The organism is Sorangium sp. So ce1014, assembly GCF_051521505.1.
Taxonomy (GTDB): Bacteria; Myxococcota_A; Polyangia; order Polyangiales; family Polyangiaceae; genus Sorangium.
In genome coordinates this window covers 10,686,713-10,917,398 of the sequence record NZ_CP150356.1, presented here as the reverse complement: position 1 = coordinate 10,917,398, position 230,686 = coordinate 10,686,713, and the positions used below count along the sequence as shown (strand labels likewise).

General features: G+C 71.8%; 188 protein-coding genes, 1 tRNA gene and 2 pseudogenes (2 of these 191 cut by a window edge). 100 read left to right on the top strand and 91 right to left on the bottom strand.

Going from position 1 to position 230,686, the window contains the following annotated elements; translation table 11 throughout:
• Window positions 1–180 carry the 3' end of a class I SAM-dependent methyltransferase gene (locus WME75_RS41465; protein WP_437482636.1) on the top strand. 435 nt of this gene lie to the left of the window's left edge, so the window shows 180 of its 615 coding nt (coding positions 436–615); its start codon lies beyond the left edge, outside the window; its stop codon occupies window positions 178–180.
• Window positions 181–578: 398 nt separating this feature from the next.
• Here the strand turns inward: WME75_RS41465 and WME75_RS41460 are convergent, their stop codons facing one another.
• Together WME75_RS41460 and WME75_RS41455 are read right to left on the bottom strand one after the other, a co-directional pair.
• The gene (locus WME75_RS41460; RefSeq protein ID WP_437482633.1) at window positions 579–857 is read right to left on the bottom strand and encodes a hypothetical protein; all 279 of its coding nucleotides are present in this window, start codon (window positions 855–857) and stop codon (window positions 579–581) included.
• Between the two features lie 544 nt (window positions 858–1,401).
• Window positions 1,402–1,935: a hypothetical protein gene (locus tag WME75_RS41455; RefSeq protein WP_437482631.1), complete on the bottom strand. Its 534-nt coding sequence runs from the start codon at window positions 1,933–1,935 to the stop codon at window positions 1,402–1,404.
• A 1,092-nt stretch (window positions 1,936–3,027) separates the two neighbouring features.
• Between WME75_RS41455 and WME75_RS41450 the strand changes: the two genes are divergently transcribed.
• Complete coding sequence (locus tag WME75_RS41450; protein WP_437482628.1) at window positions 3,028–3,627, top strand: hypothetical protein; 600 nt, start codon at window positions 3,028–3,030, stop codon at window positions 3,625–3,627.
• 136 nt (window positions 3,628–3,763) lie between these two features.
• Here the strand turns inward: WME75_RS41450 and WME75_RS41445 are convergent, their stop codons facing one another.
• The 4 genes from WME75_RS41445 to WME75_RS41430 all read right to left on the bottom strand — a co-directional run bounded on the left by WME75_RS41445 (window position 3,764) and on the right by WME75_RS41430 (window position 7,397).
• On the bottom strand, window positions 3,764–4,258 hold the full coding sequence (locus tag WME75_RS41445; protein WP_437482625.1) for a hypothetical protein: 495 nt from the start codon (window positions 4,256–4,258) through the stop codon (window positions 3,764–3,766).
• A gap of 17 nt (window positions 4,259–4,275) precedes the next feature.
• Entirely contained in the window at window positions 4,276–5,139 is an 864-nt protein-coding gene (locus WME75_RS41440; protein ID WP_437482622.1) for a hypothetical protein, read from the bottom strand.
• A 79-nt stretch (window positions 5,140–5,218) separates the two neighbouring features.
• Window positions 5,219–6,100 (bottom strand): hypothetical protein, encoded by an 882-nt coding sequence (locus tag WME75_RS41435; protein WP_437482619.1) that lies wholly within the window; start codon window positions 6,098–6,100, stop codon window positions 5,219–5,221.
• Between the two features lie 484 nt (window positions 6,101–6,584).
• On the bottom strand, window positions 6,585–7,397 hold the full coding sequence (locus tag WME75_RS41430; RefSeq protein WP_437482616.1) for a thioredoxin family protein: 813 nt from the start codon (window positions 7,395–7,397) through the stop codon (window positions 6,585–6,587).
• 549 nt (window positions 7,398–7,946) lie between these two features.
• Here WME75_RS41430 and WME75_RS41425 point away from each other — a divergent pair.
• The 4 genes from WME75_RS41425 (at window position 7,947) to WME75_RS41410 (ending at window position 13,762) form a co-directional block, all read left to right on the top strand.
• Window positions 7,947–9,959: a transketolase gene (locus tag WME75_RS41425; RefSeq protein WP_437482613.1), complete on the top strand. Its 2,013-nt coding sequence runs from the start codon at window positions 7,947–7,949 to the stop codon at window positions 9,957–9,959.
• Between the two features lie 84 nt (window positions 9,960–10,043).
• Window positions 10,044–11,327: a sensor histidine kinase gene (locus WME75_RS41420; protein ID WP_437482610.1), complete on the top strand. Its 1,284-nt coding sequence runs from the start codon at window positions 10,044–10,046 to the stop codon at window positions 11,325–11,327.
• Entirely contained in the window at window positions 11,324–11,866 is a 543-nt protein-coding gene (locus tag WME75_RS41415; protein ID WP_437482607.1) for a response regulator transcription factor, read from the top strand. The genes WME75_RS41420 and WME75_RS41415 overlap by 4 nt, the downstream gene beginning before the upstream one ends.
• A 69-nt stretch (window positions 11,867–11,935) precedes the next feature.
• Window positions 11,936–13,762 (top strand): glycoside hydrolase family 15 protein, encoded by a 1,827-nt coding sequence (locus WME75_RS41410; protein ID WP_437482606.1) that lies wholly within the window; start codon window positions 11,936–11,938, stop codon window positions 13,760–13,762.
• A gap of 216 nt (window positions 13,763–13,978) precedes the next feature.
• Here WME75_RS41410 and WME75_RS41405 read toward each other — a convergent pair whose 3' ends face one another.
• Window positions 13,979–14,752, bottom strand: a complete 774-nt coding sequence (locus tag WME75_RS41405; RefSeq protein WP_437482603.1) for a hypothetical protein — start codon at window positions 14,750–14,752, stop codon at window positions 13,979–13,981.
• Between the two features lie 664 nt (window positions 14,753–15,416).
• Window positions 15,417–17,480 carry a carotenoid oxygenase family protein gene (locus tag WME75_RS41400; RefSeq protein ID WP_437482600.1) on the bottom strand — a complete coding sequence of 688 codons (2,064 nt, stop codon included), beginning with the start codon at window positions 17,478–17,480 and terminating at the stop codon, window positions 15,417–15,419.
• Between the two features lie 296 nt (window positions 17,481–17,776).
• On the opposite strand from WME75_RS41400, the gene WME75_RS41395 reads away from it, so the two are divergent.
• The 3 genes from WME75_RS41395 to WME75_RS41385 all read left to right on the top strand — a co-directional run bounded on the left by WME75_RS41395 (window position 17,777) and on the right by WME75_RS41385 (window position 19,857).
• A complete protein-coding gene (locus WME75_RS41395) occupies window positions 17,777–18,898 on the top strand; it encodes a site-2 protease family protein (protein ID WP_437482597.1) in 1,122 nt (373 codons plus the stop codon).
• Window positions 18,899–19,026: 128 nt separating this feature from the next.
• Complete coding sequence (locus WME75_RS41390) at window positions 19,027–19,383, top strand: hypothetical protein (protein ID WP_437482595.1); 357 nt, start codon at window positions 19,027–19,029, stop codon at window positions 19,381–19,383.
• A 33-nt stretch (window positions 19,384–19,416) separates the two neighbouring features.
• On the top strand, window positions 19,417–19,857 hold the full coding sequence (locus WME75_RS41385; protein WP_437482594.1) for a hypothetical protein: 441 nt from the start codon (window positions 19,417–19,419) through the stop codon (window positions 19,855–19,857).
• A 113-nt stretch (window positions 19,858–19,970) separates the two neighbouring features.
• Here WME75_RS41385 and WME75_RS41380 read toward each other — a convergent pair whose 3' ends face one another.
• Window positions 19,971–21,398: a sensor histidine kinase gene (locus tag WME75_RS41380; RefSeq protein ID WP_437482592.1), complete on the bottom strand. Its 1,428-nt coding sequence runs from the start codon at window positions 21,396–21,398 to the stop codon at window positions 19,971–19,973.
• Window positions 21,399–21,521: 123 nt separating this feature from the next.
• On the opposite strand from WME75_RS41380, the gene WME75_RS41375 reads away from it, so the two are divergent.
• Genes WME75_RS41375 through WME75_RS41365 form a run of 3 tightly spaced genes read left to right on the top strand, consistent with a single transcriptional unit; the run spans window position 21,522 to window position 25,333 of the window.
• Window positions 21,522–23,702 carry a putative metal-binding motif-containing protein gene (locus WME75_RS41375; RefSeq protein WP_437482590.1) on the top strand — a complete coding sequence of 727 codons (2,181 nt, stop codon included), beginning with the start codon at window positions 21,522–21,524 and terminating at the stop codon, window positions 23,700–23,702.
• A 48-nt stretch (window positions 23,703–23,750) separates the two neighbouring features.
• Complete coding sequence (locus tag WME75_RS41370) at window positions 23,751–24,683, top strand: ABC transporter permease (protein ID WP_437482588.1); 933 nt, start codon at window positions 23,751–23,753, stop codon at window positions 24,681–24,683.
• Complete coding sequence (locus WME75_RS41365; protein ID WP_437482587.1) at window positions 24,680–25,333, top strand: hypothetical protein; 654 nt, start codon at window positions 24,680–24,682, stop codon at window positions 25,331–25,333. The genes WME75_RS41370 and WME75_RS41365 overlap by 4 nt, the downstream gene beginning before the upstream one ends.
• 39 nt (window positions 25,334–25,372) lie before the next feature.
• On the opposite strand, the gene WME75_RS41360 is transcribed toward WME75_RS41365, so the two are convergent.
• The 8 genes from WME75_RS41360 to WME75_RS41325 all read right to left on the bottom strand — a co-directional run bounded on the left by WME75_RS41360 (window position 25,373) and on the right by WME75_RS41325 (window position 34,822).
• The gene (locus WME75_RS41360) at window positions 25,373–26,347 is read right to left on the bottom strand and encodes a hypothetical protein (RefSeq protein WP_437482585.1); all 975 of its coding nucleotides are present in this window, start codon (window positions 26,345–26,347) and stop codon (window positions 25,373–25,375) included.
• 53 nt (window positions 26,348–26,400) lie between these two features.
• Window positions 26,401–28,560 carry a type VI secretion system Vgr family protein gene (locus WME75_RS41355; RefSeq protein WP_437482583.1) on the bottom strand — a complete coding sequence of 720 codons (2,160 nt, stop codon included), beginning with the start codon at window positions 28,558–28,560 and terminating at the stop codon, window positions 26,401–26,403.
• 28 nt (window positions 28,561–28,588) lie between these two features.
• On the bottom strand, window positions 28,589–29,206 hold the full coding sequence (locus tag WME75_RS41350) for a hypothetical protein (RefSeq protein ID WP_437482581.1): 618 nt from the start codon (window positions 29,204–29,206) through the stop codon (window positions 28,589–28,591).
• Window positions 29,207–29,208: 2 nt separating this feature from the next.
• On the bottom strand, window positions 29,209–30,369 hold the full coding sequence (locus WME75_RS41345; RefSeq protein WP_437482579.1) for a hypothetical protein: 1,161 nt from the start codon (window positions 30,367–30,369) through the stop codon (window positions 29,209–29,211).
• Window positions 30,366–31,586, bottom strand: a complete 1,221-nt coding sequence (locus WME75_RS41340) for a DUF2169 family type VI secretion system accessory protein (RefSeq protein WP_437482577.1) — start codon at window positions 31,584–31,586, stop codon at window positions 30,366–30,368. The genes WME75_RS41345 and WME75_RS41340 overlap by 4 nt, the downstream gene beginning before the upstream one ends.
• Window positions 31,583–32,863, bottom strand: a complete 1,281-nt coding sequence (locus WME75_RS41335; protein ID WP_437482575.1) for a hypothetical protein — start codon at window positions 32,861–32,863, stop codon at window positions 31,583–31,585. The genes WME75_RS41340 and WME75_RS41335 overlap by 4 nt, the downstream gene beginning before the upstream one ends.
• A gap of 3 nt (window positions 32,864–32,866) precedes the next feature.
• Window positions 32,867–33,934 carry a DUF2169 family type VI secretion system accessory protein gene (locus tag WME75_RS41330; protein WP_437482573.1) on the bottom strand — a complete coding sequence of 356 codons (1,068 nt, stop codon included), beginning with the start codon at window positions 33,932–33,934 and terminating at the stop codon, window positions 32,867–32,869.
• Between the two features lie 270 nt (window positions 33,935–34,204).
• Window positions 34,205–34,822: a TetR/AcrR family transcriptional regulator gene (locus WME75_RS41325; RefSeq protein ID WP_437482572.1), complete on the bottom strand. Its 618-nt coding sequence runs from the start codon at window positions 34,820–34,822 to the stop codon at window positions 34,205–34,207.
• Window positions 34,823–34,923: 101 nt separating this feature from the next.
• Between WME75_RS41325 and WME75_RS41320 the strand changes: the two genes are divergently transcribed.
• The 6 genes from WME75_RS41320 to WME75_RS41295 all read left to right on the top strand — a co-directional run bounded on the left by WME75_RS41320 (window position 34,924) and on the right by WME75_RS41295 (window position 42,057).
• Window positions 34,924–35,664: a 3-oxoacyl-ACP reductase family protein gene (locus tag WME75_RS41320; protein ID WP_437482570.1), complete on the top strand. Its 741-nt coding sequence runs from the start codon at window positions 34,924–34,926 to the stop codon at window positions 35,662–35,664.
• Window positions 35,665–36,184: 520 nt separating this feature from the next.
• Window positions 36,185–37,735, top strand: a complete 1,551-nt coding sequence (locus WME75_RS41315; protein ID WP_437482568.1) for a hypothetical protein — start codon at window positions 36,185–36,187, stop codon at window positions 37,733–37,735.
• 95 nt (window positions 37,736–37,830) lie between these two features.
• Window positions 37,831–38,829 (top strand): lysylphosphatidylglycerol synthase transmembrane domain-containing protein, encoded by a 999-nt coding sequence (locus WME75_RS41310; RefSeq protein WP_437482566.1) that lies wholly within the window; start codon window positions 37,831–37,833, stop codon window positions 38,827–38,829.
• Window positions 38,830–38,898: 69 nt separating this feature from the next.
• Complete coding sequence (locus tag WME75_RS41305) at window positions 38,899–39,951, top strand: glycosyltransferase family 2 protein (RefSeq protein WP_437482564.1); 1,053 nt, start codon at window positions 38,899–38,901, stop codon at window positions 39,949–39,951.
• Window positions 39,948–40,634, top strand: coding sequence for a class I SAM-dependent methyltransferase (locus WME75_RS41300; RefSeq protein WP_437482562.1), 687 nt, complete (start codon window positions 39,948–39,950; stop codon window positions 40,632–40,634). Before WME75_RS41305 ends, WME75_RS41300 begins: the two co-directional genes overlap by 4 nt.
• A gap of 43 nt (window positions 40,635–40,677) precedes the next feature.
• Entirely contained in the window at window positions 40,678–42,057 is a 1,380-nt protein-coding gene (locus WME75_RS41295; RefSeq protein WP_437482560.1) for a hypothetical protein, read from the top strand.
• A gap of 120 nt (window positions 42,058–42,177) precedes the next feature.
• Here WME75_RS41295 and glyS read toward each other — a convergent pair whose 3' ends face one another.
• Window positions 42,178–44,277 carry a glycine--tRNA ligase subunit beta gene (gene glyS / locus WME75_RS41290; RefSeq protein ID WP_437482558.1) on the bottom strand — a complete coding sequence of 700 codons (2,100 nt, stop codon included), beginning with the start codon at window positions 44,275–44,277 and terminating at the stop codon, window positions 42,178–42,180.
• Between the two features lie 154 nt (window positions 44,278–44,431).
• Window positions 44,432–45,349, bottom strand: a complete 918-nt coding sequence (locus tag WME75_RS41285; RefSeq protein WP_437482556.1) for a hypothetical protein — start codon at window positions 45,347–45,349, stop codon at window positions 44,432–44,434.
• A gap of 325 nt (window positions 45,350–45,674) precedes the next feature.
• On the opposite strand from WME75_RS41285, the gene WME75_RS41280 reads away from it, so the two are divergent.
• Window positions 45,675–46,484, top strand: coding sequence for a hypothetical protein (locus WME75_RS41280; RefSeq protein WP_437482555.1), 810 nt, complete (start codon window positions 45,675–45,677; stop codon window positions 46,482–46,484).
• A 332-nt stretch (window positions 46,485–46,816) separates the two neighbouring features.
• Here the strand turns inward: WME75_RS41280 and dapB are convergent, their stop codons facing one another.
• Together dapB and dapA are read right to left on the bottom strand one after the other, a co-directional pair.
• Window positions 46,817–47,626, bottom strand: coding sequence for a 4-hydroxy-tetrahydrodipicolinate reductase (dapB, locus tag WME75_RS41275; RefSeq protein WP_437482553.1), 810 nt, complete (start codon window positions 47,624–47,626; stop codon window positions 46,817–46,819).
• A 71-nt stretch (window positions 47,627–47,697) separates the two neighbouring features.
• Entirely contained in the window at window positions 47,698–48,603 is a 906-nt protein-coding gene (gene dapA, locus WME75_RS41270) for a 4-hydroxy-tetrahydrodipicolinate synthase (protein WP_437482551.1), read from the bottom strand.
• Window positions 48,604–48,873: 270 nt separating this feature from the next.
• Between dapA and WME75_RS41265 the strand changes: the two genes are divergently transcribed.
• From WME75_RS41265 to WME75_RS41245, 5 genes are all read left to right on the top strand, one after another.
• Window positions 48,874–49,551: a NuoI/complex I 23 kDa subunit family protein gene (locus WME75_RS41265; RefSeq protein WP_437482549.1), complete on the top strand. Its 678-nt coding sequence runs from the start codon at window positions 48,874–48,876 to the stop codon at window positions 49,549–49,551.
• A gap of 77 nt (window positions 49,552–49,628) precedes the next feature.
• Window positions 49,629–50,144, top strand: coding sequence for an NADH-quinone oxidoreductase subunit J family protein (locus WME75_RS41260; protein WP_437482547.1), 516 nt, complete (start codon window positions 49,629–49,631; stop codon window positions 50,142–50,144).
• 3 nt (window positions 50,145–50,147) lie between these two features.
• Window positions 50,148–50,459 (top strand): NADH-quinone oxidoreductase subunit NuoK, encoded by a 312-nt coding sequence (gene nuoK, locus WME75_RS41255; protein ID WP_437482545.1) that lies wholly within the window; start codon window positions 50,148–50,150, stop codon window positions 50,457–50,459.
• 270 nt (window positions 50,460–50,729) lie between these two features.
• Window positions 50,730–50,975: a hypothetical protein gene (locus WME75_RS41250; protein ID WP_437482544.1), complete on the top strand. Its 246-nt coding sequence runs from the start codon at window positions 50,730–50,732 to the stop codon at window positions 50,973–50,975.
• 532 nt (window positions 50,976–51,507) lie between these two features.
• Window positions 51,508–52,110, top strand: coding sequence for a hypothetical protein (locus WME75_RS41245; RefSeq protein ID WP_437482542.1), 603 nt, complete (start codon window positions 51,508–51,510; stop codon window positions 52,108–52,110).
• Window positions 52,111–52,311: 201 nt separating this feature from the next.
• On the opposite strand, the gene WME75_RS41240 is transcribed toward WME75_RS41245, so the two are convergent.
• The 3 genes from WME75_RS41240 to WME75_RS41230 all read right to left on the bottom strand — a co-directional run bounded on the left by WME75_RS41240 (window position 52,312) and on the right by WME75_RS41230 (window position 56,100).
• Window positions 52,312–55,092, bottom strand: coding sequence for a protein kinase domain-containing protein (locus WME75_RS41240; RefSeq protein WP_437482540.1), 2,781 nt, complete (start codon window positions 55,090–55,092; stop codon window positions 52,312–52,314).
• A gap of 55 nt (window positions 55,093–55,147) precedes the next feature.
• Window positions 55,148–55,561 carry a hemerythrin domain-containing protein gene (locus WME75_RS41235; protein ID WP_437482538.1) on the bottom strand — a complete coding sequence of 138 codons (414 nt, stop codon included), beginning with the start codon at window positions 55,559–55,561 and terminating at the stop codon, window positions 55,148–55,150.
• A gap of 89 nt (window positions 55,562–55,650) precedes the next feature.
• A complete protein-coding gene (locus WME75_RS41230; protein ID WP_437482536.1) occupies window positions 55,651–56,100 on the bottom strand; it encodes a hypothetical protein in 450 nt (149 codons plus the stop codon).
• 151 nt (window positions 56,101–56,251) lie between these two features.
• Between WME75_RS41230 and WME75_RS41225 the strand changes: the two genes are divergently transcribed.
• Together WME75_RS41225 and WME75_RS41220 are read left to right on the top strand one after the other, a co-directional pair.
• Window positions 56,252–60,265 (top strand): transglutaminase domain-containing protein, encoded by a 4,014-nt coding sequence (locus WME75_RS41225; RefSeq protein WP_437482534.1) that lies wholly within the window; start codon window positions 56,252–56,254, stop codon window positions 60,263–60,265.
• Between the two features lie 203 nt (window positions 60,266–60,468).
• Window positions 60,469–61,389 (top strand): CBS domain-containing protein, encoded by a 921-nt coding sequence (locus WME75_RS41220; RefSeq protein ID WP_437482532.1) that lies wholly within the window; start codon window positions 60,469–60,471, stop codon window positions 61,387–61,389.
• 35 nt (window positions 61,390–61,424) lie between these two features.
• On the opposite strand, the gene WME75_RS41215 is transcribed toward WME75_RS41220, so the two are convergent.
• Both WME75_RS41215 and WME75_RS41210 read right to left on the bottom strand, forming a co-directional pair.
• Entirely contained in the window at window positions 61,425–62,426 is a 1,002-nt protein-coding gene (locus WME75_RS41215) for an NAD-dependent epimerase/dehydratase family protein (RefSeq protein ID WP_437482530.1), read from the bottom strand.
• Window positions 62,423–66,997: an AMP-binding protein gene (locus WME75_RS41210; protein WP_437482528.1), complete on the bottom strand. Its 4,575-nt coding sequence runs from the start codon at window positions 66,995–66,997 to the stop codon at window positions 62,423–62,425. Before WME75_RS41210 ends, WME75_RS41215 begins: the two co-directional genes overlap by 4 nt.
• Window positions 66,998–67,263: 266 nt before the next feature.
• Between WME75_RS41210 and WME75_RS41205 the strand changes: the two genes are divergently transcribed.
• A complete protein-coding gene (locus WME75_RS41205; RefSeq protein ID WP_437482526.1) occupies window positions 67,264–68,199 on the top strand; it encodes a deoxyribonuclease IV in 936 nt (311 codons plus the stop codon).
• 79 nt (window positions 68,200–68,278) lie between these two features.
• On the opposite strand, the gene hutU is transcribed toward WME75_RS41205, so the two are convergent.
• Entirely contained in the window at window positions 68,279–69,952 is a 1,674-nt protein-coding gene (gene hutU, locus WME75_RS41200) for a urocanate hydratase (protein ID WP_437482524.1), read from the bottom strand.
• A 266-nt stretch (window positions 69,953–70,218) separates the two neighbouring features.
• Between hutU and WME75_RS41195 the strand changes: the two genes are divergently transcribed.
• Window positions 70,219–70,434, top strand: a complete 216-nt coding sequence (locus WME75_RS41195) for a hypothetical protein (protein WP_437482522.1) — start codon at window positions 70,219–70,221, stop codon at window positions 70,432–70,434.
• On the opposite strand, the gene WME75_RS41190 is transcribed toward WME75_RS41195, so the two are convergent.
• From WME75_RS41190 to WME75_RS41175, 4 genes are all read right to left on the bottom strand, one after another.
• Window positions 70,431–72,497: a protein kinase domain-containing protein gene (locus tag WME75_RS41190; RefSeq protein ID WP_437482520.1), complete on the bottom strand. Its 2,067-nt coding sequence runs from the start codon at window positions 72,495–72,497 to the stop codon at window positions 70,431–70,433. The genes WME75_RS41195 and WME75_RS41190 overlap by 4 nt on opposite strands.
• Window positions 72,498–72,519: 22 nt before the next feature.
• Window positions 72,520–73,497 (bottom strand): hypothetical protein, encoded by a 978-nt coding sequence (locus WME75_RS41185; protein ID WP_437482518.1) that lies wholly within the window; start codon window positions 73,495–73,497, stop codon window positions 72,520–72,522.
• 96 nt (window positions 73,498–73,593) lie between these two features.
• Window positions 73,594–74,382, bottom strand: coding sequence for a hypothetical protein (locus WME75_RS41180; protein WP_437482516.1), 789 nt, complete (start codon window positions 74,380–74,382; stop codon window positions 73,594–73,596).
• A 94-nt stretch (window positions 74,383–74,476) separates the two neighbouring features.
• On the bottom strand, window positions 74,477–74,782 hold the full coding sequence (locus WME75_RS41175; protein ID WP_437482514.1) for a YfhL family 4Fe-4S dicluster ferredoxin: 306 nt from the start codon (window positions 74,780–74,782) through the stop codon (window positions 74,477–74,479).
• 159 nt (window positions 74,783–74,941) lie between these two features.
• On the opposite strand from WME75_RS41175, the gene WME75_RS41170 reads away from it, so the two are divergent.
• From WME75_RS41170 to lpdA, 6 genes are all read left to right on the top strand, one after another.
• On the top strand, window positions 74,942–75,652 hold the full coding sequence (locus WME75_RS41170) for a hypothetical protein (protein ID WP_437482513.1): 711 nt from the start codon (window positions 74,942–74,944) through the stop codon (window positions 75,650–75,652).
• Window positions 75,653–75,710: 58 nt separating this feature from the next.
• A complete protein-coding gene (locus WME75_RS41165; protein WP_437482511.1) occupies window positions 75,711–76,739 on the top strand; it encodes a HEAT repeat domain-containing protein in 1,029 nt (342 codons plus the stop codon).
• Complete coding sequence (locus WME75_RS41160; protein WP_437482509.1) at window positions 76,736–77,350, top strand: DUF4149 domain-containing protein; 615 nt, start codon at window positions 76,736–76,738, stop codon at window positions 77,348–77,350. Before WME75_RS41165 ends, WME75_RS41160 begins: the two co-directional genes overlap by 4 nt.
• 110 nt (window positions 77,351–77,460) lie before the next feature.
• Window positions 77,461–77,736 carry a hypothetical protein gene (locus WME75_RS41155; RefSeq protein ID WP_437482508.1) on the top strand — a complete coding sequence of 92 codons (276 nt, stop codon included), beginning with the start codon at window positions 77,461–77,463 and terminating at the stop codon, window positions 77,734–77,736.
• A gap of 114 nt (window positions 77,737–77,850) precedes the next feature.
• Entirely contained in the window at window positions 77,851–79,029 is a 1,179-nt protein-coding gene (locus WME75_RS41150) for a thiamine pyrophosphate-dependent dehydrogenase E1 component subunit alpha (RefSeq protein WP_437482506.1), read from the top strand.
• Between the two features lie 157 nt (window positions 79,030–79,186).
• Window positions 79,187–80,593, top strand: a complete 1,407-nt coding sequence (lpdA, locus tag WME75_RS41145; protein ID WP_437482504.1) for a dihydrolipoyl dehydrogenase — start codon at window positions 79,187–79,189, stop codon at window positions 80,591–80,593.
• 13 nt (window positions 80,594–80,606) lie between these two features.
• On the opposite strand, the gene WME75_RS41140 is transcribed toward lpdA, so the two are convergent.
• Together WME75_RS41140 and WME75_RS41135 are read right to left on the bottom strand one after the other, a co-directional pair.
• Window positions 80,607–81,764, bottom strand: coding sequence for a bifunctional methionine sulfoxide reductase B/A protein (locus WME75_RS41140; RefSeq protein ID WP_437495026.1), 1,158 nt, complete (start codon window positions 81,762–81,764; stop codon window positions 80,607–80,609).
• A 124-nt stretch (window positions 81,765–81,888) separates the two neighbouring features.
• A complete protein-coding gene (locus WME75_RS41135; RefSeq protein WP_437482503.1) occupies window positions 81,889–82,893 on the bottom strand; it encodes a hypothetical protein in 1,005 nt (334 codons plus the stop codon).
• 191 nt (window positions 82,894–83,084) lie between these two features.
• Here WME75_RS41135 and gloB point away from each other — a divergent pair, with 191 nt between their 5' ends.
• The 3 genes from gloB to WME75_RS41120 all read left to right on the top strand — a co-directional run bounded on the left by gloB (window position 83,085) and on the right by WME75_RS41120 (window position 86,596).
• Window positions 83,085–83,840 (top strand): hydroxyacylglutathione hydrolase, encoded by a 756-nt coding sequence (gene gloB / locus WME75_RS41130; protein WP_437482500.1) that lies wholly within the window; start codon window positions 83,085–83,087, stop codon window positions 83,838–83,840.
• Window positions 83,841–83,906: 66 nt separating this feature from the next.
• On the top strand, window positions 83,907–85,667 hold the full coding sequence (locus WME75_RS41125; RefSeq protein WP_437482497.1) for a 1-acyl-sn-glycerol-3-phosphate acyltransferase: 1,761 nt from the start codon (window positions 83,907–83,909) through the stop codon (window positions 85,665–85,667).
• Window positions 85,664–86,596, top strand: coding sequence for an NAD(P)-binding domain-containing protein (locus WME75_RS41120; protein WP_437482494.1), 933 nt, complete (start codon window positions 85,664–85,666; stop codon window positions 86,594–86,596). Before WME75_RS41125 ends, WME75_RS41120 begins: the two co-directional genes overlap by 4 nt.
• A 115-nt stretch (window positions 86,597–86,711) precedes the next feature.
• On the opposite strand, the gene WME75_RS41115 is transcribed toward WME75_RS41120, so the two are convergent.
• Entirely contained in the window at window positions 86,712–87,824 is a 1,113-nt protein-coding gene (locus tag WME75_RS41115; protein ID WP_437482491.1) for an SUMF1/EgtB/PvdO family nonheme iron enzyme, read from the bottom strand.
• Between the two features lie 229 nt (window positions 87,825–88,053).
• Complete coding sequence (locus WME75_RS41110; RefSeq protein ID WP_437482489.1) at window positions 88,054–89,874, bottom strand: right-handed parallel beta-helix repeat-containing protein; 1,821 nt, start codon at window positions 89,872–89,874, stop codon at window positions 88,054–88,056.
• Between the two features lie 311 nt (window positions 89,875–90,185).
• Here WME75_RS41110 and WME75_RS41105 point away from each other — a divergent pair, with 311 nt between their 5' ends.
• The 4 genes from WME75_RS41105 (at window position 90,186) to WME75_RS41090 (ending at window position 93,876) form a co-directional block, all read left to right on the top strand.
• Window positions 90,186–90,752: a hypothetical protein gene (locus WME75_RS41105; RefSeq protein ID WP_437482486.1), complete on the top strand. Its 567-nt coding sequence runs from the start codon at window positions 90,186–90,188 to the stop codon at window positions 90,750–90,752.
• Window positions 90,753–90,922: 170 nt separating this feature from the next.
• Window positions 90,923–92,029 (top strand): M50 family metallopeptidase, encoded by a 1,107-nt coding sequence (locus WME75_RS41100; RefSeq protein WP_437482483.1) that lies wholly within the window; start codon window positions 90,923–90,925, stop codon window positions 92,027–92,029.
• A 19-nt stretch (window positions 92,030–92,048) separates the two neighbouring features.
• On the top strand, window positions 92,049–93,038 hold the full coding sequence (locus WME75_RS41095) for a hypothetical protein (RefSeq protein WP_437482480.1): 990 nt from the start codon (window positions 92,049–92,051) through the stop codon (window positions 93,036–93,038).
• A 118-nt stretch (window positions 93,039–93,156) separates the two neighbouring features.
• The gene (locus WME75_RS41090; protein ID WP_437482477.1) at window positions 93,157–93,876 is read left to right on the top strand and encodes a hypothetical protein; all 720 of its coding nucleotides are present in this window, start codon (window positions 93,157–93,159) and stop codon (window positions 93,874–93,876) included.
• Window positions 93,877–93,996: 120 nt separating this feature from the next.
• Here WME75_RS41090 and WME75_RS41085 read toward each other — a convergent pair whose 3' ends face one another.
• The gene (locus WME75_RS41085) at window positions 93,997–95,904 is read right to left on the bottom strand and encodes a cyclic nucleotide-binding domain-containing protein (RefSeq protein ID WP_437482475.1); all 1,908 of its coding nucleotides are present in this window, start codon (window positions 95,902–95,904) and stop codon (window positions 93,997–93,999) included.
• 7 nt (window positions 95,905–95,911) lie between these two features.
• Here WME75_RS41085 and WME75_RS41080 point away from each other — a divergent pair, with 7 nt between their 5' ends.
• Entirely contained in the window at window positions 95,912–97,255 is a 1,344-nt protein-coding gene (locus WME75_RS41080; protein ID WP_437482472.1) for a hypothetical protein, read from the top strand.
• Window positions 97,256–98,813: 1,558 nt separating this feature from the next.
• Here WME75_RS41080 and WME75_RS41075 read toward each other — a convergent pair.
• Window positions 98,814–102,098, bottom strand: coding sequence for a DNA translocase FtsK 4TM domain-containing protein (locus tag WME75_RS41075; RefSeq protein WP_437482469.1), 3,285 nt, complete (start codon window positions 102,096–102,098; stop codon window positions 98,814–98,816).
• 209 nt (window positions 102,099–102,307) lie between these two features.
• On the opposite strand from WME75_RS41075, the gene WME75_RS41070 reads away from it, so the two are divergent.
• The 3 genes from WME75_RS41070 (at window position 102,308) to WME75_RS41060 (ending at window position 106,731) form a co-directional block, all read left to right on the top strand.
• Window positions 102,308–103,912, top strand: a complete 1,605-nt coding sequence (locus WME75_RS41070) for a hypothetical protein (protein WP_437482466.1) — start codon at window positions 102,308–102,310, stop codon at window positions 103,910–103,912.
• A 277-nt stretch (window positions 103,913–104,189) separates the two neighbouring features.
• Entirely contained in the window at window positions 104,190–105,332 is a 1,143-nt protein-coding gene (locus WME75_RS41065) for an FHA domain-containing protein (protein ID WP_437482463.1), read from the top strand.
• A 37-nt stretch (window positions 105,333–105,369) separates the two neighbouring features.
• Complete coding sequence (locus tag WME75_RS41060; RefSeq protein WP_437482460.1) at window positions 105,370–106,731, top strand: L,D-transpeptidase; 1,362 nt, start codon at window positions 105,370–105,372, stop codon at window positions 106,729–106,731.
• A 271-nt stretch (window positions 106,732–107,002) separates the two neighbouring features.
• Here WME75_RS41060 and WME75_RS41055 read toward each other — a convergent pair whose 3' ends face one another.
• The 9 genes from WME75_RS41055 to WME75_RS41015 form a co-directional block, all read right to left on the bottom strand.
• Window positions 107,003–107,341, bottom strand: coding sequence for an ATP synthase F0 subunit C (locus tag WME75_RS41055; RefSeq protein ID WP_437482457.1), 339 nt, complete (start codon window positions 107,339–107,341; stop codon window positions 107,003–107,005).
• A 294-nt stretch (window positions 107,342–107,635) separates the two neighbouring features.
• On the bottom strand, window positions 107,636–108,403 hold the full coding sequence (atpB, locus tag WME75_RS41050) for a F0F1 ATP synthase subunit A (protein WP_437482455.1): 768 nt from the start codon (window positions 108,401–108,403) through the stop codon (window positions 107,636–107,638).
• A 206-nt stretch (window positions 108,404–108,609) separates the two neighbouring features.
• The gene (locus WME75_RS41045) at window positions 108,610–109,074 is read right to left on the bottom strand and encodes an ATP synthase subunit I (protein WP_437482452.1); all 465 of its coding nucleotides are present in this window, start codon (window positions 109,072–109,074) and stop codon (window positions 108,610–108,612) included.
• Window positions 109,064–109,429 carry an AtpZ/AtpI family protein gene (locus WME75_RS41040; protein WP_437482449.1) on the bottom strand — a complete coding sequence of 122 codons (366 nt, stop codon included), beginning with the start codon at window positions 109,427–109,429 and terminating at the stop codon, window positions 109,064–109,066. The genes WME75_RS41045 and WME75_RS41040 overlap by 11 nt, the downstream gene beginning before the upstream one ends.
• Window positions 109,430–109,535: 106 nt before the next feature.
• A complete protein-coding gene (rdgB, locus tag WME75_RS41035; protein ID WP_437482447.1) occupies window positions 109,536–110,159 on the bottom strand; it encodes an RdgB/HAM1 family non-canonical purine NTP pyrophosphatase in 624 nt (207 codons plus the stop codon).
• Window positions 110,156–110,929 carry a ribonuclease PH gene (gene rph, locus WME75_RS41030; RefSeq protein WP_437482444.1) on the bottom strand — a complete coding sequence of 258 codons (774 nt, stop codon included), beginning with the start codon at window positions 110,927–110,929 and terminating at the stop codon, window positions 110,156–110,158. The genes rdgB and rph overlap by 4 nt, the downstream gene beginning before the upstream one ends.
• Window positions 110,930–111,009: 80 nt before the next feature.
• Complete coding sequence (locus WME75_RS41025) at window positions 111,010–112,023, bottom strand: murein hydrolase activator EnvC family protein (RefSeq protein ID WP_437482442.1); 1,014 nt, start codon at window positions 112,021–112,023, stop codon at window positions 111,010–111,012.
• The gene (locus WME75_RS41020) at window positions 112,020–112,913 is read right to left on the bottom strand and encodes a cell division protein FtsX (protein ID WP_437482439.1); all 894 of its coding nucleotides are present in this window, start codon (window positions 112,911–112,913) and stop codon (window positions 112,020–112,022) included. Before WME75_RS41020 ends, WME75_RS41025 begins: the two co-directional genes overlap by 4 nt.
• A gap of 42 nt (window positions 112,914–112,955) precedes the next feature.
• The gene (locus WME75_RS41015; protein WP_437482436.1) at window positions 112,956–113,777 is read right to left on the bottom strand and encodes a cell division ATP-binding protein FtsE; all 822 of its coding nucleotides are present in this window, start codon (window positions 113,775–113,777) and stop codon (window positions 112,956–112,958) included.
• Here WME75_RS41015 and WME75_RS41010 point away from each other — a divergent pair.
• From WME75_RS41010 to WME75_RS40995, 4 genes are all read left to right on the top strand, one after another.
• Complete coding sequence (locus WME75_RS41010) at window positions 113,750–114,739, top strand: methionyl-tRNA formyltransferase (RefSeq protein ID WP_437482433.1); 990 nt, start codon at window positions 113,750–113,752, stop codon at window positions 114,737–114,739. The two genes, WME75_RS41015 and WME75_RS41010, sit on opposite strands and share 28 nt — an antisense overlap.
• A gap of 125 nt (window positions 114,740–114,864) precedes the next feature.
• Window positions 114,865–115,833: a hypothetical protein gene (locus tag WME75_RS41005; RefSeq protein ID WP_437482430.1), complete on the top strand. Its 969-nt coding sequence runs from the start codon at window positions 114,865–114,867 to the stop codon at window positions 115,831–115,833.
• A gap of 24 nt (window positions 115,834–115,857) precedes the next feature.
• On the top strand, window positions 115,858–118,908 hold the full coding sequence (locus WME75_RS41000) for a BamA/TamA family outer membrane protein (RefSeq protein ID WP_437482427.1): 3,051 nt from the start codon (window positions 115,858–115,860) through the stop codon (window positions 118,906–118,908).
• 59 nt (window positions 118,909–118,967) lie between these two features.
• Window positions 118,968–119,468, top strand: coding sequence for a hypothetical protein (locus tag WME75_RS40995; RefSeq protein WP_437482425.1), 501 nt, complete (start codon window positions 118,968–118,970; stop codon window positions 119,466–119,468).
• 131 nt (window positions 119,469–119,599) lie between these two features.
• Here WME75_RS40995 and WME75_RS40990 read toward each other — a convergent pair whose 3' ends face one another.
• The 4 genes from WME75_RS40990 to WME75_RS40975 form a co-directional block, all read right to left on the bottom strand.
• Window positions 119,600–119,779 carry a hypothetical protein gene (locus WME75_RS40990; RefSeq protein WP_437482422.1) on the bottom strand — a complete coding sequence of 60 codons (180 nt, stop codon included), beginning with the start codon at window positions 119,777–119,779 and terminating at the stop codon, window positions 119,600–119,602.
• A gap of 305 nt (window positions 119,780–120,084) precedes the next feature.
• On the bottom strand, window positions 120,085–120,390 hold the full coding sequence (locus WME75_RS40985; protein ID WP_129579885.1) for a hypothetical protein: 306 nt from the start codon (window positions 120,388–120,390) through the stop codon (window positions 120,085–120,087).
• A 428-nt stretch (window positions 120,391–120,818) separates the two neighbouring features.
• On the bottom strand, window positions 120,819–122,102 hold the full coding sequence (locus WME75_RS40980) for a penicillin-binding transpeptidase domain-containing protein (protein WP_437482420.1): 1,284 nt from the start codon (window positions 122,100–122,102) through the stop codon (window positions 120,819–120,821).
• A gap of 183 nt (window positions 122,103–122,285) precedes the next feature.
• Entirely contained in the window at window positions 122,286–123,932 is a 1,647-nt protein-coding gene (locus WME75_RS40975; RefSeq protein ID WP_437482419.1) for a porin, read from the bottom strand.
• Between the two features lie 356 nt (window positions 123,933–124,288).
• On the opposite strand from WME75_RS40975, the gene WME75_RS40970 reads away from it, so the two are divergent.
• A complete protein-coding gene (locus tag WME75_RS40970; RefSeq protein WP_437482416.1) occupies window positions 124,289–125,392 on the top strand; it encodes a PhoH family protein in 1,104 nt (367 codons plus the stop codon).
• 55 nt (window positions 125,393–125,447) lie between these two features.
• Here the strand turns inward: WME75_RS40970 and WME75_RS40965 are convergent, their stop codons facing one another.
• Complete coding sequence (locus tag WME75_RS40965) at window positions 125,448–126,074, bottom strand: hypothetical protein (RefSeq protein WP_437482413.1); 627 nt, start codon at window positions 126,072–126,074, stop codon at window positions 125,448–125,450.
• An 80-nt stretch (window positions 126,075–126,154) separates the two neighbouring features.
• Window positions 126,155–126,820 carry a class I SAM-dependent methyltransferase gene (locus tag WME75_RS40960; protein ID WP_437482411.1) on the bottom strand — a complete coding sequence of 222 codons (666 nt, stop codon included), beginning with the start codon at window positions 126,818–126,820 and terminating at the stop codon, window positions 126,155–126,157.
• A 1,406-nt stretch (window positions 126,821–128,226) separates the two neighbouring features.
• Here WME75_RS40960 and WME75_RS40955 point away from each other — a divergent pair.
• Entirely contained in the window at window positions 128,227–128,802 is a 576-nt protein-coding gene (locus WME75_RS40955) for a hypothetical protein (protein ID WP_437482408.1), read from the top strand.
• A 92-nt stretch (window positions 128,803–128,894) separates the two neighbouring features.
• Here WME75_RS40955 and WME75_RS40950 read toward each other — a convergent pair whose 3' ends face one another.
• The 3 genes from WME75_RS40950 to WME75_RS40940 all read right to left on the bottom strand — a co-directional run bounded on the left by WME75_RS40950 (window position 128,895) and on the right by WME75_RS40940 (window position 132,485).
• Window positions 128,895–130,322 carry a hypothetical protein gene (locus WME75_RS40950; protein WP_437482405.1) on the bottom strand — a complete coding sequence of 476 codons (1,428 nt, stop codon included), beginning with the start codon at window positions 130,320–130,322 and terminating at the stop codon, window positions 128,895–128,897.
• Window positions 130,323–130,551: 229 nt separating this feature from the next.
• Window positions 130,552–131,385: an SUMF1/EgtB/PvdO family nonheme iron enzyme gene (locus WME75_RS40945; protein WP_437482402.1), complete on the bottom strand. Its 834-nt coding sequence runs from the start codon at window positions 131,383–131,385 to the stop codon at window positions 130,552–130,554.
• A 410-nt stretch (window positions 131,386–131,795) separates the two neighbouring features.
• Window positions 131,796–132,485 (bottom strand): hypothetical protein, encoded by a 690-nt coding sequence (locus WME75_RS40940; protein WP_437482399.1) that lies wholly within the window; start codon window positions 132,483–132,485, stop codon window positions 131,796–131,798.
• A 732-nt stretch (window positions 132,486–133,217) separates the two neighbouring features.
• Here WME75_RS40940 and rplV point away from each other — a divergent pair.
• From rplV to rplQ, 24 genes and pseudogenes are all read left to right on the top strand, one after another.
• Entirely contained in the window at window positions 133,218–133,556 is a 339-nt protein-coding gene (rplV, locus tag WME75_RS40935) for a 50S ribosomal protein L22 (RefSeq protein ID WP_012240567.1), read from the top strand.
• Between the two features lie 17 nt (window positions 133,557–133,573).
• The gene (rpsC, locus tag WME75_RS40930) at window positions 133,574–134,266 is read left to right on the top strand and encodes a 30S ribosomal protein S3 (RefSeq protein ID WP_437482396.1); all 693 of its coding nucleotides are present in this window, start codon (window positions 133,574–133,576) and stop codon (window positions 134,264–134,266) included.
• Between the two features lie 12 nt (window positions 134,267–134,278).
• Window positions 134,279–134,692 (top strand): 50S ribosomal protein L16, encoded by a 414-nt coding sequence (gene rplP / locus WME75_RS40925; protein WP_437482393.1) that lies wholly within the window; start codon window positions 134,279–134,281, stop codon window positions 134,690–134,692.
• 8 nt (window positions 134,693–134,700) lie between these two features.
• A complete protein-coding gene (gene rpmC, locus WME75_RS40920; RefSeq protein ID WP_437482390.1) occupies window positions 134,701–134,904 on the top strand; it encodes a 50S ribosomal protein L29 in 204 nt (67 codons plus the stop codon).
• 2 nt (window positions 134,905–134,906) lie between these two features.
• Window positions 134,907–135,257: a 30S ribosomal protein S17 gene (gene rpsQ / locus WME75_RS40915; RefSeq protein WP_437482387.1), complete on the top strand. Its 351-nt coding sequence runs from the start codon at window positions 134,907–134,909 to the stop codon at window positions 135,255–135,257.
• 4 nt (window positions 135,258–135,261) lie between these two features.
• Window positions 135,262–135,630 (top strand): 50S ribosomal protein L14, encoded by a 369-nt coding sequence (rplN, locus tag WME75_RS40910; protein ID WP_020740977.1) that lies wholly within the window; start codon window positions 135,262–135,264, stop codon window positions 135,628–135,630.
• On the top strand, window positions 135,630–135,947 hold the full coding sequence (rplX, locus tag WME75_RS40905; protein ID WP_437482384.1) for a 50S ribosomal protein L24: 318 nt from the start codon (window positions 135,630–135,632) through the stop codon (window positions 135,945–135,947). The genes rplN and rplX overlap by 1 nt, the downstream gene beginning before the upstream one ends.
• 2 nt (window positions 135,948–135,949) lie before the next feature.
• A complete protein-coding gene (gene rplE / locus WME75_RS40900; protein ID WP_437482382.1) occupies window positions 135,950–136,678 on the top strand; it encodes a 50S ribosomal protein L5 in 729 nt (242 codons plus the stop codon).
• 10 nt (window positions 136,679–136,688) lie between these two features.
• Entirely contained in the window at window positions 136,689–136,874 is a 186-nt protein-coding gene (locus WME75_RS40895; RefSeq protein WP_437482379.1) for a type Z 30S ribosomal protein S14, read from the top strand.
• Window positions 136,875–136,878: 4 nt separating this feature from the next.
• Window positions 136,879–137,274, top strand: a complete 396-nt coding sequence (gene rpsH / locus WME75_RS40890; protein ID WP_437482376.1) for a 30S ribosomal protein S8 — start codon at window positions 136,879–136,881, stop codon at window positions 137,272–137,274.
• Window positions 137,274–137,903 carry a 50S ribosomal protein L6 gene (rplF, locus tag WME75_RS40885; RefSeq protein ID WP_437482373.1) on the top strand — a complete coding sequence of 210 codons (630 nt, stop codon included), beginning with the start codon at window positions 137,274–137,276 and terminating at the stop codon, window positions 137,901–137,903. Before rpsH ends, rplF begins: the two co-directional genes overlap by 1 nt.
• 47 nt (window positions 137,904–137,950) lie before the next feature.
• On the top strand, window positions 137,951–138,310 hold the full coding sequence (gene rplR, locus WME75_RS40880) for a 50S ribosomal protein L18 (protein ID WP_437482370.1): 360 nt from the start codon (window positions 137,951–137,953) through the stop codon (window positions 138,308–138,310).
• 81 nt (window positions 138,311–138,391) lie between these two features.
• Window positions 138,392–138,871: pseudogene (gene rpsE, locus WME75_RS40875) on the top strand (30S ribosomal protein S5); the annotation flags it as partial.
• Between the two features lie 140 nt (window positions 138,872–139,011).
• Window positions 139,012–139,215: a 50S ribosomal protein L30 gene (rpmD, locus tag WME75_RS40870; RefSeq protein ID WP_020740970.1), complete on the top strand. Its 204-nt coding sequence runs from the start codon at window positions 139,012–139,014 to the stop codon at window positions 139,213–139,215.
• 50 nt (window positions 139,216–139,265) lie between these two features.
• Window positions 139,266–139,766, top strand: a complete 501-nt coding sequence (gene rplO, locus WME75_RS40865) for a 50S ribosomal protein L15 (protein ID WP_437482369.1) — start codon at window positions 139,266–139,268, stop codon at window positions 139,764–139,766.
• A 44-nt stretch (window positions 139,767–139,810) separates the two neighbouring features.
• A complete protein-coding gene (gene secY / locus WME75_RS40860; RefSeq protein ID WP_437482366.1) occupies window positions 139,811–141,139 on the top strand; it encodes a preprotein translocase subunit SecY in 1,329 nt (442 codons plus the stop codon).
• A 10-nt stretch (window positions 141,140–141,149) separates the two neighbouring features.
• The gene (locus WME75_RS40855) at window positions 141,150–141,791 is read left to right on the top strand and encodes an adenylate kinase (protein WP_437482363.1); all 642 of its coding nucleotides are present in this window, start codon (window positions 141,150–141,152) and stop codon (window positions 141,789–141,791) included.
• On the top strand, window positions 141,788–142,039 hold the full coding sequence (infA, locus tag WME75_RS40850; RefSeq protein ID WP_437482361.1) for a translation initiation factor IF-1: 252 nt from the start codon (window positions 141,788–141,790) through the stop codon (window positions 142,037–142,039). The genes WME75_RS40855 and infA overlap by 4 nt, the downstream gene beginning before the upstream one ends.
• Before the next feature lie 28 nt (window positions 142,040–142,067).
• Window positions 142,068–142,184 (top strand): 50S ribosomal protein L36, encoded by a 117-nt coding sequence (rpmJ, locus tag WME75_RS40845; protein WP_012240549.1) that lies wholly within the window; start codon window positions 142,068–142,070, stop codon window positions 142,182–142,184.
• Window positions 142,185–142,227: 43 nt separating this feature from the next.
• Window positions 142,228–142,608 (top strand): 30S ribosomal protein S13, encoded by a 381-nt coding sequence (gene rpsM / locus WME75_RS40840; RefSeq protein ID WP_437482358.1) that lies wholly within the window; start codon window positions 142,228–142,230, stop codon window positions 142,606–142,608.
• A gap of 20 nt (window positions 142,609–142,628) precedes the next feature.
• Window positions 142,629–143,039, top strand: coding sequence for a 30S ribosomal protein S11 (gene rpsK / locus WME75_RS40835; RefSeq protein ID WP_437482355.1), 411 nt, complete (start codon window positions 142,629–142,631; stop codon window positions 143,037–143,039).
• Window positions 143,040–143,050: 11 nt separating this feature from the next.
• Window positions 143,051–143,680, top strand: coding sequence for a 30S ribosomal protein S4 (rpsD, locus tag WME75_RS40830; RefSeq protein WP_437482352.1), 630 nt, complete (start codon window positions 143,051–143,053; stop codon window positions 143,678–143,680).
• A gap of 208 nt (window positions 143,681–143,888) precedes the next feature.
• A complete protein-coding gene (locus tag WME75_RS40825; RefSeq protein ID WP_437482349.1) occupies window positions 143,889–144,929 on the top strand; it encodes a DNA-directed RNA polymerase subunit alpha in 1,041 nt (346 codons plus the stop codon).
• Window positions 144,930–144,949: 20 nt separating this feature from the next.
• Complete coding sequence (gene rplQ / locus WME75_RS40820) at window positions 144,950–145,471, top strand: 50S ribosomal protein L17 (RefSeq protein ID WP_437482346.1); 522 nt, start codon at window positions 144,950–144,952, stop codon at window positions 145,469–145,471.
• A 221-nt stretch (window positions 145,472–145,692) separates the two neighbouring features.
• Here the strand turns inward: rplQ and WME75_RS40815 are convergent, their stop codons facing one another.
• Complete coding sequence (locus tag WME75_RS40815; protein ID WP_437482343.1) at window positions 145,693–147,609, bottom strand: hypothetical protein; 1,917 nt, start codon at window positions 147,607–147,609, stop codon at window positions 145,693–145,695.
• Window positions 147,610–147,614: 5 nt separating this feature from the next.
• A complete protein-coding gene (gene yccX / locus WME75_RS40810) occupies window positions 147,615–147,893 on the bottom strand; it encodes an acylphosphatase (protein WP_437482341.1) in 279 nt (92 codons plus the stop codon).
• 386 nt (window positions 147,894–148,279) lie between these two features.
• Here yccX and rho point away from each other — a divergent pair, with 386 nt between their 5' ends.
• The 4 genes from rho to WME75_RS40790 all read left to right on the top strand — a co-directional run bounded on the left by rho (window position 148,280) and on the right by WME75_RS40790 (window position 154,582).
• Window positions 148,280–149,527 carry a transcription termination factor Rho gene (gene rho / locus WME75_RS40805; protein WP_437482338.1) on the top strand — a complete coding sequence of 416 codons (1,248 nt, stop codon included), beginning with the start codon at window positions 148,280–148,282 and terminating at the stop codon, window positions 149,525–149,527.
• A gap of 201 nt (window positions 149,528–149,728) precedes the next feature.
• Window positions 149,729–151,768 carry a GAF domain-containing protein gene (locus WME75_RS40800; RefSeq protein WP_437482336.1) on the top strand — a complete coding sequence of 680 codons (2,040 nt, stop codon included), beginning with the start codon at window positions 149,729–149,731 and terminating at the stop codon, window positions 151,766–151,768.
• Between the two features lie 49 nt (window positions 151,769–151,817).
• Window positions 151,818–152,912, top strand: coding sequence for a (Fe-S)-binding protein (locus tag WME75_RS40795; protein ID WP_437482333.1), 1,095 nt, complete (start codon window positions 151,818–151,820; stop codon window positions 152,910–152,912).
• Window positions 152,909–154,582 carry an ATP-binding protein gene (locus tag WME75_RS40790; protein ID WP_437482330.1) on the top strand — a complete coding sequence of 558 codons (1,674 nt, stop codon included), beginning with the start codon at window positions 152,909–152,911 and terminating at the stop codon, window positions 154,580–154,582. The genes WME75_RS40795 and WME75_RS40790 overlap by 4 nt, the downstream gene beginning before the upstream one ends.
• Before the next feature lie 69 nt (window positions 154,583–154,651).
• On the opposite strand, the gene WME75_RS40785 is transcribed toward WME75_RS40790, so the two are convergent.
• The 5 genes from WME75_RS40785 to grxC all read right to left on the bottom strand — a co-directional run bounded on the left by WME75_RS40785 (window position 154,652) and on the right by grxC (window position 162,115).
• The gene (locus WME75_RS40785) at window positions 154,652–156,193 is read right to left on the bottom strand and encodes a serine/threonine protein kinase (protein ID WP_437482327.1); all 1,542 of its coding nucleotides are present in this window, start codon (window positions 156,191–156,193) and stop codon (window positions 154,652–154,654) included.
• A 265-nt stretch (window positions 156,194–156,458) separates the two neighbouring features.
• Window positions 156,459–158,426 carry an acetate--CoA ligase gene (acs, locus tag WME75_RS40780; protein ID WP_437482325.1) on the bottom strand — a complete coding sequence of 656 codons (1,968 nt, stop codon included), beginning with the start codon at window positions 158,424–158,426 and terminating at the stop codon, window positions 156,459–156,461.
• Between the two features lie 300 nt (window positions 158,427–158,726).
• Entirely contained in the window at window positions 158,727–159,959 is a 1,233-nt protein-coding gene (locus WME75_RS40775) for a hypothetical protein (RefSeq protein WP_437482322.1), read from the bottom strand.
• A gap of 7 nt (window positions 159,960–159,966) precedes the next feature.
• The gene (locus tag WME75_RS40770; RefSeq protein WP_437482320.1) at window positions 159,967–161,622 is read right to left on the bottom strand and encodes a serine/threonine-protein kinase; all 1,656 of its coding nucleotides are present in this window, start codon (window positions 161,620–161,622) and stop codon (window positions 159,967–159,969) included.
• A 199-nt stretch (window positions 161,623–161,821) separates the two neighbouring features.
• Window positions 161,822–162,115 (bottom strand): glutaredoxin 3, encoded by a 294-nt coding sequence (grxC, locus tag WME75_RS40765; RefSeq protein WP_437482317.1) that lies wholly within the window; start codon window positions 162,113–162,115, stop codon window positions 161,822–161,824.
• Window positions 162,116–162,195: 80 nt separating this feature from the next.
• On the opposite strand from grxC, the gene WME75_RS40760 reads away from it, so the two are divergent.
• The 4 genes from WME75_RS40760 (at window position 162,196) to WME75_RS40745 (ending at window position 166,613) form a co-directional block, all read left to right on the top strand.
• On the top strand, window positions 162,196–164,808 hold the full coding sequence (locus WME75_RS40760; RefSeq protein WP_437482315.1) for an ATP-dependent Clp protease ATP-binding subunit: 2,613 nt from the start codon (window positions 162,196–162,198) through the stop codon (window positions 164,806–164,808).
• Window positions 164,809–165,104: 296 nt separating this feature from the next.
• A complete protein-coding gene (gene rplU / locus WME75_RS40755) occupies window positions 165,105–165,413 on the top strand; it encodes a 50S ribosomal protein L21 (RefSeq protein WP_437482312.1) in 309 nt (102 codons plus the stop codon).
• Between the two features lie 14 nt (window positions 165,414–165,427).
• On the top strand, window positions 165,428–165,685 hold the full coding sequence (gene rpmA, locus WME75_RS40750; protein ID WP_437482310.1) for a 50S ribosomal protein L27: 258 nt from the start codon (window positions 165,428–165,430) through the stop codon (window positions 165,683–165,685).
• An 85-nt stretch (window positions 165,686–165,770) separates the two neighbouring features.
• A complete protein-coding gene (locus WME75_RS40745) occupies window positions 165,771–166,613 on the top strand; it encodes an HAD family hydrolase (protein WP_437482307.1) in 843 nt (280 codons plus the stop codon).
• Window positions 166,614–166,688: 75 nt separating this feature from the next.
• Here the strand turns inward: WME75_RS40745 and WME75_RS40740 are convergent, their stop codons facing one another.
• The gene (locus WME75_RS40740; protein ID WP_437482304.1) at window positions 166,689–167,828 is read right to left on the bottom strand and encodes a tetratricopeptide repeat protein; all 1,140 of its coding nucleotides are present in this window, start codon (window positions 167,826–167,828) and stop codon (window positions 166,689–166,691) included.
• Window positions 167,829–168,265: 437 nt separating this feature from the next.
• Complete coding sequence (gene recD2, locus WME75_RS40735; RefSeq protein ID WP_437482301.1) at window positions 168,266–170,683, bottom strand: SF1B family DNA helicase RecD2; 2,418 nt, start codon at window positions 170,681–170,683, stop codon at window positions 168,266–168,268.
• A gap of 73 nt (window positions 170,684–170,756) precedes the next feature.
• On the opposite strand from recD2, the gene WME75_RS40730 reads away from it, so the two are divergent.
• Both WME75_RS40730 and WME75_RS40725 read left to right on the top strand, forming a co-directional pair.
• Entirely contained in the window at window positions 170,757–171,041 is a 285-nt protein-coding gene (locus WME75_RS40730) for a DNA-formamidopyrimidine glycosylase family protein (RefSeq protein WP_437482298.1), read from the top strand.
• Between the two features lie 29 nt (window positions 171,042–171,070).
• Window positions 171,071–172,294 carry a LysM peptidoglycan-binding domain-containing protein gene (locus tag WME75_RS40725; RefSeq protein ID WP_437482295.1) on the top strand — a complete coding sequence of 408 codons (1,224 nt, stop codon included), beginning with the start codon at window positions 171,071–171,073 and terminating at the stop codon, window positions 172,292–172,294.
• A 76-nt stretch (window positions 172,295–172,370) separates the two neighbouring features.
• On the opposite strand, the gene WME75_RS40720 is transcribed toward WME75_RS40725, so the two are convergent.
• Together WME75_RS40720 and WME75_RS40715 are read right to left on the bottom strand one after the other, a co-directional pair.
• Window positions 172,371–173,006: an AMIN-like domain-containing (lipo)protein gene (locus WME75_RS40720; protein ID WP_437482292.1), complete on the bottom strand. Its 636-nt coding sequence runs from the start codon at window positions 173,004–173,006 to the stop codon at window positions 172,371–172,373.
• An 82-nt stretch (window positions 173,007–173,088) separates the two neighbouring features.
• Window positions 173,089–175,140, bottom strand: a complete 2,052-nt coding sequence (locus WME75_RS40715) for a TonB family protein (RefSeq protein ID WP_437482286.1) — start codon at window positions 175,138–175,140, stop codon at window positions 173,089–173,091.
• 658 nt (window positions 175,141–175,798) lie between these two features.
• On the opposite strand from WME75_RS40715, the gene WME75_RS40710 reads away from it, so the two are divergent.
• Window positions 175,799–177,391 (top strand): AgmX/PglI C-terminal domain-containing protein, encoded by a 1,593-nt coding sequence (locus tag WME75_RS40710; protein ID WP_437482283.1) that lies wholly within the window; start codon window positions 175,799–175,801, stop codon window positions 177,389–177,391.
• Between the two features lie 113 nt (window positions 177,392–177,504).
• On the opposite strand, the gene WME75_RS40705 is transcribed toward WME75_RS40710, so the two are convergent.
• Window positions 177,505–179,106, bottom strand: a complete 1,602-nt coding sequence (locus WME75_RS40705) for an amino acid permease (RefSeq protein ID WP_437482280.1) — start codon at window positions 179,104–179,106, stop codon at window positions 177,505–177,507.
• Window positions 179,107–179,305: 199 nt separating this feature from the next.
• Between WME75_RS40705 and WME75_RS40700 the strand changes: the two genes are divergently transcribed.
• The 5 genes from WME75_RS40700 to WME75_RS40680 all read left to right on the top strand — a co-directional run bounded on the left by WME75_RS40700 (window position 179,306) and on the right by WME75_RS40680 (window position 185,844).
• Window positions 179,306–180,241, top strand: a complete 936-nt coding sequence (locus WME75_RS40700; RefSeq protein WP_437482277.1) for an alpha/beta hydrolase — start codon at window positions 179,306–179,308, stop codon at window positions 180,239–180,241.
• A gap of 69 nt (window positions 180,242–180,310) precedes the next feature.
• Complete coding sequence (locus tag WME75_RS40695; protein ID WP_437482274.1) at window positions 180,311–183,256, top strand: PEP/pyruvate-binding domain-containing protein; 2,946 nt, start codon at window positions 180,311–180,313, stop codon at window positions 183,254–183,256.
• Window positions 183,253–184,233 (top strand): pseudouridine synthase, encoded by a 981-nt coding sequence (locus tag WME75_RS40690; protein ID WP_437482271.1) that lies wholly within the window; start codon window positions 183,253–183,255, stop codon window positions 184,231–184,233. Before WME75_RS40695 ends, WME75_RS40690 begins: the two co-directional genes overlap by 4 nt.
• A gap of 77 nt (window positions 184,234–184,310) precedes the next feature.
• Complete coding sequence (locus tag WME75_RS40685; RefSeq protein ID WP_437482269.1) at window positions 184,311–185,054, top strand: hypothetical protein; 744 nt, start codon at window positions 184,311–184,313, stop codon at window positions 185,052–185,054.
• 142 nt (window positions 185,055–185,196) lie between these two features.
• On the top strand, window positions 185,197–185,844 hold the full coding sequence (locus WME75_RS40680; RefSeq protein WP_437482266.1) for a tetratricopeptide repeat protein: 648 nt from the start codon (window positions 185,197–185,199) through the stop codon (window positions 185,842–185,844).
• Window positions 185,845–185,933: 89 nt separating this feature from the next.
• Here the strand turns inward: WME75_RS40680 and WME75_RS40675 are convergent, their stop codons facing one another.
• From WME75_RS40675 to WME75_RS40655, 5 genes are all read right to left on the bottom strand, one after another.
• Window positions 185,934–186,824, bottom strand: coding sequence for a 3-hydroxyacyl-CoA dehydrogenase family protein (locus tag WME75_RS40675; RefSeq protein WP_437495024.1), 891 nt, complete (start codon window positions 186,822–186,824; stop codon window positions 185,934–185,936).
• 32 nt (window positions 186,825–186,856) lie between these two features.
• Window positions 186,857–187,435: a hypothetical protein gene (locus tag WME75_RS40670; RefSeq protein ID WP_437482263.1), complete on the bottom strand. Its 579-nt coding sequence runs from the start codon at window positions 187,433–187,435 to the stop codon at window positions 186,857–186,859.
• 76 nt (window positions 187,436–187,511) lie between these two features.
• Complete coding sequence (locus tag WME75_RS40665) at window positions 187,512–189,977, bottom strand: AAA family ATPase (protein ID WP_437482261.1); 2,466 nt, start codon at window positions 189,975–189,977, stop codon at window positions 187,512–187,514.
• Between the two features lie 179 nt (window positions 189,978–190,156).
• Entirely contained in the window at window positions 190,157–194,764 is a 4,608-nt protein-coding gene (locus tag WME75_RS40660; protein ID WP_437482258.1) for a VIT domain-containing protein, read from the bottom strand.
• 5 nt (window positions 194,765–194,769) lie between these two features.
• Window positions 194,770–195,456 carry an RNA polymerase sigma factor gene (locus WME75_RS40655; protein WP_437482255.1) on the bottom strand — a complete coding sequence of 229 codons (687 nt, stop codon included), beginning with the start codon at window positions 195,454–195,456 and terminating at the stop codon, window positions 194,770–194,772.
• Window positions 195,457–195,719: 263 nt separating this feature from the next.
• Between WME75_RS40655 and WME75_RS40650 the strand changes: the two genes are divergently transcribed.
• Both WME75_RS40650 and WME75_RS40645 read left to right on the top strand, forming a co-directional pair.
• Window positions 195,720–196,949: a S1C family serine protease gene (locus tag WME75_RS40650; RefSeq protein WP_437482252.1), complete on the top strand. Its 1,230-nt coding sequence runs from the start codon at window positions 195,720–195,722 to the stop codon at window positions 196,947–196,949.
• A 172-nt stretch (window positions 196,950–197,121) separates the two neighbouring features.
• On the top strand, window positions 197,122–197,895 hold the full coding sequence (locus WME75_RS40645; RefSeq protein WP_437482250.1) for a Stp1/IreP family PP2C-type Ser/Thr phosphatase: 774 nt from the start codon (window positions 197,122–197,124) through the stop codon (window positions 197,893–197,895).
• Window positions 197,896–198,062: 167 nt separating this feature from the next.
• Here the strand turns inward: WME75_RS40645 and WME75_RS40640 are convergent, their stop codons facing one another.
• The 8 genes from WME75_RS40640 to WME75_RS40605 form a co-directional block, all read right to left on the bottom strand.
• Window positions 198,063–198,518: a hypothetical protein gene (locus WME75_RS40640; protein ID WP_437482247.1), complete on the bottom strand. Its 456-nt coding sequence runs from the start codon at window positions 198,516–198,518 to the stop codon at window positions 198,063–198,065.
• Entirely contained in the window at window positions 198,515–199,150 is a 636-nt protein-coding gene (locus tag WME75_RS40635) for a sigma-70 family RNA polymerase sigma factor (protein WP_437482244.1), read from the bottom strand. Before WME75_RS40635 ends, WME75_RS40640 begins: the two co-directional genes overlap by 4 nt.
• Window positions 199,151–199,590: 440 nt before the next feature.
• Window positions 199,591–199,664, bottom strand: a tRNA-Gln gene (locus tag WME75_RS40630).
• A gap of 39 nt (window positions 199,665–199,703) precedes the next feature.
• Complete coding sequence (locus WME75_RS40625) at window positions 199,704–200,942, bottom strand: hypothetical protein (RefSeq protein WP_437482241.1); 1,239 nt, start codon at window positions 200,940–200,942, stop codon at window positions 199,704–199,706.
• Window positions 200,943–201,116: 174 nt separating this feature from the next.
• Window positions 201,117–202,400 (bottom strand): hypothetical protein, encoded by a 1,284-nt coding sequence (locus WME75_RS40620; RefSeq protein WP_437482238.1) that lies wholly within the window; start codon window positions 202,398–202,400, stop codon window positions 201,117–201,119.
• Window positions 202,397–202,702, bottom strand: a complete 306-nt coding sequence (locus WME75_RS40615; protein WP_437482236.1) for a hypothetical protein — start codon at window positions 202,700–202,702, stop codon at window positions 202,397–202,399. The genes WME75_RS40620 and WME75_RS40615 overlap by 4 nt, the downstream gene beginning before the upstream one ends.
• Window positions 202,703–202,837: 135 nt before the next feature.
• Entirely contained in the window at window positions 202,838–203,428 is a 591-nt protein-coding gene (locus tag WME75_RS40610; RefSeq protein WP_437482233.1) for a Uma2 family endonuclease, read from the bottom strand.
• A 78-nt stretch (window positions 203,429–203,506) separates the two neighbouring features.
• Window positions 203,507–203,632, bottom strand: coding sequence for a hypothetical protein (locus WME75_RS40605; protein ID WP_437482231.1), 126 nt, complete (start codon window positions 203,630–203,632; stop codon window positions 203,507–203,509).
• A 101-nt stretch (window positions 203,633–203,733) separates the two neighbouring features.
• On the opposite strand from WME75_RS40605, the pseudogene WME75_RS40600 reads away from it, so the two are divergent.
• Window positions 203,734–205,272 (top strand): annotated as a pseudogene (locus tag WME75_RS40600) (hypothetical protein); the annotation flags it as partial.
• The gene (locus tag WME75_RS40595; protein WP_437482229.1) at window positions 205,157–205,603 is read left to right on the top strand and encodes a DUF6968 family protein; all 447 of its coding nucleotides are present in this window, start codon (window positions 205,157–205,159) and stop codon (window positions 205,601–205,603) included. The pseudogene WME75_RS40600 and the gene WME75_RS40595, both read left to right, overlap by 116 nt.
• A gap of 379 nt (window positions 205,604–205,982) precedes the next feature.
• On the opposite strand, the gene WME75_RS40590 is transcribed toward WME75_RS40595, so the two are convergent.
• The 3 genes from WME75_RS40590 to WME75_RS40580 all read right to left on the bottom strand — a co-directional run bounded on the left by WME75_RS40590 (window position 205,983) and on the right by WME75_RS40580 (window position 208,892).
• Window positions 205,983–207,059 carry a tetratricopeptide repeat protein gene (locus WME75_RS40590; protein ID WP_437482226.1) on the bottom strand — a complete coding sequence of 359 codons (1,077 nt, stop codon included), beginning with the start codon at window positions 207,057–207,059 and terminating at the stop codon, window positions 205,983–205,985.
• Window positions 207,060–207,331: 272 nt separating this feature from the next.
• Complete coding sequence (locus WME75_RS40585; protein WP_437482225.1) at window positions 207,332–207,709, bottom strand: hypothetical protein; 378 nt, start codon at window positions 207,707–207,709, stop codon at window positions 207,332–207,334.
• Between the two features lie 517 nt (window positions 207,710–208,226).
• The gene (locus WME75_RS40580; RefSeq protein ID WP_437482222.1) at window positions 208,227–208,892 is read right to left on the bottom strand and encodes a hypothetical protein; all 666 of its coding nucleotides are present in this window, start codon (window positions 208,890–208,892) and stop codon (window positions 208,227–208,229) included.
• A gap of 567 nt (window positions 208,893–209,459) precedes the next feature.
• On the opposite strand from WME75_RS40580, the gene WME75_RS40575 reads away from it, so the two are divergent.
• Window positions 209,460–210,419 (top strand): hypothetical protein, encoded by a 960-nt coding sequence (locus tag WME75_RS40575; RefSeq protein ID WP_437482219.1) that lies wholly within the window; start codon window positions 209,460–209,462, stop codon window positions 210,417–210,419.
• A 105-nt stretch (window positions 210,420–210,524) separates the two neighbouring features.
• Here the strand turns inward: WME75_RS40575 and WME75_RS40570 are convergent, their stop codons facing one another.
• The 3 genes from WME75_RS40570 to WME75_RS40560 form a co-directional block, all read right to left on the bottom strand.
• On the bottom strand, window positions 210,525–212,090 hold the full coding sequence (locus tag WME75_RS40570) for an RsmB/NOP family class I SAM-dependent RNA methyltransferase (RefSeq protein WP_437482216.1): 1,566 nt from the start codon (window positions 212,088–212,090) through the stop codon (window positions 210,525–210,527).
• A complete protein-coding gene (gene rseP, locus WME75_RS40565; RefSeq protein WP_437482213.1) occupies window positions 212,083–213,753 on the bottom strand; it encodes an RIP metalloprotease RseP in 1,671 nt (556 codons plus the stop codon). Before rseP ends, WME75_RS40570 begins: the two co-directional genes overlap by 8 nt.
• A 93-nt stretch (window positions 213,754–213,846) precedes the next feature.
• Entirely contained in the window at window positions 213,847–214,866 is a 1,020-nt protein-coding gene (locus tag WME75_RS40560) for a hypothetical protein (RefSeq protein WP_437482210.1), read from the bottom strand.
• 313 nt (window positions 214,867–215,179) lie between these two features.
• Here WME75_RS40560 and WME75_RS40555 point away from each other — a divergent pair, with 313 nt between their 5' ends.
• Complete coding sequence (locus tag WME75_RS40555) at window positions 215,180–215,512, top strand: polyhydroxyalkanoic acid system family protein (RefSeq protein ID WP_437482207.1); 333 nt, start codon at window positions 215,180–215,182, stop codon at window positions 215,510–215,512.
• Between the two features lie 162 nt (window positions 215,513–215,674).
• Here WME75_RS40555 and WME75_RS40550 read toward each other — a convergent pair whose 3' ends face one another.
• The 3 genes from WME75_RS40550 to WME75_RS40540 all read right to left on the bottom strand — a co-directional run bounded on the left by WME75_RS40550 (window position 215,675) and on the right by WME75_RS40540 (window position 218,770).
• Window positions 215,675–216,667 (bottom strand): sigma-70 family RNA polymerase sigma factor, encoded by a 993-nt coding sequence (locus tag WME75_RS40550; protein WP_437482205.1) that lies wholly within the window; start codon window positions 216,665–216,667, stop codon window positions 215,675–215,677.
• Between the two features lie 20 nt (window positions 216,668–216,687).
• Entirely contained in the window at window positions 216,688–217,977 is a 1,290-nt protein-coding gene (locus WME75_RS40545) for a phytoene desaturase family protein (RefSeq protein ID WP_437482202.1), read from the bottom strand.
• A gap of 181 nt (window positions 217,978–218,158) precedes the next feature.
• Window positions 218,159–218,770, bottom strand: a complete 612-nt coding sequence (locus WME75_RS40540; protein ID WP_437482199.1) for a Dps family protein — start codon at window positions 218,768–218,770, stop codon at window positions 218,159–218,161.
• Between the two features lie 170 nt (window positions 218,771–218,940).
• Here WME75_RS40540 and metG point away from each other — a divergent pair, with 170 nt between their 5' ends.
• The 3 genes from metG to WME75_RS40525 all read left to right on the top strand — a co-directional run bounded on the left by metG (window position 218,941) and on the right by WME75_RS40525 (window position 223,854).
• Window positions 218,941–221,046 (top strand): methionine--tRNA ligase, encoded by a 2,106-nt coding sequence (gene metG / locus WME75_RS40535; protein ID WP_437482196.1) that lies wholly within the window; start codon window positions 218,941–218,943, stop codon window positions 221,044–221,046.
• A gap of 28 nt (window positions 221,047–221,074) precedes the next feature.
• Window positions 221,075–222,679 (top strand): sensor histidine kinase, encoded by a 1,605-nt coding sequence (locus WME75_RS40530; RefSeq protein WP_437482192.1) that lies wholly within the window; start codon window positions 221,075–221,077, stop codon window positions 222,677–222,679.
• Window positions 222,680–222,858: 179 nt separating this feature from the next.
• Entirely contained in the window at window positions 222,859–223,854 is a 996-nt protein-coding gene (locus WME75_RS40525; protein ID WP_437482189.1) for an AraC family transcriptional regulator ligand-binding domain-containing protein, read from the top strand.
• Window positions 223,855–223,952: 98 nt separating this feature from the next.
• On the opposite strand, the gene WME75_RS40520 is transcribed toward WME75_RS40525, so the two are convergent.
• Both WME75_RS40520 and WME75_RS40515 read right to left on the bottom strand, forming a co-directional pair.
• On the bottom strand, window positions 223,953–225,635 hold the full coding sequence (locus WME75_RS40520; protein WP_437482186.1) for a VWA domain-containing protein: 1,683 nt from the start codon (window positions 225,633–225,635) through the stop codon (window positions 223,953–223,955).
• A gap of 55 nt (window positions 225,636–225,690) precedes the next feature.
• Window positions 225,691–230,686: the 3' portion of a DNRLRE domain-containing protein gene (locus WME75_RS40515; protein ID WP_437482184.1), read on the bottom strand. 227 nt of this gene lie beyond the right edge of the window; the window shows 4,996 of its 5,223 coding nt (coding positions 228–5,223); the start codon falls outside the window, past its right edge; the stop codon is at window positions 225,691–225,693.

Genomic DNA, 230,686 nt, shown 5'->3' with positions numbered 1-230,686 from the left:
TTCCTCAAGTGTTTCAGCGTGCTGGAGCCGCGGGAACAGGGACCGTACCGGTTCTCTCCCGAGGAGATCCGCGAGATCTTCGCGGCGGAGTTCGAGGTCCTCTCCAGCGTGGAGACCGTCTACCAGGGGACCCTGGACCCGCTCCCGCGCGCGCTGTTCTCCGTGCTCCGGCCGCGGTGAGCGCTGCCCCTCGGGGCATCTCTCGTCCTGGTTGCGCCCAACGATTTGCCGGTTACCGGTGTGCCGCGGCGCGAAGCGCCGTCGGCACCAGCGGCCTGTTGGGCAGCCTTCAAGCTTCAGGATGCGAAAGCGTAGTATCCGTGCAGAACCGGCCTCTTGCCCAGTGTCATGATGCCGACATGACGCAAAACTTCGGCGTCCCAGATTACCGATGACTCGAACCGAAGCTCTTGGCCAGTCGTAGGATTCTCCAGCACGATGACGAGTCGAACAGTACGCTTCAGCTTATATGCGAACTCGACCTCCGCGATATCCATGCCCATAGAACGCAGTACGCCATGGCACGCATGCGCGGCGCCGAGCTCGCCCTCGATGGCCTCGCCGGCGATGTTCTTTCTTCAGGGAGTGATCGGCGGTTCGAGCGTACCGCCCTCATCTTCCGCTCGGCCGCGGATGTACTTGGACGCATACTGAGCAGCCAGCTCCACAGCGTGGAGCGGATCCGCGCCGGCTAGCGGGTGATCGAATGCGATCTCTGCTCCCCACGTGATCGTTACGCCGATATCCCAAGGCGCGGAATCGTCGGCATCGCGCGCCTGCTTGACATCGAACAATCGCACAGTGATATCCCGCGATACGTCGCCATTAAATCGATACTTCAGCTCGATCATGTTCATCTGCACTTTCTATCGCAGTTGCGATTACAAACACTGAGATCGTTGGTGCACTCAGCCAGGCAATTTTTGTCCCCTCTGGGGCAATCCTTGCGGCAATTTTCCCATACCTGTAAGCAGAGGTCCTTGCAGTGCTCCAAACAGTCATTCAGCGCGCCGGTCGCCCACCGACACGAGCCGCACGACTGCGCACCGGATCCGTTTCGAACCCCAGAGGCTTCTTCGCATCGATCCTTGGCCTCGTCCAAGCTCGCGTGCTCGCCCTGATACAGTGTCGTGCAGCTACCTGACGCGCCCTGGTTATTGCAAACAGCCGAACCAGCCTTCCACGTGACCGTGCACTCCACTGTTTGCGAGCACGGATCCCCACCGAGGCCCGTGTGACTTTGCGGCTCCAGTGGCACATACCACCCGAAGCCTCCAACCCCTCCTGTCGGCGTGATGATGCTGCCCCCGGCACCTTCGTTTCCCTCACCCCGGACATAGCACTCTCCCACATCGTAATTACACGCCGTGAGACCGAAGCAGAGAACAACAAATATCCTGTTCATCTTGACTTTACCTCAAATCTCCAAATGGGTCCAGCGGTCACCATCACGACCAGACTTCCAGGAAGAACGCGACTACTGCCGCCAGCCCAGTCCACATGGACGCTGGTGGACACGCCCAAGGGCCCGGCGAAGTACCAGTCGGACTGGGCGCGGCCGCCTGGAGCAACCCCCACCACGCGGTCACAGATCACGGCACCACATACCGGCATCGAGTAGATCGCCAGGGATGGCCCGAGGCTGACGGTGGTTGTCTTCGTGGCATACCCAAGAGTGACTGCCGTTCGGTCGTAGACCCCGACACCTGCCCCCGGAACGATGCTGAGCATGTTGTGGACTTCGAGCCGGAAGTCCCCCTCGCTGCGCCAGAGCCACGCGACGAAGGGGCTCACGGCAATCTTGGGTTCGATCCCGACCTGGATCCCGCCCACGCTCACGCCGCCGTTGAACTCGAGCGCCTGTGCTGGCGCCGGAACCACGACGAGCGCACCGACGTAGAGCAAGCCGATCTTGCCGAGTAAGCGCATGGACATGGTGGAAGCCCTAGCCGAGCCGCGACACGCGATGTGAGTGCGAGCACGATCTTTCTGGGCATGACGTGGGTATCAAGGAAAAATTCGGCGATCAAATCACAATGCACGTGGATCGACGCGTCCCGGGCGGCGCAGGTGCGCATACGTCTACGCGGCGCGAGTGTTCGTCAACCGGATGGTTGGCGAACAAGCCCGCAGCGCCGCGACGATTCAGCTTGACTGATGCGACAGTGCCGCTCTTGCGCGGCGTGCGCTTCGACCTCTGCGACCCGAGCGGCGGAGAGGGGCCGCGCCGAGCTCACGCCTGTGCTCCTCGTCGTCGGCACCGCGCCCGAGCTTAGCCAGATGGACGAGGATGACGGCACCGCGCTCGTCCGACGCACACCGCGACCAGGTGGACATCGCCGCGGACGCTCCGCGCTCGACGCCGGCGCGATCCCGAGCTCGCCGACGTTCGCCTTCACTCGCGTCGTTCCTCCAAGCTCGACGAGGTGGACAACGACGGCCTCGAGCTCGCCGGTGTCCGCCTCCACGCCGCGGACGCTCCACGCTCGAGGACCCCAACACCGCGCGCCGACGCACCTCGACCTCCGCGGCGGCGCGGCGGGGGCAGAGTTTACATGAGTGAGGCGCGCGACCCGGGTGGGAGCACCGTCTTCGCCGCCCGAACGACGGCTGCGCGCACATCTTCACTCCACGTTTGCGAGTCAGGATGATTGAGGATGTACTCTCCCCGATCGAGCTCTACGGTAAACCTGTCAGGCGGAAGGTGCGCCGCGTCGGACATGGCCTGAATGACACGTTCGTTTGTTCGGCTGGTCATCCCGGCCGTGTAGCACCGACGCGACGACAGAGCACGCTTGGCAGTGAAGGCTAACCTCCCCTGAGGGGATGTTTTCGCCCCCCGCTGGGAGGTTCTTGCCCGCGTCGGGGGACTTGAGGCTCCCCTCGGGGAGGTCAATGCCCGCGGCACGAACCTCAAGTCCCCGGCGGCCGGGCGGAGCGCCTCCCTGACTTCCTGGACGGCTTCGGTTCGGGAAGAATACCATCGACCACCCCGAGCAGCACAGCATCGGGTCGAGGGAGGCGGAGATGGCAACCATCAAGAAGGCGACGGCAGCGGGGAAGAAGAACGGCGCGGCGGCGGCGGCGAAGAAAGCCGGCGCGGCGCGGGCGGCGACGGCAGCGGGGAAGAAGAGCGGCGCGGCGCGGGCGACGAAGAAGGCGAAGGTGATCAGCGCGGGCGAGCTCGCCGCGCTGGTGGGCGTCGCGTACAAGCCGACGCTCAAGACGTCCGAGGTGCAGCGGCTCCGCCGCGCGCTCCCCGGCTACATCAACCTGCTCGATGACGTCGCCGAGCTCGTGGAAGAGGACGCCGATGTGCTCCGGGTGAAGGACGTCGGCCCGGACGACCTCCTGCGCGTGCAGGCGGCGCACAAGGAGCTCTCCGCGCGCGAGGCCGTGCTGGAGGCGGTCTACATGTCCGCTTACCACCAGCGGCTCGTCCTCGACCACGAGGGGATCGGGATGCTCCAGAAGATCGCGCGGCGCATCAGCGCGCTCGCCGAGGATCACCCCGACATGCCGCTCCGCTACAAGTCGCTGCTCGACTTCCTATCGACCTTCCGCGGCGGCGGCCGGCCCGCGAAGGGCGCCGCGCCGAGCGAGGCGGCGCCGGCCGAGGAAGGCTGAGGCGGCGAAGCGCCGGGGCGTCCGCGGCCGCGGGAGGAAGTTCGCCCGCGCCGCACTCGGCGCGATGCCTCCGGTTCAGGAGAGCGCGCGTGCCCTGCTGAGGGCACGCGCCGTACCCGGCCGCGCCGGCCGTGCCCTACTGGTTCTCGCACTCCTTGACGTGAAACAAGGCGGAGACGAGCAGCGCGGGATGGCCGTCGAGGGCTCGCCGCAGCTGGCAATCGCCCGTCGAGAAGTCCACCTCGTGCGGGTCGTCGCCGACCGTCGCCACGACGGGGCAAAATCCATCGTAGAAATCCTCTCCTATGTCCATCGTGACATTCGGTAGAGGCTCGCCGCCGTCATCTTCGCGCTTGATATCCAATGAAATTCCGCTGATCGGCGGGTTGTCGTCGCGCGCGCGGTCCAGGGCCATCGACAGCGCGGAGTTTCTCAGGGTGCACCACGTCGACCACCTCTCCCCTGTTTTTACGAACCTCCGCCCATCATCGCCAGTATCGTAACCCAGGGTTTCTCCGTCGAGGGCGACGACGGCCTTCCCTGCGATGTCCGGATGATTTGCGCATGCCATGACCGGCAGCGACAGCACCGCCAAGAGGGTGAGCCGCGTGCTCAACAGGGTCGTCTCCATCCGCCGCATGGGTTGCCCTAGATCTCGGGAAAGGAGCACACGACGTGCGGCTCGCGTTGCTCCAGGGTGCCGATCACGGCCGCAACGCTGGGGGAGCAGGCGCCTGGCTCTGCTTCCACGAGCGTGGCGCGCATCGCGCTGAGCGGGAGGGGCGAGCTGACGTCCGCGCAGGACACCTCCCCGAGGCCGAGGGAGACCGCCGCGTTCACGCGGTCGCTGCATGCGCTGTCCCCATACAGGCCGACGTCGGCGACGCACCTGCCCCCCGCCGGGGGACCACACTCGCACGGGGCGCAGGCGCGGTTGTCGATCAGCTCCTCGAAGAACTCGTGTCGTGTCAGGTCATTCCTGCAGCTCTCCTCCGTGCTGGACTCCATGCAGGGGATGAACCCCGGCGGGTCCTGCGCCGTAGTGCCGGCGCACACCCGGACGAAACTCGCAGGAACAGGTGGCGGCTGGGGCGTCGCCGAGGCGGTGCACGGCGAGAGTGTCGGCGGCTCGTAGACGATGGACGCGACATCGTCCGGCTGGACGGGCGACGGGAGCGCAGCGCATGTCCCATCCCATCCCGCGCCGGCATCGAGCGCGATCGATGGGCCTCCGCCTGGGCAAGCCATCCCGTTCGTCATGACCTTGGAGGGCAGCACGCACGCCGCCGGGCCGCATTCGCACGCATCGCACGTGTCCGGCAGCCCTTCAGGTGTTTCAGGCATCCAGCCTTCCCACTTCGGCGGCTGGCCGTCGATGCAAGGAGGCGCTTCGTCCTCCGCACCTACCCACATCCACAGCACCGGACCCGAATCGGCCGGCGGCGCGAGCAGCGGTACATACCACTCGTTTTCGCACGCGAGCAGCGCCGTCGCGGAGAGAACCAGCAACATCGGTTGTCGCATCAGGCAGGCCTCCATGCCGGCTTCACCGTGCTCGCGCGCTCATGGCCCACAGGGACGTCGCCAACGCTCACCATCGAACGCGAACCTCCGCGCCGTGCGTTGCCACGCGAATCTGCGTGTCGTTCGGCAACCAGACGTACATGAGGGTGGCCACGCCCGCTGCCGCCCCAACGATCAGCGAGCTGGTACCCAGGAGACTCATCAGCTTCCCGCTGGCGGCAGTATCAATGATCTCGTTGTAGTCGGGTTGAAATGCGGGGTCGAGCTTGCTCATCGTCTGGGCGTGATACCCAGCCGCCGTCGACTCCTGCTCATACCCCTGCGCGCTCTGCAGGAACACGGCGCCCGTGACCAGCAACCCAGCGGAGGCCATCGCGCCCGTCGCGACGATCCGGAAGTCCGGCCCCGGCCGGGCTGCCCCCGGATGCGGCGCTTTCGGCGCCGCCGGCGCTGGAGTCCGAGGCCCCGGAGCCCCCTTCGGCGCCTGCGCGCGGTCCTCCGGGGCCGGCGCCGGCTTGTCGAACGTGAGCGGCACCGGCTTCGACTCGCCCGCCTCCACCATCACGCTCGTGCGCGCGACCTGACCATCTTCCCCGACGGCCTTCACCTCGTGCTGGCCGGGCGCCACGTAGACGCGGCTGCCGTGCTTCACCCCGCGGCCGTTCACGAGCATGCCCACGACGCCGGGCGGCGGCACGAGGACCACCTCGCCCACCCGCCGCCGGGCACGGGCGAGGTCGGCGTGACGCTGCTCGTACAGGCTCCGCTCCCTCTTCGTGCGCGGGGCCGGCATCTGGTCGACGCACTGCGACAGCTCCACCATGGCGTCCGCCCAGCGGCCCATCCGCGCGTCGAGCTGCCCCAGGGTGCACATCGCGACGTTCGACCGCTCGATCTCGTAGACCTCGGCCCACAGCTCCCGGGCCCGCGCGATATCGAGGCGAGCCACTGCCGCGTCGGCCTCACGGATGAGCTCTTTGACGGGCCGGGAGCGTTCGCGAGGCCGCTCGGGAGGGTCTGCCGCGTGCGCGTAAGCGGTCGCGAACAGCCCAAGGAACAGCGCCACCCACGACGAAACATAAGTTGCAGATCGAGGACCGCGCATACGCCACCATGGTCGTGCAGGCACACCCGACGCGCGCGGAAGCGTGCCACCGCGCCGCGACGGTTCCTGTTCATACATCATCCGGGCGTGCTTGGATAGCCTCACCGAACGCCCGCGACCCAGACAGTCGCCGGGTTGCATTGCGCCATCGCGACCAAAATTCTCACACAATCCAGAGGGTCGGAGACAACGTGTTCCGGCGGCGTCACCGCTGGCCCCAGGCCGGCGAGCAAAAGCCCGAATACCGCTTCTTTCATCGCGCTCAGCGTACACTCTCTCACGCGGGGACGAGACGGAAGACATGGCGGCTCTTGCAGACGAGCGCGGCTCAGCGGGCGTCGCCGGCCGAAGTCTGGTCACCCCGCGGCAAGTGCGCGCTCGACGGGGAGCTTTGCCCCGACGTCACATCCCGAACCCATGCCAAGAGATCTGGATACCTACGATATTTACCGTTCCGTGCCACCACTTCTCCATCCTTGAGGAGAACCAGCATCGGGAAGGTCGTGATTTCAAACCTCTCGATCAGCTCCCGGTGCCGATCGGCGGTCAACCTCCCCACCCGGATCTCGCCTCGATGATCACGCGCGAGCTTCTCCAGCTCGGGCGCCATGATTTTGCAAGGACCGCACCAGTGGGTCATGAAATCCACCAGAACAAGCCCGCGGCTGGTTTCAGCGTCGAAGTTCGACTGAGTGAGGATCGAGACGTGATGTTCCTCCCTCACGTCGCGGGGTTCTGCGCCCGTCAGGCCACGAACACACTCCAGCAGACCCTCGAAATAGTACCTCCTTAAATAGATCGCCGGCAAGAGCTCCTCCGGCGTCCCTCTCTGCAGCAGACCGTAATATTTTCCGTCCGCGGATTGCTTCTGCGGGTTCCCCATCATGAGCTTGAACGCCAGCATCCGAGACAGCACCTCGCGATCGCCGTCAGCGCAACGATCGCGCGGATTGCCGGGAGCATCGGAGGGGGAATGAGCGTAAATCTCGGCCTCGAGCAGGTCCAGCCGGTGCAGCTCCTCTTCAAGCTGCATCTCTCCCACCACCTCGGCGCTCGCCGCGGGATCGGGCTGCCCGTGTCGAGATCGCGCGCCGGTAGAGGTGCAGCCCACCACCGACATGAGCAAGAGCACGGTTGTCACTGCTTTCATCCTGCCCAGCGTACACTGCCTCTCGCCCGGCACCCAGAGGAAAGACCTGGCGGGTCTTGACGGCGGGACAGGCGGTCGCCGGCCGAGAGCGACATCGGATCACGAGCACCTTGCAACGAAGAACGCGACAGCGCGAACGATTCTTGTGATGATGGGATTCGATGCCAGACGGAATTCAGGCCAGAACTTCCCCGGGACGTGGGTCGGACCGCCCAGCGCGTGCTTGTCAACCCGCTGGCCCCGGCTGCCTGTCCACGCCCGCGTCGTGGCGCGGCCGCGCGCCCTGCTCTCCGTGCTCCGGCCGCGGTGAGCAGGCTCGTGCCCGCCAGCCAGATGCACGCTTCGCACGCGGTGGCACCCTGATTGCTTCAACCCTGCTTGCATCAAAACGGCAAGGAAACGGCAAGGTCAGGTGCAGCCATGGCGCAAGAGGTCCCCAAGCCGTCCGAGAAGAGACGGCCAAAGCACGTACGCAGCCCCCTGAGAGACGCTATGCCGAGCCGCCCCAGGGGGGCCCCTGCGCACGATGATCGAGCGCAGATGCCGAGGGCCGAGAAGGACCGCTCGCCCGCGCCGCCCGGCGAGAGAGCGACCCACGTGCCCCACGACGCACCTCCGCGTGAGCAGGGATCGCGCGGTGGGGACGACCGGACCGGGGGGCGACGCCGGAGGGGCGCCGAGCAGGCGCACGATCCTCGTGAGCTCGCTCAGCAGCTTCGCGTCGATAGCCTCCGAGCCTCGACGAGGGCCGGCTCCGGTCACCCGACCTCCAGCCTGTCGGCGGCCGATCTCATGGCGGTGCTCCTCTGCGACCACCTCCGCTGGGACCTGAGCCATCCGGAGAACCCGAACAACGATCATGTGATCTTCTCGAAGGGTCACGCCTCCCCTCTGCTCTACGCGATGCTCAAGGCGGCGGGCGTCCTCTCCGACGCGGAGCTCCTGTCCTACCGGCGCTTCGGGAGCCGGCTGGAAGGGCACCCGGTGCCGACGCTCCCCTGGGTCGATGTGGCGACCGGCTCCCTGGGTCAGGGGCTCCCCTTCGGCGTCGGGATGGCGCTCTCCGGGAAGTATCTCGAGAAGATCCCCTACCGTGTCTGGGTGTTGCTCGGCGACAGCGAGATGTCCGAGGGATCCATCTGGGAGGCCTTCGACCACGCGCGCCATTATCAGCTCGGCAACATCATCGCCATCCTCGACATGAACCGCCTGGGGCAACGCGGACCGACCCCCCTCGGCTGGAACTCCGCGGCCTATGCGGCGCGTGCCCGCGCGTTCGGCTGGCGTGCCCTGGAGATCGACGGCCACGATCCCTCCGCCATCTCCGGCGCCTATGCCGAAGCCCTCGGCGCGCCGGATGCCCCCGCGCTGATCGTCGCGCGCACGCTGAAGGGAAGAGGCGTGTCCCTCGTCGAGGACAAGGACGGCTGGCACGGGAAGGCGCTCGACGAGGCGCAGTGCGCGAAGGCGATCGAAGAGCTGGGGGGGATGCGCGACATCGTGGTCGAGCCCCAGGCGCCGGCGCCGGGTCAGCCTGCTCCGCGGCCCGCCACCGAGCCGCTGAGGCTCCCTGTCTACGAGCGCTCCACGAGCGTCGCGACGCGGAAAGCCTACGGCGACGCGCTCAAGGCGCTCGGCGCTGCGCGCGCGGACATCGTCGCCGTGGACGGCGAGGTCAGCAACTCGACCTTCGCCGAGGAGTTCGCGAAGGCTCACCCCGACCGCTACTTCGAGATGTTCATCAGCGAACAGCAGATGGTGGCCGCCGCCGTGGGGATGAGCGTCCGGCGCTGGTCGCCCTTCGCGTCGACGTTCGCCGCCTTCCTCACGCGCGCCTACGATTTCATCCGGATGGCCGCGGTGTCGAGGGCCGATATCCGCCTCTGCGGCTCGCACGCGGGCGTATCCATCGGCGAGGACGGTCCGTCGCAGATGGGGCTCGAGGATCTGGCCATGATGCGCGCCGTCCACGGGAGCACCGTGCTCTATCCGTGCTGCGCTCATCAGACCGCGCAGCTCGTCGCCGCCATGGCCGACCAGAAGGGCATCGTCTACCTCCGAACGACGCGCGAGAAGACGCCTGTCCTGTACGATTCGACCGAAGCGTTTCCCATCGGGGGGAGCAAGGTGCTGCGCGAGGGGCCCCACGATCACGTGACGATCATCGCCGCCGGCATCACCGTCCACGAGGCGTTGAAGGCCCACGCAGCGCTCGAGGCGAGCGGGCTCTCCGCTCGAGTCGTCGACGCCTATTGCGTCAAGCCGATCGACGCCGCCGGCATCCGCGCGGCGGTGCAGGCGACGGCTGGAAACGTCGTCGTCGTGGAGGATCACTGGGCCGAGGGCGGCCTGGGCGACGCCGTGCTCGCGAGCCTGGCTGGCGAGGAGCCCGTCGTCGCGCGCGTCGTCCACCTCGCCGTGAGGGAGATGCCCGGCTCGGGCACCCCAGCCGAGCTCCTGCGCGCGGCGGGGATCGATGCCTCCGCCATCGCCGGCGCAGCGAGGCGCCTCCTCTCCAGCGCAGCAGGCGCCGCGGGGGGTGGGGTCATCTGAACATGAAGGCGGGAAGGCGGGCGTCGCGCTCGGCGAGGCCGTCTCGAGCGCGGTCCTCCCGGCTTTCGCGCTATAGTCTCCGCCGTGACGCGCGAGGCTTCCCTGGATCAGGCGCCGGCGGGCGGGATCGTCCTCCGGTGGCTCGTCGGATTGCGCTGGGCGGTGTTCGCGCTGCTCGCGGCCACCCTGATCGTCGACGAGGCGCTGTTCGGCTACCACGTCCGGTACGGCATCGCCGTGCCCATCCTCGTGCTGGCCGGCGGGCTCAACCTCGCCCTCGCCCGGCGGGTGCGGTCCGAGAAGGGCGCGCAGAGCGGGCTCGTCGCCTTCGTCGTGGCCCTCGACCTCGTCGCGATCGCGGGGGTCCTCGCCGCGTCGGGCGGCGCGGGCAACCCGTTCAGCGCCCTCTTCTTCGTGCACGTCGCGCTCGCCGCGGCGCTCCTGCCGCCTCGGACGACCTTCGCGCTCGCGGCGCTCGCGGCGTGCCTGTTCGCGGCGCTCTTCGCGCTCCCCGCCGGCGCGTGCTGCCCGAGCCACCCGGAGCACGGCGCCTTCTCGGCCCACCTCTACGGGATGCTCCTCGCCTTCGTCCTGAGCTCGTCGCTCGTCGCCTACGTGCTGCTCAAGGTCCGCCGCGCGCTCGACGAGAGCGCGGCCGAGAACGCGGCGCTCCGCCGGCGCGCGGAGGAGGCCTCGCGCTTCCAGGCCCTCGGCGCGCTCGCCGCCGGCACCGCGCACGAGCTCGGCACCCCGCTCGGGACGATCGCGGTGCTCGCCGGGGAGGGCCTCCACGACCCGGAGGCGACCGACGCCGCGCGGCGTCGCGCCCGGACGATCGCGGAGCAGGTCGAGCGCTGCCGCGTCGTGATCGCGCGCATGCGGGCGGACGTCCGCGCGGACGAGCTGCGCGCCGGGGTCGAGGTCGGCGCGGCGGCCCTGCGCGGCGTGCAGGCGTGGCGGGCGGCGCACCCCGGCGTCGCCGTCGAGGTGCGCGGCGACCTCGCGCCGCGGCGCACGGTGCCGCTCGACGCGGCCGACATCGAGGCGGCGCTGTTCGCCCTGCTCGACAACGCGCTGGAGGCGCTCGGGCCGGCCTCCGCGGCCGCGGGGCCGATCGTTGTCACCGTCGGGGACGAGGGCGGCGCGCCGGTGATCAGCGTCGAGGACGGGGGCGCGGGCGTCCCGGCGGGCCTGGAGGGGCGGCTCGGCGAGCCGTTCGTGACGACCAAGGCGCCCGGCGAGGGGATGGGCCTCGGGCTCTACCTCGTGCGGACGCTCATCGAGCAGGTCGGCGGGCGCCTCACGGTGTCGGCGAGGCAGCCGGCCGGCACGCGCGTCGCCCTGCGCCTCGCGCCGGTGGACCCGTGAGCACGGAGCCCGCCGGCGAGCCGACGCTGCTCATCGTCGACGACGACGCGACCTTCCGGTCGGCGCTCGGGCAGGCGCTCGTCAAGCACGGGTTCGCCGTGTTCCTCGCCGGCAGCGCGGAGGAGGCCGCGGCGATGGCGCGCGAGCACGTGTTCGAGTACGCGCTCGTCGACGTCCGGATGCCCGGGCAGAGCGGGATCGACCTCGTGGGGACGCTGCGGAGCCTGGATGACGGCATCCGCATCGTGGTGTTCACGGGGTACGGCACGATCGCGAACGCGGTGGCGGCGATCCGGGCGGGCGCCGTGGATTACCTGACCAAGCCGGTGGACGCGGCCCGGTGCGCGCGGTCGCTGCTCGGCTTCGCCCCGACGGCGAACGGCGACGAGGGCCTGCCGTCGCTCGAGCGCGTGGAGTGGGAGTACCTCCAGCGTGTGCTCGCCGACAGCGAGGGGAACATCTCGGAGGCGGCGCGCAAGCTCAGGATGCACCGGCGCTCGCTCCAGCGGAAGCTCTCGCGGTTGCCGCCGCGATCGTGAGGGCAGAAACCGCGGGCGATGGCGGCGGGGGGCTGTTCCTCTCGGCCGGGCGGGCGCTATGAACAGGTGATGCCCTACAAGCCCATCGAGTCCTACGGCATCATCGGCGACATGCACTCTGTTGCGCTGGTCGGGATGGATGGCTCCATCGACTGGTGTTGCCTGCCCCACTTCGACTCACCGAGCGTGTTCGCGGCCATCCTGGACGACAAGCAGGGGGGCAGCTTCGCGCTCGCGGCGGCGCACGCCACGTCGCGCAAGCAGATGTACATGCCCGACACAAACGTGCTGCTCACGCGCTTCCTCGACGTGGACGGGGTCGGCGAGGTCTGCGATTTCATGCCGATCCACCGGGACACGTACGGCGACTACCGCCGCGGGATGCACCAGATCGTCCGCGTCGCGCGGGCCGTCCGCGGCGCGGTGCGCTTCCGGCTCGCCTGCCGCCCCGCGATGGACTTCGCCCGCCGCCCCCACCGCCTCCTCCTCGACGATCCGCGCGGCGCCGTCTTCGACTCGGATGGGCTCGACCTCGCGCTGATCAGCCCGGTTCCCCTGTCGAGCGACGGCGCCGGCGGGGTGACCGCCGACTTCGTGCTGCAGCCCGGCGAGTCGGCCACGTTCGCGCTGCGCCAGGTCGAGGACTGGACGGCGAGCGACGGCCTGCTCTCCACGCCGATCAACGGCGAGGACGCCCTCCGGCGCACGGTCGACTTCTGGCGGAAGTGGCTCGGCAAGTCGCGCTACAAGGGGCGCTGGCGCGAGATGGTCGATCGGTCGGCCCTCGTCCTCAAGCTGCTCACGTTCGAGCCGACAGGCGCGATCGTCGCCGCGGCGACAACGAGCCTGCCCGAGGAGATCGGCGGGGTCCGCAACTGGGACTACCGCTACGTCTGGGTGCGCGACGCCGCGTTCACCCTCTACGCCTTTCTCCGGCTCGGCTACACCGAGGAGGCCGCGCGCTTCATGGAGTTTCTGAGCGCCCGCGTCTCCGAGGAGGACGGCCCCACCGGGCCGCTCCAGCTCATGTACAGCATCGAGGGGCGCCACGAGCTGCCCGAGATCGCGCTGACCCACCTCGACGGCTACCGCGGGTCGCGGCCGGTCCGGGTCGGCAACGGGGCGACAGCGCAGCTCCAGCTCGACATCTACGGCGAGCTCATCGACTCGGTGTACCTGTTCGACAAGTACGGGTCGCCCATCTCCTACGACTTCTGGCGTGAGCTCCAGCGCATGGCGACCTGGGTGTGTCAGAACTGGGAGCAGACGGACGAGAGCATCTGGGAGGTGCGCGGCGGCAGGCGGCAGTTCGTCTACTCGAAGCTCCAGTGCTGGGTCGCCCTCGACCGGACCCTGCGGCTCGCCGACAAGCGCTCGCTGCCGCTCGATCGCCCGCGCGTCGCGCGCACGCGCGACGCCATCTACGAGGCGATCATGACGCACGGCTGGGACGCGGAGCGGAGGACGTTCGTGCAGTCGTTCGGCTCGAAGGCGCTCGACGCGAGCAACCTGCTCATGTCGCTCATGCGCTTCATCTCTCCCACCGACCCGCGCATCCTCGGCACGCTCGACCGCACGCTCGCGGAGCTCGCGAGCGACACGCTCGTTCACCGCTACGAGCTCGGCAAGGGCGCCGGCGACGGCCTGACCGGCAAGGAGGGAACGTTCAGCATCTGCACCTTCTGGCTCGTCGAGGCGCTGGCGCGCGCCGGCCGCCTCGACGACGCGCGCTTCATCTTCGAGAAGATGCTCACGTACGCCAACCACCTCGGGCTGTACTCCGAGGAGATCGGGCCGAGCGGAGAGCTCCTCGGCAACTTCCCGCAGGCGTTCACCCACCTCGGGCTGGTCAGCGCGGCGTTCTACCTGGATCGCGCGCTCGGTCAGGGCGGCTGAAGGGGTCGGGGTCTCGCGCGCTCCCCACCGGCGAGCGGTGGGGCGGCTCCTGCGCGAGCGGTGGAGGGGAGAGAGCAGCTACCGGCAGCCTGGGATATCCAACCCCAGGCTGCCGGCGCTCGGGAGCCCAGTGAATGAGGAGGGCCGGAGCGGCGTCGAGGGATCCAGAGAGGCGGAGCCTCCGGCGCCGGCCGGCGCGGTGCGGTCAGAGCGAGATCAGAAGCCGCAGATGCCGCCGCCGAAGCCGCAGCCGCCGAAGCCGCCGAAGCCGAAGCTCGGGATGACGCTAGTGATCGACGTCGTGACCGCCGTCAGGCCGCAGCCGCCGAAGCCGCCGAAGCCGCCGCCGCAGAAGCCGCCGCCGAAGCCGCCGCAGCCGAAGCCGCCGCCGAAGCCGCACCGCGCGCCGTCACGCTGCCCGGTCTCCTGCCCCACCATGCCGCCCGTCTGCCCGACGCCCTCCTGTCCGATCTGCGACTGCGGGCCGGGGCCGAGCTGCCCGACCTGCGACTGCGCGCCGGGACCGAGCTGCCCGATCTGCGTCTGCGCGCCGGGGCCGAGCTGCCCGATCTGCGCCTGCGAGAGATCCGACGCCTGGCCCACCGCGCCCTGGCTGAGCTGCGACGGGCCTTGCGTGGCGTAGCCGCCCTTGCCCGGGAGGCCCTTGCTCGGCAGGGCACCCTTCGTCGGGAACTCACCCTTGCTGGGCAGGAGCTCGCCCTTGCTGGGCCCCTTGCCGGGGAGCATCGGGCCAGCCTTCGAGGGCAGACCCTTGCTCGGGGGCAGACCGAGCTTGCTGGGCCCCATCTGGCCGACCTGCGACTGCGATTGCGACGCGTACCCGCCGCGCTCGGCCTCTTCCAGCGCCTCGCTCGTGGTGTCGACGCTCTCCTCATCCAGGTCGAACTCCTCATCGGCGCCGACCGCGCACCCGGCCCCGAGCGCCAGCACCATCGCGAAACCCATCATCTTGCCGTGAATCGAGATCATTGGTCCTCCCCGGTGTCCGTGTTGAGCCTCGCGGCCCCGAACACCTTGACTCACCCCAGAGCAGGCTGTGTGCCTCGCGCCTCTGTGCAGAGGCTGCCGCTTCGACATCGCGTGATTTCACGGATGGCGTTCGCGAATTAGGCGCTCCTCGGATCTGCGCGCCCTTTGTAGTTCTCCACGATTCGATCCCGGTGGGCCCGGTCGAGGCGCGCCGCGCACCGCGATTGCGCGCCGTGACGCGGTCGCGCGCAGCGGCCGCGGCGAGCGCAGGTGTTCTCAAAATAGGTGGAGCCTCCCGCCGTACCCAGAGAAACCACGGGCTCCGCGCAGCGCCGACGCAATCGATCGCGCCGTCCGAGGGAGACGTGCGCGCTGCGCCCTGCCTGCTCAGCGCCGGGCGTTCCGACACGTTTGTGCATCCGTTCGCACGTGAGAGCGGAAGCCTCGACCCCGGTCGGAACGGTCCGCCGTCGTCACTCTCGTTCCCTCCGCGACATCATCGCACCGGCGTCGCGGCGCCCTCGGTTCGCGTCGTCGCGCGCTTCCGTTCGCGCGCCCGCGCTTCCGGCCCGGTCGCGTGTCCGCGGCAGCCCGCCCAGGGCGCAGAAAGAACGTAACCTCCCGGGCGGCAGGCGGTGAACGGCGTCAACGCGTCAAGGGCGGCTCAGGCGAACCGCGGATAGACCGCCTCCTCGAACAGCGCCTTCACCTTGTCGAGCGGGGCCTCGGCCACGAAATCCTCGTAATCCTCGCGCACCGGCACCTTGTATCCGGCTCTCCACGGCGCGGCCGCGTTGAGCCACGCCATGTGGAGGGTGAGCCCCGGCCGGAAGGCCGGGTGCCCCAGCTTGCAGAGCGGCCCCCGCGCCAGGTTCGCCGCGTCGAAGATCCAGACCTCGGCGCGCTGCGGCGTCGTGACGAGCGCGACCACGTACCCGTCCGTGTCCGCCCCGCTGCCGCCGCGCCGCGGCACGAACTGCAGCGAGCTGAGCCAGCACCCCACGGCGCGCTGCGGGAACTCGTAGCGATCCTCGATCCGCATCGCGCGGTGGTTGAACCGGAACAGGCTGTCGGGATGCCCGCCTTCCGCGCGCATCCGCCGGAGCGTCGCCAGCGGCAGCGACCTGTGCGGGTGCGCCGCGTAGAGCCGGTCGATGAACTCGGTCGAGAGCTCGTCCCAGATCCCGCAGCCGCGCCAGTAGACGTTCTCGATGCGATCGGGCGGCATCCACGACGGGCCCGCCTCCCGGTACGCGTAGAGGCCGACGCCGAGCGCCCGCGCAGGATCGGCGAACACCGCCTGATCCACGACGCGCTCGGCCGCCGCGTCGAGGGTGTACCGGCCGAGGCGGTTCACGTCCGCCTGCCCGGGCGGAAATAGCCCGCGGAGCCGCGGCGGCGCCGGCGTCCTGTCGGCCGCGTGCCGGTCGTAGGGCCGGAGCCACTCGGCGTGGTCGGTCGCGCAGTTGTGCGCCGCGTGCACGGTGATGCGGTCGCCCGCGTCCTCGTAGTCGACGAGGAAATGGAGCGTCTCCTGCGGGACGACGACCTTCTTCACGACGACGGGTCCGCCGCCCGGCCGGAGCGCGTCCCGCCGGACCAGGTAGAACGTCGTGCTCGGCTCGTGGGGCATCGTGAGCAGCGACCGGAGGAGGCGATCGACCCCGGGGCCCTCCCCCGGGCTCTGACAGGCCACGCTCTCCAGCCCGATCCGGAAGGCCGTGTCCGCCAGCACGACCCAGCGCCGCGTCAGCCCGAGCTGGTGCACGCTCTGCTCGATGCGCACCGGCGCGCCGCCCGGCAGGACGAGCGCGTGCCGCTCCGGCTCGTTGTGGCCGTCCCACCGCAGGAGGTGAACGAAGTCGCCCGCCGCCTCGTCGAGCGGGACCCCGCCGAAGCGCGCCGCCTGCCGCGCGAGGAGGTCGCCCGGGCCGGGCGGCGCGCTCGGGCGGAAGCGCGCGGGCAGGAGCTCGAGCGCGCGCTTCGCGAAGAGCTCGAGCCGATCCGCGCTCGGCCGGAGCAGCTGCTGCTCGATCATCGACGCGGCCGCCGACGCGAGCCGATCCCAGGAGCGCGGCAGCGCGGCGAGCTCGTCGAGCCGCGGCAGCGACGCGGCGAACAGGTGGAGGAGCGAGCGGCCGTAGTTGACGGTGAGGAGCTCACCCCGCTCCGCGTCGAAGCACGGATGCGCGGTCGCCAGCGTCATCGGAAAGGGGTGATCGACGGGCGCCGCCGGGTACCACGTGCTGTTGCGCCCGACCGGCGTGACGAGCTCGAGCGTCGCCGGGTCGATCTCGTAGGGCCTCCCCGTGTCGCCCGTGACGAGGAGGCGCGCGGGCGCGCGGGGCGCGTGCATCGGCACGAACGCGTGATTGAGGTGGTTGCGCAGGCCGAGGTGGGGCGAGAAGCGGAGCAGCCCCGCGTCGCGGAAGCCGAGCGCCTCGAAGCGCGTGCCGGGGCGCGAGGCGGCGTCCGCGTCATGGCAGGGGGGTCGCGCCAGTCTCGAGGTCAGCCGGACCGCGCTGCCGCCGCCGAAGTCGAGCCGATAGATCATCCCATTCCCATTGAGGATCGGCGCGCCGTCCGCCCTGGGCAGCCCGCCGTCCACCGAGCCGACCGGACCGATCGCGAACACATGGCCTGTGAGGTCCCTGGGCACGCCGCCCGAGAGCGATGATTCAAGGACCGTGAGCTCGACCCTCGTGAGCTCTTTGGTGCTCGCTGCCATCAATGCATCGGGGACACGCTGGCGCATGACGACCTCGGTCACACCAAGCTACGCCAATCCGCGGCCGGCGGGGGCGCCGCGCTGCGCTACGCCCTCGAATGCGTGCTCCTCGCGCCGAGTCCCGCCTGGGACGGACGCGCGCTGGAGTCCGTCCAGGCGCTGCGTGCGCCTCTGCATTGCGCGGCGCATCTGCGAAGAGGCCCTGATTTCCATGCGCCGGCGCCGTCTCGGCGGCTTGCGAAGGTGCTTGTCGGCCCCATCTGTACCCGCGATCTGTACCCGCGATCAGGAGGCATATGTTCGATCAGGGGCTGACAGTCCTGCGCATCCGAGGAATCCCGATCCGGCTGCACATCTCCTTGCTGATTTTCCTGCCGTTCGTCGCGTACGTGGCGGCGTCGCAGTTCTCTTTCATCGCGGCGTCGCTCGAGATCCCGCGCGAGGCGCTGCGCCTGCCGCCGCTCGCCTGGGGGGCGATCCTGGCGGTCGGCCTGTTCGTCGCCGTGCTGGCGCACGAGCTGGCCCACTCGCTCGTCGCGCTCAAGAACGGGATCCGGGTGCGCTCGATCACGCTGATGATGCTGGGCGGCGTCTCGCTGATGGAGCGCGACGATCCCGAGCACGAGGCGTGGATGGCGTTCGCCGGGCCGCTGATGAGCTTCGGCATCGCGCTCGGCAGCTACGGCGCCTATCGCCTGCTCCCTGCGCCGGCGGAGGTCAGCGTGGCGCTCCTGGCCTTCGCGATCATGAACGCGGTCCTCGGCGCGTTCAACCTGCTGCCGGCGTTCCCGATGGATGGCGGCCGGGTGCTGAGGGGGCTGCTGCTCCGCCGCATCGGGCGGGCGCGCGCGACGCGCGTCGCGACAACGATCGGCAAGATGATGGCGGTGGTCTTCGGGCTCTTCGGCCTGCTCTCGTGGAACGTCATCCTGGTGCTCATCGCCGCGTTCGTCTACATGGGCGCCTCGGCCGAGCAGGTGCGCTCGAGCACGCACGATCTCCTCCGCGGCATTCCGGTCCTGCGTTTGATGACCGATCGGCTCGGCGACGCGTATGCGGACGAGAGCCCTCGCGCGGTGGCCGAGCGGCTCCTGCGTCACAACCTCGTCGGCGCGCGGGTCATCGACGATCCCCGGGGAGGCGAGGGGCGCCGGGAGATCGGCGTCGTCACGGTCTGGGATCTCGCGCAAAAGCTCGGGCGCGGCGTCGCGCCGGAGACGGTCGGCGCCGTGATGTCCGTCAATGTGCCGAGGGCGCGCGCCGGCGACGACGCGTCCCGCTCGTTCGACGCGCTGGCGAGCGGCGAGGCGAGCGCGGTCGCGGTGCTCGACGAGGGGGAGCACGTGATAGGCCTCGTGACGTCGGCGGAGATCCAGCGCGCGCTCGCGCTCGCCGGCGCGCTCGGCGCGCCCCGCTGATCGCCGGTCGCCCGAGATGCCGAGTCGCGCTGGCACTCGCGTTGCTGAGCTACGGTCCGAGGAGCAATGACGTGAAGCAGAGCAACAACGTGACTTCGCCCGTGCGAAGGCGGCCCAGGTGTCTCGCGATGATGAGGTCCGCGCTCGCGCCGCTCGCGCTCGCGGCCGGCGCCTCGCTGCTCATGGGATGTCTGGGCACGATCGCGACCGAGGGGTTTGTCGTGTCCGGCTACCCGGCGGCGCGCGCCGAGATCGTCCCGGTGGAGATCGCGGCCCATCCGCGCGTCTTCTTCCGTGGCACCTATGCGTATCTGGTCGATGGCCAGTGGTATTACCCGACGAACCAGGGCTGGGTCATCTTCGAGAGGGAGCCGCCGGAGCTCAGGCGTTACCGGCAGACGTTCCGGGCGTCACCGCGGTACGTGCCGGAGCGTGAGCTGAGCTATCCGCGCGAGCGGGGGCGCCGTCATTACACGCCGCGTTGACGAGGGTGCAGCTGTGAAAGGACGGGTTTGAGGATGAATCAGGAGAAGAGCGTCTATCCCCTCTGCGGGCTCGCGCTGTCGAGCTTTCTGGCCCTGGGGTGCGTCTTCGATGTGCGAGACGATGTCCGGCCCCGGCCCCGGCCCCGGCCGGACGTGGGGAGCCTGACGGTGCAGTGGACGGTGAGCCGCCAGAGCGAGGCGCGGGCCTGCGACCGGCATAGCCGTGGCGGCGCCGATTTCGAGCTGATCATCTACCGTGGCAGCCGCGAGGTGGCGAGGGAGTATGCGCGCTGCGAGGACTTCATCCTGACGGTGGATCTTCCGCCCGACGACTACAAGGCTTATGCGACGCTCGTGGCGCGGGGCGACGACCGCCCTGTCACCACGACGCTGCCGCTGGAGGAGATCGACATCGTGAGGGGCGCTGAGCTCAACATCGACGTCGACTTCCCGTCGACATCGTTCCTCAGATGACGGCCCGCTCTCCACGAGCCCGGTATTGACCTGGGCCCGTCCCGGGCCGAGCGAACACGGAGGCGACGCCATCCGCCTCGATATCTCGGACCGTCGGTCCGAGGAGCCTGGAGCTAGCCCGCCCTCGGGATCGTGAGCCGCACCCGCGTCTCCCCCCGCGGCCCGTCCTCGATGACGAGCCCGTAGCTCGTGTGCGCCGCGATCGCGTGCGCCGCGATGAGCGGCACCGCCGGCGGCCTCCCCTGCGCGACCGCCTCGAAGTCGCGGCTCAGCACCACGCTCCGCGCCGCCGCCGGCAGCGGCGGCCCCGCGTCGTCGAACGTGATCTCGACCCCGCCCGGCCCCTCGACGAGGGTGACGACCACCTCGCTGCCCGGCGGGGACGCGCTGATGGCGTGATCGAGCAGCGCGTGCAGCAGCACCGTGAGCGCGCCCTGCGGCACCACCTCCTGCGCCGTCTCCGGCGCCTCGACCACCACGCGCACGTCGTGGCGGGCCGCGCGCGCGAGGTCGTCCTTCACCACGTCGCGCAGCACGTCGGCGACGTCGCAGTGGCGCGGGAACTCGTGGAGCGGGCACGAGCCCAACCTGGCGAGATCACTCACGATTTCGGATGCCGCCGTCACGTGGCGCCCCACCGAGGACGCCGTCTCTCCGGCGTCGCCGCCGTGCGACCGGAGCGGCGCGATGTCCCGCCCGATCGCCGACAGGATGCCGCGCAGCTGGGTCCCGAGCACCCGCACCGCGGCCACGAGCACCGCGAGGCTGTCGCCGCTCGGCGGCAGGTGCGACACCGGATCGCTGCCGCTCAGCCGCGACACGGCGCCGGCCAGCGACCCCCGCTCGCGCTCGCCCTCGACCCGCGAGAAGACCGCGGCGAGCTCGCGCGCGTAGGCCTCGCCCTGCGCCTGCGCCGCGGCGAGCTCCTTCTTCAGGCTCTCGAGCTCGAGGCGCTGGAGGTCGACCTCGGCGGGCAAGGTCAGCGTCTGCATCAGCCCGTCGAGCTCCATCCGGCCGCCGTAGCGCAGCGCCATCCGCGACAGCCACACCCGCTCGGTCTCGCAGTTCACGGGCGTCTCCGGCCCGAGGTTGACCCGCACGCTCACCTCGGCGCCGACGCGCTGGATGCTCACCTCGGGCGCCCCGGTCTGGCTCGTGGGATCGCCGCCCTGGGCGATGAGCACCTGGAGCATCCGCCGGAGCTCGGTCTCGTCGCCGAACACCGTCGTCCCTTCGCCCATCTCGATCTGCACGCGCGCCTCGGGCGCGACCTCCCAGAGCAGGGCGGTCAGGTCGACGCGGCCGCGCCGCCCGCGGGGCATGGGCCGGCCGTGGAGCGAGGCGAGCATGGTCACGGCCTCGTCGAGCCGGTTGAGCGTGCTCTCCACGCCGCCCGCGCTGTCGTCCGGCGATGGAGTCGGTGGCGGCGAGGTCTCGGTCGCGATCATCCCCACGCCCTGGCGGAGCTTCTGGGCGGCGCTGCGCGCCTCCTGGGCCAGCAGCCACGTCAGCTCGGGTCGGGTCAATCTGTCGCTGGTCACCCTGGTTTTCCCTCTATCCGCCACGCCTCCGCGGAATCGCGCGACATGATGCCAGACGTGGCGGTGCCCTGCTACGCTCATTGCCGCTCACCTCGTTCGATGCGGACTCGCTCTTCTTCCTCCTTGACGCGTCTTGCTCTCCTCTGTGGCGCCGCCGCGACGGCGGCGCTGGCGGGCGCTGCCTGCGGCTCGAGCGCCCCGAGCCCCTTCCCGTCGGCGGGCGGAGCGGGCGGGGCCGGCGGCGAGGGCGGCGCGGGCGGCGCAGGCGGCGAGCTGGCTCCTGCGGACCCGACGCTCGGCGGCCCGTGCGTCGACGACGACCAGTGCGAGGACGGATTTCCCTGCACCTTCGACGCCTGTGACACCTCCGCAGGCCGGTGCCGCTTCACGCCGGACGACAGCGCGTGCCAGAACGGCGTCCACTGCGACGGCGTCGAGCGCTGCAACCCGCGCCTCGGCTGCTTGCCCGGCGAGCCCATCGCTTGCGGCGACGGGAGCACCTGCACGATCGACGCCTGCGATGAGCCGACCAGGGCGTGCTCGAGCGCGCCGCGCGACGCCGACCTCGACGGCGATCCCGACGCGCACTGCGGCGGGGGCGACTGCGACGACGCCGATCCCGCGGTGTCCTCGTCGCAGCCCGAGGTCTGCGGGAACGACCGGGACGACGACTGCGACGGGAGCGCCGACGAGGACGACTGCGTGTCGCCGGAGCACGACACGTGCGCCGACGCGCTGGAGATCTCGGCGCCGGGCTCGTACGCGATGACGACCGCGGGCGCTGGCTTCCACTACGCGAGCTCGTGCGGCCTGCCCCGTCCGATGAGCACGCGCGACGTCGTGGCCGCGGTGCTCCTGCCGCCGGGGCCGCCGGTCGACGTGCAGGTGACCGCGCGGACGGAGGGCACCGACGTCGCCGTGACGCTCGCCGGCCAGTGCGGCGACGCCGCGACGGAGCTCGCGTGCGGGCGCCCGTTCCCCGGCGCCGACGGCGGCAAGCTCGCGAAGCTCCGGGGCCGCGGCCTCGGCGATCCGGAGCGGGCGACCGCGCTGCCGGTCTACGTGACGACCGCGGAGGGCGCGCCGGTCGTCCTCGACGTCGCCTTCTTGCCGCCCTCGCCGGCGCCCGAGAACGAGACGTGCGGCACCGCGGCGCTCCTCGAGCCGGGCGCGCCGGTCCTGGCGACGATCCTCGACGCCGCCCGGGATCTCGGGACCGCGTGCGAGACCGACCTCGGGGAGCTCGTCTACACGTTCGAGCTCATGGAGCCCCGGGACGTCGACCTCTACGCGATCTCGACCGACGGCGACGGCGAGCCCTCGCTCTCGCTGCGGTCCGCGGCGTGCGCGCTGCCCGAGGACGAGCTCACCTGCCAGACGGCGGCGGCGCCGCACCTCTTCCGGCGCGCGCTGCCCGCGGGGGTCTACGCCGTCGCGGTCTCCGCGACGGCCCCCACCTCGGCGCTCGTCACGCTGGAGCTCGCGCCGCCGACCGATCCGCCGCCGGACGAGGCCTGCGCGGAGGCGGCCGTGCTCGCGCCGAACCGGACGGCCTCGGTCTCGCTGCTCGGCCACCAGGACGACGTCGATCTCGGCTGCGGCCCGTCGGCCGTCGACGCCGTGTACGCGCTCGAGCTGCCGGTCGCGTCCGACGTGCTCCTCGTCGAGCGGCTGTCGGCGGGCGACACCGGCTCGATCGCCCTGTCCTTGCCGGCGTGCGGCGGCGCGGACGACCGGCTCGCGTGCGGCGAGGGCGACGTCAGCCCGCTCCGGAGCGCGCGGCGCGGCGTCGCTCCGGGCTCGTACCGCGTCGTGGCGGAGGCGCAGCTCGGCCAGCCCGTGAGCGTGACGGCCTTCGTCCGGCCGGCGGCGCCGCCCACCCTGGTCCCCTTCTCCGACGCCTGCGAGGGCGCGCTGGAGATCCCGGAGGCGGGCGGCTTCTTCCAGGGCAACACGACCAACGCCGCCGCGGACTTCGACGCGGGCTGCGACCGCGCCGGCACCGACGATCGCGGCGCCCGGGACCAGCTCCTGAAGCTCACGCTCACCGCGCGCAGGCGGGTCGTGCTCGACATGGCCGGCTCGGCCTACGAGACGCTGCTCTCGGTCCGCCGCGGCCCGGACTGCCCCGGCACCGAAATGCCGCTTTCCTGCACCATCGGTACGGACCCCCAGCGCAGCTTCCTCGATCTCGTGCTCGATCCGGGCGTCTATTACCTCCAGATCGACGGCCACGCGCTGGCGCATGGCCTGTGGTTCCTCGACGTGAGGGTCGTCGACGCCGTCGACGAGGTCGAACCCTGACCCGCGGCCCTTTGCAAGCTCCCCCTCACCCTTGCTAACGTCGCCCCGATGTTCGGCCGCATCTCCGCGATCGCCCTCAACACCTACCGGGAATCGCTTCGTGCGCGCATCCTCATCGGCCTCGCGGGCGTCGCCTTCGCGGTCGCTTTCTACTCGATCATCGTGGGCGCCTACACGCTCCGCAACGGGGCGCGCGTCGTCAGCGACCTCGGCGTCGCGTCGATCTCGCTGTTCAGCATCGCGGTCGCGGTCATCATCGGCGCGACGTCGCTGTACCGCGAGCTCGAGCAGAAGACGATCTTCCCGATCCTGGCGCGCCCGGTCCGTCGCGGCGAGTACCTCGTCGGCAAGTACCTCGGCACGTTGCTCACGCTCGCGGTGTTCATCCTGGCCGACACCGGGCTGGTGCTGCTGATCAGCGCCGTCCTGGCCGGCCGTCCGCTCGCGCTCGTCGCGGGCGCCGGGGCCGCCTCGCTCGCGGTGCTCGGCCTCGCGGCGTGGCGTTCTCCGCGGGTGCGCACGTACGGGTTCATCCCGTGGTCGGCGGTCTTCCTCGTCCTCGGCGTGCTCCTCTCGGCCGGCGTCCCCACGGAGCGGCGGATCGTCCTCGCCGGCAGCGCGCTCGCGTTCCTCGAAATCGGCATCGTCGCGGCCGTGGCCACGCTGTTCTCGTCGTTCTCGACGCCGTTCCTGTCCTCCTTGCTCACGCTGGGCGTCTTCCTCGTGGGGCGCAACGCCGACTCGCTCGGCCGGCTGCCGGTGAAGTACTTCGGCCCTCAGATCAGCGCCGCGGGGCGCGCCCTCTCCAGGGTCGTCCCCAACTTGCAGATCTACGTGCCGCCCCGCCCGTTGCTCGCGGGCGAGGTCGTCGACGCGAACCTCCTTGTGTACCTCGGCTGGGCGGCGATCACGTGCGCCGGCTGGGTGCTCGGCCTCCTGGCGGTGGCGGCGTTCGTCTTCAAGAAGCGCGACTTTCTGTGAAGCTTTCGGTCGTGCTCGGCGTCGCGCGCGGCTTCGCTGTCGCCGGCTTCCTGCTCGGCGCGGCGTCGCTGCGCGTGGTGGTCGCGGGCGAGGGGGAGATCGCCGAGAGCACGGCCGCCCTGCGCGCCGGCGATCCGCACGCGGCGGCGCTCCACGCCCGGCGGGCGGCGGGCTGGTACGCCCCCGGCGCCCCGCACGTCCGCGTGGCCTACGAGCGGCTGATCGCGCTCGCGACGGCGGCGGAGGGCCTCGGCCAGGCCGACACGGCGCTCTTCGCCTGGCGCGCGGTGCGCACGGCCGCCCTGGAGACGCGGTGGCTCACGACGCCGCACGCGGAGGACCTGGAGCAGGCCAACGCGGCGATCGCCCGGCTCTCGGCGGCCGCGCCGCGCCCGCCGGGCACCCGGACCGAGCCTGCGGCCGCGATCGCGCGGGAGCACATGGCGGCGCTCGCGCGCGACGACGCGCCGCGGGTCGGCTGGGTCGTCGCGCTCGTGGCGGCCTTCGTGGCGTGGGTAGCGGGCGCCATCTGGGTGGTGCGGCGCGCGGTCACCGTGACGGGCCAGTGGGTGTGGCCGCGGGCCGCGCCGGGGCTCGCGGTGTGCGCGGCCGGGGTCGCGGTCTGGCTGCTGGCGATCTGGCAAGCCTGACGGCGGCGGCGCGGCGCGGGCCAGATCGCCCGGGCGAGCTCAGGAGCCCACGCCGAGCAACCAGTCCCGGTAGAGAACATAGGCGCGCTGCCACGCCTCTCCCATCCCTGGCTCCGCCGCGATCCGTGCTCGCCAGTGCTCATCCACCTCGGGTCGCGTCGCCTCCGTGAGCCCGTAACGCGTGAGGATCTCGGCCGTGTTTCGGGGGGCGATCGCGATCTCGGCGCACATCGACGCATGCTGCTCCAGCGACAGCACCGCAGGGCCAGCCGTCCTTTTGGCCTGTGACGCGCCCGCCCGCGCTGCGTTGAAGGGCAGCGGATTGCGCCTGCCGAGCGCCGAGGCGAGCGCGGTCGACAGGTCGGCGGTTCCACCCCCGGGCGGGGCCGCCGGTCGGGCTGGAGACGGCGCTGCCCGGCCGCTCGCCGCCAGCGATGCGGCGCGATCGTCGACCGTGCCCGGTCCCCCCGCCGCGCGCGGCGCGAACGGGAGCGTCGGCCCACGCGGCGCGGCCGTCGAGGCCTCGACGGTCTCCCGCAGGCTCGTGAAGTGCCGCATTCCCGCCGGGACGATCGCCGGTACCGGCCGCGCCGCGGGGGCTGTGGTCTCGAGCGCTGCGGGCCCGTCGGATGGCTCGTGCGGCGGCGGGCGTCTCTCCGGCGGCAGCGGGCCGAGCGACGCGAGCGCGGGCTGCTCGCGCTTGAGGCGCGCCTCGGCGGCGGCGAAGGCCTGACAGAAGCGGTTCGACAGCGCGTCGCCGCCGTCGGCGCACTCGTCGGCGAGCGCATCGGTCCACCCGCACACCGCGTCGTCCCAGTCCCGGTCCGCGATCTCCAGGCGGGCGAGGACCTCGGCCTTGGCGGACCGCGGGAAGCGGCCCAGGTGCGCGGAGACCAGCCCGTACCGCTCGAGGGTCATCCCTCCGCGCGTCGTCCCGGCGAGATCGGCCGGCGTCGTTCCGGGCGGCCGCGATGCGTCTCTGCCTCCGGGCGGCTGCGATGCGTCTCTTGCCATGGTCCTGCTTCCTCCGGCGCGCCCCCCGCGGCGCGTCCGCTCGCTCCAGCCGCTCAGCTGTTGAGGTTCACGACCGCGCCCTTGATGGTCACGGTCCCGTCGCCGGAGACGTTGACCGTCCCTCCGGAGACGTTGACCGTGCCGCCCTTGATCGAGATCGAGCTGCCGCCGTTGATCAGGACCGTCGCGGCGCCGTTGACCTCGACGAGCGCGGCTCCGGCCCGGAGCTTCGGGCCTCCCTTGATGTCGATCCAGGGCGCGTCCACGCTGATGTTCCCTTCGCCCGTGATCTCGATGACCGGCGCGCCCAGCGACAGATGAGACCCGGCCGTGACGGTGGTGTTGCCGCCCGCGCCGAGCGACATGTTGTCTCCGGCCGATCCGGTGAACCTCGTCCCGGCCGAGAGCGTCATCTCGGCGCCGGAGTGGATCCCGACGGTGGTCGCGGCGCTCTGCGTGATGGATCCCGCGCTCGTCGACTGGGATCCGGCCACCTGAGTGCTCTGGTCGCCGCCCACCGCGGTCGCGTCATCGACGCCGACGGTCCTGCTCGCGTTGCGCGTGACCTCGGTCGTCAGATCGCGCGCCGCGTGCAGGCCAATCTCCTCCTCGCCCTGGGCGTCCTCGAACGACAGCTGGTTGTAGTTGCCGTTGAACGGGCTCGTGTAGCTCTTGATCGCGCTGTACGTGGGTCGCTTCGTCGCGTTCTCCGGCGGGAGGTTGATCCCGTTGTAAACGCGCCCGGTGATCAGCGGCCGGTCGGGGTCGCCTTCGAGGAAGTCGACGACCACCTCGTCGCCGACGCGCGGGTGCCAGATCGCGCCGTGCCCGCGCCCGCCGGCGAACATCTGGCTCACGCGCACCCAGCACGAGGTCGCCTCCTTCTCGTGACGGCCCACGTCGATGTCCCAGTGGAAGCGCACGCGCACGCAGCCGATGGCCGACGGCCCGCCGACGTTGATCTCGGCCTCCGGATCGGACGGCTCCGCGGTGACGACCGCCGTCTGGCTGCCGTGGATGCGCGGCCGCGGCGTGGTCCGGGCCGGGACGAAGCGCGACGCGGCCTCCTCCCCGCTCCGGCCGCACCGGATGGCTTCGAACTGGCAGCGGTAGGGCTCCTGCTCGCCGGCGGCGGCGGCGAAGTGGCCTCGCTCGTGCGCGAGGTGCTCGATCGCTGTGACGAGATAGGACCCGTTCCATTTCGAGGTCGGGTGCTCGAGCGTGAACAGCGTCCCGGCGCCGAGCAGCCGGCACGCCCCGCGCGCCGCCGCCCACGTCCGCTCGGTGGCGAGGCGCTGCGCCCGCTGCTCTGCCAGGCGCTCGCCTGTCTCCTTCGATTCCTCGTAGCGGCCGGGGTGCTCGTACACCGCGGCGTCCGTGGCGCCGGCCGGCGCGGCCGCGAGCAGATCGAGCTGCGGCTTGCGCCAGCTGAAGTCGCTCAGGACGACCGACGTCGGCCGGACGCGGCTCCCCATCCGGACGTCGCCGATCTCCCGCCCGAGGATGCCGGGCCCGAGCGGCCGCTCCGGATCGAGCTGCGGGCGGCCGCCGTCGTTGTCGGTGAGCACGAGGACGCACTCGTCCTTCGTGTGCTCGACGTGATACGAGATGCCCTCCTCCTCGAGGAGGCGAGAGACGAAGTCGATGTCGCTCTCCTGGTATTGCACGCAGTAGGGCCGCGCCGTGACGTCGGCGATCCGGCCCATGTCGATGACGCGCCAGGCGAACGTCGCCTTCGCCGGGCGGAACGCGCTCTCGTCGCCGTCGTCCTCGGCGGGATGGTTCGACGAGGCGACGAGCCCGGCGCCCCACGCGGTCCGGGTGAGCGCCTGCTCGATGATCTGCTGGATCGTCTTTTCCAGGTAGATGATGCTCTTCTTCAGCATCGTCGCGCGCCAGAACGGCGGCGCGAGCGTGACGCGGTACCGCGCGCCGAGCTGGACCTCTCCCAGCTCCTCGGCGGCCGAGATCTCGCCGTGGATGAGCCGGAAAGGAGGGTTGTCCTTTGTCGCGATCCGCAGCGAGGCGGGCTTCCCCACGAGATCGGCGGCGTCGACGTCCGGCGTGTGGTGCGGGCGCAGGAGGTCGATCTCGAACGCATAGAGCCCGCTGATCGCCTCGCGTCCGCGGAGCTCCAGCACCCGGAGGTGGTGCCACGGGCCGTCGTCGGAGCGGTTCGCTCCTTCCCAGGCGAAGGTGAGATCGCTTGCCATGGTGTTTTGTCTCGCTCCGGTCGTGGGATCAGTTCAGGTGGATAGTCTCGCCTTGCACGACGACGTCGTCGGCCGCGCCCAGCCGCACCTCGCCTTGCCGGGCCACGAGATCGATGCTCCTGGCGCTGACGCGCAGCGCGCCATCCAGCTCGAGGTCGATCCCCTCGGTCAAGAGCCGGATCACGGGGCCGGTCTCGGAGGCGAACACGTCGACGAGCGGCTTACCGTCCGCGGTGGCGACGCGCAGCGCCTCGTCGCCGTGGAGCTCGAGGCGCGCGGCCTCGGCGCGCGGCGCCTCGGGCCGCAGGGCGAAGCCGTCGACGACGCCCGTCACGATGGGCTCGGGCCAGTTCGACGGCTGCGAGACGAGCACGCGATCGTGCGCGCGCACGGCGAGGCCGTGCAGCGACGGCAGCCAGCGCTCCTGCGGGCCGAGCGGCGTCGCCCAGCGGACGAGGAGGCGGCCGATCAGGGTCGGGTGCCGCGCGTCGACGCACTCGCCGACGATCACCTCGCCGGGGCGGAGGCCCGCGAAAGGCTCCGGCGGCGCCTCGTCGAGGCGCGCGGGGGCGGCGTCGACGAGCTCGTCGACGGGGGAGCGCTCTTCGTAGAGCGCGGCGGAGCCAGGGTCGGAGATGCGCTGCATGGTCACGTTGCCTTCCAGGCCGCTCCAGGGAGCGAGGCGCCGCGGGGGTGGGTCGATGACGTGTCCAGGGGATCGACGCTCAGCACGGTACGCGTGTGCTTGGTGAAGTAGAGCCGGTAAGGCAGGTGGGGCACCAGGGCGCGATAGGCTTGTTTCTTCACCATGAATTTTTGATTCTGGACGACGAAATAATAAATATGTGTCGACTGCGCCGAATCGCTGGAGCTCTGTATAGTCCAGACGTGTCGCACGACCTCACCGTCCACGGTGAGCACGCGCGGCGTGAAGACGTCGCGGATGCTCCAGAGGTAATAGAGGGTGGCGATCAGGATGACCTGTGCGTGGACCGAAAAATGGCCATCGTGTTCGGTGGAGGACGTGACCAGATGAAGTGTCCCAAAGAATACGAACGGGGCGAAGAAGATGAGGTGCGAAGTGAGGCGGTGCCCCACCTGTCGCAAGGACATCCTCCCTCGGCGGTTGTGTCCGAGATCCTCGGCGTTGAATCTGAGCGCGCCGGCGAGCGCGCGGAACAGCTCGATGCGGTCGCCAACGTGCGGCGCCATGGAGAAAGGATACGCGAGCCCGGTTCGGCCAGGGCGTCCGGCGAAGACCCCTTCTTCCACGTCGCGGACACCGAGCGAGACGGACCAGGTGCCCCCTGGAACGACGGTCGATTCGGCAGCGATCAGCAGTCTGGAGCGAGGGAGGAGATAGCCGCGGTACGGTCCGGGCGGGAGCGGCGCCGCGGCGGCACGGACCGGCGCCGACCCGTCCACCGGCTCCATCACGTAGTGGCCGTAGAAGCGGCGCGCGCGCCAGACGACACGACCGGGAAACATGGCGACGTCGCCGGCGGCGATGTCAGCACGGACACGGGCGCGGCGCCAGATGCGGCGCACGGGCATCCACGCCGCTAGAAGGCCGCCCGCTGCGAGGAGCGCGCACATGCCCCAACCGAAGAGGCCCTGGCTCCCACGCCTCTGCACCACGATGAGCACGGCGACGCCAACGAGTATCGTGGAGAACAGCCACGCCATCTGTTCATTCGGGTTGACGGATAGGACATTTTGGAGCGAGGCTCGTTGCGCCGCGGAGAGCCGTCCCGCGCGGTTCCAGGCGATGTCATCGAGGAGCGAGGAGGGGGCTGCGCGGTGGATCACGGTCGGCCTCCGCGGGCGACCGTCGCAGGCGTCCTCGCGCGGTGCGTGGGCGGCGGCTGGTACTCGATGGGCCGATCGCCGTCGATCGTCACGGCGACCGGGATGTACTTGTGGATGCCCGGGATGAAGGTGCGCGGTAGATCCACCGTGGCCCCGTAGACGAGCGAGACGCGCTCGAGAGCGGGCTCGACGACGATCGTATGGGTGCGGGGGGCGGCGGGCACGCGGCGGCCCTCCAGCGTGAACTCGATCGATGGTGAGCCGGGCAATGTGAACTCGATAGAGGGCCGCTCCGCGTGCATGCCGTCGACGCGGATCACCTCGTCGCCGCGCACCGCGTCGAGCACGAAGCCCTCCGGCGCCTCCTGGAACAGCCGGGGCGAGACCCCGGGCTCGCGCGCAGCACGGTACCCTGCCGGGAGAGCGCCGAGGCGCACCTCGGGCAAGCGCTCGTCGTCCGGCGCGGGGAACCACGGCTCGACCGAGGGCCCGAAGCCGAGGTGACGGGGGAACGCGAGCGGAGGCACGAAGTCGAAGCACGCGGGGAGCGGCTGCCGGTACCAGAGCGCCGGGTCGCCGGTCACGAGCCGCTCGGGCGTGAGCCGATCGAGCGGGTCTTCGAGGTTCGGCATCTCGGCTCCATGGAGCGGCGCGGGATCGACGAGGTAGCCCTTGCCGAGCGGATTCCGCGGGTAGGTGCCCGGGTGATCCGCGCCCATCGACGCCAGCGCGAGCTGCGACAAGGACACCTCGCCCCGGAGCTCCACGCGCGTATCGGTGCCGCCGTAGGCGAGCTCCCAGATCACCGGCATGACGGTGAACGGCTCCGGGTCATCGATGACCGGCCTACCTCCCGCGGTCCAGCGGATCTCTCGCCGGCCGAAGACGGCGATGCGCTTCGACGTGGCGCCGATGGCGGCCTCCACGAGCGTCTGCGCCGTCGGCCGGCCGCCGGGCGCGTGCGCGGCGCCGCGGACGACGAAGTCGGTCGCCGCCTTGCTGGGCCAGAAATCGACGCCGGCGGGGAGGCGCGGGGCGAGCCGCTCGTCCCGAGGATCGTTGAGCAGAGGTCGCGGCGGCGCGAGCACGCATCTCCGCCCGGCGATCGTGAACGTCTTCTTCACCAGCACGTACGCCGTCGGTCGAACCCCCTCCCAGGGGCCGAGCTCGAGGACGGCGTCATAGGCCTCGCGCGCGGGGGTGCGTTCGGCGCTCACAGCGGAGGACCCCAGATCTCGGAGGCCGCTGTGTCCACCCCGCGAGGCGGGCTGCCGCGGCCAGCCGGCTCCGGAGGCGCCATGGATTCACCCGGCTCTCTACGGGTCGTCAAGGTGACCTTGCCGTCGCTGTTCTCGACGACCGTGGTCGTCCTGGTTCCGTCGGGGTTGTTCACCGTGGTCGTCCGCCGATCGCCGCTCCAGGTCTTTGCCACCGTCTCGGTTTGGCTCGACCTCCTTCGTCCGTCGGGGGCTCCGGGGTTGTAGTCGTTCTGCACCGACTCCGAGCTGAAGGGCGTCGCCGTTTCTTGCTTGTACGTTGCCTTGCCACGCTGTCCTTCGGGAGCGTCGGGGTGGTACTCGCCGCCGCCAGTCACCTTGCTGCCGAGGCCAGGAGCCGTCGTGGCGATGCCGATCTGACCCTTGGGCCCCTCCTTGGTCGCGTCGCCGCCGGCGTTGAAGGTGTACTCGCCGGAGGCGCCGATGCTGGCCGCGCTGCTCTTGAGTGGATCTTCCCACTTCCTCTCGATGCTGATCGAGATCTTCTGTGGGTTATTGCGCAGGTCCGCAGATTCCGTAGAGACACTCATCTTGATCTCGGTGCCGAAGGGACCCTTCACCGTGGCGTCGACGCGCATCGGATACCGCGGATCGAGCGCGTGTTGAACGACGCTCGCGAGGAGGCTCGCGGCGGCTCCAGCGAAGCTCTTTTGGGACTCCTTCAGCGCCGTCAGGCTCACCCCGGGCGTCCTGAAGTAGTAGCGCTCGATGGCCATCGTGGCGGCTGTCCGCATGATCCCGCCGATCAGGTCGGTCCCTGACATGCCGACGTGGACGTTCATGCACGGGTTGGTGAACGTGAAGGTCGCCGGCATCGACATCGGCTGGCCGCAGGTGAGCAGCGGGAGCGGCGGCCAGTGGCTCGTGCAAGCGGTCGTCTTCCCGTTCATCCGGACCGAGAAGCAGGTCACGATGACCGCGCGCTTCGACTGGAGGAGCTGCATCGGCAAGAACGAGTTCGCCGGCGGGATCGTGATCTGCGGGATGAGAGGCCCGCAGTCGTGCTGATCGAGCACCACGTTCTTGCCGTTGACGAACACGGTGGTCGTCTTCTGGACCTTCCCGGCGCTCTCCCCGAACGGCCACCCGTGCGGGATCGGGACCTCGATCGCCGGGACGATCGTCGGCGGCGGCGCGGGCGGGATGGGCAGGAACAGGTGGCTCGAGGAGCCCGCGCTGAGGTCGTTCGACCGGGTGACCGGGACGGGGACGCGCATCGCTCATCCTCCTCGGCCGGGCGGCGCGTACCAGCCGCCCCGCTCGACGCGCAGGCGCATCGAGCGCTCCGCGCTGGGGTATTCGTAGGTGAAGGCGTGGCGGAACACGAGATAGAAGCGCCGCTCCTCGGGGAGCAGGACGAGCGCGTGGGGCCGCAGCTCGCGCGTCCCGGTGCGGAGCCCCGACACGTAGTCGACGAAGACCCGGACCGCTGGGAGCGCGAAGGACACAGGCTCCTTCCCTGGCGTCAACCCGGCCAGGATCACCCTGCACCTCGCCTCCGGCAGCGCGATGACCCATCGCGGGTGCGCCCGGTGATATGCGCCGTCGATGAACTCTGGCAGCCCCGGCGCGGATCCCGGGCTCGGCGGCGCCACGGTGCGCGCCGCCTGGATGGCGGAGTCGACCGGAACCGCCCCCCAGTACACAGGATCGGGCGCGTCCTCCGGGAGCCTGATCCGCGCCTCGGGATCCTCGATGTTGGGCAGCCGCCGGAGCGCGTCGTGGCGCGGGTACCCCTCGGGCGGCTTCAGCATCTCCGCGAGCGATCTCACGGCGGGCGCGGGATCGAAGCCGCGCCCGCCGCGGTTGCGGGCGTCCATCGCCTCGACGAACGCCTCGCGGTCGACCTCGACCTCCACCGTTCCCCCGAACGCGCGCTCGTGGGTCAGGGGCATCCGCGTGAACGGCGCCGGCGCGCCGATCCGCGGGCCGACGCCGCCCTCCCAGGCGCGATCTCCGGAGACCAGGAGCTCGCGCCGCTCGCCGCCGACCGCGAGGGACACCTTCATTTGCTCGACCGGCTCGCCGTCGGGCGCGTGCGCCGCGCCGAGCACGAGGACCTCGAAGGCGTCGTCGCGCCGCGGCAGGTCGTCGCGCGGCACGATGCCGAGCTCCGTCACGCGATCCTCGTCGAGGAGCGGCCAGGGATCCTGCGTGTCGAGCTCCGTCCCCCTCGGCCCGATACGGAACGTCGCCTTGGCCATCACCATGCCGATGCGGTGGGTCGCGCCGAACAGGCGCGCCGTCACCAGCTTGGCGGGGACCGCTGTGGCATTGATCAGGCGCATGACAGGACCAGCGAGGACACCCGAGCGTGCCGCGCCGTGTCAAGCCGTTTTCGAGGAGGGCTTCACCGCCCTCGTCGACCGCGTGATCCGCGTGCAGGCTAGCGCCGGACTGGCGGCTCACGTGCCGCGGAAATACCGTCGCCCGAGCCACGTCACACGGGCCGAGCACGTCGGCGCGCGGAGGGCACGAAGCGGCCCGCCGGCGTCCAGGTCGTGGTGCGCGGGCGGGGCGCCTGGAGTTCGGCCTGCGGCAGGCCGCAGGCGGCCCGCTCAGACCGCGGCGCGCGGCCGCGCCAGCGTGCCCCAGGCGGCCATGGCGCAGTCGACGATCGCCTCCAGGGCCTCGCGCGAGGCGCCGTCGCGGGCCTGGATGGAGAGGCCCTGGAGCACCGTGGTGTAGAAGGCGGCGAGCGCCGCCGTGTCGGTGCCCGGCGGCAGCTCGCCCTCGCAGACGCCGCGCTCCAGCCGCCTGCGGAGCTCGTCGAGCGCGCCCCGCCGGCACGCGGCGAGGTGGCCGCGCACGCCCTCGCTCTCCGGCGTGCCGAGCGTCGCGGCGAGCACGATCATGCAGCCGCTCGGCTTCTCCGGGTGCGCGTACGCCTCCACGTTGCTGCGCAGCATCGCCTCGACGGCCCTGCGCGCTGTCGGCTCGTCGCGGAGCGCGCGGCTCGCCGCCGCGCCCTCGACCTCGTTGTAGAGCGCCACCGCCTCGCGAAACAGCGCCTCCTTGCAGCCGAAGGCGGCGTAAAGGCTCGGCGAGCTGATGCCCATCGCGGCCGTGAGATCGCTGAGCGACGTGCCCTCGTAGCCGCGCTCCCAGAACACCTCCATCGCCCGCCGCAAGGCGGCGGCCCGATCGAAACCGCGCGGGCGCCCCCGTCTGGCCATCACGCGGACCTTTCTGTGCCGATCGATAAATAAATCCGTTGACGCCCGCTCACCCGGCGACGTATACGTTCTGTGCTGATCGACACAGAAATGAGGTAGACATGCTGGAGCTTGCTGGCAAGGTGGCGCTGGTGACCGGAGGCAGCCGCGGGATTGGCGCGGCGATCGTCAAGCGGCTGGCGCGGGACGGGGCGGATGTGGCGCTGACGTATGTGAGCGCTGCGGACGGAGGGCGCGGGGCGCTCGCCGAGGTCGAGGCGGCTGGCCGGCGGGGGCTGGCGATCGCGGCGGACAGCGCGGATCCGGCGCAGGTCGCTCGCGCCGTCGAGCGGACGGTGGCCGAGCTCGGGCGGCTCGACATCCTCGTCAATAACGCTGGCATCGCGCTCATGGGGCCGCTCGAGGCCGTGACGCTCGAGCAGGTGGACCGGACGCTGGCGATCCATGTGCGGGCGGTCTTCATCGCCTCCCAGGCTGCGGCGCGGACGATGGGGGCGGGCGGGCGGATCATCAGCATCGGCAGCTGCCTTGCCGATCGGGTGCCGGGGCCGGGCACCACCCTGTATTCGATGAGCAAGGCGGCGCTGGTGGGCCTCACCAAGGGCCTCGCCCGCGATCTCGGGTCGCGCGGCATCACCGCCAACCTCGTCCAGCCGGGCCCGATCGACACGGACATGAACCCGGCCGACGGCCCAGGCGCAGACCAGCAGCGGAGCCTGCTCGCCATCGGCCAATACGGCACCGCGGACGATATCGCTGCCACGGTCGCTCACCTCGCCGGGGAGAGCGGGCGCTTCATCACGGGCGCGACGGTCGCCGTCGACGGCGGCTTTGCCGCCTGAGATCGCCGTGGCCTGGGCTCTGCTCGAGCCGTAGGGCGACCGGGCCTCGGCGGAGCTCGCGCGCGCCGGCGTCCCGCACCGGAAGCTCCGCTGCACGCGGCGGGTGCCGCGCCCTGCGTGGGTGGCGCTCCACGCGAGCGTGGACGTCCGGCGCCGGAAGCCGTGCGCGGCGCTCCGGGCGGGGCCACGCGCCCGGTGTCGCGAAACCTGGCCGATTGACGCCGACCGAGCGCTTGCCCTGCTTCACGAAGACCGTGTCGTCGACGAGCCACGTCGTGATTGGCGCTCGCGCGTTCATCGCGTTCATCGCATAGCGTCGCGTCCTCCGCAAACGGCCGAGGGCGCCACGGACAGGGGCGGACAGCGGGCGCCGAGGCCGCGGATCCCGCCTGTTTCGCCTTGACATTCACGAATCGTTTTGTGTCTCCTGCCGCCGCTTGTCCCCCGGCTTGCGCAGCACAACCCAGGCGCACGAGCAGGCCAGCCGGCCTGAGCGCCTCTCCTGACTCCGAGATTCACGATGCAATTGCACCCCCGAACGCTCAGGTCGTTCCTTGCTCGCCTGGCCGGGACACGGATCGGAGACAGCCCGCTGAAGCTGGGGCTCTGTGGGATCTTGCTCGTCTTCTTGACGTTCGGCGCGCTCAACGTGTTCGTCATCCCGCCGTTCCGCCCGCTCGACGAGCCGCGGCACGCTGCCTATGCGCTGCTGCTCGCCGAGGGCAGGATGCCGGAGGTCTCCGAGCCGCTGCCTCACAAGAAGCTGGGGATTGCTCCTCTGCGCAGGAGCAACATCGTCGCGGCGGCGAACCACCCCCCTCTTTATTACCTGATGGTCGGCCCGCCCCTCCGCTGGGGCAGCGTCACGAACCACATGACCACGGCGCTCCAGCTGTCCCGGCTCATCACGCTGGCCCTGGCGGCGGCAGGGCTGGTCTATGTGTTTCGCATCGTGCGGCTGCTCTTGCCAGGGTACCCAGCGCTCGCGCTGACCACCACGGCGCTCACGGCCGTCATGCCGGCGTTCGTGAACGTGTGCGCGCTGGTCCACAACGACGCCCTCGCCTTCCTCGCCGCGGGAGGGCTGCTCCACGCCGCGTTCGGCGTCCTGGTGAACGGCCTGTCGCGAGGCCGGCTGCTCGCCGCCGCGATCTGGGCGTCCATCGCCTGTCTGACGCGCTTCGCCAGCCTGCTCGTCCTCGCGCCCGCCTTGCTCGCGGTGTTCGTGACGCCCCTCTTGTACGAGCAGGGCAGCGCGGGGCGGCGCCTTGGACGGGGCGCGCTCGCTTGCGGCGCGATCCTCGGGGCTGTGGTCCTCACCTCGGGCTGGTTCTACTTTCGCAATTATCGGCTCTATGGGGACCTGACCGGCGGGAAAGAGCTCTTCGACATCCTGCATCGCCGCGCGCGCAAGCCGGCCATCTATTACATCTTCTCCTTCGACCAATGGCTCACGCTGCACGATCACCTGTGGGCGCGCCTGGCCGCCGGGAAGACGGTGAAGGGAGCCACGGTCTATGTGGCGCGCTGCTTCTCCCTGCTCGCGCTCGTCGGGTTCGCCAAGGCGATCTTCCACGCGCGGCGGCATCTTCGCTGGAATCTGTGGCGCGATCCCCGGGCCGTGGGGCTCGCCATCTCGCTCCTCGCCTTCCTGTGCGTGACATTGCCCATCTTCGAGTTCTACAGCCGGGGCGGCAATATCACCGCGCGCTATTACTTTCCCGTGCTCTGGGTGCCTATGTTGATCCTGGCGATCGGGCTGCACTCGGTAAAGACCCCCGTGCTTCCGAAGGCGGGAGTCCTCATGGCGTCCCTGCTCAGCGTGGCCACGCTCTATCTGTACCTTCTGATCCTCGTGAAGAAGTTGTGGGCCGGTGAGCCCAGCTACTTCATGGCGTTTGCCGGCACCGCCCTGGGCCTCGTCCTGCTGCTCGATCCCGTGCGGATATTGCACCGCCGATGCGGCGATGCCGCCGCGGAGTCGCCCCAGGACGTCGCTCCCCCCGGAGGCGCGGCGGAGCCCATCCGCGACGCTCCGTCGCCCGGGGAGGGCCCGGCCGTTTCGCCTTGACATCCCTGGAGCGGGGTGAGCGCCGCTCCAGCGTGGCAGCCCCGATCGAGACGACCACCTCGCGCACGTCGCGCGATCATGGTAATCGCGCGGCCATGACACGCTCGGCACCACCGGCGCGCCGGGGGCCGCTCGCGATCCGGACGTTGCTCCGCCTCGTCGGCCCTGTGCTGCTGCTCGTCGTGTTCCTCCGGATGAAGGACCGCGCGGCCGTGCTCGAGCTGCTGTCGTCCGCCCTCGGGTGGCACCTCGCCGCCGCGATCGTGCTGAACTTCGCCTCGGTGCACGTGAAGGTGCTTCGGTGGACCGTGCTCCTGCGGGCGCGCGGCATCGAGTACCCGGTGAAGAGCGCGTGGGCGAGCTTCCTCGCGTCCTCGTACGCCGGAATGCTGACGCCGGGCCGCGTCGGCGACGTGCTGCGGGTGCAGTACCTCCGGCGCGACCACGGCGTGCCCTACGCCGAGGGCGTCGCCTCCGTCGTCGTGGATCGCCTCTGCGATCTCTACGTGCTCGCGGCCTTCGTCGCCCTCGCGATCGTGCGGTTTCGCGAGGTCTTCGCCGGGCAGCTCGCGTACCTCACGTGGATCACGATGGCGCTGACGGTGCTCGGGCCGCTGCTCTTCCTCATCCCCGGGATCGCGGAGGCCGTCGCCTCGCGCCTTTACGCGAAGCTCGCGCGCGGCGCCGGCGCGGAGACCGGGTTCTCCCTGTTCCTGCAGGCGCTGCGCGGCGCGGCCGTCCGGGGGCTCTGGGCCGCGCTCCCCCTCACCTTGCTCGCGTTCTGCATCAACTTCTTCCAGGGCTTCCTGCTCGCCCGGGCGCTCGGCATGGGGATCTCGTTCTACGACGTCGGGTGCCTGCTCGCGATCGCGAGCCTGCTCGGCCTGTTGCCAATCTCGATCTCCGGGCTGGGTGTCCGCGAGCTCATCTATGCGCTTGTGTTCCCGCTGCTCGGATACACGGCCGCGAGCGGCGTCGGATTCGGTCTGCTGGTCTTCGCGGTGCTGTATCTCTTTATCGTGCTGCTCGGCTTCATTGCCTGGCAGCTCGATCCGCCCCCTTTCGGCCTAGAACGCAAACCGAGCCTGGAGTAGACTCCGCCCGCCTGAGACGCCGTGATTTCCCCGCCCGTCGCTCGCAGCAAAATTTCCAGGTTTTCACCGATGCTCGAACAATCGATTCGCGACAACACCCGCCCAGCCCCCGTCGACACCGTCGCCCAGCCCCGCGCGGCGGCGGTGCCGGTGCGGCTGCCGCGCCTCCTCGTCATGCTCCCCGCGCTCAACGAGGCCGCGACCGTCCAGTCTGTCATCGGCAGTATCCCGCGGTCGATCGAGGGTGTCGCGTCGGTCGAGATCCTGGTGATCGACGACGGCTCCACGGACGACACCGCGGCGCTCGCGCGCGCCGTGGGCGCCTCGGTGATCTCCCACGGCATCAACCTCGGGGTCGGCGCCGCGCTCCAGAGCGGCCTCGACGAGGCGCTGCGCCGTCGCGTCGACATCGCGGTGAACATCGACTCGGACGGACAGTTCGATCCGGGGCAGATCCCGACCCTCATCCGGCCGATCCTCGCGAGAGAGACGGATTTCGTGAGCGCCTCCCGTTTCCTGCATGCGGCGCTCATCCCGGAGATGCCGCTCACGAAGAAGCTCGGCAACCGGGGCATGTCGTGGCTCATCAGCACGCTGGCCGGCAGGCGCTTCGCCGACGTGTCGTGCGGTTTCCGCGCCTATTCGCGCGAGGCGATGCTCCAGCTCGTGCTCACCGGCAAATTCACCTACACGCAGGAGACGTTCCTCGTCCTGGCCCAGAAGGGGCTGCGGCTCTACGAGATACCGCTCGCCGTGCGCGGCGTCCGCGAGCACGGGACGTCGCGCGTCGCATCGAACCTGTTCCGGTATGCGTTCCGCACCAGCGGCATCATCTGGAGCTGCCTCCGCGACTACCGCCCTGGCTCGATCTTCAACACCGTCTCGTTCGTGCTGCTCCTGAGCTCGCTCGGGATCGGCGGCTTCTTCATCTGGCACCGGATCACGGCGGGCGTATTCACGCCCCACATCTGGGCAGGCTTCGTGTCTGCGTTCTTCTTCGGGCTCGCGCTGATGATCTTCGCCCTCGGCCAGATCGCGCTCATGGTGGCGCGGCTCCGCATGGTGCAGGACAAGCAGCTCTATCTCATGCGCAGGCACCTCCAGCGCAACGAGGACTCATGATCAGCATCGGAACGATACCGAACGACTTGCTGGGAGAGATGGAGCGGGCCCTGTCGCCCGACGACGCGGCCGAGATGGCGATCCCGAGCTATCGCCACAAGAACCCGCTCCTGCGATCGATGGCGTGGTGGCGGGTCCACGCCCTCGGGGCCTTCCTGGACAGGGCGGCCCGGAACGGCCCTTCACGCCCGCGCGTCCTCGATTTTGGCTGCGGGTGCGGCGTGCAGTTCGAGCGGGCGAGCCGCTTCGCCGAGAGGATTTACGGCGTCGACATGGTGCTCGGCGCGGCGAAGATCCTCGTCGAGCGCCGCGGGCTCGATCGGGTCACGCTGCTCACGCCCGACGAGGCGCGCGCGCAGATCGAGCCCGGGAGCATCGATATCCTCCTCGCCGGGGAGGTGCTGGAGCACATCGAGCCCCTCGGGGACACGCTCGAATGGCTCCGGACGCGGCTCGCTCGGGGCGGGCACATGCTGGTCAGCCTGCCGACCGAGAACGCCGTCTACCGGCTCGGCCGCAAGCTGGCGGGCTTCTCTGGCCACTATCATCACAGCGACGCGAGCCGGATCGACGCGGAGATCCGCCAGAGCGGCTTCGAGGTCGTGCGCACGTCCAGGATCCCCCTCGGTGGGCCGCTCTCGGTCTACTGGATCATCGACTACCGGTCGCGGGACGCGGCCTGAGCCATCGCCCCCACCACGAGGCCGAGCGACGAGGAGAAGGGCCGTGCCGTACGAGCTCATTCCGCGGAGGAGCGCACGCGCGTTCCTCGTCCTGCTGCTCGTTCTGAAGCTCGCGATCTCGGTCTGGAACGCGGCCGCGTTCCCGACGCGCGGAAGCTACGACCATCGCCACCACGCGTGGCGGGCGAAGAGCGCCGGCCTAGAGATGGGCAAGATGGCCTACAATCCGCCGCTGTATTACCTGCCGGTCCTGCCGAGCGTGAGCCCGACCGCGAAGGTCGACGATCTCATGGCTCAGCTCCGCTGCACGAACGTGGGGTACCTGGCGGTGTTCTACGTGGCGTGGGTGTTCTTCATCTTCCCGCGCATGCTGCCTGATCCGAGGGCCGCGACGATCGCCGGCATCGTTCTCCTGTCGCTCCCTGGGTACCAGAAGTCCGCGGCCATGGTGCACCCGGACAATCTCCTGATGGCGCTGTCCGCGGCGTCGTTCGCGTTCTGGCTATGGATGGCGCGGCAGCCGAAGGTGCCTCTGTGGTCCTCGCTGTTGCTCGGCCTCCTGTCGGGGCTCGCGGGCATGACGCGGCCGTTCGCGGTGGTGCCGGTGCTCGTGACCTGGGCGCTGAACCTCTGGGAGGCGCTCCGCAACGCCGGGCGCCGGTTCTTCTCGGCGAGCTTCCTCGGCCGCGCCGCGGCGGTGACGCTCCTCATCGGGGCGATGTCGAGCGGCTGGTACGCGTACCGCTACGCGCGCACTGGCCACCTGATGAACGCGTATAACGACAGCTACGTGGCGCCCTATCAACCGCTCAAGAAGGGCTTCGACTTCGGCGAGTACTACACGACCTTCTATTACTCGAAGCTCCTCGAGACCCCGAACCGGAAGCTGACGGGGAAGGAGAAGCCCTCTCATAACCCGATGGCGAACACCTTCTTCACGATCTTCTACTCGGAGACGTGGGGAGATCACTGGCTCTATTTCTCGGGGACGAGGAACCCGGACGGCAAGCTCTGGGAGAAGCGGGCGCTGCTCGTCGTGGCGCTCCCGCTCACGCTCTTCCTGGTGATCGGCTTCCTCGTCGGGGTGGGGAGATCGCTCGTCCATGCGGTGCGAGAGCGGGAGTGGGTGTCCCCGCGGACGGCCACGGTGGCGATGGCGGTGGGCGGCATCGCGCTGTACCTCTACTGGCAGAGCGGCGCCGGGCTCCTCCCGGGGAAGAACTCGAGCATCAAGTTCCTCTACGTCGCCTACGCGATCCCCTACCTCGTCGCGGTCGCGCTGTGGTTCCGGCCGCGCGTGCGCCTCTACAACGCGCTCGTGGCGCTCAGCCTGCTCGTGTACGCGGCGGCGCTGCCGGTGTCGATCTACTGGCCGGCCGCCAAGGCGGCGTCCCGCGAGGTGGACGAAGCCGACGGCGGCTAGGCCCGTCTGACGAGCACCACGGCACGCCGGGCACGGATGCCAGCATGTGCTGGAGACACTCGCCCGTGAGCCGGGCTTGCTACGACGGCGCGCTGGTCATCACACCCCGCGCCGGTCCCGTCACGACGCCGCGCGCGGCGCCTCGCCGAGCAGCTCCAGCCTCGCCAGGCTCCCGCAGGTCTCCGACAGGGCGCGCATCAGCCGCAGGCGGTTGTCCCGCACGGCCGCGTCGTCGGTCATCACGAACACGTCGATGAAGTACTGGTGGAGCAGCGGCGCGAAGTCCGCCACCGCCTTGAACGCAGCGTCGTACGCGCCGCTCTGGACGTCAGAGGCGATCTGCTCGCGCAGCTTGAGATAGCCCGCGAAGAGCGCCGTCTCGCTCGGGTGCACCTCGTTGCCGAACGGCGCGACCGGCTCGCCGGGCGGCGCCTTGTCGGCGATGTTGGTCGCCCGCTTGAACACCTCGCCGACCCGGGCGCGGGTCTCGGGGCTGAGCGCGTCGATCGCGCGCACGCGCGCCCGGAGATCGAGCGGGCGATCCGCGGCGACGCGGAGACACGCGAGGACCGCGTCCTGCGGGAGCCGGTCGGAGAGCAGGCCCCGCAGCCGCTCGGCGAAGAACTCGCCGAGGCGCGCCGCGAGCTCCTCGCGCGCGACGTCGAGCTTCACGCCGGCGTAGCCGTCGTACGCGGCGCTGAACGCGGCGCCGAGGCGCAGATCGAGGTCGCGATCCAGGAGCGTGCGCAGCACGCCGAGGCAGGCGCGGCGTAGCCCGTACGGGTCGGCCGTGCTCGTGGGGATGAGCCCGACCGCGAAGCAGCCGACGAGCGTGTCGAGCCGATCGGCGATCGCGACCAGCGCGCCGGCGTGCGTCGGCGCGGTCGCGTCCGCGGCGCCCTTCGGCAGGTAGTGATCGCGGATGACGTCGGCGACGTCGGGGCTGACGCCCTGGGCCAGCGCGTAGGCGCGGCCCATCTCGCCCTGGAGCTCGGGGAACTCGCCCACCATCAGCGCGACGAGATCGCACTTCGCGAGGTGCGCGCCCGAGGCGGCCGCCATGAGCGTCGGCTCGGGCAGCATCAGCAGCAGGCCGAGCTCGCGGGCGAGCCGCTCGACGCGCTCGGCCTTCGCGAGCACGCTGCCGAGTCGCTTCTGGAACACGATCCCGCCGAGCTTCTCGCGGCGGCTCGCGAGCGGGAGCTTGACGTCCTCCCGGTAGAAGAACTGCGCGTCCGAGAGGCGCGCGCGCATCGTCTTGTCGTTGCCGCTCTTGATCTTCTCGGGCGCCTCCGCGGTGTTGACGACCGCCAGGTACCTCGGGAGCAGCGCGCCCGTCTTCGCGTCGCGGACGCCGAAGTAGCGCTGGTGCCCGCGCGCGACCTCGAGGATCACCCGCTCCGGCAGCTCGAGGAACCGCTCCTCGAAGCTGCCGACGATGACGTGCGGCTCCTCCACGAGGGACAGGTTCTCGCCGATGAGGAAGTCGTCCTCGATCAGCACCCCGCCGGCGTCCCGCGCCGCGGCGAGCAGGCGCTCGCGCATCAGGCGCGCGCGCTCGCCGGGGTCGACGAGCACGTGCGCCGCGCGCATCGCCTCGACGTAGTCCCTGGCCGCGCCGAGCGTGATCTCGCCCGGCGCGAGGAAGCGGTGGCCGCGGCTCGCGCGCCCGCTGCGGACGCCGGCGATCTCGACGGGGATGACCTCGGCGCCGGAGAGCGCGACAAGCCACTGGATGGGGCGGCCGAACGCGAACTCACCCTTCCCCCAGCGCATCGACTTGCGGAAGGGAATCGCCGCGATGAGCGACGTCAGGACCTCCGGGAGGAGCTCGGCCGCGGGCTTACCGGCCTCGCGCCGCGTGCCCGCGAGGTACTCGCCCTTCGGCCCCTGGACGCGACGCAGATCGGCGACCGCGCAACCGAGCTTCTGCGCGAACGCCTCCGCCGCCTTCGTGGGGGCGCCGTCCTTGAAGGCCGCCTTGACCGGCGGGCCGGTGACCTCCTCCTCGAGGTCGGGCTGGCGCGCCGCGATCCCGGAGATGAGCAGCGCGAGCCGCCGCGGGGTGCCGAGCGCGCGCATCGCGCCGTGGCGGAGCCGGAGCTCCGCGAGGCGCTTCGTCGCGAGATCCGGGAGCGCGCGGAGCGCGGCCTCGACAAACGACGAGGGGAGCTCCTCGACGCCGATTTCGAGCAGGAGATCGCTCGCTTCGTTGGACATGGGACCGCGGACGCTAGCCCAGAACCGCCCGTCCGGCGAGGCGGTCGATAGATCGGGCAGCGCTGCGCGCGTGGCGAGTCGCCTGGCCACGCGCGGCCCGCCTGCTCCGACCGCGCCTCGCGCGCCTTACGCGCCTCGCCGTGACGTGCGCGGCTCAGCGGTCCTGAGCCGCGCGCCGGAGAGCGCGCGCGAGCACCTTCTTGAAGGCGCTCGCCTCTCCTCCGTTCGGCTTGTTCTTGCGCCCGTACCAGGTCGCAGCGCCGACGCGCACGACGCACTGGGCTGCCCGCGTGTACCGCCGGGACGCCTTCGCGACCGCCCGATCGTCCGGCGCAGACGCCGACGCGACGGCCGCGCCGAGGTCGTTCAGCGCCTTGTCGAGCGGGAGGCAGCCCTCCGGCGCGCGCGGCAGCTCGAGGGGGGGCGGGGCGTGACAGCAGCGGGCGCGCAGGGTGGCGAGGGTCGCCATGTCGTACCAGCCAAGCACGGCCCATTCCTTCGTCGCGTCCGAGACACCGTCGGCCCCGGCGGCGCTGACGAGCTGGCCCTTGAGCGCCGCGACGCCCTTCATCGGGTCGACCTCGGTGCAAAGGAACGACAGCTGGCCTGCGGTCGCGGCGTCGACGCTCTTGCTCGGGAAGAGCGGCATCGCGCAAGCCGCGAAGTCCGCCGTGACTGCAGCATCCGCCGCTGCGCTCGCCGCGCCGGCGTCCACCGGATCTGGCGCCGTCGCGGTCGCGTCGTCCATGGCCGCATCGCCCGCGCCCTCGGCTGCCGGGGCGCTCGGCGCGGCGGGGGCGGCGCAGGCGGCGGGAGCGGCGTCCGATCCGGCAGGCAGGGCTGCAAGGGACGGCTGCGGCGGCGTGGCATCGCGGTGGCGCAGCCAGGACCAGGCCGCCGCAATGGCGCCCGCGAAGGCCACGGCGCACAGGGCCAGCGCGGCCACCCGGCGCGCCGCGGAGGGCGCCTTGCGGCGCGCGCCTGGAGGGAATGCCGGGGCGCGCGGCGCATCGGGCACGCCGACGTGCGCAACGGCGCCGTCGGTCCTCAGCGCGGACGGATCAGGCAGCAACTCGTCGTCGACGGGCGCGAGCCGATCGCGGCCAGGACGCAGGCTCTCCGGTTCGTCTCCGTCGGCGGGCGGCGCCGGTGCGGGCGAGAGAGGCGGTCGTTCCGCGTGCGCGGGCGGGAGGGGCGACGGCTCCGTCAGTGCGTGCGCAAGGGGCGACGGCTCCGTCAGTGCGTGCGCAAGGGGCGACGGCTCCGCCGCTGCGGTCGGTCGGGGTGGCTGTTCCGCGTGCGCGGGCGGGAAGGATGACTGCTCCGGCGGTGCGGTCGGGAGGGCCGGTTGCTCCGGCGGTGCGGGCGGAACAGCCGCGCCGGGCGGGCGGTGGGGGGTGTCCGCCCTCGGGGCGCCGGCGTGCCCCGGTGATGCGGCAGGCGAGGCCGCCGGCGCCTTCGAGGCGCGGTCTGGCGCCTCGGGAACCGGGGTGGTCGGCGTGCGGACCGTCGACCGGAGCCCCAGGGCCGAGAGCCCGTGGAGCGGCACCGGGGTCCGGCGCCCCGTGGAGCTCGCGCTGGTAGGCGGCAGCGAGCTCCCGCGCGGCGGCTGCGAGCTGGAGCTCCCGCGCGGCGGCGAGCTCCCGCGCGGCGGCGAGCTCCCGCGCGGCGGCTGCGAGCTGGAGCTCCCGCGCGGCGGCGAGCTCCCGCGCGGCGGCTGCGAGCTGGAGCTCCCGCGCGGCGGCGAGCTCCCGCGCGGCGGCGAGCTCTCGCGCGGCGGCGAGCTCCTGCGAAGCGGCGGCTGCGAGCTCGACGCGCCCCGCATGCCGCTGTTCGACGGGCGCGGCGCCGGCACGGTCCTCGCCGGCTCCACGACCGCGTGCTCATCGAGCGGCGGCAGCTCCCCCAGCCCGTCGCTCGGCCGCGCCGCCTCCAGCGCGCGACGGAGCGCTGCCACCTCGACGATCCGTTGCTCCGCGTCGCGCGCGAGCGCCTGCTCGAGGACGCGCCACAGCGCGTCGCCGGCGCCGCCCCGCGGCGTCACCCGCGGCGCGGCGCCGGCGCTCTGCTTGCGGCGGAGCTCCCGGTCGCTCTCGGCAGGGAAGGGGAGCGTCCCCGAGAGCGCCACGTACAGCGTGATCGCGAGCGCCCACGTGTCGTCCCGGCGCGACGGCCCCTCGCCCGCGGCGCGCTCCGGCGAGCGGTAGCTCACGAAGACCGGCGTCGCGAGCGGATCGGAGAGCCACCCCCGCGACGCGCATGGCTCGTCCTCCATGATCACGCACGCAGCCGACAGGCTGCCGTGCACGGTCCCGCGCGCGTGCAGGCTCTCGATCCGCTTGGCCAGACGGACGACCCAGCCCACCGCGTCTCGGTCCGGCAAAGGACCGGCACGCGCGATCCGCGCAGCGAGCGTCTCCATACGAGCGCGGCAGCCTAGTGCGGCGAAACGCTGCTGACCACCTTGTGGCTGTCCGCGCGGCGCGCCGGAGCACCGATCGCCGGTCGTCGGCCCGGCGGCGCCCCGGCAGCTCCGCCGTCAGCCTTCGATCACGTCGGCCATCGTGTACCGGCCTGGCGGCTTGCCGTGCAGGTGCCACGCCGCGCGCAGCGCGCCGCGCGCGAAGAGGTCGCGGTTCGTGGCGCGGTGCGTGAGCTCGATGCGCTCGCCGGGGCCGAGCAGGTGGACCGTGTGGTCGCCGATGACGTCTCCGCCGCGCACGGCGAAGATCCCGAGCTCGTTCGCCTTCCGGGGACCGGCGTTGCCCTCGCGGCCGTGCACGTCGGCGAGCGCCGTGGCCGCCTCGCCGGCCCCGCCGCGGGCCGCGCGCACCGCGTCGGCGAGCCGCACGGCCGTGCCGCTCGGGGCGTCCACCTTGGCGCGATGGTGCACCTCGACGATCTCGACGTCGTAGCCGGGCCCGAGCCGGCGCGCCGCGCTCGCCGCGATCTCCGCGAGCACGTGGATGCCGATGCTCGTGTTCGGCGACCAGAGGACCGGGACGTGCTGCGCCGTCTCGTCGAGGAGCCGCTCGCACGTGCTGTCGAGCCGCGTCGTGCCGCTGACCACGGCGACCTTGGCCCGCATCGCGAGGTGCAGGAGCCGGGGGAGCGCCTCGGGTCGCGAGAAGTCGATGACCACGTCCGCGCCGAGCAGCCCGGCGCTTGTGTCGTCGCTCATCGCGACGCCGATGTTGCCCGTCCCCGCGAGCTCGCCGACGTCGCGGCCGATGCCGGAGGAGCCGCGCGACACGATCGCGCCCACGATCTGCGCGCGCTCGTTCGCGGCGAGCCGGACGATCGCCTGCCCCATCTTGCCGCTCGCGCCGTGGACAGCGACCTTCAGCATGCGGGCCTCTTCTTCCCGGGCAGCCTCCATCAGCGCGCCCATCGTTACGCCTCGATGATCGCCGTTCGATTTCACGTCGCCTCGCGCCTCGCCTCGATCCGCTTCATCGCATCGACGATCTGCTGCCGTGTCGCCTCGCCGGCCGGCGAGAGGGGCATCCGGACGGCGGGGCTCATGCGGCCCAGGGCGGCCAGCACGGCCTTGGCCGGGGAGGGGTTCGGCTCGAGGAACATGAGCCCGTGCAGCTCCAGCAGCGCGAGGTGAGCCGCCCGCGCGCCCGCGAGGTCGCCGGCCAGGAACCGCCGGGGCACCACGCTCGTCTCGCGCGGCAGCACGTTCGACGTGACGCTGATGACGCCCTGCGCGCCGAGCGCCATCATCGCGAGCGTCAGCGCGTCGTCGCCGCACAGGACCGTGAGCCGGTCGCCGAGGCGCCGCGCGAGCTCCTGGCAGCGGAGCACGTTGCCCGTGGCGTCCTTGATGGCGACGACGTTCGGCGCGGCGGCGCAGATGCGCTCGGTCGCCTCGGCGGAGAGATCGACCCCCGTTCGCCCCGGGATGTTGTAGAGCACGATCGGCCCCGAAATGGCCCTGGCCACGGCCAGCACGTGCTCGCGGAGCCCGTCCTGCGAGGGCTTGTTGTAGTACGGCATCACGATCATCACGGCGTCCGCGCCCGCGGTGAGCGCGGCGCGCGAGGCCTCGATCGTCTTCTTCGTCGAGAACGAGCCCGTCCCCGCGATCACCGGCACGCGGCCGTGCGCCGCCTCGACGACGCGCCGGATGACCGCGGTCGTCTCCGCTTCGCTCAGGGTCGGCGACTCGCCCGTGGTCCCGCACGGCACGAGCCCGCTGACGCCGCCCGCGATCTGCGCCTCGACGAGCGCATCCAGCGCTTCGAAGTCGACGGCTTCGCCATCGGGCGTGAAGGGCGTGACGAGGGCGGTGAACGTTCCCGATAAGGGGAGCTGCGTCATCAGACGACCATGATCGCCACCCGGGGGGCGCGTCAACAGGAGAGGACAGGTCCTCCGCGCGCTCCACCCTCTCCGCGGGTTCCTGCCCGGCGCGGCGCCGGTCGGACGCGACCGTGGACGCAATGCGGCGCCGGTCGGCGGAAGCCCGGAGCGGATGGCGTCGCGCGGGCCGGACGCTGCGAGCGGGGGATCTGCTAGCCTGCTTGGCGTGGCGCCTCGCTCCTTCGGGCGGTATGTCCGAGCGCGTCAGGTCCCGGAGAGGCACCGGCCATGGATCTCGCCCAGTACATCAAGAGCATCTCCAGCGCGGCCAATACCATCCTGGAAGGGATGGCGGTCACGTTCTCCCATCTGTTCCGGGAGCCCATCACCGTCCAGTATCCCGACAAGACGGATCGGCCCGTGAGCGAGATGCTCCCGCCGCGGTACCGCGGCTTCCTCGAGGTGCAGATGGACATCTGCACCGGCTGCAAGCGTTGCGAGCGCGCGTGCCCCATCGAGTGCATCGCGATCGACCTGGAGAAGGACCCGGCGACGAAGAAGCAGGCGATGAGCCGCTTCGACATCGACATGGGCAAATGCATGTACTGCGGCCTCTGCGTCGAGGCGTGCAAGAACGAGTCGACCGGCGCGATCCGGCATACCCGCGAGTTCGAGGGGGCGGCGCCGACGCTCGACCACCTCACCTTCCGCTTCATCCCCGAGGGGCTGGTCCCGCTGTACAAGGCGCCGAAGGACCTCGGCGAGGTGCCTGTCGGCGAGTACGGGCCTCACGCCCGCGAGGCCCGCGAGCGCGCCATGCGCGACAACCCCGCCGCGCTGGAGGAGCTGCGCGCCATCTGGCGCCGGGAGCGCGCCCGGAAGAAGGGCGCCGAGGAACCGGAGGCCGCGGGCGCGGAGGCCGCGGGCGGGGAGGCCGCGGGCGGGGAGGCCGGAGCGGGCGCCTGAGCGAGGGCGTCGCGCATCGCGGGGGCGTCGCCCTTGAAGGGCGATGGGCAGCGGTCTAACGTCGCTGCCCTCACCACATGCCCTCCCTGAGTGCACTCGTCTTCCTCGGGCTTGCGGCGCTGACGCTCGGCTCCGCCGGGTTCGTGGCGTTCTCCAGGAACATCATCCACTCCGCGCTGGCCCTGCTCGGCACGTTCCTCGGCATTGCGGGGCTCTACGTCACGCTGTCGGCCGATTTCCTCGCGGCGACGCAGGTGCTCGTCTACGTCGGCGGCACGCTCGTCCTGATCCTCTTCGCCGTGATGCTCACGAGCCGCATCGCGGAGATGAAGGTCTCGAACCCGCGCGGCCGGCCCGTCGTGGCGTTCGTCCTGGTCACGGCAGTGCTCCTCGTGCTCGGCCGGGTGGCGACCCGGACCCCCTGGCCCGCCGAGGCCAGGCCGGCGATGCCGTCCACGGCCAAGCTCGGGCATGCGTTCCTTGGCGAGTACCTGCTCCCGTTCGAGCTCGGCTCGATCATCCTGCTCGGCGCCATGATCGGCGCGGTCGTGCTCGCGCGCCGCGCCGTCCGGCGCGCCTGGGAGAAGGAGTAGGCGATGGAGGAGATCGGGCTCATCCATTACCTCAGCGTCGCCGCGGCGCTCTTCGGCCTCGGGCTGTTCACCGTCATGACGCGGAAGAACGCGGTGGGCATCCTCCTCGGCGTCGAGCTCATCCTCAACGCCGCCGCGCTGAACTTCGTTGCGTTCGAGCACTTCGTCGCGGGCGGCGTGTCGGGCCAGGTGTTCACGGTCTTCATCATCGTCCTCGCGGCGAGCGAGGCGGCGATCGCGCTGGCCATCGTGCTCCAGGTCTACCGCAACCACCGCAGCATCATGGCCGACCAGCTGACATCCCTGAAGAACTGACGCGAGAGAGGTCATCCGTGCGGAAGAGCGCGACGAGCGCGACGAGCGCGGCGGGCGCGACGGTCGCGGTGCGGCGCCCGGACCGGCTCGCGCCGCGTCGCACGCCGCGCGTTGCGCGTCACGCGTACGCCGACCGCACCGCCACCGACAGCGCCCACCGGATGCGCTTGACGTGCCCGCGTTCTGCCGCTCCAGGTGGAGCTCAATCCCACCGACAAGCAGGAAAAACCTGACCTTGCTAAGCCCCTGTGGACGACCCACGTTCGAACCATGCAGAACCTATCCAAGTCGGAGCTGGTGGGGTTCGTGGAGCTCGAGGTCGGCTCGCTTGCTGTGCAGGTGCCGATCCGCGCTGCAGAGGCGGCGACGGAGCTCCCCCTCGCATCGTTCGAGGCCGAGGGAGACAGTTGCGCCATCCTCGTGCGCGGCGACACGTCCTCCAAGGCGGTCGAGCTCGCGCTGCGACATGCGGCACAGGAGGCGGTCAAGCACCTCTCGAAGAAGCTGCTCAATTAGGGCGGTAGGGTGCGCGGCGGGCTGCGGGACGTCGCTCCCGGACAGCGCAGCCCTCCGGGGCGTGGATTCCTGCTCAGGGACGGCACGGCACGTTCCTGCGGTCATCCGGCGCGCAGCGAGCCAGGAGCGGGCTCATGGTCGAGCCCACCCGGTCTGCGAAGCGCTGATGGATGCCCCGCCCACGTTGAGAGTCGCGGGAAGCAGGCGTGAGCGCTGGGAGCGCGCCCGGCCGATCACCCTGCCGCCCTCCTGCTCGGGGCCGTCGCCTTCTTCGCCAGCTTCGTCCATCGTTTCTATCCCATTCAGCACTGGCTCTTCTGGCGGTACGCCGGCTACCGGCTCCTCTGCGGGCTGTGGACGGCCGCCTGCGTCTCTGCGGGCCACCTGACGCTCAGGCTCGTTGTCGGCCGCTCCCTGCCGATCGTGGAGCAGCTCGCCACGAGCTTCGCCATCGGCGTCCTCGAGTTCGTCTTCCTCAGGAGCGTAGCCGGGCTCCTACAGGGTGCTCGCGCTCGGGCTACTCGGCGTGGGCATGGTGTACTTCGTCATCCTCACGCCCCACGACGTCCTGTTCGACTCGCGCTGGAAGCACCTTGCCGCGCGGGCTCCTGTTCGACAAGGTCGAGCTCGCCGCGCACATGGAGTTCGTGGGGTTCCTCTGCACCCTCGTCGCCATCCAGGCTGCCGTGCGCAATTCGACATCTACCCGGCGTTCCAGTCCATCGCCCGCGCGCTCCCCGAGGGCGCGCGCGTGCTGCTGCACGACAACCACAACCACCTCGGGATCGGCGCCGAGACGCTGTCGGACTGGAACGGCTGGCAGTACGGCATCAGCTATGGTCGGCAGCGCGCGCCCCGCGAGGTCTGGGACCTCCTGAAGGGCATGGGGGTGACCCACGTGGCCTGGGATACCCAGGTCAGCATGGGGTGGGACACGGTCGCGGGAGATCTCATGTTCTTCGACTTCGCGCTCAAGCGCACCGTGAAACACGCGAAGTACGGCGGGATGACGCTCGCCGAGATGGGTCCGCCCCCCGGACCCGCAAGCCCCGTTCCCCACCACCGTGGCCTACCTTGGGCTGCGGCAATGCCTACAAGTCAGGGCTCTACGAGCTCGCCGCCAAGCGGCATGTGATCCTGGGCGGGAAGAGGAGCTGGTTGAAGTAAGCGCACGCCTCGACGTGGAAATCGGCCGGCAGCGCGGAAGCTGCCGGCGGTGTACCGGCGGAAATGCTGCAGCGCGCGGGATGGTGCCAGCAGCCGAGCCCTCTCCTTCCTCAACCAGTCGCCGGAGGCCTCGGAGTGTTGCTGGTATGCCGTCGTTTCAATCCGCTCTTCACTCTGCCTGCGGGGCCGATTCTTCCTGGGGAGGCGGCGCGGCCGGGGGCGGCAAATCGGCCGGTGACGTCCGCTCTTCCTCGGACGGCTCCGGGGGCGGCGTCGGGATCTCGATCGTCAGGTCGTCCACCTTGGCCGGCTCTTTCCGCGGCTTCTTCGGCGGCGGCGGGCGCCGCTTCCGCGGCGGCGGCGCCGTCGCGGCGGCGCTGGCCGAAGGCTGCGCAGTCGGGGCCGCCGACGCGGCGGGCGCCGTGGCGCTGGGCTGGGGCGCCGGCTCTTGCGGCGGCGCGGGCGCCGTCGCGACGGCGGGCGGTGGGGTCTCGCTCTCCGCTGCCGGTGTGCTCTGCGGCAGGCGCTGCGAGCGGAGGACCTGCCACGCGACGACGCCCGCGACAGCGACCAGCACGATAGCTGTCCAGCGAACGCGCCGGCGCCGGCGCGAGCCAGGGTCGAACTCCGGAAGCTCGCCCTCATGCGCCAGCCCGCTCACGCTGGAGGCCTTCATCCAGTGTTCCGGCGTCTGGCCGGAGGGCACGGCGCGATCCGGCGAGGCAGCGGCCGGCGCGACCGGCTGATCGAGCGAACGCGGCGCGCGCAGCGAGGCGGGGGGCGCGGCGGCCACGGCTGTAGCGGCCTCGCCGGCGGCTCGTTCGGCGCCGTCGCGGGGCTGCTCCGGCAGCTCGTGGCTCGGCGGCGCCTCGCGCTCGTACGCCGCTGGATGGGCCTCCGGCGGCGAGAGCGCGCGCGGCGTCTGCGCGGCGAGCGGCGGCTCCGCCGGCGCGCTCGGCGCGAGGGGCACGCCGCTCTCGGGCGTCGGCATTGCAGGCTCGGCCGGCGCGTAGGCAGCGGGCTCGGCCGGCGCGTGGGCAGCGGGCTCGGCCGACGCGTGGGCAGCGGGCTCGGTCGGCGCGTGGGCAGCGGGCTCGGCCGACGGGTGGGCAGCGGGCTCGGCCGACGGGTGGGCAGCGGGCTCGGCCGGCGCGTGGGCAGCGGGCTCGGCCGGCGCGTGGGCGGCGGGCTCCCCGGAGGCGGGCGTCGCGTCGGCTCGTGGACCGAGCGCCGCGGGGTTGGCCGGCGCCATCCAGGGCTCGTCCACGTCGGTGTCGATCGGGTCCTCTTCAAACTCCTCGATGTCGACGTCGAGGAGCGAGGGCGCGCTGTCGGCTGCCTCCCGGGGCATCTCGCTGCGCGCCAGCGAGCCTGACGGGGCCTCGACACCGTCCGCCGTCCCGGGCGACGTGTTGCTCGGGGGCGCGGAGAGCGGCGGCCTCTGCGAGGCGCTGTCGCTGCGCCGCGGCGGCGTCAGCGGCCGCTCGCCGGGCCGAGCCGAAAGCGGCGAGCGCTCGCTGAGCGGCGACCGCTCGCCGCGGTGGGACGAGGCCGGTGGCTGCTCGCTCACCTGAGCCAGAGGCGACACCTGCGGCCGCTCGGTGGCCCGCGGCGGCGCCGGAGGAGGCCGCGCGGTGAGCCCCGGCGGCGCCGAAGGAGGCCGCGCGGTGAGCCCCGGCGGCGCCGGAGGAGGCCGCTCGGTGAGCCGCGGCGGCGCCGGGGGAGGCCGCTCGGTGAGCCGCGACGGCGTCAGCGGCCGCTCGCCGGGCCGAGCCGAAAGCGGCGAGCGCTCGCTGAGCGGCGGCCGCGCGGTGAGCTGCGGCGGCGACGGAGGTCGCTCGCTGGGCCGCGCGGGGACCCGCGCGCTCGGCCTGACCGACAGCGGAGCAGCCGCCGTGTTCGTGGCATGCTCGCTCGGCCGTCGCTCGGGCGATCGCGTCGAGGCGGCGCCTGTGGGGTCGGCCATCCGGGGAAGCGGCGGCGCCTTGGGGATCGTCGAGCCCGTCGCCGGTCGCGGCGGGGCCGCCGGCGGGCGCGTCGGCAAGGCGCGGGACGGCATCGGCGGCGGCCGCGGCGAGCTCGGGCTGCTCGCCGTCTCGGTCGACAGCTCGGCGATGCGGGCGAGCGACTCCGCGAGATCTCGCGCGCTGCTGAAGCGCCGTCCCGGCTCGCGGTCGCACGCGCGCGCGAACCACGCGTCGAAGCTCGGCGGCAGCTCCGGGTTCACCCTCGAGGGGACCGGGATCTCGCCGAGCGAGATCTTGATCAGCAGGTCGCCGACCCCCTCGCTGTCGAACGGGAGCTCGCCCGTCACGCACTGGTAGACGATCACGCCGAGCGCCCAGAGGTCGGCGCGGTGGTCGACCTCCTGGAGCCCCTTCACCTGCTCCGGGCTCATGTAGTGCGGCGTGCCCATGAGCGTGCCGACCGTGGTGCGCTGGGCGGCGCGCTTCCCGTGCCCCACCTTGGCGATGCCGAAGTCGAGGATCTTGACGACCTCGTCGTCCTCGTTCGCGCAGAGGTAAAAATTCTCCGGCTTGAGGTCGCGGTGCACGATGCCGGCCCCGTGCGCGCGGGTGAGCGCGCGCGCGACCTGCGTCACGATCTTCGATGTCTCCTGGAGCGAGAGGCGGCGCCGGCTCGCGAGCCGATCGAAGAGGTCCTCGCCCTCGAGCAGCTCCATCACGATGAACGGCTGCTCCCCCTCGATGCCGTGATCGAGGATCTGCACGACGTGCGTGCTGCGCAGCTGGGCTGCAGCCGTCGCCTCGCGGCGGAACCGCTCGCGCGCGTCCTCCTGCTTCGCGAGCTCGGGATCGATGAGCTTGACGGCGACCTGGGTGCCGAGCGCCAGGTGCTCCGCGATCCACACCGAGGCTTGCGCGCCCTGCCCCACGGGTCGGATGAGGCGGTAGCGCTCGCTCAGCACCTGACCTGCTGCGGTAGACACGACGGCAAAAGCCTACGTCGAGGGGAACATCCGTGTCGAGTTCCTGCGTGCCACCTCAGATCCCCTGACGAACGGTTTCCTGCATCAGCTCGCGCCACTCGTCGCGGGTGAGCTCTGGATAAATGTAGTCGCCCTCGAAATTTGTATGGTGCAGGAGCAGCCGGGCCACATTGACGATGCTCCTTGCGACGTCGGCCTGCGCGACGCTCGCCAGCGCCTCGGTCGCCTCGCGCACGGCGGCGTGCTGTTTCAGCGCGACCTGGACCTCTTCGGTGAGCCCGCGGGCCTGGAAATGGGGGAAGATCGCGGCCTCTTCGTAGCGCATGTGCCGCTCCATCGGACCGCGGAGGAACGTGAGCAGGCTCCCGCGCTCGGCGCTCGCATCGTCCGCGGAGCGCTGCGCCATCGCCATCAGCTTCCTCGCCACCTCGCGGGCGAGCTCCTCCTCCTGGAAGAGCTCGCTCACCATCCGGTCCAGCTCCATGATGCGCGGGCCGTGTAATCCAGATCCCGGGGGAGGTCGAGCGCGGCGCGACCTCGCGCGCGGGGCCGGTCGGCTCAGTCGCGCGCCTCGGCGCGGGCGCGGACGATCGAGGCGAGCCTGCCGACGACGCCGTTGGCGACCATCGTGAGCACCTGCTTCTCCAGCGCCTGTCGCTCGGACGGCCTGCCGCCGAACGAGATGCGCGAGCGGGCGGTGGGGCCGCCGACGACGCGGCCGACGATGGTGCAGCTCACGCGGTGGACGTCGCCCCGCGTGGCCGAGGTGAACTCGACGACGCGCGCGCTCAGCACGACCGAGCGCGCCTTGCCGAAGTCCGCCTTCTTCGCGGCGCTGGAGAGCATGCCGCGCAGCGAGCGCGCCCGCCGGGCCTGGCCTTCGCCTGCGGTCACGTCGACGCTCTTCCACTCGACCTTTGTGTCGCGGGCGAAGGCCGACGCTGGCGAGGCCGTGAGCGTGGTCAGGGCCATCACCGCCGAGAGCACCCATCGTGACGCGCGGCGCATGGGAGCAGGCTAGTGGGCCGCGCGCTCGCCGGCCAAATTCGCGTACCGCTTCACGCCCCGGGGCGGCCGCTCCGCGCAACCCAGCGCGCCGATCGCCGCGCTCGCGCCGCGATCGGGCACGCGCTATGCCGTGGCCTGGAAGCGAGGATCGATGGAGCGGAGCTCGCCGGGGGAAGATCGACGCGATCGACGCGATCGACGAGGACGAGATCGACGCGGGGGGCGCGCGGCGCGCCGGGGCGGATGCATCGCGGCGCTGCTCGCGATCGCCGTCGTCCCCGCGGCGGGCCACGCGCAGGCGCCGCGCCCGGGCGGCGCGAAGGTCGACCCGAGCGCGCCGGCGGCGGGCAGCGCGCCGGTGCGGCGCCCGAGCGGCGCGAAGGTCGACCCGAGCGCGCCGGCGGCGGGCGGCGCGCGCGCGACAGAGAAGCGCTCGCGCATCGCGCCCGCGCTGCGGTGGACCGCCGCGACGCCCGACGAGATGCTCGGCGCCGCGCTGGCCCGGGCGCGGCGGGGCGGCGAGGACGCGCTCGCCGGGCTCGTGATCGCGGCGGCCCTCTCCGATCGCGCGGCGCAGGGCCGCGCGCGGGAGGGCCTCGAGCAGATCGCGGCGTCGCCCTCGGCGCTCGCCGACGAGGCGCGCTGGCTCGCGGCCTCGCTCGCCCCCGAGCCGCCGGCGCCGACGTGGCCCGGCGCGCGCGCCGTCTCGTACGACGCGCCCCCGGACCCTTCGGGGCTCGTGAAGGCGTTCGCCATCCTCGGGCCGTTCCAGGACAACTCGGGCGGCGGGCTCGCGCGCCGCGAGGGGCCCGAGGCGGAAGGCCAGCGCTTCTCGGACATGAGCGCCCGCTACGCCTGGGGCGTGTACGACGTCGCGTGGCGCCGGGTGCTGCCCGCCGCGGCGACCGCGCGCGGCGTGCCGCTCGACCTCTACATCCATCCCCGCGCCGAGAGCTGCACCTACCTCGCCTCGCGCGTGACCGTCCCCGCCGCGCTCGATCGCAAGCCGATCCTCGCCCACGTCGCCGCGACCGGCGCCGTCCGGATCGCGTGGGACGGCGCCGACGTGGCCGCGAGCGACGCCGCCCACCAGCGCCTCGTGCTCGACCGCATCGCCGCGCGGATCGAGGCGCCCGCGGGCGATCACCTGCTCGCCCTCAAGGTGTGCACCGGGGCCGTCTCCGACGAGGGGCGCGTCCGCGTGCGCTTCACCGACGAGCAGCGCCGGCCGGTGGCGCTCGCGACCTCGTCGGACCTCACGAAGCTCGCGCTGCCCCCGGCCGCGTCCCCGGCCGTACGCGCGGCGACCGCCGTCGCGACGGCGCTCGACAGGGCGCTCGACGCGGGCGCGGCGCAGCCGCTGCAGCAGACAGAGCAGACCCTCACGTCCGTCGTGGCGCGCACGCTCGGCGGCGCCGACGATCAGCGATCGCCCCGCGCGCCCGGCCTGCTCGACCGCGTGACGCGGGCTCCGGGGATCTCCGCCGACGCGCTCGCCCTGGCGGGGTGGGTGTCCCCGTTCGGCGCGAACCGCAGCGGCTGGCTCGAGGCCGCGCGCGCCCGCGGCCTCGCCGAGAAGGACCGGGCCACCGCCGCCTTCGCGCAGCGCCGGCTGGTCGCGGCGCACCTCGCCTCGGACCGCGTCGACTGGGCGGCCGCCTTGCTGCGCGAGGACCCGCTGCGCTCGGCGCGCGACCCCGAGGCGCGCGTCCTCCGCGGGCTCGTCGAGAAGAAGCTCGGGACGTCGGGGTTCACGCGGGCCGGGCTCGAGGAGCTGCTCGCGATCGAGCGCGAGCAGAAGGACCGGACGCCGGTCGTCGTCTGGCAGGAGATCGCGGCCGCGGCCCGGCTCGACCCGGCGCTCGAGCTGCAGGCCGCGCGCCGGCTCGCCGAGATCGCGCCCGAGTCGCGGGGCGCGCGCTACGTGCTCGCGTTCGAGCCCGAGGGCGGCGCCGCGCTGGAGCTCTCGGCCGCCGGCGCGCTCGCGCAGCAGACGTCGGCCGAGGACGTCATCCGCATCGGCCGCGCGCTCCACGACGCGGGCCGCGTCGCGTGGGCGCGCGAGGTGCTGTCGTACGCCGCGCAGGTCGCGCCGAACCAGCCCGCCGCGTTCCAGGCGCTCGCCGCGGTCCGGCAGGGCGACGCGAGCGCCGCGGCGACCGCGCTCGCCCACGGCGCGCTCGCGCGGGCGCGCGATCTCGCGCCCGGCGATCCGTTCCTCAAGGCCGAGCTCGCGCTCCGCCTCGGCGAGGGCGCGGCCGGCGCGCCGGACCGGCGGCGCATGCGCGACGAGCAGCACCTCGTCGCGCCCGGCGTCTTCATCACGCGCGCGCGGCAGACCCCGGCGCGGAAGGGCGAGGTGGCCGACCGGCAGCTCCACTGGGTGCGCGTCGTGACGTACCACCCGGACAAGCGCGTCTCGCAGCTCATGCACTACGCGCGCGAGATCGTCATCGAGCCGCGCACCGACCAGGACCTCTACGAGCGCGACATCCCCGCCGAGGCGGAGGACACCGAGCTCCTGTTCGCGCGCGTGCACCGCAAGGACGGCACGGTCTCGCCGCCGGATGAGCAGGGCGCGGGCGGGCAGCGGCCGTTCGTGCGCTGGCCCAAGCTCGAGACCGGCGACGTTGTCGAGGTCGCGGTGCGCGCGTGGACCCCGGGCCCCGTCGGTCGCCGGGGCGACGCGCCGTTCTATTTCATCGACTACGTCGGCTCGACCGACACGCGCCCGATCCTTTACAACGAGGTCGTCGTCGACTCGCCGAAGAGCGATCCCCTGGCGATCGACGTGCTGAACGGCAAGGCGGAGCGGGTGCTCCGGTCCGAGAAGGACGGCCGCCAGGTGACGCGGTTCATCTGGGACGACCCGCCCGAGGTGCCCGAGGAGCCGCTCGCACCGCACCTCGCCGAGGTGCTGCCGGTCGTCGTCGGCTCCACGTTCCACGGCTGGCACGACTTCCGGGAGTGGTACCGGGGCGCGATCGCCGGCTTCACCGAGCCCGACGATCAGGTCCGCCGGCTCGCCGCCGAGCTCACGAAGGGCAAGACCACGCGCGAGGACAAGCTGCGCGCGCTCTTCGACTTCGTGGCCGACGACATCCGCTACGTGAACTTCGTCTCGGGCGAGTGGTGGCTGCCGAACCGCCCGCAGGAGCTCCTGGCGCGGCGCCAGGGCGACTGCGACGACAAGGCGATGCTGCTCATCACGCTGCTCAAGTCGATCGGCATCGAGGCGACGGAGGTGCTGGTGCAGACGCGGTACACGGGCCAGCCCTCGCTGCTCCGGAGCGAGGTGGCGGCGATCCCGGTGTTCGATCACGGCATCGCGTACCTCCCGGGCACAGGCGGCGCGCCGGGCCTGTGGCTCGACGCGACGAGCCCGCAGAGCCGGCTCGGGCCGCTGCCGGCGATGGATGCGCGCACGCTGGCGCTGTTCGTCGACGATGGGCCGCCGAAGATCGTGGAGACGCCGGCGAGCTCGCCGGCCGATCACGGCGTCGACGCCGCTTGGACCATCGCGCTGCTCCCCTCCGGCGCGGGCGAGCTCGTCGCGAAGGAGCGGCACATCGGCGACGCGGCCTTCGAGCTCCGGTCGAACCTGGCGGAGGCCGACGCGCGCGCGCAGTGGGTCGAGCAGTACCTCGCGTACGGCTGGTTCCCCACCGTCGACGTGAAGCCCAGGGTGGCGTTCCAGGCCGATCTCGCGCACGGGGCGGCGTCCCTCGAGTACGAGGCGCGCTCCGAGGGGCTCGCCCGCCGCGAGGGCGCGGAGCTCGCGGTGCCGCTCTCGGGCACGTCCACGATGACGTCGCAGCTCGCGCCGCTCGTGAAGCGCACGCTGCCCGTGGTCCTGCCGCCGAGCATCGCGCCGCGGCACCACAACCGGACGATCACGATCGTCGCCCCCGCGGGGTACGCGTTCGCCGAGCTCCCGCCGGGCGGCGACGAGGACGGCGGCGAGTTCGGCCGCGCGACGATCTCGTTCGCGAAGGTGCCGGGCAAGAACGCGGTGGTGGTGAAGGAGCGGGTGATCATCGACCGCTCGACCCTCCCGGTGGACCAGTACGCCGCCTGGCGCAGCTGGCTGCAGCGGGTCGACGGGCTCCTGCACCGGATGGTGAGGCTCGTACCCGTCGCGCCGGCGGCCAAGCAGGCGCGCTGAGCGCCGGCGGCGCGGGCCGGCGCGCCGCTGGCGAACTATTTACTAAATACTATTTACTAAAACGCCGAGAGCCCTCCACGACCGCCGGGCGAGGGCAGCCGCGCCCTCTCGGTTGGTACCGTTCTGGCTAGCTGTGTCCTCGACGCACGCGCGCACGCGCGCATGTTCACACGCGAAGACGCTGCCCAGGGGAGGGACTCGCCATGTCGCTCGAAGAGTACCGACGCCCGCGGATGATCGTTCTGAGCCCGCGCTCGACCGCTTACGACGCCGTGAGGGCGATGATGGACAACCACGTCGGTTCGGTCCTGGTCCACGATGGCCAGCGCCTCACCGGCATCGTGACCGATCGTGACATCGCGCTGGAGATCGTGGCGGGCGACCTCGACGCGCGCAGCACGATGCTGCGCGACGTCATGTCGGACGAGATCGCGACGGTCGAGGTCGACGCGTCGATCGACGACGCCGTGCGCACAATGCGCGAGCATGCGTGTCGCCGGGTGCCGGTGACCGAGCAAGGGCGGCCCGTCGGCCTCGTGACCCTCGACGACCTGCTCGCCGACGGGGTCATCGACGCCGCGACCGCCGGCTCGATCGTCAGGGCGCAGCTCGAGGTGGCCGCCCGGTTCAAGCCGGAGGGCGCGACGCACCCCGAGGGGACCGCGCGCCCGGAGCGCTCGCACGGCCGCGTGCGGGCCCTCACCCGGCGCAAGGCGCGCGCGGACAGCGCCTATGGCCGTCTGCTCCACGCCGTCGAGCGCCACAGCGGCCTCCAGCAGCGCGACCGCGCCGAACTCGCGCTCCAGATCGCCCTCGGCTGCCTCTGCCGCCGGGTGACGCCCCAGGAGGCGCGGCACCTCATCGCGCAGCTCCCCTCCAAGCTCCACCCGTCGCTCGAGCCGTTTCTCGACGGGCCCGACAAGCGCATCACGACCGCGACCATCGAGGCCGACCTCGCGCGCGAGCTCCGCATGGACCGCGAGGCCGCCGGCTTCGTGCTGCAGGCGATCTGCGAGGCGGTCGCGGACAGCGTGTCCGCCGGCGAGATCGAGGGGTTCCGCGGTCAGCTCCCGCTCGACATGAAGGACCTGTTCCCGCCGACCCCCCTGCGCCGGGCCGTCTGAGCCGCGTCCGGCCGCCCGATACGAGGCCGCGCCGCCTACGTCTGCGGCCAGACCACGCCGCGCGCGCGCAGATCGGCGACGGTGTCCGCGAGCGTCTCGAGCGGGTCGCGGGGCGTCCAGCCGAGCTCGCGCCGCGCCTTCGTCGCGTCGAGGTACCAGAAGTGCTGGCCCATCGCGGCCGACACCGGGTCGACCGGCAGATCGAACGGCAGCCGCTTCCGCGCCCGCTCGATGAGGTGCGCGCCCGCCTTGGCGAGCGCGATGCTCCGCGGCAGCCGCAGGGCAGGGGCCGGGACGCCCGAGATGCGCGAGAGGCGGCGGAAGAAGACGTCCAGGCTCATGTTGGCGGCGCCGAGCAGGTAGCGCTCGCCCGGGCGGCCCTTCTCCATCGCCAGCGCCATGCCCTGCGCCGCGTCGCGGGCGTCGACGAAGGAGAGGCCGCCCGCGGGGATGAAGGGGAGCCGGCGCTCGAGGAAGCTCACGACGTCCCCCGTCGACGCGCCGTGGACATCGCCCGGGCCGAGCAGGATGCTCGGGTTGATGGCGACGACCTCGAACCCGGGCCCGTTGCGATCGAAGGCCGCGCGCTCGGCGTACAGCTTCGAGCGGTAGTAGGGCCAGCCGGCGATGAGCTCGATCGGCGGCTCGGCCGTCTCGTCGCGGACGTCGTTCGGATCCGTGCTCACCGCGACGACGCCGCTCGTGCTCGCGATCACCGCGCGCTTCACCCCCGCGTCGCGGCAGGCGTCGAGGGTGATCTTGGTCCCCTCGACGTGGGTCCGGTAGAGCATCTCGGCGTCCTCGCGGCGCCGCGAGACGCGCCCGGCGCAGTGGAAGAGCCCCTCGCAGCCCTCGGCGGCGCCGCGGACCGACGCCGCGTCGAGGATGTCTCCGCGGCGGAGCGCCACGCCTTGCTCGGCGAGCGCGGGCGCCTCCGCCCGGCAGAGCGCCACGACGTCGTGGCCCGCCCCGCGCAGCGCCGAGACGAGGTGCGAGCCCAGGAAGCCGGTCGCGCCGGTGACGAGGTAGCGGCTCATGCGAGGTCGAAAACCTTCTGGAAGGTCTGGAGGAGGGAGATGTCGTTCGATTTCACGAGGCCCGTCATGAACTCCATCGGGCTCGGTGTGTAGGCCTCGCGGACGATCTTGGTGAAGATCTCCGGCGTTGTTTTGAGGACGCAGTCGGCCTGCTGGCTCGGCTTGCCGATCCGCGCCTCGCAGCTGGCCGGCTCGATCCGCAGCGTCCACTTCGCCTCCTCCTCCGCCCCGAGCGTGACGTAGTAGGTGATGGGCTGGGTGACCCGCCCGGCCACGTACTTCGCCTCGAGCTCGCGGAACAGGACCGTGAGCGGGTGCTCCTTCGTGGTGGCGGCCTGATCGATGTTCTCGACCCGGCGCAGGTCGAGCGCGCCGCCGTCCCTGAGCTTGATCACGGCGAGCTGCGTGAGCTCGGCGACCCTGCGGCAGGCCACCGCGTACTTCATCCCGGCGGTGAGCCGCCGGAGGTCGCCGATCTCGAGCGGCGGCCCGATGCGCGCGACGAGGTCGCGGCGGATCGGGACGCTGCGCCCCTTGGGGAGCGCCTCGAAGGTGCCGCCCAGGTAGAGGGGCAGGATGTCGACGTTGTGCGTGAGCGCGAGGTGCCCGATCGCCGGCTTGAACTCCAGGATGCCGCCGTCGGAGCTGCGCGTGCCCTCGGGGAAGAGCAGCACGGTCCGCCCGCGGTCGAGGATCTCGCCGGTCTGGCGCAGCGCTGTGCGGAGGCCGCCCTTGCGGTCGAAGGGCGCCAGGTTCGTGAGGTTCTCGAAGTAGGCGCGCCGCCAGCGGTTGCCCTCGAAGAAGTAGTCCTGGGCGGCGAGCGAGACGATGCCGTCGCCGTAGCTGCCCAGCGCGAACTTCACGAGCCCCATGTCGAGGTGGCTCGCGTGGTTCGAGATGACGATCGTGTTGCGGTTGTGCGGGATGAAGGCGCGCCCGTAGACCTTCGGGCGCATGAGGTTCCCGTAGAAGCCGGACTGGACCTTGTTCATCCAGTGCTTGGCGAAGTCGGCCACGGGGCGGGGGATGTGGATGGGCTCCTCGCCCGGCTTGTGCGCGTTCGGCTCCGCGAGCGCGGCGCCGGCGTCGTGCGCGAGCGCCCCCGCGCCCGCCTCGGACGCCGTGGCGGCCTCGGCCGCGAGGTGCGCGACGATCGCCTTCACCTCGGAGCGCTTCACCTGGCCGGACGCGGTGCGCGGCAGCTCGGCGTCGTGGAGGTGCAGGGCCATGGGGTGGCACGGCTTGGGCAGCGCCTGGATCGCCGTGCGGAGCGCATCGAGCGCGCGCTCGTGCTGCGCTGCCCACGCGAGCGCCTCGTCGCCGCCGCCGTCCTTCGCGCTCGGCGCTGTGGGGACGGCGAGGCAGGCGACCTGCTCGCCGCCGCGGCCGTTGTCGATCCCGACGATCGCGAGCTCCTTGATGTGCTTGACCTTGCCGAGCAGGCGCTCGACGTCGGCCGGGTACACGTTCTCGCCCTTCGCCGCGGTGATCACCTCGCTCTGCCGGCCGACGAGGACGAGCCGCCCTTGCTTGTCGAGCTTGCCGAGATCGCCTGTGTGCAGCCACCCGTCCGCGTCGAGCGCGGTCCGGGTCGCGCCGGGGTCGTCGGCGTAGCCCTTCATGACGTTGGGGCCGCGCGCGAGCACCTCGCCGACGCCGTTCGCGTCCGGGTCCGCGATCTTGATGTGCACGCCGGGGATCGGCTTGCCCACGTTCCCCGGGCTCACCGTCGGCGACGGCTTGGCGACGGTCAGGAGCGGCGCCGCCTCGGTCAGGCCGTAGCCCTCGGCGAGCGGCAGGCCGAGCCCCTTGAACACGGCGGCCGTGTCCCTGGGGAGCGCCGCGCCGCCGGAGATGAGGAACCGGATGTTGCCGCCGAGCGCCTCGTGGACGTTGCCGAAGAAGAGCCGCCCCATGTTCAGCCCGAAGCGCTTGCCGAGCATGCGGTTCAGCTCCATGGCCCAGCTGAACGCGGCGGCCGCGGCGGGCCCCTGCTCCTTCGCCCGGGCGACGATCTGGCGCTCCAGCATCTGCCAGAGCGCCGGCACGCCGACCATCGCCGTGATGCGGGCCCTCTTCAGCCCGTCGCTCACCCCGTCGGCCGAGACCTCGTCGAGGTAGATGATCCGCGCGCCGTGCGACAGCGGCAGGAGCAGGCCGCAGGTGACCTCGAAGGTCTGGTGGAGCGGCAGCACGCTGAGCACGCGGTCGCTCGCCTTGAGCGGGAACAGCGGGGCGAGGGAGGCGAGGAGCGCCGTGAAGTTGCCGTGCGTGAGCAGCACGCCCTTCGGCTCCCCGGTCGTGCCGCTCGTGTAGACCATGCTCGCGACGTCGTCGCTGCCCACGCGCACGTCCGGGGGCGCGAGCCCCTCGCCGGACGCCGGTCCCAGGCCGGCCACGCGGCCCTCGGCGAAGCCGACCAGGTCGAAGGCGTACAGGTTCGGCAGCGCCGCGCGCACCTCGGCGCCGAGCTTCTCCTCGACGTCGCTGTCCCAGAGGACGACCTTCGCCGTCGACGAGCGGACGATGGCCGCGAACGCGTCCGCGTCGAGGCCCGGGTCGACCGGGACGGCGACGGCGCCTGCGCGGAGGATGCCGAAGTAGGCGACGGGCCACGACGGCTGGTTCGCGCCGGAGAGCGCCACGCGATCGCCGCGGCGGACGCCGAGCGCGGCGAGGCGCGCGGCCGTCTGGCAGGCCGCGTCGCGGAGCTCGCGGTAGCTCGTGCGCGAGAGCCCGTCCTGCTCGATCCGCTGCAGCGAGAGCGCATGATCGAAGCGCTCGGCGACCTCGTCGAGCAGGTCGACCAGGCTGTCGTAGGGCCGGAGCGCCTTGATCTCCCGGCGGAGCATGTTCTCCATGAGCGGGAAGGCCCACTTCTCCAGGCCGGGCAGGTGGACGTTCCAGATGTAGTCGCGCCAGTCGATCTTCTCGGGCGCCCAGATGAAGCGCGCCCGCTCCTCGGGCGGCATGCGGGCCATCGCCGCGCGCGTGTTGGCGCAGGAGTAGACCCAGTCCGCCTCCGCGACGAACGGCATGAAGACCTCGAGGAGGGCCGCCGTCTTCTGCTCGGCCCTGGCGGCGTTCTCCAGCGCGGCGGCGGCCGGCTTGAGGAGGGCGGCGGCGGGGCCGACGCTCGCCGTCTTGAGCAGGCTCCCCAGGCCGCGGAGCGCGCCCTCGATGGCGCGCGCGCCGTGCGCGTTGTACTGCTGCCGGCTCAGCCCGCGCGGCTCGAAGCGGGAGGACACGATGTCGAAGAGCGAGGTCTTCTTCCCCTCGAAGACCTGCCGCCGCTTGTAGAGCCCGGCGAGCTCCAGGTACCGGTCCACGCGGCAGCCGTTCGTGTCGGTCGTCCCGTACTGGTACACGGCGGCCGCGCGGCCCTCGATGAGCTCGCAGAGCGAGGCGATCATGCCGCTCGCGGTCATGTCGACCGGGATGAGGTCGAGCCGCACGTCGTGGTCGCCGGGGAACTGCACCTGCCCCTTCGAGGCGAGGTAGAGGTAGGGCGCCGAGGTGTTGATCCCCTCGTTCCAGCCGCAGAACGGGAACTCGACGGCGGTCTCGACGACGGCGGGGCGGACGATGGTGAAGGGCAGCCCGGAGCTCGCGAGGACCTGCTCGCCGATGCTCTTCGTGTAGGTGTAGATGTTGGTCCACCCCCAGAAGAGCGCGCGCTCCTTGCCGGCCTCGACGAGCCGGTCCTTGATGAACTTGCGCTTCACCCTGGCGAGCTCGTTGTCGAGCGCGCTGCCGCGGCCCGGCTCGCCGCGCGCGGCCAGGTTGGCCTTGGCCTCGTCGAGGAAGGCGCTCTGCCGGAAGGCGTCCTCGCAACGCTGGCGCGCCTGCTTCACGAGGTCGAGGCACTCGCTGATCTCGCGCTGCGGGTCCCAGTGCGATCGATCGAGCGTGCGCTTCGGACAGGCGGCGCCGAACCACGTCTCGCCTGCGGCGCGGGGGAACGGGATCTCGGCCGGGTGGTTCTCCTCGATGAGCCCGGAGCGGTACCCTGCGACGAAGCAGGTGCTCGTGTGCATCACCTTGGCCCCGAGGGTCCGCGCGAGCTCGACGATGTTGCTGATGCCGAACGCGTTGACCTCGAGCGCCTCGTCGAGCGGGGGGTTGAAGTCGACGACCCCGGCCACGTTCACGACCGCGGCGATCTTGCCCGTGAGCTCCGCGACGCGGGCGTCGAGCCCGAGCAGCGGCAGGCCGACGTTGCCGTTCATCGGGGTGATCTTCTGCCGCAGGTACTCCTCGAAGGCGGGCCCCGGGTGCTGCTCGCGGATCGGGTCGAACACCGGCGAGGTCGCGATCTGCGACCAGAAGCGCTCTTCCGGCGACTGGCTCTCCTTGGCCCGGACGAGCAGGTAGATGTGATCGATCTCCGGGAACCTGGCGAGCAGCATGGCCAGCCAGACCTTGCCGAGGAACCCGGTGCCTCCGACCACCACGAGCCGCTTGCCGGCGAACACCTGAGACGGCACCAGCGGCGGGACCGCCGCGGTTTCCTCGCCCTTGGCTCCACCCGGCTCCGCCCCTCGGGCGCCGGCTCCGTTCGTAACACCCATATGGCTCATCGAGACTCCAGGAAGGCCGCTCAATTCGCGCCTGGGCCGGAACGCGTCAAGGGTGAGGTGCCGCGAACCGGGGTTCGCGCCCTTCAGGCACGGGGTTTGCTCGCACCTTTGCTCGCAGAATCGGGGCCGTTGCGGAGGATCCGACGACGTGTTCCGGCGATCGCATTCGCGCGTGGCCGGCGGACGACGTGGCAGATCGGGCGTGCTCGGCGGAATGACTTGCCGGCGCGGGGGACGCGACCCAAGCAGTGCGGCCGATGATCTTCGGGGCGCATGAGTCCGTGGCCGGCGGCCTTTACCGCGCGATCGCGCTGGCGGGGGAGGACCGCTGCGAGGCGCTGCAAATCTTCACCAAGGTCTCGGGCCAGTGGCGGGAGCCCGCGCTGAGCGCGGATCAGATCGCCGCGTTTCGCGTCGCGCGCGCGGCGTGGGCCGGCGCGGGCCCCACGCTCGCCCACGCGAGCTACCTCATCAACCTGTGCTCCGACGACGCCTCGATCCTGGAGCGCTCGCGGGAAGCGCTGTTCCAGGAGCTCGCGCGGTGCGACGCGCTCGGGATCGACTTCGTGGTGTTCCATCCGGGCGCGCACCGCGGCCTCGGCGAGGAGGCCGGCCTCGACCGCATCGGCGAGAGCCTCGCGATCGTGCTCTCGCGGGGGAAGGGGCTCCGCGCGCAGCTGTGCATCGAGAACATGGCCGGGCAGGGGTCGACGCTCGGCGATCGCATCGATCAGATCGCCGCGATGATCGAGCGCGCCGGGCCGGAGGGGGCGCGGCTCGGGGTCTGCATCGACACGCAGCACGCCTTCGCGGCGGGGCACGATCTCCGGAGCGAGGCCGGCTACGAGCGGTTCTTCGGCGACTTCGACCGGCTGCTCGGCATGGATCGGCTGCGGTGCATGCACGTGAACGACTCGAAGGCGGCGCTCGGCCAGCGGCTCGATCGGCACGAGCGCATCGGTGACGGGGAGATGGGGCTCGTGCCGTTCTGGCGCCTCGCGAACGACGCGCGGCTCGCGCGCGTGCCGGCGGTGGTCGAGCTGCCGCCGCTCTCCAAGGAGCGGCGCGGCTACACGGAGGAGATCGCGCGGCTGCGCGGCCTCAGGGGCGCGCCGGAGCCGGCGACGGCGTCGCCGCTCCCCGTCGATGCCCGGCCGCCGAGGAAGGGGAGGCCGCGCGCCTCGCGAGGCTGACGCCCGCGCGAGAGCGGAGCGCCTCGGGGCGATCGTGGCCCTGCGACATGGCTCGTCTGCGCCGCGTTGCTCGGCGCGCTCACCTCGCCCGGTGCGGCACCCGGACGCCCTTCTCGTCGGCCACGCGGATCGCCGTCTCGTATCCCGCGTCGGCGTGCCGGATGATCCCCATCCCCGGATCGATGGTGAGCACCCGCTCGAGCCTCCGCCGGGCGGCCTCGGTGCCGTCGGCGACGATCACCATCCCGGCGTGCAGCGAGTTGCCGATCCCGACGCCGCCGCCGTGGTGGAAGCTGACCCACGACGCGCCGCCGGCCGTGTTCGCGAGCGCATTGAGGATCGCCCAGTCGGCGATCGCGTCCGAGCCGTCCTTCATCGCCTCGGTCTCGCGGAACGGGGACGCGACCGACCCGCAGTCGAGGTGGTCGCGCCCGATCACGAGCGGCGCCTTCACCCGGCCGGTGCGCACGAGCTCGTTGAACGCGAGCCCGACCTTCGCGCGGTCGCCGTGGCCGAGCCAGCAGATCCGGGACGGGAGCCCCTGGAACGCGATCTTCTGCTCCGCGAGCTCGATCCAGCGCCGGAGATCGGGATCGCCCGGGACCGCCTCGAGCACCGCGCGGTCGGTGGCGAGGATGTCCTCGGGATCGCCCGACAGCGCGACCCACCGGAACGGGCCTTTGCCCTGGCAGAACAGCTCGCGCACGTACGCCGGCACGAAGCCGGGGATCGCGAACGCATCCTGGCAGCCCGCCTCCATCGCGCAGGTCCGGATGTTGTTGCCGTAGTCGAAGACCTCGGCCCCGCGCTGCTGCATCGCGAGCATCGCCTCGACCTCGACCCGCATCCCCGCCTTCGCGCGCGCGACGTACTCCCCCGGGTCGCGGGCGCGCAGCTCCGCCGCCTGCTCCAGCGTGAGCCCCGGCGGGACGTAGCCGACGAGCGGATCGTGCGCCGCGGTCTGCTCGGTGACGAGGTCCGGCGTGACGCCGCGGCGGACGAGCTCCGGATAGACGTCGGCGGCGTTGCCGCAGAGGGCGATCGAGCGCGGCGTCCCGCGCCCGACGCTCTCGAGGACGGCCTCGAGGGCGCGATCGAGGTCGTCGATGCGCTCGTCGACGTAGCGGGTGCGGAGCCGCTTCTCGATGCGCGCCGGGTCGATCTCGACGCCGAGGCAGGCGATGCCCGCCATGGTCGCGGCGAGCGGCTGCGCGCCGCCCATGCCGCCGAGCCCCGCGGTGAGCACCCAGCGGCCGCCGCCCGGGGCGCGCGCCGCGTGCGCCTTGCGCGCGGCGACGAACGTCTCGTAGGTGCCCTGCACGATGCCCTGCGAGCCGATGTAGATCCAGGAGCCCGCGGTCATCTGCCCGTACATGGTCAGGCCGAGCGCCTCGAGCCGCCGGAACTCGTCCCACGTCGCCCACCGGCCCACGAGGTTCGAGTTCGCGAGGAGCACGCGGGGCGCGTCCGGGTGCGTGCGGAAGCGGCCCACCGCCTTGCCCGACTGCACGAGGAGCGTCTCGTCGTCCTCGAGCTCCCGGAGCTCGCGGACGATCACGTCGAACGCCTCCCACGATCGCGCGGCCTTCCCGGTACCGCCGTAGACCACGAGGTCGTCTGGCCGCTCCGCGACCTCCGGATCCAGGTTGTTGTGGATCATCCGGAGCGCCGCCTCCTGGATCCACCCCTTGCAGCTCCGCTCGCTCCCGCGCGGCGCGCGCACCCCCCGGGCCCCTTGCGCTCCCGTCGTCATGCTGTCGTGTACTCCAGCCGGCGCGGCTCGACCAGGCGGCGCGGCGTCCGTCGCGACGCGCGGCGAGGGGCACGCCAGCGCGTGACGTAAGCCTGCTCCGCGCGCCCGACGTCTCTCCAGGACAGCCGGCTTCGTCCGAACCGGAGTATGCTCGCCCGCGGCGCGAGCAGCGCCCGACTCCGGGAGAATCCATGATCTCGACGATCCGTTCGGCCCTTGCGCGTTGTCCGGTCCGGGCCCTTCCGCTCGCAGCCCTGGCGCTCTCCTTGGCGACGACGGGGTGCGACAAGGTCGGGTGCTTCGAGTGGACCGAGCTCGAGGGGGAGTGCCCCGCTCAGGAGGAAGCGCTCGACTATTTCGGCGGCTCCACCTGCGGCGGCGAGGTCCAGTCGGTCGACAGCGAGCCCGAGTTCGACGGCGACTACTGCTGTTACGACATCACCAAGCGAGCCGACGGCGAGTACGACACCTGCGCGTTCTAGCGCTCGTCCAGCGCGTTCCTGTCGAGCTCCTCGAGCGCCGCGAGATCCCGCGCGGCCAGCTCCTCCACGCCGCCGGCAGCCTCGCGCGGGTAGGCCAGCGCGATCTCGCCGTCGTGCAGATAGAGGTGCTGGCCGTCGATGCACCCGTGCGCGCCCCCCGCCGCGTGGAGCGCCGCGATGGCCTCGCCGAGGCGCGCCCGCTGGCCCCTGGTCAGGGCGAGGCCCTCGTCGGCGAGCGCGCGACCCTGGGGCGGCGCCACCCAGACCTCGCCGGCGGCGAGGTCGACCCGCAGGACGGACGGCAGGGCCGGGTGGCCGGCGCGCGCGAACGCCCGGGCCCGGGCGAGGGTCGCGTCGTCGAGCTGCAGCACGAGCACGTCGCGATCGAGCCAGGCGTCGCGCCATCGCCCCTCGGTGTCCCGGCCGTCGCCGACCTCGAGCGTCGCCGCGAGCCGCGTCGTCGCGGAGGGCGGCGCCTCGCTCGACCGAGGCCGGGCGCTCGCGCGCGACCGCCGCGGCCGCGGGCTCTCCGGCCAGGGGAGCGCGGTGATCGCGCGCCGCGCCTCGAACGCGTCGGCCGGGCGCGCGGCGGGGTCCTCCGCGAGCAGCGCCGCCACGATGGCGTCGTGGGCCGCCGTGAGATCCGGGTGGATCTCGCTCGGCGCCGGATCGAGGTGCCCGCCCACGGCGGGCGCGGGCGGCTCTCCGGTGAGCAGCTCGGCGAGCACCGCGCCGGCGCCGTACAGGTCGCTCGCCAGCGTCGCCGGTCGCCCCATCCGCTGCTCCGGCGACATGTACGCGAACGTCCCGATCGCGCCGGCCGTCGCGGTGGTCGAGAGATCGCCGAGGTGCGCCGCCCCGAAGTCCGCGAGGTGCGCCGTCCCGATCTCGTCGAAGAGCACGTTGCTCGGCTTCACGTCGCGGTGAAGGATGCCGAGCCGGTGCGCCTCGCCGAGCGCGGACAGGAGCGCGCAGGCGATCTCGACGGCGCGCGCGGGCGCGACCGGCTCCCCCCGGAGCCGCTCGATCAGGGAGCCGCCGGCCATCCAGGCGAGCACCATCGCGGGCCCCTCGGGGTGATAGGCGCGGAGCGCGACGACGTTCGGGTGCCGGAGCTGGGCGAGGGCCCGCGCCTCGCGCTCGAACCGGAGCAGCGCGTCGCGGCCCGCTCCGAACGCCGCGCCCGCGAAGATCTTCACGGCGACGCGCTCCGCCGTGATCCGGTCGCGCGCCTCCACCACGCGCGCGTGATGCGTGGCCGTGACGTCGCGCAGGGTCTCGTAGCGCCCGAAGAGGAGCGGCCCGGCGGGCGCGGAGCCCAGAGGAGAGGGCGCCGCCGCGGGGCCGCCGGGAGCGACGGCCGGCGACGAGGGCGCCTCCTGGCCGCGCGGATCGAGCCGGGAGAGCTCGTCGCGCACGGTCTGCGCGGCGTCCTCGAGCCCGAGGTCGCCCAGGCAGCGGCAGAGCAGCGGCAGCGCGCGGGCGCGCTCCTCGGAGGCGGGCGGCAGATGCTGCAGCGCCCGCACCGCGGCCTCGGTGCGGCCGTGGCGCGCGAGGAGCTCGCCGAGCGCGAGCCACGCCGCCGCGTCGCCCGGGCGGCGGCGGAGCGCGGCCTCGAGCGCGCGCGCGCCATCCGCGGGGCGGCCGGCGAGCTCGAAGCTCTCGGCGGCGCGGCGCGCGTCCTGGGCCGCGGTGAACGCCTCCGCTGCCGCGGCGTGGGCGCCGAGCGCCGCGAACAGCGCGCCGGCGTGGCGGGGGAACCCGCGCGCCGCGAGGTCGGCGGCGACGCGCAGCGCGGCGTCCCGGGGCGCCGTGATCGCGAGCGCCTCGAGCGCCTCGCGCGCGAGCGCGTCGTCGCCGCCGAGCGCGGCCATCAGCGCGGCGCGGGCCGGGTCCTCGGCGGCGAGCGCCTCCCTGGCCGCGCCGGCGAAATCGCAGACCCGCTCGAGCAGCTCCGACGCGCCCGCGTGATCGCCGGCCGCCACGAGGAGCGCGGCGCCGCGCTCGCGCTGCCCGATCGCGGCGAGCTCGTCCGCGCGCCGTCGCAGGTCCTCGTACGCCACCCCGAGGTCGGCCGTCCAACCGTCAGTGCGCGGCGATGCGCGCGCGGCCGTTCACGGAGAGGTCGAAGCGCACCTCGCCGAGATCGATCCCCGAGGCGCTGAACGGCACCTGCCGCGTGCGGTGCACGGCGACCGTCGCGCTCGCGGGCAGGGGGCCGAGCGTCGACGGATCCAGCAAGGATCCCGGGATCACGCCCCTCCCCGTGTCCTTGAACGCGCACCGCACGGTCGCGCCGTGCGCCGAGGTCACGTCGATGTAGATGTCGTCGCGCGTCCGGCCGGCCTCACCGCCCTCGTCCGCGCGCCACTGCACCACCGCGCCGACCCCGGCGTCGAGCTCGACAAGGTCGGCCAGATCGGCGTCGCCCACCCGCACGTCCTCGGGACCGGCGGGGGCGTCGGCCTCGAAGGCGAACCGGTCGAGCTGCCCCGACCCCGAGCTCTCGAAGACGTACCGCGCCGGCGCCGGCAGATCGCTCGTGGCGTCGCGCGACGTGTAGAACACGCCGAAGACCAGGGCGCCCACGTCGGGGAATGCGCGGGCGGCGAGCGGCATTTGGGTGCTGTCGGTCCGCATCGTCACGTCGCCCGCGTCGAGGAGCTCGATCGGGCTGAGGGAGCTGAAGCTGCTCGCCGCGTCATCCTCGGCGGCGGGCGAGAGGACCATGCAGCTGCCGGCGGCCGGGAGGACGAACGCCTGGCCGACCGCCCCCTCGGCGAGCTCGGGATCCATCGCGGAAGAGAGGCGCATGAACTTCGCCAGGACGTTGGTGACCGACGACGCGCTCTCGTCGGCCGCGACCGGCAGCGCCGCGTCGTCGAGCTCGACGGGGGCGGTGGCGGCGTCCCGGCTCAGGTTGATCGCGCGCTCGACGCGCACGACCCCCTGGGTGACCACCCCGTTGACGTCGGCCGCGTCGCCCGCGACAGGCGCCGAACAGCCGACGAGAGCCGCAACGGCGAGGAGGCATGAGGTGGAGAGGGCGCCGTAGGGACGCATAGATCCAAGTCTAAGGCCGGTCCTCCGGCCGGGCAAGCGCCTGCGCTGGCCACAGAAAATGCGCGAAATCCGATTTTTTACGGCGTTACGGCCAGGTCAGAAGGTGACCGTGAGGCCGCCGCCCGGGGCGACGGTGCCCTGATCGAGGGTGACCGGAGCCCCGCCAATCTGGCCCGTGGCGTGATGGTACGTCGCTGTGGCCTCCAGGGCGACATGTACGTGTCGGAACCCGGCACGCACGCCCAGCACGAACCCGACCCGGAGGTGCTGGCCCGATGCGTCGACGAGGGGCCCCTGGGTCGCCGAGCCGGCGGGCAGCCGCACCTCGCCGCCCAGGAGCTCCAGCCCGAGCCGCGGACCGAGCCAGAGGGCAAAGAGATCCGCGTCCGACCGGAAGCCGAGCAGGAGCGGGACGTCGAGCCCCGCGCCGTAGACGTCGCTCCCCGCCGCTTTCGAGCCCGCGCTCGGGCCCGGAGCGCCCGCGAAGAGCGCCGAGGCGCCGAGCCCGAGCGACAGGGACGCCTCGCCGAGCGGGAACTCATGGCGCCCGTCGAGCCGGAGGGCGCGCCCCGTGTACGTCAGCCCGGCCTCGTTCCCGCCGTCGATCCCGACGCGGGCGCTGGCCCAGGGCGCGACGCCCGGCGACACCGTGATCTCGGAGAGCTTCCGCCGCGCGGCGCCCTCCGTCGCGGCCGGGTCGCCGGCGCTCGCGCCCGCCGCCGGCGGAGCGGCCGTCGCTCCGGCGACGATCAGGTCGCCCGACAGGCCCGCGCCGAAGCTCACGTTGCCCGGACGGAGGACGTGGGCCGGATGGAGCAGCGGACCGCTGCCATGACAGCCCGCGCAGGCGCCTGCGAGGAGCGTTGCGACCCAGCGCCGGATCACGGTGTGACCCGGGCGCCGTATTGAACCGACGGTGCCGGCGGAGACATGGGGAGCGCGGCCCGAGAGGCGACGCGAGGGGGCTCGAGAAGCTGCTCTACTTGCGGAAGCGCGAGGGGTAGTCGTTGGCGGCGGCCCGCTTCTGCAGCTCGGCATCGTCCGGGTGCAGCTTGATGGCGCGCGCGATGAGCGCTTCCTCGGTCTCCACGATCTGCGGATTGGGCAGGCAGCACTCGACCGGGCACACGGCCTGGCACGCTTCGTGGTCGTAGAAGCCGACGCACTCCGTGCAGAGCTCCGGATCGATCACGTAGATCTCATCGCCCTCGCTGATGGCTTCGTTCGGGCATTCCGGCTCGCAGGCGCCGCAGTTGATGCAGTCTTCGGTGATGTAAGTCGCCATGGCCTTCGCTTCATTCTCCGGGTCAACCCCGGTCCGCTCGTTTCTAGAGGCCTGACCGCACGGTGTCAATTCGGGCGGAAGTGGGCGCAGGTTCCGCGCGGAGACGCCGGCGCACGCTTGCGCGCGGGCGCCCCTGCCGGTACTAAGCGGCCCTCCTCGATGCTTCGCCTCACCGGGCCCGCCCTCCTGCTCGTCGTCCTCGGCGCCTCCTCGCTGCTCGCCGGATGCGGCCCGCAGATCGGCGATGCGTGCATCACGTCGCTCGATTGCGCGCAGCAAGAGCAGCAGCTCTTCTGCGATGGCACGCAGCCCGGCGGCTACTGCACGGTCTTCAACTGCGAGCCGGACAGCTGCTACGGCAGCAGCGTCTGCGTCGTGTTCAACCCGGTGCTGGATCAGGCGTGCGGCGAGCTCGAGAACGTCCGCTGGCCGCGCTTCGAGCGGACGTTCTGCATGGCCACCTGCGACGACGACGACGACTGCCGCAGCGGCTACTCGTGCGTCGCGCTGGGCGATATCCGGGGCGCCGCGGCGATACCGCCGGGCGAGCGCAACGCCGCGATCGTCGACTCCGAGCCGGAGAGCTCGAAGGCCTGCCTGCCGGATCCGTCCTCTACCCCGAGCGCGCCCGGCGAGCCGTCGGGCGACGTCGAGAGCGGGCCCGGTGTCTGCGGGGCCGCTCCTGAGCAGCCCGCGTGGACTCCCTACACGCCGGAGGGCGAGGGCGGCGCCGGTGGTTCGGAGGGCGAGGGCGGCGCTGGCGGCTCGGAGGGCGAGGGCGGCGCTGGCGGCTCGGAGGGCGAGGACGGCGCTGGCGGCTCGGAGGGCGAGGGCGGCGCTGGCGGCTCGAGGGGCGAGGGCGGAGGCTGAGCGCTGCGCGGTGCGGTGCGGTCCGGCGTCGCGCGTCGACCGTGCTAGCGTGGGCCGCGTGTTCGGATCGGCTCCCGCGAAGAGGACGTTCGAGGCTGCGCTGCGCGACGTCGCCTCGCAGAAGCCCGCTGTGCGCGTGGAGGCGGTGAGCGACCTCGTCCCCTATGCCGCGAAGGCGCGGGAGCAGGTCCTGCGCGCGATCGAGGGCGCGCTGCGCGCCGATGGGCACGCGGCGGTGCGCGCGGCAGCGGCCATCGCCCTCGCCGACACGAAGGCCGTCGAGGCGCTGCCCGCGCTGCTCCTCGCCGTCGAGGACGTGGATCCCAACGTCCGGCAGATGGCGATCACGGCGCTCGGCGAGATCGGCGACGCGCGCGCCACGGGGCGGCTCCGGCGCGCCCTCTCGGACGAGCGGCCCGAGGTCCGCTTCCAGGCGGTGATCGCGTTCCCCCGCGTCTGCGCCGAGCCGGCCGATGCGCTCGAGGCCGTCATGCAGGCCTCGCACGACGACGATCCGCTCGTCTGCCACATCGCCCTGCGGATGTTCGAGGAGCTGGGGGAGCTCAACGGCGAGCTCCCTCCGTCGAGCCTGGCGCGGGCGAGCGCGCTGCTCGGCCACGCGTCGCCGCTCGTCCGGGCAGCGGCGGCGGTCGTCACCGCGCGCTTCGGCGATCCGGCGGGCCACGCGGTGCTCGTCGAGGTCGTGGGTGGCAAGCTCCGCGGGGTCGACCACGAGGACGAGGCCGCCGCGATCGAGCTCTGCGGCGAGCTCGGCCTCTCCGCTTCCCGGAGCGCGCTCGAGCGGCGCGTCTTCGGTCTGAGGCTCGGCCTCGGTCGGGACCCGTTGCGCTGGCACGCGCGCGTCGCGCTCGCGCGGATGGGCCACGAGCGTGCGATCCGCGAGATCTTGAGCGAGCTCGGCGCGTGGGACCGCCACCGGCGCACGCTCGCCGTCGCGGCCGCCGGCCGCGCTCGCCTCGCGACCGCCCGCGCGACGATCGCGGCGATGCGGGGCGACGAGCGGAAGGCTGATCAGGGAGCCGTCGAGGAGGCGCTCGCCGCCATCGCTTCCGAGGTGGAGGCATGAACGAGGAAGCCCAGTTCAGCGAGGCCGACCTCGCCCCGAGCCCCGAGGAGCGCGCCGCATCGCGCCGCTTCCTGATCGATCGCGCGGCCGCGAGCGTGGCCGCGCTCGCGGCGGGGGCCTGGGCCGGCGGCCTCGTGGCGCTGGGCGCCTGCGCCGCCCCGTTCGTCTTCCGTCTCACCCCGACCCCTTTCTCCGGCGACGCGATGAGCGCGGCCTTCGCCCGCTTCGATCAGCTCGCGCTCGGCGCCGCGGTGATCCTCCTCGGCGCGGAGGTGGCGCGCACCTGGGCGGCTGGCCGTCAGGGCGCGGGCCGCGCGGCCCGCGTGCGCCGGATCCTCGCCATGGTGATGGCCGGGTGCGCCGCGTACGTCGGCCTGGCGCTCACCCCCCGCATCGCGGCGCTCCACCGCGAGGGCGCCCGGCGCGGCGAGGGGGAGCTCGGCATGGAGCTCGAGCGCGCCCACCGCCGCGCCGAGCTCGTGGGCCGGTCGGAGGTGTTCCTCGGCGCGAGCCTGGTCGTGCTGCACGTCTTCACGCTCGGCGCGCGCCGCCCCGAGCAGGAGGACGACGACGAGGACGCGGCCGCTCCGCTGCCGCCCGGCCCGCGGTGAGAACATCGACGCACCCGACCTGCGCCGCGGGCGCCGGTGCGAGGGTGCCGATCCGATGACCGCAGCACGAGGCGCCGCCGCGCGTCGCGCCCACGACAGGGAGGACCCAGATGCCGCGTGACAACAAGCTCTATAGCGGCTTCGTCAACCACGATTACATCCTCACCTTCTCGATCGCCGACGAGGCGAACCGGGCCCGCCTCGTCGCGCTGTGCGCCGGGCCGTGGCAGGGCGACGAGGTCACGCCCGGCACCTGGGAGGTGTCCAACACGCTCAGCCCGGATCAGATGGAGCGCGCCATCCTCGATCAGATGGGCGACGCCGACCGCGCCGCCTATTACTACCTCTCCGACAGCAAGCGGATGTTCCGCGTTCTCCTCGGCTGAGCGCGGCGCGAGGCGCGTGAGCCGCTTCGCTCCGGCGGGCGACCGGGGTGGTCGGGCTCGCGCCGGCGAGCCGAAGGGGCCGCGATCGCCGCCATTTCGCGGTATGGTCCGGTCATGAGCGAGCTGGAAGCCACGCCGCCCGGCGCCTCGACCCGGCCCGCCGCCGACGCGCCGCCGCCCCGCGCGGGGGACGGGGACGACGAGGGTTTGCTCAGCGTCCTTCGCGACGACGGATCGCTGGATCCGGCGACCGATCCCGGCCTGACCGACGCGCTGCTGTTGCGCACCTACCGCGAGATCAAGCGCCTCAGGCTGCTCGACGCGCGCATGCTCCTGCTCCAGCGACAGGGGCGGGTCGGCTTCTACGGCGCGTGCACCGGCCAGGAGGCGACGCCGATCGCCACCGCGCTCGCGCTCGATCCGACGGACTGGATCTTCCCCGCGCTGCGCGAGAGCGTGATGATGCTGGTGCGCGGCTTTCCGCTCCGCACGTACGTGGCCCAGATCTTCGGCAACTCGGGCGACCTGCTCAAGGGGCGCCAGATGCCGTCTCACATGAGCGGCCGGCAGGTGAACCAGGTGTCCTGGTCGAGCTGCATCGGCCCGCAGATCCCGCAGGCGGTCGGCGCCGCGTGGGCCGCGAAGCTGCGGCGCGACAGCACGGTGGTGGTGGGGTTCATGGGCGACGGCGCGACGAGCGAGCCCGATTTCCACAGCGCGATGAACTTCGCGGGGGTCTTCAAGGCGCCCTGCGTGATGATCTGCCAGAACAACCACTGGGCGATCAGCGTCCCGACCGACCGGCAGACGGCCTCCAGGACGATCGCCATCAAGGGGCGGGCCTACGGCGTCCCGTCGGTCCGGGTCGACGGCAACGACGTCATCGCCGTCTACCGCGCCGTCTCCGAGGCGGTCGCGCGGGCCCGGGCTGGAGGCGGCCCCAGCTTCATCGAGGCGCTCACCTACCGCGTCGGCGCGCACTCCTCGAGCGACGACCCGAGCCGGTACCGGTCGCAGGAGGAGGTCGATCGCTGGACGCAGCGCGATCCGCTGCTGCGCCTCGGGCGCCACCTCGCCGTCCGCGGCCTGCTCGACGACGCCGCGGAGGCCTCCCTCGAGGCGGAGCTCAACGCCGAGATCGCCGCCGCCGTCGCGGAGGTCGAGGCGATGGACCCGCCCGCCCGCGAGACCCTGTTCGAGGACGTCTACGCCGAGCTGCCCTGGCACCTGCGCGACCAGCGCGCGGAGCTCCTGCGCTCCCCGAAAGCGCCCGCGCACGGCGGCGGACGCTGACCACGGGAGGGATTTCCCCTCGGTGCGAGGTCGTGTAAGCCCCGGGCACCCAGGGTACGGCTCGCGGGCGCGGCCTCAGGGCTGGTCAGCGAGGGGCTTGCCTGACGGACCCCGGCGCCCCTAATCCCAGTCTCCGAAGCGCACAACAAGGACAAGGATGAAGACCTACGACGCAATCGTGATCGGAGCCGGCCCCGGCGGTTACCCCTGCGCCATCCGGCTGGCTCAGCTCAAGCAGAAGACGCTCTGCATCGAGAAGGAGCAGCCCGGCGGCGTCTGCCTCAACTGGGGCTGTATCCCCTCCAAGGCGCTCATCGCCGCCGCCCACCTCTACGAGAAGTCGCAGGCCGGCGCCGCGATGGGGATCAAGGTCAGCGGCGTCGAGCTCGACGCCAACCAGATGCAGGACTGGAAGGAAGGCATCGTCAAGAAGCTCACCGGCGGCGTCAGGTCGCTGCTCAAGGGCAACGGCGCCGACCTGCTCACCGGCACCGCCACGATCGTCGGGCCGAAGCGCGTGGACGTGACCTTGCCGGACGGCTCGGTGGAGCAGATCGAGGCGACCAAGGGGATCGTCATCGCGACCGGCTCGACCACCATCGAGATCCCGACGTTCAAGTTCGACGGCGACGCGATCATCGGCGCGAAGGAGGCGGTGAGCCTGCGCCGTATCCCGAAGCGGCTGCTCGTGATCGGCGGCGGCGTCATCGGCCTCGAGCTCGGCATGGTCTACCAGGCGTTCGGCTCGCAGCTCACCGTGGTCGAGGCGCTGCCGGAGCTGCTCACGGGCGTCGACCCCGACTGCACGAAGCTCGTCGAGCGCAAGATCCTGAAGCGCGGCGGCACGATCCACAAGAACGCCAAGGCGGTCGGGTACGAGAAGCAGAAGGACGGCTCGGTCGGGGTGAAGATCCAGATCGAGGGCAAGGAGCAGACGATCGTCGTCGACACGGTGCTGGTCGCCGTCGGCATGCGGCCGAGCTCGAAGGGGCTCGGCCTCGAGAAGGTCGGCGTGACGGTCGATCAGCGCGGGTTCATCCCCACGGACAAGACGTGCCGCACCAACGTGCCGTCGATCTACGCCGTGGGCGACGTCAGCGGTCCGCCCCTGCTCGCGCACAAGGCGACGAAGGAGGGCGAGATCGTCGCCGAGGTCATCGCGGGGCACAAGGCCGCGAAGGACTGGGTCGCGATCCCGGGCGCGATCTTCACCGATCCGGAGATCGCGACGGTGGGGCTCACCGAGGCGGAGGCGAAGGCGAAGGGCCTCGAGGTCGTCGTCGGCAAGTTCCCGTTCTCGGTGCTCGGCAAGGCCATGGCCATGAACGAGACCGAGGGGTTCGCGAAGATCGTCGCCGACAAGAAGACGAAGCAGGTGCTCGGCGTCCACATCGTCGGACCGGAGGCCAGCACGATGATCAGCGAGGCGTCCCTCTCGCTCGAGATGGCGGCCTTCCTCGAGGACATCTCGCTCACGATCCACCCCCACCCGACCCTCGGCGAGTCGCTGATGGAAGCCGCCGCCCACGCCATGGGCGCGGCGATCCACATCGCGAACCGCTGAGCGCGTCGCCGCGTCAATCGCGCATGTAATGGCACGTGTACCCGCCCGGGGACTTCACCAGGTACTTCTGGTGGTACTCCTCGGCGCGCGTGAACGGCCCGGCCTCCACGATCTCGGTCACGAGCGGCGCGCGCCATTTGCCGCCCTGCCCCACGCGCGCCTTCACCTCCTCGGCGATGCGGCGCTGCTCGGGCGTCGTGACGAAGATGGCCGAGCGGTACTGCGTGCCGACATCGTTGCCCTGGCGGTTCTGCGTCGTCGGATCGTGCATGCGGAAGAACCATTTCTCGAGCAGCTCGGCATACGACAGCTTCGCTGGATCGAAGACGATGCGCACCGACTCGGCGTGGCCCGTCACCCCGGTCTTCACGTCTTCATAGGTCGGCTCCTTCGTCCGGCCGCCGGCATAACCGACCTCCGTCTCGAGGACGCCGGGGATCTGCCGGAGGAGCTCTTCCATCCCCCAGAAGCAACCGCCCGCCAGGACGGCCGTCTCCAGCGTCGTCTTGCAGCCGGCCGCCTCTCCAGGCGCCGGGAGCGCGCAGGCGTTCGCGCCGGCCTGCTCCGCCGGCGCGCCGCTCCGCCCCTCGAACAGGGCACGGTAGGCGCCGTAGCCCTCGGCCTCGAGGCGATCCAGCGGGATGAACCGGAGGGACGCAGAGTTGATGCAGTAACGCAGCCCGCTCGGCCGAGGCCCGTCCTCGAAGACGTGCCCGAGGTGCGAGTTGCCGGCCTTGGAGCGCACCTCCGTCCGGACCATTCCATGGGCCCTGTCGGAGCGCTCCACGACCCGCTCCGGCTCGATGGGGCGGGTGAAGCTCGGCCAGCCGGTGCCCGACTCGAACTTGTCGACCGATGAAAAGAGCGGCTCGCCGCTCGCGACATCGACGTAGAGGCCCGCCTCGTGGCTGTTCCAGAAGGCGTTGCGGAACGGCGGCTCGGTCGCGTCGTGCTGGGTGACCTCGTACGCGAGCGGCGTGAGCCGCTTGCGCAGCTCTTCATCCGACGGTTTGCGATAGCTTCTGTCCGACATCGTCACAGCCTCCTTGGATACCAGGGCAGTCTTGCTCGCATGCCCCGCAGCGCCCGTGCGCCAGCACGCGATCAGGGCGGCGGACGCGACGAGCAAGAGCGCGAAGAGCAGACGAGCAGCGCGGAGCCAATTCATCATCCACCTGGCCGGTCGAGGGTAGCGCATCCACCCCTCCTACGCCGCGCGGGGCCGCCGGTTTCGCGGGCGCGGCGCGCGCGCCGGCCTGGCGCGGCGCCCGCCTAGCGCGGCGCCGGCCTCGACATCACGGGCCGCCGCGCTCGAGCGAGGCGGCCCCCTCGGCGGCGCGCCGCTCGAAGCAGTCGTCGGGGATCTCGCGCGCGCGGCGGACGAGCCGGGTCGCCCCGATGAACGCCGAGGTCACCGGATCGTGGTAGCCGCTCGCCCCGTGCAGGCCCGGGACCGCGCGCTGGTAATGGCGCGCGACCCGCTCCATCAGCGCCTCGCGGACGTACTTGCCCACCATCGACGCCATCGCGACGCAAAGATCCGAGGCGTCGCTGTCGCGGACGAACGCGATCTCGCCGAGGCCGGGAAAGTGGTAGGCGCTGCGGGCGCGGCCCTCCTCGAGCACGAGGTGCAGCCTCCCGGCGAGCGGGCCGAACGCAGACCCGTATTTGCCGAAGCCGCCGACCTTGCCGCACACCGCGAAGACCTCCGCGCCGGCGAGGCCGCCGAGCTCGAGGATGAGGCGCTCCATCGCGTGGAGATCGAGCACGAACCGGTTCTTCCCGGCGCGTACCCCGTCGTTCATCCGCTTCACGCAGAGCAGCATCGAGCGCACGGCGACGATCTCGACCCCCTTCTCCGCGAGCTTGTCGAGGTCGCGGCAGACCGTGCGCAGCAGCTTGTCCGGCGCGGTGAACGCCTCGCCCTCCGCCGACCAGCACTGCGCCTCGACGTGGTCCGGGCAGAGCGCGCGCAGCGCGGCGCGGTCGTCGAGCGAGACGGCGTGGAGCAGCTCGTCGACCGACGGCGGGTCGCCGGCCATCGCCGTGCGGCCGCAGCCGCGCGCGACGAGCGCGCGGGCCCACGCCTCGCCGAGCGAGACGTCCCCGTGCGCGACGAGCTGCTTCGAGTCGCCGAGCCGCTGCGCGAGGGCGCCGCGGGGCGCGCTGCCGGCGGTCTGCCAGCCGGCCTCGGTGACGCGCGAGAGGACGGCCGTCACCACCATCGGACCGAGCCGCGGGCCGAGGCCGTTCTCATCGACGCCGATGCGGTAGCGGACAGAGGGCTCGGCGGACGCCATGCACGGCCCCTCTGCCACACGACGGCGCGCGCGTCACGGCGCGAGGCGACCCGCCAGCGTTATCCTCCCGCGCGCAGATCCGATCGAGGTCGACAAGCGCGCCCCCTCACGCCCTCTTTACGTCCTCTTTACGTTCTCTGCCCCGAGTTTTTCACAGGCTCCCCGCATGCACCGCACTATATTTCTCGCCCATGCGCATCCTCACCGTGCCCTGCCTCAGCGACAACTACGCATACCTCGTGGCCGCGGACGGGCGGCGCGAGGCGATCGTCATCGACCCGTCGGAGGCCGAGCCGATCATCGCGGCGCTCGACCGCGAGCAGCTCCGCCTGGTCGCCATCGTCAACACGCACCACCACCACGATCACGTCGGCGGCAACGAGGCGCTCCGCCAGCGCTACGGCGATCTCCCCGTCTACGCGCACGCGAGCGACGTCGGGCGCGTGCCCGCGCAGACGGAGCAGGTCGAGGAGGGCAAGCCGGTCGAGATCGCCGGCCTCACGCTCCGGCCGCTGCACGTCCCCGGCCACACGCTCGGCGCCGTCTCCTATTGCGTCGAGGACGTCGTGTTCACCGGCGACACGCTCTTCATCGGCGGCTGCGGCCGCATGTTCGAGGGCACGCCCGAGGTGATGCACGCCTCGCTCTCCAAGCTCGCCGCCCTCCCGGTGCACATGCGCGTCTTCTGCGGTCACGAGTACACCGTGAACAACCTCCGTTTCGCCGAGACGGTCGAGCCCGAGAACGAGGCCATCCGCAAGAAGCTCGCGGCCGCCCGCGCGGCGCGCGAGCGCGGCGAGCCCACGGTCGGGAGCACCATCGCCGAGGAGCTCGCGACGAACCCGTTCCTGCGCTGCAGCGAGCGGTCCGTGCAGGCCCGCTTCCCGGGGCCCACGCTGCCCGACGTGTTCGCCGCCGTGCGGCGCGCGAAGGACGATTACCGCTGACTTACGACGTCGCGCGCGGCCGCATTCCGCTCGCGCCCGCGGCCTGATTTCTATACGACTAGGCCCATGGACTCCCGCGCTCCCATCTTCGGGTTCAACGACGCGCGCGACGAGATCGTGCGCACCGTGGTCGATCGGGTCCTCGGCGCCACGAGGGATCCGCTGCTCGCCATGAACGAGGCGGCGTACCAGGAGGCGAAGCGGCTCGAGGGGTCACGGAAGCCGCAGGACGTCCGCGAGCTCACCGAGTGGCAGCGGCTCGCCCGCTCGCTCGGCCGCATGCACGACGCGGAGCGCCGCCGCCGCCTGCGGGAGCTCGCCGAGGAGTACGCGTGGGACATCGCGGGGAACTTCGACCCGCGCGTCTACCAGCTGTCCTCGCGGCTCCTGCCGCCGGTCGTGAGCGCCCTGCTCGCGCCGCGCAAGCTCGTGACCGTGGTCCGCGACCCGCGCAAGCTCATCAGCCTGGAGCTGCTCGCCGACCGGGTGCTCGTGCAGGGCCCGCTCGCGAAGCTCCGGTCGCTCGTGCAGCGCGGCACCGCGGTCTATGTCCCGACGCACCTGTCGAACATGGACTCGATCGTGTTCGGCTACGCCCTCGAGCGCGCCGGCCTGCCGCCCGCCACCTACGGCGCCGGAAAGAACCTGTTCACGAACCCGGTCCTCTCGTTCTTCATGCACAACCTCGGCGCCTACCGCGTGGATCGGCGCATCCGGCACAACCTCTACAAGGACGTGCTGAAGACGTACTCGGGCGTGCTCCTGGAGCGCGGCTACCACTCGCTGTTCTTCCCCGGGGGGACGCGGTCGCGCTCGGGCGGCATCGAGCGGAAGCTCAAGCTGGGCCTTGTCGGCAGCGCCTTCGAGGCCTACACGCGCACGCTGCTCAGCGGCCGCGAGCGCCGCATCTTCTTCGTCCCGGCCACGATCAATTATCTCATCACGCTCGAGGCCGAGACGCTCATCGCCGATTTCCTCTCCGAGGCCGGCAAGGGCCGCTTCATCATCGAGGACGACGAGTCGAGCCGGATCGGCCGGATCGCCTCGTTCCTCCGCAAGCTCCTCGCGATGAACGCCGCGGTGGTCATCCGCTTCTCGGAGCCGCTCGATCCGTTCGGTAACCGGGTCGACGAGCTCGGCCGCTCGTTCGACGCGCGCGGCCGCGAGGTCGACCCGGCGACCTACGTGAAGAACCAGGACGGCGCCGCGGTCGTCGACGCGGCGCGCGACGTCCAGTACGCCCGCGAGCTCGGCGAGGAGATCTGCCGGGCGTACGCGCGCGACACGGTCGTCATGGCGACGCACGTCGTCGCGGCGGCGAGCTTCGCCCGGCTCCGCAGCCACGCGCCGGCCGCGGATCTCTTCACGGTGCTCCGCCAGCGCGACGTGCTCACGGTGCCGCGCGACGACCTCGCGGCCGACGTGATGGCCCTGTGCGAGCGCCTGCGCGCGCTCGAGCAGACGGGGTGCATCGTGCTGGGTGAGGACGTCCGGCTCGGCTCGGGCGGGGACATCGTCGAGCGCGCGCTGCGCGCCTTCGCGGGCTACCACTCGTCGCCGGTGCTCGACTCGCGTCCCGACGGCATCGCCATCTGCGACACAAACCTGCTCTTTTATTACCAGAACCGCCTCGCCGCCCACGGGGTGGCGTGGGACGTGATCGCGCCGCCCGGCGTCCCTTCCGGCCTCCAGGTCCAGCCGCCGCTCCCGCCGCTGCCGCCCTCCTCGCTGCCGCCGCCGCTGGACGACCGCGGCGCGGCCTCGTCGCGCGGCGGCGCCGCGGGCGCGCGCGCGGGCTCGATGAACGGCGCCGGGGGTGGCCGGTGAGCGCGCGTCCGGCGCCTTCGGTCGGGGTCATCGGCGGCGGCTTCTGGGGCGTGGCGCTGGCGCTCGCGGCGAGCCGCACCGGGGCCGAGGTCCTCCTGTTCACCCGCCGCGAGCACCCGCAGATCAACGACGGCCCGCGGATCGTGCGGGACCACGCGGAGGTCGCCCGGGCGCGGCTGCTCGTCATCGCGGTGCCGTCGAACGCGGCCCGGACGGCGCTGCGCGCGCTCGGCGATCACATGGACGGCTCGCACCTCGTGATCCACGGCGTGCGCGGCCTCGAGGGCGAGGCGCTGAAGACCGTCTCGGACCTTGTGCGCGAGGAGACCCCGGCGCGCCGGGTGGGCGCGCTGGGCGGCCCGATCCAGGAGGACGAGCTGCGGGAGGGCCGCCCCTCGGCGATGGTGTGCGGCTCGCGGTTCCCCGAGGTGCACGCCGCGGTGACCGCGGCGTTCCAGTCCGACGGGCTCCGCGTCTACACGACGCCGGATCTGCAGGGCCTGGAGTGGGCGTCGGCGCTGGTCGGTTGCCTCGCGGTCGGCGTCGGCTTCGCCGAGCAGGCGGGCGCCGGGCCCGGGCTGCTCGCCGCGCTCATCTCGAGGGCGGTCGACGGCGCGGCGCGCATCGCCGCCGCGGCCGGCGCCGAGGAGCGGACGATGCTGGGGCTCGGCGGCTACGGCGACCTGCTCGCCTCGATCCGGCTCGAGAGCCGCCCCGAGGTGATCCTCGGCAAGGCCCTCGCGCGCGGGCGGACGCTCGACGAGGCCGTCGCGGAGGCCAGGCTGCGCGTGGAGGCGATCCCGCTGATCCCGCGCGTCGTGGCGTTCGCGAGGGCGCGGAAGGTGGACGGCGGGGTGTTCGAGGCGCTCGAGACGATCCTGCAGGGCGGGGCGCCGAGGACGGTGCTCGACCGGATGTTCGCGGCGTGAGCGGCGGGCGCTGGCGCGCCTCTCCCGTCGTCACCGCCGCGCTCGTGGTCGTCGAGAGGGCGGATATCTGGAGGAAGTGCCCTGTTCCTGTCGTGGCTTGAGGACAGCCGCCCCGTCAGCCTCCGTCGCGCTTGACCGCCCCGTCCGACTCCGGCGCTGCCGGCACATCGACGCTGTCGCAGCAGCGGAATCCCGTGGAGTAGTCGTGATAGGCAGGCTCGTGGGCGATCGTGGTGAAGTAGCACCCGGGGCCGAGCTCGCTGGTCGTGCTGAAGAAGCCGCCCATGAACACGCCGCTGCCCTCGTGCCAGGGCTGGTCGCGGCGCGTCACGCCCTCGGTCTGCATGCGCATCACGAGCTCGTGATCGACCATGTCGCTGACCCACTCGTGCAGGTTCCCGACCATGTCGTGGACGCCGAGCTCGCTGGCGCAGCCGGCGTGATCGCCGCTCCGCGCCAGGAAGCCCGGCTTCTGGTCGAGCTCGGGGCTGTTGAAGTGCCGCTCGTAGCTCCACCCGCCCGGCGGGTGGTCGCCGAAGAGCTCTCTCAGGAGGTGGCGTTTGCCGGTGTTGCACCGTTCGCGCTCGCCGTGAGGGCCGTAGGGGTAGCGGTGGACGCCGTTGCCGCGGCAGGCGCGCTGCCACTCGCGCCGCGTGCAGAGGCGCTTGCCGGCGGCGGCGCACGCGGCGGTGGCCTCGACGCGGCTGATGTACGCCTGCGGAAAGACGCCGGCCTCGCTGCGGGCGACGTAGCGGACGCCCGCCTCGGGCCGCTTGAAGTGCGGGTGGACGGCGAGCTCCCCGCCGGCGTCGGTGACCAGGTGCGCCTCGTACCGGTCGATGCAGAAGCCGCCGACGAGGGCCATGTCGGCCGGGCAAGGCCCGAGCGCCAGCGGGAGCCCGAGCGGTCGCGGAGGGAAGACGGCGGGCGCGGCGCCGGCCGGGCCGGGCGGATGCGCCTCGGCCGGGGCGGCGCTCGCGCTGCCGGCGACCGGCGCGGGCTCGGGGGCTGCGCCGCCCAGGATGGCCGCGCCGGCGTGCGCGCTGCCGGCAGGCGCCGGCGCGGCGGGAGCCGGAGCCGCCGCGGGCGCGGAAGGCGCGGCAGGAGCCGTCCCCTCGGCGGCGTGCGCCACGTGCACCTGGCCGGGAGCGTCTACCTTCGTCGCCGGGCTGCCGCCGCCCTCGCCCGGCCCGGTGCACGCGGTGAGCCATGCCAGGGCGGCGAGCAAGCCTGGATTCGCGCGTCGTGACCGAGAGCGCCGGGGGAGCGAGGACCTCGTCGACAGGCAGGCCCGGAGGCGAGAGAGGCGATCCCGGAGGCGATCGCGGCGCGGCGCGGACGGCACGAGGCGGAGTGTACACGCGCCCGGCGCGCCGCTGCGCGGGATCGCGGTTGCGCTCATCGCCTCGCCCCGCCCGAGCCGTCGGCGGCCCCCGACGGCCGCGCCGCCGCGCCCCTCAGGGCGGCCCCGGCGACAAGGCCCCGAGATCGGCGCCGCCGCGCTTCTCGCCGAGCAGATCCCGCGACGGCACCTCGCGCGCGTCGCCCTGCCCGAGCAGCATCTTCGACGACCGCTTCGGCCTGAAATCCGGGCGGCTCGGGTTGAGCTTCCACCAGCTCCCCTCCACGATCACCCACGGCTCCTCGCCCGCGCGCACCACCTCCGCCGCGAGCCGCGCGCGCGTGATGCCCGTGATCGCCCGCGTCTCCGGCAGCGCCGCCGCCAGGCGCTTCAGCCCGTTCGGCATCCCGCCGTAGCTCACCTGGGTCACCACGTTGTGGCCCGCGTCGAACCGGTAGATGCTCGTGCTCAGCACCTCGATCGACGGCGAGTCGTCGCTGACGAAGATGTTGTTCCGCAGCCGGCAACCCCAGCTCCCGTTGCCGCACTGGAGCGCGGGCCGGCCCCTGGTGTTCATGACCACGGTGTTGTTGCGGATCAGGTTGTTGCGGCAGCCCCAGAGCGGCAGGGCGTCGGGGCCGCTCACCTGCTCCGGAGAGCGCGGGCCCGGCTCCACATAGGCCTGGTCGAACGGGTTCCCGTTGTCCCACTGCGCGATCCCGCTGCCGAGGTTGCCATAGATGAGGTTGTTCTGGATGACGGAGTCCGACGCCCCCGCGAGGTTGATCGCCCCGCCGCCCAGGCGTCCGTTGCCGTTGATGACGTTCTGCTCGATGATGAAGTTCACGCCCCGGCCGTCCGGAAACCCGTGCTCGCCGAACCGGTCCGTCGCGACCTTCATCAGCCCCGCGGCCCAGGCGCGGGTCGGCTCCCTGCGCGGATAGCCCCGGAACGACGGGTGCTCCAGCACCGCGTCGAGCGAGGCCTCCGGATCGAGGTTCGCCTGGAACCCGCTCGCGCTGTTGCCGAAGAACACGTTGCGACGAACCACGTAGTTGTCCGAGCCGTCGGACACGTAGGCGCCGTGCTCGGCGGCAGAGAAGGCGAACAGGTTGTCCTGCAGGAGGACGGTGTGGCTGTCGGTGGAGTGAAACCCCCATGTCCGATGGTGATGCGAGAAGTTGCCGACGAGCGCGATGTGGTGCGCCAGCCTGCCGGTCTCGCCGAACGCGCCGTCGACCATGATCCCCGCCTTCGGCGTGCCCGCGCTCTGCCTGCCGGGCCCGCTGCTGCCGGCGAGGCGGAAGCCCTCGATCACCACGTGGTGCGCCCTCTTCAGGTAGATCATCCAGTTCGGGTCGGCGGCGCATCCCCGGTGAATCACGACCTCGCCCGGGCGCCCCATCGCCTTGAAGTGGATGTAGCGCCCCTGACCGGCGCTCGGTTTGTCGCCGAGCGAGAACCCCGCGTAGGCGCCGGGCAACACCGCGATGAGGTCGCCGCCCCGGGCCGCGTCCGCGGCGTCCTGGAGCGTCGCGAACGCGCGCGTGACCGGGAGATCCTGCGGCTCGGCCGCGGCGTCGCGCGCGTTCAGATCGAGCGAGGCGACGCGGATCGCGGCGGGGGCCGGCGCGCCGACGACGAGGACGCGCTCGTACCGTCTCTGCAGCTTCAGCGTCTGGCTCACCCACTCGTCGGAGTCCTGCGTCTTCACGAACGGCTCGACAGCCGCGGGCAACGGCGGCTCCGGCGGCGCGGGGGCCTCGGCCGGCGCGGGCGGCTTCTTCTGCGGCGCGGGAGGCCGCGCCGGCTCCCCGGACGGCGGCCCCGCGACCTGGATCGTGGCGCTGCATGCGAGCGCGGCGGCCGCGACGAGCGCGCCGACGATGCGCGCGCACCCACGGGCCAGCTGGATGACGCTTGTCGTTCCTCTCATCTCGACGCTCCGGGGAAGGCCGCGCCCGCCGCGGCGCGCGGGCTGATGCGGCGCCGCGCTCTGTTTACTCCGAAGCGCGCGGCTCAGCTAGGCGTGCTCGCGTGGCGTCGAGGGCTCGCGTGGCGTCGAGGGCTTGCGTGGCGTCGAGGGCTCGCGTGGCGTCGAGGGCTCGCGTCCGGCGCCGCGGCGCGCTCCGCTCCGGGCGCAGCGCGCCGCGCGAGGTGCGACATCGCCTCCCAGCGGCGGCCGTCATGAGCCGGGCGCGTGGCCGTTCGCTTCCTTCGCTGCCGTTCCTTTGGTACGAAGAGCTCATGAAAGCGCTCCCCTCGCTCGTGAGTGTCGCTCTCGCTGGCGCCACCCTCCTCACGCTCGCGCCCGAAGCGCAGGCGAACATCAAGAATCCGAACGATCACCCCGATTACGCGGCCGAGCTCGAGCCGCACGGGAACTTCGTCTTCTTGCACCGCGACTACGGTTTGCGGCGCGGGTACAACAGGTACTACGACGACTTCGGCGATCCCGAGTTCGGCCTCGGCTTCAGGGCCACCATCGAGCTCGCCGATCCGGCTTTCATCCCGAGGCTCAACAACACTGTCGGCATCTCGTTCGGCCTGGATTTCACCAACTGCACGTACTGCCGCCGCGACTTCACCATCTGGAGTCCGGTCACCATGCAGTGGAACTTCTTCTTCAACGATAAGTGGAGCGCGTTCGCCGATGTCGGCGCTGTCATCCGGACCGATGGGTTCTACAACGACGTGTGGCTCGACTTCGTCACCATGGTCGGCGGCCGGTACCACTTCAACGACAACCTCGCGCTGACCATGCGCATCGGCTATCCTTTCTTCAGCGTTGGCGTGTCGTTCTTCGTCGGCTGAGCTGCTCTGCGCCGGTCCCCCGGCGGGCTGAGCCGCCCCGGCGCTGCCCGCGGGTCGGGGGGCGGAGCGCCCGGCCTCCGCCGTGGGCGGAGGGATCTTGCCGGGGTAGGCGTACGAGGCGGACATCGCGCACGTGCGGATGGGGCCCACCCTGGTTAGACTAGCCGGAGATGGTCGGCTGGTATTTCGTAGGCATCCTCGGGCTCGCCCTGCTCATGGTGGTCCACGAGGGAGGGCACTATTTCGCCGCGCGCGCCTACGGGATGCGCGTCCTGAAGTTCTCGATCGGCTTCGGCCCCACCTTCTTCAAGGTTGTCCCGAAGGACGGGTACTTCTGGTTCACGACCGCCGCGGACAAGATCCGCGTGCGGCTCTGGCGTCACGACCCGGTGAAGCACGGCCCCACCGTGTTCCAGGTCGCGATGATCCCCTTCCTCGCGTACGTGCAGATCGCGGGGATGAACCCGCTCGAGGAGATCGACCCCGAGGACAAGGGCAGCTACGCGAACGCGAGCCTGATGGGCCGGATCGCCGCGATCTTCGCCGGTCCGCTCGCCAACTACCTGTTCGCGTCGGTGCTCTTCTTCGCGAGCCTGATGACGGGCGGCAAGCCCTACCGCCTGACGGACATCGGCGTCGTCGCCGGGATGCCGGCGGCGGCGGCCAACCTCAAGGACGGCGACCGCATCGTCGAGATCGACGGGACCCCGGTCCAGGACTGGGAGAAGATGGCGGAGATCATCTCCCACAGCCCCGGCCGGCCGCTCGACATCGTCGTGGAGCGCGCCGGCGAGCGCGTCCAGGCCACGGTCACCCCGACGAACGAGAACGGCTCGGGCAAGATCGGCGTGATGGCCATCGGAGCGATCCGGTCGACTCCGGTGACCGCGAAGGAGGCCGCGGTGCTCGCCGTGACGAAGCCGCCGAAGGTCGTGCAGAGCTTGGTCGTCGGGCTCGGCCAGTACCTGACGGGCAAGGTCGAGGGTGAGCTCGGTGGCCCGAAGCGAATGATCGAGGAGACGGCGTACGCGGCCAAGCGCGGCTGGGCCGAGGGGCTCGAGTTCCTCGGCCTGCTCTCGGCCTACCTCGGCGCGTTCAACCTGATCCCGTTCCCGGCCCTGGACGGCGGCCGCCTGATGTTCCTGTTCTACGAGGCCGCCACGCGGCGCCGGCCGAACGCCCGCATCGAGGCGCACATCCATCTGGTCGGCGTGTTCATGCTGATCGGGCTGATGCTCTACGTCACGGCGAACGATTTCGGCCTCGGGTCGAAGTAGCGTCGAGCCGCATCTCCCCGTGGCATCGAGGCGGCCCGCGCAGGTTCCGGCGTCGGCCGGGCGCCTCGCCTGCGCGGCGGCGTGCCTCTCGCTCCTCTCTCTGGCCGGCGGGACGGGCGCCGCGCTGGCTGCGCCGCCGGGCTCGGGCGCGTGGTCCGACGAGGAGGAGCAGGCGGTCTTCGACGTCCCCGCGCCTCCGACGCTCCCTGGGCTCACGCTGCGCGACCCGACCTTCACCTTCGAGTACACGGCGGCCGTGATCGAGCCCGAGGCGACGAGCCGGGCGGGCGGCAGGAACGCCTACGCCTGGTACTCGCACGGCGAGATGGAGGTGCCGCTCGTTCCCCGCAAGTGGTTCGTCGGCGCGGTGCATGACAGCGCCGCCGCGAGCGTCCCCGGCGTCGAGCGGTCGGTCCTGCTCGGGAGCCCCGAGCTCTACGGGCGGGGCGTCTGGTCGAGCGTGCGCGGGCTCGCGTCCGGGGGAGGCTTCGGCATCGTGCTCCCGGTCCCGCGCGACGTCTCGCCCGCCGAGGCCGAGGTGCTGCGGACAGCGCGCGTGGTGCGGCCGTGGGACGAGACGCGCTTCCGGGAGCTCACGCTGACGTTCCGCCCCTGGTTCGACATGCGGTACGTCACCGGGCCGTTCATCTTCCAGCTCAGGCAGGGCATCGACTGGTCGCTGGTCGTGCGCGGCCTGAGGTCCGGTGAGCGCCGCACCGACGTCACGGCGCACACCGCGTTCTACTTCGGCTACCGGCTCGCGCGGCCGGTCGGGGTGGGCCTGGAGCTGTGGGAGGTCTACCAGCTGACGCAGGACCTGCCGGACGACAAGCGCGCGACGTTCGCGATCTCGCCGAGCATCCGCTTCATCCTGGCGAACGTGCAGCCGGCGCTGAGCGTGCTCCTGCCGGTCGCGACCCCGCTGCGCGGCGACGTCGCCTCGTACTACGCCGCGCGGCTCAGCGTCGGGTTCACCTTCCCGACGGAGGCGCCATCGGCGCCCCGGTGAGCGCGGAGCGGGCACACCCTCGCGCGTGGGCGCGCCCGCCGCGCGCTCCCGCGGGCGAAGGCGCGGGGATCTCGTTCGAGTGCGTGCATCCAGCGCGGGTGCTGGGTACCCTGGCCGCGTGGTCACTGCAGCATGGCTCCGGCGCGGTCTGGTTGTCGCGGCGCTCCTCGGGTCGACCGGCTGCTCGACCCAGCTCGTCAACCTGAACGAGGGGCCCCGCGAGTACGTCGCGACGGACTACGAGAACGTGCTGCGCACGTGGACGCGCACGGAGCACCTGTTCGCGCTCTCGGAGCTCGACAACTTCCTCACCGCCACCGCGACCTTCGAGTCGTGGGACTTCCGCTGGGCCTACGTGGCCCGCTACGCGCAGGACTACCGGCTCACGATCGAGCAGCGGCAGAAGCTGCTCGAGAAGACGCTGGAGGAGACGCGCCAGCGCCACCAGTTCTTCGTCGCGATCTTCGGGGGCGAGCGCAAGTACAACGACCTCTCGACGCCGAACAGCGCGTGGATCGTCCGGCTGATCGACGACACGGGGAACGAGACGGCGCCCGAGGAGATCGTCGCGATCACGAAGCCGAACGCGCTCGAGCGGACCTACTTCCCGTACAACACGGTGTGGCGGCAGGCGTTCCGCATCCGCTTCCCGCGCGCGACCGCGGAGGGCAGGCCGACGATCTCGCCGAGCGCGAAGTGGTTCGGGCTCCGCTTCGCCGGAGCGCAGGGCAACAGCGAGCTCGTCTGGCAGCTCAACGAGGACCCCGCCGAGGCCGTCGAGCTGGAGCAGGACGCCGCGCGCGCACGGCCGCTGCGTCCGGTGAGAGGCCGACTCTAGGCGCGGCTCGGGCGCGGCTCGCGGACCGCGGGCAGCTGTGCCCGCGTCGCCCGGGCGCGCGCGCCGCCGGCGACGCGGGCGGCCTGACCACCCGTGCACGGCGTCGGTTCTCCTGCCGTTTCAGCTGCCCTGGGCGTTCAGCGAGATGGACTGCGCGAGGATGGAGAGCAGCTCCGGCGTGCTCTCGAACAGCTCGCGCAGCACGGGGTGGTCGGCGATGAGCACGAGCGCGCCGCATCCGGCCGCGCGCGCGATCGTCGGCGCTGGCTGGCCTCCGAGCAGCTCGGAGGCGAACAGGAGCTCACCGGGCCTCGTGGTGCCGACGATCTCCTGCGATCGCTCCGCGACCAGCTCCAGCGCGCCGGCGCCGATGATCACGAGCCCGGGTATGGGATTGCCGGCGTGGATCAGCTGCTCGCCGGGCTCCAGGTTGCGCAGGCGGAGCCGGTCGAGGACCCGGCGCAGCAGCGTCTCCTCGAGCTCGCCGAGCGGCCCCATCGTGGCGCCGGCGAGCGACTGGAGCCGGTCTGCGACCGTGCGCAGCTCGTCGACGACCCAGGGGCAGGTGCGGAGCGCGTTGTCGATGGTCGTCTGGTCCCAGATCGCCACCCGCGCGCCGCCCGCGCCGGCGACCACGCGCAGCGGGATGCCTTCCTCGAGCGTGCCGCGGGACGGCACGAGCGCCCTGATGGCGGCGCGCTCGGCGGGCGTGTCGACGATGTTCGCGCACACGGCGACGCTGCCGCTGAGCACCAGCGCTGCGCCGTAGACGGCGAGCTCCTCGTCGGACGCGAGGTCTTCCACGTGCGCTGCGAGCGCGAGCTCGTCGTGCGTCTCCTCGGGTAGATCGGCGAACGCCTCGATCTGCTCGAGGTCACGGCCGGTGAGGGCTGCGGCGCCGGCGGCGGCCGGCGCGGCGCTGGCTGCGTCCGGCTGCGGCAGAGCCGGCGCGATCTCCGGGTCGATGTCGAGGGCCGCGATCGTTCCTGCGTCCGGAGGCGCGCCGTGCGGTGCGTCGCGCGCCACCCCGGCGAGGTCGGCGGCCTCGCCTGCGTCCGCTCCGGGCCGCTCCATCGGCAGCGCCTCGGGCCGCGTCGGGTCGGTCGCGAGGGGGGCGTCGACCGCTGCCGTCGCGCGGGCGTCGGCAGCGAGCGCCGGCAGCGGCTCGCCGGCGGCCGCCTGGGCCGCGGACTCGTCCTCGATCGCGATGTCCGCGTCGTCGAGCAGCTCTTCTTCCGCCTCGGGCTCGGCGGTCGCCGCACCGAGATCGAGCGGTCGCTGCGCCGGGTCCGCGGCGCCGCCGGAGGTGGGCTCGCCGAGAGGCAGGCCGGCCTTCGCCAGCAGGTCGTCGTCCTGCCCCGCTGCCTGCGGCGCGGGCAATGGGCTGTCGAGCCGCGACGACGTCGGAGCGTCGAGATCGTGGTCGGAGAGCTCGATGATGACGGTCCCGTCGGGCGTCGAGGCTGGGAGCGGCGCTTCCGTGCTCGCAGGAGGCTCGATCTTCCCGGCAGGGATCGCGGGCGCGCCGGCGCCCTTCGAAGGAACGTCGTCGGCGGAGGCTCCGAGGTGTCCGGCCGGCTCGCTTCCGGTTGGGGTCGCTGAGCGGGGGCGTGGCGCTGCGGGTGCCGGAGGCGCGGGAGGTCGCGCGGAGTTCGGTTTCCGCTTGAGCGTCAGATCGAGCGGTGCTGCCGAGGTGATGACCTCCTCCTCCTCGTCTCCGGCCTGCGGCGTCGAGGGAGGCCGGCGAGCCACGAGGTACGTGTCGCCGCTCGGCGTGATGGTTTCCTGGGGAGGCCGAGGTGGCGCGGCAATCTCCGCGTCGTCGGACCACGGATCGAGGATCGGCTCCCGGGGTTTCCTTCTCGAGCCAGTCGTTGCGTGCGCCGGAGCGGCCGTGTCTGTGCGGGCCGGGGCGGGCGTCGGGGCCTGATCCTCGACGAGGATCTCGCCGACGACGTCGTCGTCCGGCGCGTGCTGCTCGGTGGGCGCTGCCGGGCTCGGGACATGCGGCGATGTCGAGAGCGGCAACGAAGCGGTGGAGGCCGGAGGCGCGGCGGGCGGCGGCGCGGACGGCGCGGCGGCGGCCGGCGGTGCGGCCGGCGGCGGCGCGGACGGCGGCTGCGCCACGGGCGCCGGAGGCGGCGGCGGCGCGACGGATGCCGGCGCAGACGGCGACTGCGCCACCAGCGGCGGAAGTGGCGCTGCAGGCGGCACAGACGCGGCGGAGGTCAGCGTGGGTGACGGCGGCGGCGCCGGCGGAGGCAGCGTCGCCGGATGCGGCGGCGCGGCGGGCGGTGGCGGCAGCGGCGCAGCGGAAGCGGTGGTCGCGAGCGGAGGCGGCGCCGGCGGAGGCAGCGTCGGCGGGTGCGGTGGCGGCAGCGGCGCAGCGGAAGCGGTGGTCGCGAGCGGAGGCGGCGCCGGCGGAGGCAGCGTCGGCGGGTGCGGTGGCGGCAGCGGCGCAGCGGAAGCGGTGGTCGCGAGCGGAGGCGGCGCCGGCGGAGGCAGCGTCGGCGGAGGGAGCGGTGCGGCAGGCGGCGGCAGCGCAGTCGGCGGCGGCGGCGCGACCAACTGCGGCGATGCTGGCGGGGCCAGCACCTGCGGGTGCAGAGATCCAGCGGGCGGAGGCAGCGGTTGCGGGCGCGGGAGCGGCGCGGGCGGAGGCTGCGCGCGCGGGGGCGCGAACGATGGTGGGTGCGGCGCCGGTGGAAGCCCGACGGGCGGCGCCGGTGGAAGCCCGACGGGCGGCGCCGGTGGAAGCCCGACGGGCGGCGCCGGTGGAAGCCCGACGGGCGGTGCCGGCGGCGGCCCGACGGGCGGTGCCGGCGGCGGCCCGAAGGATGGCGGGTGCGGCGGTGCCGGCGGCGGCCCGAAGGATGGCGGGTGCGGCGGTGTCGACGCGGGCGCGGCGCTTCCTGGCGCTGGCGGCGAATGCGGCTCCGCGATGAACCTCGGCGGTGGCGGCGCGGCGAGGGCTGCTGCCGGAAGCGCGGAGAACGTTGGCGGAGGCAGCGGCGCCGCGGGCGGCGGCTCGCTCGTTGCGCGTGCCCCGGCGCGGCGCGGGGGCGGCGGGGGCCCCATCGCGGCGTCGGACCGGCCGCGCTCCGGCAACGGAGCCAGGGCGGCCGGCGGCTCCGGCAGCACCGGTGCCGGGGAAGGGCGAGGGGGGGCCGACGATGGCCGCGGGGGTGCTCCTCGCGGTACGGCCGGCGGCGGTACCGGGGCGGGCGGCGGCGCGCTCTGCGTCTTGGCCTGCGCCGCGATCGAATGCGGATCCGGGGTGATCTGCGGCCTGAACGACGGAGCCCCTGGCGGTGGAGGCAGCGGCGGGATGGCGTTCGCCACCGGCGCGACAGGTAGCGGAGGTGCCGGCGGTGGTTGACTCCGATAAAGGGCGCCGGCCTGGACGTTGGGCGCCGGCGGCGGTGTGGAGGGGGCGACCCGCGTCGGCGGCTGCGCGTACGGCGCGGCGGGCGGCTGCGCGTACGGCGCGGCGGGCGGCTGCGCGTGCGGCGCAGGCTGCGGGAAAGCACCGCCCGGCGGCTGCTGCGTCGGCCGATGCGCCATCGGCGGCGGGGGAGGCGGGGGCTGCGACGCGCTTCCCTGCAAATGCCCCGCAGGCGCGGGGGGAAACGGCGCGATCGGTCGGCCCGCGGCGGCCGGCCCTTCCGTCGCGCCCGGAGGAAGCTTCGGCGCCGGCCGTGACGGCGCCGGCAGGCGCTCGGCTTCGGCGGCCAGCTCCGGCTCCGACAGCGGCTCGAACAGGTCGATCTCGATCGAGGGCATCGACGCGCGCAGCTCTGCGCCGAGCGAGAGGCGGCGGCGCCAGGTCTGCTCGTCGGACGGAGGAGCTTCGTCAGCTTCCTCATCGGAAGGGGACGGTTCGTCGTCGTCCTCGCCGGTGATCGTCTCCAGGAGATCGGGATCGCTCGGCTGCCCGACCTCCGAGGCCATCATCTCCTCGAGCGCCGTCGCGCACAGCCCGAGCTCCGAGGCGCGGAACGGCTGCCCGGCCGCCCCGGCCGCGTCGGCCGCGCGTCGCAGCCACACGATGGCGTCGCGCCGCTCGCCGCGCGCCCACAGCGCGCTGGCCGTGGAGATCCCCCACACGACATCTTCATCGTCATTCGGGTGAGGTTCGGGGAGGGCGACCACGCGGTTCGCCATGAGCAACACCACCTATCACAGGCCCCACTGCGGCCGTTTACCCATGATACCGAGCGAGCCGACGTCCCGGTTCGAACGTCGCGCGAGCCCCACGGCGCGGAAAGCCGCGCCACCAAGAGCTTAGCCGCGCTCGATACGGCTCGTACAAATTACGATACTGATGTCGCTTTCGGTCCTCTCGTCGCCGTGCGCGGCCGCCGGCCCCCAGGGCGCAGGCGCGTACCCGCGGGGTCGGCGCGACGCCCCGTGGACTTGAGGCGAGCGCCGCGCTCCCGTCGGGGCAGTCGGCCAGATTGCCGGCAGGAGCCGCGCCGCGTACGCCATCTGAGCGCGCGGTGTCTGTGCCCCGCTCAGCGCCGCACGCTCAGGTGGACCGCCGCCCGCCCATGCGTCGCGGCGGGCAGCTCAGGACCGCTGCGCGACGGCGCATCTCCTCGACGCCGTCCCGCGACGCCGCCTCTCCGGGCATGCGCCTCGCAAGCCAGCCGATGAGCGTCAGCCCCGCTGCGCGGGCGTCTGCGGGCATCGTTCCTTCTTTCAGGAGGCTCGCGATCTGGGCGATCAGACGCGTGCGCGTTTCCTCAGGCGCCATCCTGCGTGCTCCATGAAGCATTCGAACGGGAAAGTCAAAACAACCGCCACGCTGACGCGCGGCCTCGGCGGCGGAAAGACCGGCGATGTGCTCTCCTCAACATCCGATCTGGACCGCTCGCCCAGGTCGACGGCGTGCCAACACGCGTTACGAAACGGCGTCAAGACAAACTGCACAAGGCTCAGATCGGTGCGATCAGCACCTCGCGATCCTTGGCGCCGTTCGCGGGCCCGACGAGCCCGCGCTTCTCCATGGCCTCGACCAGCTTGGCCGCGCGGTTGTAGCCGACGCCGAGCTTGCGCTGCAGCCAGGAGGTCGAGCAGCGCCGCGTATCGGCCACGATCCGCACCGCGGCGTCGTACATGGGATCGGCCTCCGCGTCGGCGGTGTCGGGCTCCTCGCCCTCGTCGTCGCGGGGCCGGAGGATCGCCTCGTCGTAGACCGGCTCGCCCTGGAGCCGGAGGAAGTCGGTGATCTTCTGGACCTCCTCCTCGGAGCAGAACGGGCACTGGACGCGGCGCGTGTCGTTCGAGCCGTTCATCTTGATCAGCATGTCGCCGCGGCCGAGCAGGTGCTCGGCGCCCTGCTCGTCGAGGATCGTGCGGCTGTCCACCTTCTGCGCGACCCGGAAGGCGATGCGCGTGGGGAAGTTCGCCTTGATCATGCCGGTGATCACGTCGACGCTCGGCCGCTGCGTCGCCAGGATCACGTGCATGCCGGCGGCGCGCGCCTTCTGCGCGAGCCGGGCCACGCTCGCCTCCACGTCCTTGCCCTGCTGCATCATCAGATCGGCGAACTCGTCGACCACGATCACGATGAACGGGATCTTCTCCGGCAGCGCCGCGTCCGACCCGTCCTTCGCGGCGTCGATCTCCACCTCGAGCCCGTCTGCGCCGATCGCGCTCACCCTGGCCGGGGGCTTCGGCGGGCGCGCCTCGCCGCGCTGCACGCGCTCGACCCAGGCGTTGTAGGTCGTGATGTTCTTCGTCCCCGCGTTCGCGAAGAGCTGGTACCGGCGCTCCATCTCGTCGACGGCCCACTTGAGCGCGTTCGCCGCCTGCTTCATGTCCGTCACGACCGGCAGGAGCAGGTGCGGGATGCGGTCGAAGGGCGCGAGCTCGACGACCTTGGGATCGATCATCAGGAGCCGGAGCTCGTCCGGCGTCTTGCGGAAGAGCAGGCTCACCAGCATCACGTTGAGCCCGACGCTCTTGCCCGCGCCGGTCGCGCCCGCGACGATGACGTGCGGCATCGACGCGAGGTCGGCGAAGTACGGCGTCCCGATGATGTCGCGGCCGAGCACGCACGGCAGCGGCGCCTTCATCTCGAGGAAGCGGCGATCTTCGACGAGCTCGCGCAGGTTGACGGGCTGGCGGTGCTCGTTCGGGATCTCGAAGCCGATCCGGTTCTTCCCGGGGATGGGGGCGACGATGCGGACCTTGCGCGAGAGGCCGAGCGCGAGGTCGTCCGCGAGGCCTGCCACCTTCGAGACCTTGGTGCCGGCGGCGGGCGAGACCTCGAACGTCGTGACGGTCGGCCCGGGGTGGATCTCCTCGACCTTCCCGCTGACGCCGTAGTCGGCGAGCGTCTTCTCGAGGAGCTGCGCGGTCGCCTTGAGCTGATCCGCGTCGAGCTGGATGCGTCCGCCCGCGGCCGCCTCGAGCATGTCCGTTATCGGCAGGCGGAAGCCCGCCCCGGCGGCCGGGACGACCTTCACCACGGCCGGCTTCTCGCTCACGAGCTCGCGGCTCGTATCGACGATGGTCGGGGCGCGTAGCGCGGCGCCGTGCGGTCGCTCCGGCCCGCCGGCGGGCGGCAGCTCGCGGTGCGCGGGCCTGGCGTCCGGCTCGCGCGGGGGCAGCTCGCGGTGCGCGGGCCTGGCGTCCGGCTCGCGCGGCTCGCGCTGGGGCAGGTCGCGGTGCGCGGGCCTGGCGTCCGGCTCGCGCATCGACACCTCGCGCGGCCCGCGCACGGGCAGGATGGGCGACGGGGTGGGCACGTCGAGCGCTTCCGGCTCAGCGAACGCGGTCGAGGTCTCCTCGTCGGCCAGATCGAGCGCCGCGCGATCCTCCGCGTCGTCCTCGTCCAGGTGCGCATCCCCCTCGAAGAGGTGAGCCTCGCCTCCGAACGGCGACTCGTCGCCGTCCTCCGGGACGGCGGCGCCGCGCGGCTCTCTCGGGGGCGCGGCAGGGCGCCGCGCAGCCCGACGCTGCGCACCCTCGCGCGGCTCGGCGGCGCGCCGTGCGCCCTCGCGCGGCTCGGCGCTACGCATCACCACCTGGCGCGGCTCGTCGTCCGGCTCGGCCGCCTCGTGCGGCTCGTCGACCTGCTCCGCTGCCTCGCGCGGCTCGGCGCCGCGCAGCACCACCTCGTGCGCCTCGCCGCCGTGGATCACCACCTCGTACGGCTCGGCGCTGTGCGGCACCACCTCGCGCGCCTCGCCGCCGTGGATCAGCGCCTCGCTCGCCTCGGCGTCCTGCTGCGCCGCCTCGCGCGGCTCCTTGGCCTGCGCCTTCCGCCCGCGTCGCGGCTTCGGCGGGGCCGCCGGCTCCTCGAGGGCGGCGCTCGTCGGCGCGCTCTTCCAGAGGTCGAGCGCCGGCGCCTCGACCTGGGCCGGCTCGACGGGCGTGGTCCTCGCGGCGGGATCCGAGAGCGGCTCGTCGGCGTCGTCGGCCAGCGCGGCGATGATCGCGTCGGGGCTCGAGTTGCGCGCGATGATCGGCGGCGCTTCCTTCGCCGAGGCGCCCTCCCGCCGCTCCAGGTCGCGCGCCGCGGCCCACGCCCCGAAGAGCGCGCGCGCCCAGCCGGCGACGCGCACGGCGATCGCCGCCGCGAGCTGCTCGGCCCGGTGCGCCAGCTCGATGAACGAGAACGTCGCCCGGCCCATCAGGATGAGCGCGACGACGGTGAGCCCGATGATGTACGACCCGATGTTCGAGAAGAGCGCGCGCAGCACCTCCCCGAACAGCTCACCCACGGCCCCGCCGAGCGGCATCGCGCCGAACGCGACCGCCAGCGGGAACGCGACGTGCGCGAGCGCCGCGAGCACGATGACCACCACGATGTCGCCGCTCAGCCGGAACAGGCTGGCGATCGAGCGCTTCGCCCCGAGCAGCGGCATCGCGAGCAGCGCGAGCTCCAGCGGGACGAACCACGCGATGACCCCGACCGTCTCGACCGACGCCCCCGCGAGCGCCGCGCCCACCGGCCCCACCCAGTCGTCGCCCGAGATCTCCGGGCGCAGCGGATCCGCGCGAAACGAGGCGAGCGCCAGCGCGCTGTACAAGGCGGACACCAGGAGGACCAGCGCCGCCGCATCGCGGGCATAGCTGTGCCCCGGCGGCGCCGCAGGACCCGCGACCCCCGCCGGGCTGGTCCGTGCGGCGCCACGCGCCCCGGAGCGCAAGGGCTCGCCAAGGCCGGCGGCGGGCTGGGCACGACGAGGAGCGAACAAAGGGACGTTCATGCCTACCTAAACCTACCTTGCTCACATATGCGCACTCCACCCCGGGGGCAAGAAGTCTGGGAGGCCTGCCAGGGAGGGGAGGACGCCGCCGCGCTGGAGTTCTGGCCAGATTTCGCGCAAACTTTGTTCGAGCTCCCTTCTTACCGGCCTTGAAATTCTTTCAAACAGAGCGCTGCGGGCGGTACCATCCCGACCTTCCTGGGACGTGCATGGAAACTGTCGAACGAGCAGGGCGGCGCGTCGGCGCTGCGGGCCTTCTTTTGCTGTGCCTCGCGACCGCTGGCGTGGGGCTCGCGACAAGCGGGTGCCGCGTCAACGAGAACGACATCCACCGGTGGGAGTCCACGGCGCACGGGCCCGACAAGCTCAGGGCGGTGCTGTTTCACGACAAGTACGACAACTCGCTCCGCATCGAGGCGGCCACGTCGCTCATCCGCATGAAGCCCCGGCAGGGCCGGCGCGTGGGCATCGGCATCATGGTCGAGACCCTCGCGACCATGGCGCCGGAGGCCCGGCAGTCCATCGTGGCCGCGCTCGTGCCGTCGATCATCGCCGAGCTGAGGAAGCCGCCGCCCGTCGCGCAGCCGGGGCAGCCGCTCCCGCCGGACACGTCGTTCCCCTACAAGGACGCCGCGTACGCGATGCTCACGTCGGATCGGACCGTGATCATCGCGGACGAGGCGCTTAAGGAGGGGCTCAAGGCCGCGCTCATCGACTGGGCGATGGCGGACTTCGAGCACCGGCTCGAGGACCGCTCGCAGGCGTACGGGATGGAGCAGCTCCTGCGCTTCATCGGCCCGCCCGCGGTGGCCGGGCTGCCGAAGCTCATGACCCGCGAGGCGAAGCGGCTCGACCAGATGGCGTCGCTCGTGGCCGAGTACGGCGACCCGACGACGAAGGAAGCCGCCTCGGCGAACCTCGTCTCCATCGCGAAGTTCGTCACCTCCAGCGAGTGGGTCGACGTGAAGAAGCCCGAGCTCCAGGCGGCGAACGCCGCGTCGAAGCTCGAGCCCACCGAAAAGCAGTTCGAGGCGCAGCTCGCGCAGTACCAGGAGGAGGAGCTCTTCCGGGTCTTCGGCTCGATGAAGAAGCTCGGCGGCAGGCCGTCGGTCGACTTCCTCCTCGGGTTCGCGGCCAACAAGGAGCAGCCCGAGAAGCGCCGCCAGGCCGCCCTCGCCGCGCTCGAAGGCCGGCTCGACCGCAACAACCCGAGCGACATCCAGCGCATCCTCGAGATCGCCACCGCGGACGCGCCTGACGTGGTGCTCGACCAGGCCTTCCGCCGCGTCGGCGAGATGCCGCGCGAGCTCGTCGTCGAGAAGCTCTACGGCCTGTTCAAGACCGACAAGTGGAAGATCCGCCGCGCCGCCGCCGCGACCATCCTGAAGATGTCGACGGTGAAGCACATCGACGAGTTCATGAGCAGGCTCCCCGACAGCAAGGGGTTCGCCATGCCCGAGGCGCTCACGTACGGCGCGGCGTTCGGCGATCTGAAGGAGGGCTCGCCCCTCGAGGCCCTGAAGCGCCACTTCGCCGCGGGCTCGGCGCCGGCGCGCACGAGCGCGATCGCCTACTACTTCACCTTCGGCACGACCGCCGATCTCCCGGCGGTCAAGGCGCTCGAGGGCGACACCACGCGCGCGCCGGTCTGCGAGGCCGATCCGGACTGCAAGTGGGCGTGCGAGGTGTCGAAAGAGGGGTCGAACGAGCGTGAGCTCAGGGAAGTGAAGACCGTCGGCGAGTTCGTTCAGTACTGCATCGAGCCGGCCATGCAGGACAGGAAGCCGGAGATCGAGAAGGGCGAGAAGAAGTGACGCGAGCGCCGGCGCAGCACGCGGGATCTTCGGGCGATCCCGCCGCGAGGCCAGCGCGGCCCTCCGCGCCGGGCCCGCGGCGCTTCGCCCTCGCCGCGAAGGGCGGCCGGGGCGCGGGTTTCACGGCGGGCTGCGCGGGCTCTCGGCGGATCTCGCGCGGGCATGTTTGCGGTCGCAGCGCGCTTTCGGCGCGATCCAGAGCCATCAGGTGCTTGCAGGGAAGAGGCCGGGAGGAGGCTTCCCAGCGCAATTCATCCTCCGATATCGTTGGGTAGAGATGAGCGCGGATCCGAACAAGAAAAGCGCACGGACGTTCCAGTGTCGCGATGTCCTTTGGGAGACGTTCGAGCAGATGGCGCGCGAGCTCGAGTGCTCCATCGACTACCTCATCAACGAGTCGATGAAGCAGTACGCGCGGCAGCGAAGCTACAGCCCGCGCACGCCTTTTCCGCCGCCCGCGAGGGTCGACGCGGCGCCCGGCTCCGGACATCAGGCGGTCCCGCACGCTCATCAGTCCAGCGGGGTGCCTCCGGCCGCGACGCCCCCGCCGCCCGGGCTGATGACGCCCGGCTCGCCGCCGCCCTTCGGACCGGGCGGGCCTTCGATGGTCGCCCTGCAGCAGCAGCCGCCGCCCGTGGGGGCGGGCTACGGTGCCCCGGCCATCGCGCCTGCCTATGGCGCGCCGTCGCCGCCGTACGGCGTGTCCCCCGTGGGGCCGACGCCGGTGCCGGCGCTGACGCCGCCGCCACCGCCGCCGGTCCGGCCGGGCGCGCCGCCGCCACCGCCTCCGCCGCCCGGCAGCAGCAATGCCGGCGGGAAGCGGCCCAGCCTGCCCGTTCCGCCGCCCATCCCGGGCCGCGTCGGCGGCCCGCCGCCGCCGCCGACCAGCGTGACCCGCCTCGGCGCGCCGCCGCCGCTCCCGTCGCAGGCCACGAACCCCGGCGGGCGCCAGAGCATGCCCGGCGGCTCGGTGAGCCGCTCGGGGCCGCCGCCGCCGCCGCTGAGCAGCGCCGCCGGATACGCCTCGCCCATGGGACCGCCGATGGCGCCGCCGCCGTACGGCGTTCCGCCGCAGGCGGCGAGCAGCATGCCGGGCCCGCCGCCGATGGCCATGGGGATGCCGAACCAGGTCCCCGCCGGCCCGGTGCTCGCCGCGTTCTATGCGGGGCAGCGGTTCGTGGTGAACAAGGACCGGTTCATCATCGGGCGCGGCAAGCAGTCGAGCGATCTGACGATCAAGGACCCGAACGTGTCGCGCCAGCACGCCATGGTCGAGTTCCTGAACGGCCAGTACTACATGGTCGACATGGGCTCGACGAACGGCGTCGAGTACAACGGCCAGCGCATCGCCCGGAAGGCCATCGTCGAGGGCGACCTCTTCCGGATCTGCGATCACGAAGTGCGCTTCTCCTACCGCTGACCGCGGCAGGCCCGTCGTCTCCGCCGGATCTCGCGAGATGGTGAAGCGTGGAGACGCCGCGGCGGGCTTGCGGGAGCTGCGCCGCGGCGCGCTGCGGCGCGAGCGCCGCGTCGCGCTGCGGGTCGGTGCGGCGGGGGTCGTCCTCGGCGCGGCGATCTGGGGCGGAGCGGTCCTCGCTTCGCAGCTACCGCCGTGGGTCCCGGCGGGCGACGCCCCGCTCCCGGCCTGGGTCAAGAGCGCGCGCGTGCTCAAGCGCGATCAGCCGCTGTTCGACGCGCCGGGCGGGAGCCCGCGCCGGCGCGGCTCCGTCGATCGCAACGTGCAGCTGCCCCTCTTCGCGGCCCGGCGCGGCGACGGCTGCCTCGGACGCTGGCTCGAGGTGGGCGCCGCGGCCTGGGTCTGCGACGACGCCGTCGAGCTCTCCGCTGCAGGCCCGATCAGCCCGCTCGTGCGCACGTGGCGCGAGATGCCGGACGGGCTCCCGTATCGCTACTACTTCGTCGGCCCCGATGGGTCCTTCGGCTACCGCCGCGCCGACGCGGCCGACATCGACGCGCCGGACGCGCAGCTCGAGCCTGGCTTCGCGGTGGCGATCGTCGAGGAGCGGGCCCTCGGCGGGGCGCGGTACGGCCGCACGAACAGCGGCTTCTGGGTGCCGATGCGCGATCTCGGCCCGGTGCGCGCCTTCGCTTTCCACGGGGTGGACGTCCCTCCGGACGCCGCGCAGATCGCGATCGCGTGGGTCGTGTCCGAGAGAGCTCCGCTCTTCACGCGGACCGGGGCGGGCTTCACGCGGACCGAGGAGAGCAAGGCGCGGTTCGACGTCGTCTCCTATCTCGAGGAGGCGCAGGGCGCCGCGGGCAAGCTCGCGCGCATCGCGGACGGCGACGCGGCGGCGTGGATCTCGATCCGCGATCTCCGGCGCCCGTCGGTGGCGCCGCCGCCGCCCGAGGTCGACGCCGATGCGGGCGAGCGCTGGATTGACGTCGAGCGCTCGGCGCAGACGCTCGTGGCCTACGAGGGGCGTCGCCCCGTGTTCGCGACGCTCGTCTCGACCGGCAAGGGCGCGCCCGGGTCGTCGCGCGCCACGCCCGCCGGCACGTACCGGATCTGGGCCAAGCTGCTCACCTCGGACATGGACAACCTCGAGGACGAGGGCGCCGATCGTTATTACCGGATGGAGGACGTCCCCTACGTGCAGTACTTCTCGAAGGGGGTCGGGCTGCACGGCGCGTTCTGGCATCGCTCGTTCGGCCAGGTGCGGAGCCACGGCTGCGTGAACCTGGCCCCGCTCGACGCGCAGCGGCTGTTCTGGTGGACGTCGCCCCGGCTCCCCGCCGGCTGGACGGCCGTCCTCCCCACGGCGCACGAGCTGGGCACCGTGGTGCGCGTGCGATAGCGGCAGGCCGCGGCCGCGAGCGCGCGCGAGACGGGTCACGCAAGGCGCGGGCGCGCGCGAGGCGGGTCACGCAAGGCGCGGGCGCGCGCGAGGCGGGTCCGTGCGGGGCTCGTTGCCATGCGCACGGCCTGGCAGCGAGGACGATGGGTCTGTGCGCGGGCGGGAACGCGCGCCGGCGAAGCTCCATTGGAGGAGCGCTCGGCCGGCGCAGCAGGAAGGGGCAGGAGAAGGAGCAGCGGAGCCGGACCCAGGGGGCGCGGCCAGCGCTGGCTCAGGGGGCGATCTTGTTCTGGAGGAAGAAGGCGATGACCCAGGAGAGGAGCACGAGCGACTCGATGAGCGCCAGGCCGAGGATCATCGGGGTCTGGATCCGGGCCGCAGCGCCCGGGTTCCGGGAGATGCCCTCCAGGGCGGCGGCAGCGGCACGCCCCTGGCCCATGGTGCCGCCGAGGGCAGCGATGCCGATCGCGAATCCGGCAGCGACGGCGAGCCACGAGTTCGCGTCGTACTTGTTCGACGCCGCGCCATCCTGCGCCAGCGCCATAGCGGGAACCAGTACCAGCGCAGTGCCGACAACGGCGGACAGCGACAGCTTGCTCTTCAGCGACATCCGAATCTGCTCCTTTCAAGCCACACAGCCCGCGCGGGGCTGCATGCGTAACATCTGCGTGGGTCGGGGGCCGCGCGGGCGGTACCCCCTCGAGAACCGGGGATCGCTCCCGGGACCTCTTCGACTGCTCGGTAGGGGATGCGCTCGCGCGATCCACCCACCGCTCTGGGGCAACCCATCGACAGCGGGGCCCCTCTAATCCGATTTTCGAGGGCTGGCTAGCCTTCTCTTCATCCTCCAGCGCCGTTCTCCGCGGCGCCGGGTGATCCCTGACCGAGCGGTCAGGCGCAGTGATCAGTGATGGTCCGCCTTCTCCGTCGCGAGCCCGATGTAGATGCAACTCAGCAGACAGAACACAAGCGTCTGCACGACGATGACGATGATCGCCAGGAACATGAGCGGCACCGGGACGAACAGCGCGATGAGCCCGAGGAAGATGCTCGCCACGAGGTGGTCGACCCCGATGTTGAGCATGAGCCGGATCGAGAGCGTGACCGGGCGGACGCAGGTGGAGATGACCTCGATGGGGAAGATGAGCGGCGCCAGGTACCACTTCGGCCCGGCGAGGTGGGCGATGTAGCCCCAGCCGTTCTCCTTCAGCCCGTAGTAGTTGAAGAGGACGAACACCACGACCGCGCACCCGATCGTGACGTTCAGGTTCGAGGTCGGCGGGTTCACCCCCGGGATCAGCGCCGACGCGTTCGAGAAGAAGATGAACGCGGCCGAGCCCCCGATGAGCGGGAAGTACCGCTTCGCGTTCTCGGGCCCCATCACATCCCGAGCCATCCCGTAGAAGTAGCCGAAGAACGCCTCGAAGAACGTGCGCAGCGTGAGCTTGTCCTCGGGGACCACGGACTCGTTCAGGCGCCGGTACTGTCCGCGCACCTCGCTGGCGAGCAGCACGAACAGCACCATGATCAGGAGGCTCATGAAGATCGGCTCGGTCCCGCGGTAATCCACCGTGTGGTGACCGATGAACGTCTTGCCGATGTTGCGAGCGTTCTCCCGGAGTCCGGGGAGCTGCGCCAGGAGGTAGGTGAGGAACCCTGTGTGCTCAGGCATGGCTTTCGTCGTCGATGCGCCGCGCTGGCAGCCGCGCGGCTGTGCCGGCACGGCCGCGCGCGCCGGCGCGCCTTGGGGGAGTCCGCCCTCGGTCGAGGGGGCCTCGCCTCTACCACAACTCCTTTACGGTGGGCACCCTGGAGCGCGCCGAGTTGCCGCCGCATCGCGCGCGGGTCGCTCGCGGCGGCGCCGGTCGCCGCGGGGGCTCAGCCGCGAGCGCCCGGCGGGGCCCCGTCTGCCGGGGGCTTCGGCCCGAACAAGGTCCCGAGGCTGATGCCGACCACGAGCGAGGCGTAGCCGACCATCAGGGCGACCCCCGAGACGAGATCGCTCTTCAGGATGAGCCAGACGCCGCCCATCAGGCCGGTGAGCTTCACCATCGCGATCACCGTCCACGAGACGGTGTGGCCCCTGCGCGAGAGGAACGCGTCGACGATGCGCGCGAAGACGTACAGGTTCGCCGTGGCGATGGCGCCGCCGATGCCGACGCCGAGCGCCGCGCGCGCGCCGTACGCGAGCAGCGCGGCCACGGACAGGACCGCGGCGGTGCCGGCGACCCAGCGGAGCACGGCCCGCATGGTCGCGTCCCCGAGGCCGGGCGGTCCGTCCGCGTCGGGCTCCTCGTGCGGCGGCTCGCCGTCGCGCGTCTCGGGTCTTCGCTCAGCGTTCATCGTGCTCCTTCGCGGGCGGCCGCTCGTCGGGGTAGGGGACGACATCGATCGAGTCCGCCCGGCGGTCGCCGTCCGCGCGCTCGTCCTGTCGCGCCTTGCGGTCGTCGAACATCGGCGCGGGGTTCCCTTGCTCGCGCTCCTCCCTCGCCGCCGCGATCTGCATCTCCTTCCACGCCCGGTGGACCGCCTTGCCGGCGGCGCCGAGGCCGAAGAAGAACCAGAGCACCGAGAGGAACGGATCCGTCCCGAGCTTCGCGTCGAGCCAGCGGCCGACGAACAGGCCGAGCATGATGCAGAGCACCACCTCGAGACCGACGGTCCCGTAGCTCCCGACGGCCTTCCAATCCTGCTTCATCAGGGGATCCGATCACCCGGTGGTACCTGGGTGCCTCCGGTCGCGATTACAAGCGGTCCCGGACGGGGTCAACCGCCGTCGGGCGCCTGCGCCGGAGGCGCACCGCCTACCGCCGCGCGACAAGCGCCTCGAGCGCGGATCGCATCGCCTGCGCGGCCCTGCCGCGGTGGCTCACGCGGTTCTTCTCGGCCTCGTCGAGCTCAGCCATCGTCCGTCCGTACGCTTCCACGACGAACAGCGGGTCGTAGCCGAAGCCGCCCGTACCCCTGGGCGCTCTGCCGATCCATCCCTCGCAGCGCCCTTCGGTCACGACGGGTTGCTCCTCGGATCGCGGATCGAGCAGCACCATCACGCAACGGAAGCGCGCTCGACGGGCGTCGTCCGCCGCGTGCGCGAGCGCCGAGAGCAGCGCCTCGTTGTTCTCCGCGTCGGTCGCGCTCTCCCCCGCGAAGCGGGCGGACCGCACGCCCGGCCGGCCGCCGAGCGCGTCCACCTCGAGCCCCGAGTCCTCGGCGAGCGTCACCATCTGCGACCGGAGCACCCCGGCGCGCACCTTGAGGAGCGCGTTGTCCAGGAACGTCGCGCCGTCCTCGACCACCGGCGGCGCGTCCGGCAGCACCTCCGCCAGCGAGAGCACCTCGATCGGGAGATCGGCGAGCAGCGATCGCAGCTCCGCGAGCTTCCCCCGGTTCGAGGTCGCGGCGAGCAGGCGCAGCCGCTCCCGGCTCACGCGATCCTCCAGTGGTCCGTCAGAAATAGCGCGGAGAGATCGACGCCGGCGTCGCTCAGCGCGCGGTGCTGCGCGCTCGCGAGCGAGGCCACGCCCGCGAGCGCGAGGTCGATCATGCTGTCGAGCTCCGTCCGGGGGATGGCCTCGTCCTCGGCCGTCGCCTGGACCTCCACGACCGAGCCGACCGTCGTCGCCACGACGTTCATGTCGACGCGCGCCGCGCTGTCCTCGGTGTACACGAGATCGAGGGCGAGCCCGCCCGGAAGGTGGCCCACGCTGATCGCCGCCACCTGATCGCGGAGCACCGGCCCCTCGAGCGACCCGGCCGCGCGCATCCGGTCGAGCGCCAGCGCGAGCGCCACGAACCCGGCGGTGATCGACGCGGTCCGCGTGCCCCCGTCCGCCTCGAGGATGTCGCAGTCGATCGCGATCGTCTGCTCGCCGAGCTGCTTCAGATCGATCGCCGCCCGGAGCGCGCGCCCGATGAGCCGCTGGATCTCCTGCGTGCGCCCGCTCGGGGCCTTGCCCCGCCCGTCGCGCGGCTCCCTGCGGACCGGGCTCGATCGCGGGTGCATCTGGTACTCGGCCGTGAGCCAGCCCTTGCCCTTGCCCATCATCCAGGCGGGCACCGTGGGCTCGACCGACGCCGTGCAGAGCACGACCGTCCTCCCGGCGCGGTAGAGGACGGAGCCCTCGGCGTTGCGGTGGAACCCGAGGATCATCTCCACGGGGCGGTGGGCGTCGAGGGCGCGGCCGTCAGGGCGATTCACGAGGGCCGCCTTAGCACAACTCGGGCGACGCACGGGCTCGCCTCGCGGCCGCGCGCGAGGCGCCGTGCGGCCCGGCGGCGCTACATCCCGAACCAGGGGCCCGGGTCGATCACCTCGGCGCCGCGCCTCAGCTCGAAGTAGAGCCTCGCGCCGTCCGGCCCGCTCGCGACCGTGCCCACCCGCGCCCCGCCCGGGAGCTGATCGCCGGCGCGCACGTCCGCGGCGCCGAGGCTCGCGTACACCGAGTAGTGCCGCTCGCCGTGATCGACGATCACGGTGAGCCCGTAGTCCGCGTAGGTGTCGGCGAAGGCCACCCGCCCCGCGGCCACGCTGCGGACCGGCGCGCCGTCCAGCGCGGTGAGCTCGACGCCGGGCCCGCCGGCGCCGCGGCGCGACACCTTGCGCACCTCCGCGCGGCCGGCGATCGGGAAGGGGAGCCGACCCAGGAGCGAGCGGAAGCCGGCGCGGCGATCGAGCTCGGCGGGCCCGGTGTCCGCGCCGTAGATCGCGAGGTAGTCGGGGCGCACGCTCGTCTCGAACGCGCGCCCGAACGCGGCGCGGCGCTCCTCCTCCTGGGCCAGCGCGACCCGCGCGCGGTTCATCGCCTCGCGGTGCACCTCGAGGGGCGCGCGCTCCGCGCCGAGGTGCGTGAGCCGGTCCGCGAGCTCGGCGCTGCGCCGGGTCAGGTCGGCCTCGCGGGCGAGGTCGCGCTCCAAGGCGAGCCGGGTGCGCTCCACGCGGGCGGCGTGGTCGACCAGCGCGTCGAACCCGCCGCCCACCGGGAGGAAGCCGGCGCGGATGTGGCGATAGTACGCGCGGCCGCGCGCGACCATCCGGCGGCGGGTGAGCTCGAGCGCGGGGCCGATGGAGTCGAGCTCCGCGCGCAGCGCCTTCTCCTCGGCGTCGAGCTTCGCGAGCAGCCGGTCGAGATCGTTCTCCGCCAGCGCCGAGCTCGGGCGCGCCGCCGCGGCCCGCGTCGCCACGGAGGGCGGGGGAGCCGCCGGGGCATAGGCCGCCGGGACCTCGGCGCCGCTGGTCGCCGCGCCGGTCAGGAGCGCCAGCGCGATCGGCGCGAGCCGGGCGCGGCGCCTCACACGGCCACCATCTTGCGCAGCGTGAGCACCGCGGTCGCGGCGCCGAGCGTGGCGCCGAGGGCGACCATCCCGAGCGCGACCGGCCAGGGCAGGAACGACGGCGAGACGCCGAGCAGGTTGGCGAGCTCGTGATCGAAGCGGCCCCGCACCATCATGAACAGCGCGCCCAGCATCAGCAGCGCGCCGGCCGCGCCGGCCGCCCCCTGCGTCGCGCCCTCGACGATGAACGGCCGGCGCACGAAGCCGTCGGTCGCGCCGACGAGCTTCAGCACCTCGACCTCGATCTTCCGGCGGTGCAGGAGGAGGCGCATCGTCGAGCCGATGACGCTGACGACGGCGCAGAGGACGATCGCCGCGAGGCAGGTGCTCGCGGCCACGCCGCCGCCGAGGAGCGACGAGAGCCGCTCCGTCCAGCGTTGGTAGGTCTCCACCGTGTCCACGGCCGGCAGGGCGCGCAGCTTCACGGTCATCGACGCGAGCGCCTCGTCGGAGATCTCCTCGGTGAAGCCGACCTCGAGGGACGCGGGGAACGCGCTCAGGGGCAGCGCGGCGAGGGCCTTGTCGCCGTCGTCGTGCACCACCTCGCGGCGCGCCTCGGCGCTCGTCACGAGCCGGACCTTCTTGACCCCCTGCGTGCCCTCGAGCGCGCGGGTGAGCTCCGCGGTCTCCGCCTCGGTCGCGCTGTCGAGCAGGTAGACCGTGGCGCGGCCCGCGCGCGACCAGCGATCGCGCACGGCCATGAGGTTCGTGACCACGAGGAGGGCCGACGCGAGGCAGACGAATGCCACCGCGAGCGAGAAGATCGACAGCGCCTGCAGGCGCCAGTCGCTCCTCCCGGCCCGCCAGGTGCGAAGCCTTCTCCGCCGATCGTCACGCTCGCTGGTCTGCATCCCGTTCCCTTATCCCCGTCGCATGATGCGGCGCGCTCGGCGCTACGCTGCGCCGCGCACGCCGCTGTCCATCTCGTCCGCGTCGTCGTCGCCTACGAGCTCGCCGCCGGACCCGAGGCCGTGCGGCACGTCCGTCGCCTTCCCGTCGTCGAGCACCACGACGCGCCGCGGGCGCACGTCGAGCAGCGTCCGGTCGTGCGTCGCGAACAGGACCGTCGTGCCGATCTCGTGGATGTCCTCGAACAGCCCGAGCAGATCGATCGCGAGCTGCGGGTCGAGGTTGCCCGTGGGCTCGTCCGCGAGGATCAGCGCCGGCTCCCCGACGATCGCCCGCGCGATCGAGACGCGCTGCTGCTCGCCGCCGCTCAGCACCTGCGCCCGGTCACCGCCGCGCCCCGACAGACCGACACGCTCGAGCGCCTCGCCTACCCGGGTCCGCAGCAGGCGCGACGGGAGGCCGAGCACCTCGAGCGCGATCGCCACGTTGTCGAAGACCGTCCAGCTCGGGACCAGCTTGAAATCCTGGAACACGAAGCCGATGTTGCGCCGGAGCGCGGGGATCGACGCGTCGGTCAGGCGCGCGATGTCCCGGCCGAGGAACAGGATCCGGCCGTCGTCGACGCGCTCGGTGCGGTGCACGAGCCGGAGGAGCGTGCTCTTGCCCGAGCCGCTCGGGCCGGTGATGAACACGAACTCGCCCCGCTCGATCGACAGCGACATCCCGCGGAGCACCGGCTGATCCGCGCGGTAGGACTTATATACGTCCTCGAAGACGAGGATTGGCCGTCGCGCGGCGGACGCGTCGTAGCGGTGACCGGGCCGGAGCGCCGGACGAAATGAGCCTTGCGGAGGGGGCGCCGCCATCGGACCCTTCACCTATCAGCCTGCTCGGACACGGAAAACTTTTCGGCCGACGCCCGGGCGAGCGTCCTCTCCGGGTCGTCTTTTTCGGCCTCCCGCTGGCCGCGCTGCTGCTCCACGGCGACGGCCACGAGATCGTCCTCGCCGCGATCAGCCGCGCCGACGCGGTGGGGCTCCGCCGCGCCCGACGGGTCTTCGGCGCGCGCCTCCTCCTGCGCCCCGACGTCGAGCGCCCCGAGCTCGGGTCGCGCGTCGAGGCGCTCGCGCCCGACCTCCTCGTCAGCTGGTTCTGGACCACGCGCCTGCCGATGTCGCTCGTGACGGCGGCGCGGCTCGGCGGCATCGGCGTGCATCCCTCCCTGCTCCCGCGTCATCGCGGGCCGGATCCCACCTTCTGGGCGATCGCCTCGGGCGACGCCGAGAGCGGCGTCACGGCGCACCGGATCGAGGCGGAGTACGACACAGGCGACATCCTGGAGCAGGAGAGGCTCCTCATCGATCCGGCGTGGACCGCGTGGCAGCTCGCCCGCGCCCTGGACCGGCCGAGCCTGCGCGTCCTGCGACGCACGGTCGCCCGGTTCGCGCGCGGCGAGGAGGTGGCGGGGTTCGCCCAGGATCCGGCGCTCGCGACGGAGGCGCCCGCGCCGGACGACGAGGCGTGCGCCATCTGCTGGTCCTGGCCGACGGAGCGCGTGCTGCGGCACATCCGCGCCCTCGCCCCGGCGCCGGGGGCGTGGACCGAGATCGAGGGCGCCTGCGTCATCGTCCTGCGGGCCGCGCCGGCGCCGAGGTTCCCCGAGGCGCTCGCGCCGGGCGAGGCGGTCGCTGAGGGCGGGGTGGTCCTCGTGCGGACCGGCGACACGGCCGTCGCGCTGCTGGAGGGGGAGATCGATGGCGAGCCGGCGTCGGCGGGAGAGCTCGCGGCGCTCGTTTCGTCGGGCGCATCGGGCGCGCCGAGCGGGTGACCGCCGGCCGGGGCGCGCTCGGCGGGCGGCCGTGGCGCCGGCGGGGTCGCCTGGTCGGCGCGCGGGCCATCGAATCCTGAACCTACGCGCGCGCGACCGCGTAGGATGCGCCCCTCGGAGGATTCATGTCGGAACCCGCGCAGCTTGCGAAAAGCGCCCGCGAACTGCTTGCATCGGCGCTCAATGCGCTCCAGTCGAACGGGGGAGTGTCGCCGGAAATCGAGGCGCTCGCCGAACCGATTGCGCAGGCGATGGGCATCATGCATCGCGTCGAGCGCTCCGGGGGGCAGACCCTCGACGGCAGCGAGATCGCGTTAGGCCATGTGCGCGACGTCCTGAACCGCCTGCAGAGGATCACGGTGGCGGATCCGGTGGTCGACGTGTTGATGGAGCACGTCGCCTCCTCGCTGAGCAAGGTGCACGCGCTGAGCAGAGCGCAGGCTGCCGGCGCGCCAGCGCCGGCTCCGGTGGCCGCCCCTGCGCCCGTCGCGGTGGCACCGCCGCCCGTCGCGGTGGCACCGCCGCCCGTCGCGGTGGCACCGCCGCCCGTCGCGGTGGCCGCCCCTGCGCCCGTGGCACCGCCGCCTGTCGCGGTGGCCGCCCCTGTGCCCCTCCAGCAGACGCTGCCCTCGCCGCAGCCGTCACGGCATGCACCGGCGCCCGCCCCGCCCGCTCGCCCCGCCGCCTCCCGCCCGGCTGCGGACGCGCACCGAGCACCGCCGCCCCAGGCCACGCAGCCGTCGGTTGACAACCGCACGCCCGCTGCCGTTGTCGACGTCGAGCTCGGCGCTTTGACCCCGTCGAATTTTTACAAGGGCCTAGCTGGCAACGACGTCATCGAGCACGGCGGCATCTTCGTTGCGACCTACAAGATCCCGCCGACCGGCTCCGTCGTGAGCCTGCGTGTCCGCCTGCCGGGCGACTACGAGTTCACCGCGCTGGCGGCGGTCCGGTGGACGCGCGAGGCCGGCGGCTCGAAGGACTCGGCCGAGCCGGGCTTTGGCGCCCGGATCACGCAGATCTCGGCGGAGGGCCGCCAGCTCGTCTCCCGGTTCACGCGCAACAGGGAGCCGCTCTTCTACGACGACCTCTGACGCCGCAACGTCGCCTCGATCCTGGTGAACCGTTTTAACGCGCGCCCCGGCTCGCGAGCGAGCCGGCCGCTCCACCGCGTAGCCTCCGTCCTCTCCGCCGTCGCCCTTGCGGCGCTGCTGCTCCTCGCGCCGCGTCCCGCCCGGGCGACAGGCGACCCCGATCTCGCGTTCTGGACCTTCGAGACCGCGCATTTCCGCGTGCACCATCCGCAGGGCCTCGAGCCCGTCGCGGCGCGCATCGCCTCGCTCGCCGAGACGATCTACGGGCGCGTCGAGCACACGCTCGGCTACGCCCCGCAGGGCCGCACCGAGATCGTGATCACCGACGACTCGGAGATCGCGAACGGATCGGCCGGCACGCTCCCCTACAACGCGATCCACCTCCTCGTGTCGGGGCCCGAGGACATGTCGACGCTCGGCGACTACGACGACTGGTACCTCGACCTGCTCACGCACGAGTTCACGCACATCGCGCACCTCGACAACACCTCCGGGATCCCCGCGATCCTGAACGCGATCGTGGGCAAGTCGTTCTCGCCGAACCAGGTGCAGCCGCGGTGGATCATCGAGGGGCTCGCCGTCGTGAGCGAGAGCAACCACACGACCGGCGGCCGGATGCGCTCGACCACGTTCGACATGTACCTGCGCGCCGACGTGCTCGAGGACAACATCGCGGGGCTCGATCAGATCTCGAGCTCCCCGTTCCGCTGGCCGCAGGGCACCCTCTGGTACCTCTACGGATCGAGGTTCCTGGGCTGGATCATCGACGTCTACGGGCCCAACACGATGCGCGCCGTCTCCGCCGACTACGGCGCGTCGATCATCCCGTGGGGGATCAACCGCGCCATCCGCCGTGTGACCGGCAAGACCTACGTCGAGCTCTACGAGGGCTGGAAGGACCACCTCCGCGGGCTCTACCGGGAGCAGATGGCGGCCGTCGAGGCGCGCGGTCTCCGCGAAGGCACGCGGCTCACCCATCACGGCCGCACCGTCTACTACCCGCGGTTCGTTCCGCCCGTCGCGCGCCGGACCGCGGCGGACGAGATCGTCTACTTCCGCGACGACGGCCGCGCCCGCCCCGGCATCTACCGCCTCTCGCTCGCCGCGCCTGCGCCCGGGGCCGAGCGCCAGGAGGCGCTTGTCGCGCGCACCAACGCGGCCTCGCGACCGGCGTTCACGCCGGCCGGCGACCTGATCTTCACGGCCCTCATGCCGTGGCGCAATCAGTACTATCGTCACGACCTGGTCTTCCTTCCGCGCGGCGAGGAGGCGCCCGACGGCGACGAGCCCGCGCGGCGCCGGCTGACGCGCGGCCTCCGCTCCTCGGCCCCCGACGTGAGCCCGACCGGAGATCTCGTCGCCTTCTCGCTCAACAGCAAGGGCACCCGCTACCTGGAGATCGCGCGGCTCTCCCGGGACGGCGCCCTCTCGGAGCGGCGCGATCTCGTGCCGAGCGCCCGCTTCGAGCAGGCCTACTCCCCGTCGTTCTCTCCCGACGGCAAGCGCCTCGCCTACAGCGTCTGGACCGCCGGCGGCTACCGCGACATCCGCGTGGTGGACGTCGCCACCGGCAGCTACCGCCAGGTGACGCGCGATCGCGCCACCGAGATGAGCCCGGTCTGGTCGCCCGACGGCGAGACGCTTTATTTCACCTCCGACCGCACCGGCATCCAGAACGTCTACGCCTACGCGCTCTCGGCCGGCACGCTGCGGCAGGTCACCAACGTCAGACTCGGGGCCTTCCATCCGGCGATCAGCCCCGATGGAAAGACACTTGTCTATGTCGGATATACCTCCCGCGGCCACGATCTCTTCGTCATGCCGCTCGACCCGGCGCGCTTCCTCCCGGCGCCGCCGCCCCCGACCGACCGCCCCGATCCCGCGACCGAGCCCTCGGCGGTGCGGCTCGAGCGCTCCCCCTACAGCCCGTTTCCGACGCTCGCGCCGCGCGCGATCACGCTCGACTACGCGCCCGGGAGCTATGGATCGAACGCGCTGACCGTGAGCGTGACCGGCTCCGACATCGTCGGTCGCCACGGGGTCTTCGGCGAGCTCACCGTGCAGCCGGACGCGCCGGCCCCGACCGTCCTCTTCGGGTACACTTACGGGCGATTGCCCATCGATCTCGGCGTCCGCGCGTACTACGCCATGTCGCCGCGCAGCGGCTACCGCATCAACGGCCGCAACGTCACCTACGACGAGCGATCGATCGGGATCGTCTCGGGCGTCAGCTACCCGATCCGCGGCGAGTTCTCGCGGCAGAACCTGAGCGCATCGTTCAGCAGCGTCGCCTTCAAGGGGCAGCTCCCCATCGGCAACAAGCTTGACCCGTACGCGCCCCGGACCGTCCTCCCGCCGCAGGGCACGCTGAACCTCGCGCACCTCGGCTACGGGTTCTCGAACGCCGAGGGCTCGATCGACGCTGCCGGCGCGTCGCGCGGGCTCTCGCTCAACGCTGGCCTCGATTACGCCGGCCCGGAGACGGCCAGCAGCTATACGACCTACGCGTTCTCGACGGCCCTCAGCGCGTACGTCGCGATGCCCTGGTCAGGCGACCACACCCTCGCATTCCGCGTCGCCGGGGCGGTCTCCGGCGGCAACTTCCCTCGCGGCGCCACCTACGCGGTCGGCGGGTACGATCTCGAGAACCTCACGCTCGTCGACACCCTGCTCACCGGGGTCACGAATAGCTCGTTCACGCTCCGCGGCTATGCGCCGGGCGTGATGGCGGGTCGCTCGTACTTCTCGCAGACGTTCGAGTACCGCGTGCCCCTCCTGCAGCCCGATCGCGGCCTCTCGACGCTGCCGCTCTACCTGCGCCGCATCGACGCGAGCCTCTTCCTCGACCACGGCGGCGCATTCAACCGCTTCGAGACGGACGACCTCGCGCTCTTCACGCAGAAGAGCCTGCTCTACTCGCCCCAGCTGCACACCTCGATCGGCGGCGAGGTGTGGCTGAGCCTGACGCTCGGGTACGTCCTCTCTTCGCAGCTGCGCTTCGGGTACGCGTACGGCCTGAGCCCGCTCGCGATCCCCGGTGGCCAGCTCTACTTCGTCGCGACGAACTCGTTCTGAGCGCCGCGCCCGGCCGGAAACTTTGCCCGTGCCGACCCCTTCGCCCACGGTGCTCGGCCATGCGCCGCTTCCTCCTCGCCCTGAGCCTCGTCCACCTCGCCGGCTGCGGCATCGTCCCGAGCAGCTCCCAGCGCCTCACCGAGGCGGCGCTCGAGATGAACACGGCGGCCCGGTTCGGCCGCATGGATGTCGCGCTCGAGCGCGTCGGGTCGAAGGCGCGCCAGGACTTCATGAGCCGCCACGCCGACTGGGGCACGCGCCTGCGGGTCGTCGACGTGGAGTTCGGCGGCTTCGAGATGACCCAGCGCGACGAGGCCGAGGTCTACCTCGATGTCCTCTGGCTGCGGAACGACGAGGCCACGGTCCACACCACCCGGGTCGCGCAGCGCTGGCGCGACGAGCGAGGCCACTGGGAGCTGGTCGGCGAGGAGCGACGACACGGCGACACCGGGCTCCTCGGCGAGCCCCCGCCGAAGGAGAAGGCAGCCGGCGAGGCGGCGAGCGACCCGGGCCGGCAACCCGGCCTGAGCCTTCACACGCGTGTCATTCGTGATGAGTGAGCGCCGCCGCTGGACCGGGCGACTCTAGGCCGCGCGCTGGGTCAGCGCGGCGCGGGCGGGGTGTCGGTGATCGCTCGGGCCGCCCCGCAGCGGCGGCCCCGCGTGTGGCCGGCGAACCGGCCATGCACCCGTCAAGAAGCCGGGGAAGGGCTCGCGGGAGCGGCGCCCTTGGAGGCGCGGGGCTTCTTCGCCTTGCCGGCGACCTCGGTCGTGGCCCGCGACAGCTTGCTGCGCTTGGCGCGCTCCTTCTTGGCCGTCTGCGCCTTGCGGCGCTTCATCTTCATCGACTGGCGGCGATCGCGCTTGCCCATCTGCTTCAATCTCCTCACGGTCGGGGCGCGGGCGCGGCATCGTGACGACAGCTCGCCAGGCGAGCCCCATCCTGCACCGGTGGATGGCCTACCGCGGGGCCCCTCAAAGGGAGCGGGACTCTGCCCAAGAGCGAATGGAAGCGCAAGGGGCAATGCGCTCGAAAACGCAGTTCTTGCGCTAGACGAGTGTGCAGTACGGCGCTCCGTCGGGCCGTCCGTTGGCGAGCCCTGGTTCGCAGGGCGCAGGGGCTGCGGGCGTTACCTCGACGCGGGATCCGCGCGGCTCCCGGCGCATCCGGCCGCGCTCAGCCGCCGACCGCGCCGTCCAGCGCGACCTCGCGGCCGCGCACCTCGAGGCGGTACCGGGAGTTCACGGTCTCTATGTAGAAGACTTCGCGCCCGGCGAGCCGCAATACGCGCTTGACCGGCGTCGTCACGTATTCATGCATTCCGTCGGAGAACTCGATGACGATGACCGAGCCTTTCCGTGGTGCACGGACGAGCCGGCCAACGACTGCGCGCGATCCCCGGCCGAGCTTGCGGAGCACAACCTGCACAACAGAGATGCTAGCACGCAGATCTCGGCCGAGCACAAGCTGCACAAGCAGCACCTCTCGCAACTAGGTCCCACCCTGGCCCAGGGTGTCCGGCTGCATCGGAGCGGCCCGGACCTTCGCACCGCGGACGGCGAGCCGGTGGTGGGCGGCCGGCCCTGGGCGGAAAAGTTCTATAAATCGATCGTCCTCGCGGGCGTACAACGGTCCTGCAGACCCTGCCGGCCGTCGAGCAGGCCCATCGACCGCTCGTCCTCATCGCCGGATCGCGATCAGGGCGGAATCCTGGCGAACGATCTCAGCTTCGAGGCAGGGTCGCGCAGCCTACGTTGTGGTCTGCCTGACATCCAGCCCGGTCGGGCTGCACTGGGGGTCGAGGCGCCTCGGTCCGGGCGCTCTTCGCTGTGCCCGGCCGCTGCTGCGCTGCGGTGCGTGCCAGGCGGGCCTGGCGCACTGCGGCTCGGCGGCTCGTCCAGGTGTCCGCGTCATCGCCGGTGGGCGGTCGAGCTGGTCCGGTTGGTCGGATCGGTCACGCCGGGCGCGCCCTTGTCCGCGAAGTAGGTGCGGAGCATGTCGCACGCGACGTTGGTCGCTTTCACTCGCCATTTCGGGGCGTTGGCGACCATCACGGAGATCGCGACCTCCGGTTTGCGGCTCGGGGCGAAGCCGACAAACCAGGTGTAGAAGGGCCCCTCGGGCCCCGGCTTCGTGAGCGTCCCGGTCTTGCCGGCGACGCGGATATCCGGGAGGTAGGCGCGACCGTTGCGATCGTGGAACGAGCGGTAGCTCGTGCCGTTATCCACCGTCGCTTCCATCATCGCGGTCACCGCGCTCGCCGTGCTCTCGTCCATCACCCGCTTGAGCACCTGCCGCTCGCTCGCGCCCTGGTAGATCTCGCCGATTTCGTCCTTCACGCTCGACACGACGTGGAGCCGGATCATCTCGCCGCCGTTGGCGACGGTGGTCGCCAGGTTCGCCCCCTGGAACGGCGACAGCGTCGTGTTCCAGAAGCCGGCCGCGGTGCGCGCGAAGCCGAGCTCGTCCTCCGGCAGCGAGATCGTGCTCGCCGCGATCTTGACGTCGAACGGCGTGTCCTGCCCCCAGCCGAGCTTCGCGGCCACGGCGCCGAGCTTCTCGTGGTCGAGGTTCTTGGCGGCGAGCCGCGCGAACACCGTGTTGATGCTCCGGCCCATCGCCTGCGTGAGCGTCGCGCAGTACTTGTCGCGTCGCTTGTTGTCGATCATGTCGGCCGGCCGGATCGAGTGCTCGCCGCCCGAATAACACTGCTTCGTGCTCGGGCTCAGGCCGGCCTCCATGAGGGCGGTGCCGGTCACGACCTTGAAGATGCTCGCCGACGGCGCGGTGGCCTCGGCGGCGACGTCGTGCAGCGCGCCTTCGTGCACGTAGCTCGCCCAGACGAGCACCTTCCCGGTGCGGATATCGGTCATCACGACCGCGCCCTCCGGGACCTGGCCTGCCCGCAGGAAGCCGATCGCCGCGCGCTGGTACATCGGGTCGAGGGTCAGCTCCGCGACGCGGCCGGTGTGCGCCGGCGCCGTCGGCGGGCTCCTCCGGTCGTCGATGCGCGTGAGGTCGAGGTCCGTGAGCGGCGGCGGCGTCACGGTCCGTGTGATCTTCGGCGCGCCGGCGATCGTCTTCTTGGCGAGCAGCCCTCCGAGCTTTACGTCGTGCTCGCGCAGCATGGGGAGGGTCACGGCCACGAGCCCCACGGCTGCACCGACGGCGATCCACTGACGCATCTCGCGCATGGCCCGACGGGTACCCTGCCGCGGTGTGCTGGGCCAAAATTGAGGCGCGCCATTCCGCCTGCGGGCGTCGCGCGCCGCGGGCCGTGCGCCCAGGATGCTCTGGCGGCAAATTTCGTTGGAGGGCAAACGATCGAGGGCCGCGGCCGGAGCGCCGGTCGCGGCGGGGAGGGCGGCGCTGCGGGGCTAGAACGACAGGCCGAGCCGGGCGCCGAGCTCGTGCAGCGCGTGCGCGTCGGCCCGCTTCAAGGTGTTGCCCGGCACCCGGAGGAGGTTCTCGTCCGAGCCGCTGCCCGGCGTCAGGTAGGCGTTGTAATTCACGCTGAGCCGCACGTTCTTTGTATGCCAGTAGTTGGCGCCGAGGCCGAGCTGCATGACCTTGAGGTCGGTGCCCGGCCCGCCCTCGGCGCCCGGCGTGTTCTCGTCGTGCGTGCTGCCGCGGCGGGACGCGCCGTCGTACGTCGCATGGATCCCCGCGAGCAGCGCCGCGACCTCGAGCCCCGACCTCGGCTTCTCGGGCTCCTTCGCCAGATCGACCTTCGCGGGGCGCGGGCTGTACCCGGGATCGCCGGTGACGAAGGCGTCGCCCACGGGCCATGCGGACAGCTGCACGTACCAGCCGAGGCCCTTCACCTGGCCGAGCCGCTCGGTGTTGGTGAGCTGATAGCCTTCCACGGCCTCGCGCGTGTTGTTCGCGAGGTAATACGCCTCGGCCCGGAGCTCGACCATCTTGATGGGCAGCCGGAGCTCGCCGCCGATCGCGTTCTGCGCCCCCGACGGGATGACGTGGATCTGCCGCTGCAGCGAATCCCTGTAGCCGCCGCTCCAGAGCGTGTACCCCTGCCCCGTCCTGATGGGCGCGTAGTCGTAGCCCACGTAGCCCTGGTCGCGCTCTCCGTGCTGTGCGCTGAGGCCGATCTGCGCCTTGGCGAGCAGCCCCTTCCTGTCGCCGGCGAACGGGCGGGCGAACACGCGGCCGATGAAATCGGGCGGCGCATCGACGCCCGGCCGGTTCTGGCCGTCGCCGGCGACCACGCCGATGCCGTAGGAGAACATCTTGTCGGCGACGTCGCCCCACGCCATCAACCCGATGCTCTTGCCCTCGGGGTGGGCGAAGCTGCGCATGGCGATGTTGCGCTCCATGAACGTGATGCTGTTGCTGCTCGTCTGGGTCTCCATCCCGAAGGGGGAGTTGAACTGTCCGAGCATGAAGTTCAGCGCCGGCATGACCGAGTAGTTGATCCAGACGTCGGCGAGCGAGGCGCTCGCGCTCGTGCTCTGGACCGCGGCGAAGCGCGCGCTCTCGGCCGTCGGCTCAGCGCCCGCCGGCGCGGCGGAGGTCTCGCTCCTGCCGTTGGCGTTCCCGAGCGGCTGGCCGGCGAAGTCGACGTCGAGCTTGAACGACCATCGCTTCAGGAGCTCGCCGTCGAGCTCCAGCCGCGCGCGGCGGACGAAGAAGCGCGGCTGCAACGCGTTCCCCCCGTCGGCCGCCTTCACGTCCGAGACCCCGCTGCCGAAGCTGCTGGCGAAATCGAGGTGCATCCGCCCCTTCGGGTACAGCCGGAAGGTGTCGTTGGCGTCCCGCAGGAAGAAGCCGCCGTGCCAGCCGGCCAGCGGCTGCTGCTCCGTCACGACCGCGGCCTCGGCGGTCGGCGCGAACACCTGCGCCGGCGGCGGCGGTACTGCGGCGGTCGCTGCTGCTCCAGGAGGAGGCGGAGGCGGCAGCTCCGCTGCCGGAGGCGGCACCGGATCCGGCGGCGGAGCGGGCGCCGGGGCGGTAGCGGGCGGCGGCGGCACCGCGCCGGCGGGCGGCACCGCGCCGGCGGGCGGCACCGCGCCGGCGGGCGGTGCCGGGGCTGCCGCCGGTGGCGGCGCCGGAGCCGGTTGCGCTGGGCCCTGGGGCCCAGGCTGTGCTAGCGCCGAAAGGCCCGACAGCGTAACAGTCATGCCCAGCAGCGCCGATGTAGCTAACCTCATGCAGTTCTCCCTGTGCGCGGCTCGCCCGCGCGCCCGATATCCCACGCATTTCACCGCGAGATTATGACCAGGACGTTACGATTCTGCGTAGGTCACAGGGCGAGCGGGCAGGACAGTCGCGTGAGAGGTGGGTGTAGTCAAGGGCCCGTTCATGGGAGGACGGCACGTACCGGCGGCGGAGCGCCGGGGCAAAGGCGGGGAAGGATCACGCGATGACGACCAGCGTGCGGATCACGGCGGATGTCGAGGTGCTCGACAACAGCACCTTGGTGGCCCTCGCCGGGCCAGGGAACGAGAATCTCAAGCTCATCGCGCGCACTCTTGGCATCGAGTCGGGCGTCCGAGGCAACACGATCCGGCTCGCCGGGGATGCGGACAAGGTCGCGCTCGCCGAGCGGTGCCTGGCGGAGGCCGCGCAGATGTTGAGGAGCGGCGTGGTCCTCGACCCGCAGGACTACGTCCGCGGGGTGCAGGCGCTCCGGGACGACCCCGGGATGACCCTGCGCGATCTGTTCGAGGACGTCGTCCTCATCTCGGCGCGCCGCCGGCCGATCTCGGCGAAGGGGCTGGCGCAGAAGCGCTATATCCAGGCGATCCGATCGAACGACATGACGTTCGGCATCGGGCCGGCGGGGACGGGCAAGACGTACCTCGCGATGGCCATGGCGGTCCACGCCCTGCTCGAGCGCCGCGTCAAGCGGATCATCCTGACCCGTCCGGCCGTCGAGGCGGGAGAGCGGCTCGGCTTCCTGCCCGGCGATCTCGCCGAGAAGGTGAATCCCTACCTGCGCCCGCTCTACGATGCGCTCCACGACATGATGGACGCGGACAAGGCGCAAGGCCTCGTGACGCGCGGTCAGATCGAGGTCGCCCCGCTCGCCTTCATGCGCGGCCGCACGCTCAACGATTGCTTCGTCATCCTCGACGAGGCGCAGAACGCGACGAGCGACCAGATGCGCATGTTCCTCACGCGCCTCGGCTACGCCTCGCGCGCCGTGGTGACCGGCGATGTCACGCAGGTCGATCTCCCGCACGGCGCGCGCAGCGGCCTCGCCGAGGCGCGCGAGCTGCTCGCGGGGATCGAGGGGATCGCGATCTGCTCGTTCACCGAGGTCGACGTCGTGCGCCACCCGCTCGTGCAGCGGATCATCGTGGCGTACGAGCAGCGGGACGCCGAGGTGGCCCGCCAGCGCGAGGCGCGACGGAGCGAGGCGGGTCGTGGCCGCGGCGGCGCCGCCGGCGAGGCCGGCGAGGCGGGGGCTGCACCGCAGGGCCGAGCGGCGGGCGAGTCGGGCGGAGCTGGCGAAGCGCGCTGACGGCGATGCCGCTGGACGAGACGCCGGCGCCGGCGTTCTCATCCAGCGGAGCTGATCATTTCTTCTTCAGCTCCACGGGGGATTCGCGCACGAGCATGGCGTCGGGTCCGGTCACCCGGAGCCGGCCGTCGATGACGTTCTCCTTCAGCTCGCCGACGAGGATGCCGGTCATCGCGTTCGGCGCGCGCGGATCTTCGGGGAAGACCGAGGCGCGGACCATGCCGTCCTCGACCTTTCCGACGATCGTTGCGTCACCGAGCGCGCCCTTCGCGGTGCCCTTCAGCTCACCGCTCGGCTCGATGGTCAGCGTCACCGTTCCTGGGCCGGTGGCCAGCTTGCCGTCGTCCTTCTGGCGCACGGCGTCCTTGACCTTGGGGGGCAGCACGACGCTGCCTTTCTTGGCGTCGTAGCGCCCTTCCCACGTCCCCTGCCATGCGGGCGCGCCCTTGGGATCGCCCGCGTCTCCCGGCGCGCCTGCGCTCGGCATCTCCGTGGCGGCCGAGCTGGCCGCGGGCTGCGCGACCGCCGCGCTCGGCTGGGGCGGCGGGGGCGCTGGTCGCTCCGGTTCGCCCGGGCGCGGCGGGCTCTCCTCGCAGGCCGCGAGGAGAGCGATGGCGAAGGACAGGAGGAGCGCGGGGGCACCGCCGCGCGTCCGGCGGGCTCGTGTTCCGGTGGCGTTCACGCGGACGCTTCTATTACGTGCTGGGCCGGCCGTCCCGTCGATTTGACAGGCCCGCGTCGTCGAGGCGCGGCGCCTCCGGATCAGGAGGCCGCGCGGAACGCCAGGGTCCAGTGCCGGTCGCTCGTCATTTGCGCGCATTCGGGGGGAATCCCGAGCGAGCGCAGGATTTCCCGGACCTCCACGAGCGAGAGCGCGGCGCGCAGCGATGCGTCGAAGAGGGCTCGCTGGTACGCCGTATCGTTCGCTGCATACGTACCGACGAGGGCGGCCACCGACGCCTCGTCGTCCGGACGGACCAGATCTCGCACGAACAGGACCCCGCCGGGTCGGAGGACGCGGAGCATCTCGCGCATGACCCGCATCGGCTCCGGGATGTGATGGACGATGCTGTTCGAAAGGACGGCTGAAAACGTCTCGTCCGGTTCGGGCAGCGCCGTGGCGTCCTCGAGGGCGAGCGCGATCGCGCCGGTGAGCCCGGCCTGCTCGACGTGGCGGCGCCCGAGATCGAGCATCGAGGCGGAGAGATCGATCGCCTTGATCCGCGCTGTCGGCACGCGCTTGCAAAGCTCGATGGGCAACAGGCACGTCCCTGTGCCGACGTCGAGGGCGTATGCGAGATCGGGGACGTGGGCGAGGAGAGCGTCGCAGAACGCCGTGTTCACGGCGGCGTGGTCCATGCTGTCGTAGGCCCGCGCGTCCTCGTCGGTATCCATCACCTCGGGTTCGAGCACGCGTACCAGCGACATGCGCGCATCGTTCTCCGCGGCGGACGCGCATGTCAACCGATTGTCGGCGGCTGGTCAATCTCGTCCGACCGCCGGGCCGGCGTCGATCGGGGCCGGCGTGGATCCTGGGTCGGCGTGGATATGGACAGGAAGGCGTTTGAAGAAGTCGAGGCGGAGCGGGCCATCTCCCCGCCGTCCCTCCTCCTCCATTGGGGCGGGCGCCAATGTCGTAGAGGACGTGCACCCCGGGGCGCGACCCGCGCGCCGCGCTCGAGAGCACCGGGCCGAAGGCTGAGCTCTCTCGGGAGAGCTCGAGCGGAGAGGCCGAGCACGGCGATGAGCTCTCCTCGGCGCTCTCCTATAACGAGAGGCCTGCCGACCGGCCGCGCGTACACGCACCGGTCTGCCGGGCGCGACGGGCTCCAGGTGGCCACCCCACGCCGCCCGCGGGCCGAAGCTGCGGGGTTCATGTCGAGATCGGTGCTGCGCGAGAAAGCGTGCCTCGGATCGGGGCGGCGCCGACGTGGAGTCGTCAATCCGAAGAGCTCGGCGGGTTGGCTGTCGATCGGGACGCGGCCGAGCACGGGGCCAGCGCTATCTCGCGGAGATGAGCGGATGTCGTGCGAAGAGCTCGACCAGCGGCTCGCGGCGCGCTGCTGGCGACTTGATCCGGCGCAGCGGGGCTCGAAGCGGGCGCGCGAGCATAGACGCCGGGGTCGCGCCGCGGGCGGACAGGAAAGGTGGTCTCGGCGAGAGCACGTGGCCCCGTGGACCGTGAGGCGAGGCGCTCACGGGTCGACCGTGGTTCCTCTCCCTCCGGCGCTCATAGCGAAGCTACCCCGCCGCGCCCCTCCCGCGGGCGGCATCGTATCACGCCCCTGCATAGGTCAGTCGTGCGCCCAGGGCGTGCAATGTAGCCAGGCGCTGGCCGCCTGTGTGTGGTCGCCAGGCGCTCGCACCCGGCTCGGGGCGCTTCAATGATTGGGGTGAGCAGGCCCAGGCCGGGGTCGATGCGCCTCGCCGTTGTGCGCGTGCCCGCATTGCCGCCCGTGACGGGCCTGATCAAGGGAGCGGGGTGGCTTGGTTCTCATACAGTGCTTACCTGACCTGCCGCGAGCACCCGAGACACGCAATGCCGCGGTGCATCGTGAGCGGGGCTGAGGGGATTGGCGCGGCCCGGGCCGTCCTGCGCGGGGGAGGGGTCTCGGCTATCAATCGACGCGCGTGGGGCGCTTCATCGCTCGGCTCGTGTCGAGCAAAGCAGCCCAGCCGTTCGTGGCCGTCCAATGAGCTCTCCGATTGAGCCCGCCCGCAGCGCCTATTGAAAGAAAAGACGGCCGGCTATCCTCAATTCGCTTGACCAGGCAAGTGGCAACGGCATAGTCGTATCCAACCGCCGAGCTGGATTCGGCGACGAGGGAGAGCACATGGCGACCGATGCCTTTTCACAGCAGATTGTAAACCTCGTGCGGAAAATGCCGGACGAGGCGATCCTCGCGCTCGTCAAGAATCAGCTGGGCGCCGTGACGGGGGGAGCGCCGTTGGTTCCGGCTGCGGCTCCGGCGCCGCGTCGCAGCCGTTCGCGCGCCCGCCCTGGAGCGGTCCAGTCCAAACCCTCTTCCGTCGCGGCCAAGCGTGGTGCCGCGCCGAAGCGCCGGCCTGGCCGCCCGCGCAAGTCGCCGGCCGCCTCGGCGGAGCGTCAGGAGACGCTTGACGCGGTCGAGCGCGTCGTCAAGGCGAGCTCGGGCGTCAGCGCGAGCGAGGTGGCGAAGCAGGCGGGGATCCCGCAGACGCGCGCCGCCGCAGCGCTGAAGGAGCTCAAGCTGGAGAAGCGGATCTTCCAGGGGGGCGACCGTCGCTTTGCCCGCTATGCAGGCGACGCGAAGACCGCCGAGCAGGCGAGCGCGAACGCGCGCAAGACCGCGGCGGGACCTGCGCCTGTGAAGAAGCCGAGCGTCAAGGGACGCAAGCGCGTCGCTCAGGCGCCCGCTCCAGCGAAGTAGGTCTGGAGACCGCTGCACACGCAGGGGTCAGATGGGATGGAGGCTTTGCTGACGCGCTGCGTTCAGAATGGCTATCCCGTTCGAGACGGAGCTCAGGGCGGGCTCCAGGTGAGCCCGCTGTCCTCGGAGGCCGTGACGTACCATCCGCGACGCGACGTCCCGGTGACGTCTGCCTGGAGGAGCATCAAGAGTCGATTTCCGAAGGAGAGGAGCGCTCCGAGCTCGATACGGCCGCGCTCGCCCGTGTCTTCGCCGATTACCCTGGGGACGTCGTAGATCTTACCTCCTTCCGGCGATTGCGCGATATGGAGCCCCCATCGCGTTGCGGCGCGGGACGTCAGCACCGCCACGACCCCCTCGCGTGTGGGCGCCAGAGCGACAGACCGTTCGTGCGGCCCCATCCAGGGGCGAAAAGGCGGCTTCTCGGCGAGGAGGCAGGTCCCTTCGAGGGTGCACGTCGCGAGCGTGTGCTCTCCGGTTGTGGGTGCGATGACCTCGACCATGATCCGATCGGCGGCACAGCCGACCGCGGCTTCGGGTGCGGCTTTCGCCGGGAGCTTCAGCACGGCTGTCTGCGTCGCCGAGATGGCGACCACGGCGGTCTTGCCTTCCGGCTGAGGCACGAGCTGGATCGACCACCCGGCGAAGTCGCACGCGGGTATCGCGGAGAGCGCGGCCGTAGCCGCTGGGCTCATCGCGAGTCCCTCGACGATCCGGGGCGCGTCGAGCGGCCTCCCCGGTTCGGGGACGGGTCGCGCGAGGAGGCTGCGCCCGCGCACCGACAGGATCGCCGGCGGGCGGCCATACGGCACGGGCAGCGCGTGCTCCTGCGCGGGGAGCTGGACAGGCGGCACCGGCGCGGCTCCGGGCGGCCCCGCATAGACGAGGGTCGCGCGCCCGGGCTTCGGCTCGACGAGCAGCACGGCGCTCTCGGCCGACAGCACCGCAGGTACGGAGCTCACCAGCGGCCGCGTTCCGCGGCCCATCTCGGGCAGCGCGACCGGCGCGGGCGCCGAGAGCTCGTTCGCCTCGAACGGCGCGAAGAAGAGGCTTGGCGAGTCCACCGCGGGCGGCGCCCCTGCAGCGCCGCGCGCGCCCTTCGGGGGAGCCTGACCGCGCGGGCCGGCGGTGAGCACGGTGGCGCCGTCGGCGCCGATGGACCAGGTGGACCACCCCTCGCGGAGGCGCCGCAGCGAGCGCCAGGTCCTGCCTGCGTTCTCGGTCACGAGCGCGATCGCCTCGTTCTCGACTTCTCCTGTCACCACCGCACGCTTGTCGTCCAGCACGAATACCCGTCGCCATCGGGTCGAGGACGGCGCGAGCGCCGAGTCGATGCCACGCGCCTGGCCAATGGCGGTGGTGAGCTCATCCGCGGACGCCGCGCCCGGGGGCGGCTGGACGTTGATGGGCTCTGCTCTTTCTTTTTTCCTGCACCCGATCGCCAGGAGGGCGGTCAGGACGGCAAGGGCGGTCGCGGCGGCGCGGCGCCGCGCCGCCGCGCTCACTCCGGAGTCGACCATCGGCAGTCTCTTCACTGGTGTCGCCTCGGATTCCTGCGCTGCATCGCCGGGCTGCCGTTGACTCGCGCGCTCGCTCGCGCCGCGCGCGAGCGGCCCAGCCGGAGCGCGGGCCACCGCTCCGCGGCGGGACGCGCGCGGGGCGCACGCCTGGATTCTCCGCCGCATCGCCCCGAGCACCGCGTCCGCCTCGCGGCCGCTCTACCGTCGGCCGCACGCCGTGCGGCCAGCACTAATCGGCCTGCTCCGGATCCATGCAGCACCGGAAGCCGGTCGAGTAGTCGTGGTAGCCGAAGGAGTGCGCGGTTGTCGAGTACTTGCACCCCTCGCCGTTGCGCGTCGTGTCCATGAAATAGCCGCCTCGGAAGGTGCCGCGCGGATCATCGACCCACTCGTGGAGGTTGCCGACCATGTCGAACACGCCGTAGCCGTTGGTGCACCCCGCGCGCTCGCCCGTCGGGAGCAACGCGTGGGACAGCTGGTTGATGAGCGGGTTGTTCATCGCCGTCGTCCAGAGCTCCTCGGACTTGATATCGAGCAGCGCCGCGATCTCGGCGACCGGGTGCACCGGTCGCTCGTCGTCGTTGCACACCCCCAGCTGGCGGCTCGTACCGTAGGGGAAGATCGTGTCCTCGGGGCCTCGGCAGGCGCTCACCCACTCGTCCGATGTGCACAGGCGCTTGCTCGACGCCGCGCACGCTCGCTTCGCCTGCATCCCGCTGATGTAGCCCTGCGGGATGACGCCCGGCCAGGACACGGCGCGGACGCGCCGCTCGCTGCCATCGATCGGATCGAAGGGCGACCAGGGGCGCTCGCCGCTGGGCGTCAGCTCGACCAGAGCGCTCTCCCAGCGGTCGACGCACACGCGATCTTCGACGAGGGCCATCTCGGCCGGACAGCGCGCGCTGTCCGTCGACGAGGACACCTGGGCGGCGCCGGTCTCGGGCTCCATCATGGACGCGATCGCGGCGCTGTCCTTGACGGCAGCGAGCGTGCTCCCCTTCGCCTTGATGGGCCGCTCCGTGAGGACGGCGGCGGTGCCTTCGAGCGGCGCTCGCGCCACCACGCGCGGCGCGAGCTGCTCGGCTGTCGTCGACCCCGGCGCGCAGCCGGCCGACGCGACGACGAGAAGAAACAGGGCACCGCCGCGGTATGGACGCGCCCCCGACGAACGCGGAAGGATAGTTGCCACACGCGGGCGGGAGAGGTCCTTGGCCACGACGGAGCCGAGGATCCCTTCCCGCCACCTTTTTTGCAACCGAATACCGCCCTCAGGGGTCCCCCGAGGGCGCGTACAGGAGAGGGGGCGTACGCCGGGGCGCTAAGGTGGGCGCGAGCTCGGGAGAGGCCCAGAGTTCAGCTGGTGCACGTTGGATGTCGCAGGAAAAGAACCGCGAGAGCAAAGCGGGCCGGGGCCATGTCCTCGCCCCGCCCCGCCCCGCCCCGCCCCGCCTCGCCTCCGCGACGGTGACCTGTTCACTCCACGCTGATGACCTCGACGAGGCACCCGTCGTACGCTTGCTGGCAGGTGACGTCGAGGTTGTCGTTCATGCACTCGACGAGCTCCGTATAGCCGGCCTCGCTGATGGGGTTCAGCTGGGCGGCGCACTTCGCCGTGTCGAACGGGTCGGTGCCGCAGGAGCTGGCGATAAGGTCGCAGTCGCCGACGGACTGGCCGGTGCAGGCATTGTCGTACATGCGCTCGACGCACGCGTTGACCGGCGGGTCGTCGCACGCGCGCTCCACGCCGATGTCGCTCAGGCAGTCCAGGAGGTCCTCGACGTGGCTCTCGGCGTAGATGGTGAAGGCGCGCTTGCAGACCGCGTAGCCGAACGGGACCTGGTCGCCGGTGTCGCCGCACTGGCTCGTCGCCCCCTGGGCGGGCGCGATGTTCAGCTCATCGCAGTCGGCGACAGCGACTGCAGCGTCCTCGGCCTCGATGCACGCCCCGCTGCCGCCCTGGCCGCCTTCTCCGCCATCGCCGCCGTCGCCGCCCTGGCCGCCTTCTCCGCCATCGCCGCCGTCGCCGCCCTGGCCGCCTTCTCCCCCGTCGCCTCCGCCAGTGGAGGAGCTGGTGCTGACGCCGGAGCTGGTCGTCTGGTCCACGTCGTTGTCGGTGTCCTCCGTGGCCACGACGCAGCCGCCGTAGAGGGCGGGCAAGATCAAGGTAAGCGCGAGGAAAGAATGGCGATGACGAGCAAGCATGGTCACGTTGCCTCCTACAATGTCAGGGAAGGGCCCCCCGGCCTGGTACGTTCGACTGAGCCTGGTGCTCTCCTATTCCCCTCGCAATCCTGTTCTTCGCCCTGGTCGAGCCGCAGGACGTCGATACGTCGCGGACCCGCCCGGTCCTCGCCGGCTCATGCCGCCGGGGACGGCTTGTTTCATCAGCGTTTCTTCCATGTCAAGAACAAGTTTCGAGACCATCAGCGACCGCGCCCGCCCCAGGCGGCCGGCCGGACACGAGGGCCGCGACTGGGCGCGCGACGGGGCGACGGACGCCTGGGCGACGCGCGACGGCGCCCCGGACGGACGGCGCCCCGGACGTCCGTTCAGGAAGAGCTGGAAAACTGCTCAGGTCGCTCGGGCGCGAGAAACAAATCGAAGGGACGCGGAAGGATCGCGCTTGCGTGCGGAGCTTCCCGTTGGTAATCACCGCGCTCCGTTTTCCCGGGCGATCGGGTGTCCTCCCGGTCTCCCAGTAGAAGAGCCGTAACGGCGCTTCGATCTCAGCTCCGCCCCTTCGGCCGCCGTGGGAACCCCCCCGGTGACGCGAAGGGGGATCACGTCGATGGACGTCGGGTTGAGACCGGAAGCGTACGACGGTGCAACCGGTTCGAAGAGAACCGAAACCCGGTACGGAGTCAATCCGCCCGCCGGTGTCGCGAGGTGTCTCGAATGGTAAGCAAAGCCAGTGCGATGTTTTCGCGGATCGCCCCGCGCAAGGCACGCATGATCGCCGATCTCGTCCGGGGTCGCGACGCGGACGAGGCGATCCAGCTGCTCTCGTTCACGCAGAAGAGCGGCGCCCCCGTCCTGCGGAAGATCATCGAGAGCGCGGTCGCGAACGCCCAGCAGGCGGGCGCCGACATCGATGCGCTCTTCATCAGCAAGGCCACCGTCGACAAGGGGCCCAACAAGTTTAACCGCCGCTGGCGGCCGCGCGCGATGGGCCGTGCGACCCGAATCACCAAGGGCGTGTCGCACATCGTCATCGAAGTCGACGAGAGAAAGTAAGTAGAGGACCTGCCGATATGGGACAAAAGACCCATCCGTATGGCTTCCGCGTCGGTGTCATCAAGACGTGGAGCAGCAAGTGGTACGAGGACGGCGCCGCGTATCAGAAGTGGCTCCACCAGGACATCCGCATCAAGCGCGCGATCAAGCAGTACCTCTACAACGCGAACATCGCCGGCGTGGAGATCGAGCGCGCCGCGAACCGCGCGAAGGTGATCGTCTTCACCGCCCGCCCCGGCATGGTGATCGGCAAGGGCGGCAAGGGGATCGAGACGCTGAAGAGCGGCAACATCGGCACCGCGTCTAAGGGCGAGACCCTCTTCCCCGGCGTGTCCTCGTTCACGGACAACGAGGTGTTCATCGACGTGCAGGAGGTCCGGAAGGCCGAGACCAACGCGCAGCTCGTCGCCGAGAACATCGCGACGCAGCTCGAGCGCCGGATCGCGTTCCGCCGGGCGATGAAGAAGGCGGTGGCCACCGCGATGAAGTTCGGCGCGAAGGGCATCCGCGTGCGCTGCGCCGGCAGGCTCGGCGGCAGCGAGATGAGCCGCGTCGAGACCTACCGCGAGGGTCGTGTGCCGCTGCACACGCTCCGCGCCGACATCGAGTTCGGCCTGGCCGAGGCGAAGACGAAGGTCGGCATCATCGGCGTGAAGGTCTGGATGTTCAAGGGCGAGGTCCTGCAGCGTAAGGCGCGCCGGATCCAGTAGAGGGATTGCAGAATGCTGTCTCCGAAGCGAACCAAGTTCCGCAAGATGCAGAAGGGGAACAACCGCGGCCTCGCCATGACGGGCAGCGACGTCTCCTTCGGCGACTTCGCGCTCCAGTGCGTCGAGCCTGCCCGCGTCACCTCGCGGCAGATCGAGGCGGCTCGTATGGCGATCCAGCGGCACGTGAAGCGCGCGGGCAAGCTCTGGATCCGCATCTTCCCGGACCGTCCGGTGACGAAGAAGCCGCTCGAGGTCCGCATGGGCGGGGGCAAGGGCGCGCCCGAGGAGTGGTGCGCCGTCGTGAAGCCGGGCCGCGTGATGTACGAGATCAGCGGCGTGACCGAGGAGATTGCGAAGGAGGCGTTCCGCCTCGCGTCGCACAAGCTCCCGATGCAATGCAAGTTCCTCGTCCGCGGGCTGACGTGAGGTAGGCGATGAAGGCGAAGGATTTGCGTGAACGCACCACCGAGCACCTGCGCGAGCTCGAGAAGTCGCTGGCGGCGGGCCTGTTCGAGGCGCGGTTCAAGAATTTTACGAATCGGCTGAACGACACGGCGACGATCCGCAAGGCGAAGCGGGATCTCGCGCGGGTGAAGACGATCCTCACGCAGCGCACGCGTGCCGAGGAGAAGGCGTAGCCATGGCGAAGAAGAAGGCAGAGAACCAGCAGCCGGTCGCTGCGGCGACCGAGCTGGCAGCCGCGGCGCCTGCGCAGGCCGAGACCGAGGCGAAGACGCACGGCTTCCGGCGCAAGCTGGTCGGCAAGGTGACCAGCGACAAGATGAACAAGACGGTCATCGTCGAGGTCATCCGGAACGCGCTCGACCCTGTGTACAAGAAGTACGTCCGTCAGCGGGAGCGCTACAAGGCGCACGACGAGACGAACCAGTACAAGGTGGGCGATCGCGTCGAGATCACGGAGCACAGGCCGATCTCCCGCGACAAGCGGTGGCTCGTGACCAAGCTCGTTGCCCGGCCGGTGGAGGAGTAACGCCATGATCCAGGTGTCGACGCATCTCGAGGTCGCGGACAACTCCGGCGCCCGAATCGTGAAGTGCATCAAGGTGCTCGGCGGCTCGCGCCGCAAGTACGCCGCCCTCGGCGACGTCATCGTCGTCTCGATCAAGGAGGCGTTGCCGGGGACCAAGGTGAAGAAGGGGGACACGGCGCGCGCCGTCGTCGTCCGCACCGCCCGGGAGTACCTCCGCTCGGACGGCAGCTACATTAAGTTTGATGGGAACAGCGCGGTCCTCATCAACAAGGAGAAGGAGCCGATCGGTACCCGCATCTTCGGGCCGGTCGCTCGCGAGCTTCGCGCGAAGAAGTTCATGAAGATCATCTCGCTCGCGCCGGAGGTCCTCTGATGAAGCGCCTCAAAGTCGGTGACCTCGTACAGGTCATCAGCGGCAAGGAGCAGGGGAAGCAGGGCCGCATCACCAAGATCCTCGCCGACGAGGAGCGCGTGGTGGTGGAGGGCCTGAACACGGTGACCCGCCATCAGCGGCCCACGCCGCGCAACCAGGAGGGCGGGAAGATCACCAAGGAGGCGCCGATTCACGCCTCGAATGTCATGCCGGTCGATCCGGCGACGGGCAAGCCGACGCGTGTGAAGGTCCGCGTCGGTGAGGACGGCAAGAAGACGCGCGTCGGCAAGAGCGGCAGCGCGATCGGTGTGGGCTAGCCATGGCGGACAAGAAGGACAAGGACAAGGCGGCCAAGGACGGCGGCAAGGGCAAGGATAAGCCCAAGCAGCCGCAGCAGGCCAAGCCGCAGGCGCCCGCCAAGAGCAAGGAAGCCAGGGGCGCCAAGGGCAAGGGCGCGGAGGCCGAGGCCTCTGAGCCGGCCGAGGTGCGCCCGCGCGACCCGAACTACACTCCGCGGCTGCGCGCGCACTACCAGAAGAACGCGACGGCCGCGCTCACGAAGCGGTTCGGCTACAAGAACCCGATGATGGTGCCCCGCCTGCAGAAGGTGGTCATCAACATGGGGCTCGGCGCCGCGGTGCAGAACCCGAAGATCATCGACTCGGCGGTCGAGGACATGCGGGCGATCTCCGGCCAGAAGCCGGTGGTGACCCGTGCCCGTAAGTCGATCGCGACCTTCAAGCTGCGCGAGAACCTGCCCATCGGGGTGATGGTGACCCTGCGCGCTGAGCGGATGTGGGAGTTCGTGGATCGCCTGATCGCGTTCTCCCTGCCGCGCGTCCGCGACTTCAAGGGCGTCAGCCCGAAGGGGTTCGACGGCAAGGGCAACTTCACGATGGGCCTGCGCGAGCAGATCATCTTCCCCGAGATCGACTACGACAAGATCGATGTCGTGAAGGGGCTCAACATCTCGTTCGTGACCACGGCGAAGACGGACGAAGAAGGACGCGCGCTCCTCACCGAGCTTGGCATCCCGTTCCGGCATTGAGGGATTTTCGATGGCCCGTGCAAAAGAGTTTGCGAAGCTGAACCGTCCGCCGAAGTTTTCTACGCGGCAAAAGAACCGTTGCAAGGTGTGCGGGCGCTCGCGCGCTTACTACCGCGACTTCGAGCTCTGCCGTATCTGCCTTCGGCTGTTCGCGCTCCGTGGTGAGCTCCCTGGTGTGATCAAGGCCAGCTGGTGATTCTATGATGACCGATCCCATCGCCGACATGCTGACCCGCATTCGCAACGCGGCGCTCGCGCGGCACGACCGGACCGAAGTCCCCGCGAGCCGCATCAAGGCTGCGGTTGCGGAGATCCTCAAGTCCGAGGGCTTCATCGCCGACGTGCGCGAGACCGAGGGCGAGGGTCCCAAGAAGCTGACGATCGTGCTCAAGTACGGGCGCGACCGCCAGAGCGCGATCGACGGCGTGCGCCGCGTCTCCCGCCCCGGGCGCCGCGTGTACGTGCGCCACGACAGGATCCCGCGCGTGTTCAGCGGGCTCGGGATCTCGATCCTGAGCACGTCCCGCGGGCTCATGAGCGACAGGGATGCGCGCCGCCTGAAGATGGGCGGCGAGCTGCTCTGCGAGGTGTGGTGATGGAAGCTCAGGCGAACGCAGCCCAGCCCGCGAAGGGCAACGCGAACGGTGACAGCCGGCTCGCGACGAAGACGTCGCGCGTTGGCAAGCGTCCGATCGATCTGCCGAAGGGGGTCACCGCGACCGTCAGCGGCCGGAAGATCGACGTCAAGGGCCCGAAGGGGCAGCTCTCCCGCGCGTTCACCGACAAGGTGGACGTCAAGCTCGACGGGGGCAAGCTGCTCGTGAGCTCGGCGGCGCCTGGACGCGACGGATCGCGCCTCCAGGGGCTCACCCGGGCGCTCGTGGCCGCGATGGTGAAGGGCGTCGCCGAGGGGTACGAGCGGACGCTCGAGCTCAAGGGGACCGGCTATCGCGTCGAGCTCAAGGGCACGACGCTGAACTTCGCCCTCGGCTTCTCGCATCCGGTGACCTTCGCGGTGCCGACGGGCCTCACCGCGGCGATCCCGGCGGACTCGAAGGGCACGGTCCTCGTCCTGACGGGTGCGGACAAGGAGCTCATCGGGCAGACGGCCGCTACGATCCGCGGCTTCAGGCCGCCGGAGCCGTACGGCGGCAAGGGCGTGCGTTACCGCGGTGAGCGCGTGCGGGAGAAGGCTGGCAAGGCCGGCAAGGGCGGCAAGAAGTAAAGGCGAGCGGCGGCGGGTTCGCCGCTGCACCGAGGGACGAGACGGTCATGGGCATGAAAATCGTCGGTCGGGAGCGCCGGAAGCTCCGCATCCGCAAGAAGGTCGAGGGGACGCCGGAGCGCCCGCGCCTCAGCGTCTTCCGCAGCTCGAAGCACATCTACGCGCAGGTCATCGACGACGTGAGCGGCAAGACCCTCGCCCACGCTTCGACGCTGTCGAAGGATCTGAAGGGCTCCCTCGACGAGGACAACAAGGTCGAGGCGGCGAAGAAGGTCGGGGCGCTGATCGCGAAGATCTGCAAAGAGAAGCAGATCGGCAAGGTGGTCTTCGACCGCAACGGCTATCTGTATCACGGGCGCGTCAGCGCCCTCGCCCAGGCAGCCCGCGAGGCAGGTCTCGATTTCTGACTCCCACAGCCGCTGCCCTGATGGTGAAGGGCGGCGGGCGCGGTCAACTGCCGCGGCGGAGAACGTGATAGAGGACGGGTTATGGCGTTCGATCATGTCGACGAAGAGAAGCTGAAAGAGCGAGTCATCCACATCAACCGCGTCGCCAAGGTCGTCAAGGGCGGCCGGCGTTTCAGCTTCTCGGCGCTGGTCGTGGTGGGCGACGAAGCGGGGCACGTGGGCGTCGGCCTGGGCAAGGCCAACGAGGTGCCGGAGGCCATCCGCAAGGGGAACGATCAGGCTCGCAAGAACCTGTTCCGCATCCCGCTGGACGGTGTGACGATCCCGCACGACTCGTTTGGTCACGTCGGGGCAGGCAAGGTTCTGCTGAAGCCGGCCAGCCCTGGGACGGGCGTCATCGCCGGCGGCGCGGTGCGCGCCGTCGTCGAGTCGGCGGGGATCCACGACGTGCTGTCGAAGTCGCTCGGCACGAGCAACCCGCACAACGTCGTGCACGCGACCGTCGCGGCGCTCCGCGGGCTGAAGAGCCCCGAGAGCGTCGCCGGGAAGCGGTCGATGCAGCTCGACTCGCTCGACTACCAGCGCCGCGGCGGTACGAACACCGCGGGCCGCCGGCGCGTGAGCGTGGCGCCCCCCGGGCCGGGCGGCGCGGCGCAGGCGCAGCCGCAGGCGCAGGGCGGTGGTGGCGAAGGAGGCTCGCAGTGAAGCTCCGCGTACGCCAGAAGGCCAGCAACATCGGCCAGGTCGAGCACACCCGCAAGGTCATCAAGGGCCTCGGCCTGCGTGGGCCGGGGTCCGAGGTGGTCGTCGCGAACACGCCCTCGTTCCGTGGCATGGTGAAGAAGATCCTCCACCTCGTCGAGGTGGAGGAGGTCGCCGACGAGGCAGCCTCCCCGAAGTCCTGAGAAGCGAGATCGTCATTCCAGCGGAGTTGCCGCGTACGGAAGTGTGAAACATGGACATCCTTTCTAAGCTCCAAGCCCCTGAAGGCGCCGTAACCAAGAGGCTCCGCGTTGGCCGCGGCGTGGGATCGGGCGTCGGCAAGACGTCTGGCCGCGGACAAAAAGGGCAGAAGGCTCGGGCGGGCGGCAACATCAACAAGAAGCACTTCCAGGGTGGACAGACGCCGATCCAGCGTCGCCTCCCGAAGCGTGGCTTCCGGAATCCGCTCGCGGACATCGTGGTCAACGTCAACGTCGGCTCCCTCGAGGCGTTCGACGACGGCGTTCAGGTCGATCTTGTCTCGCTCCATGCGACCCGCCTCGTGCAGGGTCGCTTCGACGTCGTGAAGATCCTCGGCGGCGGTGAGCTCACGAAGAAGCTCACGGTGATCGCGCATCGCTTCTCCAAGGGAGCGATCGAGAAGATCGAGAAGGCGGGGGGCAAGGCGGTCGTGCTCGCGTCGCCCGCGTCGCCCGCGTCCCAGGCCAACGCGACGGACTCCTCGTCCTCGTAGCCAGCGCGCAGGCGCACCCTTCAAGCCGGAGTCCAGGATCGCCTATGGCCAGCCTCGCGGGAATCACCAACTTCCACAAGATCCCGGAGCTCCGGCGACGCGTGATCTTCACGCTGGTGATGCTCGCGGTCTACCGGGTCGGCGTCTTCGTGACGACCCCGGGTGTGGACCGGAACGCGATGCGACAGTACGTCGCGAAGCAGTCCGGCGGGCTCGTTGGCTTCCTGAACATGTTCTCCGGCGGAGCCCTGGAGAACCTGTCGATCTTCGCGCTTGGGATCATGCCGTACATCTCGGCATCGATCATCATGCAGCTCATGGGCATGGTGTACAAGCCCATCGACGAGCTGCGTAAAGAGGGCGAGCAGGGGCGTCGCCGGCTCGATCAGTACACGCGTTACGGCACGGTCGCCCTCTCGCTGTTCCAGTCCTTCTCGATCGCGAAGATGCTGGAGGGCCTGTCGAGCAGCGAGACGGGCGCCGGCATCGTGAACCACCCTGGTATCGGCTTCCAGCTGATGACGGTCATCACGCTGACGACCGGGACCGCGTTCCTGATGTGGATCGGCGAGCAGATCACCGAGCGCGGCGTCTCGAACGGCGTCTCGCTCCTGATCTTCGCGAGCATCATCACCAGCATCCCCGGCGAGATCGGCAACTACTTCGCGCAGAACGCCGGCGATCTCCAGCCGCTGTCGATGGCCGCGATCGTCGTGTTCATCGTGCTCGTCATCGGGGTCATCGCGTTCTTCGAGAACGGCAGGCGTCAGATCCCGATCGTGTACTCGCGGCGCCAGGTCGGCCGCCGCGTCTATGGCGGGCAGACGGCCCACCTGCCGCTCAAGGTGAACACTGCGGGTACCATCCCCCCCATCTTCGCGTCGTCGCTGCTGATGTTCCCGCAGACGCTCGCGAACATGAACGTGCCCGGAGCCGAGCAGATCCAGGCGATCATCAACCGGGGGGACTGGGTCTTCAACACCGGTTACGCGCTGCTCATCATCTTCTTCTGCTTCTTCTACACGAACGTGACGTTTCAGCCGGTGGACGTCGCCGAGAACCTGAAGAAGCAGCAGGCAAACATCCCCGGGATCCGGCCAGGCAAGCAGACGGCGGACTACATCCACCGGGTGATCCAGCGGATCACCGTGGGCGGCGCGCTCTACGTCGCCGCGGTGTGCGTGGTTCCCTCGATCGTCGGCAACCTGCTGCGTATCCCCTTCGGCTTCGGCGGCACGTCGCTCATGATCGTCGTGGGCGTCGCGCTCGACACGGTGAACCAGCTGGAGGCGCACCTGATCACGCGGAGCTACGAGGGGCTGACGGGCCCCGGTGCCACCCGTATCCGGGGCCGCAAGCTCCCGGAAGCGTGATGGAGGGCAAATGATCTTGGTTCTGGTGGGGCCTCCTGGAGCTGGGAAGGGTACGCAGGCGAAGCTGCTCTGCGCACGCTTCGGTATCCCGCAGATCTCGACCGGCGACATGCTGCGTGAGGCGAAGCGGGCGGGTACGCTGGAGAAGCGATACCTGGACATCATGGACTCTGGCGGACTCCTGCCGGATGAGGCCGTCATCGGCCTCATCGCTGAGCGGACGGCCGAGCCCGACTGCGGTGGCGGTTTCCTTCTGGACGGATTTCCCAGGACTGTGCCCCAGGCGAACGCGCTCGACGAGCTCCTCGCCCGTCAGGGCGGCAGGCGGATCGACGCGGTGCTCCAGCTGGACGTTCCGCGCCCTCTGCTGGAGGAGCGGCTGATCCATCGCCGGACTGACAAACGCAGTGGACAGATATATCATCTCGTTTATAATCCGCCGCCCCCCGGTGCGGAGCTAGAGCATCGGGCCGATGATCGGCCCGAGGCTGTTACCAAGCGTCTCGATGCCTACGAGGCGATGACGGCTGCCCTGCTTCCGTTCTACGAACAGAAGCAGCTGCTGCATCGCGTCGATGGGGTCGGGAAGCCAGACGAAGTTACGCACAGGGTACTGTCGGCCATCGGCCGATCGGGCTCGGGTGGAGAATGAGGCGTAATAGACAGACCAGACCGCCGAAAGAACCCAAGGGCGACAAGCTCGAGTTCGACGGCGTGGTTCAAGAGGCCCTGCCGAACGCCATGTTTCGCGTGAAGGCGGACAACGGCCTGGGCGTCCTCGCGACCATCAGCGGCCGGATGCGGCAGTATTACATCAAGATTCTGCCGGGCGACCGCGTGACCGTCGAGGTCTCGCCGTACGACCCGAGCCGGGGCCGGATCACGTACCGGCATAAATAACGTATTCTGAGGAATCTGGAGGCTCCCCGTGAAGGTGCGCCCGAGCGTCAAGAAGATCTGCGACAAGTGCAAGGTGGTGCGGCGGCGTGGTGTCGTTCGGATCATCTGCGAGAACCCCCGCCACAAGCAGCGCCAGGGGAACTAGCTCTTTCGGCGGAAGCCCGCCCCCGTTTCGGTTTGGAGTAACCATGGCTCGTATCGCTGGTGTCGATCTCCCGCGTCGGAAGCATGTCGCCTACGCCCTGCCGTACCTCTACGGCATCGGGCGGACTCTCTCGTTGCGAATCTGCGCGAGGACCAACATCCCGCAGGACAAGCGGGTCGAGGAGCTCAGCGACGCTGAGGTCAAGGCGATCCGCGACCTCTTGGACGCCGAGTACAAGGTCGAGGGCGACCTGCGGCGCGAGGTGCAGCTCAACATCAAGCGGCTCATGGACCTCGGCTGCTACCGCGGGCTTCGCCACCGGCGCGGCCTCCCGGCGAACGGGCAGAGGACGCACACGAACGCGCGCACCCGGAAGGGTCCGCGCAAGGGCATGTTGCAGCGGCGTCCGGCCGCGGCCAAGTGACGAGCGGGGATTAGGACGCCATGGCGCAAGCGAAGACGGCTGCCACGAACACCAAGACCAAGCAGAAGAAGAAGGTCAGGAAGAATGTTTCCGCGGGCATCGCGCACATTCAGTCGACCTTCAACAACACGGTCGTGACGATCACGGACATCAACGGCAACGCGATCGCGTGGTCGTCCGCTGGCGCTCGCGGCTTCAAGGGATCGCGCAAGTCGACGCCGTTCGCCGCGCAGCTGGCGGCGGAAGAGGCCGCGCGGCGGGCGCAGGAGCACGGGATGCGCTCGGTCGCCGTGTTCGTGAAGGGCCCGGGAGCCGGGCGCGAGAGCGCGCTCCGCGCGCTTCAGACCGCGGGCTTCAAGGTGACGCTGATCCGCGACGTCACGCCGATCCCCCACAACGGTTGCCGGCCGCCGAAGCGGCGCAGGGTTTGAGGTAATTCACGATGGCTCGCTACATTGGTCCGGTCTGCAAGCTCTGCCGCCGCGAGGGGATGAAGCTCTACCTCAAGGGAGAGCGGTGCTATTCCGAGAAGTGCGCGTACACGCGGCGCCCGTATCCGCCCGGCCAGCACGGCCAGGGGCGCATCAAGCTGAGCGAGTACGCGGTGCGCCTGCGCGAGAAGCAAAAGGTGCGACGCATCTACGGCGTGCTCGAGCGGCAGTTCAGCGGGTATTTCCAGGAGGCCAACCGGCGCAAGGGCCGGACGGGCGAGGAGATGCTCGCGCTGCTGGAGCGGCGCCTTGACAACGTGGTGCACCGGATGGGCTTCGGCTCGTCTCGCGCCGAAGCGCGTCAGCTCGTCCGGCACGGGCACGTTCATGTGAACGGCAAGCGGCTGGACATCCCGAGCTACGTCGTGCGGGCCGGTGATCGGATCGACCTCACCGAGGGGGCGCGCAAGTTCAAGAGCGTCCTCGCGTCCGTCGGGGGCGCGGACAAGCGCCCGGTCGCGAGCTGGATCGAGGTGGATCGCGCGGCGTTCACCGGAGCGGTCAAGGGCGCTCCGATCCGCGAGGACCTCAACGAGCCCGAGATTCGCGAGCAGCTCGTCGTCGAGTACTACTCGCGCTGATCGCGAGGGCGGCGCGGGGGAGGGCAGCGTCACGAGCGCACCTTGCAGGGTGCGGTCGTTCGCTGCGGGCTCCCCTCCGCGTCGCTGTCCTGCGCGCGGACGCGCAGGCGGATGGAGCCAAGAATGCGGGCAGGAGGCGGCGCCGTCCGGTCGAGTGCGGCCGCGGCGTGAGACCTCCGCGCAAACCTCATGAAGGAAGGAGATCGCCATGACGATGAACAGCCCGAACCTCACGATGATCGCCCGTAACTGGCGCGATCTGATCCGGCCCAAGGGCATCTCGATCGACGCGGACACCGGGACCCAGTTCTACGCCAAGTTCACGTGTGAGCCCCTGGAGCGCGGCTTCGGGATCACGATCGGGAACTCGCTGCGCCGCGTGCTGCTCTCCTCCCTTCAGGGGGCGGCTGCGACGGCCATCCGCATCGAGGGCGCGCTGCACGAGTTCACCACCGTGCCGGACGTGGTCGAGGACGTCAGCGACATCATCCTCAACGTGAAGGAGGTCGTCTTCAAGGCGGCGACCCCGAAGACGTACTCGGTGCGGATCGATCGTGAGGGGGCCGGGCCCGTGTACGCGCGCGACATCCAGCTAGTGGATGGGCTGTCGGTGCTCAACCCCGACCACCTCGTCGCCGTGCTCGACAAGAAGGGCCCGCTCTCGATGGAGCTCACGGTGAACGTGGGCCGCGGCTACGTGCCCGCCGAGCGGAACAAGACGCCGACCATGCCCATCGGGACGATCCCGATCGACGCGCTGTTCTCGCCCATCCGCAAGGTGAACTACACCGTGCAGAACGCCCGCGTCGGGCAGGTGACCGACTACGACAAGCTCACGCTCGAGGTCTGGACCAACGGCTCCGTGTCGCCTGCGGATGCGGTCGCGTTCGCCGCGAAGATCCTCAAGGAGCAGCTCTCCATCTGGGTCAACTTCGAGGAGAGCGAGGAGACGAGCTACCAGGCGGTATTGAGCGACGACGAGCCGCTCAACGAGAACCTGTTCCGCTCCGTCGAGGAGCTCGAGCTCAGCGTCCGCTCCGCGAACTGCTTGCAGAACGCGAACATCACGCTCATCGGCGAGCTGGTGCAGCGCACCGAGCAGGACATGCTCAAGACCAAGAACTTCGGCCGCAAGTCGCTGAAGGAAATCAAAGAGATCCTCGCGAACATGGGGCTCTCGCTCGGGATGAAGATCGACAACTGGCCGCAGCTCCTCGAGCGCTGGAAGGCGCAGCAGGCGCAGGCGTGAGTCGGTACTGAGGGAACGTCATGCGTCACAAGAAAGCTGGCAGGCAGTTTGGTCGGGATACCTCCAGCCGCAGGGCGATGCTTCGCAACCTGACGGCGAACCTGATCACCCACGAGCGGATCGAGACGACCGACGCCAAGGCGAAGGAGCTGCGGCGCGTTGCCGAGCGGCTCATCACCAAGGCGACGCGGCTCGGCAAGGTCGCGTATACCGCGCACGCGGAGCTCAACCCCGGCGACAGAGCGCGCCGGCTTCACGCCGAGCGGCTCGTCGGCAGCTACATCCCTCGCTGGGGGGTCGAGACCGATGGCAAGAAGGTCGATATCATCGCGAAGGTGATGATCGATCTCTCGAAGCGCTTCGAGGGGCGTCCGGGTGGCTACACGCGGATCATCAAGCTCGGGCCGCGTCGCGGCGACAACGCGCCGATGAGCCTCATCGAGTTCATCGACGCGCCTCCGGTCGAGGACGACGCACCCGCGCAGGCGGCCGAACCGGTCGCCGCAGCGGAGCCGGCTACGCCGGCGACGACCGCCGGCTGAGCCGGATGCAGGCTGGCGCCCGGTAACGCCGGCGCAGTTGCAGAGAGCACGCCGGGAGAGCCATGAGCTCCCCCGGCGTCTCTGCGTTGTGAGCCGACGCGCGATCAGCGCGCCGGCCCCTCGATGTCGCGAGCTCCCCGGAGTAGTCCAGGTGAGGCACAGCGACTGCACCAACGCTGTAGAATTTCTGCGCCAACGTCCATCGGGGCGCGTGCCGTGGCTCAGCGGTTGAGCGGTCCGGCTTCAGGTGCGTCGTCGCTTCGCGGTCCTGCCGGCTCGATCTGTTCGACCGGAAGGGCAGGGGTTGCTTCCGAGGCGGCGGCAGACGGCGCCGGGTCAGCCGGTAGCGCCGGCTCTCGAGACGGCTCCGGGCCGGGAGACGCCGGCGGTTGCGGCGGAGCGGAGCTCGGCTGCAGTCGAGACGGCGCCGGCTCGCTCCGGCGTCGGGCAAGGAAGAACATCGCGAGCAGGGCGACGAACCCCACCGCTCCCGCGGCGATGTAGCGGTTCTTCTGGCTCTTCCGCTCGGCGACCTTGTCCCCGAGGGACGCGAGCGCCGCCCTCGCCCCGGCGTGGCCTGGGTCGAGCTCGAGCGCACGCTCGAGCACGAACTTGTCCGGCGTGCCGCGATCGATGAGGAGCACGCCCTCGTGGTAGGCGATCTCGGCCTCGATCCTCCCCGCGTGCTCGCCGGTCGGGTCGAGGCGCAGCGCCTTGCGCAGCATCGCGAGCGCGTCGTCGCGTCGGTCGGCCGGCAGCGACTTCGCCCGCTCGACGTAGGCCCCCACCATCTCCTTGCGGCGCTCGAAGAGCGGCGCGCGGGCGAGGACCCGGTCGAACGCGTCGGTCGCTTCGGCGAGCTTGTTCGCGCTCGCCGCGGCGACACCCTCGTCCATCAGGTTGTACACCTCGGCGAGGCGAGCGCGATCGTACGTCGCGAAGAGCTCGCGCGCGATCCGGTCCCACGACCACTCGCGCGGCGGCTTGTCGCCCGTGAGGTTCAGGTAGGCGTCGCGGAGCTGCCAGACGCCGGGCTCGCCGATCGCAGAGATGGCCTCGCGCGCAGCGTCGCGCAGCCGCGCGCGGTCGCTGTTGCAGAAGCTCAGGATCACGCGCATGGCGTCCACGTCCCGGACGCGGCCGTACGCGCGGAGGACGTCGGCGAGGATCTGCGTGTCGTTCGACGCGATCGCCTCGCCGGGGATCGCCCGGCCGAGCAGATCGAGCTGCTTGTTGGCCCATCGCTGGACGATCTTGGCGTCGTGCTGGCGCGCCTCGATCAGCGCGGGGACCGCCTTGTCGCGCAGCTTGGCGATCTGCCGCTGGAGATCGATGCGGAGCAGCTCGCCGAAATAGGCGTGCAGCGCGATGAGCTCGCGGATCGCCGGCGTCGTGCCCGCAGCGACGAGCATCCGCTCCATCGCGAGCAGCTTCACGACATCGCGCCACGCGCTGTCGCGCGGCCGAGGCACGGCGAGCATGAAATCCACCCAGTCGCCCTCGGCCTCGTCCTTCTCGTCGCCGGCGCCCTTCTTCGCGCCCTGGTCGGCCTTGGCGTCCTTCTTGACGTCGCCCGCGCTCTTCTTCGCGCCCTTGGCGTCCTTCTTGGCGTCGCCCGCGCTCTTCTTCGCGCCCTTGAGGTCCTTCGCGTCCGCGCCCTTCTTCTTGCCGTCGCGCGCGTCATCGCCTTTGTCGCCCTTCAGCGCCTTGCGCCCCTCTCTGCGCGCCTCCGCGAGCACGCGGGGCGCCGCGTCGCGATCGATCGATCCGCGGATGTCCTGCACGCGGAGCCGAACCGCATCGACGATGCCGGAGATCGGCTCGTCAAGGGACGCGCGGGCGCTCTCCCGTGAGCGGGCGTCCTGCGACGTGATCTGGTCGAGCACGCGATCGAGCTCGCGGACCGCGGTGATGTCGGGCTCCGGACGGGCGATCGGAGCGAGGCGCGGGAGCTCCGGGAGCGCCGAGGAGGCCGGCGCAGCGGCGCCAGCGTCGCGCTGCGCGGCGGCGTGCGCCAGGGGCGGCGCGAGCGGCGCGGCCGCGATCAGGCTGAGCAGGACGAGCCACGCGCACGCCGGGCTGCCTCTCCGCGACGGCCGCGCGCCTGCGCTCCTCGGATCCGACGAGCTGGGTGCCAAGCGCCTCAATCCGTGATGCGAAAGTCAAAGAAGTCGCCCGAGAAGCCGCGCCACCGGACGTCGACGCGCTCGACGCGCGCCGCGCTCGGGCCGCGGTTCGCCCACGCGATGAGCTCCTTGAGCTCGTCCTCCTCTCCCTCGGCGAGCACCTCTACGCTGCCATCGGAGCGGTTTTTCACCCAGCCGGTGAGGCCGAGCCGCTTGGCCTCGCGCTGCGTGGAAGCACGAAAGAAGACGCCCTGGACGCGACCGCGGACGACCAGCTGAACCTGTTTGAGCCCCATGGAACCAGCTTGACTTAGCCGCGCACTCCGGGGGAGGCAACTTCGGGCAGCGTCGGGGTGCCACAGGCAGTTCGCCCCCGCCGTTCCGCGCGCGCGGCGTGGTCGACCCCGCGTCCGTGGTTCCCGGCGCGCATTGACAGAGCAAACGCGCTTGATAGAGTCGCCGCCCGATCGGCAAGCGCAGCCCGCCGATCGAGCGACATGAACGTGAGGGGCGCCGGTTACGAGGCGAGCCCTCTTCCCCCTGGCGACCCGCCGACATCGACGACATGCTCGGCCCCGCCTCGGGCTCGACCCGCTAGACCCCCCCAAACAGAAACCATCGACCGACGGCCTCCACGCCCTTGACAGGGCGCGCGCTGTCGCATCCTGGAGCTTTCCGACTCATGCACCTCAGGGAACTGAAGCAGAAACCGATGGCCGAGCTCGTCCAGATGGCGAAGGGGCTCAACATCGAGGGCGCTGCCGGGCTGCGCAAGCAGGAGGTCATCTTCGCGCTCCTGCAGGCCCACGCGGCGCAGGACCAGCCGGTCTACGGCGAGGGCGTGCTCGAATGCCTGCCCGACGGCTTCGGCTTCCTCCGGGCGCCGGACTACAACTACCTGCCGGGCCCGGACGACATCTACGTCTCGCCGTCCCAGATCCGGCGCTTCAACCTCCGCACCGGCGACAGCGTCAGCGGCTCGATCCGGCCGCCCAAGGAGCGCGAGGCGTACTTCGCGCTGCTCAAGGTCGACAAGATCAACGGCGAGCCCCCCGAGGTCGCCCGCGACAAGATCCTGTTCGACAACCTGACGCCGCTGTACCCGCAGCAGAAGTTCAACATCGAGAACGGGACGAAGAGCTTCTCGACGCGCATCATCGACATGCTCTGCCCGATCGGCAAAGGGCAGCGCTGCCTCATCGTCTCGCCGCCCCGCGCCGGCAAGACGGTGCTGCTCCAGCAGATCGCCAACGCGATCTCGGCCAACCACCCGGACACGACCCTGATCGTGCTGCTCATCGACGAGCGCCCGGAAGAGGTGACCGACATGCAGCGCACCGTGAAGGGCGAGGTGATCAGCTCGACCTTCGACGAGCCGGCGACGCGGCACGTGCAGGTGGCCGAGATGGTGATCGAGAAGGCGAAGCGCCTCGTCGAGCACAAGCACGACGTCGTGATCCTCCTCGACTCGATCACCCGCCTGGCGCGCGCCTACAACACGGTCGTCCCGCCGAGCGGCAAGATCCTGTCCGGCGGCGTCGACTCGAACGCGCTGCACAAGCCGAAGCGGTTCTTCGGCGCCGCGCGCAACGTCGAGGAAGGCGGGTCGCTGACCATCGTCGCCACCGCGCTCGTCGACACGGGCTCGCGCATGGACGAGGTCATCTTCGAGGAGTTCAAGGGGACCGGTAACAGCGAGATCCACCTCGATCGCAAGCTGATGGAGAAGCGGATCTTCCCCTGCCTCGACATCAACAAGAGCGCGACCCGCAAGGAAGAGCTGCTGCTGCCGGAGTGGATCCTCCAGCGCGTGTGGCTGCTCCGCCAGCTGCTGCACCCCCTCAACGTCATCGACTCGATGGAATTCCTCCTGGACAAGGTGAGCCGCACCGAAACCAATCAGGAATTCCTCGAGAGCATGAACCAGTAGCGGTTCGTCCTAGGGGCGCTCCCGGCCGTCGTAGGGAGCGCTCTCTGCGGGACGAACGCGTCGCGCAGGGGACCGCGCGCGCTTCTGCGGACGAAGTCGTGTTAGCGTCTCCTGGTGACCGCGAAGGCGGAACAACGCACGAAAGCGCTTCAGGCTCGGATTCAAGAGCTCGAGGCGCGCCTTGCCCAAAGTGACAAGACCGTGCAGGCGCTCCGGGATGTCGGGCTCGCGCTCGGCAGCACCCTGGATCTCGACCAGCTGCTCGCGCTCATCCTGAACAAGATCACGGAGCTGCTCGACGCGGACCGGGCGACCCTCTACCTGCTCGACGAGCAGCGCCAGCGGCTGTTCTCGCGGATCGTCATCGGCGAGGAGGCGCGCGCGATCGAGCTGCCCGTCGGCGCCGGGATCGCCGGCCACGTCGCCAAGATCGGGCGCACCATCCGCGTGAAGGACGCCTACCGGGACCGCAGGTTTCAGCGCGACTGGGACGAGGTGACGGGGTACCGCACCCGCTCGATCCTCGCCGCGCCGATGAAGAACCACGTCGGCCGGACCATCGGGGTCATTCAGGTCCTGAACAAGCACGGGGAAGGAGAGTTCTCGGTCCACGACGAGGAGCTCCTGAGCGCGCTGGCGACGCAGGCGGCCGTCTCGATCGACAACTCGCGGCTGTTCCTCTCGGTGATCCAGAAGAACACGCAGCTCGTGGAGACGAAGGAGCAGCTCGAGCACCGCGTGAGCGACCTCAAGCTGCTCTTCGAGCTCGAGAGCGCGATGGGCCGCGCGACCACGATGGAGGACCTCGCGCGCGCGGTCATCACGGAGGCCGGCAGGGCGTGCGAGGCGCGCGCGGGGGGCATGCTCGTCGACGAGATCGAGGGCGGCCTGGCCCTGTATTTCTTCGACTTCGCCGCGTTCGAGGACGGCGGCCCGCCGCCCCGCTCGTCCGCGCCGGACGAGGAGCCGGAGGGCGTCGTGGTCGCGGCTCCCCGGCGGCCGGCGGTGAAGCGCATCGCCATGCGCCGCGGCGAGGGGGTGGTCGGGCACGCCATGGTGCACAACGAGGCCGTGTTCTTCTCGAGCGAAGGCGCGGGCGAGGCGCTGGGCGACACGCCGGTCTCGCCCCGGCTCGCCCAGCTGCTCGGGGCGGACCTGCGAACGGCGATCGCCGTGCCGCTCGAGGGCGAGGACGCGGTGCCGATCGGCGCGATGGCGCTCTACAACTCCAGGAAACCGCACGGCTTTTCGAAGGACGATCGCGCGCTCTTGCGGCTCGTGTCGGCGAACGCGTCGACCGCGCTGCGGCTGTTCCGGTCGCGCCTCGAGCGGGAGCAGAGCGAGCGGCTCACCACGATCGGGCGCCTGCTCTCGGGGGTGATGCACGACGTGCGCACGCCGCTCACGGTGATCAGCGGCTACGTCCAGCTCATGGCCAGCGCCCCCGACGCGGCGACGAGGGAAGATCACGCGCGGCTGATCCTGAAGCAGTTCGACGTGATCAGCGCGATGCAGCGCGAGGTGCTGGAGTTCGCGCGCGGCGAGCGGAGCATCCTCGTGCGCAAGGTCTACCTGACCAAGTTCTTCGGCGACATCGAGAAGCAGCTGGAACACGAGCTCGCCGGGACCGGCGTGAGGCTCTCCCTGGAGCTCGAGGACCGAGGGACGGCGCGGTTCGACGAGGCGAAGATGACGCGGCTCCTGCACAACCTCGTCCGCAACGCGGTCGAGGCGATGCGGCCAGGCGGGGGCACGGTGACCCTCCGCGCCTACCGCGACGGGGGCGACCTCGCGGTCAGCGTCGCCGACACAGGCAAGGGGATCCCCAAGGAGGTCCAGGGCCGGCTCTTCCAGTCGTTCGTCACATCGGGCAAGCGCGGCGGTACCGGGCTCGGGCTCGCGATCGTGAAGAAGATCGTCGACGAGCACGCGGGGACCATCGCGGTCGCGTCGTCCGACAAGGGCGCGAAGTTCACGATCCGCCTGCCCCAGGAGAGCGCGCCGTCGCGGTCTTCGGCCGCGGCGGCGGGGCAGCCCCAGCTGGCCTCGAGGGACGGCAGCCCGGCGCCCAAGCAGGACGGCAGCCCGGCGCCCAAGCAGGGCGGCAGCCCGGCGCCCAAGCAGGGCGTGGAGGCCGCGCCGGTCGTCCACGAGGGCGTCCCCCGTCGCAGGCAGACGGGCTCATCAGCACCCGCGAACGAGCGAGGCCGACGCTCGTCCAGCAACGGCTCGGACGCCTGACGCGCCCCCGCCGCTTGCGCGAGGCGCATCCCATGGAGAGACTCGAACGGTGTCCCAGCTCCGCCTGAAGCTCCTCGAGCCGCACCGGACGTCGCTCGAGAAGTGCGTCTACTGCCCCAAGCTCTCCCGCGCCGCCTGCCCCGTGTCGAACGTCGAGGCGAACGAGACGGTCACGCCGTGGGGCAAGATGTCGATGGCGTACTTCGCCGCGCGCGGCGACGTGCCGCTCGACGCGCCCCACGCGGAGCCGGCCTGGGCCTGCTCCGCCTGTTACGCGTGCCGCGAGCGCTGCGATCACAAGAACGAGGTGGCCACCGTGCTGACCGACGCGCGCGCGGAGCTCTTCGCGCGCGGCCTCGCGCCGGAGGGGGCCAGGCGCGCCGCGGAGCGCTTCCTGGCCCGCGAGGCCGGTCGCGCCGGCGAGGCCGACGCGCGCTCCAGGGCGGCCGCGGTCGCGCCGGCTGCGGTCCACGTGCTGCTCGGCTGTGGCTACGAGCGGCACGCGCCGGACGTCGCCCGCGACGCGCTCGAAGCGACCGAAGCGCTGACCGGCGCGCCGGTCCGCCCGGTGCGCGCCTGCTGCGGGTTGCCGCTCCTGTACGCCGGCGACCGGCCGGGCTTCGAGGCCGCCGCGCGGCGGCTCGCCGCCGAGGTCGCGTCAGGAGAGCGCTTCGTCGCGGTCGACCCCGGGTGCGCGCGCGCCGTGCGCGTCGACTATCCGCGCGTGGGCGTGAGCGTGAAGACCCCGGAGCTGTTCGTCGATCTCGCGCTGGCGTCGCTCGATCGGCTGCAGCGGTCGACGTCGGAGCGGCGGGTGCGCTACCACGACCCCTGCCAGCTCGGGCGCGGCCTCGATCGCTACGACGCGCCCCGGGAGATCCTCGCCCGCATCACGGGGCGGCCGCCCGAGGAGTTCATCCACCGCCGCGAGCACGCCGACTGCAGCGGCGGCGGCGGCCTCGTGCCCGCCACGCGCCCCGCCTCGTCCGCCGCCATCGCCGACGGCAGGATCGCGGAGCACCGCGCGCTCGGGGGCGGGCTGCTCGTGACCCACTGCGCGCAGAGCCTCCGGCGGTTCAGGACCCGGGGCGAGCCGGCGGAAGACCTCGCGAGCCTGGTGGCGCGGGCCGTCGCGCCGCGATGACCGCGCCGGCGCCCGCCGGGGACGAGGCGCGCGGCGGCGCCGCAGGCCAGAAGGGGCCGGCGCCCCACAAGCGGCGCACCGTCGCGGGGAGGCTCCTCGCGAGCTACCTCGTGGTGCTCGCCGCCTTCGCGCTGACCGTCGGGTGGAGCGTCCAGGCGCTGCGGGCGGCGTCGCGCGACGCCCAGCTGCTGCGCGCCGGGTACGTCCCGCTGCTGCTCCGCATCGGCGAGGTCCTGGCCGAGCAGAACGTCTTCAACGCCCAGCTCAACCACATCACCGCCGCCAAGAACCCCGGCGACGTGCGCGAGTGGATCGAGACCGCCCGGCGGACCCGGCCGCTCGCCTTCTCGATCGTCAAGGACGCCGCCAGGGCGCTCGCCGCCGACGAGAAGGCGGCCGGCGGAGACGCCGGCGTCGGGCAGGCGGGCGCCTCGTCGGGCGTGCGCCGGTTCAGCGACGAGATCGCGGTCGAGGTGACGGCGATCGAGCGGCTCGTGGGCGCCAGCCCGGAGCGGTTCTCGCAGCTGTTCCAGGCGCTCGCCGTCGGCAACCGCGAACTCGCCGAGCGCACGCGGGACGAGCTGGTCAAGCGCGAGGTCGAGGGCGCGCAGCGGCTGCGGGCCATCAAGAGCCGCGTCGATGAGCAGATGGAGAGCCTCACCGTCGAGGCGAAGCGGCGGGAGGAGCGCTCGATGCACCTGCTCCTCGGGCTGGGCGTGCTGACGCTGCTCGTCGGCGCGGTGATGTCGCTGTACGCGCGGCGCGTGCTGGCCCCGCTCACCGCGGTCACCGAGCGGGCGAACGCGGTCGCGCGCGGCGACCTCACCCCGAAGCAAGCGCTCGCGACGAACGACGAGATCGGCGAGCTCGCGACGACGTTCGAGGGCATGGTCGCCGCGATCCGCCGCGCGCGCGCCGAGCTCGTGAACGCCGAGCGGCTGGCGGCGATCGGGAAGATGGCGGCGCACGTCACGCACGAGATCAGGAACCCGCTGTCGTCGATCGGGCTGAACCTCGAGCTGCTCGAGGAGGAGGTGGCGCGCGCGTCCGCCGCGGAGACGCCCGACGCGGAGCTCAGGCCCGTGATGAAGGAGTCAGCGCAGCTCGTCGCCGCCATCCGAGCCGAGGTGGACCGCCTGTCGCGCATCGCGGAGCAGTACCTCAGCGTCGCCCGCCGTCCTCGCCCGCGGCTTGTGCCGGAGCGGGTGGACGATCTGGTGCAGGAGCTCGTGGCGTTCGTGCGGCCCGAGCTCGACCGCGCCGGCATCGCGGTCCGCGTCGAGGTGGAGGAGGAGGGGCCCGAGATCCTCCTCGACGAGTCGCAGCTCCGGCAGGCGCTCCTGAACCTGCTCCGCAACGCGCGCGAGGCGATGCCCAAGGGCGGCGAGATCGTGGTGAGCGTCAGCTTCTCGAGCGGCGCCGCGACCATCGCGGTCGACGACATGGGCCCCGGCGTGCCGGAGGAGCTGCGAGCGTCCATCTTCGACCCCTTCTTCACGACAAAGCAGCGCGGGACGGGGCTCGGGCTCGCGGTGACGCGGGACATCATCGAGGCGCACGGCGGCACGATCTCGTGCGAACCGCGCGAGGCGGGGGGCACGCGGTTCCGGATCGTCCTGCCCGCCGGCGGCGCGCCGGCCCAGGGCCGCGCCGCGGACGCGTTGCTCTGAGCCGCTCCGGCCGCGGCGCGCCCGCGCGGCGGCGCCGGGCAGGCCCGACATGGAGCCCCGGCGCGCCGGCTATTTCGGCATGTTCAGGTACTCGAGGGCCATCCCCATGAGGAGGAAGCCCACGACCGCAAACAGGAGCGCCGCCAGCACGTAGACGAGGGTCCGAAACGTCCGCGCCGGCGGGGTCGCGGCCGGCCGCTGCTCGATCGACTCCGGCTCGCCGGGGGCAGGGAGCCCCGAGCTCAGGGTCGGCCGCATGGGTTTGTAGACGAGCGTCGGACCCTGGCTGGTCGATCCGGCCGAGCTGTCCTCGGAGAAATCCGGGAGCGTCCGCGGCGACACGGGGGGAGATCCGATCGGGGGCAGGAGCTCTCCGGCCGCGTTGTTCAGCACCATGGTGCCGTTCGGACCGGTCCATTGCATGGACGGAACCAGCGGCTGCCCGACGGCCGCGTAAGACGGGCGCTGGACCTCGCCGTGCGGGTGCGCCGGCTCGCCGACGGGGTGGTGGGCCGCGAGAGCAGGCTCGCTGGGCTGGCGCGCGACGGCCTCGACCGACGGCTGTGCCCCTGGGTCGGTGGCCGTGCGGATCAAGATGGAGTCGGCCGGCGGCACCGGGAGCTTGATCGCGCCGGAGGACGGGGGTTTGTAGGTCTGGTGCGGGGGCGGGAAGGGCGTGCCGAGCGCATGGCCCGATGCGTTGCTGCTGGGCACCCTGGAGCTGCGCGGGCTGTTGGTCGGCTGGCTGGCGCGCTTCGCCGGCCGCAGCTCCCGCCACGCGGTGAGCCCCTCGATCGCGCTCTGGAACCGGTCCGCGGGCTCCCGCGCCAGCCCCTTGGCGAGGAACGCCTCGAGCCGCGGCTCGACCGGCCCGTCCATCGCCTCGGCGAGCCTCCGCGCGTCGGCCTTCTGCTTCATCTCGACCATGATGAGCAGGTTGCGCGCCTGGTACGGCAGCTGACCGCTCATCGACTGGAAGATCATCGTGGCGCAGGCGTAGATGTCCGCGCGGTGGTCGACCGTCTTCGCCTTGCCGATCTGCTCGGGCGGCATGAACGAGAACGTGCCGAGGCTCTGCCCCATCTCGGTGAGGGTCTCTCCTCCCATCTCCCTCGGCAGCTTGGAGATGCCGAAGTCGAGGATCTTGACCCGCGTGGACCCGTCGGGTCGCGCCTCGAGGTACACGTTCGACGGCTTCAGATCGCGGTGGATGATCCCGGCGCGGTGGGCGTCGGCGAGGCCCATCCAGACCTGCTCGATGATCGGGTGCAGCTCCTCGAACCTGATCGGTCCCGTCCGCTTCAGCCGCTCGATCAGCGACTCGCCTTCGAGCAGCTCGAAGACGAGCACGATGCCGTGCTCGAGGTCCTCCTCGACGTCGAGGATCTCGGTGACGTGGTCGCTGTTGATGGAGCCCGCGGCGCGCGCCTCGCGCCGGAACCGCTCGGCGGCGGACGATTTGGCCTTGGAGTCGGCGCGCAGGAGCTTGATCGCCACCTGGCGGCCGGTGCGGATGTTCTCCGCGGCGAACACCTCACCCATCCCGCCACGGCCGAGCTGGCGGATGATGCGGTACCGGTTCGCGACAACGGTTCCAGCTTCGAGCTCCAAAAGCGCCTCACCACAGATTATCCTCCGCGCCGATGCGGGGGATCAAATTCTCCGGCGCGAACGAGGTGAGTTGAGCATGGGCGATGGACCGCCGGCCGTGGGCCGACGTCGCCGTGCCCTGGCCGAGGACGGGGGAAGAGCCGCAGGATCGAGCTCTTCCGTGGGCTCTCCGCCCCTTCGCTGAGGCGCCAGCGCTTCCCCCCTCACGCGCGGTGCGTCACGCCGGTCGCAGGGGCATGACCGTGCCCCTGCGCCGCCGCGGATCTCACTCGTCTTCCTGCTGCCGGAGCTTCGCCATGACGTTCAGGTCCTCGAGGGTCGAGGTGTCGCCGGTCAGCTCCCGGCCGGCGGCGACGTCCTTCAGCAGCCGGCGCATGATCTTGCCGCTGCGGGTCTTCGGCAGCGCGTCCGCGAAGCGGATGGTGTCGGGGCGCGCGAACTTGCCGATCTCCTTGGCGACGTGCTCGGCGAGCTTCGCCTGGAGCTCCGGTCCGGCCGTGGCCCCCGGCCGGAGCGAGACGAACACCACGAGCGCCTGCCCCTTGAGCTCGTCCGGCCGACCGACCGCGGCCGCCTCGGCGACGGCGGGATGAGAGACGAGCGCGCTCTCGATCTCGGCCGTCCCGATGCGGTGGCCGGCCACGTTCAGCACGTCGTCGATGCGGCCGACGACCCAGAAATAGCCGTCGTCGTCGCGGCGAGCGCCGTCGCCGGTGAAGTAGCAGCCCTCGACGTCGCTGAAGTACTGCTTGCGGAAGCGCTCATCGTCGCCCCACACCGTCCGCAGGATCGACGGCCACGCCTGCTTCAGGACGAGCAGCCCGCCCTCGCCCGGGGCGACCGGCTTGCCGTCCTTCGTGACGACCTCGGCCACGACGCCGAACATCGGCAGCCCGGTCGACCCCGGCTTCGCGGGCGCCGCGCCGGGCAGCGTGGTCATCATGATCGCCCCCGTCTCCGTCTGCCACCAGGTGTCCACGATGGGGCAGCGGCCGCCGCCGATGGTCCGGTGGTACCAGACCCACGCCTCGGGGTTGATCGGCTCGCCGACCGAGCCGAGGAGCCTGAGGCTCGACAGATCGCTCTTCGCGGGCCACTCGTCGCCCTGCCGCATGAAGGCGCGGATGGCCGTGGGGGCGGTGTAGAGGATGGTCACCCCGTGCTTCTCGATGAGCCGCCAGAAGCGGCCCCAGTCGGGGAAATTCGGCGCGCCCTCGTACATGAGGCACGTCGCGCCGTTCGAGAGCGGGCCGTAGACGATGTAGCTGTGGCCCGTCACCCAGCCGACGTCGGCGGTGCACCAGTAGACGTCGTCGTCGCGCAGATCGAAGACGTACTTCGTGGTGACGTGCACGCCGACCAGGTAGCCGGCGGTCGTGTGGAGCACCCCCTTGGGTTTCCCGGTCGATCCGCTCGTGTAGAGGATGAACAGCGGGTGCTCGGCGTCGACGATGGTGGGCTCGCAGGAGGGCGCGGCCTGGGCGAGCAGGTCGTGCCAGAAGACGTCGCGGCCCTCGGTCATCTGCACCTCGCAGCGCTCGCTGCCGAGGTGCTGGTACACGACCACGCGCGTCGCGCTCTTCGCCTGCGGCTGCGCGAGCGCCTTGTCGACGGTCGCCTTCAGCGGCACGACCTGCCCGCGCCGGTACGCGCCGTCCTGCGTGATGACGAGCTTGGCCTGGCAGTCGTGGATGCGGTCGCGGAGCGCGTCCGCGGCGAAGCCGCCGAAGACCACCGTGTGCACCGCGCCGAGGCGCGCGCAGGCGAGCATCGCGACGGCGACCTCGGGGACCATGCCCATGTAGATCGCGACCCGGTCCCCCTTCTCGATGCCCAGCCGCTTGAGCGCGTTCGCGAGCAGCAGCGTCTCGCGGTGGAGCTGGGCGTAGGTCAGCGTGCGCGTGGCGCCGTGCTCGCCCTCCCAGATGATCGCGGCCTTGTTCCTGGTGGCGGTCGTCAAGTGGCGATCGAGGCAGCTCTCGGTGATGTTGAGGGTCGCGCCGAGGAACCACTTGGCGTGCAGCAGCGACCCGTCGCTGGTCTCGGTCCACGGCGTGCGGAACACGAGGTCGCTCGCCTCCCGGCGCCAGAACGCGTCCGGCTGCTCGATGCTCTCGCGGTAGAGCGCCTCGTAGGTCTCCTGCGCGCCGACGCGCGCACGGCGCGAGAACTCGGCCGGCGGCTCGAACCGGCGCGTCTCCTTCAGCAACGACGTGATGGCATCCTGCGACATGGTCACCTCTTGAGGGGACGGCGATGGTCGATCCCCGACCCATGTTGAAGGGGACGGCGAAGGCCGATCCCCGACCCATGTTGAAGGGGACGGCGAAGGCCGATCCCCGACCCATGTTGAGGGGACGGCGAAGGCCGATCCCCGACCCACGTTGAAGGGGACGGCGAAGGCCGATCCCCGACCCCCGCTGGAGAGGACGGCGAACCGCCTCCGACTCACCGCGAGGGGGTGCGAGAATACATCCGCCAAGCGACAGAACAAGGATGGAACGGCCAACCGCCCGGGCTCGGCCCGGCCCGATCACCAGAACGCGTAGCCGGCGTGCAGGCTGCCGCCCAGCTGCAGCAGCAAGGCCGAGTAGAGCGGGATGTCGTCGTCGCCGTCCTTGTAGCTGATGCCGCGCGACGACTGGAAGTAGCTGTCCAGCGAGAATCCGAGGAGCACGCCGCCGAGGTCCAGCTCGACGCCGACCTCGGAGAACACGAACGCGTTCACCCCTGCAGCGGGCTGGCACCGGCCCTCGCAGATGTCCCCCGCGGGCGTCTTGATGCTGTCGAAGCTCACGTCGTCGTAGGTGAGACCGCCCCCGATCGAGCCCACGAACCGCCAGGTCTGCCCCGGGGTCATCAGGCGGACGTTCAGCCCGACGCGCGTCGAGCCGAGCGTGTAGCTGGCGTTCTGGTAGCCGGGGTGGCCCGACCCGGTCGCGATGTTCGCGTACTGGAACATCACGTCGAACGCCGCGGGGGTGTTCACGCGGTAACCCACCCGGATCGAGCCGGCGCCGCCGCTGTTCGCCTCCGGCATCGGGAATGCGCGCGGATGGCCGATCGGCACGAGCAGCGACGCCGCGCCGATCACGTAGTACCCCTGCGGCGCGAACGAGAGGGGCACCGGCCGCGGCGGGGGCGGGGGAGGCGGCGGCGTGAACGGCTGCGGCGTCGCGGTCACGGGCGTCTTTTCCGGGGCCAGCGTCAGCTTCACCTTCTTGTCGCGCTCGCCGCTCACCACGGTGACGCTCTGATCGGCGCTCGCATGGCCCTTGGCCCGCGCGCCGATGCGGTGCACCCCCGGCCCGAGCTCCACGACCCGCGTCCCCGAGGACGAGGGCGGTTGCTCCTCGCCGTCGATGATCAGCGTGGCGTCCGGCGGGCTGAGCTCGATCGTGAGATGGGCGAGCAGCGCGCGCATCTCCTCGATGGCGCTGCGCGCCGTCCGCTCGTCGCCCTCGTCCATCGTGTCGCGGTGCTGCGCGAGCGCGCGCTCGAGCGCGGCGATGGCCCTCGGATAGTTGAAGATGGCCTTCTCGGCGAGCGCGATGTTGAAGAGCGGGCTGGCCTTCGGCTTCTCCTTGTAGGCCGCCTCGAACTCGGCGATCGCCGCCCGGTAGTTCCGGTCCTGGAACAGCTTGATGCCGTTCTCCATGTGCTGCCGGTACGGCTCGACCTGCGCGAGCGCCGGCGAGAGCTGCGCGGCCAGGCCGAGGATCGCCGCGCAGAGCGTGAGCAGGAGTCGTCCGTGCGATCTGCCCAAGCCCGCCTCAGTCGACCTTGAGCTGCAAACCAGCCGCGACCCCCGCCGGCTTCGACGTCGCGACGTCCGGCGCGACCTGACCCGGCGCGGCGGCCTTTGCGCCGGTGCCCGTGGTCCTGGGACGCGCCGCGAAGGGGAGCGTCGCGGTCTTCTTCGTGCTCGGTGCGGCCCTGGGCGCCGGGGCGGGCGCGGTGGGCGCTGGCGCCGGCTCCGCGGCCGCGGTGGGCGCCGGCGTCACGGCCGCCGGCAGCGGGTGGAGCAGGACCTCGATCGGGGCCCTGCCGGCCTGGAGCGTCACCTCCTTGTCCACGGGCGTGTATCCGGAGGCCTCGATCCGCACCCGCTTCGTCTCACCCGTGCGACCGCGCAGGGTGCGATCGGCCAGCGCCACGCCGTCGACGGTGAAGCGCGCGCCTTCGGCGTTCGTCCGGAGCTCGACGGAGACCTGGGTAGGCGGCGCCGGCGCGGCAGCCTCGGTGCGCGCCGCCGGCGAGCGGCGCGCGTGATGGACCGCGCCGGCGAGCCCGCCGACCAGCGAGACAAGCGCCACCGCGGCGAGCGCGAGCCGCCGCGGCCCGCGCGCGCCCGTGCGCCCGTTGCTCGACCAGCCCACCTTCGAGCCGCTGCCGTGCACCTCGAGCGTCGGATCCAGCGCGATGTTCGGGTCGCCCGGCGTGTGCTTCACCGGTGTCTGCCCGGGCACGCCAGGAGCGCTCGTCGTGTGCGCCCCGAGCTCGTCGCTCGAGCTGCGCCGCGACCCGAGGAGCCCGCCGGCCCCCGCGACCAGCGCGTCCAGGAAATCCCGCGCGGACGAGAACCTCGCGTCCCTGTCCCGCGTGAGCGCCCGCGCGATGACGCGCGCGATCGGCTCGGGGACGGCCGGGTTGCTCATCCGCACATCCTGGGCGTCCTTCATGCAGATATTGACGATGACCTGCTCGTACGAGCTGCCGCTGTGCGGCGGGTGCCCGGTGAGACACTCGTAGAGGATCGCGCCGACCGCCCAGAGATCGGTCCTGCCGTCCACGTCGGGCAACGCCTGCGCCTGCTCGGGCGACATGTAGAACGGCGTGCCGAGCACCGTGCCCTGCCGGGTCAACGTGTGGGCCGGCACGCCGTCGGTGCGGCGCACCTTCGAGATGCCGAAATCCAGGATCTTGGCGAAGTTCGGGTCGTCGTCGCGGTCGACAAGGAAGATGTTGTCCGGCTTGAGATCGCGGTGGACGATGCCCGCCTCGTGCGCCCGGTGGAGGCCGCGGAGGATCTGCGCGGTCACGTGGAGCGCCTGGCCGAGCTCGATCCTGCCGCAGCGCCGGATGCGGTGGCCGAGGTCCTCGCCGCGGAGCAGCTCCATGACGAGGAACGGGACGTCGTCGGCGAAGCCGGAGTCGAAGATCTCGACGATGTGCGCGCTCTCGACGGCGCTCGCCGCCTGCGCCTCGCGGTGGAACCGGGCGACGGCGTCCTTGTTCTGCGCGAGCTCGGCGTCGACGAACTTCATCGCGACGCGCTTGCCGATGGTGGTGTTGAGCGCCTCGTAGACCATGCCCATCCCGCCACGCCCGATCGTCCGTACGATTTCGTACTTCTGGACCCGCTTTCCGACGAGCGCGCCCTCGACCGGCTGAGTCGCTGCGGCAGTTGTGTCGGTGCTGCTAGGCATGGCGGTTGCGACTCGGAGGATGGGCGAAGGGGCGGGCGAAGCCCATGAGGCCCTATGGACGAACCGTATCAAAGAAAGCTACGCCCCGTCCCCGCGCGGCAGCTTATCACCTACCCCATCCAGGGTGCACCTTCGCCAGCAGGGGCGGCCAGGGGTGCGCCCGGCGACGGGCGCCGTCGCACACCGGAGCCCTCGCCCTTCAGCGCGGCATGGCAGGTGCGTCCGCGCTCGGTGCCTCGCCGAGGCGCGGATCGAGCTTGCCCTGCTTCTCCAGGGCCGAGAGCTCGCTGAAGCCGCCGACGCTGACGCCGTTGATGAAGATCTGGGGAACCGTCCGCTGCCCGGAGGCCTTGACCAGCCAGGCGCGGAGGTCGTCGCGATCCTCCACGTTGATCTGCGTGAAGCTCACCTGCTTCTGGGTCAGCAGGCGCTTCGCCATGGTGCAGTATCCGCAGTAGTCGGTGACGTAGAGGGTGACTTCGGCTGCTTGCATGGGCATCTCGTCCTCTTTCCTTTCTCGGAGCGGCCAAAGATGCAAGCGCACAGGGCTCCACCTTGCGGTAGGCTGCGCGCATGGCCGAGAAAGAGGGGACGATTCACCTCGATCGCTATACAAGCGACGCGAAGCAGGTCGTCGCCGGCGCTCAGCAGATCGCGGACGAGCGCCAGCACGCCGAGGTCACGCCGCTGCACCTGCTGATGAGGTTGCTGGAGCGTGACCGGGGGGTATCCGAGGTGTTTCGGCGGGCCGGAGCCGACCCGAACGAGGTGCTCCAGCTCGCCGAGAACGCGCTGAAGAAGCAATCCAAGGCGGGCAGCGGGGTGGCGTATGTGAGCCCGCGGCTGCTCGACCTCCTCGGGCGCGCCGAGCGGGAAGCGACCCGGGACAAGTCGGCGAATGTGGGCATCGAGCACCTGCTCCACGCGCTCGCGCAGGAGATCCGCGGGCCTGCGGGGGAGATCCTCTCCTCGTTCGGCATCGGCCCCGGCGCGTTCCGGCCGCACCTCGCGGCGCTGGAGGCGGCCTCGCGGGAGCCCTCTCCCTCACCGTCCAGCGCGTCCGAGCCCGGGCAGCCCGCGCCCTACACCCGGGACCTCGTCGCCGACGCCCGCGAAGGGCGGTTCGATCCGGTCATCGGGCGCGACGTCGAGGCGCGTCGCCTGCTGCAGATCCTCGAGCGACGGTTCAAGAACCACCCGCTCATCGTCGGTGAGCCCGGCGTCGGCAAGACCGCGATCATCCGGGGCCTGGCCGACCGGATCGCCCACGGCGACGTGCCCACGAACCTGGCGGGGGCCCACCTCTACGAGCTCGACACCGGCGCGCTCGTCGCCGGGGCGAAGCTCCGCGGTGAGATCGAGCAGCGCCTCAAGGTCCTGGTCGACCGCCTGCGCGGCGAGCAGGACGCCGAGAGCATCCTCGTGGTCGAGGACCTCGACGCGCTCTTCGGGCAAGGGGTGCAGGGCGCCGGCGTCGGAGAGCTCCTGAAGCCGCTCCTGTCGCGCGGGGAGATCCGGATCATCGCTACCACGACGCCGGAGGGCGTGCGCAAGATCAACGAGCGCGACCCCGGGATCATCCGGCGGTTCTCGACGGTCACGCTGGAGGCGCCGAGCATCGACCAGGCGACGGAGATCCTGCGCGGGATCGCGACGAAGTACGAGGCCCACCACCGCGTCCGCGTGGGGGAGAGCGCCATCGCCTCGGCGGTCGCGCTGGCCAAGCGGTACCTCTCGGACCGCGCGCTCCCCGACACCGCCGTGGACCTGCTCGACGAGACGTCCGCCCGAAAGCGGGTGGAGGTCGACGGGGTGCCGGCCGAGGTCGATTCGCTGACCCGGCGCGTCGACGCGCTCCGCGCCCAGATCGCCGCGCTCGCCGACGACGACGACAAGCTCAGCACCCAGACCCGCGCGCGGCTGGAGGCGGAGCTCGCGGAGATCGAGCCGAAGGCGTCGTTGATGCGCAGCCGCAATGCGTCGCGCCGCGGCGTCATCGCCGCGTGCCAGGCCATCCGCCGCGAGCTCGTCGCCGCGACGGACGCGCTGAAGGCCGCCCAGCGCGACAAGGCGTTCGCCAGGATCGGTGAGCTCGAGCACGTCACCATCCCGGAGATCAAGCGGCGGCTCCAGGCCGCCGAGGAGGCCGCGCAGCGGGAGGGGGTCGCGCCGACCTCGAACGTCGTCAGCGAGTCGGACGTGGCGGCGACGCTCAACGACTGGACCGGCATCCCGGTGGCCAAGATGCTCGAGGGCGAGGCCGAGAAGCTCCTCAAGATGGAGGAGCGCCTCGCGCAGCGGGTGGTGGGCCAGGACGAGGCGGTGCGCGCCATCGCGAAGGCGGTGCGCCGCGGGCGCGTGGGTCTGCGCGATCCGGGCAAGCCGATCGGCTCGTTCCTGTTCCTCGGGCCGAGCGGCGTCGGCAAGACGGAGCTCGCGAAGGCGCTCGCCGAGTTCCTGTTCGACGACGAGCAGGCGCTGACGCGCATGGACATGAGCGAGTTCATGGAGCGCCACATGGCCCAGCGCCTGATCGGGGCGCCGCCGGGCTACGCGGACAGCGAGCAGGGCGGCTTCCTCACCGAGGCCGCCCGACGCCGGCCGTACAGCGTGCTGCTGTTCGACGAGGTCGAGAAGGCGCACGCGGACGTGTTCAACCTGCTGCTCCAGATCCTCGACGACGGTCGGCTGACGGACGGCCGCGGGCGGCTCGCCGACTTCTCGAACACGGTCGTCATCATGACCTCGAACATCGGGTCGAAGCGCGTGCTCGAGACCGACGCCAAGCTCTGGACCACGGAGGACGGCCGCGAGGCGATCCGCGACGTCCTGCTCGAGGAGCTGCGCGGGTTCTTCCGCCCGGAGTTCCTGAACCGGATCGACGACATCGTCGTCTTCAAGGCGCTCAGCAAGGAGGATCTCCGGGGCATCGTGGACATCCAGCTCCGCCGCCTGGAGCAGCTGCTCACGGACAAGGAGATCCGCCTCGCCCTCACGGACGCCGCGAAGGCGCGGCTCGTCGACCTCGGCTACGAGCCCAGCCTGGGCGCGCGCCCGCTGAAGCGGGCGATCCTGCGCGAGCTCCAGAACCCGCTCGCCGAGACGATCCTGGCCGGCGGATACCAGCCCGGTCAGACGATGCAGGTCGACGTGACCGACGAGAAGTTCGTCTTCACCAAGGCGTGAGGGAACGCACCAGGGCGCGAGGCGAGCGCGACCGTGACCGAGCGCGAGGCGAGGCGAACGTGACCGAGCGCGCGGTCCGGGCCGCGCGGGCGTCTCGATTGTGCCGTGCTCCGCCACCGCGAAGGCGCGGGGTTGGCCCTCCTGGCGAAGATCCTGGCCGGGGGCGCTGCGAATCTCTTGCCAAGCCGAAGAAGGTCCGTATACTGCCGCTCCCTTGCTCACCGGGCCCTCAGATTGAGGGTCATTGCGTGGCGTAACGTGAGGGATCGCGGTCCCCAGGTTGAGGAAGACGCACCATGTACGCGGTCATCAAGACGGGCGGCAAGCAGTATCGGGTCGCCGAAGGTCAGAAGCTCCGGGTCGAGAAGCTTGCCGGCAATGCCGGTGACAAGGTCACCTTCAGTGAGGTGCTCCTTGTCGGCGGTGACGCCCCCAAGATCGGCAAGCCCCTCGTGAGCGGCGCCTCCGTCGCTGCCGAGATCACCGGGCAGGACCGCGGCAAGAAGATCGTGGTCTTCAAGTTCAAGCGCCGGAAGAACTACCGGCGCAAGAACGGCCATCGTCAGCCGTACACCGAGCTCAAGATCACCGGCATCACGGCCTAGCAGGAGAAGTAGACATGGCTCATAAAAAGGGCGGCGGCTCCTCCAGGAACGGCCGCGACTCGAAGGCGCAGCGCCGCGGGGTGAAGGTGTATGCCGGTGCGCCGGTGCGCGCTGGCAACATCCTGGTCCGGCAGGTCGGCTCCTCGATCCACGCCGGCCAGAACGTCGGCACAGGGCGCGACTTCACGCTCTTCGCCCTCGTCGATGGCGTCGTGAAGTACGAATGGAAGTCCAACACCAAGAAGAAGGTGTCGGTCTACCCGGCTTCCTGAACTCTTTTCCCGGGGATGGCCTCTTGAACCGTCCCCTCGCGTCCCGCCTGCCGCGCTCCGCGCGCTCACGATCCATTCAAGCGCGGTGACGATCTACAAGCTCCTCGCCGTCGACGTCGACGGGACCCTGGTCCGTCGTGATGGCTCCATCCACGAGGAAGATTTCCTCGCCATCCAGCGGCTCCAGAGCGCGGGCATCCCGGTCTCGATCGCGACCGGGCGCCTGTACTCGGGGACGCGCGAGGTCGCGCGGCGGATCGGCGTGGTCGGCCCCATCGCGTGCGTCGACGGCAGCCACATCGTGCACACCGAGGGCGACGCGCACCTGTACTCGCGCACGATCTCGGGCGCCGAGGCGGCCCTCCTGCGCTCGATCACCGAGCGGCACGCGACGGCTTCGTTCCTCTTCGCGCAGGATAGCATCGTCCACGACGCGACCGGCACGCCGCACCTCCACTACGTCCGGGGCTGGTCGAACGCGATCGCCGAGGTCGAGCGCGTCTCGTCGCACCCGTACTGGGAGCACGAGCATGGGCTGCTCGCGCTGGTGGCGATCGGGACCGAGCTGCAGGTCAGGGCCGCCGTCGAGGAGGTCCGCTCCGAGCTGGGTGACTCAGCCTTCGTCGTCTCGTTCCCGCTCCTGCACGACGGTCACACGAGCGTCTTCGCCATGTTGGTCCGCGCGGCGGGGCCGACGAAGGGGACGGCGATCGCGTGGCTCGCGGAGCACTACGGCTGCTCGACGTCGGACGTTGTCGTCGTCGGCGACTGGCTCAACGACCTGCCGATGTTCGAGGTCGCGGGGCGGTCGTTCGCCATGGGACAGGCGCCCGAGGATGTGAAGCGGGCGGCGACAGACCGCCTGGAAGCCGACGGCCTGCGGGGCGGCGGCATCGCCGAAGCCATCCGCCGCGCCTTCGGTCGCTGAGCGAGGAGGGGCGGCGAGCGTCGGCGGGCAGCGGGGGGAGCGCCGCGCAGCGCTCCCCCGCGCGCGCCTTGCGTGTCAGCCCTTGCGCTGCGGCTGGGCAGGCTGGGCCGCGGCGGAGAGCTGCTGCTGCTGCTGCTGCAGGTACTGCGCGACGGCGCGCGAGCGCTCGATGGCGAACTGCTTGACCTCCTTGTTCGGAGAGCCCGCGAGCGCGTTCAGCAGCTTGGTCACCTTCTCGAGCTGGCGCGACTGGAACAGCGCCTCGAAGTAGTTGTTGGCCAGGCGCACGTCGCGGCTCATCTTCGCCTCGTGCGGCTGGAGCAGGCGGACCACCGCCTCGAGGTCGTTCTTCTGCCCGTACAGCGCCGACAGGCAGAGCAGCGCCAGCGGGCTGTCCGGGTTCTGCGCGACCGCCTTCTTGGCGTACTCGACCGCCTTGTCGCGCGTCTCCTCGTTGCTCGCGTAGAAGCCCTGGATCGCGATGTACGGCGCGGCCGTCTTCTTGTCGGCCGAGAACTTCTCGATCTCGTCGACCGCGCTCGCCTCGTCGCCGCGCTGCTTCAGGTACTGGAAGAGGTAGGCCCACGCGTCGATACAGTCGACGTCGATCGCGATCGACTTCTCGATGTACTCGCGCTCCTTCGCGTCCTCCTTGCGCGCCTGGTAGAGCTTCGCGAGGTGCAGCGAGGGGTAGGGGTTGTCCTTGAGCAGGTTCTGCGCGCCCTTCAGCGTCCCCTCGGCCTTGTCGTGCTTGTCCTGCGAGAGCTGCGCGATGCCGAGCGCGAGCCAGTCGTCGCCCGTGCCGCCCTTCGCGACCACCTTCGAGAGCACCTGCTCGGCGCGCTGCACCCGGTTGTGCTTGAGGAGCTCCTGCGCGTAGATGCGCCCGCGGTTCAGGTCGTCAGGCTGCTCGGTCCAGTGCTTCTCGAGGCCGGCGAGCAGGTCCTCCAGGCCGATCGCGATCGGTCGTCCCTGATCGTCCTGCACCTGCACCGCCGGCCCGTTGAAGCCGAGGAGCTGCCACATCTGATCGAGGGTCACCGCCGTGGGACCCTTCTCGATCATGCCCTTCAGCTCATCGGTCGGCTTGTTCACCGGGATGACGATGAGCGCGTTCCCCGGCACGCCGTTCGGGAACGCGCTCACGGGCGCGACGATCGCTGCCCCGCCGGTGATGTTGAGCCCAGCCGCCTGCTGCTGTCCGTTGGTCGTCATCGTCGATGCTCCGAGATCTCTCCCCCACGCGCGCCGAGGCGCAGGAATCACCCAGCCTCGCCCCGGTACCCTGCGCGCCGAAATGATGGGGGCCGTAGTTCGTGTAGAAGGGGCGCGAACGCTAGCAGGGAGGGCCCAGCCGGGCAACGGGGGAGCTCGCAGGGCGCGGCCCCTCGCCGCGTTAAGTCCGCTCATGCTTTGGCCCGCGTTTTGGCCCGCGTTTTGGCCCGCGTTTTGGCCCGCGTTTTGGCCCGCGTTTTCACCCGTGATTCCAGTGAATTTTACCGCGCTTGCCGCGCTCCGAGCCAGCCGCGCTGCGGCTTGCGTCGCCGCCGCTGTCGCGATGTCGCGCGGCTCGCGGTCGCTCGTGTGATCGCTGTCCTGCTCGCTGTCGCCGTCACGGACGCCCATGTCGCTCGCCCTCTCCGCGCGCCGTCCTAGTCGAGTCGCGGGCCGGCGGCGAGGGCCGGCTTGAGCTCGCGCGCCGGGCCGGAGCGCTCCGGCGCCGCGCTGCGCAGCCGCTCTGCGAGGTGGGTGCGGCGCTCCTCCTTTCGGGTCTCCGCCAGCGCCAGCGACACAGCCCGCGGATCCGCGACGAGCACCACGAGCCGCTTGCCGCGGGTCACCGCCGTGTAGATGAGGTTCCGCGAGAGCATGACGAAATGCTGGGTGAGGATCGGCACGATCACCGCCGGATACTCGCTCCCCTGGCTCTTGTGGATGCTCGTCGCGTAGGCGAGCGTCAGCTCGTCGAGCTCCGCTTCCTCGTAGCCCACCTCGCGATCGTCGAAGCGCACCAGGAGCTTCCGCTCCTCGGCGTTCACGTCCGTGATGAACCCGACATCGCCGTTGTAGACCTCGCGGTCATAGTCGTTGCGGAGCTGCATCACCTTGTCGCCGAGCCGCAACGTCCGCGCGCCACGCGTGACGCTCGGGCCCTCGGGGTTCAGCGCCGCCTGCATCCGCGCGTTCAGGGCGATCGCTCCGGCCTCGCCCTTGTGCATCGGCGTCAGCACCTGCACGTCCCGCCGCGGGTCCAGCCCGAACCCCTTGGCGATGCGCTCCGTCACGAGGTGGAGGATCAGCTCCGCCGCCGCCTCTGCCTCGGTCCGCTCGATCACATAGAACTCGCCGCCGGGCCCGCGCGCGCCCTCCGGGGGCAGGCCGTCGTGGATCCGGTGCGCGTTCTGGACGATGAGGCTGCCCTCGGCCTGCCGGAAGATCTGCGTGAGCCGCACCGTCGGCACCTCGCCCGAGGCGATCACGTCCCGCAGCACCGCGCCGGGCCCGACCGACGGCAGCTGATCGACGTCGCCCACCAGCACGAGCCGCGCCGCGTCGGACGTGGCCTGGAGGAGCGCGTCGGCGAGCGCCAGATCGAGCATCGACGCCTCGTCGACCACGATCGCCCCCGCCTCGATCGGGCGGCCTCGCTGGCGCGCGAACTTGCGCTGCTTCGGATCGAACTCCAGGAGGCGGTGGAGCGTGACCGCCTCGCGACCGGTCGCCTCGCTCATCCGCTTGGCGGCGCGGCCCGTCGGCGCGGCGAGCCGCACCGGGAGCCGGGCGCGATCGAAGAGCGCCAGGATGGCCCGGACGATGGTCGTCTTGCCGACGCCCGGGCCGCCCGTGATGACCAGCACCTTGTTCCGCGCCGCCTGCTCCACGGCGTCCCGCTGCGCGGCTGCCAGCGAGACCTTCGTCTTCGCCTCGAACGCGGTGATCGCCCCGTCGATGCCCTCCACGAGGCGCGCATCGCCCGCCGCGTCGTCCTTGTCGCCCCCCAGCAGCAAGCGCATCCGGCGCGCGAGCCGCACCTCGGCCTCGTGGAGGTCCTTCGGGTAGACGGCCACCTCGCCGGTCGACAGCGTCTCGAGCCGCACGTGGCCGCTCGCCGCGAGCGCGTCGATCGCGCTGTCGGCCTCGGTGGCGTCGCGCTCGAGCATCGCCGCGGCGAGCTCCGCGAGGTCCGGCCGCTCCGCGAGCGTGTGCCCGCGCGTCGACAGATCGACCAGCGTCTGCAGCACGCCCGCCTGCGCCCGCTCCGGCGAGTCGGCCCGGATGCCGATCGAGCGCGCGATCCGGTCGGCGGTCTTGAAGCCGATGCCCCACACGTCGAGCGCGAGCCGGTACGGGGAGCGGGAGACGATGTCGATCGCGTGGGGGCCGAACCGCCTGTAGATGCGGCTCGCCAGCGCCGGGGAGGCGCCGTGCGCCTGGAGGAAGATCATGATGGCCCCGATCGCCCGCTGCGCCGCCCACGCCTTCGCGACCGCCTGCGCCCTCCGCTGGCCGAGCCCGGGGACCTCGGCGAGCCGCTCCGGCGAGCGGTCGAGGATCTCCAGCGTCTCGGTGCCGAACGCCTCCACGATCCGCTTCGCGTAGGCGGGGCCGATGCCCTGCACCATGCCGGACCCGAGGTAGCGCTCGAGCCCCTCGAGCGTGGCGGGGGCGATCGGCAGCAGGGTCTCGACCTTGAGCTGCTCGCCGTGCTTCGGATCGCGCTCGTACCGCCCCGTCGCGCGCACGCGCGTGCCGGGGCCGACCGGCGGGAACACCCCGACCCAGACCTCCGGCGCGGCGCCGGCGGTGACCTCCACCCGCAGCACCCGGAAGCCGCTCGACTCGCTCTCGTAGGTGACGCGGACGACCTCGCCCTCGACCGTCGCGGACCCGTCGCCCGCCACCTCCCTGGCCGAGAAGAGCCTCTGCTGGCCCCCGCCGCCCGGCGGGCGCTCGCCGGGCTCGCCTGGTCGCTCGCCGCGGTCGTGCGGGCGCGGCGCGTCGTCCGGCGGCGGCGCGGCTGCCCCCCGGGCTGCCCGATCGGGGCCGCCGCTCCGCTGGGACCGTTGCACGAGGGCAGCATGTAGCCGCCGGCCCGCCGGCGGCAACGCCCTCGTGCGCGGCGGCGCGTGATAGTCCTCGCGGGTGCCGGAGCTCCCGGAGGTCGAGCACGCCGCCGCCTCGCTGCGCCGCTTCCTGGCGGGCGACCGGATCGCGTCCGCCGAGGGCGACACGACCCGCGTGTTCCGCCGATCGAGCCGCGACGCATTCGAGCGCGAGCTCCCGGGCCGCGCGCTCCCGGCGCCTTCTGCCCGCGGTGCCAGCCGGAGCGCGGCAGTGCGCGGGCGCGAGCAGGGCTGCGCAGGCACCTCGGCGCTGAACACACGTCGCGCGAAGGGCGCTGCGCGCCGCGCGGCGCGGTTGGCGTGACTTCTTCGTGCCGGTATAGTGGCCCCGCGATGGGCCGCAGCAGCATGGTTTCTGTCCTCTGCGCCCTCGTTCTCGCGGGCTGCGCCGGGAGGGCGCCGGAGGCGGCGCGGTCCAAGGACGGCCTGCTGCGCGTGGTCGCCGCGGCCTCCGCGGAGCCGAGCTCCGGCGCGTCGGCGCCGGGGACAGCGGCGGAGGAGGCCGCGCCCGCGCACGATGACGAGGTGGACGACGACGGCGGGGAGATCGACGACGGCCTGGATCTGGCGGCGGAGCCGGGCACCGGCGCTCGTGCGCACTCGCCGCTCGCGGCGATGACCGAGGCCCAGATCGAGGAGCTGCTCTCGAAGGACCCGGCGGCGCTGGGGCCGATGTCGGTGGGCGCCACAAACGCGGGAGCGCTGTTCAACGGCATCCGGATGCCCGAGAGCGACAGGTGGGAGCTCGTCGACCCGAGCCACGCCTGGGGGACGCGCGAGACGATCGACGCGCTCGACCGGACGATCGGGGAGGTGCACCGGCAGTTCCCGGGGAGCCCGAAGCTCTACATCGGGCACATCAGCGACCGGGACGGCGGCCACCTCTCGCCGCACAAGAGCCACCAGGCCGGGCGCGACGTCGACATCAGCTATTTCCTCGACGCGCGGCACCGCTGGTACCAGCGGGCCACGGCGGCGAACCTCGATCGAGAGCGCACCTGGGCCTTCGTCCGGGCGCTCGTCACCGAGTCCGACGTGGAGCTCATCCTCATCGACACAAGCGTGCAGCGGCTGCTCAAGGAGCACGCGCTGAAGATCGGCGAGGACAAGGGCTGGCTCGACGACGTCTTCCAGTACGGGTCGAGGAAGCCGCGCCCGCTCATCCGTCATGCCCGCGGGCACGCGAACCACATCCACATCCGGTTCTACAGCCCGATCGCGCAGGAGTCGGCGGTGCGCGCGTATCCGTTGCTCGTGAAGCGCGGGGTGATCAAGCCGACGGCGTACTACGTGCGTCACACCGCGAAGAAGGGGCAGACGCTGGGCTCGCTGGCCCGGAAGTACGGCACCACCGTGGAGGCGATCAAGCGGGCCAACGGCCTGCGATCCACGGCGATCCAGGCGCGGCGCGTCTACAACATCCCGCGGCCGTCGAGCGGTCCCGCCGCCCCGCCGAAGCACGTCGTCGTGCCGCCGCGCCGGCTGCCCCCGCCGAGGGCGGCGGAGGCGTCTCCGCCGGTACACCACGCGGAAGCCGGGCCCGCGCTGGGCGGCTGATCGGCGGACGGCGCGCCGCCGCCGGTGCCGGCCCGCCGGCGGCGCGGTGAGCCCGCGGGCGCCGCCACCGTCCTCGTCAGTGCTTCACGTCGACGACGAGCCGCGCCGGCTTGGTCAGCTCGAGGACGCGGTATTTGTTCGGCGACGAGACCCCGAGCACCCACGTCACCTCGGCCTCGAAGTCGCACGTCCGCTCGAGCTCCAGGGCCACGCCGAGCGCGAGCTTCCTCTCGCGGAACGGGATCGTGGCCTTTCCCGCGTCCGTGTGCGCCGCGGCGGGGGTCATGCGCACGGCGAGCCATCCGTCGCCGGCGATCTCGGTCGCCTCGCCCGAGCCGCACTGCCGCACCGGCTTGTCGATGTAGTCGATGTGGTAGCCCGGCACCGTGTCCCCCTCGAACTCGAACACGACGCGGTCGTAGTGCTCGTGCCGGGCCGCGCGCACGTCGCGCAGGATCGCGACCTTCGCGCCGGCGCGCGGCTTGTCGGTGGCGCCCGCGGTGCCTTCGAACGTGTCGGTGCTCGTGGGATCCGCCTCCTTCGGGGGCCGCGGCGTGGGCGGCTCGTTGTCCGCCGCCGGCCCTTCGGGGGCGCGCGTGTCGATCGGCGTGACGTGCGGGATAGGCTGAGCAGGCTCGCTGCCGGCGCCGCCGCGGCAGCCGGCGGCGAGCGACAAGGTTGCGGCTGCGAGCAGAAGGTCGGCGGTCCTCATGTGGTGCTTCCATGGCGCCACGGCCGCCGAGCGTCCACCGCGACGACACGGGGCACCGCGAGGGACGGACTCCGCCAGCGCCTCAGGGCAGCACGAGCTTGATCGAGAACACGTAGTCGACGTTGACGGGCCGGCCCTGGTAGGTGACCGGCTTGTAGCGGCTCGCCGCGAGCGCCTCGAGGACCGCCTCGTTCATGTGGGGCACGCCCTTGACGATCCGGCAGCCGGTGAGGCTGCCGGCCGTCGTCACAACACACTTCGCGAGGACGGTCCCCTCGACCCGCGCCTGCCGCGCCTGCCGCGTGTAGACCACCGCCGGCCCGGTGATCGGCGCGGGGCGCGTCATCCCCTGCTGAAAACGCAGGATCTCGGGGGCGGCCGGCGCCGGCGCAGCTGGCACCGCGGCGGGCGCGGCCGCCGGAGGCTCCGGCAGGGTGGCCGCGGTCGGCAGGGCGACGCTGGGCTCGGCTGCGATCGGCGGCTCGGTGCTCGGTGGCTCGGGGCGCGACGGCTCGGCCGGCCGAGCCGGCTCCGGAGGCGCGCTCGCCGCGGCCAGCGGGCTCGGCGCCGCCGGGGCGGCGGCGGCGAGCGCCTCGAGCTCCGCCGAGGCGGTCTCGTCCTCGGGACGGACGGCGAGCACGGTCGACTTGTAGCCGGGCTTGGTCAGCGTGAGCCGGTACTCGGCCGTGGTCCCGGCGCCCTGCAGCACGAGCCGGCACGGGGTCGCCAGGCAGACCTCCGTCCCGCGGTCGGACACGCGGGCGCCGGGCGGGGCGCTCTCGATCCTCACAATCCTGAACTCGGCCGCCGCGCTGGGCTCTCTGCCCGGCGCCTCGGCGGGCAGGGCGAGCGGCACCACGGGGGCGGGCTGGACGGCGGCAGGGGCGCTCGCGGCGCCCGGCGCGCGGCCGCGCACGTGCCCGGTGAGCGCCAGCACGATGCCCCCGCCGAGGATCGCCGCGACGAGCGCCACGAAGTAGACGGACACCGGCGGCTGACGAGGAGGGCCGATGGACCCGCCGAAGGTCGGGGGCGCCTGCGGAGGAGAGAGCGAGTCGCTCTGCGCCGAGCGAGGCAGCGCGGCGGGCTCGCTCGGCGCCGCGCGAGGCGGCGCGTCCGGCTCGTTCGGCGAGAGAGAGAGCGCCGAGATGCGCGGCCCCGAGATCGACGGCGCCGAGGGCAGCGCGCCGCCGGGCTGCGAGATGGGCAGGCGATCGGGCGCCGAGGCCCGCGTGAGGTCGATCGGCTCGCCCGCCGCGCTCTTCAGCGCGGTGAGACACTCCTTCATCGACTGGAACCGCCTGTCCGGGTTCTTCTCGAGACACCGCATCACGAGGGCTTCCATCGCCGGCGACACGACCGCGGCCTGAGCGCGCCCGGCGAGCGGCGGCGGCGGCTCGCTGACGTGGGCCATGAGGGTCGCCGTGGGCACCTTCTTGTCGAACGGCACCTTGCCGCAGAGCATCTCGTAGAGCAGGACGCCGAGCGCGTAGATGTCCGCGCGCGACGAGAGCTCGTGGCCCATCGCCTGCTCCGGCGCGGTGTACTTGGGAGAGCCGATGAACAGGCCCTTCTGGGTCAGATCGTCCTGCTGCTGCCCCGAGACGTCCTTGACCAGGCCGAAGTCGAGCACCTTCACGAAGTCCTTCTCGTCTCCCTGGTCGACGAGGAGCACATTGCTCGGCTTGAGATCGCGGTGCACGAGGCCGAGGCCGTGCGCCTCGGCGAGCGCGCGGCAGATCTGCCGCGCGATGCGGCTCACGCGGGCCTCGGGGAGCGCGCCCTCGTCGTGGAGCACCCGGTGCAGCGTGCGCCCGGCGATGTACTCCATCGCGATGAAATAGATGCCGAGTGGTTCGTCCCGGCCGTAATCAAAGACGGTGACCGAGTTCGGGTGGGTGAGCCTCGCCGCGGTGGCGGCCTCGCGTGAAAAGCGTCGGAAGAACTCCGGATCTTGCTCGCGGCGCTCGTCGGGAACGAGGAGCTTGAGGGCGCAGATCCGTCCCAGCGCCGACTGCTCGGCCCTGTAGACCTTGCCCATACCCCCGCGCGCGATGAGCGAGACGATGCGATATCGATCGGCGATCGTGGCGCCGATGAGCGGGTCTTGACCGCTGCTCCTGGTCGCACCCATGCCGTTCATCATACGCACGAGGGCGGGGGCGCGGCTACCCCAACTCCCGTGTCCTGCCGATTGCGCGGCTCGGGATCCCCCCGCGCATCCCGTCCCGTCCGCCGGCGCGGAGCGACCGAGTCTGGTGCGCTGTCGGCTGCTCCACCAGATCGCCTCTTCACGCTTCAGCTCCCGCGGGCGCGGCGCGGTTAAGCGGAGAGCAACGGAACATGACGACTCTGTTTCGCGGCGAATCCATGCCTGTTCCGCGCCTCACCGAGCGAGGTGTTCTCCGCGCGCACCTGCGGCCCGGACGTCGGCGCCTGCCCCTCAAGGGGGGCGCTCCACGAGGGCGGGGGGCGAGCCGGCGCACCGGGAGGGGCGGGGCCGGGCCCGCAATCTGGAATTTATTCAACGCCCTGGGCGCGATCTCGCCGCTGAAAATCGCGTTGCGGGTCCGGAACCTGGGGCCGGGGGCGCTGTCGATCCCTGGCGTGGACGCGGTGCTCCGCGGCGCACGCAGAGAGCGGTGAAGCTCGCCGCGCGTGCGCCGGGGATCACCAAAGCGCGGGCTCTCGCGGGCTCGCTGCATTCAGACCGCTCGCTGCGCCGTTCACGCCGCGCGCGGGAGCAGGGAAAGGGCTGGCCTCAGATGGATACGTTCAAGTTGGCTCCGAGCATGGCATCGCCGAATCCGTTTCTCGGCAACCTGCCCTTCAGCGCGTCTCCGGCCTGCGATCCCGAGGTGCCCGAGGACGCGCCGGAGGGCTCGTATACGTACGCGCTGGTCAAGACCGCGCCCGAGGTGCCCGCCGCGGAGTGCGAGACCGAGGCGCTGTCCGTCGAGGTGCTCATCCGGTGGGGGAGCAACCTGCTCCACGTGGCGCACCTGACCCCGCCGCGTTCCTTCCATGTGGGCGAGCAGGACGGCGCAGAGGGCGCGTGCGACTTCTTCGTCCCGGCGGAGCGGCTCGGCGCGGCGAGGGCGCCGCTCGTGCTCGTCGGCGAAGACGGCGAGGTGAGCGCCGTGATCCCGCCGGGCACGTCGGGGATGGTCGAGATCGGGAGCTGCAAGATGACGGTCGCGCAGGCGATCGCGACGGGCCGCGCCGCGCCGTGCGCCGCGCTCGACGGGGCGCGGCGGATCGCGCTGCCGCTCGGCGCGCGCGCGAAACTCGACCTCGGCGGCTTCGGCTTCGAGGTCGCCGTGGGCAGGGCGGGCCGCCGCGTCGCGGGCAAGGCGAGCCTCGACCGCAGGAGCCTGCCGTTCACCGCGCTCTCGACGCTGCTCCACGTCGGCCTGCTCGGGGCCATGGCCGCGTTCATGCCCCCGCTCGCCATGGCCGACGACGGCGGCGTGAGCGCCGAGCAGGCGTACCTGATGGCGCAGGCGCTCGCGTCGACCGCCGAGCGGGAGCAGCCCGAGGCGAACGACGGCACCGAGGCGACCCGCCCGAGCGAGCGGGAAGGCGGCACCGGCGCGGCCGCGATCGGCGAGTCGGGCAAGGCCGGCAGCGCGACGAGCCGGAAGACGGGCGGGCGCTTCGACATCGAGGGACCGAAGGACAACGCCGACGTGCGGATCTCGCGGGCGCAGGCGCTCGACGACGCGGCGCGCTTCGGCGCGATCGGCCTGCTCCAGGCGGGCCTCGGCGGCGATCCGAACGCGCTGTCGGCGCCCTGGGGCGGCGTCGACACGCTCGGCAACGGGGCGAAGAGCGTGATCGGCAACATGTGGGGCGAGACGATCGACGAGTCGGGCGGCGTGGGCGGCCTCGGGCTGACCGGCGTCGGCGAGGGCGGCGACGGGCGCTTCACGGGCATCGGGATGGGGCCCCTCGGCACCATCGGCCACGGCAACGGCCTCGGCGACGGGCCGGGCTTCGGCCCGGGCAACGGCACCTCGCGCTTCGTCAACGGCCCTGGCCACAAGGTGAGCGCGCCGCGCATGCGGGTCGGGTCGCCCTCGGTGTCGGGCCGGATCCCGCCCGAGGTCATCCAGCGCATCGTGCGGCAGAACTTCGGCCGCTTCCGGCTCTGCTACGAGAACGGGCTGCGCAACAGCCCGAACCTCACCGGGCGCGTGTCGGTCGGCTTCTCGATCGGCCGCGACGGAGCGGTCTCGAGCGTGCAGAACGGCGGCTCCGATCTGCCGGACGCCGGCGTGGTCTCCTGCGTGGTGCGGTCGTTCTACGGGCTGTCGTTCCCGCCGCCGGACGCGGGCATCGTGACCGTGACCTATCCTATCCTCTTCAGCCCCTCCGGCAGCTGATTCGCCCCTTCCAGCGGTTGACCGGGGTATCGCCCCGACGCGCGGCGTGCCCTGTCTTCCGGGCGTGATCGCCGAGGACGCCGCTCCGGCCGGGTCCCCCCCCGCGGCCCTCTCTACCCTCCGCCGCCCGCGGCGGTCTGGCCGACGGCGCGCTCCGCCTCCGCGATCTCCTGCGCTCGCTGCTGGATCATCACCCCTTGCGGGGGCCCCTGGAAGCGGCGGCGCTCCAGCGCGAACCAGACGACGGCCGTCACCGCGAAGACGATGAGCATGATGACAAGGGCCTTGTCGTTCGGCGGCTGGACGCTCACCACGATCAGCATCAGGCACGCGAGCACGCTGATGATCGCGAGCGGCCGGTACAGCGGGCCGAGGTCCCAGGGGCCCATCTTCACCCAGGTGCGGCCGTAGGCGCGCACGCCCATCATCGTGGGCATGACGTAGGAGATGTAGAGGAAGATCACGCAGACGGCCGTGATCGTCGAGTAGACCGGTGTGTACGCGGTGAAGCCGATCGTCAGCGCGCTGACGACCCAGATCGCGGTCGCGGGCGTGCGGAACCTCGGGCTCACCTTGCGCAGCTGCTCCGAGAGCGGCAGCCCCCCGTCGCGCGCGAACGCGAAGGTCATGCGCGAGGCGGACGTCACCGTCGCCAGCCCGCAGAGGTACTGGGCGATCGAGATGCCGGCGTAGAGCGCGATCCGGACCTGCTCCGGGAGGACGCTCTCCATGACCCAGAAGAACACGCCGGCGCCCTTCGACGCCGCCTCGTCCATGTCGGGCATCGCGAGCACGATGGCGCTCAGCATGAGCCACCCGAAGACGCCGGAGACGAGCACCGCCCGGACGATGCCCCGCGGGACGGTCTCCGCCGCGCCGATCGTCTCCTCCGACGTGTGCGCCGACGCGTCGTATCCGGTGATCGTGTACGCGGGCAGGAGGAAGCTCAGGAGAAACAGCGTCGTCATGCCGCCCGTCTCGGGCCACACGTCGCCCCCCTTCGGGCCGCTGTAGTTCGTGAACGTGACGAGCCGCCCGAGGTCGATCTGCGGCGCGTAGAAGAGCATCGCGATCGTGAGGAGCACCGAGACGGCGAGGATGAGATACCCGCTGAAGTCGGTGAGCAGGGTGGTGACGCGGATCCCGAGGTGATTGAAGAGCGCCTGTGTCCCGGTGATGAGCGTGACCCCGACGATCTGCGCCATCATGGCCCGATCCGGGGACATCGTGGCGAGATCCACGCCGAACAGGGGGCCGAGCGAGCTCATGATGAACAGGTAGGCGCCGACGTTGATCGCCGCGAGGACGGTGACGAGGCCGATCAGGTTGAACCACGCGGTCGCCCAGCCGAAGCCCCGGCCCCCGAGGATCGAGGCCCAGTGGTACAGGCCGCCCGCGGTCGGGAACGCCGACGCGACCTGGCCCATCGTGAGCGCGATGCACAGCGTGAGCGCGCTGCAGACCGGCCACCCGATGCCGATGCCGGCGCCGCCGATGCTGCAAAAGCCCATCTGGAACGAGGTGATTCCGCCCGCGATGATGCAGATGATCGAGAACGAGATCGCGAAATTGGAGAAGCCCCCCATCCGGCGCAGGAGCTCCTGCGCATAGCCCATGCTGTGGAGCGTCTTCACGTCCTCGGCGATCACGCCCTCCACACCGCCCGGCTTGTCGCCGGAGCGCGGCCCGACGTCCCCCTTCGTCTCACGGCTCATGAGCGGTCCCCTTCCTCAGTTTTTGCGCTCGGGACCGACGGTGCCCGTCGGGGCTCGTCAGGATCGGCGCGTCTCGCCGATGAGCGCCCCTCTCGGGGATCTCGCCCGCGCCCAGAGAGCCTACATGGGAGCACGTGGGACTGCCTAGGGCGCGCGCCGCCCCCGGCGCCGGCGTCCCCCGCTGCTACCCTCGCCGCCGATGGCCGGAACGACGACCTGCCCGCTCTCGCGCCGGCGCGCGCTGCTCGGCCTCGCCGCGCTCGCCGCGCCCTCGTGCCGGCGCAAGAGCTCGCCGCCCCCGCCGGAGCCCGCGGCGGCCGAAGCGGCCCCCTCCCGCTGGAAGGAGCTCGCCTTCGAGCCGGCCTCCGAGGGCGAAGGCCCGCAGCGCGCGCTGCTCCTCGCGCCCGAGGCCGCGGCGCCGCTGCCGCTGCTCGTCGCGCTGCACGGGCGCGGGGAGGCGGTGCGAGGCCCCGAGGCCGGCGCGCGCGGATGGCGTGACGACTACGGCCTCGACGCGACCCTCCAGCAGCTCCTCTCGCCGCCGCTCACGCCGGACGACCTCGGGCAGATGGTCACGCGCGAGCGGCTCGCGCAGCTCAACGCCTCGCTCGGCGAGCACCCCTACCGCGGGCTGTGCATCGCCACGCCGTTCACGCCCGACCTCCGCGACCGCTCCGCCGAGGGGGCCGCGGCCTTCGGGCGGTTCGTCGTCGAGCGGCTCCTGCCGCGGGCGCGCGCCGAGGGCGGCTGCCAGGCTGCGCGCGAGGCGACGGGGATCGACGGCGTGAGCCTCGGCGGCCGCCTCGCGCTGCTCGTCGGCCTGTCGCACCCCGAGGTCTTCGGCGCGGTCGGCGCCCTCCAGCCGGCCGTGCGGGCGAGCGAGGCGGAGATGTTCTCCGCGCTCGCGCGCCGGGCCCTCACGCGCCGCGCGGTCGCGCTGCGGCTCGTGTCGAGCGAGGCCGATCCCTTCCTGCCCGCCATCCAGGCGATCAGCGATCGGCTGCGGCAGGACGGCATCGGCCACGAGCTGCGCATTGTGCCCGGACCGCACGACTATGCCTGGAATCGTGGGCCCGGCGGCGTGGAAATGGTGCTCTGGCACGAGCGCGTCCAGCGCGGGTTGCGCGCGCCGTGATCGTGGCGGCCGGGGCGTCACAAGCCCCTGACCCAGGCCGCCGAACCGTGTTACTTCCTCGGCAACGACGTGGCCGACCCGACACGCATCGCCCGCGCCGACAGCGCGACCGACCCGCCCTCCGTGCGCGAGTGGCTGAAGCCGCTCGAGAGCGCCGGCCAGCGCCGTAGCACGAGCGCGAAGCGCGTCGGCGGCAAGGCGGCCTCGCTCGGTCGCCTGCTGCGCGACGGCTTCCCGGTGCCGCGCGGCTGGGTGCTCGACGCGCGGTGCTTCACGGAGCTCGTCGACCGGCAGCTGCCGCGGGGGCACGACCTCGCCACGCTGATCCGGCTCTCGGGCACGAAGGTGGGCGTCGACAGGGCGGCGCGGGCGCGCGACCGCATCCTGAGCGAGCCGCTGCCCGAGACGCTCTCGGCCGCGCTGGGGGCGCTCTGGCAGGCCATCGCGCCGGAGGCGCCGTGGGGCCTCGCGGTGCGGTCCAGCGCCACGTGCGAGGACAGCGACGAGACGTCGATGGCGGGGCTCGCGACGTCGGTGCTCGGCGTGCGCGGCGACGCCGAGCTCGACGCCGCGATCCGGCAGGTCTGGGCGAGCGCCTTCCTGCCGCGCGCGCTCGCCTACCTCGCGCACGCCGGCGTCCGCGACGCCGCGATGGCCGTCGTGCTGCAGGTGATGGTGCGCGCCGAGGCCGCGGGCGTGCTCTTCACCGCGCCCCCGCCCGGGCTCGAGGGCGAGCACTGGCGCGCCGGCGAGCGGCTCGTGAACGCCACGCTCGGGCTCGGCGCGCCGGTCGTCGACGGGGCCGTGGCGGCCGACACCCTCCGGGTCGCGCGCGACGGCGGCAGGGTCGTCGCGTCGGCGGTGGCGCAGAAGCGGCGCGCGCTCGTCGTGGGGGCGACGGGGCTCGAGGAGGTCCCGGTGCCCGCGGCGCGCGCCGAGCAGCCCGCGCTCGGCGAGGCCGCGCTGCGGCAGCTCGTCGAGCTCGCCGAGCGGCTCGAGCAGGGCGGCAAGGGCCCGTTCGACGTGGAGTTCGCGGTCGAGGGGGAAGACCCCGGCCGCCCGCCCGCGGACGGCTCGCCCTCGCCGGCGGACGGCTCGCCCTCGCCGGCGGATGGCTCTTCCTCGCCGGAGGCGCCCTCGCCGGAGGCGCACCGGGTGTGGCTGCTCCAGGTGCGCCCGGTGAGCGGCGGCGGCTTCCCCGAGGGGGGCGGCGCCGACACGATCTGGTCGCGCGCGAACGTGGGCGAGGCGCTCCCCGGGGCGGCGACGCCGCTCACCTGGTCGGTGGCGCGCGCGTTCTCCGACCGGGGCTTCCGCGAGGCGTTCGCCGCGCTCGGCTGCCGCGCGCCGCGCGGCGCGCGCCTCGTCGCCAACGTGTACGGGCGCTTCTACCTCAACCTGACCGCCTTCATGCAGATCGCGGCGCAGGTCCCGGGGCTCTCGCCGCGGGCGCTGCTCGGCATGAGCGGCGGGGCGAGCGAGCAGCTCATCGCGCGGCTCGCCCAGCAGAGCGCGGGCGTCTCGCGGCGCCGCTTCTATGCGCGGCTGCCGCTCACCGGGCCGCGGCTCCTCCTCCGGCACGCGCGGCTCGAGCGCGAGGTCTCGGCCTACGAGGGCGAGGCGCTCTGGGCGCAGCGCGCCCTCTCCGAGCTCGACATGACGCTCCTGCCGGACGACGCCATCGGCACCACGCTGCGCAGCGTCTTCCTGCTGCTCGAGCGGACCGGCACGCTGATGCTGCACTGCGCGTCGGCGTCGCTCGCGAGCCACCTCGCGCTGTGCAGGGCGCTGGAGCGGGTCGCGGGCCGCCGCGCCTCCGCGCGCTCGGCCTCCGGCGAGGCGCCCTTCGACGATCCGGCCGGGCGCGCCGAGACCAACGTCGAGCACCTGGCGCAGGTGCTCGCGGGCGGCGTGCGCGAGCTCGACAGCGCGGGGCCGGGCATCGAGCTCGCCCGGGTGGCGGAGCTCGTCATGCTCGATCGGGCGTCGCGCGAGCGGCTGCTCTCGGGCGAGGTGAGGGGGCCGCGCGATCTGCCCGAGGGGCCAGCGCGCGACGCGCTCGCGCGGTTCCTCGACGCGCACGGCGACCGCGCCGTGCGCGAGGCGGAGCTCGCGACGCCCCGCTGGCGGGAGGACCCGACGCCGGTCATCGCGATGCTCACCGCGTCGCTGCGCGGGGCGCCCGGCGATCCGGAGCGCGCGCTGGCGCGTGCCCGCGCGCTCGCCGACCGCGAGATGGCGATGCTCGAGACCCGCATCTCGCGGGTGGAGCTCGCGCTGCTGCGCGCGCTGGTCGGCCGCGCGCAGCGCTACGTGCGCCTGCGGGAGCGCATGCGCACGTGGGTGACCCGCGTGCTCGGCATGCTGCGGAAGGTCGCGCTCGACATCGACCGGCGGCTCCGGCGCATCGAGCCCTCGCTGCTCCCCGGGAGCGTCTTCTTCTGCACCTACGAGGAGCTCGTGACCGCGCTCTCCAGCGGCCGGGCCGACGTGGGCCACGTCGTGCGGCTGCGCCGCGCCGAGCACCTGCGCGACGCCGCCCGCCCCGATCCTCCGGCCACGTTCATCGGCCGGCCGCCGCCGGTCGTGCTGCCGCCTGCGTCGGGGGTCCGTCTCCTCGGGCTGCCGGCGAGCCCTGGCGTCGTCGAGGGCCGGGCGCGCGTGCTCGATCCGGGGGCGCCCGCGCTCGACGCGGTGGAGCCGGGCGAGGTGCTGGTCGCGCGCACGACCGACGTCGGCCTCTCGCCGCTGTTCCTCGTGGCTGCCGCGGTCGTGACCGAGCTCGGCGGCCCCATGTCGCACGCCTCGATCGTCGCGCGCGAGTACGGCATCCCTGCGGTGGTGAACGTGCCCGGCGTGACGCTGGCGATCAAGACGGGCGACCGGCTGCGGGTCGACGGCGATCGCGGCGTGGTCGAGCGCCTGGACGAGCGCGCCGCGCCGCCGTCGCCGAACGGCGCTGCCGGGGGCGCGCTGGGCGACGGCGCGCCGCTGCTCGTTGCGCGGCCCGGATGAGCGCGGCGCGCTTCCGGGTCGGCCCGTCCGACGGCCCCACGGTGGCGGACGTCCTCGAGCGCATGGGCGGCGCCTCCCGGGGCTTCGCGGGCGCGGCGGCGGAGGGGCGCGCCTTCTTGAACGCGCGGCGCGCGCGGCCTGACGACGCGGTGGTCCCCGGCGACGAGCTCGCCGTGTGGCCGGCGCGGCGCGACGCGCCGGGGGCGCCGCCGGTGGAGGTGCTGGCGCGCTGGGGGGAGATCCTTGTCGTGTCGAAGCCGGCGGCGTTGCCGACGGCGCCGGAGCGCCGGGGCACGCGGTCGTTGATCACGGAGGTCGCCGAGCTGCTCGGCCTGCGCGCGCCGCCGCACGCGGCCTCGCGGCTCGACGTCGGCGTGAGCGGCGCGGTGCTGTGCGCGACGGGCCCGCGGGGCCAGCGGCACCTCGCGGCGATGCGCGAGGCGGGGCGCATCGCGCGGGTGTACGTCGGCGTGGCCGGGGGTCGAGTCGAGGGGGCGGGCACGTGGGATGCGCCCATCGGCGCGGCGCGGTCGCGTGGCGGGCGCAGCCTGCCCGCGGTGGGCGGCGCCGGCGCGAAGCCCGCGGCGACGCGTTACCGTGCGGTCGCCTCGGCCGGCGGCGGCGTGACGGCGGCCACGCTGCTCCGTCTGGATCCGGTGACGGGCCGCATGCACCAGCTCCGGGTGCATGCGGCGCATGCGGGGGCGCCGCTCCTGGGCGATCGCGACCATGGCGGCGCGCGGTCCTTGACCACAGCGCGGGGCCGTGTGCTCCCGCTCTCGCGCATTGCGCTGCACGCCTTGCGCGTCACGGTGCCGGACGAGGCCGGCGAGGAGCGCACGGCGCTTTCGCCGGTCCCCGACGAGCTCCGGGATCTCTGGGGGGCGCTCGACGGCGACGGCTCCGCGTGGGAAGAGGTGCTGACTGCGACGCCCGAGGCGGCTTTGCCGCCGGGGGCTCCTTCCGGTGCCCGATGACCTCGCCTCGCCCTCTTGCCCGCGCCGCCCTGGCGATCCTTGCCGGCCTTGCGCTTGCTGCTGCCGGCGTGATTGCCGTGGCCGAGCCCAAGGCGCCGCCGTCCCGCGCCGGGTATGCGCCGGATCCTGCCGTGCGGCCCAGCGCGAAGCAGTGGGTCTTCGAGGTGCAGTACGCGAAGGGCAGGAGCTCGGTCTCTCGTGTGCGCTCGGTGACGCTCGACCGGCCTGCGGCGACGGCGCGCGTGATGGGCCGGTTTGCGATCGAGCTTCACGTCGGCCAGGAGCTGCTCGATCGGGTCCGCTTCGACGTGCCGCTCACGGGCGACGCGCCCGAGCGTCCGACGAGCGTCCTGCTGCGCCGGCCGACGTTCGACCAGGGGGTGACGGCGCGGCTCCGCGTGCAGATGGCGGACAACCCGCGCGCGAGCTGGGCCAGGCTGGTGGACCGGAAGACGGGCGTGGAGGAGCGTTTCCTCTGGCCGCCGGGGCCTGACGGCCGGCTTGTGTCGCTGAGCGCGCCGAGCCCGGCGGCGGTCGACGGGGGGCTGCAGGCGGATGCGGGCAGGTTGCCTGCGGACGCGGGCGGCTCTGCGGACGCTGGCAGGTTGCCGGCGGACGCGGGGTGGCCGGACGCGGGTTGGCCGCCGGTGGATGCGGGTCCGCCGGATGGAGGGTGGCCGCCGGTGGATGCGGGGCGCCCGGATGGAGGCTGGCCGCCGGCGGATGCGGGGTTGCCGGACGCGGGCTGGCCGCCGGTGGACGCCGGGCGACCGCCGGATGCCGGGCAGCCGCCGGACCCGTTCAGGCCTCGGCGGAAGTAGCTGGCAGCGACGGTTCGCGCGGTCGGCGGCGTGTCGCGCCAGGGTGCCGCCGCGAGCCTCCTGCTCCGGGGTGACGGGGAGCGTCGCTGGCCTGTGCAGCAAGGTTTTCCCTCCGGGCCGCGGCTGCGGTAGCTTGGCGGTCATGCAGGACCGCTCGCTTGCTGTCATCGCGTCGCTTGCTCTCGCTATCGTCGTCTCTGCGGCGCCGGTCGCCGCCCAGCCGTCGCCTGACGCGCCGGAGGCTGCGCCTGGCGCTTCCTCGCCGCCGCGCAAGGATCCGAGCGGGCGCGGCGGTGTCAGCCCGTACACGGAGCAGATCCTGAAGGGTCAGGCCTCGTTCGTGGCGCGCGACATCCCCGGCGCGATCACAGGGTTCCAGGAGGCGATCAAGCTGGACCCCTCGAAGATGCTCGGCTTTTACCGTCTCGGCGAGGCGATGCTCGAGTCGGGCAATGCGGCGGAGGCCGAGGCGGCCTGGACGACGGCGCTCGGCAAGAAGGGGCCGGACGAGCTTCACGCCAAGGTGCTCTTTTGCCTCGCGGATCTTCGCGAGCGCCAGAAGAGCTGGCAGGCGGCGGGGGAGGCGTGGGGGGCCTACGGCGCGTTCCTGACCAGCAATCCCAAGGCGGCCGGCTATCCGGCGACGGCGGCCGAGCGGCAGAAGCAGATCGACCGGCGGGTGAAGGACGAGAAGGACTACGTCGCGGTCAAGGAGCGCATCGTCCAGCGCGAGGCCGAGCGCCAGAAAGAGGCCGAAGAGAACGCCAAGAAGGACACGCGGAACCGGTAGCGCGCCCCCGGCTGCGCGCGCGCAGAGCCCTCTCTACCCCGGGCGCCAGCCGTCGCTCGGCGGGCCCCCGCGCGCGCCCGGCGCTCTCGCTACCCCCGGCGCCGGCCGCCGCCCTCGATGGGTTGGGCCCCCGCCTCGGTCCACCGGTAGAACCCCTCCCCCGTCTTCTTCCCGAGCTTCCCCGCCCGCACCATCTGCCGCAGGATCACCGGCGGCCGGAACTGCTCCCCCACCTCGCGGTGCAGGTGCTCCAGGATCGCGAGCCGCACGTCCAGCCCCACGAGATCCGTGAGCTTCAGCGGCCCCATCGGGTGCCGGTACCCGAGCTCCATCGCGCGATCGATGTCGACCGCCGACGCCACCCCGGACTCGAGCATCCGCATCGCCTCCGCGCCGAGCGCCACGCCCAGCCGGCTCGTCGCGAAGCCGGGCGTGTCGCTCACCACGATCGGCGTCTTGGCCAGGCGCCTCGCCACCGACAGCGCCGCCGTCACCGTCGCCTCGTCGGTCTCCAGCCCCCGCACCACCTCGAGCAGCTCCATCACCGGCGGCGGGTTGAAGAAGTGCAGGCCGACCGTGCGCGCGCCCGCCCCGAGCCGGCGGCCGAGCTCCGTGATGCTCAGGCTCGACGTGTTCGAGCCGAGCAACGCCCCCTCCGGCGCCGCCGCCTTCGCCCGGCCGAGCACCTCCACCTTGAGGTCCATCCGCTCGGGCACCGCCTCGATCACGAGATCGGCGTCCGCCGCCGCGCGCGCGAGATCCGGTGACGCGACAAGCATCCCGATCATCTCGCTGCGCGCCTCGTTGAGCATCTTGCCCTTCTGCACGAGGCGATCGGTCGAGCGCTTGATGTCCTCGATCGCCGCGCCGATGCGCGCGGCGTCCACGTCGTGCAGGCGCGTCACGTAGCCGGCGACCGCGGTGACCTGCGCGATCCCCTGGCCCATCGTGCCCGCGCCGAGCACGAGCACCGTGCGCATCCGCGCGGCGGCGGTGTCCACCACCGGCTCGCTCACTTCGGCGGAGCCGGCGGCGGCGCCTTCGCGGCGTCCTTCTGCCGCGCATCCATGCGCTTGCGCACGGCGTCCACCTCCTGGGGCGTCAGTTTGCGCAGGTTCGCCGGTCCCGGCGCGGCGCCGCCTTCCCTCGTGCGCTCGGCCGCCGCGCGCAGGGTCTCCGCGGCCGGCCCCGACGCGGGCCCGGTCGGCGCGACCGGGCGCGCTCCCGCCGGGCGCGCGTCGGCTCCAGGAGCCGGGCGCGCGTTGGCCCCCGGCGCCGGGCGCGCGCCCATCGTGGCCGCCGGGCGGGCATCGGCCGGCAGCGGGCGGGCATCGGCCGGCGCCTGGCGCGCGTCCGCCGGCGCCTGGCGCGCGCCGGCCGGTGCGGCCTGATCCGCGGCGCTGCCGTCGCTGCTCATCACGAGGAACGTGACGCCCGCCACCGCGAAGAGCGCGAGCCCCAGCGCGGGGAGCCAGCTCGGGGTCGGCGGCTCGTCGGCCGGCAGCGCGCGGGCGGGCTCCCCGTCGAAGCCGTGGTGGTCGCTCACGTCGTGCGCCGCGGCCGCGTGAGCCTCTTGATGGGCCGTGCTCATGCGCAGACAGTTGCCGCACTTCGCAAGCGGCGTCGAGGGGCTTCCATGCCCCGCTGGCCAGAGCCGCCGGGCGCGCTCAGCCCGCGAGCTTCCGGTGGCTGTCGAGCGCCGCGCGCTGGTCCTCGAGATCGTCGCCGTACACGGCCTCGATCGCCTCGGCGGCGAGGCGGTGCTGCCGCTCCGCCGCCGCCTTCGGCTGCATCCCGTACGCCGCGTCGCGGAGCAGCACCGTGCAGAACTCGAAGCGGTGCTCCCCCATCCGCGACCAGATCCGCTGCGCCTCGCCGAAGCGCAGGTGATCCACGAGGGCCGAGGCGTCCGGGATCATCCGGGCGAGCACGCGCGTGTCGAACTCGCGCCCCAGCACCGCCGCGGAGATGACCGTCTGCCGCGTCCGCGGCTCCAGCCGCTCGAGCCGGGCGACGAGCAGGCTGTTCACTGTCCGCGGGGGCATGAACCGGCTCGATCGCGCGGCCTCGTGGGTCGACCCGTAGCGGCCGTCCTCCAGCCAGTACGCGAGGATCTCCTGCGCGAAGAACGGGTTGCCGCCCGCGGTCTGGCCGAGCAGCGACTCGAGCATCGTGGGGATCGGGCCGCCGAAGAACGGCTCCGCGAGCGCGAGCAGCCGCTCCTGCGGCAGCGGCGCGAGCCCGATGACCTGCGACGGGATGCCGGCGTCGAGCGGGATGCGGACGTCCCCCCCTCCGCTCGCGGGCCGCGCCGAGCAGATCACCGCGAGCGGCAGATCCCGGCAGGCGGCCGTGATCGCGCGCACCGCCTCGAGCGAGGTCGGATCCGCCCACTGCGCGTCGTCGAGGTGCACGACCACCGGCTGCAGCGAGCTCTCGGCGACGAGCAGCGCGGAGAGCGCCGCGAGGGCCTCGTCGCGCCGCCCGGCCTCGGCCTCCGGCGTCGCCGGCTCCTCGCTCCGCAGCCTGAGCAGCCGCGCGAGCGCCTCGCGCGACCTGTCGATCCCCTGCCGCACCTCGGTCCAGCCCTCGGGCAGCCGCTCCAGGAGGAGCTGGAGCGCGAGGTCGAGCCCCGCCTGCTTCGCGCGCTGGCCGATCTCCGACGAGATGCCGAGGTACTCCTTGAGCGCGAACTCGAACGCGTAGAGCGGGGTCTTCAGCGTCTGGTCGCAGCGGGCCTCGATCCACAGGAGCGGGCGCATGTCCATGAGCTGCGAGCGCTGGTGGCGGTAGCTGTGCACGAGGTAGCTCTTGCCGATGCCGGCCTCGCCGAGGATGTACACGACCCCGGCGGAGCGCCCGGCGAAGGTGGGCTCGAGCGCGCGCGTGAGCCGATCGAGCTCGGACTCGCGGCCGATCGGGCCGAGATCGTAGAACTCCTCCTGCACGGCGATGCGCCGCCGCTCGAGCGAGTAGACGAGGATCGGCAGGTCGAACCCGTCGAACCGGAAGATGTTCTCGGTCGACCACTGGTGGCTCGCCTCGCCCGCGAGGAACGCGCGCTCGTCCGCCCAGATCGACGACGGCGCGCCCTTGCGCGCGATCTGCGCGGCCAGGTGGACCGCGCGGCCGAGGCAGGCGAACTCGCGGCGCCCCCCGGCGCCGAAGAAGCCGACCAGGCAGCGCGCGCGGGTGATGCCCACCGCGAGGCGGGGCACGCCGAGGCCGTTGCTCTTCAGCTCGAGCGCGAAGTCGAGGGCGCGATCGTGATCGCTCTCGTGCGCGACGGGCACGCCGAAGTAGAACAGCGCGCCGAAGCCGCGCTCCGTCACCTTCATGCCGGCGAACGTGGCGCCGTACATCGCCGCGATCTCGTGCAGCTGCTGGATGAGCTCCGTCGGGCTCGCCACCCGATCGAGCGAGAGCGAGACCGTCGTCACCTCGCGGATCTCGCCCTGCGGGGCGAGATCTCCCGCGCCCGGCGGCAGGAACGCCTCGGCGTCCGCGTCGGTCGGGGGAAGCGAGTCCGTCAGCGAGGGGGGCTCGGTCAGGAGATCCGCCTCGTCGAGCTCCGCCACGCTCTCCCGGGCCGAGGGGAGCCGCTCGCGGAAGCTGCGATCGAGGTGGAGCTCGCTGTCGTCCACCCCGCGATCGGTCGCCTGGCAGGCCTCGACCGCGGGGCCGTAGATCAGGAAGTAAGCGCGATCCTGGGCGATCCGCACGATCGTCCAGTGGACCGAGCCCCACGCGAGCCCGATCCTGAACGGCATCTGCGCGCCGCCGGCGCCGAGCGCGCGCCGCGCGGCGAGCTCCAGGAGGTTGCGCCGCATCGCGAGGGCCGCGCTGCGCGCGTGCCGGGTGACGTTCCGCCCCGCCCGATCGGGGAAGAGCGCGGTGAACCCGCCGCCGGGCGAGAACGCCGCGACGAACCCGCCCGACTGGTGCACTGCCTCGAAGAGCGGATCGAAGAGCGCGCGCAGCGCGTCCGGATCGATCGCCTGACGCGCGATCATCTGCTCGGCGAGCTCCACGACGGCCGGGAGCGATACATGCAGGACGGCCGCGTCAACGGCTCCCGCGTATTGCCCTTCGGCGTCCTGTTCGAGGATGAAGTCCGGGACGAGCGGATTCATGTCGAAACTGTATCGGGGATCTCCTCGCGACACGAGCGCGGTGGGGGATCCTTTCGATCCCCGGGCGAGCGCGCCCGGGCGTGCGCCGAAAAGGCTGTTCAGGCGATGCGTCGGGAGGGGTGTTCAGACAAGGGGGCAGCGCGTGGGCGGGGGTCACTCCCGCCAGAGCGGCGGGACCGTCAGTCGTCGATCGGCACCAGGCGGGAGGTGAAGAAGACGCGCACCGTGCCGAGCTCGACGCGCGCGCCCTCGAGCGTGAAGGGCACCTTGCGGGTCTCTCCCGCGAGGCGAAGGGTCAGCTCGCCGCGCACGGCGCCCGGCGCGCCGGAGAGGGCGGACGGCGAGGCGCCGTCCCCGGCCGACGCGCGCGCGATCTCGACGATGTAGCTCCCCTTGGGGAGGCTCCGCAGCGCGAGCGACTCCGAGCGCGTGCTCGTCGCGTCGCGCGAGCGTACACCCAGAGGCCCGAGGGTGGAGCCCATCCAGGAGAGGCGCCGCCCCTGCGCGTCGATGAGCGCGAGGTCGAGGTCGGCGCCGCCGGTCCACTCGGCGCTGAGGCGCACGTCGCCGGGCAGGTCCGCGGACGGCGGCGCGTCCGGCCGCGCGAGGCGGCTGTCGACCAACGCCCGGACGTCCGAGGTCAGGTCGAGGCGGAGCTGGCCCGCGAGCTCGCTCATGCCGCCCTCGCCGGCGCACCGGACCGCGGCGGCGACGAGCTTCGCGTCGGCGGGCGCGAGGTCGGCGAGCGCCACCCGGTGCTGGCACGCGTACGCGGGCCGGCCCGCCGCGTCCCAGAGCTCGGCGAGGCGCGCCTGGATCGCCCGGTCGCCGGGGCGCACGTCGGCGAGGCCTCCGAGGATGCGCACCGCGCGATCGCGATCGCCCTGGCGGGCCGCGAGGTCGGCGCGGGCGATGAGCGCGTCGGGGTCGAGCGCGTCGCGCCCGCTCCAGCGCGCGGTCAGCTCCTGGGCCTCGCCGAGCCGGCCGGTCGTGGCGTAGAGCGTGTAGAGGCCCGCTGTCCTGTCGCGGCTGTCCGGGGCCGCGGCGAGCGTCGCCTCGGCCTCCGCCGTCTTCGCGGCGCTCCCGGGCGCGAGCGTGTTCGTCGCGTCGAAGCTCACCTTGCGATCGAACACCCGGCGCATCGGGACCATCCGCCGCGGCCGCCGGCGCGACCACTCCTCGACGTCGTCGCGCGAGGACTTCCGGGCGCGGTCGTCAGGCAGGGGCTCCGCCGCCGGCGGCGCCGTGGGGGCGGCGCTCGTCGGCGCCGGCGCCGGCGGGTTGCCGTCGAGCGGGGCCGAGAGGGGGTCGAACGGGTTCGCGGGCGAGCCGGGACGGGGGCTGGGCGGCCGAGGCGGTGCGGCGGCGCCAGCCGACCTGCGAGCCGGCGCTGGGTTCGCCTGCGCCCAGCCGCGGCCGCCGCCGCCGAGGCCGCTGCCCGACAGGCCGAGGTCCCCCGCAGGCCCGGCCCCTTTCCTCTCCTCCGCAGCGCTCTCGTCCGCCGCGTCGTCGGGCGGCTCCCCCTCGGCGCTCGCGCTCACGCCCTGGGCCTGCTCCTCGCCCGTGAAGGCGGAGGCGATGCCGTCCCGCTCGAGGCCGAACGCCTTGAACATCGCCTCGCTCTCCAGGACGAGCAGCGACGTGAACCGGCTCGCCACGGAGAAGCGCCGCGACAGCTCGATGATCGCGGGCTTCTGCGCGTCGCCGCCGGTCTCCTCGAGCTCCGCGATCTTCGCCGCGGCGTAGAGGCGCGGGACGAAGGCGTTGCCCGCGCCCGTGCCGGCGGCGAGGCTCACGGGGTAGGTCTGCTCGAAGCGCTCGCCCGAGACGCGGCCCCGGAGGCGGATCGCGCCGGTGACGTCGGCGCCGGAGCTCATCCGGGCCACGACGAACGCCTCGCCGCCGGCGCGGATCGGGTCGAGCCGCGCCGGCGTGACCTGGGTGAGGCCGGGCGGCAGATCGAGCTCCGGATCGCGCAGCGCGAGGCCGTAGGCGGCGCCGAGGACCGACTGCGCCGCGCTCGCGACCTTCTGGCCGGGCACGTAGGGGACCATCACCCCGCCGCCGCCCCGCGCGAGCGCCCGGAGCGACGTCGTGTCCGCGTCGCTCCCGAGCGCGACCGCGATCACGGCGGCGCCGTCCGCGGGGACGGCGCCGCGCACCGCGGCCTCGATGTGGAGGGGGCGCGTCGGGCCGACCGAGGGCGTGCCGTCGCCGAGGTAGAGGATCCGGAGCTCCTTGCCGTCGAGCGGGCCGGCGGCGGCGCGCGCGGCGATCATCGCCGCGGCGAGATCGCTGCCGCCGTCGGGCTCGATGCCGCCGAGGAAGCGCTCGACCTCGGCCGCCGACGCGGCGCCGGGGGCCATGGGCCGCCCGGCGCCGCCCTGGCCGCCCTCGCCGAGGGAGCGGCAGAGCGTGTCGCACGCGATGACGACGACCTCGTCGCGCCGGTCCATCTCGCGGACGATCGACGAGGCGAGCCGCGTCGCGCGGGCGAAGCGCTCGCCGACCATGGACCGGCTCGAGTCGACGACGATCGCGTGGCGCCGCGAGGTCGACTCCTCCCAGCGGGGGAGCCGGGGGCGGATCGCGATCGCGACGTAGGGCGACGTGTCGCCGGCGATGGCCCGCGCCGCGGCGAGCGACGCCTCGTGCTCCGCGCCGTCGCCCTTCGCCGCGCCGGCGTTCTTCGGCGCGCCCGCGGCGCGGAGCGCGGGCGGCAGCGGCGCCGCGGCGGGAGGCATCTGGTAGGCCCACGCGGTGACCGGCCGATCGCGATCGGGGAGCGCGTACTCGACCGTGAGGTCGCCGGCCGGCGTGAACCCCTCGGCGTGCAGCGTGCGCCGGTCGGCCGCGCCCTCCGCGGGCGCGGCGGCGAGCTCGTAGCCGCGCGTCTCGACGCCGAACGCCCGGTCGTGGCCGAGCACCTGGAGGTCGAGCGAGAAGTCGCCGATGTTCGTCGTGCCGCTCTGGTCGTGCGCGAGCGGGTAGGTGAAGCGCCGGACGCCGCCCGACTGCTCGACGAGCTGCGTGTAGGTGAGCACGACGCGACGCGAGCCGCGCTTCGGGATGGGGAAGATGCGGAGCTCGAACCGGCCGCCGCGCTGCCACTCGAGCAGCGCGGGGTCGCGCCACGGGCCCGGGACCCAGATGATCTCCTCGCGCGGCTTGGGCGCCTTGGGGGCGGCGTTCTGGAGGACGCCGCGCCAGATCGCGGCCCCGCGGTCGCGGTCGACGAACGCGCCCTCGATGAGCTTGCCGTCCACCTCGAGCGCGAGCCGCTCGATCTGGGCGCCCGGCGGGAGCGGGAAGCGGAAGATGCCCTCGAGCTCCTCGTCGGTGTCGTTGGCGAACGTCTCGTCGATCTCGGTCCGGGCGACGACGTCGACGATCCGCACCTTGACCGCGTGCTTCGCGAGCCGCACGGCCCGCTCTTTTTCCTGCGTCGCGCCCGGCTTGCGCGCCCTGAGCTCGCCGAGGCCGCGGAGCGCCGGGGCGTCGGCCTCCTCGGCGGAGCGGTCGCTCCACGAGAGCGTGTCGGCGATCGACGTCGCGATCGCGACCTCCGGCGCGGCGCCCTTCGCGAGCGTCGCCTCCTCGCCGGCGCGCACCTCGACGGGCTCGCCCCGCTCGCCGGTGACGCGCACGGCGCCGCGCGCGACCTCGACCGAGGCGCGCTCGGCGCTCGCGGTGACCGCGAGCTTGGTCCCGAGCACCTCGATCTCGCCGTGCGGCACCTCGATGCGCGCGGGCGGCGCTCCGGGGGCCGGGACGACGTCGAGGACGACGGCGCCGGCTTCGACCCGCGCGCGGCGGGCGTCGCCGGCGACCCACACGCGCGAGCCGCGGTCGATGGCGAGCGCGGAGCCGTCCGCGAGCGCGAGGTGCGCGCGCGTCCGCGTGTCGGTGCGCAGGATCGCGCCCTCCGGGAGCGCCGCGCCCGCGGCGAGCGGCGCGCAGGCGCCCGCGGCGTCGCACGCCTCGAGGCCGCCCGACTTGTCGGCCGACGCGCGCGAGACCGAGGCGACCTTGCCCGACCACGGCGCGCCCGCGGTCACGGCGACGGCCGGCGTCTCCTTGCCGTCGCGCAGCAGGACGACCCCGGCCGTCATCGCCGCCGCGGCGGCCAGGGCGGCGGCGGCGATGGCCGAGCGCCGCCCGAAGACGGCGCCTCGCGCGCGGCGCGGCGCCGGCGCGGCCCGCTCCGGGCTGGAGGGGCGCGCTCCGCCGGCGGGCGAGCTGCCCGTGCGCGCGTCGGTCATATCGGCGGTGCGCGCGTCGGTCATGTCGGCGGTGCGCGCGTGGGTCATGTCGGCGGTGCGCGCGTCGGTCATGTCGGCGGTGCGCGCGCCCGCGGGCGCCTCGCCCGTGCGCGCCTCCCCGGCGTCTGGATCGGCCGCGGAGTCGCCGGTGCGCGCGTCGGTCATGTCGCCTGCGCGCGCGTCTGCCAGCGCCTCCCCCGCGCGCATCTCGCCCGTGCCCGCCTCACCGGTGTGCGCCTCGGGCACCGCCTTGAGGACGGCGCCGCTCGACGCGCCCTCCGAGGGCCGCGCCGCCTCGATCCGCCGGAGCAGCGCCTCGGCGAAGTCGCCCGCCGGCCGGAAGTCCGCGCCCGCCGCGGCCGCGAGCTCCGCGGCTCGCGTCGCGTCGTGGCGCAGGTCGCGGCACGCGTCGCAGCCGGCGATGTGCTCGTACAGCGCCGGTCGCGCCGTCCCGTCGAGCACCTCCGCGAGCTGCTCCTCGACCTCGCCGCACAGCCCAGCCGAATCCGTTCCTGTCGCGCTCATCGCCCTCACTCCTCGCCCAGATCGGCCCTGAGCCGCACCAGCGCGCGGCTGACCCGCTTTCGCGCCGCCGCCTCGTCGATCCCGCACGCGAGGGCCACCTCCTTGAAGGAGAGCCCCGCGTCGAACCGCAGCACCACCGCCTCGCGCTCGCTCGGCTTGAGCCGCGAGAGCGCGGCGCGGGCGCGCTCGGCCCGCTCGCGCTCCAGCGCGAGCTCGCTCGCATCCGGCCGCGGCCGCGTGTCGTGCACGAGCCGCAGCCGCGCCTCGCGCCGCGCCCTGAGCTCCGTGTGCCGCCCGCAGATGCGCCGCGCGATCCCGAAGAGCCAGGCCCGCACGCTCCCCTCGGCGCGGTACTGGGGGAAGGCATCGAACGCCGCGAGCAGCGTCTCCTGCACAAGCTCCTCGCTCTCGGCCTGCGACCCGGTGAACGCCATGCACAGCCGGCCCAGCGGCATGGCGTAGGCCCTCGCACACCGCGACAGCGCTTCCCGGAAGTCGCCTGTCCCGATCAGCCCCTCGATCGCCCGAGCCTCGTCCGTCCGCGCGTCGCCCTCGGTCCGCGCGTCGCCCTCGGTCCGCGCGTCGCCCTCGGTCCGCGCGTCGACCTCGGTCCGCGTCTCGACCTCGGTCCGCGTCTCGACCTCGGTCCGCGTCTCGACCCCCGCCCCCACGAGCGCTAACCCAGCTGCCATCGCTGCCTCATCGCCGGCCATGTGCCCCCGTCCCCCGCGTTCGTGACCGGATTTTTTTCGCCCCCGCCCCCGGCGGGCTCCGGTGCCCGATCCCACCGTACAGGGCGGTCCGGCCTTTGCCTTTTGCAATACGATCCCAGCCGCAGCAGAATCGGCAGGTCGCCTCAGGAGCCGCGCTTATGAATGAGACAAGCCCGTCTGTTTTCGCGAAGGCCACCGCGCCCGGGGGGGCCGGGCCGAGCGCTCCCGTTGACACCTCGCCTGTGAAGCGATGGAGACGGTCGCTGGCGTTCGCCCTCGCCGCGTCGCTCGCCGGCGCGCTCGCCTCGCCCGCGGCGCTCGCGCAGGGCGCGCCGGACGAGGAGCCAGCTCAGGAGGAGGCAGAGGACGAGGCGCCGCCGCCGGCCCAGAAGGCGCGCAAGCGGGGCGTGCTCCCGGCCCGCGCCGACGTGGGCGTGAAGGAGAGGAAGGCGGCCCCGGCGGATCCGAAGCGGGGCCCGGCCGAGAAGGACAACGACCGGGACAAGGCGGAGCCGCCGGTCGAGGAGCGCGCCGCGCGCGGCGTGGCGATCGTCGAGCGGGGCGGGCAGGTCCTCGGCCTCGGCGCGGTGCTCGCCGGCGATGGGCGCATCCTGACGGCGCTCTCGCCGCTCGGCGCGGGCAACGACCTCACGGCGCGCCTCGCCGACGGGACCACCGTCCGGGTGAAGCTCGGCCACCACGACCGCGTGTGGGATCTCGCGCTGCTCGTGCCGCAGACCGGCAGGTGGACCGAGGGGCTCACCGCCTCGTCGCGCGATCCGGTGCGGCCGGACGCGCAGATCCGCTCGTTCTCGGCGGCGCGCGGCAAGGTCGCGGCCGTCCCGATGGTGCTGCGATCGCGCCGGACGCTGCTCGGCGGCGACGACCGGCAGCTCGACGACGCGATCGAGCTCGGGTCGCGCGTCTCGCCGCTCGATCTGGGCGCGCCGATCCTCGACGAGGACGGCCGCGTGGTCGCGGTCCTCGGCCGCGGCTGCGCTCCGAACGAGGGCAAGCCCTGCACGCCGGTCGCCTTCGGCGCGCCGATCAGCGCCATCCGGGGGTTCCTCCGCGCCGTGCCGCAGACGGCGGTGCAGCCCGCGGGGTGGCTCGGGATCCAGGGGATCAGCGAGGCCGCGCCGGTGGCCAAGGGGGTCCGGGTCACGGTGGTCCACCCCGGGAGCCCGGCGGACGAGGCCCGCCTGAAGGGCGGCGATCGTGCGACGAGCGACATGATCCTCGCGGTCGGCGGCGTGCCCGTCACGAGCCCCGAGGCGCTCGCCGACGCGATCCGCGCGCATGCGATCGGCGAGAAGGTCCCTCTGACCTTGCTGAGCGGCGGGAAGTACCGGCAGGTCACGGTGCTGCTCCGCGCCGCCCCGGACCCGAAGGCAGCCGCGACAAAGAAGCCCGAGGTGGAGCTGCCGCCGCCGAGCTCGAGCGGCCGAGCCACCGAAGAGTACCGCAAGTAAGCGAAAAATGATGTGGGCCCCGGCCGGGATTCTATAAGCTCGGCGCTCGGGTGCGATCCGGTTGACACTGCGTCAACCGAACCTCCAGGATCGGGCTTGAGCGGCTCGATCGGGGCGCTCGCGGTTCTCATTCGGCCCCGCGCCTCGCGCGGGGCCTTCGATCGGGTGATCCGTGTCCCAAACGTTTCGAATCGAAGTGGCCGGCGAGACGAACGTCGGGCGCAAGCGCAACCACAACGAGGACAACTTCGGCATCATGGTGGAGTACGGCCTCTTCATGGTTGCCGATGGGATGGGGGGGCATGCATCGGGCGAGGTCGCGTCGAAGATGGCTGTCGAGGCGATGCAGGACTTCTTCGCCCAGACGCAGGACGACCCGGAGCGGACCTGGCCCTACAAGATGGACCGGTCCAAGGGCTATGAAGAGAACCGCCTGATCACGGGGATCAAGCTCGCCAACCTGCGTATCTACGAGACGGCGCAGCGCGAGGCGAAGAAGCGGGGAATGGGGACGACGTTCGTCGGCATCTTCACGGCGAACGACGGCGTCTACGTCGCCCACGTCGGCGACAGCCGGGTGTACCGCTTCCGCGAGGGTCGGCTCGAGATGCTCACCGAGGACCACTCGCTGCTCAACGACTACATCAAGATGAAGCGGCTCACGCCGGAGGAGATCGCGAACTTCCCGCACAAGAACGTGATTGTGCGCGCGCTCGGCATGAAGGACACGGTCAAGGTCGACACCCGCTTCGAGGTGCCGCAGCTGAACGACACCTACATCCTCTGCTCCGACGGCCTCTCCGGCCCGGTGAGCGACGCCGAGATGGCCCACATCCTGAGCGAGCACCAGGACATCCAGGTCGCGACCGCGAAGCTGATCGAGCGCGCGAACGAGAACGGCGGCCCCGACAACGTGACCTGCGTCCTCGTCCGCTGGACCCAGTGAGCGGCGGGCACCCGCTGCGGATACGGGCCCACCTCGACGTTTTCGGTGCTCGGCGTACTGGAGTACGCCTCCGCGCCGAAAACGCCGATCTGGGCCCGTCTCCTGTGCGGGTGACCGCCGCTCGGCAAACGGCGGCCGGGGGAGCGCCGCTCAGGGAAGAGCGGCGCTCAGGGGAGGGCGCCGCCGCTCCAGGGGACCAGGACTAGGAAGACGAAGGCGATGAGGCCAAGCATGAACAGGCTCGTCATCAGGTAGGTCGAGCGCGGCGAACGCGCGGTGCTCCAGCCGTCGCCGTAGAACTTGCCGCGTGAGCGCGTGCGGATCCGCCGCTGCACACCGCGGAGCAAGCCCGGCGGCGCCGCAGGAGGCGCGCGCATGGCGCCGCGGACCAGCTCGCGTAGGTCGATCTCGTCGACCAGCGGAAGATCGCCGTCGTCGGGCAGATCAGCGTCGTCGGGCAGATCAGCGTCGTCGGGCAGATCAGCGTCGTCGGGCAGGGCGCGCGGGGGCGCGGCGCGCGACGCCTCCGCGGGGGGCGGCGTGGGACGGCTGCCGCTCTCCACGCCCGAAGCGGCCGGCTCCTCGGCTTGCCCCGTACGCCTGGGGTCGTCCGCTCCGCTCATTTCCCGCCTCTCACCTTCTCACCCATCACCTTCTCGACCAGCGCGCGGAGCTGCCCGCGCGCGCGATGGATCCGGCTCTTCACAGTCCCATCCGGTAAACCCGTCACCGAGGCGATCTCTTCGTAGGACATGTCCTCGACGTCGCGAAGGATGAGCGCCTCCCGGAACTCGGGCTCGAGCTGGCCGATGGCGTGCTTCACGACCGCCTCGAGCTGCATCCCCTCGACGAGCTCGTCGGGGCGGCTCACATCGCCGACGCTCACACCCTTCGCGGCGGACAGCGGCACCCGCTCGGCCATGGCGTCAACGTCGTCCTGGGCGTCGGCGTGCCGCCGCGAGAGGTACTTCGTCCGGTTCTTACAGAGGTTCACGGCGATGCGGTAAATCCAGGTCGAGAGCTTCGATTCGCCGCGGAACTGGTCGATCGCCTTGAAGACCTGCACGAAGACTTCCTGCGACAGGTCCTCGGCCTCGTCGCGCCGGCCGAGCATGCGGTAGACGAGCGCGAACACGCGGCGCTCGTACAGGATCACGAGCTCGTTGAACGCGCTCTCATCGCGCGCGACGAGCCGCGCGATGAACTGGGCTTCGTTCACCTCGATGGGCGCCGTGGGCTCGCGCTCGGGATCCACACCCACAGGAATCGGGGCGCCGCGAGCCGCGCCTGCACGGATCGGGACGCCGCGAGCGGCGCCTGCACGGATCGGGGCGCCGCGGTCCGCATCTGCACGGGTCGAGGCTCCGCGTACGCGGTCCGCATCTGCATGGGGCGGGGATCCGCGTACGCGGTCCGCATCTGCATGGGTCGAGGCTCCGCGTACGCGGTCCCCTTCATCGCTCGCCACGCCGTCCGGTCCTCCAGGATCCAGGGTCTCGCCCCCGCCCCGCGGCAGGCGCAGAGCCCTCGGTGAGACCACGGTAAACAACCCCGGCTCGACCGCGCCAGACAATAGCGAGCAGGCACTGGCGCCCGACGCGCCAGCGACGACGTGCCGCCGCGCCGGAGGCGCTCCCGTGCGCTCGATGGAGATCGCCCATCACGATCCCCCCTCAGAGAGCGCGGGCGCTCGATTGGTTCCGGCGCGTGGATTCGAACCACGATTAGGGGATTCAAAGTCCCCCGTCCTGCCCTTGAACGACGCCGGAGTGCCGCGGATCGGAGCCGACCGCCGCGCGGCGCGCACCTTAGCGCGAGTCGCGCAGGATGGCACCCGTCCCGACCGACGAGCCGGGTCCGCGGCCCGGACGGCCGCCGCCACGCGCGGTGTCCGCCTCGGACCGACCTCGCCGCAGGCGGAACTGCCCGCGCTCACGGCGACCCACGGGCGCCGGCTTCGCGCCGGCCGAAGGAGCCTTCGCCGTCCCCTGCGGCGGAAGCGCTGGCGCATCAACGCCCCCTTCCGAGGCCGCGCGGGCGCCCTCGGGCACCGGGGTTGGCCCGGGCGCCGCGACAGAAGGGGCCGCCGCGCGGGCCGCCCCGGCGAGCTCCGGGGCAGGCAGGATGGCCTGGGCGGCGGCCGCTGCGACGCCCTGGGCGACACCCAGGCGCGCCGCCGGCGCGACCGCAGCCCTCGATGGCGCGGTCGCAGGGGCGAGCGCGCTCAGCACCGAGAGGCCCAGCACGAGCACGCTCGCCGCGCTGCCCGCAGCGAGCGAGACCGCGCTGCGAGAGGCGCGGGCGCGCCGCGCGAGCCGCGACCAGGTGCCCGACGCGCGCCCGCGCGGCGCCGGGTCCGCGTCACGCCCGCCGCGCGCCGGCCCGGGCCCGAGCTGCGCGGCGCAGGGCACCGGAGCCCCGGCGCTCGGGAGCGTGTCGGGCGGAAACGAGGGGACCGCCGGGAAACACGAGGGAATCTCGAGGGAAATCGGCGGCGGAGGGGTCTCGTGCCGCGCCGCCGCCTCGGCCAGCGGGAACGGGCCGAGGGCGAAGGCGTCCGCGCGCTCGTCGCGAGGCCTCGCGGGGCCGCCCCGGGGGTGGCGCGGCGCGACCGACCGGAGATCGCCGGGGGTCAACGCGAAGCTGAGCGGGCCGGTGGACTCGGGCCCCTCGCTCGCGGCGGAGAGGGCGGGCGCCTCGTTGGGCGGGGGCGGCTGGGAAATGGTCCAGCCGAGCGCCTTCACCTCGCCGGCGGCCGTCCAGCACTCGAGGCCCTCGCGCCACACGCGCGTGCTGTGGGGGAGCTCCCCCACCTCGAGCGCGCGCCACAGCGCGACCGTGGTCATCGCCTCGAGCCAGCCGCCGTGGTCGACACACCAGGGCCTCGACTCCGCCGGCTCCTCCACCACGAGGCTCGGGTGCGAGCTGAACGGCATCGTGGGGGCGCTGCAGAGGCTCTGATGCTCCTGTCTGCGCCCCTCCACGCCGCTCGGCGCCGGCACCCCGTCGCAAAGCCCCTCCACCTTGTACGCCGCGCTCGGGCCCATCGCTGTCTCCCTAGCGAGCTGCGGCGATTCACCCGATACTTCCGGGTCCACCTCCGCTGCTCTCGTGCGTCGGTAGCGGATGGTGGGGAGATGGGCCAAGAAAGTGCGGGGTCGGGCCGGGCGCCCGGGCCCGCGGCGGCGGGCCGCGTCGGCTGCGCGGCCCGCCGCCTTCCGTCAGAGATCCGTGTAGTTGTCCGAGAACATCGCGCGCTGGCCGAGGAAGCCGATCTCGAGCATGCCGCCGACGTCCGTCTCGCCGGTCGAGCGCCGGACCACGCTGAGCGCCGGCATCAGCCGGATGAGCCCGCGGTACTTCGTCCCTTCCGGCGCGCGCGCCAGCGTCACGTAGACCGGAGCGCGCAGGCTGATGCGCACGTCGGCGGGCGCGTCGTCGTTGAGCGCGATCGCGACCCGCGTGCCGAACGCCGCGCGGAACGTGGCGCTCGCCACCTTGTCGACGAGCCCGGCGTGCGCCGCGACGGTGAGCTCCTGGCTCTGCCTCGGCGCGCCGAGCACCTCGCGCTTGCAGCGCGAGGCCGGGGCGAAGGTTGTCGACTGGGTGACCGGATCGAGGCCGCGGACGACGTCGCCCACGGGCTCGCACCACTCGAGCGTGTCGGTCGACGCGGTCCAGCGCGACGCGAACGCGATCTGCCCCTCGATCGTCGGGGCGAGCTTCTTCCCGCCGCCGCCGACGTAGACGGCCGAGGCGCCGACGCTCCAGGGCACGGCGGTGAGCTCGCGCGGCTCGTAGGTCGGCGGCAGGCTCGTGTCGCGCCGCTCGGGGCCCGGGCCGAGATAGCTGAACCGGGTGCGGCCGACCGCGCCGCCGACGTAGAGGACCAGCGGCGGATACGCCGAGCTGCCCTCGCCCTCGAAGTCGAGGCGCGCGAACGAGGCCGACAGGCGCAGGCTCCCGATCGGCGCCTGGGCCGTCTCGTCGGGGTTCGAGAGGCCGATCAGCGTGGCCAGCCCGTCCTCGGTGGCCACCTCGGCCTCGAGCACGGTGCTCACGTCCCACGCCGTCGGATCGGTCACCTCGCCGAAGCCGGCCAGCACCCCGAAGCCGACCCGCGCGACCGCCGCGCCGCCGGAGGTGCCCGAGACCTCGGCAGGCACGAGGTAGACGAGCTCGCGGCCCGTGCCGGCCGGCGAGATGGGCGCGCCGGCGGCGGGCGAGATGGGCGCGATGGGTGCGCCGGCGGCGGGCGAGACGGGCGAGATCGGCGCGCCGGCGGCGGGCGAGATCGGCGCGTTGGGGCCCGGCTGCGCGGGCGCCGCGGCCGCGCCGGCGCCCGGCGACGGAGCCACGGGCGCGCTCGGGGCGGCGGCGGGCGGGGCGCCCGGCGGCGCAGGCTCCGACGGCTGCGCCACGCCCTGGGCGCGCGCGGGCGCCGCCAGCGAGAGCGAGAGAGACAGCAGCGCTGCGGTGCGCTGGAGCAGCAGGGATGTCCTCATGGCGCCACCGTGAACTTGAACGTGAGGGCCTCGGCGCCGGTCGACGTGTCGTATTCCGCGCGGGTGCTCTGGTTCGTCCTGGGGTCGAAGGCGAAGATCTGGAACTTGCCGCTGCCGTTCCGGATCCTGAAGCGGAACACGTAGTTACCCGGCTCCAGATCGAACTCGGGGAAGACGGTGTTGCGGATCGAGAACGGCCGCACGCCGGCCGGATCCCCGGCGGGGGCGGGATCCTCGAACAGGTAGCCGACGGCGCTGAGGTGGTACTCGTCGCTGTGAAGCTTGAGCTTGATCCTCTTCATGAGGAGAGCGATCCTCTCACACGCGTACGGCACGGTACAGCGGCTAGAGACCGCGTGACGACCCGCGAACATCACGGGATCGGCTGGTGCTCCTGCAAGGCTCGTCACCGCCGCCCGCGCCGGCGCGGCGGCCTCCTACTTCGCCCAGAGCACCGAGAGATCGAGCTCGATGGCATCGAACGGCTCGGCGCGAACGCGCGCGGCGTCGCGGTGGACCACCGCGGGCCCCCAGCGACGATCCTGGCCGAGCACGTACACCTCGAGCGTCCGCGCGATCGGGTCGACGAGCCACGCGTGCCGCACGCCCTCACGCGCATAGACGGGCATCTTCTCGTCGCGGTCGACGCCCTCCGTGGATGCGCTCAGGACCTCGCAGATCCAGTCCGGAGCGAGCGAGAAATAGGCCGTTTCGGGCAGCTCTGGCATCCGTTCGCGGCGCCAGCCGGCGAGGTCGGGCACGAGCGCCTCCACCTCGCCCGGCGCGTCCGGGTCGGGGAAGTGCAGCTCGGGCTCGACCAGGATGCGCCAGCCACCAGGGCCACCGCGCCCGCGACCGAACGCGCCAACGAGCTCGGTGGCCAGCTCGGTCTCTGCCTGTGCATGCCGCGGCGCCGGCCGCGGGAACACGTGCAGGGTGCCGCGGACGAGCTCCGCCACCCTGTTCGGCGGCACGGCTTCCAGGTCGGCGTATGTGGCGCGGCGCTGCTTCTCGGCGGGCTGGCCCATGACCGGAGCCTGCCCGGAGGCGCGCGGCGAGGCAAGGCGGTGAGGAGCAGGGCCCCGGCGGCGCGCCGGCCGGGGCGTTCATCGGCGCAGGGCCGCGACCGCCAGGACCAGCGCGAGCTCGTCAAGGTCCGGCGGTGAGATGCGGTCCACCTCGGGACGCGCGTCCGAGGCGACCGTGTTGAGGCTCGGCTTGGGCGGCGACATGCCGGCGATGCCGGGAAGCGGAGGCGTGTGGCTCGCGGCGGCGCCGGGGTACGGCGGATCGATGATCCCCGAGGAGACAGCGGGCCGTAGCGGGGAGACAGCGGGCTGTCGCAGGGAGACAGCGGGCCGTAGCGGGGAGACAGCGGGCCGTAGCGGGGAGACAGCGGGCTGTCGCAGGGAGACAACGGGCTGTAGCGGGGAGACAACGGGCTGTAGCGGGGAGACAACGGGTTGTAGCGGGGAGACAACGGGTTGTAGCGGGGAGACAACGGGTTGTAGCGGGGAGACAACGGGTTGTAGCGGGGAGACAACGGGTTGTAGCGGGGAGACAACGGGTTGTAGCGCGGCCGGTTCCTGGTGGCGGGTGTTCGTCAACCACGTGGCGGACGACCATTCCCGTCGCGCAACTGTGCGCACCGGCGCCGGCCGGGACGAATCGATGCACGCGCATCGCGATCTACCCGCCGACGTTGCTCTTGACGCCCAAGTCACGCCCAGAAAAAATGCGCGTCGTCACGTCGTGGGTCGCGACTGGGGCAGGGCTTCCGTCTTGTCAATCGGCCTCCACGGCAAGCTCTGTCTGCCGCTCTACGTCTGTGCGCTCGTCGTTGTTCCGGCGTCGGCACGCGCTCGAGTTCAGCGGCGGTGTGAGCGTGGGTGGGATCCAGGTCGGGTTCGAACCCAGGCTTGCGGTGAGCCCCTTCGCCGGATGGGTCTGGCGCAGCGAGGGGGACTTCCGGCTCGAAGTCCACAACATGCTCAGCATCGTTCCAGGGGGCAGGTGTAGGCGTCTACGATCGAACGGCAGTCACTCTTGGGTACGTCACGAAGACAACGACCATCAGCCTCGGGCCGTCCCTGGCGATCTACTCGATGCCGGTGTGCGGTGCCGTGATCTGCGACCGCGTGGTGGGGACTGCTCCAGGCGGCCGCGCCCAGTCCGATTGGTACTTCTCCGGGCCCTTGGGCGTGTCCACCAGCGTCCATGTGGACTGGGCTGGCGGCAACAGTCGCGTTCTTCCTGGAAGTCTGGTCGTGATGGTGACCACTGGACCCATTTGGAAATTCGAGGTAAAGTCGAGATGAGCAAGCTATTTGTTGTTCTGTGCTTCGGTCTCGCCGCGTGCAATTACGATGTAGGAGAGTGCTATGTCCGAGGTCATGGAAACGAAGGTGCCGGCGGCGGCATCATCACTCCGACTGGAGGGGTCGGGGGCTTCGGGTATGTGCCGCTGGAGCCGCAAAATCACACGGGCTTCGATGGGGATCCGTGCTCACAAACGGTGGAATGTACGGTCGCGTGGACGGCGGGTTCGGCTGCCTGCAACAACCAGGGCGCGGCAGGTAGCTGCACGACGCTGTACCAGGGCGAGCACGCGAGCTTGGACGAGGCCAAGGATCGATGCGAGAAAGCCTCTGGGGTTGGAAACGGCTCCGGCGCGCAGTCGTGCGGCTCGTGTCGGTGGGTGACGAGCTCAAGCTCGACCAGCAGCTCTTGCCGGCAGCGTTGCGAAGAAATTGCGAATGCCTGTGAAAATGGATGCCGCAGGCTCCCTAAGGGCGACAAGGGCGCTCGTGAACGATGCTGGAACAAGTGTAACGAAGACCGTGCCAAGTGCAACAAAAGGTGTAAGGACTAGAACAATGAGTACTCACGCAGCCACCAGAACGCTAGTGCGCACCCTCGGAATGACGCTGCCCGGCTCGAACGACGTACACGACATCGTTGTTCGCATCGGGCTTCCAGAGCCCGATCCCCTTCCGGGCGGAGACTTCCGTGCGCTAGTTGAGATCAGTGGATTCGACGAGCCGTACTCTCGCCACTCTTACGGTGTCGACGAACTGCAGGCGTTTCTCGCAGCATGCTGGATCGTGCCGTCAATCCTCGCCACGTTTGTCCCCACCGGAGCCAAGTTGAGATGGCTTGGCAATGATGACCTCGGGTTCGGGACGTCTTCTGCAACTCCCTGAAAGAGTGCCGAAATTCACGGCGGCAAAAGCTGCCTGTCGGAGGGTGTCAACGCTCTCGGTGCTTGTGGTGCCGCCTGGCTGAACTCGCGCCGCGCCGCCCGGTGTCGAGGGCCCCAGGACCGAGGCGGCCGCGGGTGGTGGTCGGATTTGAACATGAAGGCGGGAAGGCGGGAAAAAAAGATCAATGATCTTCCCGCCTTCATGTGAGCTCTCTCTGGGCAAATGAGACCACTCCGCGTGGCTGAGCTCGTGCCGCGCCCTCCCGGCGTCGAGGGTGCTCGTCCGGCATGGCCCGATGCCCGGTCCCTTCCTCACGTGCCTCAGGAACTGTCTGCGTTCCGTCGACATGTGACGCCTGTGGTTCCGCGGTCGCCCGCGTCTAGCTACCGAGCGATGGCGACGTTGGTTCGCTCGTCCAGTGCTTTGAGAAATCCGGCGTTTCGCCGCGACCGATGGCGAGCGTCCATTCTTCCAGAAGTGAAGCGTGCCTCTTCCAGAACTTCTTGCAACCGTCGATGTAGTCGATAACAGCGTCTCGCTGCCCGATGGACAGCAATTGGGATGCGAGCTCGAAATCGGGGCCAAAACTGTTAAGTTGTGGCGAGCCGCGGACCTCGCTCGCGGCCCGCAGGTGTTCTGCCGCGCTGGCTGGCTCGTTGCGGGCTATCGCGACCTTTCCCAGGACGATGTGTGCGCAATGTACGGCATTGCCGTACTGAAATGTGTCCGCGTGATCCGCGGCGTCGGCAAGGAGTCGCTCTGCGGCTTCGGTCGCTCGCTGGTAGTTCTCCGACACGACTGCCGTCTCCGCGATGTCCATGAGGATCCCGAGCGCTTCGAGCGTACAGCGCTCAAGTGTGAGCGCTGCTTCGTACTCCGCGAGCGCCTCTCGTGCAAGTCGTGTGCGCTCTTCGCTCGATGTGGATCGAATGCTGGACGCGAAGTGCAGCCCTCCCAGGCGCTGTCGCCAGCTCGACTCGTCCGGTTCGATCGTGGATCCTCGCTTGTACAGCTCTTCGGCTATGTCTGGATCTCCGGCAGAGAGAAAATCCCCGCCATTCCTCAGCATGGCGAGATCGTTGGGTCTATTGGATACCGTGCTCAGCCAGATTCGCTTTCCTTCGCTGTACGCATCCGGGTAGTGTTCGGGGTAGACGCGCGAGAAGGCGCCAAGGTGGATTTCCGGGTGATGTGCGATCAGCCAGTGAATGTGGTCTGCTCGTCGGTTCTGCGCGTCATCGTTCAGGTTCGTCAAATAGAACCCGATCAACTTCACGCGCGCCTCGACGTCGTTCGAGCTCTTCAGTAGGTGGGTCTCAAGGGCTCCTGCATCTTGCGCTGCCATGTCGACGGCGTCGGCGCAGATGGAGAGCCAGTCGGGTGAGCGTTCCATGGTGGTGAGAGGATAGCGCGCTGGCAGGCGCATGTCGGCAAGATCGGCGCCGTTGCTGTCCACCCGACCGAGCTCGGATACGTACCCCTCGTGCGGCTCGGTAGGAACCTACGGGGGCTCCTGACGGCAGCGGTGTAAAGAACCTTGGTAGGGATCCGGCGCGCTCCACGGGCTTGCGCCCCCGGAGCTCGACGTCGCCGCGGTCGCCGAGCTCGCGTCCCAGGCCCCACAGCTCGGTAGCGCCGTCGCCATCGTCCCCCTGGCCGAGCTCGGGGCGCGGCTGCCTCCCCGTCGTGGTGAAGGTCCGGGTCCAGGTGGATGGGGTGACGCCTGTCTTAACGGTTGCAGCAGAGCACGTGCGTGTCACCGGGCTCGATCTCCCCACTCACCACCGTGGAGTCGGTCGAGGGGGCGCAGGTAGGCGCGTCCTTATTGAAGATCGACCGCACCGCGCCGATCCGCCCCTGGATCGTGTCCGTGCAGAGCTGCCGATCCAGCCCGGAGATGAGAACGGATCCGAGCTCGTCGGAGCATCCTGCCTGCCGGTACAACGTGGTCTGCACGCGGCAATCGCCGCGGCTCGGCTCGCCACAGGAGCACGGGCTGCACGTGCGCGTGTCGTTGTAGAGGGGGAACTCCCACTGTCTCTCGTGGCCGGCCCAGCACTCCCCGTTCGCCTGCGGCGGATAACAACGGCTGAACGACGTGAACACGGCGTCCACGTCTGGGCCACAAGCCCGGACAAATTCCATGTTCGTATGCCGCAGCGCAGGAACCTCGGGGATAGGTTGGCAGCCCGACGCACCTGGCGGGTCGATGGTCACAGAGGCATACGAATCGCTCGGAACGGGGTCGGGAAGAGGAAAACAGGTCCCATCCCAGGGGTTACCCGCATCAATCGTGGTTACGAGGTCGTTGATGGAGCAAAGGGACGAGGAGTGTACGAGCACCCTGGGCGAGAGCACACATCGCGATGGTCCACACGAGCATGGCTCGCATTCCTCCTCCCCAGGTGTCCCCATCCACCCTTCCCATAGGAGGTTGGCATCGCTGTGCGGATCGCATCTTGGAGCATACTCGGGCCGGCCGCTATAGAGCAAGATGAGCTGGCTCGGATCTGGCTCTGGTAGATCGTCGAGGGGGACCGGCGAGGAGCAGCCGATGGGCACCCATGTGGCCAGCATGGAGAGCGCAACCGAGCGCAGCGCGGCTGCTCCCCCACGGCCTTGGTCAATTGTCAGCATTGGCATGAATCACCTCCACGAGCTCCACGCTGGAGCAGCAGAAAATTCGGGTCTCACCGCTCTCGATCGTGCCGTCCACCAGGGAGACATCGGTTGTTGGCGAGCACGTGCCCGGCTCGTCCTGCGCGAACACCACACGCACTCCTGCCAGAGGAGAACCCTCATGTGCTTCACGGCAAATTTCTTCTTCTGCAAGGATTTCGTTGATCGAGGCCAGCATGTTCGAGCAGCTCGCGTCGCTGAAGAGCAGCACGTCCGCCATGCAGCTTCCACCGACGGGTTTACCGCACTCGCAGGGCGTGCAGGTACGCGCGTCTCGGATCATCTCCTGAAACTCGAAGCGCATGTCGAAGCCCAGCCGGCACGAGCCATCGTCTTCGGGGGTAATACACGCGATCCCTTCGAAGTCTGTCACATACTCATCGGTCCACGGGCAAGCTCGTGCAAACTTCCCGCTGAGGGGCGGCGGAGCAAGGTCCTTCACGGGATCGCACTTGCCCGCCATCGTGGGCGGCTTGAGGGTGACCGAGGCGAACGCGTCGCCCGGGACAAGGGGCGAGGCCTCGATGCAGTGCCCCGGCGGGTCGGCTGCACTGGTCAGGTTGATCTCGATCCCTTCGTCCGCGCAGAGAGGCGCCTCGTGCACCAGCATCCAAGTGACGGATCATGCCGCGCTCCTCGCTCAGCAGCTCGTGGCCTTCCCAGGTCTCGCCGATGGCTACCATGCGAGCTTGACCTCCGCGCCGGCGGCCCGTGTCCGGATCTCGGCTCTCGATGGAAGGGCGACCGGAATCAAAGCACGCACGGTTCTCCTCGGTGCGATCGATGTCGACCCACCACCGCGATAGCCCGTCCAGCGCGGCCGAATCCTCATACCACGGCGACACGACGGCCGACCAGCGAGGTAGGGCCATGGGAAGGGGCACAAAGCATTGCGTGCAGGCGTTGAAGATTCTCATCGAGAGTCGCGAAAGACCCGACGGCTCGCGGGTCTCCCGTGACCGGGCCAGCTGGGAGGAACGCCGGCACGACGCCCGGGAGGGCGCGGGTAGCAAGAGCCCGAGCGGCGCGCCACGGCGGAGTGGGCTGGCACCGCCGCGGGCGATCCACGGACCCACCCCGCGCCACGACGCCCGAGTGGACGACCGAGCACGAAACCGACCGGACAGGGGTCCTCTTTTCGCTGGACGCTCCGAGCCCGCGACGGTGCCATTGCCGGATGGCCACCAAGAAGACCTCCTCGAAGGAAGCGCACCACGCCACGCTCGATGGTGAGGACGAGGACGCGACCCATGCACTCGAGCTCCTCGCTGGCAAGATCGGCGAGCCTCCCAGGTCGTCGCTCCAGGCGATCCTCGCCGGCACGACCGACGCGGACCTCGTGAGCGTCGGCAAGACGATCCTCTCCAGTCGGATCGTCACCGATGCTGCGCGGATCTACCGCAAGGCCTGGGACTTCTATCAAGAGGCGTCGGACGAGCAGAGAAAGAGGCTCCGCGGGTTCTCGAAACCGCTGCTCGCCGTCGCCGTCCAGCAGGCGCTGGCGCTGGAGCAGCTCGATCGAAAGCTCGCCGCCAAGAGCACCTCCGCGGGTGTCGCCAGGGCAGCGCACGAAAAGGCGGCGGAAGCGGCGCAGTCGAGGGCGATCGAGCTCCGCGATCAGGCCTATGACGCGCTCCGCGACGCGGCGGGGCGGGACGAGGGGCTGCGGGCGCAGGTCGACGCCGCGTTCGGGACAGCGACGACGAGCGAGACCCTGGCGCGCGGGCTCGAGCAGACGGCGAAGCTCCTGCGCGCATGGCTCGGGAGCGACGATGAGGCGCTCACGGCCAGGCTCGGTCTCGCGAACCTGGACGACTCGTATGCAAAGGAGCTCGCGACCGCGGCGAAGGACGTCCGCAACGCCGCCGCCAACGCGACGAACCGCCCGGCCGATGGGAAGGTGACCCAGGGCGCGCTCGACCGCGCCGACGGGATCAACGTCCTGATCATGGGGCAGATCCTGCGCGCCTTCGAGGGAGCCCACGGGATCGACCCCACCATCCCGCGGCTCGTGCCGATCTCGACGCGGCGGCTGTTCAACCGCAAGACGAAGAAGAAGGCCGGCGAGATCCAGCCGCCGCAGAACGGCAACGGGCCGCAGCCGACCGGCGATGGGGAAACGCTGAGCGACGGTTAGCGCTCCGCGCGGCAGCGATTCCGTCAGGGAGGGCTGACGCGCCTGACCGAAGGCGCTCGCCGCCCCGTCGAGAGGCCGTGAAGGAGGGCCGACGCGAGCGCGCCGTCACCGCCGCACGATGAACATCGCCGCGAAATACCCGTCCGTGCCGTGCACGTGCGGCAGCAGCCGGAACGCGTCCCCGCCGCCCGCGAGCTCCCGCGCGATCTCGGCGTCGAACGGCGCCGGCTCGAGCCGGACGCCGAGGTCGTCCTCGGCCGGGTCCGCGAGCCGCGCCGCCACGGCCTCGCACTCCTCGCGCAGCACGCTGCACACCGCGAACACGAGCCGGCCGCCGTCCCGGGCGCGCGTCGCGGCGCGTCGCGCGATCGCGACCTGGAGATCCGCGAGGCGCGGAAGGTCGTCCGCGTCGCGCCGGAGCGCGATCTCCGGGCGCCGCCGCAGCGTGCCGACCCCGGAGCAGGGGGCGTCGACGAGCACCCGGTCGTAGCCCTCCGGGACGTCGCCCGCGCCCACCGTCCAGTCCACGGCGTAGATCTCGCGGACGAACGCAGCGGCCCGCTCCAGCCCGCCGCGCGCGGCGGCCTGCGCATCGCGGGCCTGCGCATCGCCGACCTCCGCGCCAGCGCCCTCCGCGCCGGCGCCCTCCACGCCGGCGCCCTCCGCGCCGGCGCCCTCCGCGCCGGCGCCCTCCGCGTCCTCCGAGCTCGCCGGAGGCGCGCTCAGCGTCGCGCGGAGCTGCGAGAGCTTCGCGGGATACAGGTCCGCCGCGTCCACGGCGCCCCCGGGGAGCACCGCGCGCGACAGGATCCACGACTTGTTGCCCCGGCCGGCGCAGGCGTCGAGCACCCGCTCGCCAGGGCGCGCGCCGAGCGCGAGCGCGAGCGCCTGCGCCCCCTCCTCCTGGCCGATCCACGCCGCGCCGAAGCCGGGGAGCCGCCGCACATCGCCCGCGCCGCGCGCGACGATCGCGGTCGGCGAGACGCGCCCCGGCTCGAACGACGCGGCGGGCGCGGCGCCCCGCAGCGTCTCGAGCCACGCGTCGCGGTCCTCGCCGGGCGCAAGGCAAAGCCCGGTCGGCGGCGGCACCGGGCCGGCCGACAGGAACGCCTCGGCCGCTGCACGGCCGAGCGAGCGGCGCAGGGAGCCCCGCAGCCACCCCGGCGCCGAGGCGACCACCGCGCCCGCGAGCGGCGGGCGACCGGCCTCCATCGCCGCAGCGAGCCTGCGCAGCACCGCGTTCGCGAACGCGCCGACGCGCGGCCCGCCGGCCGCCTGGGCGCCGTCCACCGCCTCGGAGACGGCCGCGAACGAGGGGACACGATCGAGGAAGCACAGCGAGTACGCGCCCATCAGCACGTGCGCGCGCACCAGCGGATCCGTCGTCCAGCGGCTCTTCGCGGCGAACTCGGCGATCCGCGCCTCGAGCGCCACCTGCGCGCGCAGGACGCCGTAGACGAGCTCGGTCGCGAGGCCCACGTCCCGCGGGTCGAGCGCCGGGGCACGGCGCAGCTCGGCGTCGAGGGCCGCCGAGGCGAACGCGTCCGCGGCCCACACCCGCGCGAGCACGCGCGCCGCGATCGCGCGCGGCGCGCTCTCCTTCGCGCGCGGCGCGCTCTCCTTCGGGCGCGGCGCGGCGCCGCCCCCATCCCCTTTTGTCCGGTCAGCCAACGAGCTCCTTGAACTGCCCCTGGATCACGTCCCAGCGGCGCTCGACATCATTCTTGAAGGCGATGCCCATCAGGCCGATGAGCACCACGAGCCCGACGAGGCTCGCGATCTCGCGGACGCGCAGCGGCAGCGGGCGCCGCAGCACGGCCTCGAACGTGAAGAACAGGAGATGACCGCCGTCGAGCACGGGGATGGGCAGCAGGTTGATGAGCCCCAGGTTGATCGAGATGACCGCCATCGCCCAGACGAAATAGCTGACCCCCTTCGCGCCCTCCTCGCCGATGACGTCGTACACCGTGATGGGGCCGCCCAGCGTGGAGATGCTGACCTTGCCCTCCATGATGCGGACGATCCCGACCACGATGAACCGGATGACGTCGTACGTCTCGTCGACGGCGCTCTCCAGGGCGAACCGGAACGCGGACGGGCTCTCGACATAGGGCTCGGCCACCATCGGCGACCAGTTCGACGCGCGCAGGTAGAAGCGCGGGCGATGCTGGCCGTACTCGTCGACCCAGTCCTCGCGCCGGAGCTCGATGGTGCCGCTCCTGCGCTGGCCCGAGCGCTGCCACGTGATGACGTGCGGCCGGTCGGGCGCCGCGAACAGCAGCTCGATGAACGTCGACCAGGCGGTGACCTCGACCCCGTCGACCTCGGCGATGCGATCGCCCGGCCGGAGCTCGGCGTCCCACTCGGCCGAGCCCTCGGGCACCTCGGCGACGTAGAGGTCGGCCGGCTCGATGCCGGTCCGCGCGAGCAGGTCGCCGTGGCCGGTCTCCGGGGTCAGCGCGGCGACGCCCGACTCGTAGACGGCGAGCTCGGCCAGCCCGCCGAGCGCGCGCTGCACCGGGACCGGGCGCAGGTACGTGACCGGCACCGTGGCGCCGCGGTTGTCCTCGAGCGCGAGCTCCAGGTCGTCGAAGGTCTTCACGGGCGTGCCGCGCACCTCCGTCACCACGTCGAACGTGCGCAGCCCGGCGCGGAACGCCGGCGAGTCGGGCCGCGAGACCCCGACCACGGCGGCTGGGCGGCTCGGCTTGACGCCGATCTCGCCCACCCGGTCGACGATCTCGAGCGGCTTCTGGACGACCTTCTCCTCCGGGACGACCGTGACCTCGACGTGCTCCTTGTCGCGGAACACCTTGAGCCGGAGCTCCTGGTTCGGGCTCTTGGTGACGATGCGGTGGAGCTCGGCGAAGGTGCTGACGCGCTCGCCGTCCACCTCGAGGATGCGATCGCCCGGGAGGAGCCGGCCCTCGGCCGGGTGCCCCGGCAGGACCACGCCGACCGTCGGCGGGACGAAGCGCGTCTCCCCGATGAAGACGGCGAAGTAGAGGAGCACCGGGAAGAGCACGTTCATCGCCGGGCCGGCCATGACGATGATCACGCGCTTCCAGAGCGCCTGGGACTCGAAGGTGCGCTTGCGATCCTCGGGGAGCACGGCCTCCTGCCGGTTCTCCTCGAGCATCTTCACGAAGCCGCCCAGGGGCAGGAGCGCGATGCAGTACTCCGTCTCCCGGCCCCGCAGGCGCAGCACCCGGGGGCCGAAGCCGATCGAGAAGGTGAGGACCTTCACGCCGAAGATCTTCGCGCACACGAAGTGGCCGAGCTCGTGCACGAAAATGAGCACGGAGCAGAGCAGCGCGAAATACAGGAGGTCCACGGCGGCGGTTGTCTTTACGCGAGGCCGGGCGCGGTGACCACTGGCCACTGGGGGCACACCGGGGCGCGGCGCGCTCCGGCGTGGAGGGCCGGCTCAGGGGAGTGACGAGCTCGGCGGGCCGCCGTCGGCGCCGCTCGCGCCGTTCGCGCGGGCGCGCGCCCGGAGGACCCGGTGCCGGGCGCGGCGGAGCTGGACCTCGGCCGCCTCCTCCTCGGTGCGGAAGCGATCCTCGAGCGCCGCGAGGAGCTCGTCCGACCAGGGCTTGCCCTCGGACGCCTCGATGGCCCCGAGGAGCAGGCGCGCCCGCGCGCGCTGCTCGGTCTCGGTCCGGTACCGCTTCCGCTGCATCAACAGCCTCGTCACCCAGACCGCGAGCGCGACCGCGACCGCGCCGAGCAGCCAGGTGATCGTGCTGACGAGCTGCGCCCCCTCGTCGGCGAGGTGGCCGATGCGCGAGAGCAACGACCCGTCCTGCGTTCCGCCCCGCTGCTGCACCTCGGTGAGCGCGTCGCTCGCGCCGGCGACCATCTCGCGGCCGATGACGCGCGCCGTGGCGCCCAGCGCGCGCTGGAGCTCGTCGCTGGCGAGCAGCGAGGTCATCCCCGGGCCGAGGTCCTCGGCGATCACCCCCTGGAGCGCCGGGCCGAGCTGCTCCCGCAGCGCCGTCGCCACGGACGGGCCGAGGTCGGCCTCGTCGAGGCTCTCCTTGAGCTGCCGGACGCTCGCCGCCACGAGCGATCCCGCCACCCGCTGGAGCTCGCGCCGGCGGTCCTCGCTCAGCGCTCCGTCCAGCGCTCCGTCCATCGCGCTCCGCACGGCCCCCCGCATGTACTGCGCGGTGAGCTCGTCGATGCGCGCGGCGCGGTCCTCCTCGCTCAGCGAGGCGAGCGTCCCGTCGAGCAGCCCGGCGATGAGCTGCCGCTGCGCCGCCCTCATCTCCGGGCTCGCCATCATCCGCTCGACGCGCCGCTGGGTCTCCGCCTCCTCCAGCTTCCGGAGCCCCTCGTCGATCGCCGCCGGCGTCTGGACCCTGGCCACCTCCTCATCGACCGAGGTGATCCGCGTGGGGAGGGCGCACCCGCCGGCGCCCACCAGCAGGCAGAGCGCGGTCACGCGCCCCAGGAGATCTCCGGATCGAGCGCCGCGCACACGCATGAGAGAGGGCTTTGCATCACCGGTGCCCGCGGCCAGGCTCAGCGCGCATGCGCACGAGCCCACAAATACCTGCAATTTCGCCTCGTGGCGAAATGCCACAGAGCACAGAAGTGAGTCATCGCGTGTCCTCGAGGGCCGCGAGCTCCGCGCATCCGTGATATCTCACCGATGGAAATCGGCCGGGCGCCGCGCCTGCGAGCGGACGCCCGCGACGGAAGGTCTCCTGGCCGATCCTGGCGATGTGCCCCCATACGAACTGCGAGGTCCCATCATGAAGCACACGATTGAGCACGACCTGAACGACGCCGAGGCGAAGGTGGTCACCGAACGAGCGATCGCGCAATACCGAGAGCGGTACGCGGAGTTCGCGCCCTTCCTCGTGTGGCTCGACGAGAAGCGCGCCGAGCTCGGCTTCTCGGTGAAGGGGGTCAAGCTGAAAGGCAGCATGGAGCTCCGCCCCGGCGCCGTGGACGTCGATCTCGACGTGCCGTTCCTCCTGCGCCCCTTCAAGGGAGTGGCGATCGGCGCCATCGATAAAGAGGTTCGCCACTTCATCGGAGAGGCGCACAAGGAACGGGCTCAGGGAGCTGGCAAAACTGCCTAGCGAGCGGCCTGTTCCGCCGTGGACATGAACGCCGGCCGGCGCTACCTTGCGGTGACAGGTTCGACTTCGCCGGCCGAAGCACGCCCCGCGACATGACTCACTCCAGTGCTCGGCCGGCAGGGGCTGTCTCCTCGCCGCGCTCTCTCGATCTCGCCGCCGCGCTCACGGGGTGAGCGCCTTCACGGCCGTCAGCTTGCGCGAGGCGAGCACGCCGTGGATCGCCGTGATGCGGCCGCGCGCGTCGACGTCGCAGCGGAGGACGTACCTCGGAGCCAGCCTGTCCACGCCGGCCCGGCGCTCGACGACGAGCGCCGGGAGGCCGTTGATGAGGCGGATCTCGTGACGGAGCTCCCGGCCGCCCTCATGCCGCAGCAGGCCGACGAAGAACCGCGCGACCCGGTTCGGGCCGACGACGATCCGGCGCGCCGCCTTGTACTCGCCGTTCGCGTCGTTGACGACGCGGACGCCCTCGCTGAGGAGCGCCTCGATGGCGGGGACGTCCTGCGTCGCGAGGGCCTGCAGGAAGCGCATGAGCGCCGCGCCCGACCGCTCGACGAGCTCGGGCGAGGGGCGGCAGCGCTCGCGCTCGTACGGCTCGAGCGCGCGGCGGGCGCGGTGGTGCGTGGTCTTCACGCTGGCCTCCGACAGGGCGAGCGCGTCGGCGGTCTCCTGCACCGAGTAGTCGAAGACGTCGCGGAGCAGGAGCACGGCGCGCTGCTGCGGGGTGAGCGCCTCGAGCGCGATCAGGAAGGCGAAGGACGCGCTCTCGAGGAGATCGTAGCGGCCCTCGGTGCCGTCCTTGCCCGGGATCTCGAACGACGGGGGCTCGGGCTCCGCCTCGATCGGCGAGGGGAGCCACGGGCCGTCGTAGGCGCAGCGCTTGCGGCGCCGGAGGGCGTCGCGGCCGAGGTTGAGCGCGACGCGCGCGAGCCACGGGCGTACAGGCTCGTCCGTGCGCGCAGGCGGGCGCTCCAGCGCGCGGACGAACGTCTCCTGCACGATGTCGTCCGCGTCGGCGGCGCTGCCGGTGAGCCGGTAGGAGAGCGCCCAGAGGAAGCGCTCGTCCTCGCGGTAGCTCGCGGCGACGAAGCTCGGGGGAGGGGCGAGCGCCGCGCCGGGGGCCGAGGAGGCGGAGGAGGCCGTGGAGCTGCTCATGGAGCGCCCGGGTAACCCCGTCACGCCGCGCGGTCGAGCGCCCGGCGCGCGAGGAGGGCCGCGGCGGCGTCCCGCGCGCTGCCGAGGCTCGCGTCGGCGAGCATGCCCGTCGGTCCGACCCAGTCGCCCGCGAGAAAGAGCCCGTCGACCTCCGGGACGCGGACGCCGGGGCGCCCCGCGTAGCCGCCCCCCTCGGCGGCGACCACGGCGTTGGAGACGACGAGCGAGGGCAGGAAGCGGCGCTCGACGAGCACGTCGCGGTAGCCCGGCTGCGCGCGCTCGAGGAGGTCCTGGAGCTCGCGTTCGGCGTCGCCGCCGGCGAGCTCGGGGCCGTAAAGGGCGGCGTGGAAGACGGCGCCGCCCTCGGGGGCGAGCCGCGCGACCCCGGAGTGGAGCGACAGGTAGAGGGGGCGGTCGATGCCCATCACGAAGCGGAAGCGCGGGTGAGGCAGCCGGGACAGCGCGACGTCGAGGCACGCGGCGCGGACCGGGACGGCGCGCTCGGCGTGCGCGGCGTGCGCCGGGACGTCGGGCGCGAGCGCGGCGGCGGCGCGCGGGCTCGCGGCGAGCAGGACGGCGCCGGCGCCGAGGCGGTCGCCGTTCGCGAGCTCCACGAAGGAGACGGCGCCGTCCTCGACCGCGACGCGCGTCGCCCGCGCGCCGGTGAGGATCTCGACGCCGGCCGCCTCCGCGGCGCCGCGCAGGCCGTCGACGAGCGTCTGCCAGCCGCCGTCGAGGTAGAGCACGCCCTGGCTCAGGGCGAGCTGCACCTGGGCGAGCGCGGCGCCGGCGCTCTGGCGATCGGCGTCGGCGCAGTAGGTCGTCAGCCGGACGAGCATGCCGACGAAGCGGCGCACCTCGGGCGTCCGGAAGGCGTCGCGGAGCCAGGCCGAGACAGAGACCGCCGCGAGCGGCGCGGGGCTCAGCGCGGCGAGGCCGCCGAGGACGCGGCCCATCTCGAGCTTCGCGGCGAGGCCGAAGAGGCCCGTCGTGAGGAGCGACAGGGCGCCGGACGGCAGGGTGTGGAAGGCGCCGCGGTCGAACGCGAACGCGCCCGACGCGGGCGGCGGCGCGCCCGTGTACCGGACCCCGAGCTCGCGGAGCACCTCCTGCGCCGCGCCGCCGCGGTAGAGCGCGTGGGCGCCGAGGTTCAGCGAGAAGCCGTGGCTCTCCTGCGTGGCCGCGCGGCCGCCCGGCGCGTGCGCCTTCTCGACGAGGGCGACGGATCGACCCGCCCGTCCCAGGTACGCCGCCGCCGCGAGGCCCGCGAGCCCGCCGCCGACCACCACCACGTCTTTTGTAGTTTTCATCACGATTTCCCTTTCGTGGCGGTACCACGATCGGGGGCCCGGAAAGGTTACGCGCGCCCTGTCGATTTCCGGGGCGGGCCCGGAGGGCCGGAGGCGCCGGCGGGTGGGGGGGGTCGGCGGCGGGTCCGCGCGAGCGGTCTGGCCGGTGGCCTGTGCGGCGCGGGCGAGGGCGGGCCGGGGCTCAGGTGGCGCGGACGAGGGGCGTGTCGACGAGGTGCTCGGACAGGAACCACACGTGCATCTCGTTCGTGCGGAGGACGTCGCTCATGAGCAGGTCGGCGGTGCCGTCGTCGCGGTTCTCGGTCGTGATCCTCACCGCCTCGCGCGTCTCCGCGAGGATCACCTCGTGCGCGTCGAGGAGGCGCGACAGCTGGGCGGGCACCTGCTCGCGGCCGCGGGGCGGCCGCGCGACCTTCGTCATCTCCGCGACGTCGTGCGCCATGGCGACGGCGACGCCGCCCAGGGTCTGCACGCGCTCGCCGAGCAGGTCGATGAGCGCGGTCTGCTCCTTGAAATGCTTGTCGAAGAGCAGGTGCAGCGGGTAGAAGGTCGGCCCGGATACCTGCCAGTGGTGCTTCTTGTAGAGATCGCGGAGGACGAGCGTGTCGACCAGGATCTGATTGAGCACCTGGACGCTCGGCGCGCGCTTCTTCGCGTCGAGCGATAGCGGATACTCCACGATCGTCCCGAAAGGCTGGATCTCTCTGCTCCGCTGGCGCAGGAGCGGCTGGGCCTCCAGCGCCCGCGTTTCTCCGCCATTCCCACGTTGTTGCTGCTGGCGCTTCGATGTCATGGTCCCCTCCACGTCGCTCGGTTCATCGGATATCTAAAGCGGCTGCCCGCTCCGTCCAAGGGCGGAGGCCCGGAGTCGCCTCCGCGCGGGGCGGCCGGGCCAGACGCGGCGCGCCGCGCCGCATCGGCCGCTCGCCTCCGGCCGGGATCTCGTGCAAAGTCGAGCGCAGCATGAAACGGCTCCTGCTCACCAGCGCGCTCCCCTACGCCAACGGGCACATCCATATCGGCCACCTCGTCGAGTACACGCAGACCGACATCCTCGCGCGCTACTGGCGCATGATCGGGCGGAGGTGCATCTACCTGTGCGCCGACGACACCCACGGCACGGCCATCATGATCCGCGCGAGGCAGGAGGGGCGGAGCGAGGCCGACGTCATCGCCGACATGAGCGCGGCGCACCAGCGCGATTTCGCGGCGTTCCAGATCCGGTTCGACCATTACGGCAGCACGAACTCGCCCGCGAACCGGGCGCTTTGTGAGCAGATCTGGGCGTCGCTGCGCGAGCGCGGCATGGTGACCACGAAGGACGTCACGCAGCTCTTCGACCCGAAGGAGGGCATGTTCCTGGCGGATCGCTTCGTCAAGGGCACCTGCCCGAAGTGCGGGGCCGCGGACCAGTACGGCGACAGCTGCGACCGGTGCGGCTCGACCTACGCCGCCACGGATCTCGTCGAGCCGAGGAGCGCGCTCACGGGCGCGCGGCCCGAGGTGCGCAGCGCGCAGCACCTCATGGTGGCCATCGAGCCGGAGCGGCCGTTCCTCTCGACCTGGACGCAGGGCGAGGGGCGGATGCCGAAGGAGATCGCGAACTACCTCGCGGGCCACTTCCTGTCGGAGCCCCTGCGCGACTGGGACGTATCGCGCCCTGCGCCGTACTTCGGGTTCGAGATCCCCGACGCGCCCGGGAACTACTGGTATGTCTGGTTCGACGCGCCGATCGGGTACATGGCCGCAAGCAAGGAGTGGTGCGATCGGGAGGGCGAGGCGTTCGACGACTGGTGGCGATCCGAGGAGACCGAGATCGTCCATGTCATCGGGAAGGATATCGTCTATTTCCACACGCTCTTCTGGCCGGCGATGCTCAGGGCCGCGCGCTTCTCGCTGCCGTCTCGCGTGCAGGTGCACGGGTTCCTGACGGTCAACGGAGAGAAGATGTCGAAGAGCAAAGGCACGTTCGTGCTGGCCTCGACGTACCTGAAGCACCTCGACCCGGCGTACCTGCGATATTACTACGCGAGCAAGCTGAGCTCGAAGGTCGACGACATCGACCTGAACCTGGAAGAGCTCGTGAACAAGGTGAACGCCGAGCTCGTGAACAAGGTCGTGAACCTGGCGAGCCGATCCTCGCGCTTCGTGGCCCAGACGGGCCTGTCGGCGGCCTATCCGGACGACGGGGGGCTGTTCGCGGCGGCCGCGGCGGAGGCGGACGCGATCGGGGCGGCGTACGCGGCGTTCGACTACGCGAAGGCGACGAGGATCATCGTGTCGCTGGCGGATCGGGCGAACGAGTATGTCGACCGGATGCAGCCATGGGCGCTGGCGAAGCAGCCGGAGAAGAAGGCCGAGGTGCAGGCGGTGTGCACCGTGGCGCTCAACCTGTTCCGGCAGATCGTGGTCTACCTGGCGCCGGTGGTGCCGAAGCTGGCCGACGGCGTCGCGCGGCTGCTCGGGTGCCCGATGGACCGGTGGGAGCTCGCGAAGACGCCGCTTGTGGGGACGCCGGTGGCCGCGTATGAGCACCTCATGAAGCGGGTCGATCCGGCTGCAGTGGAGAAGATGATCACGGAGAGCCGCCCGGCCGAGGAGGCTGCGGCGGGCGGGGCGGCGGGAGCGCCGGCAGCGGCCGTGGCGGCGGAGGCGCCGGCAGCGGCGGGGGCGCCGGCCGCGGGCCAGGCGGAGGGCGCGGCCGCCGAGGACGACGGCGCGGCGCTCGCCAAGGAGCCGCTCGCGCCGGAGTGCACGATCGACGACTTCACCAAGGTCGACCTGCGCGTGGCGCGCATCGTCGCGGCGGAGCACGTGCCCGAGGCGAAGAAGCTGCTCAAGCTGACCGTCTCGCTCGGCGGGGAGGCGCGGCGAACGGTGTTTGCCGGGATCAAGGCGCACTACAAGCCGGAGGACCTTGTCGGGCGGCTCGTCATCGTGTGCGCCAACCTGGCGCCGCGGAAGATGAAGTTCGGCCTCAGCGAGGGGATGGTGCTGGCGGCGGGGGACGAGACGGTGCACCTGCTCTCGCCCGACTCGGGGGCGAAGCCGGGGATGCGGGTCCACTGAGGCGAGCCCTCCCGACGCCGAGGCCCCCGTGAGGCCCCTTGTCGCCCTCGCGTATTACCCGCTCTGGGCCGTGGCCGTGACCGTCGCGGTCACCGCGCTGCGCCTCGGGCGCAACGTGGGCCGCGGCCTCGTCGCCCTCTGCTTCTTCCTCGCCTTCTGGGTCACAGGGCTCATCCTGCTCGAGACCGAGGGCACGGTCGCCCTCGCCGAGCACGTCCTCCCGAGCGGGATCATCGTCGCCGCGGGCCTCGCCCACGCCTACGCCGACGTCGCCGGCGCCTCGCGCCGCCCCGTGGTCGCGGCCTACGCCGTGAGCGCCGCGGTGGCGCTGCTCGGGGCCGTCTCCCCGCGCCTGCTCTACGGCCCTGCCGCCCGCTCGCCGGGCCCGCTGTTCCTCCCGCTCGCCGTCGTCATGGGCCTCGCCGCGGTCGCGGTCGGCGCGCGGCTCGGGCGCGCGGCGCTCGCGGCCCGGGGGCTCCAGCAGCGGCGCATCGCCGCGCTCTTCTTCGGCAGCGTGCTCGCGACGCTCGGGGGCGGCTTCCTCGTGGTGCTGCGCGTGCATGGGCTCGGGGACGTGCTCCTCGGCGCGCCGGTCCTCCTCCTCGCCATCCTGCTCGTGGCCTACGCGGTGCTCATCGGCGAGCTGGGGCGCTCCCGCCGCGTCTTCGCGCAGGGGCTCGCCTACGCCGGCCTCACGGCGTTCCTCTCGTCGCTCGGGCTCGTCGTCTTCTTCAAGATCCTGCCCGCGCTCGCGCCCGGCGGCGGCGCGTCGCTCGCCTGGCTCGTCTTCGTCACCTTCCTCGCCGCGCTCCCGTCCGACCCGCTGCGCTTGCTCGTCGTGGAGCACCTCGGGCGCCGGATGTTCAAGAGGCCCATCGGCGTCCGCGATCTCGCCGACGAGATCGAGCGCGTCGAGGTGCGCGCCGACCAGGCCGAGCGGCTCGCCGAGCTCGGCCGGCTCGCGAGCGCGGTGGCGCACGAGATCCGCAATCCGCTCGGGGTCATCGCCGCCCAGACGAAGCTGCTCGAGCGGCAGGGCGCGAAGCCCGAGACCGTGGCCTCGCTGCGCGGCCAGGTCGACCGGGCGAAGCGGTTCCTCGACGACCTGCTCCGCTACAGCCGCCCGCGGCCGCTCGAGGTGAGCGAGGTCGACGCGCTCTCCACGCTGCGGCTCGCGGCGAGCCACGTCCGGCAGATCGTCGGCGAGGGCGCGCCGCCCATCGAGATCGCGCCCGAGGCGGGCGGGCCGATCTTCGTCGAGGCCGACCGCGGGGCCTTCCTCGACGTCGCGACGGCGCTGCTGCAGAACGCGGCCATCGCGCTCGAAGGGAGCGCCGAGGGGCGGATCCGGGCGGTGGTCACGCGCGGCGAGGGCGGCTTCGTGGTCGTGCGCGTGGAGGACAACGGCCCGGGAGTGCCGGCCGAGATCGAGGCGATGCTGTTCCAGCCGTTCGTGACGGGGCGAGGGCGAGACGCGAAGCACCCGGGCACGGGGCTCGGCCTGGCCGTCGCGGCGCGCTGGCTGGAGCGGCACGGGGGCACGCTGCGCCACGAGCGCGCCGCCCTGGGAGGCGGAGGCGGCGCGCGCTTCGAGGCGCGGTGGCCCGAGAGGGCGGCGGAGGCGGCGGGGTGAGGTGGGGCCGCGTCGCTCGGGGTCGTCCCCGGTCGCGCGCGAGAGACGTCTGACCGGGCAGCCCGGCCCCCGGCCAGCCCCGGCCAGGTGCGCGCCGGGCTGTCCCGCGCGCCAGGATCCGGGTTGCCCCGAACCGTCTCGGCGATTACTTTGCGAGTCGTTTGTGCTCGTGAGGAATCTTGGTCAAGACGCTAGCTCCGTCCGCGTTCTCTGACTTCGTCCTGCTCCTTCTCTCGGCAGCGCCCAAGCTCGGTCTGCCGATCGACGCGGTCCTGCGAAACTCCGGGCTCCCGCCGGGGGCGCTCCGCCAGCGCGGGCTGCCGATCTCGCTCCGCGCGGCGCGGCAGATCTGGTCCTCCGCCGAGGAGGTGAGCGGCGATCCGCTGATCGGGCTGCACACCGCGGAGCAGCTCGACGTCGGCTCGCTCGACCTCCTGGATTATCTGACACGGAGCAGCCGCAACTTCGGCGAAGCGCTGGACCGCTTCATCCGCTTTGCGCCGCTGGTCGCCAATGGAGGCGCCCTGGGCTTGCAAGTGACCGGTCGCCGCGCGCATTTTCGCCATTTCTCGCAGGACGGCGTGCCTGCCGTCGCGGATCTCGTCGTCAGCTTGATGGTGCTCCGGGCGCGGATGTTCTCCGGTGAGCACATCCGCCCGCTGGCCGTGCGCTTCCGGCACCGCCGCGAGCGCGCCGCCGGCGAATACGAGCGGATCTTCGACGCGCGGGTCGAGTTCGAGGCCCCCTGCGACGAGCTCGTCTTCGATCGGGATCTCCTGGAGCTGCCCTTCCATTCCGCCGAGCCGCGCCTCTGTGAGGTCCTCGAGGATTGCGCCGAGGCGCGGCTCCGCGCGAGCAGCAAGGTCGGCGAGCCGCGGGCGGTCGCCGCCGCTCCGTCGAGCTTCGCGAGCGACGTCCGACAGGCCCTCCAGATCTGCGTCGCCGCGGGCAACCCGAACATCGATCGCGTCGCCGAGCACCTCGGCGTGAGCTCGCGGACCGTCCAGCGGCTCTTGCGAGAGCAGGGCACGTCGCATCGCGCTCTCTTGATGGAAGTGCGAACCGAGCTGGCGAACCACTATCTGGCCTCGTCCAGCCCCACGAGACGCACGCTCGCCGCCGGGCTCGGCTACGCGAGCGCGCGCTCGGTGTCCCGCGCGCTGCGCCGCCGGTGAGCCGGAGCGCACCGGCGGCCCCGAGAGCAAGGGCCTCTACGCGCGCGCGCGGGACATGACCGATCGAAGGCGCGGCGCGCCGAGGCCGTCGCGCAGCGTCACGGATACCATTGAATCCGGAGCTGCCTGTTGCTGGTCGTGTTCACCTGATAGACGACATCGTTCGCGGTGCCCGGGAACGGGATGACGGTCTCGGTGGACCAGCTGTTTGCCGGGGCGTTCTGCGGCGCTCCGCCGTTGGCCGACACGCTGACGCCGTTCAACGGGACGCCGTCCGCCGGGCTCATCTGCAGCTTCAGGGCCGCCGGCGTCCAGGTGGTCGGGAGGCTCGCCCGATCGATCTGGAAGCAAGCTGACCCGTTGATCGAGGTGACGATCGCCGTGCTCATCGCCCCGAGGCTCTGGCAGACGGGCGTGGACGGCGTGGGGTCCTTGTAGAAGCCGAACGTGTGCTGCCGCGTGAACATCGGCACGGTGCCGCTGCCGGCGTGGTCCGCGAACACCGTGACGTTGTGGCTCCCCGTCTCGGTGAACTGGCCGACCTTCAGCGAGTAAACGCCGTCGTTGGCCGTCGTGTCACCGTGCGCGGCGGCGCCGTCGTCATGGAACGACAGGGCCGTGACCGCGCCGCTCGGACCGGTCATCTCCGCGCTGACCGCGGCGCCCACCACCGGGCTGCCCAGGTGGCTCACCTCGGCCTCCACGATGAGCGGCGCCGCCCCGACGTTCAGCGTGCTCGGCGTGACGTCGAGCGTGATCGTATCGGCCAGGGTCGACACCGCGGAGTAGAGGTAGAGGGGCTGATCCGAGCTGTTGACCGCGCAGAACTGCCAGAACCCCTCCTCGTAGGACTCGGTCAGGTTCAGGGAGAAGCGCTTGAAGCTCTCGGCCGAGAAGAAGGTCATGTCGGAGCCCGACGCGGCGAAGTTCGTCTCGGTGATCGTGGGCGTCGGGTGCCCCGGCGGGGGCTCCAAGTACACGTCCGGCGCGGCCGCGCCGACGAAGATCATCGTGAAATCCACGATCTGAGCCGCCGAGACCAGCGTGTCTGCGCACGACGTCGACTGCGGCGAGACCTGCGTCAGCACCTGATCGATCATGCCGCCGTCACGACAGTCGTTCGCCATGCGGTTGAACGCGCCGATCAGCTCCAGCTGGTCGATCGCGGTGTCGCTGTCGGCGCGCAGGTAGACCCCGGGCGAGAACCCGTAGTTGGCTGCGATGTCGCTCATCATCGCCTCGTCCGCACCCGACCCGAGCGCGATCGAGTGGACCTCGTCCACGCGGTTGAAGTAGGCGCTGTAGAAGTCGCTCGGGGCCGGCGGCGTGTTGTGCTGCCCGTCGGACAGCAGGATGACGCACTCGCGCGCGCTCTTTGTCGGGCTCTCGGCGACCAGCATGTCGAGCGCCTCCTCCAGGCCGGACCCGATCGAGGTCCCCCCGCTCGCGACGAGCGCGTCGACCGCCGACTCCAGGCCGGACGCCGGGAGCGCCGTCATGGGGTACGTGATCGACGAGGTGTCGGCGTAGCTCGCCACGCCGAGCAGCTCGGTGAACGACTGCGACGCGGGCACGTTGCTCGAGACGAGCGTGTTCCAGTAGATCTTGGCCGCCTTCTTCGCGAGCTCGATGCGGCCGCCGGACATGCTGCCGGACCGGTCGATGATCACCACATGGTTTGTGTCGAGCGGGGCGACCTGGGCCCGCGCCATGGACACCCCCGCCACGCTCGCGAGGAGGCCGCCGGCGACGCCTGCGAAGATTCTGAATGACGATCTCATTGTATCCAATTCTTCTGTACTCTTGATCAAAATCAAAGGTTGAACGCGCCGGCGATCAGGGTCTCCGGAACACCACATCGAGCCTGGGGCGCCGGGAGGCGTTCGCGTAGTCGCTCGACGTGAACGAGACCTCCCGGTACCGGGTCACCTCGTTCTCGAGCCGCATCAGGAAGCCGTGGTTGCTCGCGGGCGCGCTCAGCATGTCCCGCACGAGCGCGGTCACATCCACGTTCTCGTAGTCCTGACCGAGCGATGTGCTCTGCGGCAGGAGCTTCTGGTGCAGCGTCGTGGTCGTGGGCTGGCTCGACCAGGTGACGGTGCTCTCCTGCCACGGCGAGGTGACGCGCTGGAGCAGAAAGGCGTTGGAGCCGCCGTGCGTCGAGTGCCCCGGGAGCAGGCCGTTCCAGGTGCCCTGGCCGTAGATGCGCGCGTCGGGATCGGCGTAGAGGGTGAGGCGCGCCCGCTCGATCGTGGAGCCCGCCGGGATGGGCGACAGATCGAAGCTGAACAGGCTCCGGTTCACGTAATCGACGCCGTCGGAGGTCCACTCCCCCGCGGTCATGTTCGGGGAGCTCCCGTTGTTGTTCCCGACGCCCGCGCTCAGGCTGGTGATCGTCGCGTCGATTCCGGCGCTGCCGGGCTGCAGCGTCAGCCGCTCCGGCTCGCTCTCGCACTGGCCGCTCTCGGTGAACACGCCGCTCACCGCGTCGCACTGCGCCTCGTAGGTCGGCGTGTGGCACGTCCCGTCGGGCTCTGTGCAGGAGCCGATGGGCTCGGCCCCGCAGGCGTCGATCTCGGCGCAGCTGTGACCGCTCACGAAGTAGCCGCCGGCCTCGCGGCAGCTCGCGCTGGAGCTGATGCCGCCCGTGCCGAGGTCGGTGCAGGCCAGGGACCGGCAGCACGCGCCCTTCGTCTCCGGCTTGCAGCTCGACGAGCAGCCGTCGCCGTTCTGCGCGTTGCCGTCGTCGCACTGCTCGGACGCCTGCTGCACGCCGTCGCCGCAGCAGCGCCCGACGGTCACGCCCGCGTTCTTCACGACGGAGCACTGGATGACGTCGTCCTCGGGGCCCTGGCATGTCCCGCTCACGCAGGTCTGCCCCGGTCCCGTCGTGCAATCTGCGTCGTCGATGCACGTGCAAGGCACGGTGTCCTCGGAGTGGTCGTCGAAGCAGGCCTCCACCTCGGCGAGCCACGCCTCGGCGAGGGCGCTCCGGTGCACGAGGTTCGACGCCTCGAGTCCGTCGCTCGGGTTGTACAGCAGCGCCGCCGGGTCGAACGTGGGCGTCGGGTTGTTGATGACCGCGCCGCTGAAGTCGCCCAGCCGCAGCAGGTTGGAGATGGCGGAGCGCTGCGTGTCGAGGCAGCCCCAGTGCATGAGCAGGTACAGGTGCGCCTCCTGGCACGGGAAATTGAGGTTGCCGCGCAAGCCGCTCACCAGTCCGACGTAGGAGCAGGTCCCGGTCACGAACGCCTCGGCGAGCGCGTCCTTGTCCTGCAGCCACTCCATCATGGGCCGACCGTCGATGCAGAGGTTCTCCATCGTGGACACCTGCTCTCCGAGGTGGAAGCCGAAGTCGATGACCTCCTGCACGCTGCCCGTGATGTCGCCCGTGGTGGGGGGCAGCGGGTCCTCGGGGTAGAGCGGCAGCTCGTCCTTGCACCACGAAAGGAAGTCGCCTGTCTCCGACGTGACCGTCGCATAGCGGGTCACCTCGTCCGGCTGGTAGTTCGTCACCTGGCCGAGCGACGTGCTGTCCCACTGGTACGTGGCCTCGAGCCCGGGCTGGAACCTGGCCTTCTCGACCGAGCCGATGTCCCAGGAGCGGCGCCAGTCCCAGAGCGTGAACTTCTTCGGCTTCTTGAACAGCTTCACCTCGAGGCCGACGTGAATGCCGGCGTTGAGCGCGGCGATCAGCTCGATCTCGCTCATGCCGTAGGTGGCGATCGCGTGGGCGGGCGCCTCCTGGTTCTTCATCCCCCAGATCACCTGCTCGGCGTACTGGGCGCCGGCCTGCGGCGCGCACGCGCCGTCGGGCGTGCAGACCTGACCGTAGCCGCAGGCGGTGTCCGCGGTGGCAGCGTTGTAGTTGCAGCGGCGGGTGCACGCCCCCTCGACGCACGTGCGGCCTGGCTCGCTCGCGCAGGTCGGGTTCGGGTTCGCGCTGCACAGGCACTCGACCGGCGCGCCGCCGACGGCGCACAGCTTCGTCACCGTGTCGCAGGTCTCGCCGCTCCCGCAGTCGGCGTCCGACGCGCAGCCGCACGCGGACTGGAAGCCGGCGTGGAGCGGATGGCACCCGGGGCCCCGCCACTCGACGACATCGCTCCGGGTCTCGGTCACGCAGCGGTACGCGCCGAAGGTGCCGGGGCACTCGGCCTCCGTGAGGTCGTACTCGACGGCTCCCGCGACGGACGCGTCGCAGTCGCTGGCGATCTTGCGGACCGTCGACGGCAGCGTATCGCTCACGTAGATGTCGCCGGAGGGCAGCACGGCGACGCCCCCGGGCAGCTCGAAGATGGCGTCCTCGGCCAGGCCGTCGAGCCACACGGTGCCAGGCGCGCCGGCGATCGTGGTGGTGGCGCCGAGCGCCGGATCGAAGCGCCGGATGCGACCGGGCCTGTTGCCTTCGCCGATGAACACGCTGCCGGAGCCGTCGGTCGCGAGCGCCTGCGGGGAGGTGAGCCGAGCGGCCGTCCCCACGCCGTCCGCGGAGCCCGCGGCGCCGTTGCCGGCCACGGTGGTGACCGTCGCGGTCGCGATCTCGACCCGGCGCAGCGCGTGGTTGAACGCGTCGGCGATGTACAGGTTGCCGCGCCCGTCGGCGACGATGCCGGCCGGCTCGGCGAACCGGGCGGCCGATCCCACGCCGTCGACGTTTCCGGACGACGAGGGCTGGCCGGCGACGACGGTGGCGGCGCTCGTCGCCAGATCGATGCGGAGCAGCGTGCGGGCCCCGCTGTCGGTGACGTACAGGCCGCCTCCGTCCACGGCCACGTCGCGGGGCGTGCCGAGCACCGTGCGGGTGGCCACCGTCGTGACCTGGCCGCTGCTCAGCGTGAGCTTGCGGACCGTGCGGCCGCCGCGATCCGCGAGGTAGAGCGCGCCGTTATGGAGCGTGATGCCCGAGATCGTGTTGAACCGCGCGGCGGTGCCCACGCCGTCGGTGGAGCCCGAGGCGGTCGACCCCGCGATCGTCGTCACCGCGCCGCTCGCCAGATCGATGCGGCGAACGGCGGTCCGGTCCGCGACGTAGAGCAGGCGCGCGGCCGGATCGTGGGCCAGGTCGCCGGCCTGGAGGAACCGGGCCTGCGTGTACGTGTCGTTCACGAGGCTGCGCAGCCCGGCCTGGCCGAAGGGCGACGACGCCACGGGGAGGCAGCAGACGCCGTGCTTCTGGCAGCCCGAGATGTCGCGGAGATCGTCGCTGCGCACGTTCGTCGTGCAGGTGCCGTCGCTGTCGCACTCGTCACAGGTCTTGTTCGCGTTCCACTGGGCGGTGAAGCCTTGCTGGAAGGCGCTCTTGAGCTGCTTGGCCGTCTTCTCCTTCAGGAAGGTCGAGAACAGCGCGTACGAGAGCTTGCCCGGGTCGCACAGCTCCTGGGTGATCCCCGTCCAGTCGTCGATGCAGGCGCGGCCGCCCGCGACGAAGGAGATGCAGCAGGAGTTGTTTGTGTCGAGCGGGGTGCAGCCGAGGTTGAGCCCGGACTCCTCGACGAGCCGGTTCGAGCAGTACGTTTGATCTTTGTAGTTGAAGACCGGCTTGCACTCGAGGGCCTCGTCAGGGTTGCTGTTCACCAGCGCCTGCTCGAGCGCGGTGTTGAGGTCGACCACGCCGCCGGAGCCGCTCGGCTTGAGATCCACGGAGAAGCCGATGCTCGCCTCCACGCCGATCTTCAGCCGCTTGCCGAGCGGCACGCCGAGGAAGAGCTTCGCGCCCACCTCCGGCCTCACCGAGACCTCCGTCCCCGCCTCGGCCGTCACGTCCGGCGCCTGGAACGGGTGCATGTTGCGATCGAAATCGACGTTCTCGATCTTGTGATGCGTGTGCTTGTTGAGCGCCTCCTGCAGGCGCTTCCGCATGAAATAGGCCTCGTCGTACCATTTCACCCCGGCGCCGAGCCGGAAGTACGGGATGAGGAACGCGCCGGGGACCGGGGGAAGGGGGATCTTCGTCAGCTCCTTCTCGATCGGCTTCATCTGCAGATCCAGGTTGAGCGCCGCGGCCATGACGGCGGCGGAGCGCCCCTCCCAGTCCTCGACCGCCTCCGCCGCGCTCCGGGGCCAGGTGGCCGGGGTCGGAGCGCCGCTCGGCGTGTAGTCCGCCGTGTAGGAGAACGGCATGTAGGTCCCGATGAGGAACTCCTGCGGAGACACCCGGCCGTCGCTGTCGGTGTCGAGCGATCCGGTCTGGTCCTCGTCCGCGAGATAGAAGACGCCGAGCTTCTTCGCGGCGGCGAGGCTGACGCCGCCGCCGCCGGAGTGGCCGAGCGCCTCGATGCCGAGGGGCGCCGCGCGGTCGAACCACTTGTACCCGTCGAGCTGCATGTCGAACTCCATCCCCGGGAGGATGCTCAGCGTCTCGCCGAACGCCGTCACGGCGAAGCCGCCGGTGCGCATCTGGGCGCGTCGCTCCTCGCTCAGGTTGTGCGACGTGTAGCGGCCGCCGATTCCCCACCTGCTGTCGCCGCTCTCGACCAGCGTGGCGTACGCGCCGTGTCCGGCCCAGGGGATGCACATGTGCAGATCAGGCCGCTGCTCGGAGTAGCTGCCGAGGTGGTATCCCTCGGTGTACAGGTCGATGTAACACTGGATCTTCGCGAGCAGCTCCGTGGCGTTCGAGAGCTCGCCGCCGAACTGCTCCAGGAAATTTGCGAAGCGCCCGTCGGCGATCTCGCCGGCGATCTTGTCGAGCCACTTGACCGTGCTGAGGGCCCATTTGGCCTTGCCCGCTTCGCTCTGCTGGATGTCGTTGGCGAGCCAGACGAGCACCCCGGTGCTGCAGTCGTTCGCCGGCGTCGTGACCGGGTCGCAGAAGTCGAGGCACGCCTCG

Excerpts from the sequence above, each read along its gene's own strand:
- WME75_RS41020 (WP_437482439.1), bottom strand. The coding sequence starts at position 112,913 with ATGCAGACCAGCGAGCGTGACGATCGGCGGAGAAGGCTTCGCACCTGG.
- WME75_RS41445 (WP_437482625.1), bottom strand. The coding sequence starts at position 4,258 with ATGGAGACGACCCTGTTGAGCACGCGGCTCACCCTCTTGGCGGTGCTG.
- rpsH (WP_437482376.1), top strand. The coding sequence starts at position 136,879 with ATGATGACCGATCCCATCGCCGACATGCTGACCCGCATTCGCAACGCG.
- WME75_RS41075 (WP_437482469.1), bottom strand. The coding sequence starts at position 102,098 with ATGAACGTCCCTTTGTTCGCTCCTCGTCGTGCCCAGCCCGCCGCCGGC.
- WME75_RS41260 (WP_437482547.1), top strand. The coding sequence starts at position 49,629 with ATGCCCTCCCTGAGTGCACTCGTCTTCCTCGGGCTTGCGGCGCTGACG.
- WME75_RS41220 (WP_437482532.1), top strand. The coding sequence starts at position 60,469 with ATGTCGCTCGAAGAGTACCGACGCCCGCGGATGATCGTTCTGAGCCCG.
- WME75_RS40740 (WP_437482304.1), bottom strand. The coding sequence starts at position 167,828 with ATGACGACCAACGGACAGCAGCAGGCGGCTGGGCTCAACATCACCGGC.
- WME75_RS40790 (WP_437482330.1), top strand. The coding sequence starts at position 152,909 with ATGACCGCGCCGGCGCCCGCCGGGGACGAGGCGCGCGGCGGCGCCGCA.
- rplO (WP_437482369.1), top strand. The coding sequence starts at position 139,266 with ATGGACATCCTTTCTAAGCTCCAAGCCCCTGAAGGCGCCGTAACCAAG.
- WME75_RS40555 (WP_437482207.1), top strand. The coding sequence starts at position 215,180 with ATGAAGCACACGATTGAGCACGACCTGAACGACGCCGAGGCGAAGGTG.
- rpsC (WP_437482396.1), top strand. The coding sequence starts at position 133,574 with ATGGGACAAAAGACCCATCCGTATGGCTTCCGCGTCGGTGTCATCAAG.
- WME75_RS41455 (WP_437482631.1), bottom strand. The coding sequence starts at position 1,935 with ATGTCCATGCGCTTACTCGGCAAGATCGGCTTGCTCTACGTCGGTGCG.
- rho (WP_437482338.1), top strand. The coding sequence starts at position 148,280 with ATGCACCTCAGGGAACTGAAGCAGAAACCGATGGCCGAGCTCGTCCAG.
- WME75_RS41460 (WP_437482633.1), bottom strand. The coding sequence starts at position 857 with ATGAACATGATCGAGCTGAAGTATCGATTTAATGGCGACGTATCGCGG.
- WME75_RS40580 (WP_437482222.1), bottom strand. The coding sequence starts at position 208,892 with ATGCTGGTGCACGAGGCGCCTCTCTGCGCGGACGAAGGGATCGAGATC.
- WME75_RS41230 (WP_437482536.1), bottom strand. The coding sequence starts at position 56,100 with ATGCGCCGCGCGTCACGATGGGTGCTCTCGGCGGTGATGGCCCTGACC.
- WME75_RS40760 (WP_437482315.1), top strand. The coding sequence starts at position 162,196 with ATGGCCGAGAAAGAGGGGACGATTCACCTCGATCGCTATACAAGCGAC.
- WME75_RS40970 (WP_437482416.1), top strand. The coding sequence starts at position 124,289 with ATGACGACCAGCGTGCGGATCACGGCGGATGTCGAGGTGCTCGACAAC.
- nuoK (WP_437482545.1), top strand. The coding sequence starts at position 50,148 with ATGGAGGAGATCGGGCTCATCCATTACCTCAGCGTCGCCGCGGCGCTC.
- WME75_RS41205 (WP_437482526.1), top strand. The coding sequence starts at position 67,264 with ATGATCTTCGGGGCGCATGAGTCCGTGGCCGGCGGCCTTTACCGCGCG.
- WME75_RS41040 (WP_437482449.1), bottom strand. The coding sequence starts at position 109,429 with ATGAAGCAGGATTGGAAGGCCGTCGGGAGCTACGGGACCGTCGGTCTC.
- rplF (WP_437482373.1), top strand. The coding sequence starts at position 137,274 with ATGGAAGCTCAGGCGAACGCAGCCCAGCCCGCGAAGGGCAACGCGAAC.
- WME75_RS41225 (WP_437482534.1), top strand. The coding sequence starts at position 56,252 with ATGGAGCGGAGCTCGCCGGGGGAAGATCGACGCGATCGACGCGATCGA.
- WME75_RS41150 (WP_437482506.1), top strand. The coding sequence starts at position 77,851 with ATGAGCGAGCTGGAAGCCACGCCGCCCGGCGCCTCGACCCGGCCCGCC.
- WME75_RS41065 (WP_437482463.1), top strand. The coding sequence starts at position 104,190 with ATGAGCGCGGATCCGAACAAGAAAAGCGCACGGACGTTCCAGTGTCGC.
- WME75_RS41450 (WP_437482628.1), top strand. The coding sequence starts at position 3,028 with ATGGCAACCATCAAGAAGGCGACGGCAGCGGGGAAGAAGAACGGCGCG.
- rpsM (WP_437482358.1), top strand. The coding sequence starts at position 142,228 with ATGGCTCGTATCGCTGGTGTCGATCTCCCGCGTCGGAAGCATGTCGCC.
- hutU (WP_437482524.1), bottom strand. The coding sequence starts at position 69,952 with ATGACGACGGGAGCGCAAGGGGCCCGGGGGGTGCGCGCGCCGCGCGGG.
- rpmA (WP_437482310.1), top strand. The coding sequence starts at position 165,428 with ATGGCTCATAAAAAGGGCGGCGGCTCCTCCAGGAACGGCCGCGACTCG.
- WME75_RS40545 (WP_437482202.1), bottom strand. The coding sequence starts at position 217,977 with ATGAAAACTACAAAAGACGTGGTGGTGGTCGGCGGCGGGCTCGCGGGC.
- rplR (WP_437482370.1), top strand. The coding sequence starts at position 137,951 with ATGGGCATGAAAATCGTCGGTCGGGAGCGCCGGAAGCTCCGCATCCGC.
- WME75_RS41425 (WP_437482613.1), top strand. The coding sequence starts at position 7,947 with ATGCCGAGGGCCGAGAAGGACCGCTCGCCCGCGCCGCCCGGCGAGAGA.
- WME75_RS40655 (WP_437482255.1), bottom strand. The coding sequence starts at position 195,456 with ATGGCAGCTGGGTTAGCGCTCGTGGGGGCGGGGGTCGAGACGCGGACC.
- WME75_RS41265 (WP_437482549.1), top strand. The coding sequence starts at position 48,874 with ATGGATCTCGCCCAGTACATCAAGAGCATCTCCAGCGCGGCCAATACC.
- WME75_RS40955 (WP_437482408.1), top strand. The coding sequence starts at position 128,227 with ATGGCGACCGATGCCTTTTCACAGCAGATTGTAAACCTCGTGCGGAAA.
- WME75_RS41440 (WP_437482622.1), bottom strand. The coding sequence starts at position 5,139 with ATGTTGCTGGTTCTCTCCGCGACGGCGCTGCTCGCGTGCGAAAACGAG.
- WME75_RS40675 (WP_437495024.1), bottom strand. The coding sequence starts at position 186,824 with ATGCGCACGGTGCTCGTGCTCGGCGCGGGCACGATGGGCCAGGGGATC.
- WME75_RS40770 (WP_437482320.1), bottom strand. The coding sequence starts at position 161,622 with ATGCCTAGCAGCACCGACACAACTGCCGCAGCGACTCAGCCGGTCGAG.
- WME75_RS40575 (WP_437482219.1), top strand. The coding sequence starts at position 209,460 with ATGGCCACCAAGAAGACCTCCTCGAAGGAAGCGCACCACGCCACGCTC.
- WME75_RS40825 (WP_437482349.1), top strand. The coding sequence starts at position 143,889 with ATGACGATGAACAGCCCGAACCTCACGATGATCGCCCGTAACTGGCGC.
- WME75_RS40625 (WP_437482241.1), bottom strand. The coding sequence starts at position 200,942 with ATGGGCCCGAGCGCGGCGTACAAGGTGGAGGGGCTTTGCGACGGGGTG.
- WME75_RS41160 (WP_437482509.1), top strand. The coding sequence starts at position 76,736 with ATGAACGAGGAAGCCCAGTTCAGCGAGGCCGACCTCGCCCCGAGCCCC.
- rplP (WP_437482393.1), top strand. The coding sequence starts at position 134,279 with ATGCTGTCTCCGAAGCGAACCAAGTTCCGCAAGATGCAGAAGGGGAAC.
- WME75_RS40720 (WP_437482292.1), bottom strand. The coding sequence starts at position 173,006 with ATGAGGACCGCCGACCTTCTGCTCGCAGCCGCAACCTTGTCGCTCGCC.
- WME75_RS40615 (WP_437482236.1), bottom strand. The coding sequence starts at position 202,702 with ATGAAGAGGATCAAGCTCAAGCTTCACAGCGACGAGTACCACCTCAGC.
- WME75_RS40610 (WP_437482233.1), bottom strand. The coding sequence starts at position 203,428 with ATGGGCCAGCCCGCCGAGAAGCAGCGCCGCGCCACATACGCCGACCTG.
- WME75_RS40950 (WP_437482405.1), bottom strand. The coding sequence starts at position 130,322 with ATGGTCGACTCCGGAGTGAGCGCGGCGGCGCGGCGCCGCGCCGCCGCG.
- WME75_RS41005 (WP_437482430.1), top strand. The coding sequence starts at position 114,865 with ATGTCGGAACCCGCGCAGCTTGCGAAAAGCGCCCGCGAACTGCTTGCA.
- grxC (WP_437482317.1), bottom strand. The coding sequence starts at position 162,115 with ATGCAAGCAGCCGAAGTCACCCTCTACGTCACCGACTACTGCGGATAC.
- WME75_RS41300 (WP_437482562.1), top strand. The coding sequence starts at position 39,948 with ATGATCAGCATCGGAACGATACCGAACGACTTGCTGGGAGAGATGGAG.
- yccX (WP_437482341.1), bottom strand. The coding sequence starts at position 147,893 with ATGGGGCTCAAACAGGTTCAGCTGGTCGTCCGCGGTCGCGTCCAGGGC.
- WME75_RS41060 (WP_437482460.1), top strand. The coding sequence starts at position 105,370 with ATGGTGAAGCGTGGAGACGCCGCGGCGGGCTTGCGGGAGCTGCGCCGC.
- rpsD (WP_437482352.1), top strand. The coding sequence starts at position 143,051 with ATGGCTCGCTACATTGGTCCGGTCTGCAAGCTCTGCCGCCGCGAGGGG.
- WME75_RS40680 (WP_437482266.1), top strand. The coding sequence starts at position 185,197 with ATGCAGGACCGCTCGCTTGCTGTCATCGCGTCGCTTGCTCTCGCTATC.
- WME75_RS40620 (WP_437482238.1), bottom strand. The coding sequence starts at position 202,400 with ATGAGGACATCCCTGCTGCTCCAGCGCACCGCAGCGCTGCTGTCTCTC.
- WME75_RS41215 (WP_437482530.1), bottom strand. The coding sequence starts at position 62,426 with ATGAGCCGCTACCTCGTCACCGGCGCGACCGGCTTCCTGGGCTCGCAC.
- WME75_RS41320 (WP_437482570.1), top strand. The coding sequence starts at position 34,924 with ATGCTGGAGCTTGCTGGCAAGGTGGCGCTGGTGACCGGAGGCAGCCGC.
- WME75_RS40855 (WP_437482363.1), top strand. The coding sequence starts at position 141,150 with ATGATCTTGGTTCTGGTGGGGCCTCCTGGAGCTGGGAAGGGTACGCAG.
- WME75_RS41410 (WP_437482606.1), top strand. The coding sequence starts at position 11,936 with ATGCCCTACAAGCCCATCGAGTCCTACGGCATCATCGGCGACATGCAC.
- WME75_RS40960 (WP_437482411.1), bottom strand. The coding sequence starts at position 126,820 with ATGTCGCTGGTACGCGTGCTCGAACCCGAGGTGATGGATACCGACGAG.
- WME75_RS40725 (WP_437482295.1), top strand. The coding sequence starts at position 171,071 with ATGGGCCGCAGCAGCATGGTTTCTGTCCTCTGCGCCCTCGTTCTCGCG.
- lpdA (WP_437482504.1), top strand. The coding sequence starts at position 79,187 with ATGAAGACCTACGACGCAATCGTGATCGGAGCCGGCCCCGGCGGTTAC.
- rpmC (WP_437482390.1), top strand. The coding sequence starts at position 134,701 with ATGAAGGCGAAGGATTTGCGTGAACGCACCACCGAGCACCTGCGCGAG.
- WME75_RS41070 (WP_437482466.1), top strand. The coding sequence starts at position 102,308 with ATGGAAACTGTCGAACGAGCAGGGCGGCGCGTCGGCGCTGCGGGCCTT.
- WME75_RS41315 (WP_437482568.1), top strand. The coding sequence starts at position 36,185 with ATGCAATTGCACCCCCGAACGCTCAGGTCGTTCCTTGCTCGCCTGGCC.
- WME75_RS41335 (WP_437482575.1), bottom strand. The coding sequence starts at position 32,863 with ATGCGCGTCCCCGTCCCGGTCACCCGGTCGAACGACCTCAGCGCGGGC.
- metG (WP_437482196.1), top strand. The coding sequence starts at position 218,941 with ATGAAACGGCTCCTGCTCACCAGCGCGCTCCCCTACGCCAACGGGCAC.
- WME75_RS40700 (WP_437482277.1), top strand. The coding sequence starts at position 179,306 with ATGGCCGGAACGACGACCTGCCCGCTCTCGCGCCGGCGCGCGCTGCTC.
- WME75_RS40690 (WP_437482271.1), top strand. The coding sequence starts at position 183,253 with ATGAGCGCGGCGCGCTTCCGGGTCGGCCCGTCCGACGGCCCCACGGTG.
- rplX (WP_437482384.1), top strand. The coding sequence starts at position 135,630 with ATGAAGCGCCTCAAAGTCGGTGACCTCGTACAGGTCATCAGCGGCAAG.
- rpsQ (WP_437482387.1), top strand. The coding sequence starts at position 134,907 with ATGGCGAAGAAGAAGGCAGAGAACCAGCAGCCGGTCGCTGCGGCGACC.
- WME75_RS41250 (WP_437482544.1), top strand. The coding sequence starts at position 50,730 with ATGCAGAACCTATCCAAGTCGGAGCTGGTGGGGTTCGTGGAGCTCGAG.
- WME75_RS40895 (WP_437482379.1), top strand. The coding sequence starts at position 136,689 with ATGGCCCGTGCAAAAGAGTTTGCGAAGCTGAACCGTCCGCCGAAGTTT.
- WME75_RS40520 (WP_437482186.1), bottom strand. The coding sequence starts at position 225,635 with ATGAGATCGTCATTCAGAATCTTCGCAGGCGTCGCCGGCGGCCTCCTC.
- WME75_RS41175 (WP_437482514.1), bottom strand. The coding sequence starts at position 74,782 with ATGGCGACTTACATCACCGAAGACTGCATCAACTGCGGCGCCTGCGAG.
- WME75_RS41110 (WP_437482489.1), bottom strand. The coding sequence starts at position 89,874 with ATGAGAGGAACGACAAGCGTCATCCAGCTGGCCCGTGGGTGCGCGCGC.
- gloB (WP_437482500.1), top strand. The coding sequence starts at position 83,085 with ATGCGCATCCTCACCGTGCCCTGCCTCAGCGACAACTACGCATACCTC.
- WME75_RS41045 (WP_437482452.1), bottom strand. The coding sequence starts at position 109,074 with ATGAACGCTGAGCGAAGACCCGAGACGCGCGACGGCGAGCCGCCGCAC.
- WME75_RS41330 (WP_437482573.1), bottom strand. The coding sequence starts at position 33,934 with ATGCGCCTGATCAATGCCACAGCGGTCCCCGCCAAGCTGGTGACGGCG.
- WME75_RS40660 (WP_437482258.1), bottom strand. The coding sequence starts at position 194,764 with ATGAGCGCGACAGGAACGGATTCGGCTGGGCTGTGCGGCGAGGTCGAG.
- WME75_RS41135 (WP_437482503.1), bottom strand. The coding sequence starts at position 82,893 with ATGGCGTCCGCCGAGCCCTCTGTCCGCTACCGCATCGGCGTCGATGAG.
- WME75_RS41390 (WP_437482595.1), top strand. The coding sequence starts at position 19,027 with ATGATGAGGTCCGCGCTCGCGCCGCTCGCGCTCGCGGCCGGCGCCTCG.
- WME75_RS40605 (WP_437482231.1), bottom strand. The coding sequence starts at position 203,632 with ATGTCGCCGCCCAAGCCGAGCCTCAACACGGTCGCCTCGGACGCGCGT.
- rplV (WP_012240567.1), top strand. The coding sequence starts at position 133,218 with ATGGTAAGCAAAGCCAGTGCGATGTTTTCGCGGATCGCCCCGCGCAAG.
- WME75_RS41140 (WP_437495026.1), bottom strand. The coding sequence starts at position 81,764 with ATGATGAATTGGCTCCGCGCTGCTCGTCTGCTCTTCGCGCTCTTGCTC.
- WME75_RS41210 (WP_437482528.1), bottom strand. The coding sequence starts at position 66,997 with ATGGGTGTTACGAACGGAGCCGGCGCCCGAGGGGCGGAGCCGGGTGGA.
- WME75_RS41105 (WP_437482486.1), top strand. The coding sequence starts at position 90,186 with ATGAAAGCGCTCCCCTCGCTCGTGAGTGTCGCTCTCGCTGGCGCCACC.
- WME75_RS41310 (WP_437482566.1), top strand. The coding sequence starts at position 37,831 with ATGACACGCTCGGCACCACCGGCGCGCCGGGGGCCGCTCGCGATCCGG.
- WME75_RS41405 (WP_437482603.1), bottom strand. The coding sequence starts at position 14,752 with ATGATCTCGATTCACGGCAAGATGATGGGTTTCGCGATGGTGCTGGCG.
- WME75_RS41305 (WP_437482564.1), top strand. The coding sequence starts at position 38,899 with ATGCTCGAACAATCGATTCGCGACAACACCCGCCCAGCCCCCGTCGAC.
- WME75_RS41185 (WP_437482518.1), bottom strand. The coding sequence starts at position 73,497 with ATGCGTCCCTACGGCGCCCTCTCCACCTCATGCCTCCTCGCCGTTGCG.
- rplN (WP_020740977.1), top strand. The coding sequence starts at position 135,262 with ATGATCCAGGTGTCGACGCATCTCGAGGTCGCGGACAACTCCGGCGCC.
- secY (WP_437482366.1), top strand. The coding sequence starts at position 139,811 with ATGGCCAGCCTCGCGGGAATCACCAACTTCCACAAGATCCCGGAGCTC.
- WME75_RS41350 (WP_437482581.1), bottom strand. The coding sequence starts at position 29,206 with ATGCAGCGCATCTCCGACCCTGGCTCCGCCGCGCTCTACGAAGAGCGC.
- WME75_RS41125 (WP_437482497.1), top strand. The coding sequence starts at position 83,907 with ATGGACTCCCGCGCTCCCATCTTCGGGTTCAACGACGCGCGCGACGAG.
- WME75_RS41100 (WP_437482483.1), top strand. The coding sequence starts at position 90,923 with ATGGTCGGCTGGTATTTCGTAGGCATCCTCGGGCTCGCCCTGCTCATG.
- WME75_RS40595 (WP_437482229.1), top strand. The coding sequence starts at position 205,157 with ATGCCTGTGAAAATGGATGCCGCAGGCTCCCTAAGGGCGACAAGGGCG.
- WME75_RS41325 (WP_437482572.1), bottom strand. The coding sequence starts at position 34,822 with ATGGCCAGACGGGGGCGCCCGCGCGGTTTCGATCGGGCCGCCGCCTTG.
- acs (WP_437482325.1), bottom strand. The coding sequence starts at position 158,426 with ATGTCGCAGGATGCCATCACGTCGTTGCTGAAGGAGACGCGCCGGTTC.
- WME75_RS41395 (WP_437482597.1), top strand. The coding sequence starts at position 17,777 with ATGTTCGATCAGGGGCTGACAGTCCTGCGCATCCGAGGAATCCCGATC.
- rplU (WP_437482312.1), top strand. The coding sequence starts at position 165,105 with ATGTACGCGGTCATCAAGACGGGCGGCAAGCAGTATCGGGTCGCCGAA.
- WME75_RS40710 (WP_437482283.1), top strand. The coding sequence starts at position 175,799 with ATGGCATCGCCGAATCCGTTTCTCGGCAACCTGCCCTTCAGCGCGTCT.
- WME75_RS41015 (WP_437482436.1), bottom strand. The coding sequence starts at position 113,777 with ATGGCGGCGCCCCCTCCGCAAGGCTCATTTCGTCCGGCGCTCCGGCCC.
- WME75_RS41170 (WP_437482513.1), top strand. The coding sequence starts at position 74,942 with ATGCTTCGCCTCACCGGGCCCGCCCTCCTGCTCGTCGTCCTCGGCGCC.
- dapA (WP_437482551.1), bottom strand. The coding sequence starts at position 48,603 with ATGACGCAGCTCCCCTTATCGGGAACGTTCACCGCCCTCGTCACGCCC.
- infA (WP_437482361.1), top strand. The coding sequence starts at position 141,788 with ATGAGGCGTAATAGACAGACCAGACCGCCGAAAGAACCCAAGGGCGAC.
- WME75_RS40550 (WP_437482205.1), bottom strand. The coding sequence starts at position 216,667 with ATGAGCAGCTCCACGGCCTCCTCCGCCTCCTCGGCCCCCGGCGCGGCG.
- dapB (WP_437482553.1), bottom strand. The coding sequence starts at position 47,626 with ATGCTGAAGGTCGCTGTCCACGGCGCGAGCGGCAAGATGGGGCAGGCG.
- WME75_RS41370 (WP_437482588.1), top strand. The coding sequence starts at position 23,751 with ATGTTCGGCCGCATCTCCGCGATCGCCCTCAACACCTACCGGGAATCG.
- rplQ (WP_437482346.1), top strand. The coding sequence starts at position 144,950 with ATGCGTCACAAGAAAGCTGGCAGGCAGTTTGGTCGGGATACCTCCAGC.
- WME75_RS40995 (WP_437482425.1), top strand. The coding sequence starts at position 118,968 with ATGCGCCGCTTCCTCCTCGCCCTGAGCCTCGTCCACCTCGCCGGCTGC.
- WME75_RS40640 (WP_437482247.1), bottom strand. The coding sequence starts at position 198,518 with ATGAGCGGAGCGGACGACCCCAGGCGTACGGGGCAAGCCGAGGAGCCG.
- WME75_RS41010 (WP_437482433.1), top strand. The coding sequence starts at position 113,750 with ATGAGCCTTGCGGAGGGGGCGCCGCCATCGGACCCTTCACCTATCAGC.
- WME75_RS40540 (WP_437482199.1), bottom strand. The coding sequence starts at position 218,770 with ATGACATCGAAGCGCCAGCAGCAACAACGTGGGAATGGCGGAGAAACG.
- atpB (WP_437482455.1), bottom strand. The coding sequence starts at position 108,403 with ATGCCTGAGCACACAGGGTTCCTCACCTACCTCCTGGCGCAGCTCCCC.
- WME75_RS40715 (WP_437482286.1), bottom strand. The coding sequence starts at position 175,140 with ATGGGTGCGACCAGGAGCAGCGGTCAAGACCCGCTCATCGGCGCCACG.
- WME75_RS40980 (WP_437482420.1), bottom strand. The coding sequence starts at position 122,102 with ATGCGCGAGATGCGTCAGTGGATCGCCGTCGGTGCAGCCGTGGGGCTC.
- WME75_RS40670 (WP_437482263.1), bottom strand. The coding sequence starts at position 187,435 with ATGAGCACGGCCCATCAAGAGGCTCACGCGGCCGCGGCGCACGACGTG.
- WME75_RS41400 (WP_437482600.1), bottom strand. The coding sequence starts at position 17,480 with ATGGCAGCGAGCACCAAAGAGCTCACGAGGGTCGAGCTCACGGTCCTT.
- WME75_RS41360 (WP_437482585.1), bottom strand. The coding sequence starts at position 26,347 with ATGGCAAGAGACGCATCGCAGCCGCCCGGAGGCAGAGACGCATCGCGG.
- WME75_RS41355 (WP_437482583.1), bottom strand. The coding sequence starts at position 28,560 with ATGGCAAGCGATCTCACCTTCGCCTGGGAAGGAGCGAACCGCTCCGAC.
- WME75_RS41055 (WP_437482457.1), bottom strand. The coding sequence starts at position 107,341 with ATGTCGCTGAAGAGCAAGCTGTCGCTGTCCGCCGTTGTCGGCACTGCG.
- glyS (WP_437482558.1), bottom strand. The coding sequence starts at position 44,277 with ATGTCCAACGAAGCGAGCGATCTCCTGCTCGAAATCGGCGTCGAGGAG.
- WME75_RS40665 (WP_437482261.1), bottom strand. The coding sequence starts at position 189,977 with ATGAATCCGCTCGTCCCGGACTTCATCCTCGAACAGGACGCCGAAGGG.
- rplE (WP_437482382.1), top strand. The coding sequence starts at position 135,950 with ATGGCGGACAAGAAGGACAAGGACAAGGCGGCCAAGGACGGCGGCAAG.
- WME75_RS41155 (WP_437482508.1), top strand. The coding sequence starts at position 77,461 with ATGCCGCGTGACAACAAGCTCTATAGCGGCTTCGTCAACCACGATTAC.
- WME75_RS40705 (WP_437482280.1), bottom strand. The coding sequence starts at position 179,106 with ATGAGCCGTGAGACGAAGGGGGACGTCGGGCCGCGCTCCGGCGACAAG.
- rpsK (WP_437482355.1), top strand. The coding sequence starts at position 142,629 with ATGGCGCAAGCGAAGACGGCTGCCACGAACACCAAGACCAAGCAGAAG.
- WME75_RS40990 (WP_437482422.1), bottom strand. The coding sequence starts at position 119,779 with ATGGGCAAGCGCGATCGCCGCCAGTCGATGAAGATGAAGCGCCGCAAG.
- WME75_RS41245 (WP_437482542.1), top strand. The coding sequence starts at position 51,508 with ATGGTGTACTTCGTCATCCTCACGCCCCACGACGTCCTGTTCGACTCG.
- WME75_RS41385 (WP_437482594.1), top strand. The coding sequence starts at position 19,417 with ATGAATCAGGAGAAGAGCGTCTATCCCCTCTGCGGGCTCGCGCTGTCG.
- WME75_RS41235 (WP_437482538.1), bottom strand. The coding sequence starts at position 55,561 with ATGGTGAGCGAGCTCTTCCAGGAGGAGGAGCTCGCCCGCGAGGTGGCG.